The sequence below is a fragment of the Corynebacterium sp. UD i78 genome, assembly GCF_056280545.1.
Genome location: NZ_JBWCED010000001.1, coordinates 2,571,751 through 2,800,028 on the forward strand (window position 1 = coordinate 2,571,751; position 228,278 = coordinate 2,800,028).

Consider the following 228,278-nt stretch of genomic DNA (forward strand, 5'->3'; position numbering starts at 1 on the left):
GTGACCCGTTGTGCCGGCAGATCCCCGGTGGGGTCCAGCGGCTCCAGAATTCTGCCCCACCACTGCCTGAACCTCGGATACTCACCGGCCCCCAACTGCCTTTGCTCAGGGTCCATTCCCACAGCCACCAGCTGATCATCCTCGAGAGTGCAGATCACCCGGTGGGTCTCCGCCAGCGACGGCACCCGAGTGACCCCGATAATCGCCAACTGCGTCGCCAGCACAGCCTTGATCGTGTACCGGCGACCGGCCGGCGGACGCCCACCGGCACCGCGAGCCATCCCATAGAAGGTCTCGATGAGCTCGGCGGCACCCGACCGCTCAATGACATCCACACACCGGGTGAAGTGCTCGCTCTCCAGCCTGTAGGGAGGGGTGTTGTCGGTGATCATGCCGCACCTGCCTGGGTGTCGTCCTCAGCGTCGATGAGTAGCTGCGCCAGATCCGCCGGCTTGTACGTCGGCAGCTGTTCGACTTGGTCAGCCAGGACCCGAAGATCGCCGACCCCGGCCAGCCTCAGCAAGGCCGCCGCAGGCACCCCGGGCTGTGAGGCCAAGTCCAGGACCCAGCGATTACGCAGACCGCGCGCATCCATCGCCGGAAAACCCTGTCCCTTCAGAGCATCGTTGACCCGATTCACAACGTTCCTGTCGACCTGCGCGTTCGCGGTTAGCGGCATGAATGATCCGGTACCAACTTCGTGAGCGCGCTGGATAAGCCGATGCCCTTTCGCAGGTTCAATCACCGGGACCGACCGCGTCTTCCCCCACCGCCCCTTGATTCTGACGACAACCACCTCGTATCCCGGTCCGACCCGCACAACGGTGAAGTCATTGCCCCTGAGATCCTTGATCTCACTGGCCCGCAGACCGGCCCCAGTGATCAGATCGAGCACCAGAACACAGGTCAGCCGCATCGATGGGCTCAGCAGTGGAGCGACCGCATACAGATCGCCTGCCGCGCTGCGTCCGGCTGCACGACGCCCTTTCTGCCGTGATCCGCTGACCGCGGTTCGCACCGGGAACTGCTGCGGGTGCAAAACCCTCCCGGCCCGTGAAAGAACCTGGTCATAGGTCTTCACACTTCCAGGACTCACACGCCGAGACTGTCGGAGCAGCCATCCATTTACTGACTCTTTGGTCATTGCCCGAAACTCATCGACATCCTGCCACTGGAGCGCGTCATCGTAGAGGCACCGAGCGATCACCCGGACCCCTTTACGGTCAACTTCCGCAGAGATGAACGGGGTCCGGGCTTGAATCATCGCCGCTCTCTCGATCGCCCAGGCCCGGAAGGGCCCCTCCGGTACCTGGATCCCGGTCGTGTTGACCAGCTCCTCGTAGCGCTGCCGCTCGCTGTCCGACAGGGTCCTCACTGTCATCCGTCGAGGACGCGCTGAGAATGTATCTGCACCACCACTTGGTGCTACCGGAGATGGCTCACCCGTGCTGGAAGCTTGAGCGTCTGTTACTGGGGCTGACTGCATCTTCTTGTGGCGCCCCATCAGTGCGACACCCCCAAAGGCGTGACGGCGGGCTTGCCCACGGCATGCGGGCATGACAAAGTAGTCATTGTCGATCCTTTCCAGAGGGTCAGATCAAGATCGCTGTAGCTGCGAAACTGTGACGGTCTTGATCATCAGCGGGTCCCGGTTCCAGCCGGGGCCCGCTCTCGTTTTCAGTTGAACTGCAGTGCTCGCCCGTTACTCACTCCCCGGCTCATCCGGGTCGAGATAGTCGTCGAGAGCTTCCACAGCAATCGAGCTGAGTGGTCGACGCTGCCGAAGGGACTGCTTGTGCATTCTGCGCACAATCGACCCTGGTAAGTGCAGTTCCATGCGCACCACGTCATCATCGCGAAAAGGACGGCGGGCTCGGCCGAAAGCTCCGCGTGAGGGACCATCACCCATCATCGTCACCACAGTCCTCTCCGTGTCCACATCAGCTCATCGGGTTCGTGTCCGTCACCCCAGGTAAATCCTGAAGGCGACGTGGTGACCATAATCACGGCTGCAACCGCGAATAACAAGCCCGGGATTCGAGCAGCAGACCAGCATCTACCTGGTGAAATTCGCAGAAACAGCACTTCAGAAGCACAGAAACGGTGGCACTTACGTCGGACAAAACTCGGGTTTCCTGTCGCCGCATTCGACCTGGAACAGCAGTGCGGTCACCATCCGCCCTCACACGGCCCTACCTGTACAAATGCAACCTACCCACCGATGAGTGTGACACTTAAATTCCCCCTGAACTGTACTTTTCCATTGTTCTGATGCGTTGACCGGAAGTGTTGGCCGATTACGATTAACCACCTCCCACGCGAAAAACCATGAAAATTACCCCCGTACGGGGTGAGTATCAGTCACTCATCTCGCGGTGTCTCGGATCACTCCGCGATGGCCATTGCCCAGAGCAACCCCGTAGATGAACTCCTGGGCAGTACTCCAGCAGGTTCCCACAGGCCCCGTAGAGTCAGCCCTTCACGGAGGTATCAAGCCTCCGGTGCACCATCGAGGCGGTCCCGAGCACGTCGAGCGCATCCTGCTCGGACATCTCCCACTTCGTCCTCGGCTCATGCGCTGACGGGTTCCGGACCGCGGCGAACAGTCCCTCTGCGAGCAGCGCGATGCCTCGTTGCTCATTGCGCTGCGTCGCGGTGCTGAGCGCATTGAGCTTGATCACCGGTGTCTTGCCGCCGAGTGCCTGCTGCACCAGCGGGGAGCCGTCGAGGTCCAGTCCACTGAGTGTCCGAAGCCGGTCAGCGAGTCCCTTGATCGCTTCGAAGACAGCTTCGTAGTAGTCGTCACGAGGCAGCTCGGCCCGACAGTGAGCAAGCACTTCCTCGTGTGCACCCCGCTCGGAGAGGAAACCCTGAAGCCTCTCAGAGCGGGCAGCGGCCTCAGTATCCGTCGAGGCACGCTTTGTCTTCACGACCCGACCGTCCTCACGGACACGGAGCCCGGAAAGGGAGAGCACCTGATTCAACTTGTCCCGCACACCAGCGGCGTGTGCTCGGCGGTCGAGAGTGCGATCTGGGCTCATCGCCGCATGGATGAGCCCGATGACCGCGCGGCCGTCGCCCGTCTGGCTCTGCATCTGTCGCAGTGACCCATCAAGCCGACGCCACTTCGTCGTCCCCTCCCCCAGTGGGTCAGGGAGGTGAATGTCAGTGAGCATCTGGGTCAGTATAGAGCCGGAGTACAGGTCACCGACAGCACGGGCTACTGCCTCAACGGTGCCGGACGGAAATACAGGGGTTGGGTTAGCCATCTGCTCAGTATGCCGACGAAGAAGACCGAGGCTGGTCATACGGACCGCCCCACCCCTCATGACCTCAGGCTCAGCAGTCTCGGGACTGCTATCCCTCACATCAACCGCCCACCTACAGAAACCAACCGGTGGCGAAGCTTCACGCATCAGCCGGGACCCATGATCATGGCCGGGAAAGTGCTAGTCTCACCTCATGTCAGACATCTCGGATTCACCTGGTGGGAACGCCCAGGTGTCCGTTCTCGACACCAGCATCCTCCCGCTGGGCGAGCGAGCCCTCCAGAGCATTCTCGATCACGTCACCGCCGTCGGCGACGAGGCAGAGTCGACATACCTTGAGGTCAAAAGCAGCCTCGACATGACGAGCAAGCTTGCTGTCGCCAAGATCGCGAAGTTTCTCCTCGGGACAGCCAACCGGCGACCAGCGCAGGCAGCTCGACACTTCCACGGGTATGCAGTGCTGGTGATCGGTGCCGAAGAGGGTCAATCCACGGGCGTACCTCGTGGTACCGAACCCCATGAGCTTGAGGACGGACTGCGTCCGTATCTCGGCCCCACTTTCCCACCCTTCGAGTTCGGAAGGATAGCCGTCGATTCCGACCGCGAAGTGCTATTTATCATTGCGCAACCGCCGGAGGAAGGTCAGCCGATTTTTCCATGTCATAAGGGATATCAGGGCGAGGATCGGCGCGATGGACTCGAGGACGGTGCGATCTACGTCCGCGGCACCAGCAACACCAGACCAGCGCGATCGGGCGAGGTCTTGGACCTTGTCGAACGTGCCCGTGGAGGAGGGAAACGTCCGATCGACCTCGACGTTGAGGTGCTCGGGCCAATCAGCAGGGTCGCCCACGTGAACCAGGTGCTGGAAGAACTTCTCGAAAACGAAGAGCATAGTTTCTTACAGCGGGCGGATCGTCCCGAAACGGGTGCTTTCTATCCGTCACTGCTCCCCGCGCAGATCTTCGGCGGTGTCAAACCCATGTCCGCCGCTCAGCGGGAGGAAGCCCTGGCTAGGTGGCAGAGCAAGAAGGCCGACCACATCGCTCAGGGGCGCGCGCACTTCCTTGGAGTCGCGTTAGCTGGAAGCGGCCTGCGGGTCACAAGTCACCGTAGGCACATCGCTAAACCGCAGTTGACGGTGACCTTCCACGACTGTGAGGTCCTCGATCACGTTGACCCGGACGATGCTGACTACGAGAAGGCAGTCGAACCGGTGGTCAAGGCGCAGCAACCGTTTGGTGCAGGGCTCAATTTCCCCATCCTGCGGAGCATACGGGGCGACTACCCGGTGTCATGGACCAACTGCGAAGAAGATGCGGAGGTCACGCTCTCCCTGGACTCGCTCCGCCCAGAGGGCTCATGGTCGAGCAATCAAGATGATTACGTGATCGTTGCTCGCAATCCCGAGGCAGCCGATGTGGAGGTTTCATGGACCCTCACCGAGGATGGGAGTGATGATGTAACAACAGACACCTTCCAAGTCTTTACCCAGGAACTCTCCGAAGGTCGTGAGCTGTTTATATCCGCCTTCTTCCCCGAGCAAGCATGACCTGCCTGTTGCCATCCTTCTGCTCAGCGTCACCGCTGGGAATAGCCGCTGAAAGATATCGCTGTTAACGCACTACGTCGCGCTCGAGTTCAGCGCGATTTCAATAATGCTGTCGTAGAGCCAGGTTCGAAAGGCGAGTCCACCTGGGTCGATCTGTCAATTCACTGAAGAGTACTTCTCAAGGGGACTGGTTCCCGCCCCTCCTATGTTCGCCTCCCACCGAGGAGGGGCGTCACACCATCCACCACCCATACAAAAAGGAACCGGCCCTGAAGCTTCACGCTTCAGCGCCGGGATCCTGTTAAGGCGGGGTAAAGTCCGCTCTACGATTCTCAGGCTACAGCACGGTCGCCTTCCAGCTCCAGCCCGAGGACAGAGAGGCCTTTCTGTCGGTGATCGTTGCAGTTCACGCTGCGCAGAAGTCCCCACATGACTTTCAGCGGACCACCAGACCCAAGGACTACGTATCCCGTGCAGAGGAGAAATCCGATGGCGAAACACCCGAATTTGAGCATCTCACCGACATCTACACCACCAGAAATACGCGACTACGACGCAACCGAACCTGCGCAGAACTCCCCACAAGGCACCCGACACCAAAGCGGAGAAGTCACCGGCGCCGACAACGACCGCAGCAATAACGAGGTCGTAGGGCGGCACCTCGACGAGATCGCCGCGCGACGGCGGAAGCTACTGGAGCGCCTCGCCGAGACCTAACCCACCATCAGGCAACCGGACGTGCCCCACTCTGATGGACCGGCAGCCCCAAACCAGAGAACCAGACAGCGGACCCGGATGAAAGAGATCCTCGGCCGATCCACACTGCTCTGAAAAGTCGGAGCCCCGGCGATGTACGTCAGCAACGACGCAGGGACCGCTCCGGGGCAATAGCTGGTGTCCAGAACACCCCGGAGTTAGGCAGTCAACGGGCCAGCATCGGATAAACCGACTGATTGACTGATGCGCTCCTCTGCCAGCGCGCTGGCACTCCGCGCCGCCGCATCCTAAGTCCTGCAACCATCCATGATGGGACGCTGGCCGCGGGCAGTGGAAAGGGTCGAGAATCCACCTCCACCGCAGTACCGTGGAATCATGAGCACTCAAGAAGGTGGAGATATCGACACCGCCGTGAAACACTACTTCGCCGCCAACCCGGACATCTTCGACATCGAGCTCACCAAAGACAACACGGTCCCCCGCCGGCCTCGGTAGTTCGTGTGCACCGAAACCTCTCGGAGCACAGAGTGTCTGGTTCTACGCTCCTGGTGCCGCGCGGCAAGTGCCCTACCTGAGCCCGCTGGCACCTATCACTCGACAGATTTATCGGCTCTTCCGGATGGGGAGTGCGTAGTAGGTGTGAAGCAAGAGGGATGAGTCACCACAACATGTAGACCCCCACGGTGGGCGCTACGTGGCTACAGACATAGAAGGACCCTGCGGTGACAAGATGAAGGTGTCGAATCTCTACCTTCCCACCACAGGATCCATGCCTCACCCTACCGTCACCCCTGCCCCTGTCCCGAACCTCGTAGCGGACACGATCTGCCGCACCGTCGAGTTGGGACTGTCGATCGACAACGCCGCCGACGCCGGGGACGTCACCCACCTGTATTGCCACCCGGTGAGCTTCGACCTCAACTGCCCGGGCTGCGGGCATGCCTGCCAAGTCCGTGACCATGTCGAACGCCGGCTCACGGACCTGCCCATCGTCGGCCACCCCAGCCTCCTGCACGTCCGTGTACCCCGACTGGCCTGCGGCAACGACGACTGTGAGGTCACGATCTTCCGGGCGTCGATCCCACAGGCGGCCGACGATCGACAGTCCGTAACCTGCCGAGTGACCCGCTGGATCCTCCAGCGCATGGCGACCGACGGGATGAGCGTGACAGCCTGTGCCCGGGCGTTGGGTATCGGCTGGGACAAGGTCAACCAACTGGCCCTGTCGGCCTGCCGGCAGTTGTCCTATCAGGATCCGTCCCGGTTGGACCGGGTCCGGGTCCTCGGCGTCGACGAGCACAAGTGGAAGCATGTGCGCGGTGACGGGTCACCGGGGTTTGTCACTGTCATCGTGGACCTGACCCCACTGGTCGACGGGGTGGGCTCGGCCCGACTGCTCGATATGGTGCCCGGCCGCAGTGCCGACGCGTTCGGCGACTGGCTCGACGCCCGCGGCAGCACGTTCCGCCACAGGATCCGGGTGGTGACCATGGACGGATTCACCGGCTACGCGAAAGCCGCGACCCAGCATCTGAGCCAGGCCCGGCAGGTCATGGACCCGTTCCATGTCGTCCATCTGGCCATCGACAAGCTCACCGCATGTCGGCAACGGGTCCAGAATGAGACGACAGGACACCGCGGGCGGTCGGGGGATCCGTTGTACGGGATCCGGCGCATTCTGCTGACCCGTAAGTCACTGGTGACCCCGGCCAACGCGGTGAAACTTGATGACGTGCTCACCGCCGTGGCGCACCTGCCGGTGCAGGTGACGTGGTATTTCTACCAGGAGATTCTTGCCGCCTATCAGGCTGACCGGCCACGCGACGGGAAGCTGCGGATGTTCAAGGTGATCAAGGCGTTGCACGTGAAGATCCCCAATGACTTGCGGGAACTGCGGGTGCTGGGTCAGACCCTGTGGCGGCGGCAGGCTGACATCCTCGCGTACTTCGACACCGGTGCGTCCAACGGTCCGGTCGAGAACATCAACGGCAAGCTGGAACACCTGCGCGGTATCGCCCTGGGATTCCGGAACAAGGCCAACTACATCTTGCGGTCACTGATCCACTCGGGTGGACTCCGGGGCGCAATCAACGCACTCTGAAACCGGAAGAGCCGATTTATCGTTCATACGAACGTATATTTGGGTGACCCCTCCGACCTGTGCCCTACGATCAACGACATGCCTACAGCCGATTTCACCACTGCTCTGACACGCGTTGATCGTGCGGTCGCCCATCGAGAAGAGCTGTGGGCCGCAGCCCTAGTCCACAAGACCGAGCATCCGCTCGCCCAGCGCTTCCAGACGATCGACAGTGAGGTTTGTGCCGTCATCAGCGCTACCTCACCCTTCCCCGTCGAAGTAGCAGTGATCTTCGGTGAATGGCTGTACAACCTTCGGGCGGCGCTCGATGCCCTGATTTATGAACTCGCAGTAGACAACACAGACCAAGACCCACCACCCAATGCCGATGTACTGCAGTACCCCATCTGCGACACTCCAGAAAAGTTCGAGAAGACGGCCAACCGCAAGCGCGGCTACCTGTGCGACCTCTTCGTCTGGGCCAGGACGGGGATCGAGCACACGCAGCCGAACTACATTCCCACCGGCTCAAAAGGTCACGCTCTCTGGTGGCTCAGCGAGCTCGCCAAGCTGGATCGACATCGCCGGCATCACCTCCTTGCCTGGCGGGTCTCCGCTATCGAGGTCCGAGCATCGGGCGACAAGTTCATTGAAGAAGGGTTCCGGATTTGTGACCGACAGTGGTCGTTCATCTCCGGCACCGCGCCCCTGGAGCTTGTCGCACTTCGCCGTCGGTCAGGATCTGGCACACTGAGTACGCACGACCTCGACGTCGCATACACGATTCAGCCAGACCTCCCTGACTGGGTTGACGACGCAGTTCCTGGGTTTGGGCGTGACTGCCGCCTCGATCAACGCATGGTCACCATCGAAGATGTCGTCCGCTCCATCATTGAGCAATTTCACGACCGGATTCTCGATCAGGAACCGTGGTCTGAACCGCAGAATTCCCAAGATACAGGAAGGGAATGAGACAACCATGAAGAGCAACTTGTCGCCCTCTTAGGAGGATGAGCGATGGCGCTCGACGTGGGTTATTAGCTGACTGAAGGTGCCCTGGAGATGCACTGACGTCCAGTGCGCCACCGGTGACGGCGTGCCCTGACGGACAGCCTAGAGGGGCAACGCAGCTGGCTGACGGCAACACTCCGGCTTAGAAAGCTACCCGCCGCTCAGCTACCACGGCCACCGGTGACGAACAACTGGTACTTCACTACATCTACCGGTGTCTGCGGGCACCACCGCTCCCGCAGTTCTTCCACTGCTTCGAGATAGTCGCCGTACTGTTCCGGGCGCCACCCGTCGTTCCACACCGAGGTCATCTTTGCCGACGAAGTCGAGTACGACTAACTGTACGAGTGTGGCAATGATTGCCGGGCGCCGCTCATGGGCGCAGGGCCATGGGCGTGTGTGCCGGGGGCCGCTGAGGGGCCGCAGCTACTCGATAGGCACGTCGTGGTGGTCCATGGCACGCACCTGTCCATCCTTGACAATGTAGGCCTCGACGTATTGACGACCCAGGTAGAGGGTGTTCTCCCGCTTGGTCCGACGGCCGGGGTCGCGCGTGATCTCGCCACGCAGGCGATGCTCGGCTACGCCCACGTTCCGGACCTTCCAAAACACGTCGTACGGTTCCTGCACATCGGTCGTGACCTTGAAGTCGAGCTGACAGTTGCGGGCCAACCAGGGGAGCCGACGCAAGTCCTGCTTGCGCCACCCATCCATCAGGGCGGTTGCGTCGATGTGGGAGGCAACGAACCGTGCAAGCATGAAGTGGGCGAGGTTGGCGATCAGTGTGCCGATAGCTCCGATGCCCATGCCGAGTCCGGTGAACGCGATCGAAGGAAGCCGAATTCTCTGAATGGCGGAGACGAGGAGGTACGAGGCGAAACATGCCGCGGCTGCCATCGCCATGAGGATGCCAGTCCAGCTCAATGACGCGTTGCGGAAATCGAGGACGAGCAAGACGCCCAGCCGGGAGACGATCACTCCGATGCCAGTAGTCAGGTTCGGGAGCTGCTTTGTGCACGCCCAGCGCCAGAACACGATGAGCAACGGCGCTCCCATCATCTCCAGCAGGATAGTGACGGCGACGCTGAGGTGCCCCAGTGCAACGAAGAAGAACGCCTGTACCCCGGCCGTGGAGACAATGCCGCAGGTGAGAATGCGAAGGCTTCCACTCACCGTCCAGCATCGCATGGTCAAGGCCGCCGGGAGCCCCTACCCCGTGTCAGGTGGTTGCAGAATGCAATCAGGCCGTCCTATGATCGCGGTGGTTACATTCTGTTACTACTTTATCACGTGAGGAACCTTGTGAAGGCTTTCATCCTGGAGGACTACGGCTCTCCCCTGAGATCAATCGACATGCCCGTACCGGTCCCGGCCGACAACGAGGTTCTGGTGCGGATGGTTGCGGCCGGCGTCAACTCGGCCGATGAACGGGTCCGGTCCGGCGAGTTCAAGGCCATCTTCCCGTTCCACCTGCCCAAGGTGATGGGCGGCGAGTTCTCCGGAGAGGTCGTGGAGTGCGGCACCGATGTCACGGATATCGACGTGGGAGACCGTGTATACGGCTACGTCGACCTCGCCAAGACCGGCACCTTCTCCGAGTACATCGCTGTCGATGCTGCGGCAGTGGCCCCGGCACCCACGTCGGTGAGTCTTGTCGAGGCGGCGGGATTACCGGTCGTCGCGCGCACGGTCTGGCAGGCACTGGTGGACATGGCGAAGGTCACTGAGGGGCAGACCGTACTGATCCACGGCGGTACCGGCGGTGTCGGCTCGGTGGCCGTCCAGTTCGCCAAGTCCCTGGGCTGCACAGTGGCCACCACAGTCTCCACCGCCAACATCGACGCCGCACGCGACCTGGGCGCGGACATCGTGATCGACTACCGGCGCGAAGATCTGGCACAGGCGCTGGCGGGCACCACCGTGGACGTCGTACTCGATACCCAGGGCGGCGACACCCTGAAGAACTCCCTCGGCGTGGTGCGCCCCGGAGGGACCGTCATCGGCATCACCGGCCCGCCGGATCCGGAGTTCGCCCGTCGCGTGGGTGTCAACCCGGTGGTCGGTCTCGCGATCCGGGCCCTGAGTTCCGGCGTACGTCGTCAGGCCCGGAAGCACGGGGTCACCTACAGGTTCCTGTTCATCGGTCCGGACGGCACCGCACTCCGGAACTTCTCCAGGATCGTCGACGAAGGTGCCGTGCGGCCGGTCATCGGCCGGGTGCTTCCCTTCGAGCAGACCGTGGAGGCCCTCGAGCAGGTGATCGCCGGTGGTCTGCGCGGAAAAGTCCTGGTCACGACCGACCCGGACGAGGTGACCGACCATGCCTGAGACCGACATCCGACCGCGCCCGACCACCTGGGTCACCGCACCGAACCTCCGGATAACGGTCGGTGCGGACACTCTCGTCTACCGTGACCTCGGTCCCTCCCAGGGTGTACCGCTGATTCTGCTCACCCACCTCGGCGCCACGCTGGACGAGTGGGATCCACTGTTCATCGACGTCCTGGCCCGGGACCGTCGCGTCATTGCCGTGGATCTGCCCGGGGTAGGTGGATCCACCGGCACAGTCCCCGGATCTGTCGCGGAAATGGCCGAAGCCGCCGAGGGATTCGTGGCCGCCCTCGGCCTCAGGAACATCGACCTTCTCGGGTTCTCCCTCGGCGGGTTCATCGCCCAGCAGGTCGCACTGGATGACCCCCGGCTGGTGCGCCGTCTCATCCTGTCGGGAACGGGCCCGGCGGGCGGGGAGGGCATCGACCGTCGGACCGGTGGGACATACATCTACCTGGACATGCTGCGTGCCGTACTGGCCCGGACGGATGCCAAGGAATTCCTCTTCTTCCCCCGGACCCCCACCGGTAAGGCGGCGGCGAAGGAGTACCTCGACCGTCTGAAGGCACGGGTCATGGACCGGGACGAGCCCATCAGCTTGACGGCCTTCCGCCGGCAGATCGCCGCCATCCGGGTCTGGGGAAGAGCTGCACCCCAGGACCTCTCCCGCATCACCGCGCCGACACTGATCGCCAACGGCGACCAGGACCGTATGGTCCCCTCCTCACTGTCGGCCGACATGCAGGTCCGCATCCCCGACAGCACGCTGGTCATCTACCCGGATGCCGGACACGGTGGGGTGTTCCAGTACGTGGACGACTTCGCCGCCGCCGTCCTTGGACATCTCGACAACGGGAGCTCGACACGCTGACATCACTTGACTGAAGTCAGAAAAGTGGCTAAGTTCAGTTTCATGAAGTCAGAGAACAATGGGACGATGGTCCTGGAGTCACGCCTCGCTGACCGGTCGGCATGGACCACGAGAGAACGCTGCCCGATCGAACAGACGATGAAGGTCGTCGGATCCCGCACTGCGATGCTGATCCTGCGCGAAGCTTTCTACGGCACGACCCGGTTCGAGGATTTCATCGACCGGGTCGGAATGTCGTCGGCCACTGCATCGTCGAACCTGAAGGCTCTGACCGGAGCCAGGCTGCTGGAGCGCCGTCCGTATCAGGAAGAGGGGGACCGCGTCCGGCAGGAGTACGTCCTCACCGAGGCAGGCAGCGACCTGATGCCGGTCATCATGGGCCTGTTCGTCTGGGGCAGTAAGCACGGCGAGCGGCCGACCCGCGTGGAATCTGTCCACGCAGAGTGCGGTGAACCTGTCGAGGTGGAGGTGCGCTGCCGTGCCGGGCACCTGCTGGCGCCCGAAGACGTTGAACTGCGGCTGCGCGGTACCGGTGAGGAGTCCTACGAATGACAACTCCGAACGTCCGTACCTTCGCCGATGTGTCTGCGGTGACCCGTACCGGCCCGCACCGTCACCGTGCAGACCTCGACCCGCTGTGGGGTTTCGCCGGCAACCCGAACGGCGGCTATCTCCAGGCCACGATGGCCAGGGCAGCACTGGATGCCACCGGGCGTGAGCACGTCCTCTCCGCCAGCAGCCACTATCTCGCCGCCCCGGGAGCCGGTGCCGCAGACATCGACACGGTCGTCTTGCGTGCAGGAAAATCCACGACACATGTCCGTGCGACCCTGTCGCAGGATGGCGAACCCAAAGTGGAGGCCCTGTTCCTTCTCGGTCATCTTTCCGCCCCCTCGAGCGCCCCGTCCTGGACGTCGGCGCGGCTGCAGCCTGCCGGCGTCCCCTACGAGGACTGCGTCCCGCACGCCCCGGACCCCGACAGAATCCCGGCGACCCTCATGCACCAGATCCAGCTACGGATGGAACCGCAGTCGCTGGAGTTCTACGACGGTCGGCCGCAGGGGGTCGGCGAGCTCCGCGGCTGGGTCAGCCTGCCCGACGGTGAAGACTTCGACCCGGTGTCCCTGCTGTTCGCGGTGGACACGATGCCGCCGGCGACCTATGACGTCGCCTTCTCCGGGTGGGTGCCGACACTCACCATGGCCACCTATGTCCGTGCCGCCCCTGCCCCCGGACCGCTGCAGTTCGTCATGGACGCCACGCTCATCCAGGGCGGACTAGGGGACGAGACCTGCACGGTCCGGGACAGTACGGGCACCGTGGTCGCTCAGGCCCACCAGCTCGCCGGCGTCCGCCTCCCGTGAACCTCCAGTAGACCCAGTAGACAAGGACAGCACTCATGACCAGTTCCCCATCCGGCCCGACCGTCTCCACCGACGCTCTCTGGACGCCGCTGACCGTCGGCCGTATGCACCTGAACCACCGGCTCGCGATGGCACCGATGACCCGTAACCGCGCCCACGCGGACGGCACACCCGGTGACCTCGCCGCCACCTACTACGGTCAGCGGGCCTCCCTCGGGATGATCATCACCGAAGGGACGCAGCCCTCCGCCGACGGGCAGGGCTACATGGACACTCCGGGGGCATACACCGAGGACCATACCGCCGGCTGGCGCGAGGTCGCCGACGCCGTCCATGCCGGTGGCGGTCACCTCGTCATCCAGCTCATGCACGCCGGCCGGATGGGCCACCCCGACAACACCCCGCACCACCGGACCCCGGTGGCCCCCTCGGCGATCTCCGCCGACGAGGACATGCACACCCCCACCGGGGTGCAGAAGACTCCGGTGCCCCGTGCCCTGGAGACCGACGAGATCGCCGGTGTCGTCGATGAGTTCCGGCATGCCGCCGCCTCCGCGGTCGCCGCCGGAGCGGACGCCGTGGAGATCCACGCCGCCAACGGCTACCTGCTCCACCAGTTCCTCGCCCCGAACGCGAACACCCGCACCGACAACTACGGCGGATCAGCGGAGAACCGGGCACGCCTGACGGTCGAGATCGCCCGCGCGGTCGTCGACGAGATCGGGGCTGACCGCACCGGTATCCGCATCTCGCCCGCCTTCCCGCTCGGCGGTCTCGACGAGGGGGACGCCACGGCGGTGCACGCCCAGTACCGCCACCTGGTCAGCGAGCTCGCCCCGCTGAACCTCGCTTATCTGCATGTCCACCACCTCGGGGATGACGCTCTGCTGAGCGAGCTCCGTGAGATCTGGCCTACCGCGGTGGCCGTCGTCCGGTACGGGCGCGACCGCGACCACATCGCCGCCGACATCAATGCCGGACTGGCGGACATCGCCCCGCTGGGACGGTTCGCACTGGCGAACCCGGACGTCGTCGAGCGGATCCGCACCGGCGCCCCCTTCAACGAGATCAACCCCACCACCATCTACGGCGGCGGTGCCGCCGGCTACACCGACTACCCGACCCTGGCGGAAGCCACCGTCGGACAGGAGAACTGATCCATGACCTCACTCAACAATGCCGTCGTCCTCGTCACCGGAGCAAACCGCGGCATCGGCGAACACTTCGTCGCCGAGGCGCTCGCCCGGGGCGCGGCAAAGGTGTACGCCACCGCGCGGCATCCCCGGGCCTGGGAAGACGACCGCGTGGTGCCGCTCACCCTCGATGTCACCGACCCGGATTCAGTGCAGGCGGCAGCCGAGGCCGCCCCCGATGTCACTGTCGTGGTCAACAACGCCGGGGTGGCACCGTCCACCGGCAGCCTCCTGGACATCGGGGACGACGAACTCCGGTCGGTGATGGAGACGAACTTCTTCGGCCCCCTCCAGGTCGCCCGGGCCTTCGCCCCGGCGCTGACCGCCGCCGACAGCGCAGCTCTCATTGATCTGCACTCCGTGCTCGCCTGGTACCCGGTCGCCGGGATCTACAGCGTGTCGAAGGCGGCGCTGGCGTCCGCGACAAATGCCCTTCGCCTCGAGCTCGCCCCGTCAGATGTGCAGGTCGTCGGCGTCTACATGGCCTACGTCGACACTGCGATGGCTGCAGCCGATGCACCGTCGAAGATCGCTCCGGAAGATCTCGTCCGGGCGGTGTTCGACACGACCGAGGCCGGTGGTTACGAGGTGCTGGCTGATGAACAGACCGTGCAGGTCAGGAGTGTGCTCAACCAACCCGTGGACGTACTTCACCCGCAGGTTGCACAGGAGGCACACCCATGACCGCACCGAAGCCAGTCAGGGCAGACGGATTCTGGGCCGACGATCTCAGCATCGGACAGACCTTCACCAGCGGTACCTACCGCATGGAGGAGTCTGAGATGCTGGACTTCGCAGAGCACTACGATCCGCAGCCTTACCACCTCGACGAGGACGCCGCTGTCGGCACCTTCTTCAACGGCCTGGTGGCCAGCGGCTGGCATACCTCAGCAGTATCGATGCGGTTGTCGGTGGAGGCGTTCCCGGTCGCCACCGGGATTGTCGGTGCCGGCGGCGAGTTCACCTGGCCCAGCGCCACGGTCGCCGGGGACGAGCTGCATGTCGAGATGACCATCAAGGACTTCCGCTGGTCAAACTCCCGCCCGGACCAGGCGATCCTGTCCGTCGGGTCCCGCACCCTCAACCAGGACGGGCAGGTGCGCCAGAGCGGCACGATGAACCTGCTCGCCTGGCGGCGTCCGGGGGGAGAGAATTCCATGCCGGTGAATGGATGAGTCGGAAACGCGCGATGTGGCGAGGCCTACGACACCTATTCTCCTGCTGACCCGAGATGTCGTGCGCGTAGCGCTTCCGTGCGCTCCTCGATCTCCGAGTCATCCATCACCGGCAGCCCGTCCGCATCCTGCGTGGTGGGGTCGATGAGCCCGCCGAGTCGGCTGAGCTCCACCAGCAGGGGGACGGTGGCAAGACCGAGATCGGTCAGTGAGTACTTCCCCTGTTTCCCACGGGGGGCGTTCACCTTGGTCAGGAACCCTGACGTCGTGAGATCGGTGAGCCGACGGGACAGTACGGGGGCACTGATGTGCTCGGCATTACCGCTCAGGATCTCGCGAAATGAACGTCGGTCGTGGAGAGCGATGTCCCGCAGGATCAGTAGACTCCACTGGTCCCCGAGAGCCTCGAGACAGCGGTTGATCGGGCACGATGACCGGGGTTCGTGAATCATCACATCTCCAGATGGCTTGAATCTGACGCAGGTCATCATACCCCTGATCGAGTAATTACCGAATGCAACCACTCTGCAGTCGATGTGCTCCGGGCTGACGCCTCCAGCCTGCCTGATACGACGGTGGCCACAAAGTGGAACTCATCTCGTGGGGCGGGCACTCCGGCTGGCGAGTAGCAGGGCCAAGACGATAAAGCAGAGAACGCCGAGAGCCGCGGCCGCGACGAGTGCGGCGACGCCGATCGAGGTCGCGGTTGTCACGGCTCCGATTCCGACGGCGGTGGCGGCCTGGAGGACGTACGCGACGAGGTAGAGCAGGGAGAGGGTGGCTCCCCGGTGACGTTCCGGGGCGATACGGTTAATCAATCCGAGGCCACCACTGAACGCCAGTGAGTAGGCGATGCCGCCGATGACGCACCAGGCCACGATAATCGGCAGGGACTGCAAGCTGCTGGCAGCTGCCATCAGTGCCAGGCTCACAACGGTGAGACCGGCGCCTGTCCAGATGAGCGTTCGAGCACCGATGCGAGCGAGGAAGAGTCCCGTGATTCCAATGAACGCGGATGAAACCGCCAGGAGAAGGCCGACGAAGGCGCTATTGGTGGTGTCAGTGATCTGGTCGATCATATGGGCGCCGAGGGACAGAACAATCGCACCGACACAGTATGCGAGCGCGACGGAGAGGGTCGCCGTGACGAACCCGATGCGGATCCCAGCGGGCACGATCGGCGGTTGCGGACGCCACCGCTTCCGCTGTTCGGGTCGGTCATCCGGCGAGAGGAGCAGAGCAGTGACCGAGCCCAGGGCGAGGACGAGGAGGACGATGTAGCTCCACACCAGGGGCTGGGGCAGAAACTCAGCGAAGACGCCGCCGGCGAGCAGCGCGAGCGTCAACCCGGTGGAGGTTGCGATGGTGGCCACGGCACTGGCGTACCGGGGACTTCTGCTGGTGTTGTTTTCGATGAGAGAGGCCGTGGCGGATCCCATCGCCAGGCCGGCACCCGCCCCCTGGAGAACCCGTCCGACGTAAAGGAAACCGACGTGCGGGGCGAAAGCGAACACGATTGCGGACGCACTGATGAGGGTGACACCGGCGATCATGATACGACGTCGACCGAACAGATCGGACAGGTTCCCGAACAAGGGAAGCACGACGATGAGCGCCAGCTGGTAGGCGGTGCTGTTGCAATCTGGGGGCGGCGGTGGCCGGAAGCTGATCAGGACACGGGTCCTCAACCCGTGGCCCTGGTATCTCAGGCGCCGGCGAAGGCCTTGCTCACGATCACCGCATCCGGGTTCGGGCATCCGAAGGCGAAGACGCTGCCCTGTCCTTTGCGCAGCGCGTGCATCGCCTCCATACCCTGTAGCGTCCGGTAGGCAGACACCGGGTTCTTGAAGCCACCGCCTTTGGGACCCAGGATCCGCTTCAACCTGCCGTGATCCCCCTCAATCACGTTGCCCAAGGTACTTCACCTGACGGTGTTCCACTGTCTTCGACAGCTTCCTGTCCTTGATCAGCGTCGCTATCGCCGCGGCGTAGGCCGGTGCTTTGTCGGTGCAGATCACTCGGGGACCACCATCAGGAACGCGGTGACCAGTACCGCGAATCGCTTTTCCCAGAAACCTCGTTGCCGCTTGCGTGTTGCGGCGGGTGGACATGTAGAAGTCGAGGGTCCGGCCGTGCTTGGTCACCGCCCGGTAGAGGTAGCACCATCTACCGCCGACCCGGATGTAGGTCTCATCGACTCGCCAGGAATCCGACACCAACGGTGAGGTTTGACGGTACCAGCGGGTACGTTTATCCAGTTCCGGGCCATACTTCTGCACCCACCGGTAGATCGTGGTGTGATCCACCGGCACTCCACGTTCGGTCAGCATCTCCTCGAGATCCCGGTAGGACACCCCGTAGCGGCAGTACCACCGCACAGCCCACAGGATGACGTCTTTCGGGTAGTGGCGACCGGAGAAGATGCTCATGAGAACTGATCCTCACGTGCCACCCCTAACTTTGCAACAGCACCCGTGACCGACCCCGCCCGAAAACCCTCGGGGGTTTCAGCCTCTCAGGCTGTCGCCGGGACTTCGCCGTGCAACTCCCCCAACTGCTAATCTCGAAGGGCGTGACACTCGGACAACGAAAAACCGGAGGTCACAAACCCTTTCGAGTTTGTGACCTCCGGTCGGTTCAGTTCGTGAACCGCTCACTGTGGGCGAAGGGGGACTTGAACCCCCACGTCCCTAAGGACACTGGCACCTGAAGCCAGCGCGTCTGCCATTCCGCCACTCGCCCGTGGCATCGATCAAGATGATCAACGTGGGTTGCTTCTGCAACGGGTTGTAAGGTTAGCACCGGCGCCACGATCACACAAAGGCGCAGCTCATATACTGTTTTCCCGATCGCCGAGCGCGATCCCGGCCAACTCGACTCCCATCGCGTCCGACGGATCCCTATAATGGGCGCTCACTGTTCACCCGACTCGAACTTCAGCGTGTCAGCGTCCCCGGGTACCCCTTGATCAACCCGGACATCATCCCGCGACCTGGGAGGCACAGCACAAGGAAGGCAGGACCCCGGTTCATGGATCTCTTCGGACGATTCCGCAAGCTCGACAGCTCGCTCCAGCGTGGCCTGGACAACGGCTTTGCGCGCGTTTTCGGTGGCGAGGTCGTCCCTGCCGAGATTGACGAGCTGCTCAAGCAGGAGGTGGAGGACGCACTGATGGAGGACAGCTCCGGTGCCCTCCACGCACCGTCCACCTATGAGGTGCATCTCGCCGCCCGCGACCATGACAATCTCATCTCGCAGCGCCCCGACTTGGACCACGAGCTCCGCGACCGCATCAACCGCTTCATCCGCAACGAGGGCTGGACCACCTCCGCCCCGCTGACCGTGGACCTCGTCCGCGACGACGGTATGCACACCGGCCAGCTGAAGTGCCGGTCGAGCTTCACCGCCGCCCACCAGCGTGCGGCCGCCGAGGAGAAGAAGGGTGCCGCGTCCTCGTCTGCTGCTTCCCCCGGCACGTCCACCGACGCCCCCGAGTGGCCCAGCTCCGAGCCGGACTCCGGCCGCTCCCCCGTCGCCCGCCCCTACAATGCCGACGGCGATGCCGGCGCGGCCGCCGCCGGTGCCGCAGCGGCCGGCTCCCTCGCCGGTCTCGCCCACCCGCAGGGCCGGGCGTCCTCGGCGTCCGCCTGGGGACAGCCGACGTCCGCACCGGAGAACCCGCCGGAATCACGCCCCGAACAGCATCCGGAAGCACAGTCGGAACCTGCGTCCGAACCGGAACGACGCCCCGAACCCGCACCCGAGACCGAGGTCGTCCCCGGTCCGTCGGGCGAAGCGGTCCACGGTGCCGACGGGGCCACCGGTGCCGGTGAGGGCACCCCGCAGCGCACCGTCACCCTCTACCTCCAGGACGGCTCCGACCGCACCTACGTCCTCAACCAGGGCAGCAACACCATCGGCCGCGGCAACCAGGTCGACTTCCGCCTCCCGGACACCGGCGTCTCCCGCCGCCACGGGGACATCACCTGGGACGGTTTCGACGCCGTCTACACCGACCTGCGGTCCACCAACGGCACCACCGTCAACGACATCCCGGTGGAGAACTGGCTACTCGCCGACGGCGACGTCATCTCCCTGGGTCACAGCAGCATCGAGGTGCGCTTCAGCTGACGGACACATCCGTACCCCGCCCGACCCCGGAGCATCCGTCACGACCCCTCCAAACACAGGTACCTGCCGTAAAGTGGGCACAGCTGTACCCCCTGCCCACCGTCCGTGACATCCGTGAGGAGTTGCCCCTATGCAGTCCACCCTGGTCCTGGTCGTCAAGATCGGCCTGCTGGTCGTGCTCTGGCTGTTCATCTGGGTCGCCGTCCGCGCGATGAACCGCGACGTCGGACGCGCCGCCACCGCCGGTGCCGTCCCCGTCGGTGGCGGCAAGGCCGCCTACGCTGCGTCCGCCCCCGCCCAGCACCGCGGTCGGGGATTCTCACGCAGCGTCGGGCCTCAGTCCCTCGCACTGACGACGGGACCACTGACCGGCACGACCCTGGCCCTCGCCGGATACGACGAGGTCACCGTGGGCAGGTCATCGGGCTGCACCCTCGTCCTCGAGGACGACTTCGCCTCCGGCACCCACGCCCGGCTGATCCGCCGTGGCCCGGACTGGTACCTCGAGGATCTCGACTCGCGCAACGGCACATTCCTGGCCGGCCAGCGCATCGACCAGCCGGAACCCCTGCGTGCAGGCAGTGAGTTCCGCATCGGCCAGACCACAGTGAGGATGGACGCATGACGTCGGAGACACTCGCCCTCAATTTCGCCGCCCACTCCGACCGTGGTCTGGTGCGCGGCAACAACGAGGACTCCGCCGTCGCGGCGTCCAACCTGCTCGCCCTGGCCGACGGCATGGGCGGCCACGCCGCCGGTGAAGTCGCCTCGCAGCTGATGATCGAGGCCCTGCTGCCGCTCAACGCCCAGTTCCTCGGCGATGCTGCCCGGGACATCACCGTCGACCGGCTGCCCGGCATGCTCGTCGAGGCGATGGACAACGGAAACCGCGCCATCGCCGCGCACGTCGACGAGAACCCGACCCTCGACGGCATGGGCTGCACCCTGAGCTCCCTGCTCTTCTTCGACGGCCGGATGGGCGTCTGCCACGTCGGCGACTCCCGCGGCTACCTGCTGCGCGACGACGTCCTCACCCAGATCACCAAGGACGACACCTACGTCCAGTCCCTCGTCGACGAGGGCAAGCTCGACCCGGCGGACGTCTCCAGCCATCCGCAGCGCTCACTGATCCTCAAGGCCCTCACCGGACGCCCCGTCGAACCGACCCTGCAACTGCTCGAGGTCCACGCCGGCGACCGGTTCATGCTCTGCTCCGACGGCCTGTCCGACCCGGTCAGCGCGGATACCATCCGCGAGGTCCTGGCCACCGGCACGCCCGACGAGGCCGCCACGAAGCTCATCGACCTGGCACTGCGCGGCGGTGGCCCCGACAACGTCACCGTTGTCGTCGCCGATGTCGTCGACACCGCCGACACAGACGCCGGTGGCACGGGCGCTGATGGCGCCCTCGCACTGCCGACCGTCGCCGCACTCGCCGGTGCGATCAACTCCGACGAGACTGAACTTCCCCGCCCGGACACCGCCGCCGGACGCGCCATGGCCGTCAACGTGGTCAACAGTTCCTCCCCGACGCCGCCCGCCGACCAGGGGAAGGACGCCGTGTCCGCCGCGCCCGGCACCGACCAGAACGCGATGCCGCCGATGCGCCTCTCCCGGCGCGTCGGACGCCGTCGTGACGCCGGTTCCCCCGGCGCGTCCACCGAGGATCAGGCGGACCCCGACCGTGCCGGTGACGCCGGTACCTCCGGCCGGCGCCACCCGAAGCGACGTCGCCGCATCCTCATCGCCCTGACCGTCGTCGTCGCCCTGGTGGTCATCGCCGGTATCGGTGGCTGGATCGCCAAGCGCAACCTCGACGACTCCTACTTCGTCGCCGTGGCATCCTCCGACGATGTGCCGACTCCGTCGACCACGTCGTCCACGGCGCCCACCACGGCCGCCGCACCCACCAGCGCCGACCCGTCGACCACGGAACCCGCGGCACCGTCGACGGGCGCGGCGTCCCCCTCGACCACCCTGGACGCGGACGACCCGGAGGCCGCCGCAGCAGCGAAGGGCACCCCGATCCTCATCTACCAGGGTGCTCCGGGCAGTTTCCTCGGTATCTCGCTGAACTCCGCCTACCAGGAGATCTGCCTCAGCGAGGACAGCGAGATCCGGCTGCTGCCCGCCGGTTCCGACGATCCCTGCCACCGGTTCACCACCGCCGACCTCACCCCGGCTGCCCGCGGTACCCTCGACACGCTCCCGCGGGACTCCTACCAGTCCGTCCAGGACCAGCTGCGCCGCCTGTCGGCACAGACCCTGCCTATCTGCGTGACCCGGGACTCCGACCGTGACAGCGGCGGGGACCCCTCGGATCTCACGACCCCGGGCGTGTCCTGCCGGGAGGTGGACTGACATGGTCCGCCTGGTTCCGAAGGTGCGCTCCTCGCACGTCCGGCCGCTCGAGTTCGGCCTGCTGATCTTCTCGGCCCTGATCCTCGGCATCGCCGTCATCGCACTGCAGCTGTCGCAGTCCGACGCCGCGACCCGCGCCGGCGGCGAGGCCACCGGCCTGACCTCCGAGGTCTTCACGGTCCTCGGTGGCTTTATCGTGGTCTTCGGCGTCGCCCATGTGGTGATGTGTCTCAAGGCACCGGACGCCGACCAGCTCATGCTGCCCATCGCCGCTCTGCTCAACGCCATCGGCCTGGTGATGATCTACCGCATCGACCTTGCCGCGGAGACCACGCGCGCGAACTCGCAGATCATGTGGACGGTCATCGGTGTGGCGATCTTCTGCGCCGTCATCATCTTCATGCGGTCCCACCAGAACCTGCAGAACTACGCCTACCTGCTCGGTCTCGGCGGGCTGTTCCTGTCCGCCCTGCCGATCGTCTGGCCGACGTCGATCAACTCCGACGCCAAGGTGTGGATCAGTCTCGGCCCGTTCTCCATCCAGCCCGGTGAGTTCGCGAAGATCATGCTGCTGATCTTCTTCGCCGCCCTGCTGGTCAACAAGCGCACCCTGTTCACCGTGGCGGGACGCCGCGTCCTCGGTCTGCAGTTCCCGCGGCTGCGCGACCTTGGGCCGATCCTGCTGGTCTGGGGCGTGGCGATCCTCATCTCCATCTTCCAGAACGACTTCGGCCCCGCGCTGCTGCTCTTCGGCACGGTCCTCGGCATGCTCTACATCGCCACCGGCCGGTCGTCCTGGCTGATCATCGGTGTGGGCCTGGCGGTCATCGGCGGATGGAGCGTCTTCCAGATCTCCGACAAGATCCAGGACCGCTTCACCAACTTCCTCGACCCGCTGGCCACCTACGACGACGGCACCGGCTACCAGCTGTCCCAGGCACTGTTCGGGATGAGCTTCGGTGGCGTGACCGGCACCGGCATCGGCCAGGGCTACCCGCAGCTCGTGCCGGTGGCCTACGCCGACTTCATCCTCTCCTCCATCGGTGAGGAGCTCGGCTTCATCGGTCTGGCCGCCGTCCTCATTCTCTTCGCGGTCCTGGTGACCCGCGGCATGGTCACCGCGCTGAACGCGCCGGACTCTTTCGGCAAGCTCGTCGCCGCAGGACTGTCGCTGACCATCGCCATCCAGATCTTCGTGGTCACCGGCGGTGTCTCGAAGCTGCTGCCGATGACCGGACTGACCACACCGTTCATGTCGCACGGCGGGTCAAGTCTGCTCGCGAACTACCTGTTGCTCGCGATCCTGCTGAAGATCTCGCACGACACCCGCACCCGGGCGAAGGACGCCGCAGCCGAGACCACCAGTGACAACCGGGCGGAGGTGCCCCAGTGAACCGCGCAATCAGGAACGTCTCCGTCTTCGTCTTCGTGCTCATCGCGATCCTCCTGGTCAACCTGACCTGGATCCAGGGCTTCCAGACGGACACCTACGCCCACAATTCCCGCAACGCCCGCCAGTACTTCGAGACCAAGTCCGTCCCGCGCGGCCAGATCACCGCCGGTGGTCAGATCCTGGCCCAGTCCACCCCGGACGAGGACGGTTTCTACCAGCGCGCCTACCCGACCGCGCCGGCCGCCTACGGCTCGGTCATCGGCTACCTCTCCGACCGCTACGGTGCCGCCGGCATCGAGCAGTCGCAGAACTCCATCCTCGACGGCACCGATGATTCCCTGCTGCCCAGCCAGGTGTGGGACACCCTCACCGGCAAGGAGAAGCGCGGTGCGAACGTCGAGCTGACCCTCAACCCGTCCGTGCAGCAGACGGCCTACGACCAGCTGTCGAATGCCGGCTACTCCGGTTCGGTCGTCGCGCTGCGTCCGTCGACCGGCGAGATCCTGGGCATGGCGTCCACCCCCTCCTACGATCCGGAGGCCGTCTCCTCGAGCGACTCCGAGGCCGCGGACGCCACCTTCAAGGCACTGCAGAACGACGAGAACGCCCCGCTGCTCAACCGCTCCACCCAGCAGACCCAGCCCCCGGGATCGACCTTCAAGCTGATCACCACCGCCACCGCCCTGGCCGACGGCGACAGCGCCGACACCCTGGTCACCGGTTCCCCGCAGATCACCCTGCCCGACGGCACCACCACCCTGGAGAACTACGGCGGTTCCTCCTGCGGTGCCGACCAGGTGACCCTGCGCACCGCCTTCGAGAAGTCCTGCAACACCGCCTTCGTGGACCTCTCCCAGCGCCACGGCACGGATGCCTTCAAGGACACCGCCAAGGCCTTCGGCATCGACGAGGAGAACACGTTCGGCCACGTCGGCCTGCCGGTGCAGGACTCGACCGTCGGCGAGATCCCCGACGCGTCCGCCCTGGCACAGTCCGCCATCGGCCAGCGCGACGTCGCCCTGACCCCGCTGCAGAATGCGGTCATCGCAGCGACGATCGCCAACGGCGGCAAGCGGATGGAACCGCACCTCGTCAAGGAAGTCACCGGCGCGGACCTCAAGCCGCTGGAGACGACGAAGCCGAAGGAGGTCAACCAGGCCATCGACGGCGAGATCGCCTCGCAGCTCACCGACCTCATGAAGGACGCCGAGACCTACGCCGGCGGCACCATGGGGCTGGCCTCGAAGACGGGTACCGCCGAGCACGGTGAGGACTCCCGCAACTCCAACCCGCACGCCTGGTACGTCGCCTTCGCCCCCGAGGGTGACGTCGCCGTGGCCGTCCTCGTCGAGAACGGCGGTGACCGTGGCCAGGCTGCGACCGGTGGTGCCGTCGCCGGCCCGATCGGCCGTGCCGTCATCCAGGCCGCCCTCCAGGAGGCGCAGTAAATGAGCGACGAGACGACAGCCTTCCCCTCCGGTGACCGGTCCAGCGACCCGCACCGGGAGGACGCCCGACGCATGCAGCGCGTCCTCGACTCCCACTACGGGCACCGGTTCCAGGTCGACCGCGTCATCGGCCGCGGTGGCATGTCCACCGTCTGGCTCGCCGCGGATTCCGGCGCCGGAGAGACCGGGGAGACCGGCAAGACCCCTGCCCGCGATGTCGCGGTGAAGGTCCTCAAGCCCGAGCTCACCGACGACGCCGAGTTCCGCGCCCGGTTCCGCGCCGAGGCGGAGGCCGCCGAGACGGTCCACTCCCAGCACGTCGTGGAGACCTACGACTACGGCGAGGTACCCGACGTCGACGGCACCGGCGTGACCTACTGCTTCATCGTCATGGAGTATGTCCAGGGTGAGTCGCTGGCGGACATCCTCGCCCGCGAGCGCACCCTGCCCGAGGTCATGGCGCTGGACCTGCTGACCCAGGCGGCAACCGGTCTGCAGGCGATCCACGACCGTGGGCTGGTCCACCGGGACATCAAACCCGGCAACCTCATGATCACCGCCGACGGCCTGGTGAAGGTCACCGACTTCGGGATCGCCAAGGCGGCGTCCGCCGTGCCGCTGACCCGCACCGGCATGGTCGTCGGCACCGCACAGTACGTCTCCCCGGAGCAGGCGCAGGGCCATGATGTCGGCCCGACGAGCGACGTCTACTCGCTCGGCGTCGTCGGCTACGAGATCCTCGCCGGGCACCGCCCGTTCTCCGGGGAGTCGACGGTCTCCGTGGCACTGAAGCACATCAGCACCCCGGCCCCGCAGATCCCCGGGGAGGTCTCCACCCCGGTGCGCGAGCTCATCGACATCTGCCTGCGCAAGGATCCGCGCACCCGCTACGCCGACGGTGGCGAGCTGGCCGCCGCGGCCGTGAAGGTGCGGGCCGGTGGCATGCCGCCGGTGCCGGTGTCGATGTCGGCTCAGACCCGGGCGGTCAGTGCGCCGCCGGTCGCCCCGGCCACGCAGACCCGGCTGGGCCGGGTCACTGACCCGTCGAACATGGGACCGGCGCCGCGTCCCACCGGACAGCAGAACACCGGTCAGGCCGCGCAGACCGCCGCCCCGCAGCGTCCTGTGAAGAAGAAGTCCGGCAACGGCTGGATCTGGTTCATCGTCATCGTCGCCATCGCCGGGATCGGCGTCCTCGTGTGGGCGCTGTCCTCGGGCCTGGGCGACTCCGGCGAGGAATCCCCGACCCGGACAACGACCGTCATCGAGCAGGTCCCGGTGGACCCTCCGGAGCAGCAGTGGACCCCGGAGGAGACCCCCGAGGACACGCCGGAGCAGACCGTCCCGGAGACCACCGACAATGATCTGCCGACCAATGGGAACCCCGGCCCGACCTCGACCCCGGGCACTGAGAGCAACGGGTCCACACCGACGACTCCCACCACCCCGGACAACGGGGACGACGGGAGTAACAACGGCGGCACCGACAACGGTGAGAACGGTGGACAGACCAACGGTAACGGCGGGGCGAACAGCGCCATGCCGTCGGAACCGGAGGCGACCAGCACCGGAGATCGCGCCGCGGACGCCGCGGATGACGCGGGACTGACGCTGTGATTGCTGGTAGTGGTGTTAACAACACCGGTAAACTCACTGGAGACGCCACCGCCGGACACCCCGCGCAGTGGAAAGGAGAGGCAACGTGGATCTGACCAACACCATCCTCGGCGGTCGCTACCGCCTCGGTGCCGTCATCGGCACCGGTGGCATGTCGGATGTCTACGCCGCCACCGATGAGCTGCTCGGACGCGATGTCGCCGTGAAGATGATGCGGGCCGACCTCGCCCGTGACGAGACGTTCCTCGAACGTTTCCGCCGCGAGGCGAAGAACGCCGCGAAGCTGAACCACCACGCCATCGTCGCGGTGTACGACACCGGCCAGACCGCCCCGGAGACCGGCTCGGTGCCGTACATCGTCATGGAACGCGTCCACGGGTCCACGCTACGCGAGATCATCCGCGACTCGGGCCCGTTGCCGCTCACCGAGGCCGGCCGGGTCATGGCGGAGGTCTGCCGGGCCCTGTCGTTCTCGCACGAGGCCGGGATCATCCACCGGGACGTCAAGCCCGCGAACATCATGATCACCAACACCGGCGCGGTGAAGGTGATGGACTTCGGCATCGCCCGGGCCCTGTCGGACTCGACCTCCGCCATGACGCAGACCTCCGCGGTCATCGGCACCGCGCAGTACCTTTCCCCGGAGCAGGCGCGCGGCCGGTCCGCGGACGCGCGCTCCGACATCTACGCTGCGGGCTGCGTCCTCTACGAGATCACGACGGGGCGCCCGCCGTTCTCCGGCGAGTCCCCGTTCTCCGTGGCATTCCAGCATGTTCAGGACGCCCCGGTCCCGCCGTCGACGCTGCCGGGCATGCACCTGGATGAGCGGCAGTCACTCGCCCTGGACTCGGTGGTCCTCACCGCCATGGCGAAAGATCCCTCGGACCGGTACGACACCGCCGACCAGATGGCCTCGGACCTGCAGGCGGTCGCCGACCGTCGCATGCCGATGGCCGCGGTCAACTACACCGGGGCCCCGGCGCACGAGCAGCCGTCCGCGGACGCGGAGTCCACGACGGTCTTCCCGCAGGCGGGTGCTGCCGCGGCAGGTGCCGGCCTGGCGGGTGCCGCCGGCGCTGCTGCGGGTGCCGGTGCTGCCGGTGGCAGAGCCGGGGATGCGGCTCCGGCAGACCACAACTCCTCGACACAGGCTTCCGGACAGGACGACGCCGACGATTCCGGGAAGGGGAAAAGAAAGCGCCGCGCGAGCACCATCGCCTGGATTGTCGCGCTTCTCGCCCTGCTCGGCGTCGGAGGTGTCGTCGCCTACAACCTCGTCAGTGACGACGGCTTCGACAGCAGCGAAACCCAGGTCTCCGTGCCGGACGTGAGAGACCGGCCACAGGCAGAGGCCGAACAGATCCTCGAGGAGGCCGGGTTCAACGTCCAGGTTGAGGAAACCGCTGACGCCGACATTGCGCGCGGTAACGCGATCCGTACGGATCCGGGCACCGATTCCTCCGTACCGAAGGGCTCACAGATCACCCTGTACGTCTCCTCCGGTAAGGAGATCACCGAGGTGCCGGACCTCACGGGCATGAACACCGAGCAGGCGCAGCGTGCCCTCAGCGATGTGGGACTGAAGTTGAAGTCCCAGGTCGAGGAGGAAGCGAACGACTCCGTCGAGGCCGGCAAGATCACCCGACAGTCGCCGGGCCAGGGCTCCCAGGTCTCCAAGGGCACGGAGGTGGCGATCACCGTCTCCACCGGTGCCGAGGAGGTCCGGGTGCCGACGGTCTCCGGTCAGGATCTGGACGATGCCCGGGACAACCTCGAGGGCGCCGGCTTCACCGTGAACGTCGAGATGGTCGACTCCACGGAGCCCGAGAACCGTGTTCTCAGCGCCTCCAACGAGGGAACCCGTCAGCCGAAGGGGTCCACGGTCACCATCACGGTCTCCAGGGGCAACCAGTTCACCATGCCGAACCTGCAGAACCGGAACATCGACGAGGTCGAAGGCCTGCTGAAGGACGCCGGCTGGACCGGCGGCACCGTCCAGCGCGACCCGGTGAACACCCTCGATCCGCTGGCGATCGACCGTGTCGTCGGACAGACCCAGGCATCTGGTTCGACCGTCAGCAAGGACGCGACGATCACCGTTCGGGTGAACGTCCTCGGGGTGCCCTGACGGCTGGGTGCCCGGGCGGTTGGTGCCTGTGAAGGATCGGTGCTCCGACGGTCGTGACGCCGCCCCTGGGTAGGCACCCGGGGTGTCCATGGTGCCATCGCCGTTCCGGTTCGCCGCATACAGACGTCGGATCCGACGTCTTCCCGGCCACGCACCGGCGCCGGCATGTTCCGCCACTAGAATGCAGGACATGAATTCCGGAATGACGCGCGTATACACGGTCTCGGTCCGCCCTGCGGACATCAACGGATCCGGGGAAGGGATGGGGGAGGCAGGAGCTCTCCGTTGGACCGCCCGGATCGCGGAGCTCCCGGACTGTGTGGCGACCGGATCCTCCTTCGACGAGCTGGAGCAGTTGATCCGCGCCCGGGTCCTTGAACAGGTCGGCGGGCGTCGCAACGACGGAACACTCTCCCGTGACGACACGGACGTCGAACTCCAGTGGTCGGTCGACGAGACGGACTCCATCGGCGACGCCGGCATACAGGCCGCCCACTGGCTGGAGGAATAGGACTTCCTGCCCCCGCTGCCGGACCCTGCCCCACCCTCGTCTACCCCGACCTTGTTTGTCCTCACGGGCGGAGCACGGTGTGCGACTACATAGACGCAGCGACAGCCAACACTACGGTCGCCAGCAGGGGGAGCGTCCCCTGCTTCAGGGCCGCGCCACGCTTGTCCGGTGACGTCAACCAGAGCAACGCAGCGGCGCAGGACATGCTCACCGTGCCGGCCAGGGTCAGGGCCAGCCCGATACCTCCGGCAGTGGTGGTCACGGTCACGATGACGCCGACGAGGACCTCGACAGCCAGGAAAAGGTTGTAGAAACCCTGGTTGAAAGCCATCTCCCTGGTGCTGTCCGCCTCCTGCTCCGTGAGACCGAAGATCGCGCGTGCGCGGGGGGTGGTCCAGGCCATGGACTCCAGGTAGAAGATGAACACGTGGAGTAGTGCGGCCAGTGCTGCCAGTACGGCACCTGTGATGATCATTGCTGTTCGCCTCTGCTGTTCTTCCGGTTCTCTACGTTGTTGGTGGGGTCAGCTAGAACCGGAGCAGGACCTTGCCGGTGCGTCCGGAAGACATGCTGGAGATCATCGCCTCGCGGAAATCAGAAGCGTCGAAGATACCCTCGACGGGGAGGGTGACACTCCCTTCCGAGATCCGTGTGATGAGTTCTCCGAAGAGCTCAGACTTCTTCCCGGGGTTCATCTCCTGGCTGATCTTGCTGCCCCAGAATCCGCGGACGGTGATGTCTTTGAAGATCACCGGGCCGGAGGGGATCGTCATAGTCGGGTCACCCATCGCGCCGAAACACACCAGGGTGGAACCCTCGCCGAGCACGGAGACGAGATCTGCGGTCGACTGGCCACCCACCGAGTCCAGGCCGACGGAGATCGGAATGCCGCCGGTAATCTCCAGGACCTTGCCCTGCCAGTCCGGTTCTTCGGTCGACAGGACGTCGGTAATGCCCTCCGACGCCAGTTGGGCGACAGCGTCATCACGCCGGACCAGACCGATGACGTGGATGCCCCGTGCCTTGGCGAGCTGGGCGAGGATCCTTCCGACGGCTCCGTTGGCGGAGTTCTGGATCAGCCAGTCACCCTCATGCAGGTCTAGGAAGTCCAGCAGGCTGATCGCGCTGAAAGGCATCGACACCAGCTGCGCCGCACTGTCGTCGGACAACTGATCGGGAACGGGGATTGCCCCGGCGGCATCGATCAGCGCGTACTCAGACCATGTGCCGAAGGAGGTTCCACTGACCACCCGCTGTCCGGGCACGAGACCCGAGACGTCGGGGCCGAGGGCGTCGACGGTGCCGAGGACCTCCGTTCCGGCATGTGCGGGGAGATCGGGAACGAATCCGTAGGTTCCTCGGATCGTCCAGATGTCGTGGTTGTGAACGGGGGACAGGACCACCCGGATCCTGACCTGCCCCTCTGAGGGCTCAGGCACGTCCTCCTCGGTGAGGCGCAGGACATCTTCGGGTTCACCGAAGCTGTCGTGGATGAGGCTACGCATTGACGTCTCCTTTGTGTGCTGTTGACGGTTGTCGTTCAGGTTGGTCGTTGAGGGTGAGGTCAGTCGTCGACGACGGAGACCGTCACCTCGATGTTTCCGCGGGTGGCGTTGGAGTAGGGGCAAACCTGATGCGCGGCATCGGCCAGGGCCTGTGCTTCCTGGGGCGGCATGCCGGGGATCGTGACCTCGAGGTGCACGCTGAGCTCGAATCCGCCGTTGCCGTCGGATCCGATGCCGACCCGGATGCCCACCGAACTGTCGGCCACGGACACCTTCTTCGTTCGGGCGACTATCTGGAGTGCGGAGTGGAAGCAGGCCGCATAGCCGGCGGCGAAGAGGAGCTCCGGGTTGGCGCCGTCGCCGCTACCGCCCATTTCGGTGGGGACGGCGAGATCCAGGTCCAGGCGTCCGTCGGAAGTTGCGACGTGGCCGTCGCGGCCGTCGCCGGCGGCAAGTGCCTCTGCGGTGTAGATCGGGGTCATGTCGGTCCTTTCGGGTAGGTGTGTGGAGGGGGCCGGTTCCTGACCGCCGAGTTGCCGCAGGCTCCGGATGAGCCTGCCGGCGGTGTCGTCATCCGGGACTCCCATCGCCGCCGCGACGTCGCGGGGAACCCCGGACAGGGGTTCCCGGAGTCCCTCACCCGCGTCCGTGAGCTCGATGTTGACCACCCGTTCGTCTTCCAGGGCACGGTGCCGGCTGACGTAGCCCGCCTGTTCCAGACGCTTCACCAGAGGGGAGAGGGTGCCGGAATCCAGCTGCATCTCTTCCCCGAGTTCGCGGATGGTCCGGGGCCCCTGGTTCCAGAGGACGTAGAGCACCAGGTACTGGGGGTACGTGAGGTTCCAGGGCTCGAGCCACTCCCGGTACGTGCGTGTGGTCTTACGGCTTGCGGAGTAGAGGGCGAAGCACAGCATGCGGTCGATAGCTCCCATGCCGACAACGATTGCACACATTTTAATTGTGTACAACCCATTGTGCGACAGTGGCTTTCCTTAACCCTCTGTCACCGCAATGCACGACCGGATCTCCGGATCTGATGGCGCTGCCGGGTCGCAGGTGCGCGACGCCGACCGGGAGGCGCCCGTGATGGTCCGCTACGCCAGGTAGGCGTCGTCTTCACACTCCGTCGCATCTCCCAGACCAGCACGTCTGCCACAGGCCCCTGTGTCTACTGATAGCGGTCTCTCGTGTTAGGAGGTCTACTCTCTGTCGATCTTCTGCATGAGCGCAGGACTGATCAGGCTATCGGGGGGGGGACTGCTGCACGTTGAGGTGACAGCAAGTAGTCACGCCACGGACGCGGTGGTCAGAGCGAAGAACGACTCCATCGCTGCGTTGCCACCACACGACGCCCCCCTGCCCATCGACCCGACCATCCGGTAACGCTGCAGGGTGGCGAGATAGTCCCAACTGCGGAACTGACCACCCCGGTCGGAGTGGACAATGCATCCGGCAACCTCCTCAAGCCCGCCGCGAATGGCCACAGCATTGTTCAGGGCACGGACCGCCAGCTCAGCGCGCATATGCGAGTCAATGACGTAACCGACAATCCGGGAAGAGAAGACGTCTTTGACCGCACAGCAGTAGATTTTGCCTTCTCCGGTGGGGTGCTCGGTGTTGTCGGTCAACCACAACCGGTTCGCCGCCGTGGCGCTGAACCGGTGGCGGGTACGCCCGGTGGTATCGGTGACGGTGCACAGGTCATCGTGCACCGCCAGTCCCGGGTCAAGTCCTTTTGCGTGGTGCATCCGTCAGCGATTGGCTCAGCAGTGAACTGACCGCGGACGGAACAGGATTCCCTACGCCACAAGAGCCTCCTGACCGTCACCGACGACAACGCCGGAAGCATCGGTCGTCCGGGTGTTCGCCAGCATCTCTGCTGTCGCGGACAGCACCGTCAACGGCATGTGCCGCTTCTGCTCGATCCAGTCCTCATGCTGCTCGGCGAGCACCGCCCCGACCAACCGGACCACCGAGCCACTGTCAGGGAAGATCCCCACGACATTGTTCCGCCGGCGGATCTCCTTGCTCAACCGCTCCGTCGGATTGTTGGACCACACCTTCGTCCACGCGGGTTTCGGAAGCGCGGTGTACGCCAGGATCTCATCCAGGGCCTTCTCCAGATGCGCGGCAGCCTTCGGCAGCTTGTCATCGAGCATGTCGACCACCGCTCTGGCCTGCGCCCAGACCCGGTCAGGGGTTTCCTGGTCGAAGATCAACTGGAACATCGTGCGTACCCACTTCCATCCGGACTTCGGTACCACTTCCGACAGGATCTTGGCGAAGTGTGTCCGGCAGTGTTGCCACGGGCGTGTTCGGCAACACCTCGCCAATCGCTTGCTGGATCCCGCAGTGGGCATCACTGGTGATCAGCCCGACGGTGTCCGGGCCACGCGCCTTCAGGTCGGTAGAAGAACCCGGTCCGCGACGCCGTGGACTGAAGCGGTGGCGACCTGCATGCCGAGGATCTCACGGAACCCTTCGGCGTTGATGCCACAGGCCAGCAGGACCGGGGTTTTCACCACCCGGCCGCTCTCACGGGCTTCCATCGTCAACGCATCGGCCGACAGATACAGGTACTCCTCCGGTCGCTCCGACTGCGACGACGAGCATGCGCGTCAACAGGCGTCTTTTCTGACTTCCCTTGTGCAGTTCCATGTTGATGAGTGGTGGGGTTAGGTGCCGGTTCCGGCGAGGCTGAGCGCGGTCATCACGAGCAGACCGGCACCCAGCAGTAGCAGCGCTACCCCGCCCAGCACCGTGATGGTCCGATCCGCTGCCGCCGATCGGTGGAAGCCGAACAAGCGCACCAGGGCAATCACACCAGCCCACCATATTCCGGCTCCCAGCACGACTGTCGCGCAGAGAGTGATAGTGCGCAGCTCAGTACCGGCTCCGTGGCCGATGAACTGGGGCAGGATCGCTGCGAAGAACAGTAGCGCTTTCGGGTTGGTCGCGTTCGTGATGAACCCGCGCATGTACCCGTGCTGCCTCCTCCGGGGTACCGAATCCTGCGAGGCCGGTTCTTGCGCTCGCGCGGCGCGGAGCATGCTCGTGCCCATCCACAGCAGTATCCCGGCTCCGAGGAACTGCACCACAGTCAACGCACTTGGAGCCGACAGCAGCAACGCGGTCGCGCCCGCGATGGCGAACAACGCATGCAGGGCCAGACCGCTGACGATTCCTGCCGCCGTCGAGGCCCCCTCACGCACGCTCCGGGTTGCTGCATGCACCACCAGGACAAGATCGGGTCCGGGCACTGCCAAGGCGACAAGCAATGCGAGCGCGAACGCCGCCCATGACTCAATTCCCAATCAGCTCTCCTCCTCGGTCTGCCCTCTCACCGTAAAGAATGATTCGGTATAATTGTCACATGATCGAACATGGAAGGAATATCTTGAAGGTCCCCGAACCAGATTCGGTCGACTGGGCGATCCTCGAATTACTGCAAGTTGATGCGACGATGCCGAATAAGGACATCGCCGCCAAGGTCGGTGTCGCGCCGAGTACGTGTTTGGAGCGCATCCGGCGGATGCGGCGCAACGGCACTATCGTCGCGACCCGTGCGCATGTGCTCCCGAGTCTGCTGGGCAAGGGCGAGCAGGCGTTCCTCGGCATCCAAATCCGCCCACACGCCCGCGACACCGCTAACGATTTCGTGCAGCAGGCTCTCGCCCTGCCCGAGACCTTGGCGCTGTATAACGTCAGTGGTAATGAGGACTACCTCGTCCACGTGGCCGTAGCCAACAGCACCGAGCTACAGACTCTGGTCATCGACAAACTGCTTGCGCTGCCGCAGGTCGCGCACTGTCGTACACAGCTCATCTTCGGAGAGCCTTGGGTTGCACCCCTGCGAAACCGCAAGGAGGTTGGGTCTGCTGCACGATTAGATGACAAGTTGTAGTAACGCCGCGAGGGCGACGTTCTGCGTCATGATGGCCTCGAACTTGACGGGCGTCAAACACCCCAACCGGGCTTGAGTCATCGTCGGTGATACGTCCTGCCAATCTACGTCACGACCGTGAACTGAACCGGCCCAGGTTCTCTGCCGCTACTTAGCGGGTTCGGGCTCTCGGGTGAGGGCCTCGTAGTGGAGCGTCTCGGACTCTACCGGGGTGAGCATCCCGAGGGAGCCGTGGAGGCGCCGGTTGTTGTACCAGTCGACCCAGCCGGCGGTCGCGAACTAGACGTCCGCGAGGGTCCGGTAGGGGTCGGCGTGGAAGACGGTGGTGCGGATGCACTCGGTCTTGTAGAGCCCGTTGATCGTCTCCATCAGCGCGTTATCGAAGGCATCGCCGACGGTCCCGATCGACGCAGCGATGCCCTCGAGAGCGAGATGCTCGGTCAGCCGAATGGCGGTGTACTGAGACCCAGCGTCGCTGTGATGGATCAAGTCCCCTGGTGAGACTGGGTTTCCATCCCTCTCGCGTTGCCACAGCGCGATGCGCAGCGGAGTCATGACCAGGTCGACCTGCTTCGAAGTGGAGGCGTGCCAGCCAACGATCCGCTGGGCGAACACGTCCACGACGAACGCGACGTAGACGAACCCCGCCCAGGTGCGGACGTAGGTGAAGTCGGTGACCCAGACCCGGTTCGGAGCAGGGGCGGTGAAATCGCGATTCAGTAGGTCACCGGCCCGCTTCCCGTCCGGGCCAGGGATCGTGGCGCGGACCTTCTTCACTCGCCGGATGCCCTCAAGACCGAGGGTCCGCATCGCAGGGTCCACCGCACCGCGAGAGGTGCCCGTGAGGCCTTCCTGGCGGCGGAGCAGGGCGACCCACTTCCTGCGTCCGTAGAGTCCCTCGGGCGTCATCTGGACCTGCCCGGTGGCGGGGTTGATGGTCCAGGCGAGGTCGCGGATCTTGTCCTCGACCAGGGCGTCGGTGACGGTGCGGGCCGCGATGCTGGCCGGATTCTTCCAGGACCGGTAGGTGCGTGCAGCGATCTTCAGGCCCTGCTGACGCAGGACGCGGAGGATCGGCTCGGCTGCATAGCCCTCGGCTCTCATCTCGTCAATGAACGCGCAGATCAGCGGTTGCGGGGGTCGAGCTCCCCCGCAAAGAAAATTGAGGCGCGGCGCAGGATCTCGTTGTCCTCCCGCAGCCGCTTGTTCTCGGCCTTCAGGCGCTTGACCTCGGCAGACTCCTCGGTCGTGATGCCGGGGCGGGTCCCGTCGTCGACCTCGGCCTGCGCGAGCCAGCGCCGCACGGATTCGCGCGAGACGCCTTCCTGCCGTGCCACCGCGGTGACGGCGGCGGTCAGAGTGGGGTACTCCTGGAGGTGCTCCCTGAGGAGCCGCACGCACCTCGCGCGCAGCTGGGGATCGATCTTCTTCGGCATGCTGTCCATCCTCTCGGACTCAAACAGCAGCGGCATCAAACCTGGGCCGATTCAAGTGAAGCGCAACCGGTACATGAAGATGGGCAAGGCCAGCAAGGTCGTCAACGAGGAGTTAGCGTCCAGGCATCGGGAATTGGCGGGGATCAAGGCATACGTGACCAGCAGGTTGACCGAGGATCCGATGGTGATCAGCGGGTTCTACCGCCGGTTGTTCCAGATCGAGAAGTCGTTCCGGATGGCGAAGTCGGATCCGCGGGCCCGGCTATGGTGGTCCAACCCCCACCCCACAGCAGCCCACCCCCAGGCACCATCCGGGTACACAGAAAAAGGGGCCGGGCCCGGCCGACCACCCCACAAGATGACCGACCAGACCCGACCCCCACACACGCACAAAAAAGAAGAGTGGAAGAACAATCCGAAGATCGTTCTCCCACTCCTCAATTCCAAGTTGAATGCCGGCGGCGTCCTACTCTCCCACACCCTCCCAGGTGCAGTACCATCGGCGCAGGCAGGCTTAGCTTCCGGGTTCGGAAAGGGACCGGGCGTGACCCCACCGCTAAAACCACCGACAAAACACACGAAACAACACACACCCAACCACCACAGTGGCCAGTATGCCGTGCCATTCCAGACACTGCACAGTGGACGCAACATACGCTTCAATCAACACAATCAAGCACAACGCTCTTAATGCAGCGCTCGGCCAATTAGTACCGGTCACCTCCAACACTCACATGCTGTCCAGATCCGGCCTATCAACCCCGTAATCTACAGGGAACCTCAAACGAAACCTCATCTCGAAACAGGCTTCCCGCTTAGATGCTTTCAGCGGTTATCCCTCCCATACGTAGCCAACCAGCCATGCCACGGGCGTGACAACTGGCCCACCAGAGGTATGTCCAACCCGGTCCTCTCGTACTAGGGTCAGCCTTTCTCAAGTTTCAACGCGCACGGCGGATAGAGACCGAACTGTCTCACGACGTTCTAAACCCAGCTCGCGTGCCGCTTTAATGGGCGAACAGCCCAACCCTTGGGACCAACTCCAGCCCCAGGATGCGACGAGCCGACATCGAGGTGCCAAACCATCCCGTCGATATGGACTCTTGGGGAAGATCAGCCTGTTATCCCCGGGGTACCTTTTATCCGTTGAGCGACACCGCTTCCACAAGCCGGTGCCGGATCACTAGTCCCTACTTTCGTACCTGCTCGACCTGTCAGTCTCACAGTCAAGCTCCCTTGTGCACTTACACTCAACACCTGATTACCAACCAGGCTGAGGGAACCTTTGGGCGCCTCCGTTACTCTTTGGGAGGCAACCGCCCCAGTTAAACTACCCACCAGGCACTGTCCCTAACCCAGATCATGGGCCGAGGTTCAGATATCCAATACGATCAGAGTGGTATTTCAACAACGACTCCACAACCACTGGCGTGGCCGCTTCACAGTCTCCCACCTATCCTACACAAACCGAACCGAACACCAATACCAAGCTATAGTGAAGGTCCCGGGGTCTTTTCGTCCTGCCGCGCGTAACGAGCATCTTTACTCGTACTGCAATTTCGCCGGGCCTGTGGTTGAGACAGCAGGGAAGTCGTTACGCCATTCGTGCAGGTCGGAACTTACCCGACAAGGAATTTCGCTACCTTAGGATGGTTATAGTTACCACCGCCGTTTACTGGGGCTTAAATTCTCCGCTTCGGACAAAAGCCCTAACAGGTCCTCTTAACCTTCCAGCACCGGGCAGGCGTCAGTCCGTATACATCGACTTACCGTCTTCGCACGGACCTGTGTTTTTAGTAAACAGTCGCTTCCCTCTATTCTCTGCGACCCACACCAGCTCAAGAGTGCAAGACCCTATCACCAGCACGGGCCCCCCTTCTCCCGAAGTTACGGGGGCATTTTGCCGAGTTCCTTAACCACAGTTCACCCGATCGCCTTAGTATTCTCTACCTGACCACCTGTGTCGGTTTGGGGTACGGGCCGAATGTGCACTCGCTAGAGGCTTTTCTCGACAGCATAGGATCACCGACATCCCCGCAAACGGGTACGCATCACGCCTCACCTTTCACGTCGCCCGGATTTACCTGGACAACAGGCCACACGCTTACACCACAATCCACTAAGTGGCTCGGCTACCTTCCTGCGTCACCCCATCACTTGACTACTACCAGCTCAGGTCCCACGCATCCATCAACCACCACAGCCAAAGACCATGGCAGAAAACTTCAGGGCGGTTAGTATCACCGATTCATCATGATCGCACACACACGGGTACGGGAATATCAACCCGTTATCCATCGACTACGCCTGTCGGCCTCGCCTTAGGCCCCGACTCACCCTGGGAAGATTAACTTGACCCAGGAACCCTTGGTCATCCGGCGGATGAGGTTCTCACTCATCATTCGCTACTCATGCCTGCATTCTCACTCGCATAGCCTCCAGCACTGGGTCACCCCGCACCTTCAACGGCCACACGACGCTCCCCTACCAACCCACACACTGGCCAAACCAGAATGCGAGCTCCGCGGCTTCGGCGGTGTACTTGAGCCCCACTACATTGTCGGCGCAGGACCACTCGACCAGTGAGCTATTACGCACTCTTTCAAGGATGGCTGCTTCTAAGCCAACCTCCTGGCTGTCTTCGCGATCCCACATCCTTTTCCACTTAGTACACCCTTAGGGGCCTTAGCCGGCGATCTGGGCTGTTTCCCTCTCGACTACGAAGCTTATCCCCCGCAGTCTCACTGCCGCGCTCTCACTTACCGGCATTCGGAGTTTGGCTGATGTCGCTAAGATGATAGTCCCGCTAAACCAACCAGTAGCTCTACCTCCGGCAAGAAACACACGACGCTGCACCTAAATGCATTTCGGGGAGAACCAGCTATCACGGAGTTTGATTGGCCTTTCACCCCTACCCACAACTCATCCCCTCAGTTTTCAACCTAAGTGGGTTCGCGCCTCCACGACGTCTTACCGTCGCTTCACACTGGCCATGGGTAGATCACCCCGCTTCGGGTCCAGGACACGCCACTCAACACACTAGTTAGTATTCGCTTTCGCTACGACTACCCCACACGGGTTAACCTCGCGACGTGCCGCTGACTCGCAGGCTCATTCTTCAAAAGGCACGCCATCACCACCACACACAGTGCAGCACGGCTCTGACGGATTGTAAGCGCACGGTTTCAGGTACTATTTCACTCCCCTCCCGGGGTACTTTTCACCATTCCCTCACGGTACTATCCGCTATCGGTCACAATGAGTATTCAGGCTTACCGGGTGGTCCCGGCAGATTCACAGCAGATTCCACGAGCCCGCTGCTACTCGGGGCACCTCGTAACCCAACCACACATGCTTTCACGTACCGGACTCTCACCGTCTACGGCAGGCCATTCCAAACCACTTCCGCTAGCACACATGACCGGGCGACTGACTGTCAGACCAGTCGAACAAGACCCCACAACCCCGACCACGCAACCCCTGACAGGTATCACACATGACCGGTTTAGCCACTCATCCACTTTCGTTCGCCACTACTCACGGAATCACTATTGTTTTCTCTTCCTACGGGTACTGAGATGTTTCACTTCCCCGCGTAACCTCCACACCAGCTATACATTCACCGGCAGGTGACCGCACATAACCACGGCCGGGTTTCCCCATTCGGACATCCTCGGATCAACGCTCAGTTGACAACTCCCCGAGGCATATCGCAGTCTCCCACGTCCTTCATCGGCTCATCATGCCAAGGCATCCACCGTGCGCCCTTAACACACAACACTAAGAACGCATCAGATGAACACAAACCTGCAGAAAAACCACAGAATCAGTATTCACACGACACTTACAAAATTGCATCAAAAAAGAAGATACTCGCGTCCACTATACAGTTCTCAAACAACACAGTCACAAAGGACCCGGAGCACCCACAACCAACCACACACAACCATGCACGACCAGCCACAAGAACCCCAACAGAAACAAACAACACACAGCTGCTGTTCCAGACACCCAACAACGCAACGAACCAAGCAGTCACACAATCACAGACAAACGACCCACAAACGGGCTGATCTCCACCCGGATAAACAAAAACACCCGACGCCCGTGTTGACGCGGAATGCACAAAAAATAAAGCTCCTTAGAAAGGAGGTGATCCAGCCGCACCTTCCGGTACGGCTACCTTGTTACGACTTCGTCCCAATCGCCGATCCCACCTTCGACAGCTCCCTAACGAGTTTGGGCCACTGGCTTCGGGTGTTACCAACTTTCATGACGTGACGGGCGGTGTGTACAAGGCCCGGGAACGTATTCACCGCAGCGTTGCTGATCTGCGATTACTAGCGACTCCGACTTCATGGAGTCGAGTTGCAGACTCCAATCCGAACTGAGACCGGCTTTAAGGGATTAGCACCACCTCACGGTGTAGCAACCCACTGTACCGACCATTGTAGCATGTGTGAAGCCCTGGACATAAGGGGCATGATGATTTGACGTCATCCCCACCTTCCTCCGAGTTAACCCCGGCAGTCTCTCGCGAGTCCCCACCATAACGTGCTGGCAACACAAGACAAGGGTTGCGCTCGTTGCGGGACTTAACCCAACATCTCACGACACGAGCTGACGACAACCATGCACCACCTGTATACCGACCACAAGGGAAAACGCATCTCTGCGCCGATCCGGCATATGTCAAGCCCAGGTAAGGTTCTTCGCGTTGCATCGAATTAATCCACATGCTCCGCCGCTTGTGCGGGCCCCCGTCAATTCCTTTGAGTTTTAGCCTTGCGGCCGTACTCCCCAGGCGGGGCGCTTAATGCGTTAGCTACGGCACAGAAGTCGTGGAAGACCCCCACACCTAGCGCCCACCGTTTACGGCATGGACTACCAGGGTATCTAATCCTGTTCGCTACCCATGCTTTCGCTCCTCAGCGTCAGTTACTGCCCAGAGACCTGCCTTCGCCATCGGTGTTCCTCCTGATATCTGCGCATTTCACCGCTACACCAGGAATTCCAGTCTCCCCTACAGCACTCAAGTTATGCCCGTATCGCCTGCACGCCCGGAGTTAAGCCCCGGAATTTCACAGACGACGCGACAAACCACCTACGAGCTCTTTACGCCCAGTAATTCCGGACAACGCTCGCACCCTACGTATTACCGCGGCTGCTGGCACGTAGTTAGCCGGTGCTTCTTCTACCACTACCGTCACTTCCGCTTCGTCATGGTTGAAAGGAGTTTACAACCCGAAGGCCTTCATCCCCCACGCGGCGTCGCTGCATCAGGCTTGCGCCCATTGTGCAATATTCCCCACTGCTGCCTCCCGTAGGAGTCTGGGCCGTGTCTCAGTCCCAATGTGGCCGTCCACCCTCTCAGGCCGGCTACCCGTCGACGCCTTGGTAGGCCATTACCCCACCAACAAGCTGATAGGCCGCGAGCTCATCCTGCACCGAAAAACTTTCCACCACCGACACTAAACGATGGTCCTATCCGGTATTAGACCCAGTTTCCCAGGCTTATCCCGAAGTGCAGGGCAGATCACCCACGTGTTACTCACCCGTTCGCCACTCGAGTACCCTGCAAGCAGGGCCTTTCCGTTCGACTTGCATGTGTTAAGCACGCCGCCAGCGTTCGTCCTGAGCCAGGATCAAACTCTCCATAAAAGCAATAAACCCCATAAAGAGCCATCACTGGCAAAAATAAATATACTGAACTGCTGACATCCAAAAAAATGAATATCCACGCATGCTCCCGATCGGGGGACCGGGGAAACCATGCGCCGGTCACAACAACCGACAGAACAGACCTGAGATTCAGTATTTAACACGCAGTCACCCACGTGCCGGCACCAACCCAAGTCACCATCTGCCGACCATGCGACAAAAAACTTGATTCATCACGCTATTGAGTTCTCAAACAACATCCGCACACCGTTGCTGACCAGGTTTGTTCCCCCGGTCGCTCTCGGCGACCCGGATTAATCTACACACTCGGCCTCAGCGTCACAAACCAGCAGGTCAAGCCCTTATCTGCCTCCGGAGGCACACTCTGGGGAGCACGTCGAGCCCTGCCTCCGTCTCAGTGCGGCGAACTGCTCTGAGTTCCGGGCCGATCTCGGCGTCCTGCAGCGTCCGGAACCCCAGCCGGTGGTAGAGCGGACCGTTCCACGGGACATCCCGGAATGTCGTGAGGACTATCCCGGGAAGCCCCTGCGCCCGCGCCCGGTCGCCGGCCTTCCCTATAAGTGCGCATCCGATGCGTCTACCCCGGTACGGCGGATCCACAGACACCTGTTCCACAAGGAGGTCACCGTCAGCGGTCGAGAGCCAGATCCACGCGATCGGCCCGCGTTCCAGTGCTCCCGTCGACGAGTGATCCTCAACGACAAGCACATCCCCGCTCCGGACGGCACCAGTGAGAACGTCGACAGCCGGCGGTTCATCGTCGGCCACGACATCGAGACCGATATCCCGGAACGGGGCTCCGGCACGTCGTTCAAGATCCCGGATCGCCGGGATGTCCGAGACGACGGCCGGCCGGGCATGAAGACCGTCCCCCGCGGCTTCCTCCACACGCATACTCCTTCCGGCTCTCAGGCAAGCACGGAGCCGTGTGCCCCGTCGATCACCGCCGCCGAGGCCTCCTGTGCCTCAGCGTGCCGGGCCTCCACCACGGACAGTTGACGCTCGTCGACCGGGCGTCCGGCTTCCGCCAGCCAGTTGGAGAGGATCCGGTGTCCGTGCTGCGTCATGACGGACTCCGGGTGGAACTGGACGGAGTGGATCGGCAGCGTCCTGTGGCGCATCGCCATGATCATCCCGGAGTCCACCGTCGCGGTGACCTCAAGACACTCCGGCACGGTCTCCGGATCGACGGTCAGAGAGTGGTACCGCGCCACGGTGAACGGTGACGGAACGTCCGTGAGTACCCCGACACCGGTGTGGAAGACCGGGCTCGTCTTCCCGTGGAACAGTTCTCCGGCCCGCACCACATCCCCACCGAAGTGCAGGGCGATGGCCTGGTGGCCCAGGCAGACACCGAACAGCGGCGTGCGGTGCTCCCCGGCCCAGGTGATGACGTCGAGCATGCGTCCTGCCGTGGCGGGTTCGCCCGGCCCCGGGGAGAGGAGGATGGCGTCGAACCCGTCGAGCGCTGCGTCCAACCCCGCAACACTCTCACCCGGATCACCGAGCTCGGGAGCGTCGTTGCGCCACACGGTGCAGTCCTCGCCGAGCTCGCCCAGGTACTGGACGAGGTTGTAGACGAAGCTGTCGTAGTTGTCGATGACGAGGATGCGCATGGCGTCATTCTATCCGTCCCGCTGCGCGACGTCGCTCCATATACCCTGCTGCTACGCTGGTGAGGTCCGAACAAGCAGTACGAAGTCAGCGAGAGTGTCCCTATGCCCAAGTCCAGGATCTCCTCCACTCCGGAAGGTGCCGGCGCCTCACCGGTCGACCACCGCACCCCGGTCAAACTGAACGCCACCGGCACGTCACGCTGGTACATCATCGTGATGCTCGGCCTGATGCTGCTCGGTCTCGCGTGGATCGTCGTGAACTACATCGCCGGCGGCGACATCCCCCTGATGCGCGATCTCAACGCCTGGAACTACCTCATCGGTTTCGGTCTGCTCATCGCGGGTCTGCTGATGACCATGGGCTGGAAGTAGCCCTCACCTCACTGTCGGGCGGTAACGCCACCACAGCAGCAGCGCGATGACCGTGCCCGCGGCCAGGCCACCGAGGTGGCCCGCCAGCGACACGCCCGCGGTCGTCACCGTGAATGCGAGATTCACGCCGATGAGCACCAGTGGGCCGCGCACATCGGTCCGACGCGTGACAGACAGCCCCACCAGCATGGCGAACATGCCGTAGCCGATGGTGGACGCCCCGCCGACCGCGTAGTCCGGCGCGAACCACAGTGCGGCGAGACTGCCGCCGACCGCGCAGAACACCATGGACGCCGCCACGGTCCGCGTACCGTAGGCCCGCTCCAGCTCCCTGCCGAGCAGGACCACCAGCAGCATGTTGAGCAGCAGATGGGCGATGTTGAGGTGCACCAGCGCACTGGTCACCAGTCGCCACCACTCGTGCCCCTCAGTGATGTCGGGGGCGACCATCATCAGCGACCACGCCAGGTCACTTCCCCCGGAGTAGCTGCCGACCGGGGCCTCGAGGCTGCCGGACTGCACCACCTCAACGCAGAACACCGCCACGCACACCAGGATCAGTACGGTGCAGGCCGGGGCTTCCCGGGCGAATCTGCGGACGAAATCCATGGTGCGTTGTGGCGGTGCGGGGGTACCGACGTACCGGTCCGGTACTGTGCCGGTTCCGAACTGGTTGCTACTCGGTGATGTCGATGGACTCGATGACGACGTCCTCGACCGGACGGTCCATGCGGCCGGTGGCGACGCGGCCGAGCTTGGCGACGACCTTCTGGGACTCCTTGTCGGTCACCTCACCGAAGATGGTGTGGTGGTTGTTCAGGTGCGGGGTCATCGTGGTGGTGATGAAGAACTGGGAGCCGTTGGTGCCGGGGCCGGCGTTGGCCATGGCCAGCAGGAACGGACGGTCGAACTGCAGCTCCGGGTGGAACTCGTCGCCGAACTGGTAGCCGGGGCCGCCACGACCGGTGCCGGTCGGGTCGCCGCCCTGGATCATGAAGTTGTCGATGATGCGGTGGAAGACCGCACCGTCGTAGAACGGGCCTTCGGTGGTACCGGAGGCGTTCGGCTGGGTGTAGGGGGCCTTCTCCTTGTCACCGGTGGCCAGACCGACGAAGTTCTCGACGGTCTGGGGTGCGTGGTTTCCGAAGAGGTCAATGCTGATGTCGCCGAGGTTCGTGTGCAGAACCGCGGTCGCAGTCTTCTGGGCGCTCATGGTGACCCAGCGTACCCAACTGAAAGGGGCTCTGTGTCACGGACTGCCCCCGTGCAGCGCAAAGCGCCACACCGTAGCCTGGTTAGTGTTTATGATCGGACGTTAAATGCCACCGTAAGTCAGCACGCACCGCGAAGGAGTACCGGGCCATGGCCCTCACAAACGCACGAATCGCTCTACTCGCCGCCCAGCGCGCGCGGGCCTGGAACAAGGACCGCAAGTCCCGCAACGAATCCGCGCGCCATGAGGAGCTCGCCGTTCTCCGACGTCAGGTGACTTCGCCGGAGGAGCGCGAGAAGTTCCTCGCGGACGCTCCGGGCCACACCCGCGCTGTCGTGCGCGAAATCCTCTCCGAGGAGGATGCCGCGGCCACCGACGCGAAGATCGAGGCGGACGCCAAGGTCGCAAAGCTCACCGCAAAGGCGGAGAAAGCCCGGAACAAGGCCGACAAGATCACCGCCAAGGCCGACAAGAAAACCGACAAGGCTGAAAAGGCTCAGGCCAAGGCCGAGAAGAAGGAGAAGAAGGTGGCGAAGAAGTCCGCGAAGATCGCCGTGAATTCCGCCCTGTCCGCCAAGGCGGGCGAGGCACGTGACGCCGGTAAGGAGGAGGCGGAGAAGCTGACCCGTTCCGCCAAGAAGGCCCGCGTGCTGGCGAAGAAGCAGATCTCCGCCGCCGCCGCGACGCTGGGCTCGAAGGTCGCTGACCTGAAGGACGCCGGTTCCAACGCACTGGACACCGTCACCGAAGAGGCCCCGAAGATCGCCTCCGAGGTCGGCACCACGGCGAAGAAGGCCCAGAAGAAGGCCGGCAAGAAGACCCGGAAGCTCACCAAGCAGGCGAAGAAGTCGGCGAAGAAGAATGCCGCGATCGCCGAGAAGCAGCTGAAGAAGTCCACTGCCGAGATCGAGAAGAGTGCGAAGAAGAAGGCCGACAAGGTCCGCTCCAAGCACCTGAAGAAGGCGGACAAGGCCGACAGGAAGAAGAAGGGTGTCTTCAGCTCAGTGCTGGTCATCGCCCTGGTCGCCGTGGTCGCGGCCGTCGTCGCCTCGAAGTTCCGCAAGCCGGAGTCCCCCGCCCCGAAGGCTGCCCCGCGCAACAATGCCCCGCAGACCGAGGCACCGAAGGCCGCTCCCGTCGAGGAGAAGGTCGAGGAGGCCACCGAAGAGCCTGCCGAGGACACCGCCGACGAAACCGCGGATGAGTCCGCGGATGAGACCGAGACCAAGACCGAGGCTCCGGCAGCCCCGGGCGCTCCGGCAGCCCCCGCAGCTCCGGGTGCCCCGGCCGCCCCCGGTGCCCCCGCTGCCCCGAAGGCGGCCGAGAGTGAAGAGGGCGAAGAGGACGACGGCGGCAAGCACCGCCTCTGAGCCCCCCGGTTTCCCCGGTCCATCCCCAACCCACCGTCAACCCCCGCCCCAGGCAGTCTGCCCGGGACGGGCGTTTTCGTCTGCGGCCACCCCCCTGACGGAACCGTCCGGCCAGAATTCTTCTCGTAATTATCACTAAAGAAACGAAATCAGGCTACGGTGTGTCCATGACCCGGACCCTTGCACCACTCGACCTCCTCATCGTCGGCGCCGGCATCGGCGGCATCGACATGGGCCACCACGTCGCGACGAACTTCCCGGGCTGGACCTGGGAGATCGTCGACTCGAACACCGACATCGGCGGCACCTGGACCACTTTCACCTACCCCGGCATCCGTTCGGACTCCGACATGGCGTCTTTCTGCCTCCCCTGGAAGCCCTGGAAGGGCAGGCACACCCTCGGCGACGGCGCCCACATCCGCGAGTATCTGCGGGACGCCGCCCGCGAGGACGGTTTCCTCGACCGGATCCGGCTCAACACCTGGGTGAAGTCGGTGAACTTCGACACGGCGTCCGGCCTGTGGGAGGTCACCACCGTCCGTGCCCACCGCCACGGTCCCGACGACCGTCCGGACGCCCCGGCCGAGAACCTCGTCGAGACCGTCGTCCGCGCCAGGCGCCTCCACCTGGCCTGTGGCTACTACGACCACCGCGACGGATTCCTGCCCCACTACCCCGGTCAGGAGGACTTCACCGGCAACGGCGGCAGCCTGATCCACGCGCAGGCCTGGAAGCCCGAGGAGCAGGGTGAGGTCGCCGGCAAGAGGATCGTCGTCATCGGTTCCGGCGCCACGGCGATCACCGTGGTCCCGGCGCTGGCCGAACTCGGTGCGGAGGTCACGATGCTGCAGCGCACCCCGACCTGGGTCGCGGCCCTGGCGGACTTCGACACGATCTCGAACATCTGGAACCGGGTGATCCCGTGGAACGACCGGCTGGCGCACAAGGTCGCCCGCGGCAACCACATTGTCCGCGACATGACCCAGTGGTACATCGCCCGGTACCTCCCCTTCGCCTTCCGGTGGTTCCTCCACGGCCTGCAGCGTGTCTGGCTGACCCCGGAGCAGATCAAGCGGAACTTCACCCCGCCCTACAAGCCCTGGGACCAACGCGTCTGCAAGGCCCCGACCGGTGACATCTTCCGTGCCATCAAGGACGGCAAGGCCGAGGTCGTCACCGCGAAAATCGACACCTTCATGCCGGAGGGCGTGATGCTCACAGGCGGTCGCGTCCTCGAAGCGGACACGGTGATCTCCGCCACCGGCCTGCAGCTGCAGATGTTCGGCGGGGCGTCCGTGTCCGTCGACGGTGAGCCGGTCGAGCTGTCGGATCTGGTGGCCTACCGCGGCGTCCTTCTCTCAGGGCTGCCGAACGTCAGCTTCACGGTCGGATACCTCAACCAGTCGTGGACGACCCGTGCGGATCTCACGGCCCGCTACGTCGTCCGGCTGTGGCACCATATGGCCGACCACGGCATCGACCTGGCCGCCCCGGTCATCCCGGGTAAGGACGTGGAGCGGCGCGAGCTGCTGGAGTTCGAGGCCGGGTACATCAAGCGCGGTCAGCACCTCACCCCCCGCCAGGGCGACCGCTCCCCCTGGCTCTACCGGCAGGACTACCTGGCGGAGTGGCCGGAGCTCTCCCGCGGCGACGTCACCGAGGAGATGCTCTTCGACGAGGACGCCACGGTCGTCGCGTCCAGGACGGTATCGTCCAGGACGGTATCGTCCGTGCCTTCCGCGTCCGGCGTCGGCGTCACCCCGGCAGCCTCCCTGTAGTGGTGCTGTGACCAGGTGATCCCTGCCGAGGCGCAGATCACCAGCACAATGGTGACCGCGCGGTAGGCGGTGAGTTCCTGGTCCAGCATGATCATCCCGGCCGCGGCGGCGAAGGCCGGCTCCAGGCTGACGAGGATGCTGAAGATCGCGCCGGAGATCTGGCGCAGGGCGATGAGCTCCAGGGTGTACGGCAGGACGGACGCGAGCAGCGAGGTCGCGGCGGCGAACCAGAACAGTCCCGGCCGGTCGATCAGCCCGCCGTCCCCGCCGGAGACTCCGACGAAGGCACCGTGGGCACCGACCGGGGCGAGCAGCACGGCTCCGAGAACCATGGCGACCGCGAGTCCGCCGGTCCCGGGGATCTTCGCCCCGACCTGTCCGGAGTAGATGATGTAGCCGACCCAGAAGCCGCCGGCGATGAGCGCGAAGAGCACGCCGACGAGGTCGAGGTCCGCCCCGCCGAGCACCGATTCGGCACCGAGAACGACCATCCCGGTGGTGGCGAAACCGACCCAGATCAGGTCTCGCCGGTTCTTCGAGGTCAGCGCCGAGAACACCAGGGGCCCGGTGAACTCCAGGGCGACGGCGGCAGACAGCGGAATCCGGCCGATCGCGGCGTAGTAGAAGCCGTTCATCAGGGCCATGGTCACGGCGAAGAGCACGACAGAGCGCCAGTCGCCACGCTTCCAGGAGCGGACCGCGGGCCGGGAGAGAGCCACCAGGATCAGGCCACCGATACCGAGGCGTAGCAGGGTCACGCCCCAGCTCCCTAGGTCATCGAAGAGACTGACGGCGGTGGCGGCACCGAACTGAAGCGAGGCGCAGGAGCCGAGGATGCACAGCACCGGAAAGGTCATCGACGGTGCGGGGGCGGAAGATGTCGTGGTTCTCACCCGGATATTGTGCACCTGACCTGATCGGCCGGTCCAGCGCAGGTATATGGACGATAATGGTGAAGTATGTTGAACGTTCACCGTCTGACCCTGCTGCGCGAGCTCTCCCGGCGAGGCACCCTCGCCGAGGTCGCCCGCGTGCTCAGTTACTCCCCCTCCGCCGTGTCCCACCAGCTCAACCAGTTGGAGAAGGAGGCCGGCGTCCGACTGCTGGAACCGGTGGGCCGCGGAGTGAAGCTGACCGACGCCGCCCGCCAGCTCGTCACCCGCACCGACGAGATCCTCGCGGTGCTGGACCGGGCAGAGGCCGAGCTCGCGGCGTCCACCCCGACGGTCTCCGGGACGCTGCGCGTGACGAGCTTCCATTCGGCACTGGTCTCCGTCCTGCCGACGGCGCTGACACTGCTCAAGGCGCGGCACCCTGACCTGCAGGTACAGGTCTTCCACCGGGAGATCGGCACCGCCTTCGACGGGCTCGCCACACACCTCTACGACCTGGTGATCGGCGACCAGTGGCCGGATGAGCCGGATCCGGTGCGTCCCGGCATGGAGCGTCAGGAACTGTTCACCGATCCGCTGCTGCTGGCGATGCCGGCGGACTGGCCGGAGCCGGCGTCCCTGGAGTCGCTGGCGGACGCGCACTGGGCGATCGACCCGGAGTACCTGCCGGGCGGCCAATGGGTGCGACGCATGCTGGCGGACGCCGGTGTGGTCCCGAAGGTACTGTGCGACACCGATGATCCGCTGCTGCAGGCACACCTGGTGCGCACCGGGCATGCCGTCGCGGTGATCGGCTCACTGCTGGTCGGCCCGTTCCTCGACCAGACCACCGCCCAGGTACTGCCCGGCGATCCGGCGCGGCGACTGTTCACCGCGGTGCGCGAGGGCCAGACCGGGCACCCTGCGGTCCGGGCTTTCCGGGCGGCCCTGGCCTCCGCAGCGCGACGCGAGTCACCGGAGATCTGAGCGTCACACGTACCCGTGCCACCGACCCGGTGGCACACCGTGGGTACGGCGGAAGACGTGACTGAAAGACGCCGTGCCGCTGTACCCCAGGTGACGGGCGACCGCTCCGACGGGGATGCCGGACGCCAGGAGCTGCCGGGCAGCCGCCATGCGCACCTTCGCCGCCCACTCCCGCAGACTCCCGGCACCGAAGAGATCCAGTGCTTCGGTGAGTTCCCCGGTGGCGCAGTCGAGACGCTCAGCCCACCCGGACAGGGTGCGGTCGATGTCGGGGTGCCGCCGGAAGTCCTCGGTGAGCCGGCGCAGCAGGTGCGAGCCGTGGGTGTCGCCGGCCCCGGTGAGCAGTCTGTAGAACTGGCGGTCCACCAGGTCCGTCTGCTCCGGGGAGACGGGGTCGTACTCACGGCCGAGGGCGGCGAGCAGCGCATCAGTCTCCTCGGCGGCGTCCGCCCCCGGGATCACTGTGGGGGTCAGATCACCGGCCGGACGCCCCGCCCGGGCGCCGACCGGCAGAACCAGTCCACCGGGGTTCATGGCGACGTGGTTCGGCAGACCGGCGGGCAGCCAGATCAGCTCACCTTCCCCCAGGTCAGTGGTGGTGCCGCCGATGCTGACCCGGCAGGATCCACGCCATGCCCAGATCAGCACGTGGAAACGGTTCACCCGGGGCCAGGTGTGCAGCTCCTCGGCGGGCGTCACGGACGGGGCAGGGTCCGGTCGGTCGCGGAGCTGCCCGGGCGTCATCCCGGTGTGCCGCCGGACGAGATGACACAGGGCGGCCGCCGAGGACAGTCCGACACGGTGGGCGGCGGACTCCACGGAGCTGCCGCCATCCAGCAGCTCAGCAGCACGGGACACCCGGAGCCTGCCGCGCCAGGCCCCGACGGACAGTCCGGTCTCGGCGAGAAAGCGTCGGCGCAGCGTCGACGGGGAGACGAAGACCTCCTCGGCGAGGTCCTCGACGCTGTGCCCGACGCTATGTCCACCGGAGAGGTCGGCCATCAGGATCCGGGCGGCGGCACGGGCCGCGGGGTCGACGGGCATCCGGGGACGCAGTGACGCGTCCCCACCGGAGGAACTGGGGGTACTGAGGTAGTTCAGGCTGTCGGCGAACCGGGTGATGAGTGTGCCGTACCAGTCGTCGGGTATCTCCGAGACGGTCACGGGACTGTCGGGGGTGAAGGGGAGGGCGGCGTCCTCCGGGAGGGGGAAGCCGAGGGCGACGGCGTCAGCGGACCGGTGGACGCTGACCCGCACCCCACGGTCGACGGACACGGCGGCTCCGGCGACGATGTGGTGTGACCGGGTGGTGTCGCCGTCACGGACAGTGAGCCGGAGACTGCCGCGGAGCACCCACCACAGGTGCGGCATCTTCAGTTCAACTGTCTGACCGTTCTGGTCAACTGCGGGCATGGCCACGACCGTACACTTCTCACGACGAACTGAGCTGAGGCTCAGCTGACACGACAGGAGAACATCTGTGACACCCACGACACGACGCCCTACTCTGACAGCAGTACCGACCCTGGCCACGGCCCTGGTCTGCGCACTAGGGCTGGCGTCCTGCTCCGACGACAGCGGCAGTGACAGCGGCGATGGCGACAGCAGTGCGACGACCGTCGCCGTCACCCACGCCTTCGGCACGACCGAGGTGCCCTCGAACCCGGAGCACGCACTGAGCTTCAGTCAGACCTGGACGGACGCCTTCGCCGAGCTCGGCTCCCCGGTCGCCACACAGGTCGTCAATGACCAGTTCGCTGACGGCCAGCCCTGGGACACAGAGGGTACAGAGGGTACAGAGGGTACAGACGTCGCCGGGACCACCGTGCCCGTCTCAGTGACCTCGGCCGACCTCGTCACCACCCTGGGCATGGAGGCGATCGCCGAGCAGGACCCGGACGTCATCTTCGCCGGGTTCCTGCCCGACCAGGCCACCTATGACGCACTGTCGGACATCGCCCCGACCGTCGCCACCGTCGGTGAGGGCAAGGTCGATGACTGGCGCGCGGTCACCACTGCCGCCGGCGAGATCCTCGGGAAGTCCGACGAGGCCGAGGAGAAGATCGGCGAGGTCGACGACGCGATGGCGCAGGTCAAGGAGACATACCCGGCGCTGGAGGGCGCGACCTTCGCCTATGCCGCGTACCGGGCGCAGTCCTTCACCGTCATCACCTCCCCGCAGGACGCGTCCAACACCTTCTTCGCCGACCTGGGCATGACTCAGGCGACGGACCGGATCACCGGTACCGAATCCGGCCGTGGCATCGCGGTCTCCGCGGAGAACCTCGACCTGCTCGACATGGACCTGCTGGTGCTGTGGATCTCCGGCGAGACCCCGGATGACCTGCCCGGCTGGTCGGATCTCCCATCGGTGAAGAACGGTTCGGCGGCGCAGCTGCAGACCGTCGCCGCCACCGCCCTCGGTGCACCGACAGTGCGCAGTGTGCCGTGGGTGCTCGACGAGATGGACCCCTACTTCGCGGCCCTGCAGGAGGCCGACGGTGAGTGACTCTGTCTCTTCCGCTCCGGACGCGGCGTCCTTCAACACACTGCTCAACAGCCCGCAGCACCGGGCCGGGCTCAATGACCTCCACCTCGAGGTCACCTCGGTGACGCGCCGCCACCCCTGGCTGGCCCGGGTCTCCGGGGTGGTGCCGGGCATGGCCGATACCGATCCTTCGGTCTGGTCACATCCGAACCTCGCCCTGCGGCTGGCGATACCGGACGCCACGGACGCGCTTGGTCCGATGATCGGGCAGGCCGGGGTATGCCGACGCGTGTACACCGTCGCCGCGGTGGATGTGGCGTCCTCCACCCTGGACATCGACATCGTGGTGCACGGCGAGAGTTCACCGATGATGCGGTGGCTGGCCGGTCTGGAACCCGGTGACCGGGTGGACTTCGCAGGTCCGCGTCCCCATGCCGCACCGACGGACGCCACCGGCCGGATCGTGCTGCTGGCCGACGGTTCGGCCTACCCCGCGGCGTCCGCCATCACCCGGGCACTGCCCGGTGTGGCGACGGTTGTTCTCGCACTGCCGGAGGAAGATCCGCAGGTCAGCGACTGTGCAGACTATGCGGCCGATTTCCCGGGAGCGGAGCTGCGGTTCGCGGCGTCCTCCCCCACTCCCCTGTCGGACGCCTTCGCCGACCTGGACGTGACCGCCACGGACACCGTCTGGGCCGCCGGTGAGCGGGAGGACATCCGTGCGGTGCGCGCGCGGTGTCTCAGGGACCTGGTACTGCCGAAGCCGCAGGTGCAGGTCTTCGGGTACTGGCGCCACGGGAAGACCGGGACAGACGCCGATATGGCACGGCTGACGGGCATCGCCGCACTGCGCGACCAGGGCCGCGAGCTCGAGGACGACTTCGAGATCGAGATCTGACCCCTGCTACCCCTGCGCCGGGGAGGTCGGGCTCGTCGGCGCGGCGGGGGCCGGGTTGTGGCCGCTCCGCTCCTTGCTGCGCTCGTGGTACTTCCGGATGGCGTCGAAAGCCAGGTTGAGGATGACCAGCACCGGGATCGAGATCAGCGGTCCCGCGCTGGAGACCACGAGAATCATGAAGATGACGAAAGACGTGACACCGTCGACCCAACGGGGGGTGCGGTCCAGGAAAGACAGGGCAGGCATGGAGTTCTTCTACTTCTTCTTCCTGAAGCTACCGCGGATGTTCATGCCGCCGGGGAGCTTGACGGAGTAGGTGCCGCGCGAGTTGACGGTCACCGGTCCGAAGCGCCGGGACGCGGACGCGCCGGATCCCGAGTAGTTGATCCAGGAGTCTTTACCGGTCTTCTGACGCTTGCGGAAGTAGATGCCCATGGGTGGCAGTGTAGCGGGAGAACAGGGACGATGGACAGCATGGACACCACCGCTGTGTTCCCCCAGCTGTTCCCACCCCGCGCCCGTGGACCGACATCACCGGCCCGGTGCCTGACCTGAGACTCGTCGTCCTGGACATGGACGGCACCCTACTCAACGGGTCGGACGAGGTGCCCGACGCGTTCTGGGAGCTACTGCCTGAGCTGCGGAGCCGGGGCATCACCGTGGTCCCGGCGTCCGGACGCCAGTACGCCACGCTCAAGGGGATGTTCGCCGAGCACGGCATCCGGACCTTCATCTGCGAGAACGGAACGCTGGTCGTGCATGACGACGAGGTGGTCTCGACCTCCCCGGTGGATTCGCCGACGGTGGACCGGATCATCGACATCGTGCGGACCGCGGAGACGGACCGCAATGTGGGCCTGGTGGTCTGCGGGCCGAAGAAGGCGTACATCGAGCGGGACGACGACATCTTCGCCGCAGAGGCGCACCGGTACTACCGGTCCCTGGAGGTCGTACCGAACCTTCACGTGGTGCCGGACATCGAGGAGGGCACCGTGCTGAAGTGCGCCTGTTTCGACTTCGACTCCGCCGCCCAGGCAGCATCCGCCCTGTTCACCGGTGGCGGTCCGGGGGTAGCTGACCTGCGGGAGGAGCACCAGGTCGTGGTGTCGGGCAAGAACTGGATCGACATCATGAACGGCTCGGCGAACAAGGGCAGGGCGCTGCGGGCCCTGGAGATGAACCTGGGGATCCCCCGGTCGGGCGTCGCAGTGTTCGGCGACTACCTCAATGACCTGGAGATGATGGCGGAGGGCGACTGGTCCTTCGCGATGGACAACGGTCACGGTGCGGTGCAGCGGGCGGCGCAGTTCATCGCCCCGCGCAACACCGACGAGGGCGTGGTGCAGGTGCTGCGGCGGTTGCTGGGGGTGTGAGGTTCAAGCCTCACATCACCCCCACTCCGCCGCGTCCGGATCCACACCGAACGCCCGCGCCCGGGCGTCGATCGCCTGACGCAGCCATGTCGTCAGCCCCGGCGCGACCGATTCATAGTGCTCGGCGAAGTCCGCCCCCGGTGCCGGCACTCGCCTCGTACATCCGGCCCAGGCAGACCTGCATGGACACCGACAGGGTGAAGAAGTTCGAGAAGACTTCCCGGTGTTCGTCGACCAGGGCGTCCGCGGCGTCCGACCCGTGAAGCACCCCGTCACGCACGGCGTCGCCGAGGCGTCCTTCCAGGTCAGCCATCGCGTCCCGCAGCTGCGCCCGCTGTTCCGGCGAATGCTGCGCCCCGCGCTCGGCGTACTCGGACCATTGGTGGGTGTGCCCCCCTTTTCTCATGGGCCTGCCGCGTCCAGTCCGGGTCCCGGCCGTCACCGAAGATCTCGCGCTGCTGCTCCGTCGTCAGCAGGACGCCACCCCGGTGCGCCTCGATCATCCGGTCCACGCCGCGATCCAGGTCCGCGAGCCGGGCGACCTTCTCCAGGATCCGCTCCTTCTGCGCGGTGAGGGATGCGACAGCGTCCGCGTCCGGGTCGTCGAGCAGCGAGCCGATCTGGTCCCAGTGGTGGAGGGTCCGCGGACACACACAGAAACACAGAACCGCAGGTCAGCGCTTGGGGCTCCCTGTCGGTTCCCTGTGATCCCCGGTTTTCGGTGGCATTCGTCGATCACGGTTGGATAACGTAATTGTCACGTTCCGGTCACGATCGGAGCGACCCTACCAAGTTCCCTATCTGACAAGGAGCCCAGTAATGGACACCATCGTCTCTTCCGCTTCCAGCATCTTCGACGCCGTCACCGACTTCGTGACCTCCCTCTTCGACACGGTCACCGGTTCCGCCGGCGATGTCGTGAGCTCGATCTCGGAGTAGCGGCTCCACGCCAGACCCGCCCCGGCACCGTACGCAGATCTTCCCCGACTGCGTGTGGTGCCGGGGCCTTTGTGTGCGCACCCCTCACAGCATCACCCGTTGAGCTCAGCCCGGCATTCCTCGGCGGTCTTCTCCGCGATGCAGTTGCCCCACCCGACTTGACCGTCGACCCACGGATGCGACGCCTCCTGCCCGACATCGACCTGCCAGGAGTAGTTGTCGCAGATGATCCCGGTCCCGTCATCGGCCGTCGCGCGCATGCCGATGTTCGCGCCGATGCAGGCGTCCCCGATTGCCGGGCCACCGGTGGCACCAGCATTGGATGAGCCGGTGGAGATGTCCGAGGACCCCACGATTTCCCCTGGCGACTGGGCAGGTTCCGGCAGGTCATCGGCGGGTTCAGCGTCCTCCCCTGTCATCGGTTCCGGCTGCGCCGCAGAGGACGCCGTACTCGTCACCGTGACCATGGTCTGCTCTGTGCCGTCGCTGTCACCGCTGTCACCGCTGCCATCGGTGCGGCCGACCAGCCTTGTCGCGACCAGCACCGCGAGCGCCGGAAGCGCGACTGTCGCGGCTCCCCGCCGAATCATCGTCATGACTGCGCAGAGCACTCCCGCGTCAGCCCGGTGCCAGGGTGAATCGGTGGCGAACAGCCTCAGGTGATCTGTCCCCGAGGTTGCGCCGACAATTTCGACCTATGCTGCCACGGATCCCGGGAAATGTCGGCGCAAACTCCGTGACCTCGCTCTACGATCCCCCTGTTCCACCGCCTTCGCAGCGCGGTCCGTGATCACCCCCTCCCGGCACGATCACCACGGTAGTTTCCGTGCCAGAATTGTGACCCATGACACGTCCATCGCGGGATCACCACCCCCACGCCGGTCCGACCACTGGTGCGGAGGGCACCAGTGCCAGGACCACCCTCGCCCCATGGCTCCGCGTCGCCCTGGGCATGTTCGCCATCTGCTTCGGCGCCAACCTCTTCGCCCCACTGCTCCCGGTCATGCGCGAGGTCCACGACCTCAGCCGGGCGCAGGTGAACTTCCTCCTCGCCATCTACATCGTCGGCCTGGTCCCCGCCCTGCTCATCGGCGGTCCCGCCTCCGACCGACGGGGACGCCGCGCCGTGGTCCGCCCCGCCCTGGTCTTCTCGATCACCGGCACCTTCGTCACCCTCTCCGCACACTTTGTCAGCGAACCGGTCAGCCTGATCCTCCTCGTCGCCGGCCGGATGCTCACCGGAGCCGCGGTCGGACTCGTGCTGGCCGCCGGCGCGTCCTGGCTCAAGGAGGTCGCCCCACCGGAAGACGGCGCAGGGACCGCCGCCCGGCGCGCCACGGTCGCCACCTCCGCCGGTTTCGGCATCGGTCCCCTGGTCACCGGCCCTGTCGCCGAATGGCTGCCCGGGCCGGACACCACCGGTCCGGCCCTGCACCTGGTGATGATTCTCGTGCTCACCCCACTGGTCTGGACCACGTCCGCACCACCACGACCAGCCCACACCCCGCAGATGCGCCGGCACAGAACACCACTCGTCCCACCGTCTGCCCGCAGTCGTCACTTCCTGTTCGCTGTCGCGTCCTGGGCGCCCTGGGCGTTCGGTTGCGCGACAACGTCCTTCGCCGCCCTCGCCCCGGTCGCCGGAGAGTCCGTCGGCCCGGTGGTCGCCTACACCGGCCTCATCGCCGGCATCACCATGCTCACCGGTGCCGTCATCCAGCCTCGCATAGGACGCCACGCCGACCTCGGCGCGTCACCCCACCCCGCAGTGCTCGGCCTGGCCACCGCCACGGTCGGCATGCTGCTCGCGATCGCCGTCACCGCTGCGGCCCCCGGTGCCGCCGCCGCATGGCTCATGGTCCCCACCGCAATGGTGCTGGGCACCGCCTACGGCATCATGATGGTCTCCGGTCTGCGCGAGGTGCAGCGCATCGCCCCGACCGAGGAACTCGGTGCACTGACCGGCGTGTTCTACTCGCTGACGTACATCGGCTTCTTCGCCCCGTTCGTCATCTCGCTGATCGCCCCGCACACCGGCCATATCCCGGTGTTCACCGCCGGCGCGGTGGTGGCTGTGGCGTCCGTCCCCCTTGTCCTGTCCGTCACGCGTCGCGGCTGACGTCACCGACGAGTTCCGCCCCGACCACCCCGCGCAGCAGCTCCGGGTCGATGGTCTCCCCCTCGCGCAGGACCGACAGCGCCCCGGTCGGTTCCACGATGACGCACTGCACCTGGTCAGGTGCGGTCACCCCGGCCCGGCGCAGTGCACTGGCGAGATCGGCGGAGGTCACGTGCTGCCGACGCATGGCGTCGTCCACCCGTTGACCGTGGGCCATGATCACCACGGGGGACGCCGTGATCGCCAACCGTGCCGATCGCACCCGACGGACCGCGCCGAACAGGGCCTCCATGGCCATGAGGGTGAGCAGTCCGATCAGCCCGGCGGACAGGGTCGGTGGATGGCCGATGATCACACGGCCGGCGACGGCACCGAACATGATGATGACCACGGCGTCGAAGGTGGACCAGGCGGTGAGGATCCGGGAACCGAACACCCGCACCATCACCAGGAATGCCAGGTAGACGCCCACCGCGCTGATCATCACCACGGGGATGCGCCAGGCGTCGATGCCGAGCGTGCGGGCCAGGGCGGCACCCCAGCCGTCGGGTGGTGCGGCATCGGCGAGAACGGAAGCAGTCATAGAGACCGTTCTACAACCACCCGTTCTCCCGCGCGGCGCTGACCGCCGGATCCGCGAGAAGTTCACGGGCCATCGCGTCGGACGCCGCGGCGTCCCCTGCGGTGGCGGTGCGTGTGGCGCCCTCCCCGGTCCAGGTTGAGGACGCGGCCGTTGTCCCCGAGGTCCTCTCAGGGTGCCGTCGGCGATGATCCCGCCACGGTCGAGCATGACGATGCGTCGGGCGAAGTTCTGCGCTTCCTCGAGGTAGTGGGTGGCGAAGACGACGGTGACGCCCTCGGCGGCACGTGCAGCCATCGTGTCCCAGAACCGGTGGCGGGAGGCCGCGTCCATCCCCGCGGTCGGTTTGTCGAGGATCAGCAGATCCGGGGAACCGAGGAGGGCGAGGGCGAAACGGATACGCTGGTGCTCACCACCGGAGCACTTCCCCACCCGACGGCCACGCAGGGCAGTGAGGTCGGCGAGGTCCAGAACCTCGTCGATGTCGCGGGGTGCGGGGAAGGCGGCGTCGATGGTCCGTAGGGTGATAGCGACAGTGAGGTCGGGCAGCAGGCCACCGGTCTGCATCACCGCACCGACGCGCTGGGCGTCGAGCGCGACGATTTCCCCGCGCTCGACGGTGAGGTCACAACTGCGCAGTGCGCGGACGGTCCGTCCACCCGAGCCGAAACTCCGGGGCGAGACGTCCCCGAAGTCCCCCGGTGTCATGATCCCACCGTGACATTCGGCAAGGGTGTCCAGGACCGCAGTTATGCACATTGTGGACAGGTTCACGGTGCCGGAATCACGGTTGGGCGACAAAATATACAGGTTATGCACATTTCCACAGGTCAATCCACATTGTGAACAATATTCATCCGGTATTCACCCGTCTGCCGCATTTGCAGTACCTCCGAAGCGGCGGTAGGGATGGAAAGGGTCTCCGCAGCAGACGGCGTCACCGTGCAGTCACAGAACACGGTGTCACGACGTTCACGTGCGGGCTCGCCGCGTCGGTATTCTCCCGCGACGGGACGACGACCACGAGGAGCCGATGTGCCCCGGAACAACTTGAAATTCGCCTCGAAACGTTCGCGGAAAGTCGGTGCCGCCCGACTGCGCCGCTACCGCCGTGAAGCGTCCGCCCTCACCGGGCCGTACACCGCCGACAAGGTCACCGTCGTCGACGGACCGACGTTGAAACGCGCCGCCGGCGGAGCCTCACTCGGCAACATGATGGAGTGGTTCGACTACGGCGTCTACGGCTACCTCGCCGTGACCATGTCCGCCGTCTTCTTCGACACCCTGTCGGACTCCCTGGCCCTGGTCGCCACCTTCGCCACCTTCGCCATCAGCTTCCTCATCCGCCCCCTCGGCGGTATCTTCTTCGGCCCCCTCGGCGACCGTATCGGACGCCAGAAGGTGCTGGCCACCACCATGATCATGATGGCGATCGGCACCGTGTCCATCGGTCTGATCCCGGTCGGTCTCGTGCCCGGCTGGGTCGCACTGCTCATGCTCGTCGCCGCCCGCCTCGTGCAGGGCTTCTCCGCCGGTGGCGAGTACGCCGGCGCGATGACCTTCACCGCCGAGTACGCCCCCGACAACCGCCGCGGGCACTGGGGTTCCTTCCTCGATGCCGGCTCCTACCTGGGCTTCGCCCTGGGCGCCGGCCTTGTCGCCCTGCTCAATGCGACACTCGGTGCCGACACGATGGAGGCCTGGGGTTGGCGTCTGCCGTTCTGGTGCGCCGGCATCCTCGGCGTCGTCGGCATGTACCTGCGCCTGAAGCTGGAGGACTCCCCCGCCTTCCAGGAGGCGATGGACGCCGCGGAGGCCCGCGAGGAGGACCTCACCAAGGGACAGAAGACCGGTCTGGTCTTCCTGCTGCGCAACCACAAGCGCGAGATGCTGGTCCTGCTCGGCATCGTCGCCGCGTACAACGTCCTCGGCTACACGCTGACGTCGTTCATGAACACCTACCTCACCGAGTTCGCGGCACACACCACCACGGTCTTCGAGTCCGACATGCTGGTGCTCGTGGCGATCGTCATCACGGTGGTCACCGCGCACCCGATCGGCATCCTGTCCGACCGGATCGGACGCCGCCCGGTGCTCATCGCCGCGTCCGTCTCCCTGCTGATCTTCTCCTTCCCGGTATTCGCCCTGCTGCAGTCCGGCAACATGGTGCTGATCTTCATGGGCTGCGCGGTTCTCGCCGTGAACCTCGGCGGCTTCGCCGGTCCGGTCGCCGCGACACTGCCGGCGATCTTCCCGACCCACACCCGCATGGCCGCGCTGGGCATCGGCTACAACCTGTCGGTCGCGGTCTTCGCCGGGACGACGCCGATGATCAACTCCGCCCTGATCCCGATCCTCGGTACCTGGTGGCCCGCGATCTGGCTGGTCATCTTCGGTGTCGTCGGCCTGGTGTCCGTGCGCTTCCTGCCGGAATCCGCGCGCCAGCCGCTGGTGGGCAACAGCCCGCAGGTCGAGTCCCCCGAGCACGCCGCCGGGGTGGCCCGCACGCTGGAGCGGATGCGCCGGTCCCTGCACCTGCGTCGCCGTGACCGCACCGACTACACGGAGTGGGACGCCACCTGGGACCGGTGGCCGGACGCCGCGGTCGAGGCCGGGCTCGACGCCTCCGACCACGATGCCGCGGTCGGCGAGGTCACGATCGACGATCTGGCCCCGTCCTACGCCACAGGGACCGCGGAGACACCGGTCGACGCCACCGCTGTCAAGGAACACGTCACCGCGTCCTGACGCCCCGTTACCCTGGTGTCGTGGATGCCCCGGATATCTCACTCCGCGCTGCTGACCTGCTTGCCGGCCCCCGCGGACGCCGCCTGCTGCTGGAGTTCGGGTGCGACGTGGCAGACAACGCCCTGGCTTCCGCGGTGCATGAGGTCAGCGCGGACCTCGATCCGCAACGCGACAGGATCGCCCGGTACGTCCGGTACACCGACGACCCCGGAGACACCGCCGGTGCCTCCGCCCCGGCCACCCCGGACACCGTCGCCCGGCTGCTCACCGTCGCGGCCGGTCGCATTCCCCTCCCGGACCCCCCAGCCGGACAGCTCCGGGACGCCCTGGGCACCTCCGTCGACGCCGCCAGGTACTGGTGCCCCTCAGACGGAGCCGACGTCCTCACCGCTGATCCTGCGGTCCGCGCCGCGCTGACGCCATGGGCGGAACACCTCGCGGCGTCCCCGCTCACCGACTGGTGGTGGTCCGCCCCGGACCCCGCCGACCAGTGGACGGTGGCCTGGGGGGGAGGACGCCGCCCCGTGCCCCGCAATGACGGCGGAGAAGAAGATCTCGAACCTCCTCGCCTGGTGCACCCGCACCAGGGAGAGCGAACAGCGCGACTCGGGTTTCCTGGACCGTCTGCGGTCAGTGACGGCCGCGGCCGGCGGTGACTGGTGGTCCGTACCACTGTGGGAGGTCCCGGCGTCCACCCGGGCTTGGCCGGACGGTACCGGCGGCGGAGACCCGGTCGGGGCCCTGTTCGTCGAGGACCGGTGGGAGGACGCCTTCTGCGCCACCCGGTTCACCCCGCCGGAGCATGCCCGCATCCGGGAGATCACCGGTGCCGACGACTGGTCCGCCCTATGCCGTGAGTTCCCCCTCGAGGTCACCTGGTCCCGTCGCCGCGAGTGGTGGGAGGTCACCGGTCGGGACTCCCGGGACGCCGGCCCGTGGCTGATCCCCGACTGGTCCGCGGTCGCCGACAGGTGGGACGCCGTGCACCTCACCGTCGCCGGCTACCTCAACGCGGCGACCCGCTCCATCCCCGTCCCCGGCGCCGACGGGCAGGACGCCGACTCAGTCATCGCCGGCTGGGGACCCGACGTCACCTACTGGCTGCGGTGACTCATCAGTGATCTACCCCAGTGCCTCGCCGAGCAGCCGGACGGTCTGCTCGGCGCCCGGCGCGCGGTCGAGCGGTTCACCGTCGTAGGCACCGCCGACCGGGGCGATCATGACCTCGTCGACCCCGTGGCGTCCGGCGAAGACGGTGAGCTGCTCCAGGGCGTTGTCCGGGGTGTCGACGACCTCCTTCAGCCGGTCGGGATCGGTGCTGCCGGTCTTCGAGGCGTAGCTCTCCGCCGGTCCGGGCAGCGGCGTCGCCTGCGCCTCCTCGACCGTCTCCTGGGCGGCCATCGGCAGACCGGTACGCAGCCGTGCCATGGTGCGCCGCTGCGGGAGCATCCGCTCGGCCGCCTCCTCAGCGGTCGGGGCGACGGAGGCGTTGACCGTGAGAATGGTCCGGGGCTCGGGGAACGCCTCGGAAGGCTGGTAGGTGTCGCGGTAGGTCGTCAGGGCGTCCTGCAGGCCGGGGCCACCGAAGTGGTTGGCGAAGACGTAGGGCAGGCCGACCTCGGCGGCGAGCTTCGCGGAGAAGTCGGAGGACCCGAGCAACCAGACCTGCGGGATCTCCCCAGCCACGGCGACCGGGGTAGAGCGGACGGCGTAGCCCTCGCCACCACGCAGGCGGACGCCGGCACCGTCCGGGTCGAGTAGGGCCGTGATCTCCCGGACCTGCTGCGGGAAAGACTCCGCCCCGGGCGCGGTACCGGACTGGTGCAGCAGCTGACTGATCACCGGGTCACTGCCCGGCGCGCGCCCGAGACCGAGGTCGATGCGTCCCGGCGCGATCGCGGCGAGGGCGGCGAACTGTTCGGCGACGATGAGGGTGGAGTGGTTGGGCAGCATGACGCCACCGGAGCCGACCCGGATCTGTCCGGTGCGCGCCGCCACGGCGGCGGCGAGGACGGGCGGGGTGGTGGACGCCACGGCGGGCATGTTGTGGTGCTCGGCGAACCAGTAGCGGCGGTAGCCGAGCTTATCGGCGGTGGCGGCGACCTCGAGTGTCGCGGCGACAGCCTGGGCACTGGTCTGACCGGTGCGGACGGGCACGAGGTCGAGGACGGACAGGTCAAGGGTGCGGTCACTGTTCATGGTCGCCACCGTAGGCCTGAATTTTAGTCACTGCAATCCCATTCTACAGTGACTGCAGAATTGGGTTACTGTCGTCCCCATGGCAGGAACACGGACAGCAACCACCGTCGCGGCTATCAGGACAGCAGCACTGGACCTGGCCGCCGAGAACGGTTACCAGCAGACCACCGTCGACCGGATCTGTGAGCGTGCCGGCGTCAGCCAACGCACCTTCTTCAACCACTTCCCCACCAAGCAGGACGCTTTCCTCGACCACGGAACACCGTGTCTCGACGAGAAGGCGACGAGGGAGTTCCTCGTCGGCACCGGGCCCCTGCTCGATGACGCCCTCGCCATGATCACCCTGCCCGGCGCCGAGGACATCGCCCGCATGCGCATCGTCACCTCGTGCCCGGAGCTCCTCGCCGCCCACGTCGCCCGGATGGACGCCGTGGAGGACGAGATCCGTGACCTGGTGCTGCTGCGTCTGCGCGGTGGGCACTCCGGCACCACCGGTGAACAGGAGCAGGACGCCGCCATGGTCGCCTGCCTCCTGGCCGGGGTGGTGCGCTGGGGTGCACTGAACACGGCGTCCTCCTTCCCCTGCCCGGTCACCGCCGCCCGCGCCTGCCTCGACCGGATCACTTCAACCGACACCCGAACCAACCAGGAGTAACCAGGAGTAACCATGACCATTCTCGTCACCGCAGCCACCGGCCACCTCGGCAGCCTCGTCATCGACCGGCTCATCGCCCGTGGCGCCGACGCCTCCGACATCGTCGCCGGCGTACGCACCCCCGCCAAGGCCACCGACCTCGCGGAGAAGGGTGTGCAGGTCCGTCACCTCGACTACGACGAGCCCGCCGCCCTCCCCGCCGCCCTCGAGGGCGTCGACCGCGTCCTGCTGATCTCCAGTTCGGAGATCGGCAGCCGCGTCCCGCAGCACACCGCCGTCGTGGACGCAGCCGCGTCCGCCGGCGTGCAGCTGCTGGCCTACACCAGCTGCGGTGAAGCCCTGACCACGGACTTCCTGCTCGCCCCGGAGCACAAAGCCACCGAGGAGGCCATCCATGCCTCCGGTGTACCTTTCACGGTCCTGCGCAACGTCTGGTACATCGAGAACTATCTGCCCAACGCCGCCCAGGTGAAGGAGACCGGCGTCCTGCCCGGTGCGGCCGGCGAAGGACGCGTCGCAGCCGCGACCCGCGAAGACTACGCGGACGCCGCCGCCGTCGTCCTGCTCGCCTCCGACGAGGACGGGAAGCCGACCTACGCCGGGCAGACCTTCGAGCTCTCCGGTAAGGCACTGACCTACCCGGAGATCGCCGCGGCACTCGGTGAGGCCGTCGGCCGCGAAGTCGTATACCAGGATCTTCCGGCCGAGCGGTACCGTGCCGGACTTGAGGCCGCGGGCCTTGACGAGGGCACCATCGGGTTCCTCACCGGGCTGGCCTCCGGCATCGCCACCGGCGGACTGGACATCGAGAGCCCTGCACTCGCCGAGCTCATCGGCCACGAGCCGACCACCTTCGCCGAGGGCATCCGGGCCGCCCTCACCGGCGCGGAGTAGCCTGCTCCGAAACTGACACCTCCTCACCTTTGTGTCCAGGTCTTTCCGGTGGTCAGGCCTGACGTAACGTTGTTCACTGACGTGACACACCGACGTGAGGAGAGTGTTCAGATGCCACCCGCATCCGAGAAGAGAACCAGTCCGGGCGAACAGCCCAGGCAACCGTCCGGTCGACTGAGTACCGTCCTGAAGAAGGCCGCCAGCGGTGAGCAGTCCATCCACCCGGCCCTGGTCCCCGGCATCAGTGTCGAGGACACGAACACGAAGTTCCCGACCCGGATCGGAGTGTTCGCCACCGCGTTGACGGTCGCCCTGTGCTTCATCGTCTGGGCAGCGGTCGCGCCGGACAATATCGCCGAGGTCGGCTCCACCATGCAGTCCTGGGTGGTCCGCAACCTGGGGTGGATGTACGGGGCGATCACCGTCGCCTGCGCGGTGTTCATGATCGTCATCGCCTGCCGGTCGACCGGACGCATCAAACTCGGCCCGGATGACGCCGAGCCGGACTTCTCCACTGTGACGTGGATTTCCATGCTTTTCGCCGCCGGCCTGGGCATCGGCCTGATCTTCTACGGCCCGATGGAACCGCTGCAGCACTTCCTCAATCCGCCGCCGGCGACGGACGCCGAAGGCGGCACCATGGAGGCTGTCCGGCCGGCACTCTCCCAGGCGGTCCTGCACCAGGCGAGCTTCGCCTGGGGCATCTACGCCCTGGTCGGTGGCTCGCTGGCGTACACCACCTACCGACGCGGCCGCGTCCCGCTGATCTCCGCGGTCTTCGAGCCGATCTTCCCGGACGGCTCGAACCGCGTTCTCGGCAAGATCATCGATGTCGCCGCTGTGCTGGTGACCCTGTTCGGTACCGCGACCTCTCTGGGTATCGGCGCACTCCAGATCCGGACCGGTACCTCGATCCTCACCGGCAAGCCACTGGAGGGCAACGGGTTCGTCGTGGTGGCCATGTCGGTTCTCACCGTCGCCTTCATCATCTCCGCGGTGTCCGGTGTGAAGCGGGGTATCGCCCTGCTGAGCAACATCAACATGGGACTGGTCGTTGCACTGGGACTGTTCGTACTGGTCACCGGGTCGACCGTGTTCCTGCTCGACCTGCTTCCGTCGACGGTCTACAACCTCGCCGAGAATCTCCTGGCCATGTTCCAGGTCAGTGCGAGCGAGGGCAAGGTGGAAGAGGAGTTCCTCACCTCGTGGACCACCCTGCTGTGGGCCTGGTGGATCTCGTGGTCCCCGTTCGTGGGCATGTTCATCGCGAAGATCTCCCGCGGCCGGACGATCCGTGAGTTCGCCACGGTTGTCGTGCTCGTCCCGTCTGCGATCTCCATCGCCTGGTTCGTGATCTTCGGAGGCACGTCCATCAGGATGAACCTGGACGGTCTGGGCCTGGAGATCAAGGAGTCCGGCGAGAACGTCATGTTCGACATCATGGACAACCTCCCTTTCACCGGTGTGACGTCCATCGTGGTGCTCATCGCCGTGGTGATCTTCTTCGTCACGGCAGCCGACTCGGCAACGGTGGTGATGGGGTCGATGTCTCAGTCGGGACGCGCGGTCCCCTCGAAGCCGGTGACGATCATCTGGGGCGCGGCCCTCGGCCTTATCGCGATCTTCCTGCTGCTCGCCGGCGGACGCAATGCACTGTCCGGACTGCAGTCGATCATGGTCTCCTGTTCCGTTCCGTTCGCCCTGATCATCATCGGCATGATGGTCTCCTGGTGGAAGGACCTGTCCAATGACCCTGCGACGATCCGTCGCCGGTACGCCCGTTCGGCGGTCTACAAGGGCGTCGCCAAGGGAATCGACGAGCACGGTGACGACTTCGTGTTCGGGGTGGACCCCGTCCCTGCTGAGGAAGGCGCCGGCGCGCACTTCGACAGCGAGGATCCGGAGCTGACCGACTGGTACACCGACGCCACCTCCGAGGATCCGGAGGAGGCGCGGAAGCAGCGCGAGGAGGAGGCTGCCGCTACTCCGGACCCGTGGGCCGCGTACTCGCGGACCCAGGAGAACCGCGCCGCAGCAGAGGCAGCGGAGGCAGGGGAGGCAGGGGAGGCAGCGGAAAAGGACGCAAAAGAGAAGGACACCGACGGGGAGTAGGTACTCCCCCGACAACGACACACCCCGTGCCGCTGCAGTGATCCTGCAGCGGCACGGGGTGTGTCGTTGTCGGGGTGGCTGCACAACTGCGCGGCCATACCCCGGTACTTATCTAGCCGGCGATGATCTTGTTGACCTGGCGGACGACCGGAGCCGGAGCAAAGCGGGCGGACCAGCGGAGGGCAAGGTCCGGGAAGGACACAGAGTAGTCCTGACGCTGACGCTCGATGAAGTTCTTCGGGTGGACGGCCTTCCAGACGGAGTTCGCGACGTCGCTGGGCTCGATCCGGACGCCGAGACGCTTGGTGGACTTGGCCTCCACAGCGGCCAGCTTGGTCTTGGCCCACAGCGGCATGATGCTGACGACGCGGATGTCGTCCTTGCGCCACTCCAGGCTCATGGCCTGGGTGAAACCGTGGACGTAGAACTTGGACGCGGAGTAGGGGGTGATGTGCGGCTGGCCGTAGATACCGGAGGCGGAACCCATGGACAGCATGTGCGCACCCTTGGTGGCCTTGAGGTAGGGGTACGCGGCCTTGGCACCGAGGGTGATGCCGGTGCAGTTGACCTCGATCTGCTTGGCGATCAGGCCGGCCGGCTGCTCGGCGATGTCGAAGTCACCGATGATGCCGGCGTTGTTGTCGAGGACGTCCAGTTTGCCGTTGGTGTGGGAGGTGAAGTCGGCCAGAGCCTCCTCCCAGTTGGCGAAATCGGTGACGTCCAGCTTGCCGGTGATGATGCCGGGAGCCTCGGCGGCGAGCTTGCCGAGGCCCTCCTCGTCGATGTCGTAGGCGCCGACGGTCCAACCGGCGTTGTGGAACTTGAGTGCGACTTCACGGCCGATGCCCGCGGCGCCGCCGGAGATGAAAATGCTCTTATTACCCATGGGAGACAAACTACCGGCGCCCGGACGGCAGCGTCCACGGTTCGGGCATATTTCCAGAAGAAAAGTTTGCCTCAGCTCATCCCCCGCGGTGACCCCGGAGCTTCCGGGGCGAGCGGTTTCACGTGAAACGCACTATCCCTCGTCGCCGCCGATGACATCCGCCAGCAGGGGCGCGAGGGTCTCGAGCGCCCACTGGGTGGACAGCGGTCCGGGGTAGGCGATGGCCCAGGGGAGATTGCCTTCCTGCTCCTCGGTGTCGTCGTTCACCGTGTACGCGGCCTTCCCGGACTCGAAGGCCTTGTTGTGGAGGATCAGGACCCGCCCCTCCTTCACTCCCGGGATCGCCTGGAAGGTCGGGTTGTCCGTCAGTTCGTCGATCCTGCCGTTCGAGTTGTCCATGATGACCATGACATCGGCGGCGGTGTCGTCGAGGCGCTCGGCGGAGATGTCGTCGCTGCCGAAACTCGAGGACTCCGCGATCGTCGTGAGCCCGATGGACTCCATCAGGTCGGCAGCATCCGAATCGTCCGGGTTGAGGTAGCGGATGGTGTCCAGCCCGAAGTAGTTGAGCATCGAGATGCTCTTCCCCTCGAACTCGGGATGCTCGGCCTTCACGTCGGCAGCCACCTGAGCGGTGTCATCGATGATCTGTTGCGCCTCGGTCTGCCTACCGAGCGCCTCGCCGAGGTCGGTCACGGTCTGCTGCCAGTTCCCGCTGACATCCTCCTCGGTGTGTGCACCGATGACCGGGGCGATCTTCGAAAGGTCGTCGTACTGGTCTCCGAGATCCATCTGGCTGGCGAGGATGAGATCCGGCTCCGCAGCGGCGACGCTCTCCAGGTCGATGGAGCCGTCTTCGGCGTAGGCGGAGGTGTTCTCCGGTTCTTGGCCGTCGAAGGCGTCGACGGTCCAGGCCTCCTGCTTGAGCGTGTTCTCCCACATGATCACCGGGATCTCACCGAGTGAAGCCATGATGTCCGCGTCCTTGTACCCGACCGCGGCAATGCGGGTCGGCTTCTCCTCCAGGGTGGACTCCCCCCACGCGGTCCCGAAGGTGAGCGGGTAGGACGCCGAGTCCACCGCCGTCCCGTCTGCCACCTCTTCTGACGACGCGGAATTGCCGGTGTCGTCGTCATCCGACGAGCAGGCGGTGAGCGTGAGCCCGGTGACGGCAGCGAGAACCGCAGCTGCCACTCTCCGGAACGGGCGGCGCATGGTCAGGGACAAGGGATCTCCTCAGGTCGTGTGCGATGTCATTCAGACTACAAACACGACATGAGGCAAGGCAAAGGTCATGTAGACGGCGCCACCGGTTCACACCGGACCTGCTCCACCGACCCGGGGGACAGGGCGTTGCGCACCAGGTCGATCACCCGTGGCGAGTAGGTCATGTCATGGCCCGACATGTCCTGTTCGCAGCCGTCCTGCAGCACGATGTTCTCCACCGTCGCCCCGGGGCCGGCGGTGAGGAAGGTGGTCTCGTAGGGGGTGGTGGTCGTGTCGTAGCGGGAGCCGATGGCGGTGTAGTTGACGCCGGGCACCGTATCCCCGTCCGCGTTCAGCTCGGTGAGCAGCGGGGAATCGTAGACCTGCTGTATGCCTGCCTCGCCGATGACGTAGTCCAGCGCCGGATCGAGATCGAGTCCGAGGTCACCGATGGTGCGGTCGAGCGTCCCCAGCCCGTTCAACGTGGTGCCGTGGTTCGTCGCGCCGAGCGTGACGAGCCTACCCACCTTCTCCGCCCCGCCATTGAACTTCAGGTACTGCCGGGCGAGCAGTCCGCCCTGGGAATGGCCGACCATGTCGACCTGGGACGTCCCGGTGGCCTGGAGGACGGCGTCCACGTAGTCGGCGAGGTCACCGGCGGTGAGGGCGATGTCCTTGGTGGCGAAGACACCGGGCCCGAGCGACTGCACCCCTCCCCTGGTGGTGATGTCCGCTTCGCCGAGGTTCGGGGCGAATACGCAGTAGCCGTCCTCCTTGAGCTGCGGTGCCAGACCCGACCAGGCACTGTAGGTATTCCCCCATGTCCCGTGGACGAGAACGACCGGCTCGGGGTGCTCCGCCGTGGGGACGCAGTCCCAGTCGTCGGCACCGGGCGGAGCCATGCGTGGGTTATTCCGGGCCTGTGCACTGGCGTCCCGAAAATCGACGGCGCCGGGACCGTTCCCGGTCGTGGTCTCGTGCGGATGGGGCACCTCCGGATACTCGGGAGGGGCGGGCATCGCCGGCAAGACGGGCATCTCAGGCATCTCAGGTACAGCCGGCGCGGCGACTGCCTGGGGTGCGGCGAACAACAGACCGAGGGAAGCAAGCAATCCCCCGGCAACGGCACTTGTTCCCCTAGTGAACATACGAACACGCTACCAGTGACTCACCTCATAGTGTGGTTCACAGTGCGGTGGATCATTGTCTACAGCGTGTTCTTCCCCACCTGATCAACGGCGGTAGGCGATACCCCGCTCATCGAGGAGCTCCTTGAGCCGCGACGGGTAGTCGGTGATGATGCCGTCGGCTCCGGCGTCGATGTACTCCGCCATGTCGGCGGTCTCGTTGACCGTCCACGGCAGGACGCGCACCCCGGCCTCATGTGCCCGGTCGATGAACCCCGCGAGGTCACCTCTGACCCAGGACGAGGAGGTGTCGAAGGCGGGACTCGCGACTTCCACACCCAGCTCCCCCACCCCGGCGAGGACGTCACCGTCGACAGCGTCGTAGTCCACCGGCCCGAGGTACGGCGAGTCCGGCGTCCACGTGCTCTTGTCCCACAGTGCGGCGAGTGGGACCTGCGGGGCGCGGTCGCGGACCAGCGGCAGTGTCGACCAGTCGAAGGACTGCACGGTGATCCGGTCGGTGGTGCCGGCGGCGTCCGCGGCATCGAGGATGGCGTCCACGTACTCCTGCGGCGCGGCGGACCGCTCCGGCTCCTCGGCCTCGACCTTGGTCTCGATGTTGAAGTACACCTGCGGATCACGCTCCGCGATATCGAAGACATCGCTGAGCTGCAGGATCCGGTTACCGGTGGCGGGCACGGCGTCCGGGAAATCGTCGAGCACCTTGTCACAGGTCAGCGTCTGGATCTGTTCCCAGGTCAGGTCGTGGACGTCCTTGCCGACATAGGGGAACTCCGGGTCATCGGCGGTGACCGGCGCGGTATCCGTGCACTTGTCGTCCTGGATCGACGGATCGTGCCAGACCAGCGGGATACCGTCCTCCGTCATGTGGATGTCGAGCTCGAGAGTGGTGACGCCTAGGTCGATGGCGGTCTCGAAGGCGGTCCGGGACTCCTCGGTGTGCTCACCGCGGCCGCCACGGTGTGCCTGCAGGTCGAAGGTGGTCGGCAGGTTGTCGACGGGGTCCGCACCCGGGATGCCCGGAAGGCTGCCGGTGATGCCACCGGGTGATCCGGGGACGGATCCCGGGGCCCTGTCGGACAGGGCACCGGCGGCGGTGGCTGCGGGAACTGAGACGAGGAGGGTGGACAGGGCCACTGCGCTGGAGAGGACTGTGGCGGCGAGGCGTCGGGTGAGGGTCATGGGGAGAACGCTAACGACCGGCCACGCTCCCTGTCAGCTATGTGCACCTGGTGTTCACGGTGAACACGGAGAGTTCATCCAGGTGTCAGCATCAGTACGGTCGGGGGTTCTCCGGGGACACCCGCAGGCGGGGACCCGGTGCGGCGTGCGGTCACCGCCCCGCACAGGAACACCCCTACATCCGCCCCAGCCGCCACAGCGAGGTGACCTCGCGGGACCGGGCGACATGCAGCGGATCGTCCTCCCGCAGCACCTTCGGATGACGCGGCGTGGTGTCCGACCGTCCGAGAACCTGCAGGCCGCCGTCGGAGATCCAGGTCTCCAGCTGCTCCCTGGTACGTAGTCCGAGGTGCTCCGCCAGGTCAGACAGCACCAGCCAGCCCTCCCCACCGTCGGTGAGGTGGTCGGTGAGTTCAGTGAGAAAGCGCCGTAGGGCATCGGAGGAGGCGTCGTAGATCCCGAGTTCCAGTTCCGAGGTCGGCGTCCCCGGTAGCCACGGCGGGTTGAAGACGACAATATCCGCGGCATCCGCGGCATCCGTGGTCTCCGTGCTCCTCGTGGCCTCCGACACCGCCGGCCACAGGTCAGCCTCGACGACCTCGCACCGCTCCCCCACACCGAGCCGGTCCAGGTTCGCCCGTGCACACGCCACCGCACGCGGGTTCACGTCCGTCGCCGTCACTCGTACGGCGCCTCTCCTGGCCAGCACGGCGGCGAGGACGCCGGTCCCGGTACCCAGTTCCAGGACGCTCGCCCCCTCTTTGAGAGAGGGCAGGAAAGCCGCCGCGACGTCATCGACCAGGTCGACGTACTCGCTGCGCGTCGGCGAGAAAACGCCGTAGTCCGGGTACACCTTCTCCCCCAATGCCGGTACCTCCACACCGTTGAGATGCCACTGATATGCCCCGAGGACACCCTGTAGTGCGGTGAATGGTGTCCGCCGGCTCTCCCCCCGCGAAGGGGCACCGTAGGCGTGCCCGCAGGCCCCGGCCACGTCCGGGGCGCGGTGCAGGTCCAGGAGCCATTGACCGTCCCGCTCCGCCAGGTCGACGACGATGCGGCCGAGAATCTCCGCCCGGCGCGCCCGGTCCTCACGCTGCCGCTGGAACAGGTCTGCCGCGGTCCCCGCGCTCTGCTTCTTCTTCCCCTTACGCGCCGCCTGCTTCGTCAGTCGCCGGTCGACGGCCCTGATGAGCTGGCGTCCGTTGTGGAAGTCCCCCTGCCAGAGCAGTGTGGTTCCGCGGCGCAGCCGGGCGTAGGCGGCGTCTGCGGTGGTCGTGTCATCGGCGACGGTCGTCTGCCCGGAGGTGGAGGTCATGCCTGTGATTGTCGCACAGGCAGGCCGAAGCCCCGGACTACCCCAGCAGGTTCTCGCGCAGGGTCGTGCCCTCGTATTCCCGACGGAACCGGCCGCGCTCCTGCAGCACCGGCACCACCTGGTCGACGAAGGTGTCCAGTCCGTGCGGCATGGAGGGCGGCATGATGTTGAATCCGTCGGCCGCCCCGCAGTCGATCCAGCGGATGATCTCGTCCGCGACCTGCTCCGGGGTACCGACCAGGGTCGCGTGTCCGCCACCGGCGGCAAGGTAGCCGAGCACCTCCCGCACGGTCGGGCGCCGAAGGTCGTCCTGGCCGCTGCTGGACCCGCCACGGCGTCCGGCGTGTTCCACGATGTGCCGGACCAGGGTGGCGCGTCCCGGGGCCGCATCACACTCACTGACCGGCGGCAGGACGGGGAACTCGGCGTCCGGGTCCCAGGCGGTGGCGTCCACCCCGAGGAAGGCGGAGAGGTCGTGCAGAGCCGCCTCGATCGGGAGCAGCTCATTGAGCTCCTGCTGGTGGCGTCGCGCCTCCTCCTCGGTGGATCCGACATAGGCCACGAGGCCGGGCATGACGCGCACGTGGTCGGGGTTGCGGCCCATGGCGGCGGTACGGGCGCGGACGTCCTTCCGGAAACCGCGGGCGCCCTGGGAGTCCCAGGCGACGGTGAAGACACCTTCGGCGTGGGACGCGGCAAGGTCCCGCCCCGGCTCCGAGACACCGGCCTGGAAGATCACCGGCTGCTTCTGGGGCGGGGTGGGGATGTTCAGCGGACCGTCGACCCGGAACCACCGGTCGCGGTGGCTGATCTTCTTCAGCTGGGAGGTCTCGGTGTACCGTCCACCACGGTCGGCGACGATCGACTCCGCCGGCCAGGACCCCCACAGTTCCTTGATCGTCTCGGCGAACTCCCCGGCACGGGCGTAGCGCACCGCGTGGTTCGGCAGAGCGTCCATCCCGTGGTTGCGGGCCTCGGCGTCCAACTGGGAGGTGACGATGTTCAGCCCGGCGCGTCCGCCGGAGATGTGGTCGAGACTGGCGATGATGCGGGCGGCGTGGAACGGGTCCCAGAATGTCGAGGACACCGAGGACACCAGACCGATATGTTCGGTGACCTGCGATATCGCCGCAAGGCTGGTCATCGGCTCAAGGAACCAGGTCGGGCCGGCGGTGAGCGCCTCGGTCCGGGCGGCCTGTCCGTCGGGGAAGAAGATGGCGTCGAACCTGCCGCGTTCGGCGGTCTGCGCCAGGCCCTCCCACCAGGAGATGTCGCCTAGCCGGTCGACGGCGGAGTCAGCTGCACGCCAGGCGGCTGCATGGTGGCCGCAGCCGCTGACGAAGAGGTTGAGGTGGACCTGTGCCGGATTGTCGGGCTCGCCGTTCTCGGTCATGGGAACCTTTCAGAGGTGGTGAATTCCGGGGGTGGGATGTTCTTCCACGTCGGTAGCCTGTACGGCATGGATACTGACGTGTCGACAGTTTCACCGTACCTGTCCGTGGCTGAGGGCACCCGCACCGCCTCCGTGGCGACCTGGTTCCTCGTGCCGCTGCTGCTCATCGTCGGTGCGGTGGCCCTCGCCGCTGTCACCTGGCTGCTGGCCACGGTGATGCGCCGGGTTCTCGGTGTCCCGGTGGGCTGGCCCCGGTCGATCGTCGTGGCCCTGGTGGTCTCCCTGGCGACCGGTGGCCTGGTCTACCTGGCGATCGACCAGTTCTGGGACTCCGGGGTGGAACCCGGCCCGGCGGTCATCCTCGGCGGGATCGCACTGCTGTGGATGCTCGGTTTCGGCGCGGCGGTGCTGACCGTCCTGGAGCTCATCGCACCGACCGGGGCGACAGGCGGCTCCCCGCTGTCCTGGTTCAGCGGCCTGCGTGACGCCCGCGGCCGCAACCGCCGTTACCGGCAGGTCACGGCGGTGTTCGTCCGCCGGGGGCTGACCTCGGGGCGCCCCTCGTTCTCCGGGAAGGACGCCGACGCGACCCGTCGGATCGCGCAGTCCTTCCGTGAGGCCCTCGAGGAGTGCGGGACGACCTTCGTGAAGCTCGGCCAGAACCTCTCGACCCGGGAGAACAACCTGCCGCCGGAGTTCATCAGCGAACTCTCCCAGCTGCAGACCTCCGCCTCCCCCGCACCCTGGTCGGAGATCCGCGAGGCACTCACCGAGGCACTCGGCGCGGCTCCGGAGGAGGTCTTCGCCTCGGTGGAGCATGAGCCGATGGCCGCGGCGTCGGTGGCCCAGGTGCACCGGGCGACACTGGAGGACGGTACGGCGGTGGTCCTCAAGATACAGCGTCCCGGCGTGGTCGAGGAGGTCACGCGGGACACCGACATCGTGCTGCGGGTCTGCACCCGGCTGGAGAACTCCGCGCAGTGGGCCCGGGACATGCGGCTGAAGCAGCTGGCGTCCTCCTTCACCACAACGCTGGCCGAGGAGCTGGACTACCGCACCGAGGCGACGAACATGCGCCAGATGGCGGAACCGGTCGCAGCGACTGGCATGGTCATGCCGAAGGTCTACGGCGAGTTCTCCTCCCGGCGACTGCTCGTGATGGACGAGCTGGTGGGTACTCCCCTGGGCTCGGCGACCGGGCCGGACGGGGAGATCGCGGCGATGACCCCGGAGCTGCGCCGGGAGCTCGGTGACCTGCTCATGAGCGCCTCACTGCGGCAGATGATGCGGTACGGCGTCTTCCAGGCCGACCCGCACCCGGGCAATGTGCTGGTGATGCACGATGTGACGGTACGATCGGCCTCCTCCTCGGAGAGTGAGCACAGCCTGGGCCGCCTGCATGTCACCGCGGGCTCGGACGAGGAGACGGTCACCACGAGGGAGACCGGGCTGGGCATGCTCGACTTCGGTGCGGTGGGTCGCCTGGACTCCACGGACCGCACCGCACTGGCGGCCGTCTTCGCCGCCATCGACCTGGGGGACGCCAGGGTCCTCACCGACGCCCTGCTGGGCCTCATGGACCGTCCGGAGGAGCTGGACATCCGTGCCCTGCAGCGGTCCGTCAGTGCGCTGCTGTCCCGCTACGGCGGGGGGATCGGGTACGGCGAGGGGGCCGCACTGTTCAGCCGGCTCACGCGGCTGTTCAACGACTACAGGCTGGTCGTGCCGGAGACGATCGCCGTGGCGCTGCGCAGTCTCGCCGAGCTGGAGGGCACGTTGCGCGTCCTCGACCCCGGCTATCCGCTGGTGGAGACCGCCCGACGTGAGGGATCGGACCTGGTGCAGGACCGGTTCCGTCCGGGGGGTCTGAAGGACGCCGCCGAGAGCGTCCTCATGGAGTCCCTGCCGCTGCTGCGGGACCTTCCGCGCCAGGTCTCGGGGATCGTCGGTGACCTGCAGAACGGCCGGATGTCGGTCAGCATGCGCATGTTCCGCAACCCCGGTGACCGGGCCTTCCTCACCGGGCTGCTGCAGCAGATCACCGTGGCGATGGTGGCAGGGTTCTGCGTCCTCGGCGGGGTGATGCTCATCGCCTTCGGGGACGGTGGCCCGAAGCTCGTCGACGAACTGACCTGGCACGCGGCGATGGGTTATGTGGTGTTGTTCGCCGGCTTCCTCTTGTCCCTGCGTACCGTGGCGATGGTGCTGTTCCGGGGCAGGGGCGGGCGGCGGTAGGGACCGGCCCCAGAGACGGCTCAGCCTCCCACGGCGTTCCGCACGAGGACCCGCAGCCGTTCCTCCACCGCCGGGGTCACCTCGACCACGGCGAAACTGGTGGCCCACATGGGGCCGTCGTCGAGGGTGGCGTCCTCGGAGAAACCAACGGTGCCGAAGCGCACGTCGAACTTCGAGGCCGGCTGGTAGAAGACGATGACCTTGCCGTCGAGGGCGTAGGACGGGAAGCCGTACCAGGTCTTCGGGGCGAGCTGCTGTGCCTCCTCGGTAACGACGCGGTGCAGCAGAGCCGCGACGGCCGCGTCCGTCCCTTCGAGGGCGTCGATCGCGGCGACGCAGGCCTCGAACTCACGGGCTGTCTTCGCCGCCCCTTTGAGCCCCTTGGTGGAGCGGATCTCCTCGGCGCGCTGGGCCATGGCCGCACGCTCTTCATCACTGAATCCGGACATGGTGCTACTTCCCTTCCTGGGTCGGGGTCTCCTGGATGCGCAGGAGGTTTCCGGCGGGGTCGCGGACGGCGGCGTCCCTCAGTCCGTAGTCCTGGTTGACCGGTTCCTGGACGATGTCGGCACCGGCGGCGACAAGTGCCTCGAAGGTGGCGTCCAGATCGGCGGTGGCGAGGTTGGCGCCGAAGTAGGTGCCCTTGGCGACAAGTTCGGTGAGCAGTGCGGTCTCCCCGTCCGTGAGGTCGGAGCCGACACCCAAGGGGTGCAGCACAATGGCGGTGTCCGGCTGACCGACGGGGCCGACGGTGATCCACCGCATGGCCTCGTAGCCGACGTCGAGGCGGACCTCGAAACCGAGCACGTCGCGGTAGAACGCGAGGGACGCCTCGGGGTCGAGGTGGGGCAGGAAGCTGGAGTGGATGCTGAGACCGGTACGTGGATCGCTCATACCGCTGAGACTACGGTGCGCCCGATGTGCCCGCTTCTCGATTCCTGACGGTGCGGTGGGGCGCTCCCGGCGGGGTCTGGTGACCTGCCTGGCGATGCACGGCAGCATCCCCGGAACCACGTCCGCTCCCTGCGCGCGGTACACGCTCGGAGGGACACCGACGAGCTCGGAGAAGCGGGTGCTGAAGGTGCCGAGTGAGCCGCAGCCGACGGCGAAGCACACCTCGGTGACGCTCATGTCCGTGGTACGCAGCAGCGTCATCGCGCGTTCGATACGCCTTTTCATGAGGTACTGGTACGGGGTCTCCCGGTAGGCGGCCTTGAACTGGCGGATGAGGTGCCCCGGAGACTGGTGCACCGCCCGCGCCAGGGAGGTGACGTCGAGCGGTCGGTCGTACTCGCGGTCCATACGGTCGCTGACGCGCCGCAGGAGCACGAGTGTCTGCAGGTCAGGTCGTCCGGTCACCTGGCCATTGTGGCACGGCTACTCGCCGGTCTCCGCGTCCTCCGGATGGACGAGGCACATGGTGTCGAGGACGTTGTCGTAGACGTCCAGGGCGGTGCCGGAGAAGTAGGACGCGACATTCGCCAGGTTCGGGATCAGCGTGTAGTTCTTGTCCGGGCCAGGAGCACCAAGGTTGAACAGACTGCCCGGATTCGCGGTATTCACGACGTCTCCGGTGGCGACATCCCAGATCTTCGAGATGATCAAGCCGACCAGGGAGTCCGCGACGGTGGCGTAGTCCACGCCGTTGCCGACGGTGAGGTCACCGACCGCGGTGGAATCGTTCGCGGTGCCGTCGATGTAGCCCTCGACACCGCCCCACAGCAGGGTGACCATCGGGTTGTCGATCATGTTGAGGATCGGGTTGAGGTCTTCCTCGTCTTTCATGACCCAGTTGTTGGTCACGCGGGCGGTGCGGGCGTTGGCCTGCAGTCGGGCGACCTCAGCGTCGAAGGCACCGAGTTTGTCGGCGGGGATCTGGCCACGCATGCCCTCAGCCACGCGGTCCAGGGCGGCGCTGAGGGTTTCGGCGGAGGCGGGGACGCAGGTCTCGGCGTCATCCAGCGTCATGTACTCGGCGTTGGCGCGCTCGGCCGGCTGCACCGGGACGACCGGGCGGGCGCCTCCGTCGGAGAGACGCTCCTCGTTGTCCGGGGCGTCCTCCCCTTCCCAGCACCGGGAGGTGAGGTTGTCCTGCAGGCCGGTGGCCAGGGACTTGATGCCCTTGGAGCCGTACTGGAAGGGCAGCTTCGCCAGGTAGCCGATGGTGAGGTAGCCGCCGATGAGCGGGGTGCCGCCGAGCGCGTCACCGATCACGGGGATCGGCGCGATGGACGGCATCGAGGTGGCGACGACATCCAGTGGCACGGTGAAGGTGTACATGCCGAGCACCAGGGTCTCGACGACCTCGGAGAGGGTGAGGTCCTGGAAAGCGACGACGGCGTCCGCCTCGCCGTTGCGGATCTTGTCGAGGCGGGCGACCGCGAAGTTCGCGTACGGATCGGCATTGTCCTCGGCGACCTCGTTGATCTCGGAGGCGTCACGGGAGACGTCGATGTAGGCGACGTTGGTGCTGACCAGCGAGGCCCGCAGGTTGTTCACGTTGGTGTCGAACATCGACGCGAACTGGGCGGGGATGCCTGCCCTGGTCTCGGCGGCCATCTGGTCGAAAGCGGCGAGCACGGAGATGGTGCCGGCGTCCTTGCAGGTCGTCTCATCAGTGGGGGCAGGTGCGTCCTGCGCGGTCGCGCCAGGGGCGACAACGAACGCGGAGCCGGCGGTGGCGGCGGCCAGGATCATGGTGGCAGCGCCGCGCGACACGCGGCTCATCTTCAACGTCATGCGGGTAGCGTACCCACACCCCGCCGGTTTTTTCCTGTCGGATCAGTGAGCCTGGCCTAATGTAATTGATCTCACACCCCGGACCACCCCGGGGCGCCCGGTATCCGCACGTCAGTAGTTCGCGGGAGGGTCACTGGCGGGGAAGGTCTCCTCGCCCCACTCGTCGACCGTCTCCTCGATCGTCTCCGGGCCCTGCTGCGGAATCTCCTTGTCCGCGGTGTGCTTCGGGTCCTTCTTCGTGTCCTCGGGCGCAGGGGCGTCCTCGGCGTGATGCTTACCGGTCCTCTTGTCGTGATCGGTCATCGTGCTCATCCCCTTTCGGTGATGTCGTGGTTTTGTGGGCTCTCCACCCTAGGCATGGAGGCCGCGTCGCGCCGCCCCCGAATTGAGGGGTCCGGTCGAGCGGTAGAAATGGTAGAAATGACAGAAAAGGGCACCTCCCGGATTCCCGGAAAGTGCCCTTGACCTGCGGTGGAGCTATGGGGAATCGAACCCCAGACCTTTGCATTGCGAACGCAACGCTCTACCAACTGAGCTATAGCCCCGTCACTGCCCTCTCCGGAACACCCCGGAGACGACACCGAGAGAGCATACACCCCGGTCGGCGGAACACATAGTCAGCCCCCGCCGGCGGTCAGATCACCGAGGCGTCCCCGACGTAGCCCACCAGCGGGCGGACATCGTCGATGACGGAGTACTCCGAGGCGTCTCCGGTGAGGATGCGCGACCGTTCCCCGGTCACGGACGTCGGCACCGAGCCGGCCAGCGTCACCCGGTGCAGGTTGCGGGTGTGGTCGCCGAAGTCGTGGACACCGTAGTGCTGGGTGGCGTGGTTGTCCCACAGCACCACGTCGCCGTCGCTCCAGTCCCAGCGGAAAACGTTGTCCGGGCGGGTGATGCGGTCCTGGTAGAGAGCGAACAGGTCGTGGAACTCGTGGGTCTTCAGACCGACGAAGCCCTGGACGAAATGACCGAGCAGCAGGGACCGCTCGCCGGTCTCCGGGTGCAGGTGGACGACCGGGTGCTGGATCTCGAAAGGCACCCGGGTGAACTCACGGCGGTACTCGGTCCTGTCCTCGTTGCTGTCGTGGCTGTTGGCGTAGTCGTACTCGTTGGAGTGCGTCGCCCACAGGCTGTCGGCGAGGGCGCGCAGCGGCTCGGGCAGTGCGTTATATGCGGCGACGGTGTTGGCGAACAGGGTCGAGCCGCCGTAGGGCGGCAGGTTCACGGCCCGCAGGACGCTGATCTTCGGCACCCGGTCGACGAAGGAGACATCGGTATGCCAGGAGTTCGCCGCCCCCTCGATCACCAGGCGGTCCAGGCCGGTGGAGTGGACGGTGGGGTGGGCGAGCGTCGGCGTGCCGATCCGGGAGGCGAAGGCGTACTGGCTGTCGTCGTCGAGGAACTGACCTCGGAAGCCCACGGCCTTGTGGGTGGCGAGCGCGGTGCGGATGAACTCGACCTCGTCGTCGGTGATGTCGCCGGAGAGGTCGATGCCCTCGATGACGGCACCTATGTTCTTCCCCAGACGGGTGACGGTCGGGGTCGAGGCGGCACTTGTGGTGTCGGCGGAGTCGGTGGTGTCGGTCGGGCGGGAGAGCGTGCTGGTCATGGTGGTTCCTTTCGGTGGTGCGGTAGGGAGTGGACCCCGGACAAGTAGACCGCTCGGTCTGTTCCGGTTGTGACTGCCGACCCTACGGTGCCACCACGTACCACCCCAGCATTCACCTCACCGTGAACTGAAGACGTCCGTCAGCCCACTACGCTGGCCCGCATGGTCAATCCCGCCCTCGTCGAAGCCCGTCTCACCGCACTCGGCCTTGCCGCACCCTCCCGCGACACCCCGGCACAGGTGCTGGCGGACCTCGGACCGATGCAGGGGCAGGAACTGCCGGGCGTCACCTCCTCGATAGCCCTACGCCTGACCGGGCAAAACGCCACCGCCGTGCAGGACGCCTTCGCCGACGGCTCGATCGTCCGCGGCTATCCCATGCGCGCCACGGTCTTCGCCCTGGGCGCCCGGGACGCTGCGTGGGTCACCGAGCTCTGTGCCGCACCCCAGCGCACACAGTCCCGACGCCGGCTCGCAAAGGACGGTCTCACCCCGACTGACATCACCAAGGCCCATGACCTGCTGCTGGAGCACCCCGGCGGGTTGAGCCGAGCGGATCTCGCCGCGCTGTGGGCGTCCCACGGGCTGCCGGAGACCCGCTCATTCCTCTATCTCCTGGTGCGCGACATGCTACTCCACGGCACGGCCGTCTACGGGTCCGGTCACCGCGTCCGGCGACCAGCTCGTCGTCCCCGCGGAGACCTGGTTGCCGGCCGGTTCCGGTCTGGAGGGGCGCTTCAACGGAGACGCCACGTCCGCCACCGCCACCCTGCTGCTGCGGTACCTGAACGGCCACGGGCCTGCCGGACTCCGGGACTTCGCGTGGTGGACCAAGTTGCCGGTGAAGCTCATCAGGGACGCCTTCACCATGGTCCGCGACGAGGTGGAACCCGCGGCGTCCTTCTCCCCTGCCCTGGGCGAGGACGCCTGGGTACGCCCCGGGCTGGTCGACGAGATCACTGCCGTGACGGCGGCGGCGCACGGCACGTTCCTGCTACCGGCCTTCGATGAACTGGTGCTCGGCTACCGGGACCGCCTGGCCTTCCTCACGGACGATCACCATGACGAGGTCGCCCCCGGCAACAACGGCGCCTTCCGCAAGACGGTCGTGCGGGGCGGCAAGTTCGTGGCGACCTGGCGTGCACCGAAGGGCAGCCCCGGCCGGCGGCTGGCCCTCTCCCCCTTCCGCCCACTGAGCGCTACCGCCGAGCGGGATATCACCCGTACGTTCCGGCGTTATCCCCATGCCTGAGCAGTCCCCGTTTCACGTGAAACCGTGACAGTCAGGAGCGCAGCGCCTCCCCACCCGGGTTGCTCAGTCGAAGACCTCCGCGGCGTCCCGTGCGATCTCGGCGAGCACCTCGGGACTGTAGGGTGCCCGCTCCCCCGGCTCGTAGCGTACCGAATGCAGCGTGCCGGAGTACCGCCATGAGCCGTGGGCGACGTAGTTGTCCCAGTGCACCGGACCACCTCGGTTCACACCGACGTCGATACCGCTGAACGGTGCCATACCGAGCAGGGCCCACACATCCGGGATCTCCGCCGACGTCTCCCCGACCGTCAGGGTCCAGGTCGTCCGGAAGTCCGCGAGCGCCGCCGAATGCAGCCGTACGGTGTGCCACCCCGATGACACCGGCGGCACCGGCACAGATGTCTCATGCAGGTCGCCGTACTCGTTGACCGCGAGCCACACCCGACCGGCGTCGACCCACACCACGTAGCCGCCGCCCTGGTCGCCGTGCGAGACCAGCACACCGGAATTCCCCTCCGCGACGGTCAGATCGATGACCACGTCGAAGCTCCGCAGCTGTGTCAGTCGCGACGACCGCCACCGTTCCAGCTTCGGAGTTCCGGGAAGCAGCGTCAGCGCCTCCCCGTAGATGTCGTCGGCGGGGCGCCGTAGTTCCGCCCGCGGATTCGAGTGGTCGTTCAACGGGAAGACGGTGTTCTCCCAGGCCAGTCGTTCCCAGCGCGCCGCGAGATCCCGCACCAGCTCAGGGAACTGCCCGGCGAGGTCGTGGATCTCGTTGGGGTCCTCGTCGACGTGGTAGAGCTCCCACTCGGCGTCCTCGAAGGGCGTGCCGGGACGATGGTTCGTGAGGATCTTCCATCCGTCCCGGTACAGCCCACGGTTGCCTCCGAACTCGGCGTACTGCTCCGGCCTGGTGGAGGGGTGGGACGCATCGCGGAGCACCGGGGCGAAACTCACCCCGTCGATGTCCTTCACCGGAACACCGTGCCGGGTTCCGTCGACCGTCGACGGGTGGGGGACACCCACCAGGTCGAGAATCGTCGGGGTGAGGTCCGTGGCGTACTGGTACTGGTCGCGGAGTCCACCCGGTGCCAGTCCTGCGGGCCAGCTCAGCAGCAGCGGTACGCGGACGCCCCCGGCGAACGTCTGTCCCTTGTAGAAGCGGAACGGGGTGTTGGACGCCATGCCCCAACCCTCCGGATAGTGCGCCATCGACCGGGGACCACCGATGAACGCGGGGTCCCGGTCGACGTCCGCGGCCCAGTCATCAGGCAGTCCCGGCACATGGGCGAAGCGGCTGAAATAGGAACGGGTGCCCTCCGGTCCACCCTCGGCGGTGCCGCCGTTGTCGGAGGTGAAGACGATGAGGGTGTTGTCCTTCTCCCCCAATTCATCGAGAAGATCGATGATTCGTGCGAGTGACTGGTCAACGGAATCGACCATTGCAGCATACACCTCCTGGTACCGCGCGTAGAGGTCCTTCGTCTGCCCGTCCAGCGAGTCCCAGTCGATGACCTCCTTCCCCAACCGTCCGACGGCCTCGGGCAACGGCGTCTCCGGCGGGATGATGCCCAGTTCGATCTGCCGGGCGTGACGTTCACGCCGCAGAACGTCCCACCCCTCCGAGTACCGGCCCCGGTGCTTCGCCAGATCGGTGTCCTTCGCGCCCAACGGTCCGTGCATGGCGGTGTGCGCGAAGTAGAGGAAGAACGGTCGGTCACTGCCGGCCCGCGTCGCCTGGATGAAGCGAAGTGCCTCGTCGGTGTAGTCGTCGGTGAGGTAGTAGTCCTCCGGTGTCTCCTCGAACTGCACCACCGTGTTGTCCCGGACGATCTGGTTCGGGTGGAAGAAGGAGTTCAGCCCCTCCAGTGACCCGTAGTAGTGGTCGAAGCCCCGTTGTACCGGCCAGGAGGATTTGTCCGCCCCCTCGTGGATCAGGGAGTCCCTGGTCAGATGCCACTTTCCCACTGCCGCGGTCGCGTAGCCCGCACCTTGGAGCACCTCGGCGAGGGTGGCTACGTCCTCACCGAGTTCCAGCCGGACACCGGGGAACCCGGGATCGGAGTTCGCGACGGTGGCGAACCCGGCGCGGTGCGGGTTGAGGCCGGTGAGGATCGCGGCCCGCGCCGGCGAACACACCGGGGTGGTGTGGTAGTTCGTGAAGGCGAACCCTTCGTCGGCGAGCCGTTGCAACGCCGGGGTGGGGATCTCGGAACCGAACGGGCCGATGTCCGCGTAGCCCATGTCATCGAGGAGCACGACGATGACGTTCGGGGCTCCTTCCGGCGGACGCACCGGGTCCGGCCAGGACGGGGTGGATTCCCGTACGGTACGGCCCACTTGGCCGGGGAAGTTCTCATAGCCACGGGCGAATTCGGGGACGGTCACTGGACGACTCCTTCGGTATCGGGGGTACGGGTGGGTGAGCCTTGGGCGGTCACCCGTGGGACCGCGGTCAGGAGGTCCCGCGTGTACTGTGTCGCGGGGTCGGCGAAGACGGACGCGGTCGGCCCGTACTCCACCAGGGCTCCACGCCGCAGCACGGCGACGCGGTCGGTGATCTCGGAGACCACCGCCAGGTCATGACTGATGAACACCAGCGCGAAACCCGACTCCCGCTGGATTCGGGCGAGCAGGTCGATGACCTCGGCCTGGACCCGCACGTCGAGGGCACTGGTCGGTTCGTCGGCAATGACCAGTTCCGGTTCCAGGGCCAGCGCCCGGGCGACAGCGATACGTTGCCGCTGCCCACCGGACAGTTCATGCGGGTACCGGTCGGCGACCTCCGGCGGCAACTGCACCGCGGCGAGCAGCTCAGTCACCCGGGCCCGGCGTGTGGCCCGGGTCCCGACACGGTGCACCGCCAGCGGTTCGGCAACCGACCAGCCGACAGTCTTGCGCGGGTCGAGCGCGGAGACCGGATCCTGCTGTATCACCGCGGTCTGCCGCGGTGGCCGGGTGACCACGTCCCCGCGGTCGGCGTGCTGGATGCCGGCGAGGACGCGACCGAGGGTGGATTTCCCGGACCCGGACTCCCCGACCAGTCCGAGAGTCTCCCCGGCATCGACAGAGACGGACACCTCCGACACGGCGTCCACCGTCGACCCCGGATACCGCACGGTCACGCCGCGTGCCGCGGCCACGGGCGCGGGCGCGGCGTCCTCCGGCTCGTCGACCGTACAACCGGTGACCTGCAGGGTCGGCACCGCTGCGATGAGTTCACGGGTGTACGGCTGTTCAGGCGCGGTCAGGATCTGCCCGACCGGCCCCTCCTCCACCACAACACCGAGTCGCAGTACCACGACACGGTCCGCATGCTCGGCGACGATACCCATGTCATGGGTGATGAGGATGACCGAGAGACCGCGGGTCTCCCGCAGCCGGTCAAGCAGGGTGAGGATCCCGGCCTGCACCGTCACGTCGAGTGCGGTGGTCGGTTCATCGGCCAGCAGGATCTCCGGGTCGCCGGCCAGTGCCAGGGCGATGGCGACGCGCTGACGTTGCCCGCCCGAGAGCTGGTGGGGGTAGGACGCCAGGCGGGCGGACGCCTCGGGGATCTCCACCGTCTCCAGCAACTCCAGCGCCTTCGCACGGGCCGCCGGCCGGGCCAGGGACCGGTCGTGGGCACGGATCGCGGCGACGAGCTGGGCGCCGATGGTCCGCACCGGATTGAGTGCAGTCTGCGGCTCCTGGAAGATCAGGCCGATCCTGGCGCCACGGACGCGCTCGAGCACAGCGTCCTCCGCACCGAGCAGTTCCTCCTCCCCCAGGCACACCGAACCGGTGGCATCCGCCCCCGGCGGCAGCAGACCGAGCACCGCGCGGGCGGTCATGGACTTGCCGGAACCGGACTCACCGACCAGTGCCAGGAGCTCTCCACGGTGGAGGTCGAGGCTGATGTCGACGACAGCGGGGCGCGGATGGGCGAAGCTGATGGACAGTTCACGGACGGACAGGACGGTGTCGACGGTGTCGACGGTGTCGACGGTGTCGACGGTGGCAGTCATGCGGGTACCTCTTTCCGGGTGGAGCGGGACAGCGCCTGCGAGATGAGCAGCAGGCCGACGGTGAGGACGACGACCACGGACAGAGGGCCGACGGCGTAGAAGGGTGCGTGCCAGGCGTAGGCGGCACCTTCGTTGATCAGGGATCCGAGCGACGCGGTCGGCGGGACGACGCCGAGTCCGAGGAAACTCATCGCCCCCTCGACGAACACGGCCGTGGACATGCCCACAGCGAGTTGCACGATGAGGGGGTCGACCGAGTTCGGGAGGATGTGGTGGCGCAGGATCCAGTTCTCGGACGCACCGACCGTACGGGCCGCCTCCACGTACGGGCGTTCCCTGACCGACAGGGCGACGCCGCGGACGAGGCGTCCGAACAGCGGGATCTCGGCGAGGACGACAACGAGGAAGACGGTGCGGATGCCCGGCCCGAGGATCATCGTCACCGCTATGGCGAGCAGGATCGCTGGAAAGGCGAGGACCAGGTCGAAGGTGCGTTGGATGAGGGTGTCGAGGCGTCGGAACCGGGCTGACACCAGGCCGAGCAGGCCGCCGATGACCGCACCGGCCGGGACCGCGAGGACCACGATGAACAGGTTGACCCGGATGCCGTAGAGGGTGCGGGAGAAGAGGTCCTGGTTGACAGCGTCGGTCCCGAACCAGTGCGCGGCCGACGGGCCCAGGAGATTCGCGCCCGGGATCTGCGTGTCCGGGGCATAGGGGGCGAGCCAGGGAGCGGCCAGTCCGGCGAGAACGACGATGCCGACGGCGATCGTGCCGGCCAGGCCACGGCCGTGGGTGAGGGCGTGCAGGTGGGTGTTCATGATGCAGCTCCTGCCGGGTTTCTGGACGGGGTCGGTGTCCGATGCAGTCGGATACGGGGGTCGAGGGCGGCGTGCGCCAGGTCGGTAAGGGTCTGCAGGACCACGAACACGATCACCGAAAGCACGAGCAGGACCTGCACCACCGGGTAGTCACGCTGGGTGACAGCCTGTTGGGCCAGATAGCCCAGCCCGGGCCAGGCGAAGAGGAACTCGATGATCACCGCTCCGCCGAGGAGCTGCCCGACCTGCAGTCCCAGCACGGTGAGGGTCGGGGGCAGGGCATTGGGCAGCACCTGGGTGAGGATCACGGACCGGCGCGACTGTCCGGTGGCCAACGCGGTCGTGACATAGGGCTGGCCCAGTTCGTGGGTGATCGCATCCGAGAGGTACCGGGTCAATGTCGCGGCGACCGGCAGAGCGAGGCACAGCGCAGGCAGCAACAGGTACTGGACCGTGATGCCGGGGTCGGCGAGCAGGCCATCTCGGGGCACCCCGCCGGCGGGCAGGACCGACCAGACCACTCCGACGAGAACCAGGGCGACGGTACCGGTCACGAAGTTCGGGACGGCGACGGCCAGGGAGGCGAAGGTGGACCGCAGTGGTTCCGGCGCGGCGGTGGCTGCGGCGGCGGTCACCACGGCAAGGACCAGCGCCGCAACGGTCAGTGCGAGGGTGTTACCGACGGCCGCCCCGATAAGGGAGGCGACGGACCCGCCGAGCACCAGTGACTGTCCGAGGTCCCCGGTGAGCAGCCCACCGATCCAGTGGAGGTACTGGGTGACGACGGGCTGGTCGAGACCGAGCGTGGCGCGCAGAGCGTCCACCGCCTCAGGTGGGGCGTCCGGGCCGGCCAGTGAGGCGGCAGGATCACCGGGGATGAGGCGGAGTAGGGCGAAGACGACGACCGATCCGGCGACGATGACGCCGAGGGCGGCCGGGAGACGGCGGAGGAGGAAGCTGGTCATGGTGGTCACTCCGTGAGGTAGGCGTGGGCGAGGTCGGGTTCGGAGCGCTTCGACCAGTTGACGCCGTGCAGGGCGGAGGTCGTCACCAGTGGGGAGTCCGGGGCGACCAGTTCAAGGACGAAAGCATCTTCGAGCAGGTCGTTGTTGAGTCGCCGGTAGATGCCCGACGCCTCGCGGCTGTCCGGGTCAGCGACGGTCCAGGCGTCGGTTGCGTCGGTGGCGTAGTCCTCGTCGAGGAAGTTGGAGGCGTTCTTCTCCGAGTTGAACGGGAAGGCACTGACCGGGAGGGTCGAGGGGGTGTACTGCGCGAAACTGTGGCCCAGCACCCAGATGCCATCGAAGGTACCGCCACGGAGCCGGTCGATCATCACGGCGTTCTCCTGCGGGTCAAGCCGGGTGCGCAGCCCGATCTCCTCGAGGTTCGCGGCGATGATCTGCGCGATGTTCTGTTCGCTGGCGCTGCCCGCCGTGTAGGAGACGGGAATCTCGGGGATACTCTCCGCTCCCCCGGCGTCGGTGAGGAGCTGCCTGGCCAGGCCAGGGTCACGGATGTAATGCTCGTTGGCCGCCTCGTCGTAGGCCGGTGAGTAGGTCGGCCAGGGCAGCGAGGTCGTGCGTCCGCGACCCCGGAAGACCTCCTCGAGGATGCGGTCCCTGTCGATGGCGCTGCCGATGGCCCGTCTCACCCTCACATCGGTCAGACCCGGGTGGAGCGTGTTCAGCCCGGCGTAGATGTTGCCGTCGACACCGGTCCGGTCGAGGACGCGGAACAGGCCGTTGTTTTCAAGGGCCTCAGCGTCCCTGGCACCGGCGTCGGAGACCACGTCGAGCTGGCCGGAGCGCAGCTGGGAGTAGAGGGTGCGTTCATCGGGGACGACGACGAGCTCTGCGGCGTCGAGGCGGGGAGCTCCTCCCCAGTAGGCGTCGTTCGCGGGCAGTTCGAGTCCGGCACCGGGGTGGCGTGTGCCGAAGCGGAAGGCTCCGGTGCCGTTGAACCCGGTGCCGGCGTTGAAGGCGTCGACCTCCTTGTCGTCGATGACCGGGACGATGTCGAAGAGGTCGAAGAGGTTGTTGACCCGCCGGGTCAGGTGAAGCACTGCCGTGGCGGGGGTCGTCGGTGTCGACGTCCCCGACCAACGCAGCGGTACGGGCGAGCTGGCCGGAGTGCGTCGGGTCGGCGTAGTTCGCGAGGCTGGCGGCGACATCCACGGAGGTGAACGGGGATCCGTCGTGGAACAGGACGCCGTTACGCAGATGGAGGGTGACGGTGAGCCCGTCATCGCTGACCTCCCAGGACTCAGCGAGGGCCGGCTGCGGGGTGAGGCTGCCTGCACCGGACCCCTCATCGGTCGCGTAGCTGGTCAGGGTGTCGAAGACCAGCCCGGAGACGACCTGTTCGGCGGTTGTTGCCGCGGCGTAGAGGTTCTTCGGCCTCAGGTCGGTCAGGGCGCCGATGCGGACAGTCCCACCGTCCACCGGTGTGCCGTCGGCGGCATCGCGGCGTTCCCCCACCGCCGAAGTGCAGGACGCCAGCAGCACGGTGGCGAGGACAGATGACAGGACGGCAGTCGCCCGGGCCGGTCGGCGGGATCTGTTCAGCATGCACCGAGTAGACCATGCTGTCTGTTTTCTGCGCCCCTCTTCGTTTCATCATGAACGGTTTCACGTGAAACTTCTGCGGCAGCCCGCGGAGCAACCTACGGCCGCAGTCCCCGGAGGAAGACGTCCACCATCCACCCCGCCTGATCCGGCGCGAACTCCTCCGCCCGTTCCGCCAACGGTCGGGACAGTGCAGCCAGCCCCAGATGGAAACGCCAGGCCGTGAGATCCTCGGACACCAGCCCGTAGGACGCTGCAGTGTCCAGCAGCTGCCCATAGGCCACGGCGAAACGCGCGCGGTCATCCGAGGTCTCAGCCCACACCTTGCCACCCTCGGGCACCACGGCGATGGTCCCCAGGGCCACCTCGCCGACCCTCAGGTCGGCGACCCCGTGCGCGATGGCGTGCCAGGTCTGCTCAGCGTCCTGCGCAGTCCCCCACCCGTCGGCATGTTCGTCGAACACTGCGAGTATCCGGTCGACCATCTCCTTGACGACACCGGTGACCAGGTCCTCCCTGGTCGGGAAATGCCGGTACAGGGTGGCGATCCCCACCCCTGCCTCCGCTGCCACGGAACGCAACGAGACCTCCGGCCCTTTGTCCGCGATCATCCGCCACCCGGCATCCACCAGTGCCGCCCGATTCTGCCGCACATCCGCACGCATCTAGTGTCCTTTCTCCCGTATATCCACAGCGTAGTGCTTGCGTCACCACCACCGGAACACTATGCTCCGTTTTCAAGCTACCGGAACATACTGTTCCGTTTCCAGTTCGACAGGAGCACCCCGTGACCACTCAGTCCACCGAGCCAGAGACCACAGACGCTCCGGCGACCCCCTGGGGCAAACTCATCGGCATCGTCCTCGCGCTCTCCGCCGTCATCTGCCTCATGCTGCTTGCGTTCCTCACCCCCTCCTACAACTCCGGCGCAAAAGACCTCCCCCTGGCGGTCGCCGGTCCAGAAGCCGCCGTCACCCAGATCACCGGCGCCCTGGAGGAGAAGCAGCCGGGTGCCTTCGACGCCACCACCTACGCATCCCCGGAAGACGCCCGCGACGCCGTCCTCAACCGCGATGAGATCGGCGGCATCGCCGTCAACGGTGACAACGAGCTCACCGTCTACACCGCCGCGGGTGCGGGCACCTCGTACAAGACGCTGTTGACAACCATCGGTTCAGGCCTGGAAGACCAGGGCATGACCGTCAGTTATGACGAGGTCGCCCCCACCACCGACGACGACCCCAACGCCACCGGACTCAGCGTCCTGGCCCTTCCCCTCGCCTTCGGTGGCATGATCTCCGCCGCTCTCCTGTCCATCACCATGAAGAAGCGCTACAGCCTCCGCGTCATCGGGTCCCTGTCATTCTCCGTGATCGCGGGCTTCCTCGTCGGTGCGATCCTGCAGTTCGGCTTCGGCACCTTCGACGCAAGCTACTGGGAGCTCTCCCTCATCCTCGCCCTGGGTATCGCCGGCACGTCGATGTTCGTCCTGGGGCTGGAGTCCCTCATCGGTTACGCCGGACTCGGGCTGGGAGCAGTGCTGACACTCTTCGTCTCCAACCCCCTGTCCGGCATCGCCACCGGCTGGCAGTGGCTCCCCTCCCCCTGGGGCATGATCGGCCAGTACCTGCCGATCGGAGCGGCCGGCAATGCCGCCCGCTCCGTCGGATTCTTCGACGGTGCGGGGGCCACGCATTCCGTGGTCACCCTCATCGTCTGGGTCCTCATCGGCCTCGGCTTCGTCGGCCTGGCCACGCTCAAAGACCGTAAAGCGGCGTCCTAACGGACCAGGTCGCGCTTGACGACCTTGCCGATGGCATTGCGCGGCAGCGCCTCGGTCTGCAGGACAACATCACGCGGAATCGCCGGGACGATGAGGTTGTTCTCGACATGTGCACGCACGTGGTCTTCGGTGACCTCGACGGTTCCGTCGAGAACCACATAGGCCTTGACGCGCTGGAAGGTCTTCTCGTCCTCGACGCCGACACAGTAGGCGTCATCCACGCCGTCCATGCGGCAGATCAGGTCGGAGACCGAGCTCGGCCAGATGTTCTCGCCACCGACGATGATCATGTCATTGTCGCGGCCGAGGACGCGCAGTCGACCGGACTCGGGGTCGATGACGCCCTTGTCCCCGAGGTTCAGCATGCCGCGGGTCTCCTCGGCCCGGTCACGGTTGCCGAGGTAGCCCTCCATGGACATGACGTTGCGGGCGTGGATGATGCCCACCTCGCCCGGCGCCACCGGCTGACCGTCCTCGCCGAGCACCTCGAGCTTGCCGTTCCACACCGGGTAGCCGGCGGTGTTCGGGTCGGCCTTGAGGTCCTCCGGCCCGGCGAAAGCGACGAGCAGGCCCTCGGTGGAGCCGTAGCCGGAACCGAGGATGTATCCGTACTGCTCCTCCAGGCCGAGGACCAGGTCCTCACTCATGGCGTTGCCGGCGTTCATGATGAACTTCACGGAGGAGTGGTCGTACTTGCCGGGGTTGGCGAGATCGACGGCGAGCTGGTCCTTGAGGAAGACCGCGGAGCTGATGATGCCGTCGCACTTATGCTCATCAACCTGGCGCAGGACATTCTCCGGGTCGAAGACGCGCTGGGTGACGATCTTGCAGCCCGCCAGCAGCGCGATGACGGAGACACCCCAGCCGAGCACGTGGAACATGCTCGCGGTCATCTGCAGGGTGCAGCCGGCCTCGACGTCGAACTTCTCCAGCGGCGGGCCGATGACGCCGAAGGGCAGCATCGGCTCGGAGTGGTTGACCGCCTTCGGGGTGCCGGAGGTACCGGAGGACATGAGGACCACACCCCCCTGGTTCACCTTCTTCGGCAGCGTGTCGTCCTCGGTGCCGGGTGCGGCCCACAGGTCCTGGATGGTCGGGAAGTCGATGTCGGTGCGGTGGTCCGGTCCGGCCCAGGCGTGGACGAGGGTGAGGCCCTCGACGTCGGTCGGGAGCTTCTCGTCGAACTCGGAGTCCGCGAAGATCACGTCAAGGTCATGCTCCACGGCGATGTCGTGGAGCTGCTGCTTGCTGGCACCGACGTTGAGCAGGAAGACCGTGAAGCCGAGATAGCCCTTCGCGGACAGCGGCACCATGAACCCGCGGCCATTGCGGGCGAGGATGCCCACCCGGCTCTTCTCGGTGATGCCGCGGCTGGCGAGGACCCGCGCGGTGAGGCGGGCCCGGGTGCGCAGCTCACGGTAGGTGAGCTCACCCTCGTCGTCGACGAGGGCGGTGCGCTCCGGGTAGCGGGCGGCGCCGGACTCGAGCAGCCCGGTCATCGACGCGCCGTAGCGGGCGAGGTGCTTCGCCGCGGCGAGGTGCTCCCCCGGCGTCCCCCCCTTAAGCAGTCCGGTACCCAGAACCGCCTTGCCACCGCGCAGGAGACCACGGGTGTCATCGAGGAACTGCTGGCGTTCAGCGCTGTCGAACAGGTTGATCACGAGGATTGGAGCCTTCCAGTCGGGTTGGAGCGTCGGCATGCCGGGACCATTACACTATCCGTTCAGTAACGATTCCGCCGCTTACCACCGGTCAGCGAGGGTCAAACGTTACTCCGCTCCAGAAAAAAGACGAAGATGTATCACTATCGATACCAGAGGTTACCTTTTCACATGCCCCGTGCCGCCACCCCCATTGCCCGGATTCTCGGGGCACTCCTCATCGCAGGTCTCCCGTTCGCCGCCGCCGGCCCCGCACACGCACACATCACAGCCGCCGTACCGACCCTGCTCTTCGGCGATTCGGTCGCAGCGAACCCTGCGCCCCTGAACTTCCTCGTCGGCAGGGTCGCCGAGGAGGGGTACCCCGTCCCCGCCACCGTCGGTGCCGGTGGGTGTTCCACGGACAACCGTCTCGCCGACGGCATCGCCGCGTCCTCCGGCGTACCGGTCGCGAACTACGCGTGTGCCGGAAGTTCACTCTGGTCCGGGGACACCCTGGTCAGCGATGCCGTCTCGGACGCGGTGCACCACCGGGACCTGACCGCCGCCACCCGCGAGGTCATCATCCTCGCCGGCGCGAATGACACCTACCCGCTCCTGATGGACGGAGTTCCGCTCGACAAGGTCGAGGACGCCATCCGCGACTCCATGGCGGAGACGGTCCGTCAGATCCACCACACGGCACCCGATGCCCGGGTGAGGGTCCTCGGCTATCCCCGGATCGCCGATGATGCCGGGGAGGTCTGCATCATCAGTGTCACACCGGGCGTCTTCACCCCGTGGATGCCGGATGTCGGCATGCCGCCGGTCCCGGACATCGGGGCGTCCCTCCAGCGGGCCCAGATCAACGCGGCAGCGGACGCCGGGGCGGAATTCGTCGACCTCAAAGGCCCCTCGGCGGACGGTCCGATGTGCTCGGAGAACCGTTGGCTCGTCGGGATCGTCGACACGACCGCCGACCACTACAATCTCCCCTTCCACGCGACCGATAATGCGCTCGACCGCATCGCCGCAATTGCAGCTGTGTAATTCACCGTATTATCTGCAACCCATGGTATTTGTGGGGCTAAAGGTACTAGTGTGAAACCGAAGGTCGCACTATTGGTCACGAATGTGTAACGTTCCTGACGACCTGTGCGTTGGACCACCGTGAATCCGCGCGCCGTCGGTGTCTCCCTGACGTAACGCCGACGACAGAGACTACGAGAGGACGCTCGATTCCATGAGCTCACGCCACACCATGACCTCCGGCCGCCGACTGCGTAACCGCATCGCCACCGCGGCGACCGCAGTGCTTGCCGTCGCAGGTATCGCCGCTGGAGCCGTCGCCGTCACCGGCAACGGTGCCCCTGAAGCCGAGGCCGACGGTGGCCGCGCCGTCCTGGCCGGAGACTCACTGGTCGCGAACCCTGATCTCTACAACTTCCTCGCCGGCAAGGGTGTCCCGCTGCCGGACCCGGTCCTGTCCCGGACCGGCTGCGGCACCGACAACCGGTTCCGTGACGCCATAGCCGGTGCCAGCGGTCAGAACGTGCAGAACTACACCTGCGCCGGCGCGTCCTACCGTACCGGTGGCGCGCACGTCATCGACCAGGTGAAACAGGCCGCAGCGAACGGCGACGTCAATGGTGCCACCGTCTACCTGCTCGCGGGTGCCAACGACACGTACCCCTACATCCTCAACGACCACATGCCGGTCCCGCAGATCGAGAGCAACCTCAGGGACGCCATCGCGAAGGCTGTCCGTGCCGCCAAGGACGCCGGCGCCGCCGACGTCAAGGTCCTCGGTATGCCTCATGTCACCAACGCCGCCGGTGAGGTCTGTGCCATCAACCTCATCCCGGGTGTCCAGGTCCCGACCTTCGGCATCAACATCTCCGATGTCGAGTGGGCCATGGAGCGCGCCGGTGCGGCCGGAGCCGCCGAGGGTGGCGGACGCTTCGTCTCGCTCAAGGAGCCGAGCAACGGCCACGAGATGTGCTCGAACAACCGGTACATCACCGGCCTCATCGACACCACCTCCGCGCGTCGCAACCTGCCGCTGCACATGACGGATGAAGGCCACGCCGTGCTCGGTGCCTTCGCCGGCCGCGCATAGCAGAGCACGCGCAACAGCTGCACAGAACGATACCCCGGAAGCTCTCCGAGACGGAGCGTCCGGGGTGTTTCTGTGTGTGTTCCCTCTCCCAGCCCCCGGATACAGCAGAAGGGCGCCTCCCGTTTCCGGAAGACGCCCTGGGTGCTTACTTGTGGAGCTGAGGGGAATCGGACCCCTGACCTTCTGCCTGCAGAAGACACGTACCAGGCGTCCAGGTACAGACGTCTCGTTGCCGGTGTTGCGTTCAGCCGACTCAAAGCGGTTACAACGGAGCAGTCAGATACCGGCTTGTATTCCTGTAGCGGACTGAGAGCGGACTGTAGTGAACTCCATGGATAACGCATCGGCACAAACCATAGGCAACTTGTTTCATATCATGGTAGAACCATCACAACGTGTCCCACACCACACCGGAGGTACCGCAATGGCATACACACCACGACAGTTGAAGCGCTTCATGTCACTTTGGCCACCACTGTTGGGGGCAGGAGTCAAGGTCAGGGAGTTCGCTGATGATGGATCGCGTGTCGTAGTCACACACAAGCCGAATAAACTCACCAGGAACGCAGTCGGAACTGCGTTCGGCGGCACGATCATGTCCATGACCGACCCGTTCTATATGCTCGCCTCGATGTCCCGCCTCGGGCGCAACTACAACGTGTGGGACATCGGCGCGGAGGTCAGCTTCATGAAACCCGGACGCGGCACCATCACCGCAGACATGCGAATCGACGACGCGACCTACGATCTCATCCGCGAGAAGACCGCAGACGGTTCAAAGTACCTCCACTGGTTCGAAGTCGACGTGACGGATGACGCCGGAGAAACTGTCGCGAAGGTGCGACGCCAGGTGTACTACCGTCGCAAAAAGACCTCATAGGTGGGTGTGCTGTAACTCACACTAGAAGACACGACCGAGGAAGAGTCAGGGTCGACTTACATAAAGAGAGGAAGCCCCCATGAGCCTCTACATCCTCGTCAAGTCCGTCCTCGCAGCATCCCCGTACTACCAGGTGAACAACCACATGATGCCGCAAGTCGGTGCACAGTCCGGCAGCTCGGATCGGGCCTGGCCTTGCCCGCAGATCGTGGACAGGTAACTACGCTGCGTCAGGTTCCTCAGCAGCAGATTTGTTGAGCAGATTCATTTCGAACTCCACCGACGGCACGTACCCCAACGCGCCAGTGCAGTCACCGACCTTCAACCCCGCCCCAACCCCCGGCGGACCACTTCCCCCCCCGGTCGTAGAACTGAAGTCTTCAACGTCGCCCACACATTCTCGGCCATCACATCGTCCTAAGCCACACCCCGGTCCTCCCGACCGACTGCAGCATCTCCGGGCCACAGCACATCGGCGACCCCAGCGAGGTACAACCAGCCCTCACCGGTGCGAAAACACGTGATGTCGACAACCCCAGACGCGGCTGAGTCCGCCGGCGCCCCAACCTCATGTGACCCGGTCACGGATCTCATAGGTGCCCACACCGGGAATCGTGGTCACCGGGGTGGACTTTTCCTTCGCTGATGCCCCAGGCCCTGGCGCAGCATCAATGTCGCCACGGTCTTCACGGTGACCTCAGTGCCCTCCCGGGCGAGCTGCGCATGGCCCCGGAAAACCCCGTAGACGTCATCGGACCCGGCGAAGACCTTCCCGACCCTGGTGCCCGGTTCGTAGCGCTCGTCGGACGTTGGCAAAAGCTCGCCGACAAGGCTGCTGCTCTTCCCAGGAACCTGTTGTCCTTGTGCAACTCGGCGACCTGAAAGCACAGGGCCTTGAGCTCGGCGCGTTCATCCAGGGTCAGTTCCCCGGTCGGTCCGCCGGCCCCGGTGGCTCATACGGCGGCGACCCACTTGCCCAACGACTGGGAACCGACACCCAGCTCCCGGGCGACCTCGGCGATGGTGCGTCTCCGGAGTCGTTTGCCGGGGATCTTCCCGGCCATGGTGACCTCCTCTCGTGCGGGTCGGGTCCCGCTACTTCGCGTGCCCACTCAACGAACGTAGGGCCAGCGTCGCTCGTTCCGCCCTGCCGTGAAGACGATTCGTCACAGTGATCCGGAGTTCCCCGACCTCACCCTGCATGATCTTCGGCATACAGCGGCGTTATTGGCTATCTCTTCCGGCGCGACACCGCCGGCGGTTCAGCGGATGCCGGGACACTCCAGTGCTGCGTTCACGCTGCGGGTGTACACGGGACTGTTCGATGATGATCCGGAATCGGTAGCGGTGAAGATGGATGCGCGGATCTCTGGCGGACTGAGAGCGGACCAAACCAAAAAAGACCCTCACTCCGACTGCTCGGAATGAGGGTCTGACCTGGGTCATTACTTGTGGAGCTGAGGGGAATCGAACCCCTGACCTTCTGCTTGCAAAGCAGATGCTCTACCAATTGAGCTACAGCCCCAAAAGTCCGTTGGTGGGCCTAGCAGGATTTGAACCTGCGACCTCGTCATTATCAGTGACGCGCTCTAACCACCTGAGCTATAGGCCCTCGAACGAATGGAAACTATACCGACACTCTCCCGAAACACACAAACCAGCAGGTCACAGTGTATTTTCACAGAATTTCAGCGTGTCATTCCACGCGGTGTGTGCCACTGCCCCAGCCAGCCGCCGCCGCACCACCGGCAGCGGGCGCTTCCACGGCCACCTCGGCGGTCACCGTGTCCGCCTCAACAGCCATTTCAGTGTCTGCTGCAGCCTCCGTTCCGGTGTCAACCTCAGCGTTCCCAGCAGCGTCCCCAGCAGCGACCTCAGCCTCCGCAACGCTCTCGGAAGCGGAAGCCTCGGCAGCCTCGGCAGCCTCCAGGACAGCACCGGCACCGAGAGTCACCCGCAGGCCCCCCACATAGCCCGCCACGGCGTTGTAGAGCATCGCGCCCAGCGGAATGAACAGCGCGGCGACAACGACCTCCACGACGCCCACGAGCGCGGCGATACCGAAGTACATGCCCGCACTGACACCGTCAGCACCGAGCAGGTCTCCGGCAAGGCTGTTCACCCGGTCCCAGACCCCGGCAGCACCGAGGATGATGTAGACGAGCACCGCCGCGATCATCCACGCAACGAAAAGGCACACCCCCACGGCCGCACCGAGCTTCGCGGCACTGCGGGGGTCGATCGAGGCGAGCGTGGTCCGGACCAGGGTCGGCCCGTCCTCGCGCACGGTCCCGTCACTCACGGCGTCCTCTCCCATCGGGCCCTACTGGTCCTCGTGCTCGGCGACCTGCTGGGCGGATTCTTCGCCCTCGTCCTCGACATTGCGGTCGATGGCGAGCAGTTCGACGCCCTTGGCCAGGTCGACCAGGCGCACACCCATGGTCGCACGGGAGGTCTTGCGGATCTGCCCGACCTCGGTGCGGATGATCCCGCCGGCACTGGTGACGGCGAAGATCTCGTCGTCCTCGGTGACGGTGACTGCACCGATGAGCTTGCCGCGCTTGGCGTCGTACTTGAACGTGACCACACCCATGGTGCCGCGACCCTTGACCGGGTACTCCTCCATCGGGGTGCGCTTGCCGTATCCACCCGAGGTGGCGACAAGCAGGCAGGAGTCGTCGTGGACGACGGTGAGAGCCAGCAGCTGGTCCTCGCCGCGGAAACGCATGCCCTTCACACCGGCGGTCGCGCGGCCCATCGGACGCAGCGTGTCGTCGTCGGCGGTGAACCGCAGTGCCTGACCCTCCTCGGAGACGAGGAGCAGGTCATCGTCCCCGGTGCACAGCTGCGCACCGATGAGCTTGTCGCCCTCGTTGAGGTTGATGGCGATGAGGCCGCCGGACCGGGCGGTGTCGTAGTCGGTGAGGCGCGACTTCTTCACGCGTCCCTGCTGGGTCGCCAGGACCAGGTACGGGGCGTCCTCGAAGGACTGGATCTGGATGATCTCCGCGATCTGCTCGCCGGGCTGGAACTCCAACAGGTTGGCGACGTGCTGGCCACGGGCCGTACGGGACGCCTCGGGCAGCTCGTACGCCTTGAGCCGGTACACACGGCCGTAGTTGGTGAGGAACATGATGATGTCGTGCGTGGAGCACACGAAGAAGTGACGCACGATATCGTCCTGCTTCAGCTCGGCACCCCGGACACCCTTGCCGCCACGACGCTGCGACCGGTAGTTGTCCACCTTCGTGCGCTTGGCGTAACCGGTGGAGGTGATCGTGACGACCACATTCTCCCGGGCGATGAGGTCCTCCTCGGACACGTCACCGGTGGCGCCGACGATCTCGGTACGACGCTCGTCGCCGAACTTCTCGACGATCTCGGCGAGCTCGTCGCGGACGATCTCACGCTGACGCTCAGGGGACGCCAGGATCGCCTTGAGGTCAGCGATGGTCTCCTCGATCTCGGCGAGTTCGTCGATGATCTTCTGGCGCTCCAGGGCGGCAAGGCGACGCAGCTGCATCGCAAGGATGGCGTCCGCCTGGACGTCGTCGATATCGAGGAGGTCTTTAAGGCCCTCACGGGCGATGTCGACGGTCGCGGACCGACGGATCAGGGCGATGACCTCGTCGAGGGCGTCGAGCGCCTTGACCAGACCACGCAGGATGTGGGCGCGCTTCTCGGCCTCGTCGAGACGGAACTGGGTCCGTCGCACGATGACCTCGATCTGGTGCTTCACGTAGAGGCGCAGCATCTGGTCGAGACGCAGGGTGCGCGGCACCGAATCGACGATGGAGAGCATGTTCGCGCCGAAGCTGGTCTGCAGCTGCGAGTGCTTGTAGAGGTTGTTCAGCACGACGCGCGGCACGGCGTCCCGCTTGAGCGTGACGACGATGCGCATGCCGACGCGGTCGGAGGACTCGTCGTCGATCTTGGAGATGCCGGCGATCTTGCCGTCGCGCACCTGCTCGGCGATGGAGCTGACCAGGTTGTCCGGGTTGACCATGTAGGGCAGCTCGGTGATGACGATGATCTGGCGGCTGCCCTCCTCCTCGATCGTGGACCTGCCGCGCATGCGGATCGAACCACGACCGGTGGTGTAGGCGTCCTTGATGCCCTGGTCGCCGACGATGAGGCCGGCGGTCGGGAAGTCCGGGCCCTTGACCCGCTGCATGCAGGCCTCGAGCGCGGTCTGTTCGTCCGCCTCCGGGTTCTCCAGGAGCCAGAAGATGGCCTCGGCGAGCTCGGTGAGGTTGTGTGGCGGGATGTTCGTCGCCATACCGACGGCGATACCGCTGGAACCGTTCATCAGCAGGTTCGGGACGCGGGACGGGAGAACGTCCGGCTCCTGGGACTTGCCGTCGTAGTTCGGGGAGAAGTCGACGGTGTTCTCGCGGATGTCCCGGACCATCTCAAGCGCCAGCGGCGTCAACCGGCACTCGGTGTAACGCATGGCGGCGGGGCCGTCATTGCCGCGGGAACCGAAGTTCCCCTGTCCGTCGACGAGCGGGTAACGCATCGACCACGGCTGCGCCATACGGCACAGGGTGTCGTAGATGGCCGTGTCGCCGTGCGGGTGGTAGTGGCCCATGGTCTCGGCGACCGGGCGGGCCGACTTCACGTAGCCACGGTCGTGGCGGAAGCCGTTGTCGTACATCGCGTAGATGACGCGCCGGTGGACCGGCTTCATGCCGTCGCGGACCTCGGGGAGGGCCCGACCCACGATCACGCTCATGGCGTAGTCGATGTAGCTGTTCCGCATCTCCTCGGTGAGGTCGATGGGGGTGATGCGGTCGAACAGCGTCTCGCCGCCGCCGTTGGTGTCGTCGCTCACGTAGTGCGATCCCTTCTGGCTGCCTGGATATGACCTGACCATTCTAGCATGTCAGGGGACGTATTTCCGGCGGCTCGCACCTCTTCTTCCCGGTTTCACGGTTAGGCTGGGCTGCATGAGTGACAGAACACAGGAATCAGGACGCCCCGCACGCCGTCGACCCCCGGTGCCCAGCCTCGCGAAGGTGACGGACGTACGCACGATCCCCGGCGGCATGGTCCGCGTCACGGTGGCTCCGTCGAAGCCTGTCGCCGACATGGACCTGGTCTTCACCGACCATTACGTGAAGCTGCTCTTCCCGCCCGCCGGTGCGTCCTGGTCCTGGAATGACGCCGATCTCGACCCCGCCACGCTGCGCGACGTCTACCCGCGCGAGGAGTGGCCCGTGATGCGTACCTACACGCTGCGTTCATGGGACGCCGCGGCGAACACCCTCGACATCGACTTCGTCGTCCACGGCGACACCGGTCTCGCCGGCCCCTGGGCCGCCACGGTCGAACCTGGTGCGGTCATCGGTTTCGCCGGTCCGGGTGGCGCCTGGCGTCCCTCCCCCGACCACGACCGCTTCGTGCTCGTCGGTGACGAGGCCGCGGCACCGGCGATCTTCGCGGCCGTCGAGGCGCTCCCCGCAGGTGCGACCGCCGAGGTCTTCGTTGAGGAGGAGGACGCCGACCACGAGCTGGAGGCACCGGAGTCCGCCGCGGAGGTTACCCTGCACCGCGTCCTGCGCAACGGTGCGGTACACGGCACGGAACTGGTCCGCGCGGTCGTGGACTCCGGTCTCGCCGGTGAGGGGCGTGCATCGTGGTTCGTCCACGGTGTGGCCGAGATGATCCGCGATATGCGTCGTCACCTTTTCGTGGACAACGGTATCCCCAAGGCCGATGTATCGATCTCCGGCTACTGGCGGCTCGGCATGGTGGAGGACGAATGGCAGGCCTCCAAGCGCGAGTTCACCGAGGAGATCGAGGCCGCTGAGGCTGCCGCGCTGAAGAGTTAGGCGGCAGAGTCAGGCCGCAAGGTAGAGGTACGGACGCTCGGCGTCCGTGATCTCACCGGTGGTCCGCTGGCTCACGTGGAGCAGGGCGACAGTGTGGCCTCCGGCATCGAACTCCTGGTAGAGCCGGGTGGTGAGGTGAACCGAGGCGCCGTCGACGACTCCTGCCCCGCTGCGGTCCGCGTGGAGGGACGCCGGGAGATGCTCCCGGGTGAAGCGGCCCGCGGCGAGGGTCTGGAGGGGATTGAGGACCGAGATCCCGAGAGTCGGGGCGGTACGGATCTCCTGCCAGGCGGGATCGTCAGCGGGGACGCGGACGGAGACGAGTCCGGGGGCCAGGCTCTCGTCGAAGAAGGAGTCGATGACCACACACATCATCCGACCGTTGACCTCCGCGGCCAGGACGGCCAGCGGAAGTCGGGCCTGGTCGGCGACATTTCCTGTGTTGGTGGCGGCTTCGGCCGCCTTCAGTGCTGTGGTCATGACGACAAGTAGACCACTCGGTCTGGACGAATGCAAGTACCGATCTGTCTACTTTCTCTGTCTTTCCAGGTCACACCGTGAAAATTAAGTAGACCAAGCGGTCTGTATAGGTAGTTACCCGACACCTTCCCGACAGCTCCCCCGCGACCCACTCCTCGTCCATGTGTACATATGTTCTATTAAGTGCCGGAGTGACGTTCCGGCGTCCGCCCGCCTCCTACCCTGACACCATGACCACACCACAGGCACCACCACCGACTGCCCCTGATCCACCACCGCCTCAGTTCGAGTTCGCTGCGTTCTCCGTCAACGTCTTCGCCGGATACAGGCCGGGACGTGACGCACCGCTGTGGGCTGTCGAACTGGCTGGGGATGCGCTCGCCGCGTCCACCCGGGAGCTCAATCTCAACCACCTCGCGATGGCGCGTGCCTGTCTCCCCGCCCCGGACACGGATCTCGAACGGCACCTGTCCACACTCACTGCGCGTACGGGCATTCCCCGTCACAGAGTCTCCACCTACTGCGACATCGGGTTCATGCTCACCCGCTTCCACGCGGTGGCCTCGCGGCTCGCCCACGGTGCGTTCAGCCTCGAACACCTGACAATGCTGACGCGCGCGCTGGAAGGGGTGGATGACGAGCGTCTCCCTGCCGTCCAGGAGAGTCTCCTCCGTGCACTTGTCCCGCGTCGTAGCGGTGAGGCACTGCCCGGCGTCCGGGCACTGCACAACGAGGTCCAGAAGATCATCGCCGACTGCGATCCGCTGGCCCGGCCCCTGGACGAGGGTGAGCAGGCGTCCACCCGACCCCTCGATAAACGCCCTACCGAAGAACGCCGGGTGTATTCGCAGAGCTTCCCCGACTCCTCCGTCACCACACTCACCGCGGTCCTCACGGATGTGGAAGCCGAGGAGTTCACGACCATTCTCGACGCCGTCTGCCGGAAGCTCTCGTGTTCCCGTGCCGACGGACTGATGCACCTCGCACGGGGAACGGCCGACGTCTCTGTGACCCTCAACCTCTTCCGTGATCCGGACTCCCCCATCGCCGCCACCGAGAACGGCACCTGGTTGGACGCACTTGCCACCGAGGATTTCATGGAGCGGGTCAGTGCACTGCGCGTCATCGGTCATGGTGCGACAGAGCGCTACACCCCGACGGAGGCGATCGCTGCTTTCGTCCGCGGCCGGGACGGAACCTGCCGCTTCCCCGGATGCGATGTTCCGGCACTCATCTGCGATCTGGACCATGTGATGCGCTTCCTCCCGGACAATGCCGGCGGTCCGACGTCAACGGAGAACCTCCACTGCCTGTGCCGGAAGCACCACGTCATGAAGACAATGGGATGGTTCGACGTCACCCTGTCCGGCGACGGCGCCGAGATGTGGACCAGCATCGACGACGGCCACATCTATATGACGGAACCGAGTGGCCCACTGGCGACGTACGCGAGGTCCACCCTCCGGATACGGTCGGACCGGCGCCGGGCGACTCTGCGCGAACACAACCGCCTCAGGTTGGAGAGTCTCGATGAACTGACTCAGGCACTCTCCGATGCACGCCATGGGGAGGTGCCGTTCTAGACCACCGCATGTGCCGCGTTGATCGCCGCCGTCACCTCGTGACGCAGGGCCACGAACCCAGGCTCTGCGGTGAGATCGCGGAGTCGGGACTGCAGTGTTTCACGTGAAACATCGCCATCCCCGAGAGGGATCCGGAGATGATCCGGGACGCGCACTTCCTCAATCACGCGCCCAGGGCCGGCCGCCATGACCACGACCCGGTGACCGAGCAGCAGAGCCTCCTCCACACTGTGAGTGACAAAGACGATCGTCGGACGGGACCGTGCCCACACCCGCAACAGTTCCGCCTGGAGCTGCTCCCGGGTGAAAGGATCGAGCGCGCCGAAGGGCTCGTCCATGAAGACATACCGGGGTCCTGCCGCAAGTACCCGGGCGATCTGGGTGCGCTGCTGCATGCCTCCCGAGAGTTCATGGGGCAAGCGGTCGGCGGCATCGGCGAGACCCACCAACTCAATGAGCTCATCTGCGTCCGCCTTCTGCGCCTCACTCCCCGAGTACCGGTGGGAGAGGCGGACATTGTCACGCACCGAGTACCACGGCAGCAGGGTCGGTTGCTGGAAGACCACTCCCCTCTCGGGATCGGCACCACGAACCCGTCGTCCGTCGACCCGGATCGCCCCATCGGACGCCTCGAGGAACCCGGCCAGGATCCGCAGTAGTGTCGACTTCCCGCACCCTGACGGACCCACGAGGCAGATGATCTCCGCGTCCGGAACCTCCAGCTCCACTCCCCTCAGCGCCTCGACCCGTCCGGCGGATGTGGTCTCGTAGACCTGACTGACATTCTCGATCGTGATCACTGGTAGTCCTTCCAGAGCTCGGGGCGGGTGGCCGCCTGGTAATCCTGTGCGGTCTTGGCCGACGGAATCTCTCCCTGATCCACAAGGAACTCTGCCGTCGACTGAATCGCCTCAGCGAGCTCGGCGAGATAGCGGGTCTCCTCGGAACCGTGGATGAACGTCTGCCCCTCAATCTGTCGCGACGCCGAATCCTCATCCATACCGGAGGCGCCGGCATTCACCTTCCCGAATTCTTCCGGGTCCTCGTCGGCATGGTCGACCACCCAGGCTTCGAGGGACAGGAAGGTACTGAGGATCTCGCTGTGCTGATCGATCCACAGATTGGAGGCGAGGGTGACGTTGTAGGTCGAATGGCCGGCCTCTGCCTGCTCGGCCGAGTCGGTGAGTACGTGCCCCGGAGTAGAGCCGCCGGTGCCCTCCTTGAGTTGTTCGAGTGTCGGGTCCCAGACGTAGGCGGCGTCGATCTGATCGGACTTCCATGCGGCGGGAAGCTTGTCCGGGGAGACGTTGACGATCTCCACATCGCGCGACGGGTCCAGCCCGGCGTCGATGAGAGCATTGAGAAGGCTGTAGTGGGAGGTCGAGGAGAACGGCACCGCAATGCGTGATCCCCTGAGGTCCTTGATGGAGTCCGCGTCTTTGGCGACCAGAGCCTCTGTCTCACCGATCACCGAGTTCGCCGAGACGACCGAGACATCCAGATTCAGCGGGGCACTGAGTGCCTTCGTGGTTGGAGTCGACCCCAGTGCAGCAATGTCCACGGAGCCCGCTGCGAAGCCCTGGACGATGTCCTGTCCGGTCGGGAAGCGCGTCCAGGAGACTTCGGCGTTCGGCAGACAGGCTTCGGCGAGTTGCTGGTCCTCAATGTAGAGGTCCGTCGCAGGGCCCCCGAGATAGCCGATACGGATGCGGCCGTCAGCCTCCGAGGGGGCCACCGGACATTCGATGTCATCAGAGCTGTTGACCCATTCATTGGCCGGTGGTCCGACACAGGCCGAGGTCCCCAGTCCGGTGACGGCGAGGACACCGGCGAGCGGAAGAAGTCGTCGCGGTTTCACGTGAAACCGGGTGCGCGGATGAGTCACTGCTTCGTCCTCCAGGGGGCGTAGGTCCGCTCCACCCACAGCAGCAGCTGATCGAGAAGCAGAGCGGCGACACCGATCACGATGATGCAGGCGATCGCCAGGGCGGTATCCAACTGGGTTCCGGAGATGTAGGCGAGCCCGCCGATGCCGGGGATTCCGTCGTTCATCTCGGCCGCGACGATGGCGGACCAGCACAACCCGGACGCCAGTCGAATGCCGTTGATGATGTCCGGCAGAGCGCCGGGAAGAAGTACAGTCCGGAAGACCTGTCGCCGGTTCGCGCCGAGGGACTGCGTCGCCAGAACCCAGTCGCGGCGTACTCCGGTGACACCGGACAGTGTCGCTACAGCCACGGTCGGGAAGGACGCTAGGAACAACAGGGCCACCTTCGACTGGTCACCGATTCCGAACCACACGATCAGCAGCCCGATGTAGCCCAGCGGAGGAAGCGCACGGAGGAAGGAGAGATACGGCTCGACGACCGAACGGACAGCCGCACTACTGCCCAGTCCCCAGCCGACAAGAATGCCGACAACCGTGCCGGCACCGAGGCCGACCGCGATCCGCTCAAGAGTCGCGAGCAGATGCTGCCAGAGGAAGTAGCCCTGGACGCCACACTCCTGACGGTTGCTGGCGGCAGACGCCGATTCACAGAGATTGGTGGAGACGAGTCTGTCAGCCACCTCACCCGGACCGGGAAGTACGACAGGATCGAGTCCTGCCCAGCGCGCGACCGCCCACCAGGCGGCAATCAGTCCCGCAAGAACACCCACATGCCGAAGCACCCGGACGCCGCGCCCCTTCCCCACTCCCCCGGTCTTCGCTGATGCCGGTGTCTTTACAGATGAGTCGGTACTCTTCGTCACCTGACTGTCGGCGCGGATGGTCGTACTCATGCCAGATTCCGCGCAGATTCCTGGTTACCCACGGGTGCCCCATGATTCGTCACTGTGACGCCAAGCCGCCGGAGAGCGGGAACGGTCCCCTCCCCCACCTGGAAGCTCTCCTCGATATGCGGATAGCCCGAGAGGATGAAGTGTCGGATGCCGGACCGGCGGAAGGCGTCGATGGTCGCGGCCACCTGATCGTGGGACCCGACCAGTGCGGTGCCTGCTCCACCACGGAGCAGTCCGATACCGGACCAGAGCCCCGGGGAGAACTCGAGAGCCCGGGCATCTCCGCCGGGAACGAATCCCGAACCACGACCATGGATCTCAGACATCCGACGTTGCCCGACCGACTGCGAGGTCTTGAGTCCCGCCTGAGCCCGGGCCACATCGGCGGGGTCGATGGAATCGTAGATCTTCTGTGCGACCGCCCAGGCCTCCTCCTCGGTGTCCCGGGAAATGACGTGGAGACGGATGCCGTAGTCGAGCGTCCTTCCGTAGGCTGCGGCACGGGCTGCGACGGTCTCCAGCTTCTCTGCGACGTCATCAGGGTGTTCACCCCAGGTGAGGTAGACATCGGCGCGTTTTGCGGCGGTCTCGATGCCGGCCGGCGAGGAACCGCCGAAGAAGACCGGCGGCGTCACGGAAGGACGCCGGGCCAGAGAGGCACCGTCCACCGAGATGTGCTCCCCCCGGACGTCCACCGGTTCAGATTCGGTCCACAGCCGCCGGACCAGGTCCAGCGACTCATCTGCGGCGCCGTAACGCTCCTCCTTGGTGGAGTAGTCACCGTAGGCACGTTGTTCGGCGTCCTCCCCACCGACGACGACATTGAGGAGCAGGCGGTTCCCGGAGAGTTCCTGGTAGGTCTGGGCCTGCTGGGCCAGGAGCGTCGCAGGGACGAGGCTGGGACGGTAGGCCACGAGGAACTTCAGACGCTCAGTCGCGCCGAGCAGGGCCGCGGTTGCGAGCCAGGAATCCTGGCACCACCGGCCGGTGGGCGTGAGCACGGATTCGAAGCCGTTGTACTCCGCAGCCTGAGCCAGCTGGGTGAGATAGCGCAGATCAGGGAATCGGGTGCCGAGCTGGGCGTCAGCTCCGTGTCCGCCACCGACGATCCCGCGGGAATCGCCGTTGGTGGGGAGGAACCAGTGCAGGGTGACATCGGAAGGTGTTGGAAGAGTCATAGCCATCGAGTAGACCACTCGGTCTGTGACGAACCCACTGATCCATTCGCGGTGATCGAAACAGACAGAGCAGTCTGTTCTTTTCATTCGCAGTGACCTAAGGTAGCTCCCATGACCCTCACTGTCGCAGACGCCCCCGACGCAGACACTGCCACCGGCACCGCGCACTTCGCCACGCCGGTCAACGGCCCTGCCCGCGTCCTCCACCAGATCCGCACCGCCCCCGGTATCACCCGGACGCGACTGCACGAGGATCTCGGATTCTCGCAGCCCACCGTGACCAGGCATGTCGCGGCACTGATTGATGTGGGCCTGGTGGAGCAGGCATCCCCCACCCAGTCCTCGGCGACCACTGTCGGGCGGCCCGGAACCACACTCCTGCCCGCTGGTCGTCACCTCAGCGCCCTCGGTGCGCACGTCGGCCTGCGCAGTACCCAGCTGGTGGCCGTGGACGGTGTCGGTCGTCCGCTGCGCTCCCGCACCCTGAAGCTCCCGCTGGCCGATCTCGCTCCGGAGGACGCGCTGGAAGCGGTCAACCACGGTCTCACCACACTGGGCCGTGGGCTTCCGGATCCGGTAGGACTCGGAGTCGCCTTCTCCTCCCCGGTGGACGCCGCAGGCCATGTCACCTCGCAGGCCTACGGCTGGGACGATGTCGATGTCGCCGGCATTCTCGGACGCTCCGTCACGGGCCTACCGGTCTCCCCGGCGACGGGTGTCGGTGCCATGGCCGGCGCTGAGCTGACCAGCACACCGCTGGGAACCACCGACCGGGTCACCCCCGGCGGACGCTCCACCCTCTACGTCTACGCCCGCGAACTGGTCGCCCATGCCTGGATCGTCGGGGACGCCGTCCACCAGCCGTTCACCGGAACCTCCCCCGCGGCCTTCACCGCCATCGCCGAATCCGGGTCCTTCCGCAGTTCACGGGGCGGAACCGGACATCCGCTGGGCACCACGGCAGTGCTCGACGCGGCCCGGCGCAAGGGACTGGGGGTGTCCTCGATCCCGGAGCTGGTGGCACTGGCGTCCTCCAATGTGGTGGCCCGTGCACTGCTCGACGAGCGCGCCGAGCTCCTCGGACGCATCATCACCCTGGCGGTGGAGGTCGTCGATCCGGCGACGGTGGTCTTCGCCGGTGACGCGTTCACCGCCGATCCGGACGCCGTGAAGATCATCGCCGGTGGACTCCAGCGCAGTGCCCCGCGGCGGGGACTGAGCATCCAGCGGGCAGGTGACGGGATCCTGTCCCGGGCGGCCGCGGTCACAGCCCTGCACCGGCTGTGGACGGATCCCCTGGGTTGAACTGTCGGGCTGACCTGCTCAGCTGATCCGGTCGACGTAGGCCTCGAGCCGGTCGGAGATGTCCTCCGGCTCGCGGGCCCACCGGTTGTGCCCCAGTGTGCCGGGCAGTTCCTCGACCAGCGGGTACGCCTTCGGCATGAGGTTCGCCAGCGCCCGGCAGGAGTCCACCGTGCAGTAGTCGTCGTTGCTGTACCGGGTCAGCAGGACCGGCACCCGCACGGCCTGCAGCGCCTCCATGTATTCCAGGTCGCGGCCACGCAGCCGGTCGAGAGAGTTCGTGCGACCGAACCGCGCCCACTCCCTCAGCTGGACACCGGACTGGCGGCCGTATCCGGAGACATCGAGGGGCCCGCCCGGCCAGAAGCCCAGGATCCGGCCGACAGTGCCCATGAGCAGGCCACCGACGCGCAGGCGTCGTCGTTCCGGATTCGGGAAGGCACGGGCGAACGGCGAACCGGTCCCGACCCCCATCAGTCCGATGATTCCCAGCTCACGGGCCTCCGGGCGGGCCAGGAGCAGCGAACCGATCTGTCCGCCCATCGAGTGGGTGAGCAGGATGACCGGGTGGTCGGCGGCGAGGTCGAGGCGCGACTTCACCGCACGGATGGTGCGCGGATAGTCCTCGGACGCCAGGTCGTGGTACCCCCACCGGTCGGTGAAGGACGCCACGGCGGTGCTGGAGCCCTGGCCACGCAGCTCACCGATACCGACCGGGAAACCGCGTCGGGAGAGCGCCTCGGCGACCGGGCGGTAGTAGTGCGCACCGACACCGAACCCCGGCCAGATCATGATCAACGGCCGGGTGGTATCACTCCCCTCGCCAGAGCCCTCCCCCGGGAACACCGGGATGCGGGAGGCGGAGCCGTCGGGCATGACCACCAGGATGCTGGTGGCCGGGACCGTCGTCATATCAGACATCGAGGAACCGGACATCCTTGGCGTTGCGGGTGATGAAACTGCGGCGGGCGACGACATCGTCGCCCATGAGGACGGCGAAGGTCTCGTCGGCGTCCGCGGCGTCCTCCAGGGTGACCTTCTTGAGGATGCGGTCCTGCGGATCCATGGTGGTCTCCCACAGCTCCTTGGCGTTCATCTCGCCGAGGCCCTTGTAACGCTGGATGCCGTCGTCCTTGTTGATCTTCCGGCCGGCGGCGAGTCCTTCGGCGAGCTGCTTGTCACGCTCGGCGTCGGAGAAGGCGAAGCCCGGCTCACCCTTGGCCCACTTCAGCTTGTACAGCGGCGGCATGGCGAGGTAGACGTGGCCGTCCTCGATCAGCGGACGCATGAAACGGTAGAGCAGGGTCAGCAGCAGAGTCGCGATGTGCTGGCCGTCGACGTCGGCGTCCGCCATGAGGACGATCTTGTGGTAGCGGAGCTTGTTGATGTCGAACTCATCGTGGATACCGGTACCCAGGGCGGTGATGATCGCCTGGACCTCGGCATTCTTCAGGACCTTGTCGAGGCGGGCCTTCTCCACGTTGAGGATCTTGCCGCGCAGCGGGAGGATCGCCTGGAACATCGAGTCGCGGCCGGACTTGGCGGAACCGCCGGCCGAGTCGCCCTCCACGATGTAGATCTCGGACTTCACCGGATCCTTGGAACGGCAGTCGGCGAGCTTGCCGGGCAGGCCGCCGAGATCGGTGGCGGACTTGCGGCGCACCAGGTCACGGGCCTTACGGGCGGCGACACGGGCCTGGGCCGAGGAGACGGCCTTGTTGACGATCGCCCGGGCCTCGGCGGGGTTGGCGTCGAACCAGTCGGAGACATGCTCGTTGGTGGCTTTCTGGACGAAGCCCTTGATCTCGGAATTACCGAGCTTGGTCTTCGTCTGCCCCTCGAACTGCGGGTCACCGACACGCACGGAGATCACCGCGGCGAGACCCTCACGGCAGTCGTCACCGGTGAGGTTCGGCTCCTTGTCCTTGAGCATCTTGTGGTCACGGGCGTAGCGGTTCATCAGGGAGGTCAGCGCAGCGCGGAAGCCCTCCTCGTGGGTACCGCCCTCGACCGTGTTGATGGTGTTGGCGAAGGTGTGGACCGACTGCGCGTAACCGGAGTTCCACTGAAGGGCGATCTCGACCTCGTGGTCGTCACCCTTGACCTCCAGGTCGATGACGCTGGGGTGCACCGGGGTCTTCGACTTGTTGAGGTGGTCGACGTAGTCCTTGAGACCGTCCGGGTAGTGGAAGACCTTGGTGCGCACCTTCGGTGCGTCCTTCTTCTCCTCCAGGGCCTCTTCGTCCGCGGTCTTCGGGGCGGCAGCCTCGTCGGCGGCGGCGTCCTCGAGATCTTCGGCCTGCTCGACGACCTGCTTGCGCTCGTCGGTGAGCGTGATGGTCAGGCCCTTGTTGAGGAAGGCCATCTCCTGGAGGCGGCGGGAGACCGTGTCGAAGTTGTAGGTCGTGGTCTCGAAGATCTCCGGGTCGGCCCAGAACCGCTGGGTGGTGCCGGATCCGCGGGCCTTCTTGACCTGCTCCAGTTCCTCGGGGATGGAGTGGTCGAAGACCTGGTGCCAGAGGTAACCGTCGCGCCTGATCTCGGTCTCGACGCGGGTCGACAGGGCGTTGACCACGGAGATACCGACACCGTGCAGACCACCGGAGACCGCGTAGGCCTGGGAGTCGAACTTGCCGCCGGCGTGCAGCTCGGTCATGACGACCTGGACGGTCGGACGCCCCGTCGGGTGCATCTCCACCGGGATACCACGGCCGTTGTCGGAAACCTGGACGGAACCGTCGTCCTTGAGGGTCACCTCGACACGGTCCGCGAAACCTGCCATCGCCTCATCGACGGAGTTGTCCACGACCTCCCAGATGAGGTGGTGGAGACCGCGCTCACTGGTGGAGCCGATGTACATACCCGGACGCTTACGGACCGCCTCGAGGCCTTCCAGGATGGTGATCTGGTCTGCACCGTAATCCTCGGACCCGTGGTGGGATTCCGGTCCAGCGTTCATCTCAGCCTCAGCCACAGCCTTTTCCACTCCTTGATAGGTAGAGCTTTAACCACTCCATCCTACCCGGTCAGGCGTCCTCGCGTAAGCAGGTGCTATCCGTAGGTGTCCCGCGGACCGCGGCCCTTGACGTGGTACCGGCCCTTACGCCAGTTGGGCGGACGCGGCCCGTAGATCCGCAGTTCAGCGACCACGTCGCCGCCGATCTTCTTCGCGATGGTCTGCAGGATGAACGTCTGCATCAGCCGCAGGTTCGTGGCCCAGGCGGTGGAGTCGCACTCGATGTGGAGCTGGCGCTCCTTCTCCTTGTACATGACGACCTTCGTGTGCCGGGCGACGTCTTCGCCGACGATGCCGGCCCAGTTGCCGCGGATCGTGCCGACGGCGAAGTTCCGGTTCCAGCCGTTGCGTCGGATCTCGCGTTGCACCAGGTCACCGAACTTGCCCGGGTCCCTGTAACTACGGTCCATCCGCCCGTCGTAACGGGTCTTCATGCGCTTCGGCTTCGCCCCACGACGCCGCGGGTTGAACGGCTGACGGGGCGGGACCGGGGACGCCGAGAGATCGTCACCGGTCTTCTTCGCGGGCCCCGACAACCCCCGCAGTTTCTCCCACTGCGCGGCGACGGGATCGTGTGGCTCAGTCATCGGTCTGTTCCGGCCCGGGATCCAGCTCAGAGAGGCGTCCTTCATCGGTCACGCGGGCGCGCACCGCATGGACCCGCGCGATATCGCGGAGGTCAGCGGGGATGTCCTCGTCGACAGCGGCCGTGATGAGCACCTGCTCGGCTTCCCCCGCCAGGTCGACGAGGGCGCGGCGACGGGCGCGGTCGAGTTCGGCGAAGACATCGTCGAGGATCACCAGCGGCTCGGTGCCGTCGGCACGCTGCATCCGGTGGGACGCCAGGCGCAGCGTCAGCGCGAAGGACCAGGACTCGCCGTGGCTGGCGAAGCCCTTGGCCGGCTGGGTGCCGAGGATCAGCTGAAGGTCGTCCCGGTGCGGGCCGGTGAGTGTGATTCCACGGTCGACCTCAGCGTCCCGTCGCCGTGCCAGGCGGGAGAGCAGCACAGCCTCGGCGACATCCGGATCGAGCAGGTAGGCGCCGGTGGGATCGACGCCGGCGTCGGCGAGCTCGGCGTCCACCGTGGAGGTGTAGCTGATCAGCGCAGGTCGGGAACCCGGTGCGAGTCGGGCATAGGACTCCTCGACATGAGGTGCGAGATCGTGCACGACCTGCACCCGGGCCGACATGATCTCTCCGCCCAGCTGTGCGAGCTGGGCATCCCACACGTCGAGGGTGTCCGCCACCGAAGACGCTGACGACGAAGACGCCGACTTGAGCAGTGCATTGCGCTGCCGGAGGACCTTGTCGTAGTCCGCGCGGGCGCCGGCCAGGCGCGGGTAGCGGGCGGCGACGACCTGGTCGAGGAAATGCCGGCGCTGCTCCGGTTCACCGCGGACCAGGGCCAGATCCTCCGGGGCGAACATGGTGGTCCGGACGATGCCGGCGAGACCACGCTGGTTGCGTAGGGAGGTGCGGTTCACCGCGGCCTTGTTCGCGCCACGGGCGTTGATGACCAGGTGTGCGGTGAGTTCGCGGCCGTGGTTGACGGCGGTGGCCGAGACGCGGGCGGAGTCGCACCCCTCGCGGACGAGGGCTGCGTCCCCGCTGACCCGGTGTGAGGCGAGATGGGCGAGGTATCCCACCGCCTCGACGATGTTCGTCTTCCCGTTGCCGTTCGGACCGGCGAATACGGTGACACCGGGGGTGAGTTCCAGGTCGAGGGACGCCCATGACCGGAAGTCACCGAGATACAGGGAACGCAGGTACATGCAGGTGACGGATCTAGCCCGGGAGGCGGACCGGCATCAGCAGGTAGGTGAACGGGGTCTCCGGGGTCGGGAAGGCGCCGTCCGGGCCTGCCTCAGGCAGGTCCTCGGGCTCGGGGAACAGGATCGCCGGTCGGGACGGCTGGGTGAAGCCGAAGACGACACGGTCGGTGTGGATCACACCGAGACCGTCCTTGAGGTAGCCCGGGTTGAAGGCGATGACCAGCGGTTCGCCGACGAAGGCGCAGGGCAGCTGCTCCTCGGCGACACCGATGTCACTGCCGCCGCCGGAGATAGTCAGCCCGCCCTCCTCGAAGGCCATCCGGATCTGGGAATTACCCTCGGTGACCAGGGAGACACGGCGGATCGCGTCCAGCAGCGGGGCGATCTCCACTGTGGCCAGGGCGGTGTTCTGCTTCGGCAGCAGCGGGCGGAACTTCGGGAAGTCCGCGTCGATGAGCCGGGTCGTGGAACGACGGTCGTCGGTGGCGATGCCGAGCAGCCGGCTGCCACCGGATGCGGCGTCCGTGTCGAGGGCGATCTCAACAGGCTCACCGTTGGAGTCCAGCGAGCGTGCCGTGTCGGCCAGGGTGCGGGCCGGGATGAGCAGTTCGGCGGAGATGTCGGCACGGGCGGGAGCCCAGTCGACGGTGCGCACCGCGAGCCGGAAGCGGTCGGTGGCGGCGAGAACGACATGTTCGCCGTCGATCTCCATCCGGATACCGGTCAGCATCGGCAGGGTGTCGTCCCGACCGGCGGCGACGGCGACCTGACTGATGACCTCGGCGAAGAGATCCGGGTCGAGGGAACCGGCGGTCGACGGGAACTCCGGGAGGACCGGGTAATCGTCGATGGTCATCGCCGGCAGCTCGAAGTGGGAGCTGCCGCAGTTGACGAGCACCTTGGTGCCGTCGTAGTCGATACGCACCGGCTTGTCCGGGAGGGCACCGATGATGTTGGACGCCAGACGACCGGCCACGAGGATCCGGCCGGGTTCGGCGACGTCCGCGGAGACGCGGACCTTGGTGGAGACCTCCCGGTCGAAACCGGAGAGCTGGAGCCCGTCCTCGGTCGCCTCGATGAGCACACCACGCAGGATCGGCTGCGAGGCCTTGCTCGGGAGGCTGCGGGCCACCCAGGCGAGTGCCGAGGAGAAGTCGTCCTTGGCCACGGTGAAGCTGACGGACTGCTGGTCCCCCAGCTGATCGGTGGTCACTCGTTCGTACCTTTCTGCAGGTCATTCATTCGAACATCATTCGAACACCGGCGCCGTCCGGGTTCCCCGGCGCTCCCGGCACGGGTTCACGGGCCCGTTGTGTGCCCCCAGAGTAGTCCACAGTGGTGGACTCCCGCGAGGCCCGTCCGGTCTTCTTCTGTCTCTGCCTTACGTTGTGGGCCGGAGGCTCCGTCGGACCCGGACGATGGAGCTGGCTTGTCCCCACCACCTTTTTCTCTTGAAGGACTTCATGTAGATCGCCAGTCGTAGCAGTAGGGGGTGTGGATGCTGTGGACAACCGGGAATCCGGGCAGTTCGGGGCGGTTGCTGTCGTGTGGAGTCACCGGTGGCCGACCCTGTGGATAACTCCACGGAACTGTGGATAACTCGGGTGCTGGTGCCGGTGTACACCGCGTGTCCACCGGGCCATGCACGGGGAGACGGTGATTTATCCACATCTAGTGCACCACTGTGACCTGCAGAAATGCAGATTCTGGTGTTCGATCGTCGGAGTCGGTCTCCTGGGGAAACACATTCTTGTAATTTGTCCACAGGCGCTGTGGAGTTATCCACGGGCGGTGGACTGCCAGGGTCCGGATCCGGGGTCGGACGCCTGAACAGTGCAGGCGGGAGCCTACTCACATTCTTGTAATTACATCGATGTGGATAACCCTGTGGAGAATGTGGATACCGGTCTGAGTTGTCCCCCGGCGACCGGTTCCCCACCGGTCGCGTCTCCTTGTGTCCCCCGTCAGCGCTGGCGCGCGCGGGACTTGATCTTCTGCGTCAGCTCCTGGAACTGCTCGAAGATGGCGGTGTTCTCCTGGATGGCGGTGCGCATCTTCTTCTCCGCGTGCATCACCGTGGTGTGGTCACGTCCGCCGTAGACCTCACCGATCTTCGTCGTCGACATCTCGCAGTACTCACGGGTGAGGAACATGCCGAACTGTCGGGCGGTCACGATCTTGCGGACCTTCGACGGGCCGGTGAGCTGGTCGATCGACACCGTGAAGTGGTCGGCGATGACCTCTATGACCATTTCCGGGGTGATCGTGACGTCCTGCGGAAGGATGTCCTTCACCACGACCTCGGCTGCGGCGATGGTGATCGGCTCACCGGTCATGGAACAGTAGGCCACCACCCGGGTCAGCGCGCCTTCGAGCTCACGGATGGAGGACTCGTTGCGGCTGGCGATGAACTCCAGGACGTCGCGCGGTACCTCTGCCCCGTTGAGCAGGGACTTCTTGGCGAGAATCGCCATCCTGGTCTCCAGGTCAGGCGTCTTCACGTCGGTGGTGAGCCCGCCCTCGAAGCGGGTACGCAGCCGGTCCTCCAGCGTCGTCAACTGGGAGGGCGGGCGGTCGGAGGACAGTACGATCTGGTGGTTCGCCTGGTAGAGGGCGTTGAAGGTGTGGAAGAACTCCTCCTGGGTCGACTCCTTGCCCTGCAGGAACTGGATGTCGTCGACAATAAGGAGGTCGAGGTTGCGGTAGTTCCGCTTGAACTGGTCCAGTGCGAGCGGACCACCCTGAATCGCGTTGATGAACTCGTTGGTCATCTCTTCACTGGAGACGTAGCGCACCCGGATCTCCGGTTTGAGCTCCCGGGCGTAATGCCCGATAGCGTGCAGCAGGTGTGTCTTGCCAAGTCCCGGCTGGCCGTAGATGAACAGCGGATTGTAGGCCTTGCCCGGATTCTCGGCGACGGCCCGGCAGGCCGCGGCGGGGAACTGGTTCGACGGGCCGGTGACGAAGGTGTCGAAGGTGTACTTCGGGTTGAGCCGGTTCTCGTCGTCGGCGTGGGTCGCGGCAGCGGCCGGGGCGGTGGCGGCGGTCGTCACGGGGACGCCGGCGGTCACCGTGACCGGTTCCGCGACCTGGGCGGGTTCCGCGTAGGCGGCGGGGGCGGGGGCGGTCTGGGTGACCTGCGGTTTCTCCCCGAGCTCGGGGTGCGGGAAGGCGGCGTCGTCCAGGTTCTCCCAGAGATCCGGGGTGTGCACGGGCCCCGGGGGGACGGAGGGGAGGTCACCGAACTGGGAGGGACGGCGCGGTTCCTCGACGGACTCGACGGACCCGGCAGCCTCGACGGCTTCGGGTGTCCGGGCCGGCGGATCCGCGGGTCGGGCGGTTGCAGTGGTTGCAGCGGTCGCCGCAGCCGGCGCATTTTCCGCGGGAGCCTCGGCGGCGAGTTCCTTCACACTGAGGGAGAGAGTGACCGGCACACCGATCTCGCGCTCGAGGACCTCACTGATGTGTGCGCTGAGCTTCTTCTCCGTTTCCGTACGTACCCACTTCGACGGTGCGGTGAGTACGGCGATCCCGTTGACCAGGACGACCGGGTCAAGCTGCTGGAGCAGGGACCGGGAACGGGGTGTGACCTCGGGGAACTCGGCGGACGCGGCGTCCGACGTGACCCACCGTGTGACGAGGTTCGCCCAGACGGTGGGAAAGTCCTCGGCTGTGGTCATCGTGGGCGGGTCCTTTCATTGCAGGGCGGGCAGATCAGGAGAGCGGAGAGCAGAGAATGCAAGAGTACCCGGCGCGTGGAACACGCTCCGGACGCCGCGTTGATACACAGGGGACACCAGAGGTTCACCGGACAGAAACCCACCGGGATGTGGATAACCCGGCACTGGTGTGGCCTGCGCATCCACAGGTTTGTGCACACCTGTGGATAACTTTTCCCGTGTTGTTGTCAACAGGCTACTCCACCGTTGTGGACAACCCCAAGATGACTGTGGAAAACTCTCTGACCTGCGTTTATGCGCCCTAAACTACACCTTTACGGTTCGGGGGCGGAAAAAGTTGTCCACAGGTTGTGGGTTCCACCGTTGTGAGCTGGTGACGCAAAAGCCTGACCTGCACGGGGAAGTCTGCGAGCCAGCTGTGAGCCTGTCCCACCGGTGTCCGGACCATCCCCCTGCCCCGGTGGATAAATGACAAGGTTGTGATGCGTGTCAGATTTTGCACAGCGAGGTCAAGCCTGTAAATTGGCCATCGTCTCTGAGTGTCACTGAACGACGGACCCTGTCCGACGCTCCCGATACTCCCCCGCCCGGAACTACTGGGGCGGACGGTCGGCACTGCACGGGTCTCCCCCGTCGCCGTCGGCCACACCAACAATGACCGCATGAACCGCGGTCGGCGACCGGAACGCGGCGTCCTCTCCCCTCACTGGGGCCGGTGCCCCGCCCTGGAACGCCGAGCGCGGACGACAGAACAAGGAGTGAGTACCGTGGCCAAGGGCAAGCGTACTTTCCAGCCGAACAACCGCCGTCGTGCCCACAAGCACGGCTTCCGTACCCGTATGCGCACCCGCGCCGGCCGCGCCATCGTCTCCGCGCGCCGCAGCAAGGGCCGTAAGTCCCTCACCGCGTAACTATCGCGCGGTACGAAGTCACACCACCGCAGTGCTTCCCGAAGAACACCGCCTCCGGTCCACCTCCCTGTTCGGGGAGACGGTCCGCCGAGGCAGGAAAAAGGGAAGTCGCACTGCGGTGGTGTACGTGTATGAGGGGCAGTTCGAGGGGCCCGGTGCCGGACGCCCGACCGCTGCACCCGTGACCGTGGGGGGGCCGCGCGTCGGCCTGGTCGTCTCCAAGGCGGTGGGAAACGCCGTCACCAGGCACGCCGTTTCCCGACGCCTGCGTCATACCGCCGGCCGCGTCCTCGTTGACGAGGACCTGGCGAAGACGCTGCGTCCTGACCTGTCGATCGTGCTGCGCGCCCTCCCGGCCGCCGCGACCGCGACCTCCGGGGAGCTGGAGCGGGATGTGCGACACGCACTCCGCCGCCTCCTCGGCTGACGGTCGGGGAGACGGTCAGGCTGACGGCCCCGCCCCCGGCGACGTGTCCACCGGGCGGGCCCGCGTCCTCCGGCGGATGATCCTCGGTTACCAGAACTACCTTTCACCCCTTAAACTGGGGCCGTCGTGCCGTTTCACGCCGTCGTGCAGCGCCTACGCCCTCACCGCCTTCGCCCGGTTCGGAGTGGTGAAGGGTTTTGTCCTGAGCGCCGCGCGGCTGGCGAAATGCGGCCCCTGGCACCCCGGCGGATGGGACCCTGTCCCGCCTGCGGGGAGTCGGCGTCACCGGCGGTAGCACCATACCCTCCGCCGCATCCCCGGCGTCCGCAGACAACCAGCTCGTCCACGCAAGGAGAGTCCACAAGCAGTGCTCAATTTCATCTACTACCCCATCTCATGGGTGCTCTGGTTCTGGCATAAGGCCTGGGGCCTCATCCTCGACCCGGACTCCGGCGTCACGTGGGCCCTGTCGATCATCTTCCTGGTGGTCACGCTGCGTCTGCTGCTGCTGAAGCCGATGATCAAGCAGCTCCGCTCCGGCCGCAAGATGCAGGAGATGCAGCCGCGGATGCAGGAGATCAAGCGCAAGTACGCCAAGGACCAGCAGCAGCAGGCGCTGGAGATGCGCAAGCTGCAGAAGGAGATGGGCGTCAACCCGCTGGCGTCCTGTCTGCCGATGCTGGTGCAGATCCCGATCTTCATCGGCCTGTTCCACGTGCTGCGCTCGTTCAACCGCACCGGTACCGGTACCGGCCAGCTGGGGATGTCCATCGAGGAGACGCGTAACACCGCGAACTACGGCTTCGGTGTCGACGAGGTCCAGTCCTTCCTGGACGCCCGTCTCTTCGGTGCGCCGCTGTCCTCCTACATCTCCATGCCGACGGATTCCTTCGGCGCCTTCACCGATGACGGTTCGGTGGACTTCACCCGGGCGAACATCGCCTTCGTGGTCATTCCGATGATGCTCATCGCCGCGGTCATCATGCACTTCAACGCGAAGCACTCGCTGGCCCGCCAGGCCCGCAAGAAGGCGGAGCAGGCGAAGACGAAGAAGAAGGGCGCCAGCACTCCTCAGCAGGACATGATGGAGAACCAGATGGCCATGATGCAGAAGCTCATGGTCTGGGTCATGCCGGTGCTGTCCCTGCTCGGTGCGTACTTCTGGCACGTCGGCCTCGCGGTCTACATGCTGACCAACACCACCTGGACCTTCTGCCAGCAGATCCTGGTCTACCGCAAGATGGACCGGGAGGAGGCCGAGGAGAAGGAGGCGAAGCTCGCCGCGAAGCGGACGAACGCCCCCAAGCCCGGCAAGAAGCCGAAGGGTCAGGCACAGGCGCAGGCGACCTCCACCGCGGTCCTCGAGCACGCCGAGGATGAGAAGGACGCCAAGGACGCCACCACCCCGGTGAACCCCTTCACTGAGGCTGAGTCCCAGGCAGCCCCGGCCGGCCCACCGCTGACCGAGGAGCAGGTGAAGACCTACCGCTCCGAGGCGGCCGCCATGAGTCCCGAGAAGCTGGACTCCACGATCGACGAGATAGAGACCCAGCTGAAGAACCCGGAGACGAAGAAGCGGGCGAAGAAGCAGAAGCGTCTCGCAGTGCTGAAGCAGTACCGCGACGAGCAGCAGTAGCTTCCGTCTCCCCAGACACCCCCGGCCGGCGACCCACTCAGGTCGCTGCCGGGGGTGTCGTCTGTCCGGAGGGGCCACCGGCTAGGATGGACGGCGTGACTGAGCCTTCCTCTCCTACTCCCCCCGCTGCTCCGGAGAACGCCGCCCGCGTCTTCGGTGACCGGCTCGACCTCGCCGTGCGCTATGCCGGGTGGCTGGCGGATGCCGGGGTGGTCCGTGGTCTCATCGGACCCCGCGAGGTCGGTCGGCTCTGGGACCGCCACATCCTGAACAGTGCGGTGATCGGTGAGGTCATCGAGGAGGGGGCACGCGTGGTGGACGTCGGGTCAGGCGCCGGACTGCCCGGAATCCCGCTGGCGATCGCGCGCCCGGATCTGCGCGTCCAGCTCGTCGAGCCGCTGCTGCGACGGGCGACCTTCCTCAGCGAAGTCGTCGAGGATCTGGGGCTGGACAATGTCGAGGTGCACCGGGGGCGTGCCGAGGAGAAGGCCATCGTGACGGCGGTCGGTGGTGCCGATGTGGTCACCTCCCGCGCCGTGGCTCCGGTGGGGCGCCTGATGGGCTGGTCCCTGCCGCTGGCGCGCAAGGGTGGGTTCGTCCGTGCCCTCAAGGGGTCCAGCGTCACCGAGGAGTTCCAGCGGGACGCCCTGGACATCCGCAAGGCCGGCGGTTCTGAAGGACGCGTCCTCACCGTGGGTGAAGGCGTGCTCGATCAGCCCACCTTCGTCGCCGAGGTCGAGCGGCTGCGCTGACTCTTCGCTGACCGGTTTCACGTGAAACGGTGGGGTGCTCTCGTGCGTCGGCTGCCGTTGTCGCGGTGACTGAGTGGGACTAGGCTGGGGGCGGTAACCGAGGGGACCGCTGCCCTTGTTTCACGTGAAACACGTCACCGGTGGGCAGCAGACGCGACGCAGACCTAAGAGATAGGAACTCCATGAGTCCAGTTGAGTGGGACGAGACCCCGATCGCAGAGGCTGCACGTCGTGCGTCGATCATCCAGAACTCCTCGAAGCTGTCTCTCCCCCGCCCTGAGCGCACCCGCCTCATCACCGTGGCGAACCAGAAGGGCGGCGTCGGCAAGACCACCTCGACCGTGAATTTCGCCTGGACTCTCGCGCTGCACGGCATGAAGGTCCTCGTCGTCGACCTCGACCCCCAGGGCAACGCCTCCACCGCCTGCAACGCCGAGCACCGGATGGGCACCCCCTCCAGCTACGAGCTGCTCATCGGGCAGAACAAGGCCGAGGAGACCATCCAGCAGAGCGAGTCCAACCCCAACCTCTACTGCATCCCCGCGACGATCGACCTCGCCGGCGCGGAGATCGAACTGGTCTCCATGGTGCGCCGCGAGTACCGGCTGCATGACGCCCTGAACGACGACTTCCTCGAGGAGTACGGCTTCGACTACGTCTTCATCGACTGCCCGCCGTCTCTCGGCCTGCTCACCATCAACGCGATGAACACCGCCACCGAGGTGCTGATCCCCATCCAGTGCGAGTACTACGCCCTGGAGGGCGTGGGACAGCTTCTGAGCAACATCAACATGATCCGGATGCATCTCAATCCGCAGATCCACGTCTCCGCGGTACTGCTGACGATGTACGACGCACGCACCAAGCTCGCCGAGCAGGTCGCCGACGAGGTCCGTACCCACTTCGGGTCGGTGGTCCTGGACAATCTCATCCCGCGCAGTGTGAAGGTCTCCGAGGCGCCGGGCTACAGCCAGACGGTACTGCAGTACGACCCGGGATCCCGCGGTGCGATGGCCTATTTCGATGCCGCGGTGGAGTTCGCGGCCCGAGGTGACTATCTTCCGACGGAAAGCACTGCGCCGATCGGCGTGGCGCCGGAGCTGCGACTGGAGGCGGAGCGGTCATGACCGAGAAGAAGAAGGCGAAGAAGCCTGCACACCCGCAGCTGCCGAAGATGGACACCCACCGCGGTGGTCTCGGACGTGGGCTGTCCGCGCTGATTCCCACCGCACCCTCGGGGCCGCGGCTCGGCGAAGGTGCCGCCGACGTGATCCTTGGTCCGTCGACGCGGTCGGTCACCTCCGAGAAGGCCGCTGCCGGTGGTGCGCTCGGCGCACTCGGCCTCGCCAAGGACGCCCTGGTGTCCGCCGCGGTGACAACTTCCGGGTCCCCGGAGGTGGAGAAAGCCGTCGTGGACGCTGCCGACGCAGCGACGGCTGATGCGGCCGGCACTGCGGACACCGGTGCCGTCAACGAGTTCGGTGCAACCTACCGCGAGATCCCGGTGTCGGACATCCGCACCAACCCGAAGAACCCGCGTCAGGTCTTCGAGGAGGAGGCGCTCGGCGAACTGGTCCACTCCATCCGCGAGTTCGGCCTGCTGCAGCCGATTGTCGTCCGTCCCCTCCCCCAGGGTTCCGACACCGCCTTCGAGCTCATCATGGGTGAGCGTCGCCTGCGCGCCACCGAGCTCGCAGGTCTCGAGGTCATCCCCGCGATCGTGCGGGAGACCGATGACCAGGACATGCTGCGGGACGCGCTGCTGGAGAACATCCACCGCGTCCAGCTCAACCCGTTGGAAGAGGCGAGCGCCTACCAGCAGCTGATGGAGGAGTTCGACGTCTCCCAGGCGGAGCTGGCCCGTCGGATCGGCCGGTCCCGCCCACTGATCACCAACATGATCCGTCTGCTCCAGTTGCCCGTACCGGTGCAGCGCAAGGTCGCCGCCGGCGTCCTCAGTGCCGGTCACGCCCGCGCCATTCTCGGTGTGAAGGCCGGGGCGGAGGCCCAGGAGGCCCTTGCCGGACGCATCGTCGCCGAAGGCCTCAGCGTCCGCGCCACCGAGGAGGCCGTGGTACTCCTCAACCGTGGCGACGGTGCCGAGGAGAAGCCGAAGAAGCGGGAGCCCCGGGAACAGCCCGAGGCGGTCCGTGAATGGGCGACGTCCGCGGCCGATGCGCTCGACACCCGCGTCACCGTGCAGATGGGCGCGAAGAAGGGGAAGATCGTGGTCGAGTTCGGCGACTCCGATGACTTCGAAAGGATCACTGACCTGCTGAAGCTGCCCCGGGACTAGTCCCAGACGGTAGACTTCGGCTGAACCAGACGGCCGGTGAGGAGTACGGGTGGAGATCAGGTACAGCGCATTGAGCCATGACGGGGGCTCCCAGCTCGAGGAGCAGGCGTCCCGCGACATCTTCTGGGAACTGCCGGTCGGAACGCGTCCGGACGACCCGGAGTTCGACAAGCAGATGTGGATGCAGTCCGTCCTTCACCGCTGGGGCATCTGCGGCTACACGGCCTATGTCGCCACCGGGGACGAGGGATCGGTGGAGCGTCCCGCCGCCACCGTCTTCTTCGCGCCCTCGGGTTACTTCCCGGGTGCCGCCGCACTCCCCTCGGGCCCGGCGTCCTCTGATGCGGTGCTCATCTCCACCGTCTTCGTCGACCAGCCCTACATGGGCCTCTACCTGGAGCACAGCCTCATCGAGACGGTCCTCACCGAGGCCGAACGCCGCGGTGTGAAAGCCGTGGAGGCCTTCGGGCGCAATGACTCGGGCGAGGCCATGGACATGTACATCCCGGAGGGCTACCACGGCTGGGAGGAGCGTCCTGAGGGCGCGGACGACGCGCTGGAGGCCGCCCCGGTGCTCTCCGCGGACATCCTCGAGCAGGAGGGCTTCTACGTCATCGGCCCGCACCGTCGCTTCCCCCGGTACCGCAAGGACCTCAACGCCGGATCCAACCTGTTCTCCGCCTTCGGGGATGACGCCCACGAGATGCTCAATGACCGTGGTCCCCTGGCCACGGTGCTGGGCGGCGGACGCTAGCGCAAGGCGCTAGAGGCGCCCCTCCTCGGCCAGCAGCTCGGAGAAGGAGTACTGGCCGGTCTCCGCGACGTCCTTGTCGAACATGTAGAGCCGCTTGACAGCGACGACGAGGGCTTCGGCGATCGCGTCACGGGTGTCCGGATTGGTCAGCAGGGCGACGTCACCGGGGTTGGTGATGTATCCGGCGTCCAGCTGGACGGTCGGCATCTTCGTCGTGCGCAGCACGTCCCAGGTACGCCCGTGGGGGCGGTTGTCGCCCAGCGGGGTACGCGCGGTCACCTCACGCTGGATGAGGCCCGCCAGGCGTTCACCGGTCATCGAGGACGCCCCGGCCTCTGAGCCGTAGTAGAACGACGCCGCCCCGCTGGCCTTGTCGTTGGGGTACCAGTCGCAGCGCAGGGAGATCATGAGGTCCGCACCGAAGGCGTTGGCCATCGACGCGCGCTCCATGTTCGACGGGTTGTCCGTCCGCGGCCGGGAGAGGATGGTCTCCACACCTGCGGCGATCATGCGTCCCTCGGTGCGGGTGGCGAGATCCCAGAGGATCTCCTCCTCCGCGATGTCCCCGTAGGGTCCGCGGACGATGCTGCCGTTGTCCCTGCCACCGAAGCCGGGGTCGAGGACGACCCGCTTACCGGTGAGCTGGGGGCCGGCGGCGCGGATCTGTTCGCGTTCACGGATCGCCTGCGGGGACCCGCCGGTGATGCGCCGCCCCAGGTAGGACAGCGAGCGCAGTGTGGCGGGACCGACGATGCCGTCCGGATTCAGTCCGGCGTTGAGCTGGTAGTTCGCCAGTGCCTCATGGGTCAGCGGGCCGAAGTGACCGTCGACCCGGGAGGTGAAGAAACCCAGGTCGTGGAGGTGCTCCTGGAGCTCGCCGACATCGTCACCGACCAGGAAGTGGCCGGGACTCTGCAGGGACAGGACGCGGGCCCCCAGGGAGTAGGACGCCTCGCGCAGCGCCCGGAGCGTGCCGTCGGTGATGTGACCGTCGGCGACGATGCCGCGGTGCTGCTGGAAGCCGCGGAGGGCGGAGTCCAGTTGCTCGTCGAAGATCTCGTCCTCGGGGCGCCACCGCTGGTTCGACTCGCCGGTGGCGTCCCCGGAGAACCCGTCGATGAAACCCAGACGTGCCAGGGTGCCCCGGACCTCGGCGACGCGGGGTCCGCTGTCACCCAGTTTGTACACTTCGCCGTACACTGCTGCGATGCCCTGCTGCTCAGACCAGCGAGTCGAGCGCGTCGGTGAGCTGCGCCTTCGACTGCTTGCCGTGGAACTCCGCGACCTTCTTGCCGCCGTCGAAGACGAGCAGGGCCGGGATGGACATGATCTGGTACATGGAGGCGAGCAGGCGCTCCTCCTCCACGTTGACCTTGGCGACGGTCGCACGGCCGTCGTACTCTTCGGCGATGTCACGGAGGACCGGTTCCATCTGCTTGCAGGGCCCGCACCAGCTGGCCCAGAAGTCGACGATGACCGGCTGATCGGCGTCGATGACGGAAGAGCGGAACGTGTCCTGGGTGACGGTGACGGCTTCTGTCATGGGAGATCCTCCTGGGGTTGTGGGAGTGACAGACGATACCCCGAGAATACCCGTGGAAGGGTGCTATCCGGGCATTGACGCGGTCACCGGAACAGAGTCAGAGTGCGGCGAGGTAGGCCTCGGCATCGAGCGCGGCGCGGCAGCCCGAACCGGCTGCGGTGATGGCCTGCTGGTAGTGGTGGTCCACCAGGTCGCCGGCGGCGAAGACACCCGGCAGCGAGGTGGCGGTGGAGGGCTCCGCGACCTTGACGTAGCCGTTGTCCTGGAGCTCGACCTGTCCCTCGAAGACGGTGGTGCGGGGATCGTGGCCGATGGCGACGAACATGGCGTCCATCGGGATCTCACGGGTCTCACCGGTGACGGTGTCCCGGAGTTTCAGGGCCTGGACAGTCCCCTCCCCCAGCACCTCGTCGACGGTGGCGTTCATGATCATGTCGATCTTCGGGTTGTTGCGGGCACGCTCCTCCATGATCGCGGAGGCACGGAACTCATCGCGGCGGTGGATCAGCGTGACCTTCTCACCGAACTTGGTGAGGAAATCGGCCTCCTCCATGGCGGAGTCGCCGCCACCGATGACAGCGATCTGCTTGCCCTTGAAGAAGAAGCCGTCGCAGGTGGCGCAGGCGGACACACCGTGACCCAGCAGCTCCTCTTCGCCGGGGACGCCGAGGTAGCGCGGTGCGGCGCCGGTGACGAGGATGACGGACTTCGCGTGGAACTCCTCGTCCTCGGTGAAGACCTTCTTGACCTCACCCTCGAGCTCGACGCGCACGACGTCCTCCATGCGCAGGTCGGCACCGAAACGCTCGGCCTGGTTGCGCATGTTCTCCATGAGGTCCGGGCCCATGATGCCCTCCGGGAACCCCGGGAAGTTCTCCACCTCGGTGGTCTGCATCAGCAGTCCGCCGAAGTCCATGCCCTCGAACACGAGGGGCTTGAGTTCGGCACGGGCCGCGTAAACGGCGGCGGTGTAGCCGGCGGGGCCGGAGCCGATGATGATGACGTCGTGGAGGGTGGGGTTCTGCTCGCTCATGGGGTCCGATCTTAGACCCCACAGGCTCACGCTGTACGCGTGTCCGCTGTGGGCGAAACCCGGACCGTCGGGACCAGCCCGGCGGTGGTGAGATGGTTACGCAACTGGCGGCGTGCGCGGCTCAGCCGTGACTTCACGGTGCCGACCGGCACACCGGTGCGGGAGGACACGTCCTCCATCGACAGACCGTGCAGATCTGACAGGACGACCGTCTCGCGGAGGCCCGGATGCAGGGTGTTGACCGCCTCGACGAGAACGAGGCGTTGGACGGTGCGACCGGCGTCCATGACCCGGGTGTCCGGGGTGTGGCGGAGTCTGTCGAGGAGTCCGTCGTCCCCTGCATCGACCTCTTCGCGGCGACGCCCGGTGTCGCGCAGATGGGTCAGTGCGGTGTTGGTGAGTATGGTGCGGAGCCAGGGCCCCGCTCCCCCGTTCCCCCGGAAAGACGCCGCCTGGCGGTGAACCTTCAGTAGTGCGTCCTGCAGAATGTCCGCGTGGTGCTCAGGCGCTATCCGCAGGTGGTGGAGAGTCCATGTCAGTAGTCGTTCATGACGGGTGATGAGAACCCGGTAGGACCGTCTGCAACCGTCACAGTGACGTTGCAGTAGCTGTGCGTCGGTGAGCTTGTCGTGGTCGGTGATGGTCTGGTCAATTGCCGGCATCTGTGCCGGAAGTACAGCGGTCACTGTGGCTATCCCCTCGTGATATCCCCGTCTCCACCGCCCCATGCTTCTGTTCAAGCTGGTGGAGTATCCGTGAGTCGCAGTGTAGCGGGGTTTTCCGCGATCAGGGTGGAAATGGGGCCCGGGGCGCCCGGTCCTGTGGATGAGTTGTCCACAGTGGGCCGGATGGCCTGCAGTGATACCGCGAGGTGTCGCGAATGGTCAGTCGGAGGTCCGGGAGGGTCCCGTCGGCCACAGTTGTGTAGAACTACGAATACGAACCATGTAATCACATATTTGGTATATGGGTTCGAATCGGTGCAGGGACGTGTCGGTGTAGCAGGTGTTTCACGTGAAACGGGTATGTCTGAGCGGTGGCGCGGTGGCGCTGAATGCGTCATGCGCACTCCCGAAGTTCTCCGGTTTCACGTGAAACCGGAGGGGGCCATGAGAAGTGGAACGCCATGACATGCATATCCGCCGGATGCGCGAAAGGAACCGCCGATATTCCCGGTGGTCGTCGTGTGATCTGAGGGCAGCTCCGGATCCTTCCCCGGCATCCGGAACTGACGGCTGGCCGCCGCACATGAAACCAGTCAGTGTCACCTAACCGATCATCTGTGCGCCAGATCAGTCGGCGAGCAGACCGCGGATCTTCGCGGAGATATCACGGGCGGTCGCCGTGGACACCGACGTGCCCCGCTGTGTTCCGAGAGTGAGGGTGTCGGCCAGGATATCGGCCTGGCGCGCAGTGAGGCCGGCGAAGGCGTCGGGGAATGCGTAGCGGTAGCGGTCGGTAGGGGTGGTGGTGTCTGTCACGGGGGCTCCTCTCGTGCCGGATGCGGAACGGGCCCAGTCTGTCATCCGGGCGGACGTCCTACGGCACATATTCGAACATCTCCACTATATATCCGAATGGTCGCGACCGGGGCATTGCCCGCAATCCCGTCCGTCCGGACCAGTGGTGGTGCATACATGCACCACTATGCCTGTAGTATTGCATGCGTGCAACACACCCTGGACGATGTCGTGACGGAGGTGGCGTCCATCCCCGACGGATGGACAGCCACCGATGTCTCACGTCGTGCCGGGATCAACCGATCCACGCTCCACCGCATCAGCAACGGTGCTGTCGAGCCCACCCTGACCACGCTCAGGGAACTCGCGATCGTCCACGGCAAGGACATGACAGTGCAGCTCAGGCCACTCAGCGACCCGGACGCCGCCATCGCCGCCGACCTCCTGCTGGCCGCCCCGAAGCAGTCCCAGGAGCAGTCCCAGGACAGTATCCCCGCCGGCGTACGGTCCTGGATGCACCGGCTGGAACGCATCGCGGCCGGCGTGAAGAGTGCTCCTGACCAGCAGATCACCGCGGCGACACTGCAGGTTCTCTGCGCTGCCGGCCGGGCCTCGGACCTGCGCCACCGGGAAGGCGCCGCCTACCTCAGGGGCCGGTCGGACCCCCTGCGACTCGCCTCTGCCGGGGACGCCGCACACGGCTTCTGGGCGGTCTCCGGAGGAGCGGCACCTTCTTTCTCCGGGGTGTCCGAGGTGCCGGGCATCCTCTGGGTCAGTGATGTGACGGCTGCCGTCGCAGCGCTCGCCGACACCCACCGCAGCGTCCGCGACCCGGCCCGCGCCGACGTCATCGTCGCGGCCGGCGACGACCGCCTCTTCCGCGACCTCTCGGAGCACGACGGGGTCCGCTTCGTCGCCCCGGTCCGACAGGTCATCGACGCCTGCGGCCTCGGTCCCGTGGCGGAACGACATGCTCTCGACATCGCCAGGTCGTGGTGGACATGACACGAACACCTCTGCGAACGACGCCGACGCACCGCGAACCCGTCGGCCCTCGCCTGGTCCCGCCGACAGCACTCCGCGACCGGATCCGCCACGTCGGCGTCACCGAGGCCGTCGCCTCCTTCACCGGGGCGGTCCCCCGCCTGGTGTGGAACATGACCGCCCTCGAGGACGGCACGATGACCCTGCCGGAGGTCCACACCCTGCTCGGCGGAGTGACCGTCGGCGGATACCTGCTCGACGAGGAACGTCGCGTCCTCGATCTCGCCGCCCGATGCACCCGGTGTGCCCGTACGGTCGGCAGCGCAGACACCGAAGAGGGTGGACAGGTCACGGTGGACGAGGCCCTCGCCCGCTACGCAGCCGGTGTCGTCGCTGACGAGGAAGGACGCCGCGACCTGGCGTCCGCCCAGATCGGCCTGGCTGCGGACCTGCTGCCCACCGGTCACCGTGTCCCACTGGTCCCCCGGTCGCGCCGGATCGAGCTGGAGCATGCCCTGGCAACGCTCGACCACGGCGACCCGACAGAACTCACCGGCTTCCTCCGGGACTGCGCAGTGCTGTGAACAGAAGGGGTCTCGTAGAGTGAGAACCGCGAGAACACCGCGAACGACAGGAGAGCACCCCATGGAAGGTCAGCGCAGGATCCCGAAGATCCGCGAGGCGTCCGGATTCAACGCCGTCATCTCGGAGAACTGGGGTCCGCTCGACCGCACCCCCACCCTCACACCGGGGGCAGCCGAGGCAGCACAGGCGCACCGTGAACGCTTCCTCGCCGCCGTGGACCGCCCCGGTGACGGCGTCTTCGTCATCGGTTCCGGACTGCCGCGTGTGCGCAACGACGACAACGACCACGCCTTCCGCGCCAGCTCCACCTTCCTCTGGTTCACCGGCATGGGGGTCGACGAGTCCTACCTGGTCCTCACGGACACCAGCACCACCCTCTACACCCAGCAGCCCGCCGGCCCCGCCGACCCGGACTTCTTCGGCAACGCCGCCTACGGCGAACTGTGGGTCGGCGCGATGACCGGACCCGCCGAATGGTCGACGGCACTGGGCATCGACGTCCGGCCGCTCAGCGACCTCGACGACGACCTGACAACCCTCGGCGGCCCGTTCCGTGGCCTCGGCCGGATCCCCGACGCCCTGGCCCACAGGTTCGACATCCGTGCCGACGCGGACGCCCGTCGTGTCGCCGACCGGCTCCGGCAGATCAAGGACGCCTGGGAAATCGACCAGATGCGGGCCGCGGTCTCCGCCACCGTCCTCGGCTTCGAGCAGACCGTCGGCCAGATCGCCACCGCGAAGACCATGGAGCGCGGCGAGCGCTGGCTCCAGGGCACCTTCGACCGGGCGGCGCGCACCTACGGTGTCGACGTCGGATACGCGACCATCGTCGCCGCCGCCGGCCACGCCGCCCACCTGCACTGGCCCCGCAACGACGGGCCCGTCCGCGACGGTGACCTCGCCCTGCTCGACATGGGTATCGAGATGGAGTCCCGCTACACCGCGGACGTCACCCGCACCATCCCGGTCTCAGGGACGTTCACCGACGCCCAGCGTGCCGTGTACGACATCGTCGTCGCCTCCCAGCGTGCCGGCCTGGCCGTCTGCACTCCGTGCCACCGCTACAGTGACTTCCACTTCGCCTCGATGCAGGTCCTCGCCGAAGGTCTCGACGACCTCGGCCTGCTGCCGGTCTCCGTCGACGAAGCACTGTCGGCCGACGGCCAGCACCATCGCCGCTACATCGTCTGCGGCGTCGGCCACCACCTCGGCCTCGACGTCCACGACTGCAGCCACTCCCCCTACGAGGACTACCAGGACGCCATGCTCGAACCCGGCATGGTCCACACCCTCGAGCCCGGCCTGTACTTCCATGTCAACGACCTGTCCGTGCCGCCGGAGTTCCGCGGCATCGGCGTGCGTATCGAGGACGACCTCGTCATCACCGCCGACGGCCACGAGAACCTCTCGGCCGACCTCATGCCCTTCGGCACCGACGAGATCGAGGCCTGGACGCAGGCCCGGCTGTAACCGGACCTGCTCCCCCTGGCGCCCCTACTCTGCCGGGACGGTCTCCCCGGCAGAGGGTGCCCCGGTACCCTCCGCGGCGCCGTCCTCCTTCGTCACCTTCGGTGCGCCGTGCACCGTGATCTCCGCGACCTGCGCGGCATCCGGCATCGGAAGGCCGGTGATCCACAGCAGCACCCGGTCCTCCGGATCCGGCAGGTCCTTCGTCCCCTGTTCACCGTCGGCCGTCACACCGTCCCCGTCCGGCGCCAGGCTCAGCGTGTCGCCCTCCGAGATGCCGGTGGCCAGCAGTGTGGTCTGGTCCAGTGAGGTGATGTCACCGGACCCGGTGCGCAGTTCGACGGTCATCCCCGGGTTGACTCCGGTCAGCTGGACCTCGGTCAGGGCCGTGGCCTGCGGAAGGGTCAGCAGCAGGCCGATACCCTCCTTCACCGAGGAGTCCGTCGGACCGAACTGCACCTGGTACTGGGCACTCGCCCAGGCGGTGTCCGGGTTCCCGTCGATCGCCAGTGGGGCGTCCTCCGGATTGTCCGGGGTGCCGCGGCCGTCGACCGGGGACCATTCCACTGCCTCCGTCGGCTGCTGCACACCGATGGTGCCCAGCCCCGGGCCGCCGAGGATCGAGTCCGTGGTCACCGGCGAATCCTTCCGGTCACCACCGAAGAAGGCCAGGGCGATGACGATCACCGCGACGACCGCGATGACACCGGCGACGGTCGCGACACCGATGGCCGCCAGGCGTCCACGGTTCTCCGGGGCGGCGCCGAAACCGGCCCGGTCGGTGACCTCCGGGGTGACGTCTGCGGTGGCCGCCAGGTGCGGGCCGGTGTGCGGGTCGTCCGACGGACGGGTGGCACTGCGCAGTTGCCGGGCCAGCTCATGGCCGTCGGTGATTCCGCCGGACCGGGCGGCGTCCACGATCGAGGTGAGCTCGGCAGGGACGGACTCCGGTGCACCGGGTACCCCGGCAAGGAGCAGGTCAAGGGAGACGCCGATGGCATGCACGTCGCCCGGGCCGGCGTCCGTTCCCGCATCGGTCGGGACCAGGCCCGGGAAGGCGAGGACGGCGCGGCCCTCGGTGCTGATCCGCAGCCGGTTGCGGTGGTCGATACCGAGCGAACAGCCGGCACCTGCGGCGTCCGCCAGATCGGCCATGGCGTAGCCCGCCGCCAGCGGATCCGGACCGGACTCCGCGGCCCGGGTCAGCGGGGAACCCTGGGTCCAGTCCGAGACGATGACCACCACGGAACCCGCGTTGCAGATCTCCCGGACCAGCGCGACCGCCGGCGAGGTTGCCGTGGCGTCGGCGAGCCGGGCGGACGCCGCCACGATCTCGGAGGCCGACCGGCCAGACTTCAGCGTGTCGATGACGGTCAGGGCTACCAGGTCACCGTCGGCGTTGTCGCGGGCCTGCCACAGTCGGGCGGTCGGCGAGCCACCGTGGTCGGCGAGCAGCCGGAACCGGCCCTGCAGGATCGGCGCACCCGGCACCAGGCGCGGCCCGCGGACCCGCCCGGCGGACAGCGGCGGCAGCGCACCGACGAGGCCGGTGCCCATTCCGGAGTTGTCGCCGAAGGACATGTCGGTGATCCTCGTGGTGGAGCCGGTGGCAGGGGCGTTCTCCTCCAGTTGGGCGGCGGCGACCGCGGCCTTGCGGAAGAACCGGCCGACCAGCGGCAGCCTCGCCAGGGCCGCACCGATGGTGAGGACCTCCGGCAGCTTCGAGAATGACAGCATGATGCCGGCGAGGATCAGGAAGACCACTCCGGTGATCAGCAGGCGCACGATGTAGCCGATGGAGGAGGAGTCACTGACAACGAAGGCGGTGAGCAGGGCGTCCACCCGCCAGGCGATGAGTGCCGCGATGACGGACGCACCCAGGGCCCACAGTGCGGTCTTCGCCACGCTGCGCATGCCCAGGTGCCCCAGGGAACGCTTGAGCAGCCGGTGGCCGATGATCGCACCGGTGACGAAACCCATGCCGTTCGCCGCACCCAGCAGGACCACCACGAGGCGCGGTTCACTGGCGATGTGCGGCGCAAGATAGGCGAGCACCAGCTTGGTCACCGTGATTCCACCGATGATGAAAGTCGGTGTCCACACCTCCTCGCGGGCGTAGAAGACGCGCAGGTGCAGCAGAACCAGGGAGTAGGGGATCAGGGTGAACGCGGAAAAACTGACCGTCCAGCCCAGGACGTTCGCCGCGTCCGGGGAGAAGGAACCGTAGGCGAACAGGGCCGGGCCGATGACCGTGCCGAAGGCGGTGAGGTAGATGATCACCGGCACCATCGCCAGCATCGTCAGCCGCGACGCCGTCGTCAGGTCCTTCACCACGGCCTTGTCGTCGCCGTCGGCGGCATTGCGAGACAGGCGTGGCATGAACGCGGTGAGCAGGGTGACGCCGATGATGCCGTAGGGCATCTGCAGCAGCTGCCACGCCTGCGTGTAGATGGTCGGGGCGGTGTCGTCCGAGCCCGCCGCGATGCGGTTGTTGAGGATGAATCCGACCTGGGAGATCGCCACGTAGACGACGATGGCCAGGGCCATTCCACCGAACTGCCTGAGCCGGTCGTCCAGGCCCCACAGCGGACGCAGGTTGACGCCGGCCTTCTTCAGGTACGGCACCATGATCAGTGCCTGCACCACGACACCGAAGGTGGTGCCCAGACCCAGCAGCATGATGTGCGGATCGGTGATGGTCACCGAGTCATTCGGGGAGAGCTTCGAGTCCTGCGGCAGCAGCCAGTAGAGGCTCAGTACCCCGATCGTCACCACGTTGTTGACGACCGGGGCCCAGGCACCGGGTTTGAAGTAGCCCTTCGTGTTGAGGACAGCCATCAACACCGCGAACATCGCGTAGAAGACGATCTGCGGCAGGACCAGGTAGGCGAAGGCCGTGGACATGCCTACGTTGACCTTGCTGTCTCCACCCAGCGACATCCTGGTCAGCAGTGGCGCGGCGAAGACAGCGACGACCGTCACGGTCATCATCAGGGTGAAGGTCAGCGTGACCAGTCGTCTGATGAACGCCTCGCCCCGGTCGGAGTCCTCCTTCTCGGCCCGGACCAGCAGCGGGATCACCAGACTGGTGAGCACCGCACCGAGCACCAGCTCGGTGATGAGGTTCGGCAGGACGTTGGCTGTGTTGAAGGCCGAGGCGATCGCCCCGCCCAGTGCCGAACTGATGAGTACGGTGCGCAGGAAGCCGGTGATACGGCTCAACAGCGTGGCGAAGGCCATGGAACCGGTCGTGCGCACCACGTCGGCGTCACTCGGCTTCCCGTCCACTGCACCGTCCGCGTCCACGGTGACGGTCGTGGCCTTCGACCGGCCCGAGAGAGCGGACTCGGCCGAGACCGCGGCGTCCGCCTCGGCGGCGGAACCCGGAACAGCACGGGAAGACCCGGTGGATGCCGCGGCCGCGGACGCCGGACGCCGGGTCGGCTTCGACGGTCCACCGGTCGCGCGGAACCGGTGGCGCTGACCGGGCTTTTGCTCGGGGTCCTCGTTGGAATCAGTCACGTGCACCATCATTCTTTACTCGGCGGCTGTCTGGCGAACCGTCCACGGCGCGTCGCCGCTTCCGTAGTGTTCTCGCGGCGACGAAGATCAGCGCGAGGCAGGCGGCGACGATGCCGACCAGACGCCAGTTCAGCCCGGGGACTGACGCCAGCCTGATCGTCACCTCGTCGGATATCCGCACGTCATCGGGGGTCGACAGATACATCGTCAGATCAGACTGCTCGGCCTCGGTCGGTATCTCGGAGGTCATCTGGAGGGTCACACTGCCCTGTGCGGGGATCTGCTGCACGCCCGGCGTGTTCAGTGTCACGCCGGGCGCTCCGGCATAGTGCACCCGCACCGACACCGGCAGTGGGAGCCCGTTGCGGGCCACCACGATGAGCGGGGAGGAGTCACTGGTGCGGGTGAAGACATTGCCCGGCGGCAGCAGGGAGACCGAGGTCCGCAGCGCATAGGCCAGACCGGTGACCCGCCCGGTGCGCTCCGAACCACGGTCACGCACCGCCGCGGCGTCCGCCCGGAAGCGGCGCCCGGTGTCGCTCACCGCACGCAGCAGGTCATCGAACATCGGCCGGGTGAAGATCCGGCGGGTCAGGGCGATGTTCGGGACATCCTCCATGATGTTGGTCAGGTTGCGCAGGTGCCCGGCGACCTGGGCGACATTGCGTGCCGCACCGTCGTCGACCGGGGCCGGGTCGATGTTCTCGGTCGTGTCGTCGAGGGTCACCGGTGCGGCGGGGGCCGACAGGGCGTCACCGAAGCTCACCGGCTCGGCCGACCCGTCGGCGAAGTGTGCCTGTACCGCGTCGAGGAAGGCCGTGGCGTCCTGCGGATCCACCGACCATGCGGCCGGCGGGACGGCGAGAACCTGGCCGGTCGTCGTGCGGGCGGCGTCCAGTTCCCGGTCGAGGACGCCCACCGCCGCCGCCATGCGGGACGCCGCCCCGTCCGCCGAGAGATCCCGGCGCGAGTCGGTGTCGGAGTAGGCGGCGGTCTCGGGGCGCTCACCGGTCGCGGCGAGAGCCGCGCCGAGGGCGGCGGGGAACTGGAGGGTGCGCACCGGGGAATCCGGGAGGGTGCCGGTGGCGCTGCGTGCACCGGGGATGTCCTCCTCCGTTGCTTCACGGGTGAGCGTCGCGTCGGCGATGACGGCGGTCGACGGGGCACTGTCATCCCCACCGTCCATCAGCGACCGGGCGGCGGGTTCGATGTAGCCCGAGCCGGGGATCTGCACCCCGGTGGCGGGGGTGATGTCGAGGACGTCTTCCACCACGGAGACGCCACGGTCGGTCATCTCCTCGGCGAGCCACGGGTCGTTGCCGGTGGCGACGGCGTTGATGTCCGCGTTGGCGTAGGGCAGGGGCACCACGCAGGCGTCCTCCACCACGTCGCGCAGGTCACTGAGCCAGGCGGAGGCGGCGTCCGCCCCGGTGCCGGACTCCGAGGGAGTGTCATCGTCGTGGCGGTTCCAGCGGTCGCGCAGCCGGGTGGGTTCCTCGACCGGCGAGGGCACCGAGGCGCCCACGCGGTAGCCGTCGGTCATCCGGTCGACGGTCTCGAGAAGGTCAGGGTCGATGGCGAGGCAGGTGGACGCCTTCACCCGGTCACCGTCGCTGCCGTCGGTGGCGTCGCGCCAGGTGTCCAGCAGGCCGCGGAGGCGTCCGCCCTCGGAGAGCTCACCGGCGAGGGTCTCGTCGGGGAGGTAGAGCTCGGAGGGGTCCGGGGCGTCGCCGACCTGACCCGCGACGGCGACCGACGCCGAGGACAGCGGCCACAGGACCGTGAGACCCGGGGTGGTCTCCTCCGTGTCTTCTGCGCCCTCGTCGTCATCGGGCCGGTCGTCGGTGACGGTGAGGGTCGTGCGCGCCCCGGCGAGGTAGGAGGTGTCGGCGCCCCCGAGACTGCCGTTGAGGTTGAACAGCAGGGGGTGGACACCGGCGCCGGTCAGCCCCAGACCGGGCAACGTCACGTCGTCGACGGGCGCGACGTCCCCGTCGGTGTTGTCCCGGTACCAGTCATCCGACTGCCCCACCGGCACCCGCACGGTGATGTCGAGGGACTCCCCCGGCTGCACCGTCGCGTCGAGCGTCTGGAACGGGCCGACCCACGGGTACTCTCCCTGGTTGGCCAGCAGTGAGGTCGCCACACCGTCCGGCTCGGTGACCGTCTCGGCATGCTGGGCGCGCAGTTCCAGTCCACTGAGCGTCTGGTCCGAGCCGTTGGTGACCGAGACGGTGACCTCCAGCTCGTCGTCCTCCACGGCCCGGGCCGCGGACTGGGCGGTGACCTGCGCGGTCACCCCGGACTCCGGCTCGGCCGAGCGGGCGTCCGGATTGGCCCACAGCAGGTCAGAGGTGGTGGGTACCTGGGCGGCCGCGGGAGAGACCGGACATGCCAGACAGACCCCCAGCGCCGCGCTGACGGCGAGGGGGACCAGTCTGGGGAGCGGACGGGGCAGGCGCACACGACCACCTACCGCAGCGTCCGACGCCCGGCCTTCGCCTCGGCGCGGGCCAGGTCGGGCAGCCGGTCGAGGGCCTGCCGGGCGAGCTTGCGTTCATCGGCGTACGCCAGCTTCTCCACGAGATGGCTCACCGGCAGCCAGGCCACCTCGGTGACCTCCGGGTCCTCGTCGTTGAGCTCCCCGTCGACCACGCGGAGCAGATGGTGGTGCACCGTCTTGTGGATCCGCTTGCCCTCGGAGACGAACCAGTAGTCGATGGTGCCCAGCTCGGAGAAGACCTGGCCGTGCACCCCGGTCTCCTCCCACACCTCGCGCTCGGCGGTGGTGTGGGCGTCCTCGGCGTCCTCGATATGTCCCTTGGGGATGGACCAGAGGAGGCGTCCGCGCCGGTCAAGACGCCCGATGAGGGCGACGTACATCTTCGACAGATCCACGGAACCGTCGCCACGGACGGCCTCCGGCATGCCCGAAAGCACCAGGCCACCGGCGCTGGTCTCGACCGAGGTCGGCAGTTCGTGGTGGTCACGCTGGTGAACCGGGCGCGCCGGGGACCGCCGGGGGTCCGGGATGCTTCGACGACGCCTCTGACTCATGGTTGACCAGCGTAGTGCCTGCGACTGTGAAAGGGGGACCCGGCTGTACCATTGTGGGAATGCAACGAGATGCCGGAACCATGCTCGCGACCGCGCAGGACGCCGTGAAAGTCCACGACAGGACACTCACCGCCCTCGCCGGCGCCTTCGCCACCCGTGGACATTCCCTGTTCCTTGTCGGCGGTTCCGTCCGGGACGCACTCCTCGGTCGACTCTCCCACGACCTCGACTTCACCACCGATGCGCGTCCGGACGTGGTGACGGAGATCCTCGACGAGGTGGCGTCCACCGTCTGGGACACCGGTATCGCCTTCGGTACCGTCTCCGGTCTGATCCACGGGATGACCGTGGAGATCACCACCTTCCGCGCCGACCGGTACGACGGCTCATCGCGGAACCCCGAGGTCACCTACGGCACCTCCCTGGAGGAGGACCTGGTGCGCCGGGACTTCCGCGGCAACGCCATCGCCCTGGAGCTGTCCGCTGACGGTGCCCACGAACTGCGGGATCCGCTGAACGGTTTCGAGGACCTGGTCAACGGCGTGCTCGATACGCCGGCTGCGCCTGAGCAGTCCTTCCACGACGACCCGCTGCGCATGCTCCGGGCCTGCCGTTTCGCCTCCCAGCTCGGCTTCGAGGTCGCCCCGCGGGTGCAGGAGGCCATGACGCGGATGGCCGCCGAGATCGACCGGATCACCGCCGAGCGCGTTGCCGCCGAACTCGACAAGCTCATGCTCGGGGCTGAGCCGTGGACCGGCCTGGACCTCATGGTCGTCACGGGCATCGCCGCACATGTCCTGCCCGAGCTGCCTGCGCTGCAGCTCACCCAGGACGAGCACCGGCAGCACAAGGACGTCTACGCCCACTCCCTGCAGGTGCTGCGCAATGTCACGGAGCTGGAGGGGCGGCTGGCGGGTGAGCCGGAAGAGCTGGAGCACCGCCGGCTGGTGCTTCGCTGGGCCGCGCTCATGCACGACTGCGGCAAGCCCGCGACCCGTGCCTTCACCGAGTCCGGTGCGGTGACCTTCCACCACCACGAGGTCGTCGGTGCGCGGATGACGCGCAAGCGGCTCAAGGCGCTGAAGTTCCCGAAGAAGACCACCGAGGAGATCGGCCAGCTTGTCTTCCTCCACATGCGCTTCCACGGCTACGGCGAGAGCACGTGGACCGATTCCGCGGTGCGCCGGTACGTCACCGACGCCGGCGACCTGCTCCCCCAGCTCCAGCTCATCGTCCGGGCCGACTGCACCACGCGCAACAAGCGCAAGGCCGCGCGCCTGCAGCGGGTCTGCGACGACCTGGACGCCCGGATCGTCGAGCTGAAGGAGAAGGAGGACCTTGCGGCGGTGCGTCCTGAACTGGACGGCAACGAGATCATGGAGATCCTCGGCATCGCGCCGGGACCCGAGGTCGGCAAGGCCTGGGCGTTCCTCAAGGAACTGCGGCTGGACCGCGGCCCGATGGAGCACGACGAGGCCGTCGCCGAGCTCAAGGCCTGGTGGAAGAACCGGGACCTCTAGTGTCCCCGACTACCCGCTCTGAGGTGGCCGCCGGCGTCCGGGCGTCCTGGACGGTGGGCCTGGGACTGCTGCCGCTGGGTCTGGCCTTCGGTCTGCTCGTGAGTCAGTCCGGCTTCGCCTGGTGGTGGACGCCGGTCTTCAGTTTCGTCATCTACGCCGGTTCCATGGAGTTCCTGGCGATTTCCCTGGTCACCGGGGGTGTGGCTCCGCTGTCGGCCGCGGTGACAGGGTTCCTGGTGAACTTCCGGCACATCTTCTACGGGCTGAGTTACCCGGTTTCTGCGGTGCGCTCGCCGGTGGCGAAGGCCTACGGTGTCTACGCGCTGACCGACGAGACCTATGCGATCCTGTCGTCCCACCGTGGGGCGACGTGGACGCAGCCGAAGGTCATGGCGGTGCAGGCGTTCTGCCAGGCGTCCTGGGTGCTTCCCGGCATCGTCGGCGCGCTGGTCGGCGCGGCCCTGCCGATGGACGTCGAGGGGCTCGACTTTGCGCTGACCGCCCTGTTCGTGGTGCTGGCAATTGAGGCGATGTCCGCCCGGCGTGATGTGCTGCTGCCGGTCGTCGCCGTGGTGACCGGTGTGGTCGGGCTGCTCATCAGCCGGGACCAGATGCTGCTCATCGGGCTGACGCTGTACTTCGCCTTCCTGGTCGGGCGGTTCCTGTGGGACCGGCGGAAGGACGCAGGCTGCGGTGCTGCGTCCCCGGGGTCTTCATTTCCGGGGTCTGCATCCGCCGACGGAGACCCGGAGAAGGGAGATGCGTCATGAGCGCCGGGTCCGTCCCCCTGTCCCCGTCCACACCGACCCTGGCGTCCGCCGGCCTGCCTGAGGGCGTGGACCTGACGAACACCCTGCTCATCCTCGCCGGGATCTGCGTGGTGACCGTGGTGTTGCGTGCCCTGCCCTTCGCGGCGATGAAGTTCTTCCGCGAGTCTGCGCTGGTGGCGTGGCTGGGAATCGCCATGCCGGTCGGCGTGATGATCGTGCTGGTCATGTACACGCTGGTCGACAGCACCGACAAGCCCGGCGGGGTGGGGGCGGCGCTCATCGCCGTGGCGTTCACCGTGGGGCTGCACCTGTGGAAGCGCTCGGCGACGTGGTCGATCCTGCTCGGCACGGCGCTGTACGTGGTGCTGGTGAACTGGGTGTTCTGAGCCTGGGGTGGCTCTGAGCGACTCCGGTGGTTGGTCCTGGATCTTCAGGCCACCCTCCCGAGTCGTTTCCGGGTCCTCGCTCCCGTCCCTTCCTTGCCTCGCCTTCGCGGCCGGCCGGTTGGTCGGCACTGGAGTTCGGGGAATCCAGGCTCAGGAGGCCACGGTGGATCACAGCGGCACGTTCTTCCCTGCTCAGGGTCAGCAGTGCGCGCTCGATCTCAACGGCATCCATGGCCATGTCGCCGGAGTACCGCGGGGGATTGTGTCTGCGTAACCCCTCGAATGTCGGACATCACCCCGCACACAGCCGCTTGACCCCGGCGGCTCCCACCCAAGCACCCGAGCCGGGCACCCTGGCCGTGTACGCATCACGCACCGTGAGGCTGTTCTGACTCTTCAGAACCCGCCTCACGGTGCGTGATGCCGACATCTCTGCGACGGAGACCCGGACGGAGACCTTTACGGGACCTCCGTGGAGGGCTATTCCGTGGCGTCCTCCAGCTGCGGGACCAGCAGGTCGAGCGCGTGGAGCATGGAGGCCGGGGTGCCCAGGGAAATCGCGTTGGCGAGCTCGTCGTCGGCGACGACAGCGTGGCCCTCCTTCACTGCGGTGAGGGAGTTCCAGGCCGTGTCCTTGGTGAGCTCGTCGGCGGAGAGCATGATCGGGAAGCCGATGACCACGTCGGAGTCGGCCTTGTCGATGTTCTCCTCGGACAGGGAGACGTAGAAGGTGTCGCCGGCGAGATCGGTGATTTCCTGGTTCGGCTGGAAGCCGATGTCCGCCAACAGGTCAGCGCGGGCGTCACCGGTGACGTACGCGCCCCATTCCTCACTGGTCTTCGCCAGGACGGTACCGGTCTTCTCCGACCACTCCGGGTGTGCGTCCCTGACCTCGGTGATCCGGTCGTTAGCAGAGGTGACCAGGTCCTCGCCCTTCTGGCTCTCGCCGAGGGCGGTGGAGATCATCTCGACCTGGGTGTCCCAGGGGGTCGTCCAGTTGTCGGCACCTTCGGGTGCGGAGACGGTCGGCGCGACAGCGGAGAGCTTCTTGTAGGTGTCCTCGGAGCCGTCGGAGCGGACGTTGATGATGAGGTCCGGTTCCAGCGCGGCGATCTTCTCGTAGTCGAGCTCCATGGTGCCGAGCAGCTCAGGGGCCTCGTCATAGGACGCCTCCGCCCACGGGCTCAGACCGTCGTCGCCGAAGTCGAGCCAGTCGCTCACGCCGACGGGCTGGACGCCCAGCTCAGTGGCGATCTCGGCGTCGCCCCAGCCCAGGGCGACGACCTTCTGCGGCTGCTCCTCGATCTCGACCTCGCCGAACTTGGTGTCGACGGAGACCGGGAAGGAGTCGGTGGCGGTGGATTCGGAGGAGGACGATGACGAGGAGGTGTCGTCATCGTCGTCGTCGGAGGAGCAGGCCGCGAGAGCGACTGCGGTGGTGAGGGCCATGGCGGCCGCGCTGATGCGCATCATCCTGGAGGTCATGCAGGTGAGCCTACCGTTAGCCCGGGGAACTGAACAGCCCTGAATTGCGTACCGCGTTAGACTCGGACCCCATGGGAACACCGCCGTTCATCACCGAACTCCGTGAGCACATCGGCCACGCCGAGCTGTGGCTCCCGGGCGTCACCGCGATCGTCGTCAAGGACGTCGCCCCCGACGCTCCCGCCTTCGCCACCCCGGAGGTCCTGCTGGTCCGTCGGGCCGACGACGGCCGGTGGACGCCGGTCTGCGGCATCGTCGACCCTGGTGAGGAGCCCCATGCCGCCGCGGTCCGTGAGGTCCGCGAGGAGACCGGCCTGACCGTCGAGGTGGACGCGCTGATCGGCGTCGGCGCCGTCGGTCCGGTGACCTACCCCAACGGCGACGTCTGCCGGTACATGGACACCACGCTGCGCTGCGTCGTCACCGGGGATTCGGAGGACGCCTGGACCCCGCGCGTCAACGACGAGGAATCCACCGAGGTCGGCTGGTTCCAGATCGCCCAGCTTCCTCCCCTGGACCCGCGGTTCCGCCTGGTCATCGCGGACGCTGTCGCCCAGCTCAAACATCCGTCCGGGTTCCGGCCGCGGATGGGCTACGTCAAGCGCGACCGGCCGGCCTGGCACTGAGTCCGGACACTGAATCTGAGCACTGAACCATGAGCCGGAAGCGGGCGCTGCCCAATGTTGTCGCGGATGCGCTGGAGCGCATCTGGGAGGGCGCGACCGCTGACGACCTGGAGTCCGCCGTCCTCGACTTCAAGGAGGATCCGGCGCACACCCCCACCCGCAATGCCACGGCCAAGGTCGTGGACATGCTGGTCAGGACGGCGACCTGTTTCGCCAACGGCTCGGCGGGGCGCGCCTTCATCGTCTTCGGCATCGCCGACCGCACCCCCGGCCCGGACGCCTTCAACGGCACCGACCGGGATCCGGCGGACATCGCCCACACCATCTTCGCGAACACGCGTCCCCACCTCACCGTGGACGCCTGGTCCGCCGAGGTCCATGGCGCCCGCCTGGTCATCATCCGCGTCGCCGCAGGTATGGCCGTGTACACCGGCTTCGACGGGGTGGTGAAGCACCGCGTCGGGGACGCGTGCCTGCCGCTCGACGGGGAGGAGCGGGTGGCGTTGGGGCGGGTGCGTCACAATCCGGATCCGACGGCACGGGCGGTCGCGATGCCGGCGTCCGCCCTTGATCCGCACGGGCTGTCGGTGGCGTGCGGCGTCCTCCAGGAGCGGGGTGGCTGGTTCGCCGAGGCCGTGGGTGACGGTGCGCCGGAACCGGTGCTGCATGCGCTGGACCTGCTGACTCCCGACGGCTCCCCCACTCTGGCCGCGCGGATCCTGTTCGGCAGACCGGACCCGGAGCGTCCGGTGGCCCGGCACCTGTTCCGGGACTCGGGCGGGGACATGGTCGCGGAGACGGAGATCCATGACCCGCTGATCCTTGCCGCGCCGGCGCTGCAACGCCTGGTCAGGTCCCATGCGGACACGGTGATGCCGGTGCCGGCGCAGGCCGAGGCGCTGAACAATGCGCTGCTGCACCGGGACTGGTCACGGCCGGAACCGGTGGTGGTGTACCAGTCGACCGACATGTTACGGGTCTCCTCGCCGGGCGGGCTCGCGCCGGGTGTGGCCGCGGAACGGCTGCTGTCGGGGCCGTCGCAGCCGAGGAACCCGTCGCTGGTCAATGCGATGCAGATCCTCGGACTGGTGGAATGGTCCTCGCGGGGTTTCGACCGGATGTGGGTGTCGATGCTCGCGGCGGGGTTCGAGCCGCCGACGGTGGACGTGCGGGCGGACTCGGTGGATGTGGTGCTCTTCGACGGTGTCGCCGACCAGGCATTTGTCGCGGCGCTCTCGGCGATCCGGGAGGAGTTCGGCCGGGGCATCACGCGGGACGCCGCGACGCTGGTCGTGCTGCGTTACCTGCTGGGCGGTTCCGGTGGTGCGGGTGGTGCGGGGTCAGCCGGCACCGCGGTGATCACGCTGGCGCGGGCGGCGGCCCTGCAGCAGTCCACCGAGGCGGACGCCAGGACGCTGATGACCTGGTTGGCCCAGCGGGAGCTGCTGCACCGCACATCGAAGCGTCGTGACGAGTGGCGGTTGTCCGACCGGACGCTGGCCGTGGTGGTGGGGTGAGCTGGCGCCCCGCGTCCTACCAGGTGTTCTCCGGGCGTTTCTGCTCGTACTTCGAGGCCCGGAAGGAACACATCATCAGCTGCACCTGGTGGAAGATCATCAGCGGCACGATGATCAGCCCCGCTCCCCCGCTGAACATCACCGTCGCCATCGGAAGGCCGGAGGCCAGGGACTTCTTCGTGCCGCAGAACTGGATCGCTACCTGGTCGGCGTAGTTGAAGCCCAGCTTCCTCGCTACCCACGAGGTCACCGTCAGCATGATCCACACCAGCACCACCGAGCCGACACAGATGCCGACGATCGCGCCCCAGCTCACCGAGGACCACACGCCCATGACGATGCCCTCGGAGAACGCCACGTAGACCACCAGGCCGATGGAGATCTTGTCGACGTAGCTCGTCGGCTTGGCCTTGGCGAAGGTCTGCACCGCCGGGAAGACGGCACGTGCGATCTGGCCGATGATGAACGGTGCCAGGAGCTGCAGGGCGATGTCGAGGAAGACCGAGGTGTCGATGGTCAGGCCGCCGTCGCCTGAGGTCATCAGCAGCAGGACCAGCACCGGGGTGACGATGACTCCGATCATGTTGGACGCCGAGGCGCTGATGATCGCGCCGGGCACATTGCCGCGGGCGATCGAGGTGAAGTTCACGGACGACTGCACCGTCGACGGCACCAGGCACATGAACAGGATGCCCTGGTAGAGGTCCTCGCCGATGGCATGCTGCAACGGCATCAATGCCAGCCCGATGAGCGGGAAGAGCAGGAAGGTGAAGGCGAGGATGAGCAGGTGCAGCCGCCAGTGCATCAGTCCGTTGAGGGCCTCGCGCGTGGACAGGCGCGCACCGTAGAGGAAGAACAGCACGCCGATGACGATCTTGACGACCCAGTCCATGACGTCGGCGAAGGCGCCGTCGGCCGGGAAGATCAGCGCCAGTACCACGCCGAGGATGATGAGAACGATCAGCAGATCGGGTCGGTATCCCAGGATGCGGTCAATGAAGTTCCTCATAGTGAGACACCTTATCGGTCGACACAGTTTTCTGCGAGATTCCGCACAGCATCGCCCCGCGCATACGAGGACGCCGCCCCTGCCGCACGCACCGCCAGTGAACCGGCCGCAGCGGCGTACCGTGCGGCGTCCACCAGGGACATTCCCTGCGCCAACGCGGTGGCCAGGGTGCCGGCGAACGCATCGCCGGCACCGGTGGTGTCCACCACCTCCGGGACGGGAGAGGACGCCACCATCGTGCGCTGATCCTCCCCGTCACCCTCGATGACCAGCGCGCCCTGCGCCCCGAGCGTCACCACGGCACTTGTAGCAAGTCCCCGTCCGACCGCCGCGGCGAGCCCGTCGAGCACCTCGTCCAGTCCGATGTCCCGCGGGACGCCCAGGACATCCGCCGCCTCGGTCTCGTTGATGATCAACGGGTCGGCAGCGGCGACAAGGTCCGGGTTCCGGGTCGTCACCGGTGCGAGATTGAGCACGAACCGGGCACCCAGTCGCTCCGCGAGCGCAGGCAGCGACGCGGAGTGCTCCGGGGTCAGTTCACCCTGCGCGAGCAGGACGTCCGCCCGCTCCTCGCCCTCCTTGCCGGGGAAGGACGCCGGATCGGTCACCGTGTTCGCCCCGGAGGTCACGATGATGATGTTCTCCCCGGCCGCGTCATTCATGATGAATGCCTGGCCGGTCGGGGCAACCGAGGTGCGCGCCACCCCGGAGATGTCGACACCGGCATCCTGGAGGACGCCGAGAGCGGTTTCACCTGCGGCGTCCTCGCCCACTGTGGCGATGAGCCGGACCGTGGTGTCCGTGTCATCTCCCGTGGTCACAGCGAATCTTGCGGCGGCGACGGCCTGGTTCGCGCCCTTGCCACCGAGAGCCTGGTTCCCGCCGTCGGGCAGCGCGCCGGGTGTGGCGATGACCGTTTCCCCGGCGGTCGGGAAGGCATCGACACGGACGAAGGTGTCGATGTTGACGGTGCCGCAGACGAAGACGACGGAGCCGGTGGCCATCAGCTGCAGTGCTCGTTGACGTAGTTGTTGATGTTCACTGCGGACTGCGCGGTGCCCAGGGCGTCCGAGAGACCGGCGAGCGGACCACCGGAGCCCTCGGTCTCCTCGGTCTCCTCGGTCTCCTCGGCCTCGTCGGAGTCGGAGCCGAAGGCCTTGTCCATGGTCTCGGCGTCGTCCTGGATGTCCTCGGGAGCGACGTCCGCCAGTTCAGACCACATGTCACCGAGATTGTTGAAGGCGTCTCCGGCCTGGTTCAGGCCGTCGCCGATATCGGCGCTGGAGGTGACGGTGTCCATCGCGGCGGTGAACTGGTCGCGGTGGTCGTTGACGGTCGAGCAGAAGTTCTCCTCGCTGCGCTCCTCGCCGGAGCAGGCGGCCAGGCCCGCCAGGGCAATGCCGGCCGCGGCCAGCAGGGTGGCGGTCCTCGTGATCGTCATGGTTCGCATGGGGCAGCCTCTTCCTCATCCGGTGCGGTTGTCGTACCTGCGACGGTACCCGCGGCGGTGGTCGGCGGTGGTCGGCGGTGGTCGGCGGTGGTCCACGCGACATGCGCCGCGCGACGCCTACGGTGGCAGGTGGAAGGAGGAGACGATGCCCACGAGGGAGTACACCTGCCCCATGCACCCTGAGGTGCGGGAGGGCCCTGGAGCCGGTGAAGAGGCCGGTGACGCCACCGGCCCCGACCCCGAGCTGACGGACATGACCCGCCGGTTCTGGATCTCCGCGGCCCTCGCCGTCGTCGATCCGGTCAAGGAGACCACACCCGACGCCCCTGCCGCACGCCACGATGCGCAATATCCGGGAGAACCTGGTGTTCGCGTTCATCTACAACGCGATCGGCATCCCGGTAGCTGCCGGTGTGCTCTCTCCGGGTGACCTCGCTGGCGTAGCAGGGTTGCGAGGGACTGCCGGTTTCCCCGGTCCCCACCGTGGATCTGCAGGTGGTGCCGGAGCTGCGTCCTACTTCCCGTCCTGGGCGGCCATGGCACGGCGGGCGGCGTCCATGTCCAGCGACGGGGCATTCAGCGAGGTGGTGGTTCCGGACAGGTCGTCGTCCCCGTGGTCGCAGGCACCGCAGTCGCCGCAGGACCCGCCACAGGAGTCACCGGCCGCGGAGACGGTACCGGTGGCGTCCTTCACCGGCGGGATGACCAGGCCGGCGTCCTGCGAAGATGCGGCAGACGCGGCAGGAGCACTGCTCCCCGAGGAGCAGCATCCGGCCGCCGCACGCCTCTGCTCCGCCTCCTGACCCTTGCGCAGGTCGATCTGCGCCATGATGTGCGCCGCATTCGCCGCACCGGTGCCGATGAGCGCCAGAGCTCCGACGGCCAGTACACCGGCAACGGCCCACAGCCAGCCTCCCTGCAGGCTGACCAGCCCACCGAGCAGCAGGGCGATGCCAGCACCGGTCCAGAACGGGCCGGCGATGCGGTGCCCGGTGACCCACATGTCCTTCGACTTGCGGACCTCCGGGATACGCAGGCCCACCCACCTGTTGCCCGGCAGTCTCCCCGTCAGCCCCATCAGACCAGTGACCAGCACCGCAACACCGAGGACGAACAGCAGGACAGAGAGAACGATCATGACCAGCAGTCTATTACAATGAGCAGCCATGAGTAATTCCAGCGAGTCCACCCCCTTCCGTTACACCCCGGAGCTCGCCGGCGACATCGAGGCCCGCTGGCAGAACACCTGGCGGGAGCAGGGCACCTTCAACGCCCCGAACCCCGTCGGGGACCTCGCTGACCCGGACCAGGCGCTGCCGGACGACAAGCTCTTCGTCCAGGACATGTTCCCCTACCCCTCGGGTGTCGGCCTGCACGTCGGCCACCCCCTGGGGTACATCGCCACGGACGTCTACGCCCGCTACAACCGCATGCTGGGCCGCAACGTCCTGCACACCCTCGGCTACGACGCCTTCGGCCTGCCCGCCGAGCAGTACGCCGTGCAGACCGGTACCCATCCGCGCACCACCACCCAGGCGAACATCGACAACATGGAGCGTCAGCTCGGTCGCCTGGGTCTGGGCCACGACCGCCGCCGCGTCGTGGCCACCACCGACACCGACTTCTACCGGTGGACGCAGTGGATCTTCCTGCGCATCTACAACTCCTGGTTCGACACGGATGCCCAGAAGGCCCGCCCCATCGCCGAACTCGAGGAGAAGTTCATCGCCGAGGGTGTCGACGGCACCGCCTGGGCCGACCTCACCCCGAAGCAGCAGCAGGAGGCGCTCGACGAGCACCGCCTGGTCTACCGCTCGAACTCCACCGTGAACTGGTGCCCGGGCCTGGGCACCGTGCTCGCCAACGAGGAGGTCACCGCGGACGGACGCTCCGAGCGCGGCAACTTCCCCGTCTTCCGCAAGCGTCTGTCGCAGTGGATGATGCGCATCACCGCCTACTCCGACCGCCTCATCGACGACCTCGCCGACCTGGACTGGCCGGAGAAGGTCAAGTCCATGCAGCGCAACTGGATCGGCCGCTCCCGCGGTGCCGAGGTCGACTTCGCCGTCGAGCTGGCCGCACCCAGGTCCGAGGCCCGGATCCGGGTGTTCACCACCCGCCCGGACACGCTCTTCGGTGCGTCCTACATGGTCCTGGCACCCGAGCACGAGCTGGTGGATGCGCTGGTCACCGACGCCCCCTACGCCGAGGGCACCAACCCGCTGTGGACCAACGGTGAGGCTTCCCCGAAGGACGCCGTGGCGTCCTACCGGAAGGCCATCGCCGCGAAATCCGACCTGGAGCGTCAGGAGAACAAGGAGAAGACCGGCGTCTTCACCGGCGCCTACGCGACCAATCCGGTCAACGGCGCGCAGGTCCCCGTCTTTATCGCAGACTACGTGCTGACCGGCTACGGCACCGGCGCGATCATGGCCGTGCCCGCCCACGATGAGCGCGACCACGAGTTCGCGACCGTCTTCGGCCTGCCGATCCACGAGGTCGTGTCCGGTGGGGATGACGTTCAGGACGCCGCGTACACCGGCGACGGCGTCCTCGTGAATTCGGGCAACGATCGCGGGCTGACCCTCGACGGGAAGAACAAGGCCGAGGCTATCGAGGCGACCATCGCCTGGCTCGCGGAGCAGGGCCTCGGTGAGGAGAAGATCCAGTACAAGCTGCGTGACTGGCTCTTCGCCCGTCAGCGCTACTGGGGCGAGCCCTTCCCCATCGTCTACGACGCGGACGGTGTGGCCCACGCTCTGCCCGAGTCCATGCTGCCGGTCGAGCTGCCCGAGGTCGAGGACTACAAGCCGGTCAGCTTCGATCCGGACGACGCCTCCACCGAGCCCCAGCCGCCGCTGGCGAAGGCGAAGGAGTGGGTCGAGGTCACCCTGGACCTCGGCGACGGCGAGCAGACCTACTGGCGCGACACGAACGTCATGCCGCAGTGGGCCGGATCCTCCTGGTACCAGCTGCGCTACATCGACCCGACGAACTCGGACGCGCTGGTCGACATCGAGAACGAGAAGTACTGGACCGGCCCGCGCGAGGGCATGCCCTCCGGCGGCGTGGACCTCTACGTCGGTGGTGTGGAGCACGCCGTGCTGCACCTGCTGTACAGCCGTTTCTGGCACAAGGTCCTCTTCGACCTGGGGCACGTCAGCTCCTACGAGCCGTACCACCGCCTCTACAACCAGGGCTACATCCAGGCCTATGCCTACACGGACACCCGTGGCGTCTACGTCCCGGCCGCCGAGGTCGAGGAGAAGGACGGGAAGTTCTTCTACAACGGCGAAGAGGTCACCCAGGAGTACGGCAAGATGGGCAAGTCCCTGAAGAACGCCGTCTCCCCCGATGAGATCTGCGACAACTACGGTGCAGACACCCTCCGCGTCTACGAGATGTCGATGGGCCCGCTGGACACCTCCCGCCCCTGGGCGACGAAGGACGTCGTCGGTGCGCAGCGTTTCCTGCAGCGTGCCTGGCGTCTGGCGGTCGACGAGGCCACCGGGGACGTCGCAGTCGGAGATGCCGCCCTCACCGACGATGACAGCCGTGCCCTGCACCGCACCGTCGCCGGCGTGCGTGACGACTACGCGAACCTGCGGGACAACACCGCCGTCGCCAAGCTCATCGAGTACGTCAACTACCTCACCAAGGCCTACGCCGGTGCGTCTGCGCCCCGGGCCGCGGTCGAGCCGCTGGTGCTCATGCTGGCCCCGGTCGCCCCGCACATCGCCGAGGAGATGTGGACCCGTCTGGGCCACGAGGGGTCACTGGCCCACGTCGACTTCCCGACCTTCGAGGAGAAGTGGCTGGTCGACGACTCTGTCGAGCTGCCGGTACAGGTCATGGGCAAGGTCCGTGGCCGCATCACCGTCCCGGTGGACGCCGCCCGTGACGCCGTCGAGGCCGCCGCTCTCGCCGAGCCGAACGTACAGGCGCACATCGAGGGCAAGACGGTGGCGAAGATCATCGTGGTCCCCGGCAAGATGGTCAACATCGTCGCCAGGTAGGGGCCCGGACGCAGGTGCCCGCTACTCCCCCAGGATGAGCTTCGGCAGGAGTGTCGTGGCCACCAGGAGGAACCACGGCACCAGCGCCCACACGGCGCCCATCAGCGGCGCCCAGGCATGGTAGCGGCTCCACTTGCGGCTGGTGATGACACAGGTCCCCACCACACCCACGAGGGCCACGACGATCGGCGCGATGTGGGTCGCCACGGAATCGCCGGTGATCAGCCAGAAGACCAGCAGGGTCAGCAGGGTGAGGACTGGTACGCCGAGACCGAGCCGCCACGCCAACCGGACGGTGGCGCGGTGGTCCTCCTGCTCCAGATGGGAGATCAGGTCCTCGGAACTGTCCATCGAATCCATGGTTCCAGCGTAACCCAGCCACACCCCACGACCACAGGGGGTCACACGGCGCTGACGAGTACCGGGGCGGGGGAATGACGCAGGATCTGGTTCGTCGACGGGCCGATGAAGACCCGGTTGAAGGAACCGAGGACGGAGGAACCGACGACCAGCAGGTCGCCCTTCTTCCATCGCAGGTCACTGATGGCGCCGGCCCAGTCGTCGCCGGTACCGACCCCGGTCTGGACCTCCAGCCCCGGATGACGCTCCAGCGCGCGGTTCCGGCCACGGGCGAGGATGGCCTCCGCCTGGGTCCGCCACCGCTCCAGCGCATCGGCGCTGTCGGGCAGGGGGACGCGGGTCGGGTACATCGTGGCCCCGACCGGGCTGAAGGCGACGAGGCGCAGCGGCACCGAGCACCGGGCGGCGAGGTCCGCGGCGTGGCGCAGTGCCTGCTGGGACTGTTCGGTGTCCACGTAGGCGCAGCTCACCCGGGTCACACCGTGGCTCGACAGGGTCGGCAGGTGCGGCGCGACGAGCACCGGCAGCGGGGAGCAGTGCAGCAGGGCATCTGCGGTGGCACCGGCCCGGAACCGCCCTTCGGGGGCGTCATCGCGGGAACCGATGAGGATCAGGTCGGCACCGAAGTCGGTGGCGGCGGTGATCAGGGCCGTGGTCTCGGAATGGCTGACCAGCGGGGTGTCCGTCCCGTCGGAGCCGGATGCGCCGGTGTCGATGCACTCGTCGGGGACACCGGCCTCACGGAGTGCGGAACAGGCGTCCGCCAGGCAGGCGGCGGTCTCGGCGCGCGCCCAGTCTCTGACCCTGTCCAGGGTGTCCGGGTCGACGACGCTGCCGCCAGCGGGGCTTCCCGGCCAGATGCGCGGGATGACGCAGACGGGACGGATCGACAGCGGTCCGCTACGGGACATCCATGCCGCGACAGCGGCGGTGTCCGCACCGGCGGAGCCTGGGGTCCCGTCGCCGGGACGCCAGGCCAGGAGAATCCGGGTGGTGCTCACGGCGGCCACGGGTTACTTCGCGGCGTCCCCGTCGGTGGTCTCCGCGTCGGCCTCGGTCGAGGTGCCGGTGACGTGGGGGCCGAAGGTGGAGAGAACCCGGTCGAACAGCGGCAGGGCGTCCTCGACCTGCTGCAGTTCCTCGCCGGTGAGTCCGTTGAGCAGCGTGGCGAGCTGCTCGACGCGCTCCTCGGTGATCTTCTCGAGCTGGCGGGTGCCTTCGTCCGTGAGACGGACACGCACACCACGACGGTCGCTGACGTCGCGGACGCGGGAGACGAGGCCCATCTGCTCCAGATGGTTCACCGCGTTGGAGGCGGTGGGCATCCGGATGGCTTCGAGGTCGGCGATCTGGCTGATGCGCAGGGGGCCGTTGTCCTGCAGGTTCATCATGATCGACAGCTGGGCCATGCTGATGGCGGAGGTGGCGGTCTGGCGGAAGTAGAGCAGGTACAGACGGGTGAGTACCGGACGGAGCTGCTTCGCGACGCCGAGGGAAGAGACGGTCATGCTCTCTAACCTACCTGTTCTACGGACGAATTGTTCACCGGGGCGGAATGTTCTGGAAGAATATGCTGACCGTCACAGTGTGACGGTCAGCGGGTGGAGCGGGTCGGTCAGAGACGGGCGAGGGACTCGGTGACGTCCTGCTGCAGGTCAGCGCCATCTTCGCCGGCGATGAACACCTCGAGGTCCTTGCGGCCCTGGTCATCGTTGACCTGGCGGCGCGGGGACTTCATGAGGTAGGTGGAGGCCGGGTCGACGGAGCCGCCGATGCCGCGGTCCTTCGCGATCTTCGCGGCACGCACCGCGTCGATGATGACGCCGGCGGAGTTCGGGGAGTCCCAGACCTCGAGCTTGTACTCCAGGTTCAACGGGACATCGCCGAAGGCGCGACCCTCGAGGCGGATGAAGGCCCACTTGCGGTCGTCGAGCCACTCGACGTGGTCGGACGGGCCGATGTGGACGTTGCGGTCGGAGATCTTGCCGGCCAGCTCGCCGTGCAGGTTGGAGGTCACGGCCTGGGTCTTGGAGACCTTCTTGGACTCGAGACGCTCACGCTCGAGCATGTTCTTGAAGTCCATGTTGCCGCCGACGTTGAGCTGGTAGGTGCGGTCCACGGTCACGCCGCGGTCCTCGAAGAGCTTCGCGAGGACGCGGTGGGTGATGGTCGCACCGACCTGGCTCTTGATGTCGTCACCGACGATCGGGACGCCGGCGTCGGCGAACTTCTTCTCCCACTCGGGGTCGGAGGCGATGAAGACGGGGAGGGCGTTGACGAAGGCGACACCGGCGTCGATGCAGCACTGCGCGTAGAACTTGTCTGCTTCCTCGGAACCCACCGGGAGGTAGCAGACCAGCACGTCGGCACCTGTCTCCTTGAGGGTGTTGACGATGTCGTCGTGGGTGGCGTCCGGCTCGGCGGACTCCTCGATCGACTCGCGGTAGTACTTGCCCAGGCCGTCGAGGGTGCGTCCGCGCTGGACGGTGACGCCGGTCTCCGGGACGTCGCAGATCTTGATGGTGCAGTTCTGGCCGGACTCGATGGCGACGGAGACGTCCTTGCCGACCTTGTCGGCGTCCACGTCGAAGGCGGCGACGAGATCGATGTCTCGGACGTGGTAGTCACCGAAGCGGACATGCATGAGGCCGGGCACGGTGTCGTCGTCCGGGGTGTCCTTGTAGTACTCGAGGCCCTGGACGAGAGAGGTGGCACAGTTGCCCAGGCCCACGATGGCGAGCTTGATGTTGGAAGAGGTGTTCTCGGTCATGGCTCTGGACCATAGACCCGTTCCGGTGAAAACCTGCACGTCGAAAAGGGTCTGAACGGCTCTTGACCGGTTCACCGGATTGCTTGACCGATCAAGTCGGGGTGCCGGTCGGGTGCCCCGGCCTGTGTCCGGCGCTCCTTAGAATGGTGGGTATGACCCACTCCCCTGTCCCCTATCGTTCGGTGGACCACGAACTGGACCGGCGTCGTACGCTGCGTGCCCTGTCCCGCGGCGAAATCTCCCGGGCCGAGGCATGTGATGCGACCCGTGAGGCGCGGTCCAGTGCTGAGGTACTCGGCGTCTCCACTGGTCGGACATGCCCGGTGTGCGGTGCGGACCTGCGGGAAACTCAGTGGATCCATGGCACTGCAATAGGGGAAAAGTCAGGCACAGCGCGTAGTCTTGCGGAGATACGACAGCTTCTGTCTGTCCTCCGGGGCGGTGAGGAACTCACCGTCCACACGGTGGAGGTCTGCCTGCGGTGCGGGTGGAACCATCTTCTCCGGGAGGACAGGTACCTGGGAGTTGCCGGGAAAGTTCTGCCAGAATCCGGGCCCGTGGAGTATCCCACAGCGTACGACGACGGGCCCGGCCATCGACGGGAAGACCAGCTAGGTGACTAACGACAACAGTTCGAACGAGGACGTGAACGGCGCGGCCGCGTCGTCGGGTGACGCCGGGGAGAATCTCCGCGTCCGGACCCGGCGTCGCCGTCCGCGGTGGCGGCGGGTCGTCACGACCGTCTGCTCGGTTATCGCGGTCCTCATCATCGTGCCGCTCGTCGCCTTCTTCGCCGCCTACGCGGTGACGAAGGTTCCGCAGCCTGAAGAGCTCCAGAACAACCAGATCTCGAACATCTACGCGGCGGACGGCTCCTCGGAGCTCGCCCGCATCGTGCCCCCGGAGGGCAACCGCGAGAACATCGACATCGGCGAGGTGCCCGAGCATGTCCGCAGCGCCGTGATCTCCGCCGAGGACCGCGACTTCTACTCGAACAGCGGCTTCTCGGTCACCGGCTTCGGGCGTGCGGCGATCGGCCAGCTCACCGGTAACGACTCCGCCGGTGGTGGTTCCACCATCACCCAGCAGTACGTGAAGAACGCGGTTGTCGGTGACGAGCGCTCCCTGGTCCGTAAGGGCAAGGAGCTGGTCATCTCCGCGAAGATGACGCGGGAGTGGTCCAAGGACGAGATCCTCGAGGCCTACCTCAACACCATCTACTTCGGACGTAACGCCTACGGCATCAGTGCTGCGGCGAAGGCCTACTTCAACAAGCCGGTCCAGGAACTCACCGTCGAGGAGGGTGCGGTGCTCGCCGCGTCCATCCAGCGGCCCAGCCAGCTCGACCCGTGGACCAACCGTCCCGAGGCCGAGGACCGCTGGAACTACGTGATGGACGGGCTCGTCGGGCTGGGCAGCATCGACAACAACCAGCGGGCGGCGGCGGTCTACCCCGAGACCATCGACCCGGCGACCGTCGACCAGGGCTCGATCGCCGAGGGCACGAACGGCCTGATCAAGTCGCAGGTCCTCGCCGAGCTCGCGGCGAACGGCATCTCGGAGGAGGCGGTGAACACCGGTGGTCTGAAGATCACCACCACCATCGACCCGGCGAAGCAGCAGGCCCATGGTGGACGCGGTCCACTCCCGCCTGGACTCCTACGGGGACGACGTCCGGTCCGCCGGCGTCTCCGTCAACCCGAAGACCGGTGGCATCGAGGCCTACTACGGCGGCGATGACCCGAACGGTTACGACTGGGCGAATGCCGGCCTGCAGACCGGTTCGACCTTCAAGATCGTCACCCTGGCCGCCGCGGTGGAGCAGGGAATCCCCACCAGTGCGATGTACGACTCCTCCCCTGTCACCTCCGGTGACAACACGGTCACCAATGACTCGGGCGAGACCTGCGGTACCTGTTCCCTGGCCCAGGCACTGAAGATGTCGCTGAACACGTCCTTCATCCGACTGACCCAGAGCCTCGACAACGGTGCCCAGGACGTCGCGGACATGGCCCACAGACTGGGTGCCGCCGAGTCCATCCCGGGCATCGACCAGACACTCACAGAGAACGGTGGAACCCCCTACGAGGGCATCACCCTGGGTCAGTACCAGTCCCGTCCGCTGGACATGGCGTCCATCCTGGCGACCCTGTCCAACCAGGGCAAGTACATTCCGGCCCACTTCGTCGAGAAGGTCGAGACCCAGTCCGGTGAAGTACTGCTGGACAACTCCGGGATGGAGGGTACCCAGGTCATCAACCCGGATACCGCGGACGCCGTGATCTCGGCCATGGGTCCGATCGCCGGTTACTCCAACAACCATGACCTGGCCGGTGGACGCCAGTCCGCCGCGAAGACCGGTACCGCCCAGCTGGGTGACACGGGCGCCAACAAGGACGCCTGGATGATCGGCTCCACCCCGCAGCTCGCCACGGCGGTCTGGATGGGCAACGTCAACGGTCAGCCGTTGGTCGACATGACCTACGGCGGGTCCATGTACGGTTCGAAGTCGCCGGCGGACATCTGGAAGACCTTCATGGACGCCGCGCTGGTCGATGAGCCGGCGGAGAACTTCGAGGGCGGCGTGTCCGCCGACACCTCCACCGGCAGCTCCGGTGGCACCGGTGGCTGGACGGGTGGCTACGACAGCACCCCGCAGCAGGATACGCAGGACAGTCCGGCAGAGGAAGCTCCGGCGCCGGAGGACAACGGTGGCGGGGCCGACAACGGTGGCGGTGAACTGCCGGATGTCGGGCAGATGATCGACGACTTCCTCAACGGAGGAAACTGACCGTGTCGGACGCCGGGCTCATCGTCACGATGGTGAGTGTCTTCATCGGATTCGTGCTCTTCGGGGCGTCCTTCAAGAGCTTCATGGCACGGCGGCGGGCGGCGGTGACGTGGGGGCTGTTCACCGCCGCGGTCGTGTTCATCACACTCGTGCCGGTGGGGATTGCGGTGTTCTGGGCCTCGTAGAGTATGCTGGACCGGTTGCTGACGCAACGAACCCTCCTGCCGCGCCCAACAGGGGCACGGCCGAAACACTAGACCACAGGAGGTGATGAGGTCCGTGCGTCAATACGAGATGATGATCATCATCGACCCGTCCCAGGACGAGCGCACCGTTGCCCCGTCCCTGGATAAGTTCCTCGAGACGGTTCGCAAGGAAAACGGTACGGTCGACAACGTTGACATCTGGGGCAAGCGTCGCCTGGAGTACCCGATCAACAAGCAGGCCGAGGGCATCTACGCCGTCGTCGACATGCACTGCGAGTCGGCTACCGTCCAGGAACTTGACCGTCTGCTGAACCTGAACGACACCATCATGCGCACCAAGGTGCTGCGCAAGGACGCCAAGTAAGGCTCCTCACGGCGCAGGTCAACCGGATTCCCGGTTCCACCACCTCATCATCGCCAGCGAAGACAGGAAAGACACCACATGGCACAGGGAGACACCCCGATCACTCTGGTCGGCAACCTCGTTGCTGATCCTGAACTCCGGTATACGCCCTCGGGCGCTGCCGTGGCGAACTTCCGTGTCGCCTCCACCCCGCGCCGGTTCGACTCACAGTCGAACCAGTGGGTGGACGGTGAAGCTCTCTTCCTGGCCTGCAACATATGGCGTCAGGCGGCCGAGAATGTGGCGAACTCGCTCACCAAGGGTGACCGGGTGATCGTCCAGGGCCGTCTGCGACAGCGCAGCTACGACACGCGCGAAGGTGAGAAGCGCACCGTGTACGAGGTCGAGGTCGACGAGGTCGGTCCGTCTCTGCGGTACGCGACGTCCCAGGTCACCAAGACTCCCCGTCAGGGTGGTCAGGGGAACTGGAATGGTGGAAACCAGGGCAACCAGGGCAACCAGGGCGGCTACTCCGGTGGCAACCAGGGCGGCCAGGGCAACGCGGGCAACCAGGGCGGTTTCGGTGGAAACCAGAACCGCTCCGCTGCCCCGCAGCAGGGTAACCAGGGCGGCTTCGGCGGACGCAACGCGTCCACTGACGACGACCCCTGGAGCTCCGCTCCGCAGTCCTCCGGTTTCGACGGTGGCGACGAGCCCCCGTTCTGATCTGTCGTGTGAACGCGTTCACAGACACTTCCGCAAACCCACAGAACAACGAAAGGCACCGGATCAATGAAGCTGATCCTCACCGCTGCCGTTGACAACCTCGGTGTCCCGGGCGACATCGTCGAGGTCAAGGCCGGCTACGGCCGTAACTACCTGCTCCCCCGCGGCCTGGCGATCACCGCCACCAAGGGTGCTGAGGCACAGGTCGAGAACATCCGTCGCGCGCAGGCTGACAAGGTCATCCGCGACCTGGACCACGCTCACGAGGTCAAGGCCGAGATCGACCACCTGCAGGGTGTGACCGTCAAGGTCCGCACCTCTGACAAGGGCAAGCTCTTCGGCTCCATCAACGCCGCCGATATCGCCGCCGCCGTCAAGGCTGCCGGCGGTCGCGAGCTGGACAAGCGCACCATCGTCCTCAACCAGGGCGACATCAAGGCGACCGGCTCCTACAACGTGGACGTCAAGCTGCACCCGCAGGTTGTCGCTTCCCTGAACTTCAAGGTCGTCGCCAAGTAACTGGCGTCACCACCGTTATCCGCCCTCCCCGCAGTACACCGTCACGGTGAACCGCAGCGCGGGACGGCCCCGGCCCAGACAACCGGGGACGACCGGCCCAGACACCCGGTCTCCGTCATCCACTGCGCCCAGGGAACGAGGGCGACCCCGAAGAACATACTTCGACAACAGCACACGACACGGACCTTCCCGGCCAGACACCGGGGCAGGTCCGTGTCGTGTTTTCGACGTGTCCGTGATCCGGGGCCACCGGGGGTTTTCCGGGAGGGCGCCCTGTGGCCCCGGGGCGCGTCCCGGCCGGTTTCCGTACCTGTGGACAACTCACGTACAGCCCGATGCATAAAGTAGGGTAAATATGCGCATATGCGACCTGCGGTGATGGAAACAGACCTACGTTCACCTGCTGTTCGGCGGACGGGCGCGAAGTTGTCCACGCACGGTTTCCATACAGTCCACAGCGCCATAGCTCGTTGACCTGCGTAAATGATGGTCACCTTACCTTGCGGGAGGGAGTTGTCCACAGGTTGTCCACAATGCGACCTGCACCATTGCCAGCTATGCACCCCGTGTCCACAAGTTGTCCACAACGGCTTGTGGATAACTCTGTGGAGAGCTGGAGCACAGTGCACTTCCCCCGCGCTTGGACCACCCCCTCGGACGCGTCTACAGTGGGCTCATGAGTGCACAGGAGAACATGGGGACCGACGTGCCGGGGGGAAGCTCCGGGGAGAACTTCGCGACGACTTTCGGGGACACCCCGCTGCCGCCCGAGCCGTCGGCCTGGGACGAGGGGCCCGGCGACAGCTTCGGGGGCGGTGGCGGGAGTACTGCCGGCCGGTCCGGCGGGAACTTCCGGGGCAAGGGGAAGGGGCGCGGCCGTGGCAACGGCAACGCCGACTTCTCCGGTCTCGGTGAGCCGATGAGGCAGATGCCTCAGAACGTGGAGGCCGAGCAGGGCGTCCTCGGCGGCATGATGCTGAGCAAGGACGCCATCGCCGATGTCGTCGAGCGTCTCAAGCCGGAGGACTTCTACCGTCCGGCCCACCGCACCATCTACGAGACCATACTCGAGCTCTACGGCGAGGGTATGGAGGTCGACCCGGTCATCCTCGGTGGCCGGCTCGACAACAACGGTCTCATTGACGAGGTCGGTGGGTTGCCGTACCTCCACGAGCTGTCAAGTAAGGTGCCGACGTCCGCCAACGCGGGCTATTACGCCGACCTGGTCGCTGAGAAGGCGGTGCTGCGTCGTCTGGTGGGGGCGGGCACCCGCATCGTCCAGTACGGCTACTCGGGCCTGGAGGGCGCGGAGCTGGAGAGCGTGGTGGACCGCGCCCAGCAGGAGATGTTCAACATCACCAACGAGTCCGCCAGCGAGGACTACATGGTCCTGGCGGACCTGCTGGAGTCCACCATGGACGAGCTCGACGACCTGGCGTCCGGTGCCGGCGGTGAGGGTGGCGTGATGTCGGGGTTCCATGACCTCGACGAGATGACCAACGGTTTCCGCGGTGGTCAGATGATCATCGTCGCGGCGCGTCCCGGTGTCGGTAAGTCGACGTTGGCGCTGGACTTCATGCGCTCGGTCTCGGTCCAGCAGAACAAGGCCTCGGTGCTGTTCTCCCTCGAGATGAGCAAGTCCGAGGTGATGATGCGTGTCTTCTCGGCGGAGGCGGCGGTGCCGCTGTCGGCGATGCGCGGTGGCAAGATGGATGACGGGCAGTGGGACAAGCTCACCCGTCGCGTCACCCAGATCGAGAATGCGCCGATCTTCATCGACGACTCACCGAACCTCACGATGACCGAGATCCGGGCGAAGGCCCGTCGCCTGGCACAGAAGCACAACCTGGGCCTCATCGTGGTCGACTACCTGCAGCTGATGAGCTCGGGTAAGAAGGTCGAGTCGCGTCAGCAGGAGGTGTCGGAGTTCTCCCGTCAGCTCAAGCTGCTGGCCAAGGAGGTCGACGTGCCGCTGGTGGCGATCTCGCAGCTCAACCGTGGTGTGGAGGCTCGTGGTGACGACGCGCTGCCGCGCGTGTCCGACCTGCGTGAGTCCGGTTCGCTGGAGCAGGACGCCGACATCGTCATCCTCATCAACCGTCCTGACTCACAGAACCGTGACCATGAGCGGGCCGGTGAGGCGGATCTGATCCTGGCGAAGCACCGTGGTGGTCCGATCGGCACGGTGCGGGTGGCCCACCAGCTGCACTACTCGCGCTTCTCGGAGCTGTCGCCGGGGGCGTGAGCCGGGGGAGTCACTTCTCGCCGAGGCACTCCGGGGGGATCTCGAACTGGGTGAGGAGATCGCCCAGGATTGCGGAGAGTTCCGTGGCCTGGGCGGGGGAGAGGCGGTCGATGAACAGCTCCCGGACGGTCTTCACGTGGCCGGGAGCGGCCTCGGCGATGACTTCGAGACCGGTCGGGGTGAGGACGATGAAGGCGCCGCGACGGTCGTCGCCACACGCCTCCCGGTCGACCAGCTCACGGTTGCGCATGCGGGTGATCTGGTGGGAGAGACGGGAGCGGTCCCACTGCAGCCGGTCGGCGAGTGCGGCGATGCGCATCCGGTGACCGGGGGCTTCGGAGAGGTTGACGAGCACCTCGTAGTCCGCCATGGAGATCCCGCTGTCACGCTGCATCTGACGCGCCAGACTGGCCTGGATCCGGGTACCTGCCAGCAGCCACCGACGCCAGAGCTGCTGCTCCTCATCGGAGAGCCAGCGGGGTTCCTGGGGGTCCTGGTCATCAGTGCGGGTCATGTCCACCATTCAATCACATCGGACTGATGGTTGACACGTCAACTACATGGGTCTACACTGGTCCCCATCACCGCGGGAGACCGTGGGACGTCACAGAACATCACAGAAAGCCAACCGAAAGGTTCACACCATGAGCTCCGTCAACGACTACGCCGGCACCTTCACCATCGACCCCGCCCACTCCGAGATCGGCTTCACCGCCCGCCACGCGATGGTCACCAAGGTCCGCGGCTCCTTCATCGACTTCACCGGCACCGCCACCACCGGCGAGAACCTCTCCGACGCCACCATCTCCATCGAAATCGAGGCCGGCTCCATCGACACCCGCAACGCCGACCGCGACGGTCACGTGAAGTCCGCCGACTTCTTCGACATCGAGAACTTCCCGAAGATCACCTTCACCTCCACCTCCGTCGCTGCCAAGGGCGACGACGAGCTCGAGATCACCGGTGACCTGACCATCAAGGACGTCACGAAGTCCGTCACCGTCGACTTCGAGTTCGACGGTGAGGTCGTGGATCCGTGGGGCAACACCCGCGTCGGCTTCGAGGGTTCCACCGAGATCAACCGCTCCGACTTCGGCCTGACCTGGAACGCCCCGCTGAAGACCGACGGCGTCCTCGTCTCCGAGAAGATCAAGCTGAACTTCGACATCTCCGCCACGAAGAACGCCTAGTCGGCAGAGTCAACCGGCCAGCTGCGTCCCGGCCCACAGGCCGAGACCCGCGAGCAGAACCGTCACCACCAGTACGCCCACCCCGTTGAGCGCCGCCGCCCGGTGACGGTTCTGCCGTATCAGGTTCACGGTCTCCACCGTCGCCGTGGAGAAGGTCGTGTAGCCGCCGAGGAATCCGGTTCCGACGACAGACTGCCAGTCCTCCGGCAGAGCACCGGCGGTGACCAGCCCGGTGAGCAGGCCCAGGAGCAGTGAACCGGTGGCGTTGATGAGGAACGTCGCCCACGGCAGGCCGGCGACGTCGCTGTCGGTGAATCGGTGGGCGAGCCGTGCCTTGACCACTCCGTCGAGGACGAAGCGGGATCCGGCACCGGCACCACCGGCGACGCAGAGGACGCAGAAGAGCAGGGCAGTCATCAGGCGTCCTCCTCCCCGGTCAGTTCGACCCGCGGGGTGACGCGTACCGCCGCAGCTGTCCGAATGCCCGCCGCCGCAGCGAGAACGCCCAGAACCACCGAGACCAGCGCGTACCCCAGTCCAGCAACCGGCAGACCGTCCGAGGTGAGGGACGCGGCGTCCGTCGCCAGGGCGCTGTAGGTGGTGAACCCGCCGAGCATGCCGGTGCCGACGAACAGACGGAGGGCGCGGCGTCCTCCCGTGTCCGGACCGAGCCGGGGGAGCAGATCGAGCAGGAACCCCAGGAGGAACGCGCCGCTGATGTTGATTGCGCCGATGACCCAGGGCACGTCGTCGTAGGGGAACGCGAGAACGAGCCCTTCGCGCGCGGCGACGCCGACCATGCCGCCGAGGACGACGATGAGGATGAAGCCGGGCCGCAGATGGTGCTGACGGGGCTGTTCTGGCACAGGGTTCTCCTACCTTCGGGCACGCCGGAGGGACACCGGACGTGCGGTCGGTAGGGACTGTTGTCGTGGTACCTCCCGGACGGGAGGTGGCGAGGTTGGGTACGGCGAGCCCCACCGCCGTGGCACCGGTCCGCGTCACCGCGTCCCGGGAACCTGAAGTACTGCCGGTCAGACTACACCGACGACTGGAGAGGCGCAGCTACAGCGCGGTGTAACCGCCGTCGATGAGGTGGTACGGGCCCGAGGGCGACGGCCTCGCCGATACCGATACCGGGCCCACCACCGGGTCGGACCCGGACAGGGGGTGGGTGCGGTCAGCTGCGGTCAGCGGGGTTTCTTGGCGGTGATCCAGACGTCGATCTCGGCGGTGACCGGCTCCACGCCGGCGTCGTCGAGTATCTGGAAGGTGATGGTGTGCAGTTCACCGCCGGACTCGCGGGTGATGGCGGAGAAGTCGACGTCGTCGAGGGTCGCGGTGATGGTCAGTCCACCTGTGGACTTCGCCGGGTAGTCGGCGCGCATACCGCGGGGAATCCAGCGGTGGGTGTTCGGCACGGTCGCCTCGCAGACCAGGCCCATCGCGGCCTCGGCACCGTTGAGGGCGGCGATGACGTGGAAGGTGCCGATGTGGTTCTGCACGCCCCACCACTTGCCGAGGCGCAGCACGGCACGACCGGGCTCGACCTCGCGGACACGCGGGGCGACGGTGCGGAAGTAGGGGGCCTTGAGGGCGTAACCCAGGGGAGAACAGGCCGCGCTGCGGGGCGGAGCCGTTGAACTTCTTCCAGAGTTTCAGCAGGGGAGGTGTGGAGTCGCTCATGTGCGGTCAGCCTAGTGGGTGGGGCCGTACTCCGCCGACGTTCGGTGGAAAGTGCCGGTACGGTGGGCGGGAGTACCCGTACCCCGCCTGCGGAATAGGGCGCCGGACCCGCGCGTTGCACGACCTGAACAGCTTTTCCCGAAAGGACCAGACATGAGCACCCAGACGATCACCAACGACAATTTCAAGGACACCATCGACAAGGAGGGCATCGTCCTCCTCGACTTCTGGGCCGAGTGGTGTGGTCCCTGCAAGCGCTTCAGCCCGGTCTACGAGCAGGTCTCCGAGGAGTACCCGGACCACGTCTTCGGCAAGATCGACACCGAGGCCAACCAGGAGCTCGCCGCCGGTCTGCAGATCCAGTCCATCCCGACCCTCATGGCCTTCCGCGACGGCATCCTCGTCTACCGCGACGCCGGTGCCCTGCCCCCCAAGGCGCTCAAGGACCTGATCACGCAGGTCGAGGGCCTGGACATGGACGAGGTCCGCCAGAAGGTCGCTGAGCAGCAGTCCCAGGAGGGCTGATCTCCCGGCCGGAATGACCGGTCGGTCCCGGTGGCTGCCGGTGATCGTCGCTGACGCGACGTGCAGGAAGTGTTTATGCTGGACAGCACTGACCTTACCACCGACCACCGGGAGTCACCATGGCGAATCCTTTTTCCAAGGGCTGGAAGTACCTCATGCAGTCTCTGGACATGAAGATCGACGAGAACGCCGATCCGAAGGTCCAGATCCAGCAGGCGACCGAGGCCGCGAAGAAGCAGCACCGGCAGATCACCGAGTCCGCCGCGAAGGTCATCGGCAACCGGAACCAGCTCGAGATGCAGCTCAACCGGCTGGCGAAGGACCGCGAGTCGCTGGAGGCCAATACACGTACCGCCATCCAGCAGGCGGACGCCGCCACCGCCTCAGGAGATCAGGCGAAGGCCAACGATCTGGCGTCCACCGCGGAGATCTTCGCCACCCAGCTGGTCACTGTCGAGCAGCAGATCGAGCAGACCAAGCAGCTCCACGCGCAGGCCAGTCAGGCCGCCGAGCAGGCACAGCAGCAGCAGGCGCAGTCCGCCGCGAAGCTGGAGGAGCAGCTCTCCCAGATCGACCAGCTGCGCGCCCAGGTCGACCAGGCGAAGATGCAGGAGGCCTCCAACCAGGCGATGGAGTCCATGCAGGGCATCCAGGCCGATGATTCTGTGCCGACCCTCGACGGGGTGCGCGCGAAGATCGAGGCCCGCTATGCCAATGCCCTCGGTGCCCAGGAGCTCACCGAGAGCAGTGTCTCCGGCCGGATGGCGGAGATCGAGCAGTCCGGTAGGGACATGGCCGCGGCCAACCGACTCGAGCAGATCCGTGCATCGATGGGCGGCGGGGAGCAGGCGGCCGTGGAGTCTGCGTCGGGCGGGTCCGGCGGGGACGCAGCGATCGAGGCGGGGGTGGGGGCCGCTGACGCGGACGCGGCGGACGCGGAGGCTACCGAGGACGCCGCGGCGTCCTCCCCGGAGAACCCCTTCGGTCGCTCCTGAGACAGGCACCTCCGACACGGCTGCCGGGGTGGCCGACATCACCCGGACGAGCACAGGTAAACGCATGTTCACCTGTGCTTTTGTCTGTCTTTGCATCTCAGGTGCAAGTTTGCATCCGGTGAAAACCGGTGTATGCTGGCTCCTCGTCGCTGCCCCTCCGACCGGTCCGGAGCGGGCACTGAAGACAGTCACCGGTGACTTCCTCCCGCACTGTCCACACTGAAGAGCCGCAGTTCACGGCCCCAGACCGAGCAACGAAAGCGTGACCCTCCCGGACCATGTCTGAACCCCAGAATCCCACCGCGGCGGTAGCATCCGTCCCGGAGAAACCTGCCCGCCCCGGCTTCCTCATCGGCATCATCGTCGCCGCGGCGTTCGTGATGATCCTCAATGAGACGACCCTCTCGAACGCCCTGCCTGATCTCATGATCGAGTTCAACGTCGGCGCAGACACCGCACAGTGGCTGACCACCGCGTTCATGCTGACCATGGCCGTCATCATCCCGATGACCGGCTACCTCATGGCCCGTATCTCGAGCCGCGTGCTGTTCATCACGGCCCTGTCCCTCTTTGTCGTCGGCAGCGTCATCGCGACCTTCGCCCCGGAGTTCTGGGTGCTGCTCATCGCCCGCATCGTGCAGGCCGCCGGTACCGCGATCATCATGCCGATGCTGATGACCTCGATCATGGTCCTCATCCCGGTCGAGAAGCGTGGCGCCATGATGGGCGTCGTCGCCATCGTCATGGCCGTCGGCCCGGCGGTCGGACCGACCTACGCCGGTGTCGTCCTGGAGATCGCGTCCTGGCGCTGGATCTTCGGCACCATGATCATCCTCGGTGCCCTGGCGCTCGCCTTCGGTGGTGCCCAGATGCGCGCTCTGACCCCGACCAGCCGACCCCCGTTCGACGTCTACTCCGCAGTGCTCTCCGCGCTCGGTTTCGCCTCGACGATCTACGGCCTGTCCAAGCTCTCTGAGCTCGCCGACGGTTTCCCGACCCAGTCCGCGATCTTCCTGGTCATCGGCGTCCTCATCCTCACCCTGTTCTTCCGTCGCCAGTCTGCGCTGCTCAAGGCGCAGGAGGCCGGCGAGGACGTTGCCCCGCTGATGAACATCTCCCCGCTGAAGTCCCGCGAGTACAACCTGTCGGTCGCGATCCTGCTCGTCGGTTTCTGCGCCCTCTTCGGCTTCATCATCCTCATGCCGATCTTCGGCCAGCAGGTCCTCGGCCTGTCGGCCCTGCAGACCGGTCTGGTCACCCTGCCTGGCGGCATCCTCCAGGGCATCATGGCGCCGTTCATCGGCCGTGCCTACGACGCCAAGGGCACCCGCCCGCTGATCATCCCCGGTGCCGCCCTGCTGGCCGTCGCGATGGGTCTGATGGTCTTCGTCAACGAGGACACCTCGATCTGGTACCTCATCCTCGACGGTGTGGTGCTCAACGCCGGTATGGCGATGATGATGACCCCGCTGATGTCCAACGCGCTGAGTTCCATCAACGTGAAGCTGTCCTCGCACGGTTCCTCGATCCTCAACACCCTGCAGCAGCTGGCCGGTGCCGCCGGTACCGCCCTGTTCGTGGCGATCATGGGCATCGGTGCGTCCCACTCCAACGCCACCACGCCGGAGGGTCTCCCGGATCCGCTGGGCTTCGTCACCGACGGTGTGAAGATCGCCTTCTGGTTCGGTGTGGCGCTGGCCGTCATCGCCCTCGTCATGACGGTGATCTTCAGGATCGACGCCAAGCGTGAGCCGGTCGAGGTCATCAACTCCGATGACGACGCCGAGGTCACGGCCTAGCGGCAGTGAGCTCCGACGAGGCGCAGGACCAGTTCCGTGACCTCGTCGATCAGGGGGGTGGCGTCCTTCGCGTCCCGGCCGTCGCCGGAGACGGGGACAGTGGGGGGAGAGATACCCGAGGAGGGACTCGATGACGGTGCCGGTGACGGCCCGCGCCGAGGTCGTGGGGTTCTGGGCGGGGAGTTCACCGGAGCCGACACCGTCGGCGATGATGCCGACGATCAGTGCGTGGTACTGACGCCGGCAGGTCAGCCGTTCCTGGTTCACCCGCGCGCCCACCGGCTCGAACAGCAGCGCCTCGGCGGTGTGCCGGCCGTGCAGGGCACGGGTGGCGAAGGTACCGACCAGGGCGGTGAGCCGTTCGATGGCAGAGGGGCCGTGGGTCCGGGAGGCGTGGTCGACGGCGGCGAGTTCCGTGGCCGCGAGCCGTTGGAACATCTCGGCGAGCAGATCCTCGTGACTGCCGAACTGCCGTTCCACAGCACCCGACGCCATGCCGGTGAGCTCGGCGATGTTGCGTGTCGTCACGGCCACGAATCCGCCGTCGGCGATGAGGGAGGACGCCGCGTCGAGGATGTCGGTCCGGGAATCTCGGTCCGGGTGGTGGACGCGGGAGGAGTGCCGGGCGGTCCGGGAGGTGGACAGGGAGACTGCCGGGCGGGTCGTGGTGAAGGGGGCGGGGTCGCTCGGGGAGTGGCCGTGGGCCAGCGAGTTGCTGACGGTGGTGTTGGTCGCGTTGCCGGTGGTGGTGGGGCGGGTGAGTGAAGCGGTCATGATGGTCGAACCTTCCGTGGTGGGGGTGTGTTGTCCGGTGACAGTCCGTCGGCGGAGGCGCCGTGAAACTATGTTGTAGCGCACACTACAGGTTTGGATGTGGAAGGGTAGCCAAAACAACGTACTTCTGCCGAAACTTTTCCCCTACGGAGCCCGTCCGGGTTCCCCTGCCACCCCTGCCGCCCCTGCCATGTCGGCATCACGCAACGTCAGGCTGGTTTTCACGCCCCCTGGGCAACCTCAGACTGCGTGATGCCGACACACCCCGATCTACGCGCGGTCGACGAGGGCGGTCAGATCCACGCCCGCCGGCAGCGTCCCGTACTCCATCCCGCGCGTCAACGGGTCCACCCGGCCGGCGAGGAACGCGGAGGCCACCGGGGCGGGCGCATGGGTCAGCAGGGTCTGGGCCTGCAACGTCAGGGCCAGGGACTCGATGAGTCGCCGGGCCAGCCCCGGAGCATCGGCCGGCGAGGAGGCGGCGTCCTTCAGGAGTGTGGTCATGCGGTCGAACTGGGCGTCGTACCGCTCGTCGACGCCCACTGACCGGGACATCTCCGCCACGAAGGCCTCGCCGGCCTCCGGCTGACGGGCCAGCGCGCGCAGCACATCCAGGGCGATGACATTGCCCGAGCCCTCCCACACCGCATTCACCGGGGCCTCGCGCAGCCGCCGTGCCAGGGGGAACAGCTCCGTATAGCCGTTGCCGCCGAGGCACTCCAGCGACTCATAGGCATGGTGGGTGCCCCGCTTGCAGACCCAGTACTTCGCCACGGCCGTGGCCAGACGTCGGAAGTCCTCGAGGTCGTCATCGTCGTGGGCGGCGGCCAGACGCATCGCCGTCCACGTCGCCGCCTCGCTCTCCACCTGCAGGTCGGCGATGACATTCGCCATCGCCGGCTGGTCGATGAGCGTGGCCCCGAACGCCGCCCGGTGCCGGGCGTGCCACGCCGCCTCCGCCACACCCTGGCGCATCCCCGCCGCTGAGCCGAAGATGCAGTCCAGGCGGGTGCGGTTGACCATCTCGATGATCGTGGGTACGCCGCGTCCTTCCTCGCCGACAAGCCACCCGACGGTGCCGTCGAGCTCGATCTCGGAGGAGGAGTTCGACCGGTTGCCGAGCTTGTCCTTCAGGCGCTGGATGAAGAACGGGTTGCGCTCCCCGCCAGGCAGGATCCGGGGCACGAGGAAGCAGGACAGTGCCTGGCCAGCGTTACCGGAGCCGCTGGCGGCTCCGGTCCGGGCGAGGACGAGGAAGGCGTCCGACTGCGGGGCGGAGCAGAACCACTTGTGGCCGGTCAGGGACCATGTCCCGTCGGCGTTCGGTGTTGCGCGGGTGGTGTTCGCCCGCACATCGGAGCCGCCCTGCTTCTCCGTCATGGCCATGCCGAAGATCGCCGAGGACTTCGTCGCCGGGTCGCGCAGCTCGGGGTCATATGAGGTGGAGAGCAGCTTCGGCTCCCAGAACTCCGCGATCTCCGGCGACTTCCGCAGTGCCGGGACCACCGCATGGGTCATCGACACCGGGCAGCCGTGGCCGGCCTCAACCTGGCTGACCAGCATGAATCCAGCGGCACGTTCCACATTCGCACCGGGTCCGGGGTTCGCCCAGGCCGAGGTGTGCAGCCCCTGGCTCACCGAGAACCCCATGATGCGGTGGTAGGCGGGATGGAACTCCACCTCGTCGACCCGGTTGCCCCACCGGTCGTGGGAGGTGTGCACCGGCGTGATCCGGTTCGCCAGGTCCGCGTCATGCTGGTAGGACGCCGTCCCGACCTCCGCGCCGATGAGGCCGAGACGGTAGGTGTCGGCGTCCGGGGCGAAGGTGTCGACCGCCTCGACGAGGGCGGGGTCGCAGGTGAACTCGTTGATGTCGACCCGCGGTGCGGACTGGTTGAAGACGGTGTGCGTTCCGGTGTGTGCGGTTGTGGTCATGATGCTCCCAGGGCTCGAAGGCAGAAGGTGGTCACGGAACTGATGAGTTCCTCGGGCGTGTCGGGGCGGCTGCTGAGCCGGCCCATCAGCGCCTCGGCATTGGCGCCGATGACGGCGCGTGCGGAGGTGGCGGCGTCCTGTGCGGGGATTTCCCCGGCCGAGATCCCGGCGGCGATGACGCCTACGAGAAGCTCGTGGTAGCGGCGGCGGAAGATGAGCCGTTCGCCTTCGACCAGGGCGTTCACCGGCTCGAAGAGCAGGGCCTCGGCGGTGCGGGGGCCGGTCAGGGCGCGCCGGGAGAAGGTCGTGAGCAGGGCGGTTATCCGGTCGCTGACCCGCTCGTCGGCGGACTGGACGGCGTGCTCCACGGCGCGGTACTCCCGGTCGGCGAGGCTGCGGAAGATCTCGGCGAGGAGTTCCTCGCGGTTGCCGAAGTAGCGGTAGACGGTGCCGGTGGCGATGCCGGAGGTGTCGGCGATGGCACGGACGGTGGCGGCACCGAATCCGCCGGTGGCGACGAGGACCGTGGCGGCATCGAGGATGTCGGCACGGCGTCTCTCGGCGCGGGCCCGGGTGTTGTCGGTGGGGCGGTAGGGCATGGAGTCCTCCGGTTGTCGGCTTCCGTGATCTTCCACAAAAGTGTGAACTGTGGTTCACTGTGGTTCAGGTTACATTACCGAACGAAAGAGAGCTGCACGATGAATCTCGTAGATGTCCTCGACGCCAGTGTGCGACGCAACCCCGACCATGCCGTCGTCGAGTGGGACGGGGGACGCATGACCTACCGGGAGCTCCGGGACGCCGCCGACCGAGCGGCGTCTGTCTTCGCCGCGCGCGGCGTCCTGCCCGGGGACCGGGTCATGGTGATGACGCTCAACGACCCCGGATTCCTCGTCGCCATGTACGGCATCTGGCGGTGCGGGGGCGTCCTTGTCCCGGTCAACCACAAGATGACCCCGCCGGAGATCGAGCAGGTCGCGACACACTCCCGCGCCGTCACCGGGGTCGTCAGCGACCGGTTGGCGGATACCGCGGCCCAGGGAGCACCGGGCATCGACTGGCTCACCACCGGTCGGGAACCGGGCACCTTCGAGGACGCCGTCTCTGCTGCTGAGCCGTACACCGGCGGTCTCGTCGACGAGACCGACTACGCCCAGGTGCTCTACACCTCCGGTTCCACCGGGTCACCCAAGGGATGCGTCCTTACCCACCGGGCGGTCAGCGCGATCGCACCGAACATGGTCTCCAACATGCCCTTCGCCGCCGATGAGCGGATGCTCGTGTGCATGCCCGTGTGGCACGCCTCCCCGTTGAACAACTGGGTGCTGACCACCGTCTTCATCGGCGGGACCGTGGTGCTCATGCGCGAGTACGACCCCGCGCAGTTCCTGGGGACGCTCGAGGAGAAGAGGATCACCGCGGTGTTCGGGGCGCCGGTCGCGTTCATCGCCCCGGTGCAGCTGGCGAAGGCGGGTGCGGAGCAGGGTGTGCGGCAGCCGGCGTCCTACGACCTCTCGGCGATGCGGATGCTCATCTACGGGGCGGCACCGCTGGGTGAGGAGATGGCGCGGATGCTCATCGACGCCTACGGCACGGAGAACTTCTACCAGGTCTACGGCATGACCGAGACCGGGCCGGCGGGATCGCTGCTGAAGCCCGCCGACCAGGTTCGCAAGGCCGGATCCATCGGCCGCGGGATGCTCGGTGTGGACCTCAAGGTCGTCGCCGACGACGGTGCCGAGGTCACCGCGGACGGCGAGGGGGAGATCTGGATGCGGTGTGACTCGATGATGAGCGTCTACCTCTCCGACCCTTCGGCCACGGCGGAGGCCTTCATCGACGGCTGGTACCGCACCGGGGACGTCGGACGGGTGGACGCCGAGGGCTACATCTACATCGCCGACCGCAAGAAGGACGTCATCATCACCGGCGGGGAGAACGTGTACTCCACCGAGGTAGAGGAGGCGATCCGGGACATGCCGGAGGTCCGTGATGTCGCCGTGGTCGGACGCGTCCACCCGGAGTGGGGTGAGACGGTGGTGGCCGTGGTCGTCACCGATGAAGGGCAGCTGCTCAGTGTGGACGAGGTGCGGGCGCACCTCGCCGGGAAGCTGGCGAAGTACAAGATCCCCCGTGAAGTCGTCGTGGCCCGTGGCCTGCCGCGTAACCCCTCGGGCAAGCTGCTCAAGCATGTCATCCGGGCTGAGGTGAATGCGTAGGGGCGCTGTCGGGTGGGTGATGTCGGTCGGGCAATGTCGGCATTACGCAGCGTGAGGTTGTTTTCAGCACCCTGCCAACGACCTCAGACTGCGTGCTGCCGACATCGTGCGGAGAAGCTACACCGTTGCGACCTCGGGGAGCAGCAGCTTCTCCCACAGGTCCTCGTTGCCGCGACGGTAGAGGCCCATGTGTCCGATCTTCTCCCGGCCGACCTCCGACGGTGCGAAGCGCTTCGGGGTGAGCTCGGCCCCGGTGTAGAAACTCTCCAGGTGGGCACTCGCCTTTGCCGACATCGTGGCGTCATCGGTGAAGGTCAGGGCGGTGACGGGCATGGTCACCGCGGCGTAGGTCGCGCGGTGCTCCGGGAGGACTCCGAACAGGTAGTCCGGGTTCCGGCACCAGCTCGCCCACTGCGTCATCACGGGGCCGGGGATGTCGCCGAGCAGCCTGATCTTCTTGCCGGGGTAGTATCCGAGCACCTTGACCAGCGCCGGAGCGACCGCCCACCACAGCAGCGGGGCGATGGCCTTGTCCGGGTAGTCCGCATTCCTCCACCAGCCGGTTCCGCCACAGCTGATGACGGCGCGGGTGATCTTCGAGTGGTCGGTGAAGGGCAGGAGCTGGCAGCCGAGGCTGTGACCGATCCAGGTCAGCGGGACGCCACCGAAGTTCTCCGCCAGATCCTCGTGGACATGGTCGACGACGGTGGCGGCGTCCGCGGCCCAGGTGAGGATGTCGGCGTCGACGTCCTTGAGCGGGGTGCGGGCCGAGGCGCCGTAGCCCTGGTAGTCGAAGGTGTACGTCACGATGCCCCGGTCAGCGAGCCAGGTGGCGAAGGCCGTGTAGTAGCTCGCCTTCGTCGCCATCGCCGGGGAGATGAGGGCGGCTCCCCGGGGCTCCCCGTCCGGGGCGAATCGTGTGACGGCGATCGGCTCGCCGTTGCCGGCGGTGAGGGTGACGGTGTCTTTACTGGTCATGGGTGCTCCTGGTCGGTAGGGGTGTCGGTAGGGGTGAGGTCGCCGGTGTTCAGCCGGACGAGCATGAGGGTGACGGCGTCCGCGTCGGCCTCGTTGAAGGACGCCCCGAGGGCTGCCTTCTCCAGGGCGAGGCCGAGGACGGCGGCCCAGAAGCCGCGGGTGATCTCACCTGGCGAGGCCCGGACCGTCCAGCCGGTGCGGGTGAAGGTGTCCACCATCGCGCGTTCGCCTGCCTCATGGAGGGCGGCGTGGGTGGTGACGATGACCTGCTGCAGTTCGGGGACGCGCCGGGCGGCGAGCATGGCCTCGGCGTACATGGTCAACGTCTGCGCGCCCGGGCCTAGCAGGTAGGTGACCAGGTCGCGGGCGTGGGCCTCCGGGGTGGCGGAGCAGCGGGTGCGTTGCTCGGCGAGACGGGCGGTGCGCAGGACTGCGTGGGAGGCCGCGTGGATGAACAGGGGTTCCTTGCCGCCGAAGTGGTAGGTCACCTGGTTCGGGTAGGCACCGGCGGCCCGGGCGATCTCCGCGACGGAGACGTTGTCGTAGCCCCGGTCGCGGAAGAGTGTGACGGCAGCGGTCAGCAGTGCGGTGCGGGCCTCACCGTTCTTGTATGGCATACAAGAAATATAGCGTGGTCCGCGCGATGGCGCAGGAGAATCTGGTGACCGGGGTCGGGTCCCGCCAGACAGGTCTTCCTGTCCCGACGGAGACGAAGAGCCGACCATCCTCAATAGTCTGCATTTCTGACAATATGAATCATCAACTGTGGGGAAGACCACAGGGTGTGGTCACGCCCCAAGGTCACAGGCGGTGGCGTCCGCTCTCTTGACGACGCCCCGGGCGCGCAGTCCATGTGGGACGCTCCGGTAGAGCGTAGGAGTGCTCAGGGAAACCGCTGAGGTAGCTCGGGGAGGTCATCGGCGGCGCCTCCGGCGGCGGGCTGACCCGGGGGAGCAGGTCGATCGGCTCGGGGTCCGGGGCGGTGTAGGTGTAGGTCGGGGTCGGCTCCGGGGTCGGCTCCGGGGTCGGTCGCGCGGGCTGTGGTGCCGGTGATGTACCGGGACGCCAACGGGCGACGGCCTCCTCCAGGGGGCCGTAGCGGAAGTCCTCGTTGGCCACCTTGAGTGCGACCCACAGGTCGGAGAGGCACTGGCGACGATCGGACTCGGGCAGTGCGTCCACCCAGGGGACGACCTGGGATGCCGCGCCGGCGAAGTCGGTCGAGGTGTCGCGGGCGGCGAGGAAGCGGAGGGTGAGGGACATGCCGTTGATATCTGCGACTGGTTCGGGCGTGGGTTCTGGAGTGGCCGCTACGGGGGTGGGGTCCGGGGGCGATTCTGCCCGTGGCGTCCACACCGGTTCCGGGGTCGAGCTCCATGCGGGCCCGGGTTCCGGCACCGGTGCCGGCTCGGCTTCCGGTCGGGGAGTGTGGAATGCCTCGCTGCTCCAGGAGGGGGCGACGGCGGGCCCGGAGACTGTCTCGGGCGCGGGTGCCGGGTCCGGCTCGATGGTCAGAGTGACCGTGACCCTGTGGTGGTCGATCGCGGGTTGGTGCAGGTTGAGATGGGTGCGGACCCTGGTTGCGGCGTCGTCGAGGACAGGGACGAAGAGAACGTCCCCGTTGTTGAGCGCGAGATCCCAGCCACCTTGCTTCTTGCGCGCAGTCACTGAGACGCCGTAAGTAACTGGTGCCATCAGAATATGATTTTAGTGGTGGGCGGGGGTGGTTACCGGCTGATCGCGTCTTTCACGGCCTGCAGCTGGACCTTGCCGAGGCCGCGCAGCGTGCGGTTGGCGGCGAGCTTGAGGGCGTCCTGCCGTTGTTCGAGGGTCAGTTCAGGGAGCGGCACAGGCTCTTCTCCTCGCGGGGTGGTCCGTTAGCAAATCGTTACTTGATTCGACACTACACGTGAAAGAGCTGGTCAAACGGGATTCCGGAGACGTTTGAACAACTTTTCATCCGTGAGAAGGACGTGCGGCAGGGTGCTTCCGGCGGAGACTCCCTACAGTGCCGCTTCGATGGCGTCGATGACCGCCGGGTCATCCGGGGTGGTCTGCGGGCGGAAGCGGTTGAGGACGCGGCCGTCGGCGGAGATGAGGAACTTCTCGAAGTTCCACTGGATGTCGCCGGCCTCGCCCTCGGCGTCCTGCGTGGTGGTGAGGGCCTGGTAGAGCGGGTCGCGGTCGTCGCCGTTGACGTCGGTCTTGGCGAGCAGGGGGAAGGTGACGCCGTAGGTGGTGGAGCAGAACGTCTGGATCTCCTCGGCGCTGCCGGGTTCCTGGCCGGCGAACTGGTTGCAGGGGACGCCGAGGACGGTGAGGCCGGTGCCGTCGGTGGTGCTGTAGGTCTTCTGGAGCTGCTCGAGGGCGGTGTACTGCGGGGTGAGCCCGCACTTGGACGCGACGTTGACGATGAGCAGCGGGCCGTCGAAATCATGGAGGTCGAGCGGGTCGCCGTCGAGAGTCGTGGCGGGGATGGACTTGATGTCGGTGGTGTCTGTGTTGGTGGGGTTGTTGGTGGTCATGGTCGCGAGGGTAGTCCCGGTGGGTAGAGAGTTCAGGGGGTATCGCCGTCACCTGCCGCGCGTACGCTCGGCGGCACGACGTCTGACCACCACCGCGTCCCGACCACCACGGCGTCCTGATCTGCAGGGCCTGACGGGACCGTACGCGAACGGAGACCACCGATGAGCGATCTCGAACTCAACCCGCTGTTCGCCCGCACCGACGAGGCGACCAGTTTCCCGCGTCACCGCATCCCGGAGGCCGGCAGCCTGCCGGAGACCGCCTACCAGCTCATCCATGACGAGGCGATGCTCGACGGCAACGCCCGGATGAACCTCGCCACCTTCGTCGGCACGTGGATGGACGACCACGCGAACCGGCTGTACAGCGAGGCCTTCGACAAGAACATGATCGACAAGGACGAGTACCCCGCCACCGCGGAGATCGAGGACCGCTGCTGGCGGATGATCGCCCGGCTGTGGAACGCGCCCGATCCGGACCACACCATGGGCACCTCCACCGTCGGGTCCTCGGAGGCGTGCATGTTCGGTGGCCTGGCGCTGAAGCGGCGGTGGCAGCACAGGCGTCGGGCGGCGGGGGAGTCCACCGAGACGCCGAACATCGTGCTCTCCTCGGCGGTGCAGGTGTGCTGGGAGAAGTTCTGCAACTACTTCGACGTAGAGCCCCGCTACGTCCCCGTGACCGAGGAGCACCGCGTCCTCGACGGTCATGACCTGGACAGCTACGTCGACGAGAACACCATCGGCGTGGTCGCGATCATGGGCGTGACCTACACCGGCATGTACGAGCCGGTGGCAGCGATCGCCGCCGCCCTCGACGAGATCGAGGACCGACGTGGCCTGGACATCCGGATCCACGTGGACGCGGCGTCCGGTGGGATGATCGCCCCGTTCCTGCAGCCCGACCTGGAGTGGGACTTCCGGCTGCCGCGGGTGGCCTCGATCAACACCTCCGGGCACAAGTACGGGCTGGTCTACCCGGGGCTGGGTTGGATCGTGTGGCGCACGCAGGAGGATCTGCCGGAGGACCTGGTCTTCCGCGTCAGCTACCTCGGTGGGGACATGCCGACGCTGGCCCTGAACTTCTCCCGGCCGGGCGCGCAGGTGCTGCTGCAGTACTACCTGTTCCTGCAGCTGGGGATGGACGGCTACCGGCGGGTACAGGGCACGACGATGGACGTGGCCCGGTACCTCGCGGGCGAGATCGGGAAGATGCCGGACTTCGAGCTGTGGAGTGAGGGCCTCGACATCCCCGTCTTCGCGTGGCGGCTGGCGGGGGAGGATGCCGGCCGGACGGCGGGCCGAGCGGCGGGCCGGGCGGACGCGGTGGGCGGCGCGCGCCAGGAGCGGAAGTGGACGCTCTACGACCTCTCTGACCGCCTGCGGATGCACGGCTGGCAGGTGCCGGCGTACCCCATGCCGGATGATCTCAGTGATGTGACGGTGCAGCGCATCGTGGTGCGCAACGGGATGAGCCACGACCTGGCGACGCTGTTCGTCCGGGACCTGCGCACCTGCGTGCGCTACCTCGACGGGCTGGACGCGCCGCTGCCGGCTTCTGCCGACGGTGGGCAGGGCACGGGGTTCCATCACTGAGGGTGAAGACCAGCGATCGTGATGACCCCCGGCACCCTCCTCGAGGAGCTTGGCTCGCTACCTCATCAGAAGTTCACTGGAGCCGTCGTTCACCGCACCGGGACAGTAGGCAGCCTCGATGTCGACTACCAGTTCGGCGGCATCGTCAGCGAGTGACTGCGGCATGGAAACCACTGACCCCTCCATGGTCGGAATATCCGTCCCTTTCCACTTGGCGATCTGCTTCGCGGCGGTGATGACGGCGAGCTTCCCTTTCTCCTTGGCGGCAAGTTTCGAGGACATGCAGACACCGGCCGCGACGCCGAAGAGGTCGTCATCGCTGGCATACAGACGGAGCACCGGGTCCACGGAACCGAGGAACATCGCATCCGTCTCCTCGGTGTAGTTGATGGAATCCACCACCGACGGGGCGGCGGTTGTGGTGGCCGCTGGTGCTGTCGTCGCCGAGGACGCCTCATCGGTCCGGTCATTCACCGCCACCACCAGTGCAATCACCAACCCTACGATGACGACCACTGCCACTGCGACCCCGCCGATGACAACGGCGGGACTCCGGAACCACGGTGTGGCTGCTGCTTCTTCGGGGAGCGGATTCGGCAGTCCTTCATGCCCCGGCATCCCCCACCCCTCGCGCGGCAGTGGTTGCTGTGGATCCGGTCGAGCCTCCGGATCCTGCTGGTCAGGTACCTGGTCAGGCGTGCTCATCGTGTGTGGTCTCCTCATGTCAGTGCTCGTTGGCTCTCGCCAAGAGCTGTTTGTCCGGTCGCCCATCTCAGGGGCAGACAAGCGAGAAGACTACGAACTGGACGGGACAACACCCGATGGAGTTCGAACGATATGTTCGAGTTAGAGGCCCCGGTAGAAAACTCCGCGTAGCTCCGGGTTCGTGGTGCACCTTTTCCTACCGTCCTGGAATCGGAGCACCGCGGTGCCCCACGCTGTCGGCCCCTCCCGATACGATGACCTCCGTGATCACTGGTGAACTGAAGTCTGATATCGACGCCGTCTGGAACGCCTTCTGGACCGGCGGCATCTCCAACCCGTCCGAGGTGGTCGAGCAGATCACTTACCTGCTGTTCATCCGGCGCCTGGATGATCTTGAGCTGGCGAAGGAGAAGAAGGCGGCATTCATCGGAGCGCCGGTGAAGAATCCTCGCTTCACCGATAAGCAGCAGGATCTCCGCTGGCACAAGTTCAAGGACCTCGACCCGGAAACGATGTACGAGGTGGTCTCGAAGGAGGTTTTCCCCTTCCTACAGAACCTCGGCAGCGCCCGTGGGGTGGATGGTGCGGAGTCCACCTACGCCACCCACATGAATGACGCACGGTTCACGATCCCCACCCCAAACCTGCTGACCAAGGTCGTCGGTCTGGTTGATGCAATCGACCTTGAAAAGCGAGACACCAACGGCGACCTCTACGAGTACCTGCTGTCGAAGCTGTCGAGTGCGGGAGTGAACGGTCAGTTCCGCACCCCGCGCCACATCATCGACATGATGGTGCAGATCATGGACCCGCACGGCAAGGACCGGATCGTGGATCCGGCGTGTGGTACCGCCGGCTTCCTCATCGGTGCCTCGGAGTACATCCGAGAGCACCACAAGGAGGATCTGCTCAACGCGGGTCTACGGGAGCACTTCCACCACGAGATGTTCCACGGCTACGACTTCGATTCCACGATGCTGCGCATCGGGAGCATGAACATGCTGATGCACGGCATCGAGGACCCGAATATCCGCTACCGCGACTCGCTGTCTCAGGGCGCCGGCGATGACGAAGGCAACTACACGCTGGTCCTCGCCAATCCGCCCTTCGCCGGCTCCCTGGACTACGAGACGACGTCCAAGGACCTGCTGGCGGTGGCGAAGACGAAGAAGACGGAGCTGCTGTTCCTGGCCCTGTTCCTGCGTCTGTTGCGCCCGGGTGGGCGCGCGGCGGTGATTGTGCCGGAAGGCGTGATCTCCAATTCCTCAAAGGCTCACAAAACGCTCCGGAAAGTGCTGGTCGACGATCACAAGCTGGATGCGGTGATCAAGCTCCCCTCGGGCGTGTTCAGACCGTACGCGGGAGTCTCGACGGCGATTCTCTGCTTCACGAAGACGGGTGTCGGCGGAACGGACGAGGTCTGGTTTTATGACGTGAAGGCGGACGGTCTCTCGCTGGACGACAAGCGCAGTCCGGTGGACGCGAATGATCTGCCGGACGTGGTCGCCCGGTGGAGCGAGAAGGACGCTTCGGAGCGGGAGCGTGCGCGCACGGAGCAGTCTTTCACGGTGCCGGTCGACGAGATCCGGGAGCAGGGTTACGACCTGTCGATCAACCGGTATAAGGAGATCGAGTTCGAGGAGGTCGAGCACCGGGATCCGTTGGAGATCCTCGCGGAGATCGAGGTGCTCAACGAGCAGATCGCCAAGGGCACGGCGGAGCTGAAGGAGATGCTGAAGTGAGCGCGCGCAAGGCTGCTACCGGGGATGGTCCGTACCCGCTGCCGGAGGGTTGGCGGTGGGTGACGCTGGGGGAGGTTGCAGAGATTGTCCGGACTGGCGTGAAGCCCGAGGATATGTCCGGTGATGAACCATATCTTGGCCTGGACTGCATTGCTGCCGGCGGCGCGATTGAGCGATGGACAACTACTGGAGCCGAGAAGGTTGCGAGCAACAAGTTTGCGTTCTCGGAGGAGCATGTCCTGATGGGTAAACTGCGGCCCTATCTTGGGAAGATTTCTCTTCCTGAAAATGGTGGACTTTGTAGTACGGACATAATCCCTATTTTGCCTCGTGAAGATCTCGACCGGCGCTTTCTCGGACACTGGTTGCGCACTGATGCGATGGTCGAAGAAGCGAACAAGGTTGCCACTGGTGCGAGCCTTCCTCGTATATCGCCCAAGGCGATAGAACGGCTTGACATCCCGCTCCCTCCGCTGGCGGAGCAGAGGAGGGTCGCTGAGATTCTCGACAGTGTCAGCCGCATTAATGAGAAGCACAATCAACGTGAAGGTGTGCTGGGCAGTTTGGTGACTTCGTCCTTCCTGAATGTCTTCGGCAATCCTTCTTTCTGGGAAAAGGGCAGGGAATTAAAGACAATCGGCGAGCTTGCTCAATCTGTCACCTACGGGAGTTCGTCGAAGTCCGGAATTGAGGGAGACCTCCCTATTCTCAGAATGGGAAATATTACCGACTCTGGTCTTATTGACATGGCTGACATGAAATATCTGAATATTCCAGAAGGCGAGATTGGCAAGTACACTGTCCGGCCTGGAGACATGCTGTTCAATAGGACCAATAGCGTGGAAAAGGTTGGTAAAGCTGCTGTAGTTAAAACTGATTCGCCATTGGCTTACGCCGGATACCTTGTGCGAGTCAGATTTGAGGATGTCAGGGTAGCTGATTTCGTTAGTGCTTATTTAAGGAGTTCTCACGGTAAAGCCACGAGGAGGAAGTTAGCCAAGGCTGCTGTGAATCAGGCGAACATTAGTGCGAAAGAGCTTAAGTCAATACCGGTACTTGTTCCCGACGACGGGCAGCTCCAGGAGTTCTCTGATCTACTCAAACAAGTTGAGGAGCGTCGGAAAAACTATTGTTTATTTTCGCAACATCTCGTTAGGCTCGCTTCTTCCCTCCAGTCCCGTGCCTTCCGAGGGGAGCTGTAGACAATGATCACATGGGACCTCTTCATGCATCCGATGCTCAGGTTGCTGGAGAACGGCGACGTGCTCAAGCTGCGTGATCTCCAGGACCGTGCGGCTGACCTGGTGCAACTGACCTCAATTGAACGCGAAGAGATGCTCCCCTCCGGGCAGTTGCGGTTCCGGAACCGTACCGGTTGGGCAGTGTCCTACCTGTTCAAGGTCGGCGCTGTCACGCGTCCCTCCCGTGGGTACTACGCGCTCACTGACCTGGGTAGGGAGTTGCTCGACGAATTTCCCGATGGGTTCAACGAGGTCGACTTCAAGAAGTTCGTCGGCGACCGAGGAATCGCACTGTTCAACAGTGATCAGCGCGGTATGAAAAGCCAGATCTCAGAAGACCCTTCTCCTGCCCAGGAGGACGACCCTGAACCCCTCGACCCTGTCGAACAGATCGAGGACGGCGTCCAACGGCTCAACGCATCCATCGCCGACGAACTGCTCACTCGCCTCCACGACAACGACCCCGCTTTCTTCGAGGAAGCCGTCCTCGAACTCCTCATCGCCATGGGCTACGGCGGAGCCGAAGGCAAAGCTACCCGCACTCAGCTTTCCAACGACGGCGGTATCGACGGCGTCATCGACCAGGACGCCCTCGGACTCAGCCGGATCTACGTCCAGGCCAAGCGCTACGCCGTGGACAGCACCGTCGGCCGGCCCGACATCCAGGCCTTCGTCGGCGCCCTGCAGGGCGCCCAGGCCAACCAAGGCGTCTTCCTCACCACCGGAAAATTCAGCAGGGGAGCAGTGCAGTACGCCGACGCGATCCAGTCCCGCGTCGTCCTCATCGACGGCGAACGCCTCGCCCGCCTGATGATCCGCTACGGCGTCGGTGTCCAGGTCGAACGCACCGTCGAGATCGTCAAGATCGACGAGGACTTCTTCGAGTAGTCACCCCAGTCAGACCAGGCCACCGGAAGGTCGAGTTCCGCTGAAGAAGTCATAGTCGGCGAACGGTACATCTCCGATTCCTGGAACAGTTTTGTTCCGGTGTACGCGGTGTCTAGCTGCATTCATGAGAGCGAAGACTGCCTGCTGTTTCTCCTCCTTGGGTACCTCCTGTAACGCCAGGACGTCACGGAAGAACCGCTGGTGGGGGCTGCCGACCATGTGCGTCGGAATCCGCCCGTTGCGGACGTGCTTCATCAGTCTCGGCCGGGCGAATCTGAGTATGGAGGAGCTGATCCCAACGGAGCCAGGTGAGCCACTGGGCAGGGGAGAGATGTAGTCCTACTCACGCGGGGCAGCACGGCGCTGCCGGAACACGTGAATCAGTCTGACCAGGCTGGTGACGGTGAAGAAGATGGTCGTGAAGATGAACAGCACCGTGTAGGTGTTGAACGGTCGGGTGTCTTCCTTGAAGAAGAGAGTGTAGAGACAGATGACCGCGAGCACGTGACATGTGCGCCAAAGGAGGGACCGCGGGAAGTGCGAGTATTCGGCGGTGCTGGTGTGGTTGGACATGATGACTCTGTGAGTCCTTTCGTCGGTGATGGAGGCCTGAATCTTCAGGCCATTGGGAACTCCAGAGGCATCAGTTGCATGGAGTGGGGTCATGGTAGAAGCCGTGATTCCGTTGGTGCGCAGCCCTGAACTTGCTGGTGAGCGGCGTGGATGTGCGCGGCTCTGAAGCCTCGTGGTGGGAGGCGCGGGTCAGGTTATCGCGAGGCCGTTCTGATGGATTCTGGTCAGTGAAGGTGCTGGCATCGGCGAATGAAGATTGATGCCGTTCGAGCTCGTGGGCGTCCCATAGTCGACGGTGGCCAACGCATCCACCCCCACTGTTAAGCTGCAACAAGCAAATCCTCAGCCCTCACTACGCACCACACCCCTCAGGAGACCACCGTGAGCAACTTCGCCTTCATCCGTGACGAGTGGCCCGAAGTCTGGGATGCCGCCATGCGCGCCGAGGCGATGTACACCGTGGACCCCCAGGTCGCCTGCTGGCTCTCCCGTCTCGCCGGCGAACGCCTCACCGACCGCATCTACGATGCCGCCGGCCTCCCGCCGTCCCCGGACACGAGCTTCCTCGGGCGCACCACCACCCCGGAGTTCCGCCGCGAAGTCGGTCGCATGATCGGCGACAAGATCCACCTCATCCGTACCGTCGGCAACTCCGCCACCCACGGCAGTAAGCGCATCAGCCGCGAGCAGGCGGAAGGCGTGGTCACCGAACTCTTCCACGTCGTCATCTGGGCCGCCCAGCGCTACACCACCCACCCGGAGAACGTCCCGGTCAACGCTCGTTTCGACCCGAAGCTCGCCCAGCGCGTCGCCCCGCCGGACCGTCGGAAGATCGCCGCCGAACTCAAGCACCGGGACGACCTCAACGCCAAGCGCGCCCAGCTGCTCGCCGAGGCGGAGGAGAAGCTGGAGAAGACCGAGGCCGAACTCGCCGACGCCCGTGCCGCCGCCGCAGACGCCGCAGCCGCCGCCGAACTCCGGGATGCCGAGATCGCCGAGCTGCGCGCACAGATCGCTGAAGCCCGGTCCCGCACCACAGTCGAGGACACCCACGACTACGCCGAGGCCGAGACCCGGACCCGGCTGATCGACCACCTCCTCGCAGAAGCCGGTTGGTCCCGGGCCAACAACAACCTCGCCGAGGAATTCGAGGTCCACGGCATGCCCGTCGAGGTCGGCCGCACCCGCGGCACCGGCTACGCGGACTACGCCCTCCTCGGCGCCGACGGAACCCCGGTCGGCGTTGTCGAGGCCAAGCGCACCACCCGCAGCCCGCAGGACGGTGAACACCAGGCCACCCTCTACGCCGACTGCCTCGAAGCAGAGACCGGGCGGCGTCCCCTCATCTTCTGCACCAACGGCATCGAGACCTGGATCAAGGACGACGCCGCCGGTTACCCCGCCCGCCGGGTCCACGGTTTCTACACCCCCGACGAGGTTGAGCTCGCCATCAAGCGCCGCGGCACCGGTATCGCCGCGCGGCGTCCTCTCGAACAGGGGGAGGTCGACGGCGACATCGCCGGGCGTCCCTACCAGACCCGTGCGATCCGCGCCGTCGACCAGGCCTTCGACCGGCACCGGCGAGCCGCCCTGCTGGTCATGGCCACCGGGTCCGGCAAGACACGCACCACCATCGCACTGGTCAAGCAGATGATGAAGGCTAACTGGGTGCGTCGCGTCCTCTTCCTCGCTGACCGCACCGCGCTGGTTACCCAGGCAGCGAAGGCCTTCGCCTACCACCTGCCGGACGCCACCACCGTCAACCTGCTCGGCGACGGTAACGGCAGGAAGGGGAAGGTCGACCCGAGTGGGCGGGTCTACCTGTCGACCTACCCGACGATGATGAACCTCCTCCAGGCGCAGGCCTTCGGCCCCGGGTTCTTCGACCTCGTCGTCATCGACGAGGCGCACCGCTCCGTGTACGCGAAGTACGGCTTCATATTCGAGTACTTCGACTCCCTCCTCCTCGGCCTCACCGCCACCCCGAAGGACCAGGTCGACCACAACACCTACAGTCTCTTCGACTTGCCCGACGGCGAACCGACGGACGCCTTCACCCTCGACGAAGCGGTGGAAGGTGGCTATCTTGTTCCGCCGCAGGGACGCCGGGTGGAGACCCTCTACCTGCGCGAGGGCATCAAGTTCGATGACCTCTCCCCGGAAGAGCAGGTGCAATGGGAGCTCAGTGACTGGGGCGATGAGACCCCGGACTCTGTCACCGGGCGCGAACTGAACAAGTACCTCTTCAACAAGGACACGGTGGACAAGGTCCTGCGCCGACTCATGGAGGAGGGCCACCGGATCGAGGACGGCGAAGTCCTGGCCAAGACGATCATCTTCGCCAAGAGTCAGCGGCACGCCGAGTTCATCGCCGACCGCTTCCGCATCGGCTGGCCGGAACTGGGGCCGGACTTCGCCCAGGTCATCACGCACGCCGTGGACTACGCCCAGGACCGGATCGACAGATTCTCGGACGCGCAGCGCACTGCACCGCAGATTGCCGTCAGCGTGGACATGCTCGACACCGGCATCGATGTGCCGGAGGTCGCGAACCTCGTCTTCTTCAAGGAGGTCCACTCCGAGACGAAGTTCTGGCAGATGATCGGACGAGGCACCCGACTGTGTCCGGACCTCTACGGTCCGGGCCGAGACAAGGAGGACTTCCTCGTCTTCGACTTCTGCGGCAACCTCGAGTACTTCAGCCAGCAGATTCCGAAGGCGAAGGACAGCACGGCGCGGTCCCTCACCCAGCGGATCACCGAACGCCGGCTCGGACTGCTGCAGGCGCTTGACGAGAAGGCGACGTCCTCATCGGGAGAGTTCACCGAGGACGACCGGGCCTTGAGGCGGGATGCTGCCGGCGAACTGTTCCGCTTCATCGGAGGGATGAATCCGGACAACGTCATCGTGCGTCCGCATCGCCGGGAGATTGAACGCTACGGAGACCGATCTTTCTGGGATGGTGCGTCGCTGACCCCGGAGGATGCTGAGACGGTTCTCGGTCTCGCCGGTCTGCCCAGTACCGGCGGTATCGCCGTGGACAAGGACACCGATGCCAAGCGTTTCGACCTGGTCATGCTGACCGCGCAACTCGCCCGGGAAACCGGTGACGTTCCTGCACTGGAACGGATCGGTGAGAAGACCCGGGCAGTGGCCGAAGAGCTGCTGACCCTGATGACGATCCCCACCGTCAAGGAACAGGCCACGGTCCTGGAGGCGGTCGCCTCCGAGGAATGGTGGGTGGATGTCACCTCGGTGATGCTGGAGGAGGTCCGGTTGAAGCTCCGCGGTCTGCTGCGGCATATCCAGAAGTCCGTGCGCAACCCGGTGTACGTCGATTTCGAGGATGAGATCCGGGCGACGGAGGAGGTTGCCGTCGGACCGGGCGGTCCGGTCGGCCTCGGCGGAACCAGTACCCTCAACGTGGACAAGCTCCGAGACCGTGCGCGGGCGTACCTGGAGGAGCACGCGGACAACATCGTACTGCAGCGGCTGCAGCGCGGTAACCAGCTCACCGCCGCCGATCTCGACGCCCTGGAGGACATGCTGGAGGACGCGGCCGGGGACGGTGCCGCCGAGGACCAGGTTGACCGGGTGATTGACGAGGCCGCCGAGGGTGCGGGCGGACTCGGGTTGTTCATCCGCTCGATCGTCGGCCTGGACCGGGCCACCGTCAACGAACGGTTCGCGGACTTCCTCGACGCTTCTACCCGGAATGTCGACCAGATCCGGTTCATCGAGACGATCATCGACGAGCTCACGGTCAACGGTGTGGTCGAGGTCGCCCGGCTCTTCGAGGATCCGTACAGCGACATCATCGCCGACCCGATGGACCCCGAGACCGGCTTCGAGTTCGGAGAGCTGACGGTGATCAGGACGATTCTCGCGGACTTCAAGGCCGCTGCGGTGCCGGTGGGGGCGTAGCCGACGTTCCGTGGCTCTACAGCAGGGTGAGTATTTGATTCGTTCAGGAGGGAATGAAGGATTCTAGACTAAGCGGTCTATAGCTAGGGTTCCCGTTGTCCACGAAGAAGACAACGAGAGACCGATCCACATGCCCAATGCCACGGCCCCCTGCCGGTACCGATCCGGCAGTAGTCCCAGCAACAGCAGGCGACACGTAGTCCGTCGTTTCCTGGTGTCCGTGCTGTCGGTGGTTGTCGTCGCCGCAACTGCGACGTCGATGTCCGCCTGTAGTGTTGGCGGATCAGCCTCGGCGTCGCCGGATGATTCCTTCGTCTCAGCGCTCTACCTCGAACCCAAGGCACTGGATCCGCACCGTCAGGTCTTCTGGGAAACGTACCGGGTCTCCAGGAACATTTTCGAACCGTTGGTTGGCGAGGACCTCACCACCACCTCCGGTGTCCCCGATCTCGAACCTGTGCTGGCCACCGACTGGCATTCCAGTGATGATGGACGGACGTGGACCTTCGGTCTGCGGAAGGGTGTCACCTTCCATGACGGGACCCCCTTTACCGCGGCTTCTGTCGAGAAGAATCTTCGTCGGGTCACTGACCCCGACTACGAGTACTACGACGAGAAGTCGGCGGGGACCGCACAGCTGTGGTTCGGCGACCTCGCGTCGTACCGGATCGTCGATGATCACACCTTCTCCTTCACCTTCAACCAACCTTTCCTCGGGTTCCCCAGGATTCTCGCGCAGTCCATGTACACCCTGCCGATCGGAAATCCTGCGGTCTGGGAGAAGTACGGGAACGACGGCTTCGCCGACCACCCGGAGGGAACCGGCCCGTACACCTTCACCTCCCGGACCATCGGCGACAGAATTGATCTCAGCCGAAACGAGAATTACTGGGGTACCGAGCCGAAAAGTACCCACCTCACCTTCCGCGTCATCCCGAACAATCAGACCCGTGTAGCCTCACTGCTCAACGACGAGGTCGACCAGATCAGCTACGTCCAACCCGACGACGTCAAGATGCTGGAGGCCAAGGGATTCCAGGTACCGCAAGGTACGGCGGCGGAGTTGATCTACTTCTCCTTCAACGCGCGCAATCCTGCCTTCCTCGACCCGCGTGTCCGCGAGGCCGTTGATCTCGGTATCGACCGGCGTGCCCTCGCTGACGAAGTGTTCAACGGTTACGCGACCCCACAGGGAACCTTCTTCCCCCCTGGCAACGAAGCGCACTCCGAGGCTGAGGAAGGTCGACCCTATGACCCGGATACCGCCCGCCGCCTGCTTTCCGAGGCCGGCCATCCTGCGGGAAGCCTGCACATCAATCTGGTCATCGACGTGGCTAACGAGGCACTCGGCCAGTGGCTCCAGGCGGAACTCCGGGATATCGGCATCGACGCCGACGTCGTCAGCCTCGACCGCGCCAGCTACTCAGACCGCCAGTACAACCCGGCCCCCGACGACGGTCTGTACATCGATGAGTTCGGGGAGACAGACGCCGAATGGCTCTACAACGTGGTGAACGGACTGACCAACCGCGGCCTCGACCTCGACGGCTTTCCGGACGTCACGTCCTCTATCGACAGGGCACTGCACACCAATGACGCCGCGGCTCGAATCGGACTGTGGCAGGACGCTGAACGGACTGTGCGCAGTCACACTCTGGCGCTGCCCGCCGTCAACCTCAACCGCTACTACGCGCTGGGGAAAGACGTCTCGGGCTTCACCTTTGCCTCGACCAACTGGTACGACCTGGCCCCGGTGACACGAGGAGACAACTCATGACCGCAGTATCTGTCACGGAGCGGACTGACACGATTCGCCGGACAGGGTTGTCCGGAAGAAGGCGGGGTGTCCGCGGATACTTCCCTTTCCTCAGGCGGCTCGCCATCCGGCTCGTGATCCTTGTCCTCGTTCTGTTTGTCGTGTCCGTCCTCGCCTTCCTGCTCGGTGTGCTCGGCCCCGGGGACCCGATCGAGGCCCAGTACGGAAACACCCTCGACCAGGCGCAACTCGACGTACTACGGGACGCGTACGGCCTCAATGATCCCCTGGTGACCCGCTACGTCAACTGGGTGGGAGCCCTGTTCACCGCCGGTGGCGGCACCTCGCTGATCACCGGGCGGGCGGTCTTTGACGTACTCGGGCCTGCGTTCCTCAACACCCTCGTCCTTACGGTGGCGTCCGGCATCGTCTTCCTGGTCCTCGGTACCGTCATCGGTCTTGTCGCCGGGTACTACCACGGGACATGGATTGACCGTGGGGTGATGTTCATCGTCCAGATCGGCAGCAACCTCTCGGTTTACTGGTTCGGACTTGTGCTTGTCAGCATCTTCGCGCTGAGGCTCCAGTGGCTCCCGGTCGGCGGGATGGCGTCGCGAGGGTCGGGAGGATTGCCGGACCTGCTGGTACACCTTGTGCTCCCCTCGTTCTCGGCCGCACTGATCTCTCTACTGGTGCTCTCCCGTTTCGTGCGGATAGGAGTGGTGCGCGAATCATCTTCCGGCTACTACCGGCTGTTCCGGTCGCAGGGATTCAGTAGAGCCCGGCTGTTGCGGAGCAACGTCCTCAGGAATGTCTTGCCGAGCATCGTCACGATCAGTGGTCTTGAGGTCGGCACGTTGATCACCGGGGTCTTCTTCGTAGAGATCGTTTTCAACTGGCCGGGTATCGGTACCCAGCTCGTCAATGCCGTCAACAGTCAGGACTATCCGGTGATACAGACCGGCATCGTGCTCGTTGCCGCCTGCTACCTGGTCATCAACCTTTTCACCGACCTGATCGTTGATGCACTCAATCCCCGGCTCAGGAGGGCCTCATGACTGCTCCCACCGCATTGCGCGGAAACGTCGTGGCCGGTCGGCCAGACACGTCCCCTGCACCGCGTCGCAGTCCGCGCGCGGGTCTCCAGCTCACCGTGTCCCTGACACTGATCACCGTCATCGTGGCCGCCGCTGTACTGGCACAGTGGGTGGCTCCCTACGGTCCGCTGGACGGAGACCCCTCCAAGAAGTACCTGCCGGTTGGCGCAGAAGGACACCTACTCGGAACCGACGAACTGGGCCGCGACCTGCTGTCCCGGGTCATCTACGGGGCACGCACCTCGCTGCTTCTGTCGGTGGCGTCGGTCGCCGGGGCGACGGTGGTCGGAACTGTGGTGGGACTGCTTGCAGCATTCACCGGGCCACGGATCTCGGCGGTGATCATGAGGGCCACCGACGTCGCGTTCGCCTTTCCGGTCATTCTCGTCGCCATTGCCCTGGCGGCACTGCTAGGCACCGGTAAATCGGTAGTGGTCATCGCCGTCATTATCGCGGTGACCCCGTATGTCACCCGCATCGTCTTCTCCGAGGCGAAGACACAACGCGAGCTCGAGTACGTCGAGGCCGCCCGGTCGCTGGGGGCCCGGCGCGCCGACATCATCTTTCGTGAAGTATTCCCCAACATCTCCGCGCCTGTCGTGGTCTACGCCACCGGCCTCGTGGGAACGATGATCGTGTTCTCCGCCAGCCTCAGTGCCGTCGGCATCGGCGTCCAACCACCGGAGGCCGACTGGGGCCAGATGATCGCCTCGGGGGCCAAGGTGGTCATCTCCGGGAACATGCACGTCGCGGTCGTACCCGGTCTTGCCGTACTTGTCACCTCCCTCGCCTTCACCTGGCTGGGAGACGCCCTCAACGACAGATTCCATACCCGTACCCGAGGAGATGCACGATGACCGCCCCAGTTACCGACAAGACCCGCGAACCGACCGGACAGGTCATTCTCGACATCAGTGATCTCACCGTCAGCTTCCGTGGACAACAGGACCCCACCCTCTCGCAGGTGTCACTCCAACTACGACCGGGCCGGATCCACGGCCTCGTCGGGCAATCAGGATCTGGGAAGAGCCTGCTCGCTTCGGCGGTGCTCGGGCTTCTTCCGGCCACCGCCGCGGTCAGGGGCGGGAGCATCGGATACGACCCCGGGCTGACCGGGCCCAGCGTAGACATCGCCCGGGCGCCCGAACGCGAACTCGCGGGTGTGCGGGGGACAGGGATCGGGATGATCTTCCAGAACCCCCTCACCACGCTGGACCCCACCCTCACTATCGGACGCCACTTCTCGAGGATCGACTCCCGACGGGACAGTGACCAGGCCGGGACGTCGCGGGACTGGCTCTCCAGGGTCGGCTTCGAGGACCCGGACGTGGTCCTGCGGTCCTACCCCCATGAACTGAGCGGCGGCATGCGGCAACGGGCCGTCGTCGCCCTGGTGTGCTCCTCCGGGCCACGGGTCATCATCGCTGATGAACCCACGACGGCCCTGGACACCGTGGTCCAGAAACAGGTACTTGACCTGCTGAGATCCATCGTCGACGAGACCGGAGTCGCACTACTGCTGATCACCCATGACTTCGACGTCATTCGGTATCTGACCGACGACGTCACGGTATTGCATGGCGGCAGGGTCGTCGAATCCGGGCCGACCGCGACGGTCGCCACCGCCCCGGAGGACTCCTACACCCGGGATCTGCTTGCCGCTGTCCCCGGACGTGGGACAGCCCCGGTGCGCGTCTCAGGTGGTCCCGGTGAGCAGGGTGATGCCGCCGGTGGTCGGGAGACCCTGCTCAGCGTCCGGAACCTCACCAAGGAGTACACCGTCGGTGGCTGGGCCAGCGGGTATCGACGTCAGCGACGCCGTGTGGTCGACGACGTCAACCTCGATATCCGACGCGGTGAGATCTACGCCGTTCTCGGTCGGTCGGGGTCCGGGAAATCGACTCTGGCCAGGCTCCTCGGCGACCTCGTCCCGCGCACTGCAGGAAAAGTCGAGGGGCCAGGCAGAGCTGCGGTGCAGTACGTCTTCCAGGACCCGTCGAGTTCACTCAACCCCGTCAAGACGGTCGGCGCGCAGATCAGTCGACCTCTGCGACGATACGGACTGCCCGCCGACCGGGAAACGGTCGAAGCAGAGCTCGAACACGTCGGGCTCGACGGCTCTTTCGCCTCCCGCTACCCGCTCGGGCTGTCCGGTGGGGAGGCCCAGCGGGTCTGCTTCGCCCGTGCCCTTGCTCCCGGTCCCGAACTGCTCATCCTCGACGAACCGACCTCGGCGCTCGACGTCCTGACCCAACGGAAGATCATCTCGACGCTGTTGAAACTCCGGAAAGAACGGGATCTGACCTGCGTTTTCATCGCGCACAGTCTCGGGCTCGTCGAGTGGGTCGCCGACCGGGTCGGGGTGATGGACGGGGGTCGGCTCGTCGATGAGTTCGCCGTCGCCGACCTGCGGTCCCCGTCCCGCTCCGCCGCCGTCCGGGCACTGACTGCCGCGGACCTATCAACTTAGGAGAACTGATCAATGACATTGATGATCGCACTCGGCCTGACAACTGCCGAGGCACAAGAACTGGCGTCCGATCCGCAGTCCACCGGGCGTTGGAAACAGTTAGCGCCAGCGTTCACCATCATCGGTCTCGGTGATTCGGGTCCGACGCGAGTACTTGACCCTGGAGTGCTCGCCACCTTCCTCGCTGGTGCCGAATCACCGCCGGTGTTCGCCTCCGGTGACACAGGCACCGATCTGCCCTACAACCTCGCCCGGCAGGTTCTTTCCGCGGACCAGCTCTCAGGGGGACGCGGTGGTGTCCTGCTCACCGGCAGGGACGCCGGAACAGACCCCCAGACCTTCGCCGAGACTCTCGTCCGGCTGTGGCACAGCTGGCCCCGGGAGTCGGTCGTCGCCGACCGGGACACCGGAATTCTCGTGGAGGCTGACCAGATACGGAGGGTCGACCATTCCGGTGTGGCGGGACCGCTCAGTGTCCCTTCGTCGTTGCAGGGCAGTCCGGTCCTCCTCTGGTCCGCGAACTCGGTCGATGATGTCGCCCGAGCACCTTCCAGCTCCGACCTCATCGTTCTCGATGCTGCCTCTGAATGGTCAGGCATTCCCTTCGCGGAAGAGGTCCACTGGTTGGCCGCCGTGGGGCCAGGCGACGTGCCAGGCTCGCTGCAGGACGTCCGTGACGCAGGGGCGGCCGGGTTCGTCCTGCGTAGCGCCGGCCGCGGAGGCGATGACCCGGCTGAGTCACTTGCGGAACTCCTGACAACGCTCGAGGAGATTGCGGTCACGTCAGACCCGGCACATACCGCTTCCCTGCAGGGCCCAGACGCCACGGCGCGTGAGGTTCTGGGACTTCCGATGCCTACCTTTGTCGAACCTGTCGGCGCGGCGGCATTTCCCGCACCGCGTCCACTGACCCTTCCGGACGGCACTGCCGATCTGACCACCACTGAAGGAGAAAACCGATGACCACATCCACTGCACCTGCCAACCTCACCGGTTCACTGGCCGCCGACCCCGTTGCGGGCGGTGCGGACTGGGACGAACTCACCGCACGGTACCGACCCGTGTTCCGCGACATCGCCGAGGGGAACGTCGCGAGAGAGAACGCCCGGGTGTTCCCCTACAAGCAGGTCCGGGAACTCATCGACGCCGGATTCTCGAGGATCCGGATCCCTGTCGAATATGGTGGTGATGCAGCGACACTCAACCAGACATTCGCGCTGCTCGTCGAGCTCGCCGAGGCTGACCCGAATGTCGCCCACGTCTTTCGCAATCATCTGGCCTTCGTCGAGGACAGGCTCAATGACCCGGACAGTGAGGCGACAGCGGTGTGGCTGCAGCGCTTCCGCGACGGTGATTTCGTCGGCGGCGGGTGGACCGAGGCCTCGACCGCCAGCTTCGACAAGGTGGGTACGGAGATCCGCACAGTTGATGGAGTGACCACTGTCAGTGGAGACAAGTTCTACGCGACCGGCAGTCTGTACGCTGACTGGCTCGACGTGATCGGACGCAACGAACAGGGGGAGCTGTACACCGCGCTGGTCCGTCGGGGCCAGGACGGCGTCGAGGTCCCCGACGACTGGCCGGGCTTTGGTCAGCAGACGACCGCCAGCGGGTCAGCGACATACCGCGACGCCGTCGCTGATGAGTACGGACTGTTCCCTGCCCGCGACCGTTACGTGTACCAGGGAATCTTCTATCAGACTGCGATTCTTGCCGTACTCGTCGGCATCACCCGGGCAGCCTTCCGGGACGGTGTGGAAAATCTGCGGGCACGGCGGCGCAACTACCCGCTCGGCATTGCCGACAAGCCGGCAGATGACCCGGTCCTCCAGGAGAAAGTGGGCCAGCTGTCGACGCAGGTCTACCAGGCGGGCTCCGCGCTTGACGTCCAGACCCGCACGCTCGATCACCTTGCTGCACTGCTTGCGGCCGGTGGTGACGTCGCGGCCGCCGGGACTCCGACCGCCGAGGCGTTCCGTGAGGCGACGGTGCAGACCCACCAGGCGCAGTCGGTCGTCGTGGAGTCTGCCCTGGACGTCACCTCCCGGATCTTCGATGCGCTGGGGGCATCTGCGACCTACCGGCGGTCCGCCCTCGACCGGCACTGGCGCAACGCCCGCACCCTCTCTTCCCACAATCCCCGCGCCTTCAAGGAACGCATCCTCGGCGACTACTTCGTCAACGGTGCGGCGCCGCAGGGCGATTCCCCGTTCGGTTCCGACCAGGGACAGGGGGTGTAGTGATGTCCACCGGAACCCACACCTCGGTCGCACCGGACCGGGACGGTCACGTCATCCTCGGCCTCAATGCGCTGGTGTACGGATACGTCCCGTCAGCGTGGCAGTCTCCGCTGCTCGGGGACAACGATTTCCAGTCTAGGTCCTACTGGCAGCGGATCGGGCGTATGGCGGAGAAGGCACGGCTCGACGCGTTCTTCCTCGCCGACGGCCTGGCACTTGGTAACCCCTCCTACGACGCCAACCCTATTCGCCTCGATCCCACGTCAATCCTCGCGACGGTGGCCGCGGCCACTGAGCACATCGGCCTGGTGGCTACGGCATCCACGACGTTCAATGATCCGGTCGATCTTGCGCGTCGCATTCTCACCCTCGATCACGTCTCCGGGGGACGGGCGGGATGGAATCTCGTCACCACGAGGGACAGGGCGTCCGCCGCAAACTTCGGTCTTGATGACGTGACGGGCCGTTCCGACCGCTATGCCCGGGGTGCCGAGTTCGCCGAACTGGTCACCGCGATATGGGCGGCCGCAGGGTCCGGGCGCCAGGTCGACTACGACGGTGACCACTTCAGCTTCCACGACACCGTCGATGCACCGGTGTCTGACCAGACAAGCCCTGTCATCGTCCAGGCGGGCGGATCCGCTGCCGGCCGCGAGATAGCCTCCCGGTTCGCCGACGCCGTGTTTTCCGCGGAAATCACGCCGGACAGTGCCGCGGAACACTACGCAACAGTCAAAGACGGTGCTCAGCGGGCCGGTCGACAATCGGAGGACGTGAAGATACTCCCCGGGTTGCTGCTGACCCTCGGATCCACCGAGGAAGAGGCCCGTCGGAGGATCGACCATCTCTACGACACCAGTCCGCCTGCCTACGCCGCGGGATGGTTGAGCCACGCCATTGGAGTGGATGTCTCCGGTCTTGACCTGGACGACGGGTTCCCGGAGGACATTCTGTCATCGCCGGTGCCGGAAAACTTTGCGGGGAGTATCGGGTTCCGACAGTCCATTCTCGCCCAGATTCGACGGACGCAGCCCACGGTCCGTGAGTACCTGCGGCAGACCCGCTACAGCGGCTCCGGGCACGGTGGCTTCGTGGGGACACCGGAGCAACTCGTCGACCACATCGAGGACTGGTACCGCCGCGGTCTCGTCGACGGATTCAACCTGCAGCCGGACATTTTGATTGACCAGCTCGAAATCATCGCGGACGAGGTGGTGCCGCTGCTCACCCGGCGAGGTCTATATCGCCATGAGTACGAACAGACCACTTTGCGGGGAAACCTCGGTGCGCCGCGAGGCATCCCGACGTTCGCTGAGCAGTGAAGGAGCCTCACATGACGAAGAACTCGGTCAACACATCGACAGTGGGCGCCCAGTCGGGGCGGGAGGCCTCGTTCGGCCAGGCACTGACTCCAGATGCCCTCGATTCCGGTGCAGTCGGCGGACTCGGCGCCTTCGCCCAGGGGGTGGCGGCTTCGGCACCCAGCGTGGCGTTGGCATCGGTGCCCGTCGGCCTGTACGTTGCCGCAGGTAAAGGAGCATTCTGGGCAGCGGTCCTCGGCTTGTTTATTGCGGTTCTGCTGGCCACGACCATCGCCTTCCAGGCACGACGCACAGTCAGTTCAGGGTCCCTCGGCACGTACACCGGTAACGGATTGGGTCCCGGTGCGGCATTCGTCTCGGGGTGGAGCCTGCTGTTCGGATACATCGGCTTCAGCGTCACAGGAACACTGGGGGCGGTCCTCTACCTCAACGCCTTCCTGGACCAGATCGGGCTGGGATCCGAGCAGACCTGGTTCCGGCTGCTGCTGGTGCTGCTCGTGGTTGCGGCGGCCATCTACTCGCCGTTGCGGGGGACCTCGTTCACGGCGCGTTTCGAGTTGATCTTCGAGTCCGCTTCGCTGGCGGTCATCCTGGTGGTCATCGTGGCCGCCTACCTCACCGGTGACGGGGGAGTGGACACCGAACAGTTCTCACTGTCCCATCTGGGGGACAGCTCCACTCTTGTCGCCGCGGTGACCGCGGTCGGAGCCTACGCCGGGTTCGAATCCGTGGCCTCGCTGGGTGACGAGGTCCGTGACGCGCACCGCAACATTTCGCGGTCGCTGATCAGGGTGGTTCTCATCCTGGGTGTGCTCTACCTTTTCTCGACCTACCCACAGGTGCTGCACTTCGACGACCTCGATGTCGATACCGCGGTGCTGCCTCAGGTCGCCGACAGTGCCGGACTGTCGTGGATCAACGTGGTCGTCGCCGCGGCGGTGACTGTCGCGATGGTCGTCTTTGTATCGGCCGTGACAAACTCCGCGTCGCGCAGCCTCTACACATTCGCCCGCGAAGGCGCGCTCCCGGCGGTGTTCGCCCGGGTTGACCCTGTTCGTCGGACCCCGGTCAACGCGGTTCTGTTCATCGGACTGCTCGCGTTGGTCTTCGGGGTGCTTGCGTCGGTGAGTTCGGTCGGTCGGCTGTTTTTCGACGTCTACGGCGGCTACGTGACGAACTGGGGATTCCTCGGCTCGTATCTATTGACCGTGCTGGCGACGCCGCTGTGGCTACGCCGGATCCGGGCCCTGCGGCCCGTCCATATGCTGGTCTCCGGCGCTGCGCTGATTGCCCTGGGGTATGTGATCATCAGCAACTTCATCCCGTCTCCGGAGTGGCCCTACAATGTGCTGCCCTTCGTCTACCTCGCTGTTCTTGCCGTGGGGCTAGCCAGATACCTCTACCTGAAGGTCCGCCGGCCCGAGATTGCGATGCGGATCGGTACGACGCAGACTCTCAGCGACGCTGAAAGGGAACGGCTGACCGACCTGGGTCTGATAGGGGAATCCAGGGTCGCAGGAGAAACCGGTGATCGTGTCCGAACAAGGAGTGAATGAGATGAGCACGACAGCGCACAACACTGACGTATCCGCAGCCGCCGGCCAGATTGCGGATCTGGCGTCGTCCCGTCCCGGCCTCCTCTCGAGACTCTGGCCTGCGGACGAGCGGACAGTCGCCGACAGGATCGCCGACGCATTGCCCGGGGAGGTCCACATCGTGACTGATGGGGACGGACAGACCCAGGGATGGACCTTGCTCTACGCTGCGCCTTCCGCTGCCCCGAGTGAGCTACATGCGGAAATTGTCGTGGACGCCGGTGTCTCTCCGGGAATCGCGGCCAGTGCCGTGCGAGACCTCGTCGCGCGGGTGCCCGTGCACGCCCCCGGGACTGGCTCGGACAGTCTCGTTGTCGTCATTGATGCAGACAACGGTCCGCTGGAGGAGGCGCTGCGGGACGCCGGTTTCTCCCTGGAGCGGAGATTCGCAGTCGAGCACCGGCTGATCGGAGAAACGGCATCTGCGCTGCGGAAGGAGTTGGATCAGGCTGCCCACCGCACGGGGCTGCAGATCCTCGACTGGGAACAGGTGGTGGATAGTGGCCGGACCGAGGATGTGCGGAAGTTGCAGTACCTGACCTTCGAGGAACACTGGGGCCATCTGTCGAAGTCAGAGGCCGACTGGGAGCACTTCCTGGGTGGCCTCGAGTTCGCCGCCGAATTCAGTGGCGCCGCGCTCGACGCTGCCTCCGGCGAGCTCGTCGGCTACGTGCTCGGTGCCAGGTCGCGGTCGGTGGCGGTGGAGGGGGAGCGGGTGACGGCGCACACGGAGTACATCGGCGTGTCCCGTTCGCACCGCAGGAAAGGTGTGGCAGCGACGTTGCTGCATTTAGTCTGGGCGGCGGCCCTCGATGCCGGATTGAACACCGCCAGCCTCGGAGTGGACGTGGAGAACTCGAGTAATGCCCGTCACCTGTACGAGTCCCTGGGTTACCGCACAGTCGGCTACCATGCGGCGTACAGGCTTTCTGGGGCCACCTGATGCAAGTGATAGTTCATTGCCTCACTTCGAACATCCGATCACCGAAGGTCAACCTGATGATCTGCGCTGTCTTTGCGCCAGCAGCGTCCACGGGAGAGGCCCAGTCTATTGCTGGTAGTGGGGAGGTGAACCGGGGAGCATTATTGCCCACCCGGATAGTCTCCTCAACAAGCTCGACTCGCGGAGGATGGCACTCCGCTGGGGATTCTTGTCGAGGTGCAGCGTGATCGTGCGCTGCGGTCATGGTTGCGAAGTAACCTGATCACAGCAGGTCACTGGAGCCGTCGTTTACTTCACCGGGGCAGTAGGCGGCCTCAGCGGCAACAACGAGTTCTGCGGCATCGTCAGCGAGTGACTGCGGCATGGAGACTGATGATCCTTCAGTGGTCGGAATGTCGAGGCCCTTCCACTTTGCGATCTGCTGAGCAGTGGTTATGATTGCCAACTTCCCTGTCTCACTGGTTCCAAATGTCGGGATCATGCAGACGGCGGCTCCGGCAATGAAGAGGTCATCGTCACTGGCGTACAGACGGAGTACCGGATTCACGGTCCCGAGGAACATCGCATCCGTCTCTGCGGTGTAGTCGGAGTTCACCTGGGACGGGGCTACGGTTGTGGTGACCGCTGGTGCCGTCGTCGGCGTGGCTGTCTCAGTTGACCCGTCATTCATAGTCACGACCAGCGCAATCACTAGGCCGACGATGACGACCACCGCCACCGTCGCACTTCCGATAAGTGTCCCAGGACGCCGGAACCACGGGACGGTCCGGGCACCCTCCGTGAACGGATTCCCCGGGGCAGTTGTGCCCCATCCCTCATTCACCAGCTGGTTCTGCGGGCCCTGCCGGGTGTCCGGTTCCGGCTGCTCCGGCGTCCGGTCAGGCGTGCTCATGGTGGGGGTTCTCCTCGTGTCAGTGCTCGCGTGGAGCAGTCGGTGTCGGTCCACGTGAGGGAGTGGCAGAAGAGGAGACTACGGACGGGGCGGACAGCGGACCCCGCCGTTCGAACCACTCGTTCGAAACCTCCGACCAGCTTTTCTGCCAGCCCGGTGCCGGCCCACACCGCGTCCCCTGGAGGGTAACCCCCGGTCACCGTCCCGTGGATACCAGGCAACGCTGCGGTACCCCGGAGCGGGGTCCCATCGCCGTCCCAGAACCGGTTCGTAGATTGATCGTCATCGGGCACAGCAGTGGTGCCCGGTGAGTTCGACTCAGATCCCCTACCGCTTGACGGTCGCAGGACAGCGACCACCACCGAAAGGACATCACCATGGACATCAACAACTTCCTCGAGCCGTTCCACCAGTTCGGTCAGCACGCCCAGGAGCTCCCGGAGCAGGCCCGCCAGTTCGTCGAGCAGCACGCACCCTCCGCCCCGGCCCCGAAGGCCCCGGTCAGCGGCAGCAGCATCCTCGGCTCCTAGGCAGAGAGCCAGGCACGGGTCCCGGGACAGGCGCCCGCCCCGGGAACACCTGCAGAACGCACAACGACCCCCGCACCAGCCATGGTGCGGGGGTCGCTTGCGCGCGGGAGGGGTCCGGAACGGGCTCAGCCCTCCGTCGAGGTCACGGCATCCGGGTTGTTCTCCTTGTACTCGGCGTCCCCCGCGCTGATCAGGACGCCGCCCAGCACGGTGATGATCGCCACCGCAGTACCGACTTTCTTCCAGTTCCGGGGCATCGGTTCAGGCCGGGGTCGGGGAGCCAGCGCCTGCGCGATCGCGGCGTCCTCGCTGGTGAGCAGGGCGGACAGCTCCCTGGTCTCCGACTGGTCCTTCTCCCACGCCGCGAGGGCTTTCCTGTCCCGGCTGCGGCAGTACAGCGGCCAGCCGAACCCGAGGGTGATGGCCAGACCGAGCAGCACCCCGCCCAGAGCGTAGACCACCGAATAGCGGGCATCGAAGGCACTGAAGACCGTCATGTACGCGCCGAAAGCGGCACAGAGCCACAGCACGACCGTGCCGCCCTTCCCCTGCTTCTTCTCCTGGGCAGGTGCCGCCGGCATCGCGGGGGACGCCGCTCTCGGCGCCATGTTCGACATCGACGCCGGAGCAGCGGACGGTGGCGTCGGCTGCGTCACCCGGAACGGGTTCTCGGGTCGTTGCTGGTCGTTCATGGTCTCTCCGTCTCTCCGGGACACCTGCTACGCGTGGTGTCGCGCCGGTCCTCATGTCCGTCGCTGACACTATCGCTGCGACGGACGCGGACGTCTCGAACGGGGGTGGTGGGGGTCCGATTCCTTCCTGATGGGCAGGTCGATAAGCATGTTCGGGCTGACGACTGTCAGAGGGGGTGCTGCTGGAAGGGTTGGGGATCACCGACGCAGAGCCCCTGAGCTGCGTGGCGTACATGCCGGAAACACAGGCGCTTCCGAATAGGAAATACCTTTTACTGAGGGTTCACGGACGGGAAACTGACCGACTGCAGGATGAGAGTCGCTCAGACATCTTTCAACCAAGGAGAAGATCTTGGAACGGTATACCCTCACACGGCGATCCTTCCTCACCAGGTTCGGCATGCTTGCCGGCACCGGTGCCGCTTACGGGGCACTGTCCACTCTCGGCATGGCGCCCGCTGTGGCAGACGCAGACCTGGCACGGAAGGCTTTCACACCTATCCGCCCGGGGCACCTGATTGACCGGGTCAGTGGCAGCGCGCCTAAGGTTCTCGTTCTCGGTGGTGGTCCGGCAGGTCTGGTCAGTGCCTATGAGCTGCAGAAGGGGGGCTATAAGGTCGAGATCCTCGAGGCACGAAAGCGCCCCGGTGGTCGCGTGTGGACTGCCCGCCAGGGCGTGAGTGAGACTGATCTGGACGGAGAGACTCAGACCTGTGAGTTCTCTCCCGGACACTTCTACAACGTCGGCGCCACCCGCATTCCCCAGCATCACATCACCATCGACTACTGCCGTGAGCTGGGCGTCGAACTGCTCGCGTTCGGCAACCAGAACGCGGACTCCCTGGTCTACTACGACGGTAAGACGCCACTGAACAACAACGCCATGACCTACCGTCAGGCCAAGGCGGACACCTACGGTTATGTCTCGGAGTTGTTGACCAAAGCGGTTGACCAGGGGGCGCTCGACAAAGAGCTTTCCAAGGACGACAAAGACGCGCTCTCGGAGTTCCTGTCCGACTTCGGCGACCTGTCAGCGTCCGGGAAGTACGAGGGCTCCAGTCGCGCCGGGTTCGTTGGTGCGTCCCCCGGAGCGGGTCTGGACTACGGAGAGCAGCGCAAAGCCAACGCGATGAGCGACGTCATCCAGTCCGGCATCGGACGCAACTTCTCCTTCGAGTTCGGACACGACCAGGCCATGATGATGTTCAGCCCGGTCGGTGGCATGGACCGCATCTACTACAAGTTCGCCGAGGCAATCGGTGCGAACCACATCAAGTACGGGGCTGAGGTCACCGGTTTCTCGACCGGCGACAGTTCCACCAAACCGTGGGCAACTTACATCCGCAACGGCAGGGAGCAGAAGGTCGAGGCCGACTACATCATCTGTGCCCTCCCGCCGCACCTGGTCCTCAAGCTCGACTCGGATCTGCCGAAGGAGAACGCGAACGCGCTGAAGTCGGCGAAACCGTTCAGCTCCGGAAAACTGGGCATCGAGTACTCCCGCCGCTGGTGGGAGGAGGATGCACGGATCTACGGCGGTGCGAGCAACACGGACCTCGCCATCGAGCAGATCATGTACCCCTACGACCACTACAACTCGGACCGTGGTGTCGTCGTCGCGTACTACAACAATGCCGACAACCACATCGAGTTCGAGAAGCTCAAACACGCTGACCGACTCAAGAAGGCGGTAGACCTGGGCAAGAAGATCCACGGTGACGTGTACGGCAAGGACATCTCCTCCTCTTTCTCCGGCAGCTGGATGAAGACGAAGTACTCGGAGGGCGCCTGGATCGATTGGGAGGGCGGCTCGCACTCCCGCAACGACTCCGCCGCCTACAAGAAGGCCCTGGAGCCCGTCGGCCGGATGTACTTCGCCGGCGACCACCTCTCGAACTCCATCGCCTGGCAGCAGGGCGCCCTCGAGTCGGGACGCGCCGCAGTGACTGCCATCCACGAGCGCGTCACCGCATGATCACCACCACACTGAATCACTCACTCCCGATCGACCCTGAAAGGCCGACCACATGAACCGCTCTTCCCTGCCCTCCTTCCGCACCACCCGCCTCGCTTCCCGCATTGTCCGTGGTTCCGCCGCCATCGCCGTAGCCGGATCGCTGATACTGGGTGCCGTAGCCTGCTCCGACAGTGATGACGACGACAGTTCGGACCCGACAACTTCCGCAGAAAACGATGATGAGCTGGCCTTCGACAGCCGTCTCGACGCCGAGGAGAATCCCACCGCACTGCTGGCCGACGGGGTGAGCATCCCGCCGGGCACCACGCTGTTCAAGACCGCCGGGATCGGGCCGGACGCTCTGAATGATGACGCAGAGGAGACCGATCCCCTGGCGTATGTCGACCCGGCCCTCCTCGTTGACGGGAAGCTCCCGGACGGCATGACCCCGACCGAGGCCCAGGGTCTTCAGGTCCTCGCCAAAATCCGTGAGCAGCTCCAGGCTGAGGGCCTCGACGTCCAGGATGTCGCCACGATGCGCGTCTTCCTCGTCGGCGACGGTGACGAGAAGCCGGACTTCGCCGGCTGGAACCGGGCGTACAAGCAGTACTTCGCGAACACTGACCTGAGCAGCGGCGAACCCCAGCAGCTCGCCCGCGGGACCTCCGAGGAGACCTCGGATCCGCTGGTCATCAATGCGACCCGTCCGACACGTTTCGCCTTCGGCATCTCGGCCATGGCGGTCGAGGGCTGGCTCGTCGAGGTCGAGGTGGACGCCTACTCGGCCGACGAGTAGTCACTAGAACGGCAGCAGCACCATCAGCCACGCTGCCAGCGGCCCGACGGCCACGACCACACCGGAGTAGACCAGCATCTGCCTGAAGAACTTGTCGCGGTGCTCGGCGTCCACGTTGGCCAGCACCATCGCACCGTTCGTGGAGAACGGCGAGACGTCCACCACTGTCGCTGCGACGGCGATCGCCGCGGCGGCACCGGCGACCGGGAGGTCTCCGTTGACCAGGAACGGGGCGGCCATGGTGATCGCGATACCGATCGTGGCGATGGAGGATGCCAGCGCCGAGACCACACCGGACAGGTAGCAGAGCAGCAGCAGACCGATCATCGGCGCGCCCATCGAGGACATCTTGTCCGAGATCCAGTCCACCGTCCCGGCCGCCTGCAGCACCTCGATGTAGGTCACCATGCCGCCGACCAGCACAATCGTCGCCCAGGACACATTGTCCAGCGCCTTGCGTGACTCGACCGGCTTCATGATCGCCAGCACACCGCCGATCGTCAGCGACACCACGCCGATGTCGAGCGCGAAGATCCCGGCCCCGATGACGAGGGCGGCCAGCCCGACGATCGTCGCCCACTGGTACGGCGTCACCGCGCGGGTCGTGGCGGTGGCGACGGTGGTGGATCCCGATCCCGTCTCGGTCGTTTCGGCGTCCGCTGCGTCCTCCATCTCAGCCCGGATCTCGGCCATCTCGGCGCGGGCCTGCGCACCGATGAGGCGGCGTCCTCCCAGGAAGACGAAGACGATGACACCCATGAGGACGTTGAACACCAGGGCCATGAGGAACAGTGTCCATGTGTGGCTGCCGAGGTCGTTGTTCTTGAGGAAGTCGTTGACGTAGATGCCGTAGACACTCAGCGGGCTGAGCAGGCCGGCCATACCGCCGTGGACGACCATCATGCCCATCATCAGCTGGTTGATGCGGTAGCGGCGGGCGAACGGGACAGCCAGCGGGGAGATGACGCCGATCGCGAAGATCGCGCCGATGGACATGAAGAAGCCGGTCAGCGCGAAGAAGATCCACGGCATCACCGCCCGGTTGCCGCGCACCGCGCGCATCGCCCAGCGCAGGATGATGTCGATGGTGCCGTTTTGTTGGGCGAAGCCGAAGAGGTAGGTCAGACCCATCAGCGCGATCATGAGGTCGACGGGGAAACCGCCGAAGACCTGGTCGAAGACATCGCCGGAGTCTTCGGCGGCGTCGGTGAATTCGGGGACGGCCAGGGCGACGAGGAAGGCGCCGATGAGGCCGAGGATGCCGAGGTTGATGTTGCGCAGGGTTCCGAGCAGGAAGATCAGGACGAGGACGCTGATCGTCAGGGCATGCATGGTGCAGTTACTCCCGGGTGAGCGTGGGGGAGGCCGAGCTGCGGGATTGCCGCGTTGAAGAGCCGGGTGCCGCCGGCGGCGCCGGGTCCTGGTGGGGACCGGAGTCTTCAGGGCGGGGTGGTGCGCTTCATGAGGACGCCGTCGGGGGACTGCCCGAAATCGTAGTGCTGGCCTGCAGGACGCCCGGACGCGGGGTCTGTACCGGTTAAGAAACCATGGTCGGGCGATGGTGGTCGTGGGACCTGGCGGCTGTGTCGACCGTGCTGTGGGCTCAGCCCGCCGAGACAAGCAGTGTGGTGCCTGTGGCGTGGGAGCACTGCTCCGGGAAACCGTCGATGTCGGTCACGGAAACTTCGGCGGCGTCCACGGTGATGTCGGTGCCGATGTAGGTGGTGTCCTGACCAGGCAGGGTCACTGACGGTCGACCATCACCTGTCACGGCCTCGCTGCCGGCGGGGAGGATGAGCGGTCGGGGAGCGTCCTGGCCGTCGTGGCCGATCTCCTTGAGTGCGAAGCAGGAACCGGGGCCTACGATGAGCTTTCCACTGACCGTGGTGGTGTCTGCCCCACTGTCGGCGTCGGCGGTGACGGCGACCGGGCCGTGTCCGGCCGCAGTGACGGTGAGCCGGTCACCGGGGGCATCAGTGGACGCGCTTTCGGGGCCGTCGTCCGGCGCCGCATCGGAGGGGGTGTCGGTGGACGACGGGGTTTCTCCGGCACCGGCACCGTCGCTGTCGTCACCGCCGCTGCACGCGGTGAGTACCAGGGCCGCGGTCGTCAACAGTGTCAGCGCCGTCCCCACCGACTGTTTCCGCAGCGTGTGTCGTGCCATGTGTCTCTGCCCGTTCCCTCTCCGTCGGTCGTCTCCGCCGACCGTCGTGGTCCGGTCCATCTGTACCAGAGCCACAGCGACGCCGGGCCACCCGGGGAGGACGCCGCAGCCGGGCGCATCACCGGTGATTAGAGGTTCGCGATGGCGTAGTCCGCTTCTTCCTGGGTGAACTGCCCACCGTATTCACTGGTCAGCTGATCGCGGATGCCTTCCGGGGACATGTCCATCGTGTCCTGGTAGCTTCGTGCGCTTTCCAGTGCATTGTTGTTCCAGTCGGCGTCCATGTTGTCCACCGCGTACTGGGCCTCCTCGGGCAGGAACTGCCCACCGTATTCACTGGTCAGCTGGTCGTAGATGCCGGCCTTGGACATGTGCATCGTCTCCGAGTAGCTTTCCGCACTCTTCAGCGCGTTCTCGTTCCAGTCCGCATCGACGTTGTCCACGGCGTACTGGGCGGCCTCGGGGGAGAATTCGTCGGCGTACTCGCTGGTCAACTGGTCGAACAGGCCCGCCTTCGACATGTGCATCATGTCGGAGTAGCGCTGGGCGCTGCGCAGGGCCGACTGGAAGTCGGCAGGGACAGAGTCGTCCGAACCGGCTGAATCGTCGGAGCTGGCGTCCTCGTTGTCCGCGACCGGGGCGTCGACCTGCTCCCCGGCGTCCGGAGCGGAGATGGTGTTGTCGTTGGAGGACGCCGCGTCCGAGCTGTCCTTGTCATCATCACTGCCACCGGCGGCAGAGGCGATGATGCCGATGACCACCAGGACAGCCAGGATGATGAACCAGGCGCGCTTGTAGAAGGGCTTCTTCTTCGGCTCCTGCGGGGCCGGTGCGCCGTACGGCGCCGGCTGGCCGGGCATTCCCGGCTGAGCGAACTGCGCGGTCGGCTGCATCGGCTGCCCCGGGGCAGCGTACGGCGCGCCGTAGGGGTTCGACTGGTCCTGAGGTCCGGTGGGAGGTGTCGTGGTCATGGTGTTCTCTCTCGTGTGCGCGACGGCGTGCCGCGGTCAGGTGACCCGGCCCGCCGACGATGTGGGCGTCGGTGGGCCGGGGTGCACGGTCGATCGCCGGGCACAGGGAACATCATGGCGGACGTCCGGACGTGGAAAGCTCGCGTTCGAAAGCCTCGTTCGAGCAGTGGTGGTCTACTTCTTCACGGAGTACAGCCGCTTGTTCACGAACTCGTCCATGCCCAGCGGGCCCAGCTCACGGCCGTAACCGGAGCGCTTCACGCCACCGAAGGGCATGGACTCGGTCTCCGGGGCGGACTGGTTCACACCGGTCATGCCGGCCTCCAGGCCCTCGGCGAACTTCTCGGCGCGTCCTTCCTCGACAGCCCACACGGTGGAGCCGAGACCGTACTGGGTGTCGTTGGCCAGTGCCAGCGCCTCCTCGTCGGAGGAGACCTTGTACACGGTCACGACCGGGCCGAAGAACTCCTCGTAGTAGATGGGGGAGCCGACCGGGATGTCGGTGACCACGGCCGGGGCGACGTAGAAGCCGCCGGCGAAGTCACCGTCGACCCGGGTGCCGCCGACCCGGAGCCGGGCCCCGGCGTCCACGGCCCGGCCGAGCTGGTCGAGCAGGTTCTCCGCGGCACGCTCCGAGGACAGCGGCCCGAAGGCCTTCTCCGCGGTGTAGTCCTCGATCTGCGCCGGATCCTTCGGGGTCAGGGCGCTGACCAGCTCGACCGCCTCGGCGACGAAGTCGTCGTAGATGTCCTCGGAGACGATGATGCGCTTGTTGGAGTTGCAGGCCTGGCCGGTGTTCTCCAGGCGGATCGCCACCGCAGTCGCCGCCGCAGCCTTCACATCGCCGGTGGAGAGGATGACGTACGGGTCGGAGCCGCCGAGCTCCAGGACGGCCTTCTTCAGCGCGGCACCGGCCTGGGCGGCGATGGCCGCACCGGCGCGCTCGGAACCGGTGAGGGAGACACCCTGCACGCGGGGGTCCTCGATGATGGTGGAGACCTGCTCGTGGGTGGCGAAGATGTTGGTGTAGACGGCCTCCGGGTAGCCGCCCTCGCGCAGCGCCTGGCGCACGATCTCCTCGACGACCAGGCCGCAGCCGGGCACGGACTCGGCGTGCTTGAGCAGGATCACATTGCCGGTGACCAGGTTCGGGGCCGCGAAACGGGCGATCTGGTAGAAGGGGTAGTTCCACGGCATGATCCCCAGCAGGACGCCGACCGGGCGACGCTGCACGACATTCAGCGTCTCCTCGGTGTCCTCGAGCACCTGGTCGGCGGCGAAGGCGGGGCCGTTGTCGGCGTAGTAGGCGAAGATGTCGCCGGAGAAGTCGGCCTCGCCGACGGATTCACCCAGCGGCTTACCCATCTCGAGGGTGGCGAGCTCGCCGAGTTCCTTGGCACGCTCCTTGAACAGTTCGGCGACGCGGGTGACGACCTTGGCGCGCTCCTCGATCGGGGTGGCGCGCCACACGGCGGCGGCGGACGCGGCGTCCTCCAGGACGGTGGTCAGTGCCTCGTCGGTGAGGTGCCTGTAGTTCGCGGTGACCTCGCCGGTGGCGGGGACGGTGGTGCGGTAGACGGGGGAGTTGGTCGGGACAGTCATGATGACTCCTTGAGGTGTGATGTCAGTGGTCTGTTGTGGTTGAGGTGATGGTCAGTTCGTCGACAGGCCGGTCAGGCCGGTCCCCGGGTTCGGTACCCACGGTAGTGGCGTCCTGTGGTGCGGCGCTGTCGTCGCCGGAGTGGCTGTGCGCCAGGGTCTCACCCCGGAAGAACGCGGGCTGCTTCGCGCGGACCCACAGCATGCACACCACGCCGAGGGCCAGCACACCCATCCCGAGGATGAACACCATGCCCACCCCGCCGATCGAGGATCCGGAGCCGTAGGCCGGGTCTAGGGAGTCCACGGCGGTGTAGAAGAACATCACCAACAGCACCACCCCTCCGATCAGCGGGAACAGGAACATGAAGACGGCGTTACGCAGCGAGTCGAACATCTCGTGGCGGAAGTACCAGACGCAGGCGACGGCGGTGATGCCGTAGTAGAAGCAGATCATCAGGCCGAGGGCCGTGATCGTGTCCCACAGGGCGTTCTCGCTGATCAGCCGGGTGATCGTGTAGAACGCGCCGGCGGCGACCGCGGAGGCCATGGTCGCCACCGACGGCGTCCGGAACCGGGGGTCGATCTTCGCGAAGGACGCCGGCAGCGCCTTGTAGTAGCCCATCGCCAGCATCGTCCGGGACGGCGAAATCATCGTCGACTGCAGCGAGGCGAAGGAGGAGCTGAGGATCGCCAGGGACATGAGAATGCCCCACCTGCCCAGCACCGGGTCGGCCAGCGCGGCGAAGATGGACTCCTGGTTGTCCGGGTTACCGGCGCCCAGGCCCTGGTCACCGGTGCCGGCCCAGGCGATGACGCCGACGGCGCACAGCGCGTAGATCGCCATGATGATCAGCACGACGATGGTGGACGCCCGGCCAGCGGTGCGCTGGGGGTCCTTGGTCTCCTCGTTCATCGTCAGCGTGGCGTCCCAGCCCCAGAACATGAAGATGGACAGGGAGACACCGGCGGCGATGACGGAGAAGGAGTCCAGGTCGAAGGGGTTGAACCAGGACAGCTCCACGTCGGTGGGGTCGAAGCTGGTGCCGTTGCGTCCCTGGACGAGTGCGGCGACGGCGAAGCCGGTGAGCACGATCAGCTGGAAGCCGACCAGCCAGTACTGAAGGTTCTTCGTCGACTCCACCCCGCGGAAGGCGATCCATGCCGCGACGGTGATGAGCACCAGCGTGGTCGGGATGTTGATCCACAGGTTCTTCGTCAGGTCGGCGATGTCCGGGTTGTCGAAGATCTGCGAGAGCAGCAGGTAGAAGAAGTCCACGGCGACGGCGGCGAGGTTGGACAGCACGATGATCGTCGCGGCGATCAGACCCCAGCCGCCCATCCAGCCGATCCACGGGTTGAAGGCCTTTGTCGCCCAGGTGAACGACGTGCCGGAGTCCGGGACGCGGTTGTTGAGCTCGCGGTAGCCGAAGGCGATGAGCAGCATCGGCAGGAAGCCGAGCAGCAGGATGCCGGGGACGTGCGTACCGACCTCGGAGATGGTGGGGCCGAGTCCGGAGGTCAGGGTGTAGGCCGGGGCGATGCAGGAGACTCCGACGACGACGGCACCGAGGACGCCGATCTTGCCCGCGGCCAGGCCTTTACCGCCGCTGGACTGCGTGTTCTCACTCATGCGCACCTCCCTCGGCCGGGTCCTCCACCGGAGACGCCGCCGGGTGGGTGTACCCGGCCGGAACGACGATGACCGGCACCGGGGTGGTGCGCATCATCTTCGTGGCGGTCTTGCCGAGGAAGAGGTGGCCGTGCGTGGCCAGACGGGAGGACGCCACCAGCACGATCTCGTCGTCGGCCCAGTCCAGCTCGGTCAGCGCGTCGGTCACCGAGCGTCCGGTCGCGATGACGGTGGTCGCGGTACCGGCGTCCACCATGTCGGACGCCTCGGCGGCGAGCCGGCCGGTGGCTTCACCGTGCACCTCGTTGATCACGGCCATGTTGATCTCGGCGGTGTCGTCGGGGGCGGTGGTGTCCGGTTCGTCGAGCATGACCAGGGAGACGAGCCGCAGCGGGATCTGCCGTTCGCGGGCGGTCTCCAGGCCGACGGCGATGACATCGGTGGCACCGGTGCGTCGGCCGAACATCGTGGTCACCCGTCCGACAGGGCCTTCGCAGCGGTAGCCGGTCGGCGCCATGGCCACCGGGATGTGCGAGGTGTGCAGCAGGGCCGAGGCCATCTGGCCGAGCCGGTGACTGCGCAGCAGACCACCGGAGCGGGCGCCGATGACGATCAGCCCGGCGTCCAGCGTGCGGGCGGCACCGAGGAGTCCCTCGGCGGCGTCCACCGCACGGACGACATGGCCGGACGCCGTGACGTCGTCCGGGACCTCGGCAAGTGCCTCGGTGAGCCACTGTTCCAGCTGCTCGTGCAGGATGCGGTCGTAACTGCGGTCGTAGCCGTGGGAGGGGCTGAAGCCGGTGTCCTCCGGGGCGACGAGCACCAGGCGCAGGGAGACATTCTGACGGCGGGCCATCGCGACGCCGAGGGTCAGGGCGTCGCGTCCGGTGGATGTGGCGGAGTACCCGACGACGATCGGGCTGCGCTGCCGGCCCTCACCTGCACCCCGGCCGGCCGTCATGCGGTGACCTCCTCACCCTTCTCGCCCTGGCACTCCAGGATCGCCAGTGCGGCGGCCTCGCCCTGGCGGACCGCGCCGTCGACATGCTGGTAACCCTCGGCGGCGATGTCGGAGCAGGCGTAGTGGACCGGCCCGGTCGGCTGGTTCTGCAGGTGGCCCCAGCGGTGCAGCCCGCCCAGGTCGTAGCTGGTGGCGTAGGCGCCGCGGGTCCATTCCTCGGCGGCCATGTCGGAGAGGTAGAAAGCGACCGGCTCCATGGTCTTCGGTCCCAGGTAGTCGGCCATCGCGGAGAGGATCCGCTCCTTGCGCTCGGCCTCGGGCAGGGCCCACATCTCCTCGGCGTAGAGGTCGGAGACGAAGCCGACGAGGGTGCCGTAGGCGTCTTCCCCTTCGGTGCCGTCCGCGCCGTAGTTGGTGTTGTCGTAGACCTCCTGGACCAGGCGTCCGCCACCGAAGGCGGTGCCGGAGAGGCCGTCCTCGCGCCAGAAGGGGGTCTTGTAGACCGCATGGACCTTGATGACCAGGCCCATGGAGATGTGCTGGTGGGCGATGTGCTGCTCGCGCGGCATCGGCGGGACGAAGCTGATCCGGTTGTAGAGGTTCGGCGGTACGGCGAGCACCGCGTTCTTCGCGTGGACGGTGGCGCCCTCGGCGTGGACGGTGACGGAACCGGCGGCACCGTTGTCGGCCACACCGTTGCGCACGTCGGCGACGGTGTTGATCTCGTCGACGGTGGAGGCGTCCGCCTCGTGCCAGTCGATCTGACGCACCGGGGAGTCCAGGATGATCTCGCCGCCGAGCTCACGGATCTTCTCCGCCAGCGTCAGGGAGACGGACTGCATGCCGCCGACCACGCGCCGGTCGAGGATGAAGTCCTCGTCGACGAGGTTGGAGAAGGACCCGGCGGACGCGGCCATGAGCACGGCCTGCAGCGTCGAGAACGCGTAGGACGGCTTGGTCAGCATGCCGGACGCCACGTAGATCGAGACGTTGTCGATGGCCTCCTGGTCGTCGGAGTGCTGGTGGAGCCAGGTGCGGAAGGCGATCGTGTCGAGTTCCTCGGCCTTCGCGGCGGCCCAGGGGGTCTCGGCGCCGATCTCCTCGGCGAGCTCGTCCATGATGCCGATGAGCTTCTCCATCTCGGCCAGGGTGTGGTCGGTGACGGGCAGACGGTCGCCGGTGTAGGTGTGCCGGGTGCCGTCGGGGGAGACGTAGACGGAGTCGCCGGTGCGGTAGCGGGGGAAGGTCTCCAGGCCGAGCTCCTCGGTGAGTGCCATGAGCCGGGTCTGGTCGGGGGAGATCCACTGACCACCGATCTCGATGAAGTGCTTCCGGCCCTTGTCGTCGAGGATGTGGCCGTTCCAGGTGCGTCCGCCGACGCGGTCGCGCGCCTCGATGACGGTGACCTTCTTACCGGCCTTGGCCAGGGTGTATGCGGCGGTGAGGCCGGCGGGGCCGGCGCCGATGATGACGACGTCAGACTCGGTGGTCGGTGCGGTGGTGGTGCTCATGAATTGGTACCCTCTCTAAAAAGAACGACGTTCGTTTAGGGTGACTGTACCGTGTGTGGTGCGGTTTTCCTACGGTTTGTCTGTAAATTCTGTGTGACAGGTCACTTCCGACCACTGACGACCACTGACGACCACTGACGACCACTGACGGCGAGGACAGGAGTCGATGGACCATGACAGGACCACAGCCGGGTCGCCGCGCCGGGCGTCCGGCGAAACCCCTGCTCAATCGGGAACTCATCGCAGACGCCGCGCTCGACCTCGTCACCTCCGACGGCGCCGACGGGCTGACCATGAAGTCGTTGGCCGCGCGGCTGGGGGTGTCCGTCTCCTCGCTCTACAACCACATCGCCGGTAAGGCTGAGCTTCTCACCTCCGTGCAGGACGCCGTGATGTCCCGCGTCGACGCGTCCGCCTTCACCGCCGTCGCCGATGGTCCGGGCCTGGCTGAGGCCCTGCGGACCTGGTCACGCTCCTACCGTCAGGTCTTCGCCGACTACCCCTCCCTCGTCCCGCTCATCGCGACGATGCCGGTGTCCGGTGCCCCGGCCACCCGCCGTATGTACGACGCGGTCTCCGCCGGACTCCTCGCCGCCGGCGTGCCGACTGCGCAGGTCGTGCCGGTGATCGTGGCCTTCGAGTCCTTTCTCTACGGCTCGGCGATGGACGTCCACGCTCCGGCCGGAATCTTCGGCTCTCGGCCGGGGGAGCAGGACGCCCCGTCGTTCCGCTCGGTGGTGGAGTCCTTCACCGCGCAGGTGGACGCGGGGGAGGACGCTGCGTCCACCCCGGCATCGTCCACCCCGGCATGGTCCACCCCGGCATCGTCCTCCTCTGCATCCCCCAACCCCTACGCCGACCAGCCCTTCGAGTGGGGGCTCGACGCCCTCGTCGCCCGCACCCTCACGCTGCTCGACTGACCTCGCGGCCGCCTGTTCCAGCCCGCCTGACTCTCCCGCACCCGCTGTGGCATCTCAACGTGCTGAGTGGCATCTCCTCCGGTCGCTTGGGCGGCGTGGGGCGACATAGAGAGATGCCGCAGTGCACGTAGGGCTGCCGCTCCGCCTGTCGCGCCCCACCAGCTACCGCCGCGCTCACCGCCGCGTCACCGCCACCAGCAGCAACTCCGCCCGCACCACCGGGTCGGACAGGTCCACCTCGCAGGCCTCCGCGATGCGGGCGATCCGCGTGCGTACCGTGTGCCGGTGCACCCCCAGCGCATCAGCCGCCGCCGCGGTCTTCCCGCCTGAGCGCAGCCACGTCTCCAGGGTCTGCATCAGGTCACGACCCTCCTCCGGGGTGCGTCCCGCAGCAATGACCCGGTCCACCGTCTCCGCCGCGCGCATGTCCAACGCCTCGCGCACCGCCGGACGCTCCAACCAGTCCGCCCCCGCCTCATAGGGTCCGGCCACCGACCCCGGCGTCAGCGACCGGGCGGCGGTCTCCAACCGGTGCACCCGCTCCATCGACACCTCTGACCAGGCCACCGGCTCACCGACGGCGATCCGTATCCGTCGCGCGGACGCCCCGAAGGTCTCCACGATCCCCTCCAGCGTCCGCGTCCCACGGAACAGGAACAGCGAGGTGGAGGTGTCCAGCCCGGTGGACACGAGGTTGCGTCCCGCCTTCGCTGTGGAACGGTCCGCCTCGTCCAGTGCCCGTCGCAGGTCCGCGACCCGGTCCGCGGCGACGACGACCGGACGCACCCGACCCTCCCCGTCGGCCGCCTGGTCCAGGACCTGACCGCCCGGGGCGTGACCCAGTCCGAGGTGCAGCCGCAACGCCAGGGAGTTCAGCTCATTGCGCTCCTGCCGCAGGTAGACGGGTCGCTGCAGCAGGATGTCCGCCAGACCCGCGGCGTGCTTGAGCACCGACCGGTCATGCGGGCTGAACGGGTGGTCGGCGAGCACCGTGATGAAATGCAGCCGCTCGCCCTGCTGGGTCATCCGCTGCGTGATCCGCCAGCGCTCACCACCGGCGTCACTGTGGTCCGCGCTGCTCCGGTTGCTCCGTGAGGCCTCCTTCGCCGCCTCCATCGCAGACAGCAGGACGCCACCCTCGGTCGTCCGGTCACAGTGACCCTGCGTCCGCCCGTCGTTGTCGGTCACCGCGACCGCCGCCGCCAGGTGGGACGCCGCGTCCGTGAGCAGGGCCGGGAGTCCACCACGTACCGCCGCGCCCGAGAGCTGCTCCTGGACAGAGATGAGCCGTTCCTGGTCGAGGCGGGCGCGCCGGGTGCGTTCGACCTGGACCGTGTTGAGGATCGAGATGAAGGCGGTACGCCGGGGTACCTCGAATACGGCGATGCCGCGGGCGCGGGCGGCGTCCACCAGGGCCTCCGGGACTGTCGGATAGAACAGTCCGGTGCCGAATCCCACCGCCGTGACCTGTGCTTCCGCCAGTCGGGCGATGTAGTCGGGGAAGGGGTCGGCCTCCCGCGACAGGGCGACACCGACGGTGAGGACGACGGCCTGCGGGGCGAGGAACTCCCGCGGATCGGTGAGTTCGGTCGGCTGGATGACACTGAACCCGGCGTCCGGTGCGGCGGCCACGACCGGTCGAAGGTCCAGCCCGCGCTGGGCGTGGAGCCAGGTCAGGGGGAGGGGAGCCGGTGTGTCACTCATGGCCGAAGTGTACAAGTATCCGGATATTCTTCGCCAGATGGGACATGAGCCACATCACCACACGTGTCCCACAATGACTGCCATGACCGCTTCCACCGGATCGACCGTCCTCACCGAACTCACCCACCGCCTCCCCCAGGAGCGGAAGATCATCACCGACCAGCTGCCCGGACCGGCGTCCGCCGCCCTGGCCGCCCGCACCTCCGCCGCCGTCGCCCGGGGCATCGCCCCGACCCTGTCCGCCTACATCGTCGACGCCGACGGTGGCGTCCTCGTGGACGCCGACGGCAACTCCTTCATCGACTTCGCCTCCGGCATTGCCGTGACCAGCGTCGGCGCGTCCAACCCGGCCGTCGTCGCCGCCGTGCAGGACGCCGTCGCGCACTTCACCCACACCAACTTCACCACCTCCCCCTACGAGGCATACACCGCCGTCGCCGAGAAGCTCAACGAGATCACCCCGGGTGACTTCGAGAAGCGCACCGTGCTGCTGAACTCCGGTGCCGAGGCCGTCGAGAACGCCGTGAAGATCGCCCGCCACCACACCGGACGCAACGCCGTCGTCGTCATGGACCGCGCCTACCACGGCCGCACCAACCTCACCATGGCCATGACCGCCAAGAACGTCCCCTACAAGGACGGCTTCGGCCCCTTCGCCGGCGAGGTCTACCGCGCCCCGATGAGCTTCCCGCTGCACGACGGACTCACCGGCGCCGAGGCTGCCGAGCAGACCATCTGGCAGATGGAGAAGGAGATCGGCGCGTCCAACCTGTCCTGCGTGGTCATCGAGCCGATCCAGGGTGAGGGCGGTTTCGTCGTCCCCGCCGAGGGCTACCTGCCGGCGATCGCCGAGTGGTGCCGCGCCAACGGCGTCGTCTTCATCGCCGACGAGATCCAGGCCGGCATGTGCCGCACCGGCGACTGGTTCGCCGTGAACCACGAGGGCGTCGTCCCGGACATCATGACCACCGCCAAGGGCATCGCCGGTGGCCTGCCGCTGTCCGCGGTCACCGGTCGCGCCGAGATCATGGACGCCTCCGGCCCCGGTTCCCTCGGCGGCACCTACGCCGGCTCCCCGGTCGCCTGCGCCGCCGCCCTGGCCTCGATGGGCCAGATGGAGGAGCTCGACCTCGCCGGACGTGCCCGTGAGATCGAGGCCGTCGTCCGCGAGATCCTCGAGCCGCTGGTCAGTGAGACAGACGGCAAGGTCGCCGAGGTCCGTGGCCGTGGCGCCATGATGGCCTTCGAGATCGTGGACGCGGAAGGACGCCCCGACGCGGCCGCCGTGAAGGCCATCGCCGGAGCCTGCCAGGCCAAGGGCCTGCTGACCCTGACCTGTGGTCTCGACGGCAACGTCATCCGCCTGCTGCCGCCGCTGGTGATCTCCGAGACACTGCTGCGTGAGGGCCTCAATGTCCTCGCTGACGCGGTGCGTGCGGCCCTGGAGGCCTGATGGAAGGCGAACAAGAGGTCACCCACGGCCGCACCAGGAAAGAGGCGAAGAAGCTCGCCAACCGGCATGTCACCCTCATCGCCCTGGGCGGCATCATCGGGTCGAGCCTGTTCATCGGTTCCGGCAACATCATCCGGTCCACCGGCCCGGCCGCGATCGTCTCCTACCTGCTCGGTGGACTGCTGGTCTACCTGGCGATGAAGATGCTCGGAGAGATGGCCGCACACCGGCCTGCCGTCGGCTCCTTCATGGACTACGCGAAGCACGGGCTCGGCGACGGGGCGTCCTACCTCGTCGGTTGGCTGTACTGGTACTTCTGGGTCGGCGTGCTGGCCTATGAGGCGGTGATCGGCGGCGAGACGATGCACGGCTGGTTCTCCGCCGTGCCGACCTGGGCGTGGTCGCTGCTGCTGCTGGCTGTCTTCGTCGGTTCGAACGCGGTCTCCACCCGCAGTTTCGGTGAGATCGAGTTCTGGCTCGCCGGGATCAAGGTCATCGCCGTGATCGTCTTCCTCGTCGCTGGCGTCCTCTTCGCTCTCGGCCTCTGGCCGGACTCCGACTTCTCCGTCCAGAATCTCTGGGACCACGGCGGGTTCGCGCCGAACGGTGTGGGTCAGGCGCTGACCGGCGTGGCGATCGTCATCTTCGCCTACTTCGGTACGGAGATCGCCGTGATGGCCGCCGCCGAGTCCGAGGACCCCGGCACGTCGGTGCGACGTGCGACGAACACCGTCGTGTGGCGCATCCTGCTGTTCTTCGTCGGCTCGGTCGCCCTCATCGTCATGATCGTGCCGTGGGACGAACTGCCGGAGCCGACTGACGTCTCCTCGGCGCCGTTCACGTACGTCTTCGAGCTCTTCGGTCTGCCCGGTGCGGCGAACGTCATGCAGCTCATCATCTTCACCGCGGTGCTGTCCGTGCTGAACTCCGGGCTGTACTCGGCGTCCCGCATGCTCGCCGCGATGGGTGACCAGGGATTCGCGCCGAAGACCGTCACCGTGCGCAATAAGCGCGGCGTGCCGCTGGTCGCGTTGGTGGCGTCCACCGTCGGCGGTGTCGCCGCGACCATCGTGAACTTCGCCTTCCCGGACACCGGCATCTTCGACTTCATCATGAATTCGTCGGGCCTGGTCGCGCTGTTCGTGTACGTCATCATCGCGCTGACGCACTGGAACATGCGCCGGAAGATGACGCCGGCGGAGGTCAGTGCGCTGGAGATGAAGGCGCCGCTGTACCCGTGGGTGAACTTCCTGCTCATTGCCGGTGTGATCGCCGTGTTCATCGTCATGGTGGTGCAGGAGTCCAGCCGGACGCAGGTGTGGACCAGCCTTATCGCCACTGGCGTGGTCGTCGTGCTGTGGCCGCTGGTGAAGCGGAACCTGGCGAAGCGCCGGGCCGAGCAGGACGGCGCCCTGTAGGACGCCCTGTGGGAGGCCCGGTGGGACGCCCCGTGAGGGTCCACCGGCGCACGGTCACACGATGAGGTTCACCAGAAGAACCACGATCAGCGCGGAGACGGACAGCACCGTCTCCATCAGTGACCAGGTCTTCAGGGTCTGCGGCACGGTCATGCCGAAGTACTCCTTGACCAGCCAGAAGCCGGCGTCATTGACGTGGGAGAAGAACACCGAACCCGCACCGATGGCCAGCACCAGCAGGGCAACTTCCGCCGAGGGCATCCCCTCGGCCAGCGGCGCCATGATGCCGGCCGCAGTCACTGTCGCCACGGTCGCTGAACCCGTGGCCAGGCGGATGAACACCGCCACCAGCCAGCCGGCGACGATGGTGGAGACCGGCGCGTCCTGCACCCAGTCACCGATGATGTCCGCCACGCCGGTGTCCACCAGGGTCTGCTTGAAGCCGCCACCGGCACCCACGATGAGGATCACCGAGGCGATCGGTCCGAAGGACGCCCCGACCGTGTCCGAGACCTCCTTGGCTGTGCGACCCTGGAAGAAACCGAGCAGGGTCATGCCGACCAGCACCGTGGCCAGCAGGGCGACGATCGGCTCACCGAGGAACTCGAAGGTCTTGTAGACCGCTGAGCCCTCGTCGACACCCGTGGATTCGACGATGGTGCGCGAGAGCATCATCACCACGGGCAGCAGGACCACAGTCAGGCCGCGGGCGACCGAGGGCCGGGGGCCGGCGTCTGCACCGTTGGAGTCCTTGTCCGCCTCGGCGGCAGCGGCCGGTGCGGGGATCGGGACCCACTTCGCCATGATCTTCGCGGACACTGGTCCGGAGATCGCGACGACCGGCACGGCGACCAGCAGGCCGAGGGCGAGGGTCAGGCCCAGGTTGGCACCCAGGGCGTCCACCGCGATCAGTGGGCCGGGGTGCGGCGGGACCAGGGCGTGCAGTGCGGACAGGCCGGCCAGTGCCGGGATACCCAGCAGTATCAGCGGCAGGTTCGAGCGGCGGGCGGCGAGGATGACCACCGGGATCAGCAGCACGATACCGACCTCGAAGAACAGCGGGATACCGAGCAGCATCGCCAGCCCGGCGATGACCCACGGCCGCCATTTCGCGGCGGTCTTGTCGAGGAAGGCGTCCACGATGGAGTCCGCCGCCCCGGAGGTGACGAGGAACTGGCCGATCACCGCACCGAGCGCGATGAGGACGCCGACATCGCCGACGGTGCCGCCGAAGCCGGAGGTGAAGGAGGAGAAGGTGTCGACCAACGGGATACCGGCGATGAGCGCCAGGCCGGCGGAGCCGAGCATGAGGGAGAGGAACGGGTGGACCTTCGCCCACACGATGAGGACGATGATCAGCGCGATGCCGACGACCGCGGAGACCACGAGGCGTGGGTCCGAGGCGGTGGTGACGACCTCGTCCTCGGCGAGGACGCTCAGCGCCGCGATGGTGCTCATGAGTTCACCCCGGTGTCGGAGGTGCTGAGGTGGCTGAGTCCGGCGGCCTCGAGGACCTCGGCGACGAGGATGTCCGGGTCGGCGGTGGCGTCGAGGGTGAGGCCGTTCTCGTCGTCGGTGAGCGGCTCGAGGGTGTCGAGCTGACTGTCCAGCAGGGACGCCGGCATGAAGTGCCCCTTGCGGCTGTTCAGCCGCTCCAGGAGGACGGATGCCGGGGCGTCGAGCTCAGCGAAGAGGACGCGGCCGTCGTGGACGCCGTCGGCCTCGCGGAGGACATCCCGGTAGGAGCGCTTGAGGGCGGAGCAGGTGACGATGGAGGAGTCACCGGCCTCGGCATGGCCCTTCATCCAGTCGGCGAGGCTGCGCAGCCAGGGCCAGCGGTCGTCGTCGTTGAGGGGATTCCCGGAGGCCATCTTCTCCTTGTTGGCGGCCGGGTGGAAGTCGTCGGCCTCGGCGTAAGGGAAACCGGTGATCGCGGCGAGGCGCTCGGCGACGGTGGTTTTTCCACTGGCGCTCACCCCCATGATCACGAGGTGAACGGGCTGTGAAGTTTTCTCGGACATGATCCCGGACTTTACCGATTCGGAGCCGTCCGGAACAGGGTCGGAAGTGGACTGAACTACTGTTCGGCGGCTTCGCGGGCCTGGGCCATGAGCCGGTCCGCCATGCTCGGGGACCCGGCGACGATCTGCTGGTCGGACCTCATGCGGGCGATGGCGTCCAGCACCCGGTCGGCGACATCCTCAGGGTGGCCGGAGGCGTCCACGGTGGTGCCGAACTCGTCCAGGGCCAGGGGATCGGTGCCGGTCGCGTCCGGAGTGGTCAGCCCGATGAACATGAGGCGGGAAGCGTCCTGCCCGGTGAGGGCGGCGACATCCTCGGCCTCGCGGAGGACATCCCGGTCTGCCCGGCTCAGCGGCGGGCAGGTGAGGATGGTGGAGGTGCCGGAGACGGCCCGGTCGGCGATCCAGTCGCGCATCCGGTGCAGCTGTCCGGTGACATCGGCGGTGCAGAGCACCTGGCCACTGGCGATCTTGCGACGGGAGGTGGCCGGGTGGAAGGCAGCGGCGTCGGCGACGGGCATTCCGGTGAGCTGGGACAGGTGCTCGGCGATACCGGACCGACCCGTGCCGTTCACGCCGGTGAGGACGACGTGGACGGGCGAGAACTTCGAAGACATGGGGAATCACCCTACGCGGTGGCACGGGGGTAGTCACAGTTGCCGACGCTGACGACGGTGACCGCCACTCACCTGCGGCGCGTCGTAGAGTGGCCCCTGTGAACGCCGTCACCGCCTCCCCCGCCACAACGCCCGCCACAACGCCCGCCACAACGCCCGCCACCGGGACTGCGACCGGCCGCTCACTGGTCGCCGCGGCGTACATCTTCGCTGTCGTGATGATGGGCACGACGATGCCCACGCCGCTCTACCCGACGATGTCCGCCGCCTTCGGCTTCGGCTCTGCGGCGACGACCGTGCTCTTCGCCGTCTACGCCGTCGGTGTGGTCGCCGGGCTCGTCATCTTCGGACGTCTCTCCGACACCCTCGGCCGCCGGCCGGTCCTGGCCCTGGCGCTCGTGCTGTCCGTGGTCTCCGCGGTGCTCTTCCTGGTCGCCGGGCTTCCCACGGACGGATCCGGGGTGGATGCCACGGGCGGGTCCGTCGCCGGGCTGGTCCTCATGTACGTCGGACGTGTGCTCTCGGGTCTCGCCGCCGGGATCTTCACCGGCACCGGCACGGTGACTGTGATGGAGAACGCACCGGCCGGACGCGCCACCCTGGCTGCGGCGGTGGCGACAGCGGCGAACATCGGTGGCCTGGGACTGGGTGTGCTGGTGGCCGGGTGTGTCGCTGACCTGGTCGATGATCCGCTGACCTGGCCTTTCGTGGCCCATGCGGTGATGCTGGCGGTCGCGGCACTGCTGCTGCCCGTGGTGCGGGACCGGGTGGTGCGTCCTGCCCGGGCAGAGCGAGGGCGGTTCGGCGGGTGGCTGCCCCGGCTGCAGGTGCCGGGTGTGCCGGCGTCGGTCCGCGGACTGTTCGTGGCGTCCGTCCCGGGCGTGATCGCCGGTTACACGGTGTGCGGTGTGTTCTCCTCACTGGCGCCGAACTTCATGAGCCATGAGCTGGGGATCTCGTCGACGGCGACGATCGCCTCGGTCACTGCGGCGCTGTTCATCGCCTCGGCAGTTGCGCAGATCGTGCTGCGGTCGCTGCGTGACCGGGTGCTCATGGTGCTCGGCCTGGTGCTGCTGGTGGTGTGCGCCCTGGTGGTGATCATCGCGCTGGCGGTGGATTCCCTGGCGCTGCTGCTGGTGGCCTCGGTGTTCGGTGGTGTGGGCCAGGGGCTGAGCTTCATGACCGGCATGCGGGCGATGACCTCGCGGGTGGAGCCGGAGGAGCGGACGGCGGTGACGACCTCCTACTTCATCATCGGATACCTGGCGCTGGCGGTGCCGGCGATGCTGGCGGGGTTCCTCACCGTGCCGATGGGCCTGGTCGGCTCGACGACGGTGTTCTCGGTGATCACGGTGCTGCTGTCGCTGGTGGGGCTGGGGTACGCGCGGCGGTACTGAGGTCCACTGCCGGGCCCACGACCGGCGTGGACGTCTGCAGGATGTCGGCATCACGCAGCCGGAGGTCGGTTGAGGGGGTGTCAGAACAGCCCCACGCTGCGTGCTGCGGACATGGTCGGTCCGAGCCCGGTAGCGTGCGCGGCATGGGACATGAAGCACGCCGGTCGGCACACCGTATAACCCGGTCAGTACCGGCCAGTGGGGTTCTTCCGTCCCGGCCACGGTGACCAGTGCGCGCCTTCACGTAACCGGCGGTTGGACGGGCAGCCGGACCTGCTGACCTCAGGGCGCAACTCGAACCTCGAAGGTCTCTACGATCTCGTCTTCGCCGCCCGTGCCGTCCGCTCCCTCGTGGAGGACGCCGGGGAAGGCTTCGGTGCAGTCGGGTTCTACGGGTATTCGCAGGACGGTGGGGCCTCGGCGGCTGCTGCGGAGCAGGTCGGGACCTGTGCTCCTGAGCTGCAGGTCGCCGGGTCCTACGCCTCCGCCCCGCCGACGGGCTGGCGGCCAGCTACCAGGAGTTGGCCGCGGAGCTCGACTCGGTGCTCCCACTGCGGGGCCGGGATCGCCGCTGCAGACTGCCCCGGTGATGATCATTTCGGGGCCTCATGACGGGCTGGTGGAGTACGGGCAGGCGAAGCGGCTGGGGCGGGACCGGCAGGCTGCCGGGGCGTCGGTGGCGTGGTCGGGGACGGGTGCTCCGCCGAGTTCGTAGATCCAGCGCGGCAGGATCGTCCCGGTGCCCTTACTGCCGTTGACTTATATGGAACATGTGTTCGATCCGTGGTCGAGTTTCCGCACTACCCGTCCACTCTGCCTGTTACCTTTCCCCCACCTGTCCAACAGACATCAAGGAGAACCTCATGGACACGCACGACAAGATCGAGATCCGTATGCGCGACGCCTTCCCCGGCCTCGGCACCGTCACCTGGTCGGAGATGGTGTGGGGCCACCCGATCCCGCAGACTGAGCTGGATACGGCACCGCCGGGGATCCGGAACGCCACACGGGGACGCCCCGGGCACGCCCTCCGGATGCTCGACAACATCTGCTTCGGCGTCCCATTGGTCTGTGGCGATCTGGTGGAGGCCGAACCGGCCCGACCGGGGCGCCCGTTGCCCCGTGTCACGAGGGTCGTGGCGTTGCAGCCCGGCATCCTCGTCACCGCCACCGGCTATGCCGAGATCAGCCGGGAAGGCGCGGATCTGCCGGTCACCCCCGGGGCGAATGACATGACCTGCGGGTGCGGGCACTGTATCGGCCCCGGCCTCGACGGGCACTGGTGGAGTGAGTGCCGGAGCAGTCTCTGCGACAGCGGTGCAGCGATCGTCGAGACCGACGGGGACCGTATCTCGGTCTTCTTCCTGCAGCTCCCGGGCACCGTTCTTGACCGGGCCGCCGTGATCGGTCGCTGCTGCTCGGCGGGCATGGTACGCGACACGCTCCGCCTCTTCGACCAGGAGGACCGCGAGGTCTTCACCGGGCTACGGCTCATAGGACAGGAAGAGCCGGAAGCGCAGGACGCCGCCGCCTGAGCGCCTGCCTGACCGGCCTCTGATCGCCCGCCCGACCAGATGACGCCAACCACCGCCGAGGGGTGACAGTTTCGCGTACAAAGGGGTCATGAGTGACTCGAGCACCACATCCACCGACCTCTCCACCCTCAGCCTCGACGAGCGGGCCGGTCTCGGCTCCGGCGCCGACTTCTGGACCACCAAGGAGGCACCGGGCGTCCCGTCGATCACCATGACCGACGGGCCCCACGGCCTGCGAAAGCAGGAGGGCGCCAACGACCACCTCGGCATCTCCGGCTCGGTACCTGCCACCTGCTTCCCACCGGCGGCCTGCCTCGGCCAGAGCTGGGACCCGGACCTCGTCTCCCGTGTCGGCGCCGCCATCGCCGATGAGGCACAGGCGGCGGACGTGCAGGTCGTCCTCGGACCCGGCATCAACATCAAGCGCTCCCCGCTCGGTGGCCGGAACTTCGAGTACTACTCCGAGGACCCGCACCTGTCCGGCGTCCTCGGCGCCGCCTGGGTCAACGGACTGCAGGGTCGCGGCGTCGGTGCGTCGCTCAAGCACTTCGCGCTGAACAACCAGGAGGCCGACCGGATGCGGTCGAGCTCCGACGTCGACGAGCGCCCGCTCCACGAGCTCTATCTCCGCGGCTTCCGCCGCGTGGTGGAGGACGCCGCTCCCGCCACCGTCATGTGCTCCTACAACGCGGTCAACGGGGTACCTGTCCGGCACAACCGGGAACTGCTCACCGACATCCTGCGCACCGAGTGGGGCTTCACCGGCGCCGTCGTCTCCGACTGGGGAGCAGTCGGTGGTCGCGTCGACGCAGTACGGGCCGGCCTTGACCTGCAGATGCCCTACGACGGTGGGGCCGGCGACACGGAGGTCGTCGCCGCCGTGCACGACGGTGATCTCGGGGAGAACGCAGCCACCACTGCCGCACAGCGCGTCGCCGACCTGGCGAACCGGCTGCATGACGCCCACGATTCCACTGCGTCCTTCGATGATGCCGCGGTCGAGGCCCACCATGACCTGGCCCGCGAGGCCGCGGCGTCCTCGGTCGTGCTGCTGAGCAACGAGGAAGTCGACGGTCGTCACCTGCTGCCGATCGCCGAATCCGGGGTCACCGGCTCCGTAGCCGTCATCGGTGCCTTCGCCGATGCGCCCCGCTACCAGGGCGGCGGCAGTTCCCACGTGAATCCCACCAGGCTGACCTCCCCGCTCGAAGCCATCCGCGAGACCTGGCAGACCCCCGTCACCTTCGCCGCCGGATTCACCACCGACGGTGCCGGGGTGAACCCCTCGCTCCTCGCCGAGGCCGTGGAGGACGCCGCCAACGCTGACGTCGCACTGGTCTTCCTGGGACTGGCCGCCGAGCAGGAGTCCGAGGGCTTCGACCGCACCGGTCTGACCCTGCCCACCGAGCAGATCAACCTGCTGCGTGCGGTCCGGGCGGTCCAGGACCGAGTCGTGGTGGTGTTGTCCCATGGTGGCGTCCTCGATCTACGTCAGGTGCGGAAGTACGCCGGCGCGATCGTCGACGCCAACCTCTCCGGTCAGGCCGGTGGTGCGGCGGTCGCCGAGGTGCTCTCCGGGCGGGTCAACCCCTCGGGCAAGCTCACCGAGACCATCCCGCTGCGCCTGCAGGACACCCCCGCCTACCTGGACTTCCCGGGTGAGCACGGGCATGTCCGCTACGCCGAGGGACTGCACGTCGGCTACCGCTGGTACGACGCCCGCGAACTTTCCGTCGCCTTCCCCTTCGGCCACGGGCTGAGCTACACCACCTTCGCCTACGACGGGATCTTCGCCCAGCCTGACGACGACGGCGAGGGCATCACCGTCATCGTCGGAGTGACGAACACCGGTTCCCGCCGTGGCCGCGAGGTCGTCCAGGCGTATGTGGCGGTGCCGGAGTCCACGGTGCAGCGCGTCCCGCAGGCCCTCGGCGGATTCGGGTCGGTGACCCTGGACCCCGGTGAGCGTGCCGAGCTGGAGATCCACATCGACCGCCGCGACCTGGAGTACCGCGACACCCGCACCGGACAGATGGTGCTGGAACCGGGACGCTACGTCGTCGCCGTCGGTGCGAGTAGTCGTGACCTGCGCGGTTCCACCGAGGTGGAACTGGAGGGTGAGGAGGTGCGTGTCCCGCTGACGCTGAACTCCACGCTCGGCGAGGCGATGGCGAGCCCGGTGGTCGCACAGGCGTTGGGCGACGCCATGGGTGCACTCACCGGTGGCGATGAGGGTGGCGGAGAAGCACTCGGTGTCGACCTCGACGTAATGATGGGCAGCATCCCGCTCGACCGGCTGGTCGGCTTCTCCGCGGGACAGGTGAGCACCGGACAACTGCAGCAGCTGCTGGACGCCGCGAACCACGCGCAGTAGCCCGGCACAACAGACCGGCACAGGTCGCCGCCGACCGGATCCGGAAATTGAGGGTGGAAAGAGTGGGAAAGCCGGAACCGGCAGCAACCTAGGTTGGACAGGGATACAGTTCTTGTCATGAATCCTCATTCCACGGTGCATTCCCTGCGGCGGAGGGCGTGCGCCGCACTCCTGGTCCCGGCTCTCGGCCTGGGAACGGCGGTGGTGGCGGCCCCCGTCGCCGGTGCTGAGGAGGCGGGCACAGCGGCGACTGCAGGTGCCACTGAGATCGCGACAGTCCCCGGGGACGCCGGGTTCTTCGCCCTGCCGGACACCACGGACACCGATCTCGCGTCCCTGGCACCGGGGACGCCGCTGAAGCAGCGCAGCGTCCCCGCTAAGATCAACAATCTCGGCAGCACGCCGGTCACCATGACCCAGATCCAGTACCGCACCACGACCGTCACCGGGGAGCCCACGGTGGCGGTGACCAGTGTCCTCCAGCCGCCTGCCGGGGTGCCGCGCACCGGGGACACGGTCATGTACGCCAGCTTCTACGACTCGATGAATCCCGAGGACGGGCCTTCCCGCGTCCTGGCCCGTGGGGCACAGTCCGGGATGCTCGACTATGCCGAGGCGGCGTTCGTCACCCCGCTGCTTGCTGCCGGGCACACCGTGGTCATGCCGGATATCCAGGGCGAACGCGGCATCTTCGCGGTCGGTGAAGAGTACGGCCACATCATCCTCGACGGCCTGCGCGCCGCCCGTGACACCCCGGCTGCGGAGGTCGCCGCCGATTCGCCGACCGCACTGACCGGTTACTCCGGTGGCTCCATCGGTTCCGGCTGGTCGGCGATCATCGCCGACGACTACGCCCCCGATATCGCGCAGAACATCGTCGGCGTCGCCCAGGGTGGGGTGATGGTGCGTCCCGAGCACAATCTCGCCTACGCCGGTGAGGGTGCGAAGTGGTCCGGCGTGGTCGGTATGGCACTGACCGGCATGGCGGACGCCTACGGTGACGATCTCAGCCCGTACCTCACCGACCTGGGTAAGGAGGTCATCGAGCGGATGCGTGGGGTGAAGATCGACGATGCGCAGGACGCCTACGCCCACCTGCGGTGGGAGGAGCTCTTCAAGCCGGAGTATCCCACCCCGGACGATGTCCCGCCGGTGCGTCGTGTCCTCGACGAGTCGAACATGGGTCTGGCACCGGTGCCGTCGTTCCCGCAGTACATCGCCCAGGCAGGGGGAGGGGCAGACCAGCAGAAGACGCCGGTGCACCCCACCCTCGGCGACGGTGACGGCGTCATGCTGCTCGGCGACACCCGGGCGATGGCGCAGTACTACTGCGACGTCGGCACGACGGTGCAGTACGAGGAGTATCCGCCGATCGGCCACACCTACGCCGGGCCGTACTGGGCCACACAGATGGTGCCGTGGGTCAATGCCCGCTTCGCCGGGCAGCCGGCCCCGTCCACCTGTGGCTCGGTGCCGGTGGGGAACTCGCTGACGGACTGACCCTCCGTAGGCCGGAGTTCTCCATGCCACACCTTGACTGAACTAGGATTCATATCACATAATACTCACAAGTATTGCTGGTAGGAACCACGATCACCCCGGAATCACAGCCGCGCAGTCGCGCAGGAAAGGACTTCCCACCATGGCAGGCACCGCAGGCACCGCAGACATCGCAGACACCGCAGACACCGCACAGTTCGCCGGCCAGGTCGCCGGCCAGGTCGCGGTCATCACCGGAGCCGGCGGCGGACTCGGCCGGGCACACGCACTCGCCCTGGCGTCCCGCGGTGTGAAGATCGTCGTCAACGACCTCGGCAACGCACAGGGCGTCGTCGACGAGATCACCGCCGCCGGTGGGGAGGCCGTCGCAGACTCCACCGACATCTCCGACCGTGCTGCCGCCGCCGCGCTGATCGACGACACCGTCTCCCGTTGGGGACGCATCGACATCCTCATCAACAACGCCGGCATCCTCCGTGACAAGTCCTTCGCGAAGATGGACCTGGCTGACTTCGACAAGGTCATCGCCGTCCACCTCACCGGCTCGGTGAACTGCACCAGGGCCGCCTGGCCGTACATGGTCGAGCAGGGCTACGGCCGCATCCTCATGACCACCTCCGCCTCCGGCATCTACGGCAACTTCGGCCAGGCCAACTACGGTGCGGCGAAGTCCGCACTGGTCGGCCTGATGAATGTGCTGGCCATCGAAGGCGCGAAGAAGGGCATCCGCGTCAACTCGCTCGCCCCGACCGCCGCCACCCAGATGACCGACGGCCTCATCGCCGAGGACGCCGCCGAGCTCCTCGGCCCGGAGACCGTGGCTCCCGCCGCCGAGTTCCTCGTCTCCCCGGACGCGCCCACGGGCGTCATCCTCGGCGCCGGTGCCGGCGTCTTCGCCGTCTCCCAGATGGTCGAGGCCAACCCCGTCGCACTCGGCGCGGACGCCACCGCCGAGGACATCGCCGCGAACTGGGAGCGGATCTCCGATCTCAGCGAGCACCGCCACCTCGGATCGGCCTTCGACCAGACCGACCGCTACGTGCGTGCCGCCATCGCCGCAGGGGAGGAGGCATGACCGGTACACCCTCCGCATTCGACATCTCCGGGCGCACCGTCCTCATCACCGGCGGTGCCCGCGGCATCGGACGCTGGCTCGCCGAGGGCCTGCTCCGGGCCGGCGCGAATGTCCTCATCTCGACCCGGCGACCCGATGCCGCCGCCGAGGTGGGGAAGGAACTCGCCGCCCTCGATACCGCCGGCGAGGTCCACGCCATCGCCGCGGACATCTCGACCGAGGAGGGGTGTCAGACGCTCGCCGACGCGGTCCGCGGCTACACCGAACGGCTCGGTGGTCATCTCGACGGCCTGGTCAACAACGCCGGGGCGACCTGGGGTGCGTCCTTCGACGAGTTCCCGCCGGACGCCTGGGACAAGGTCCTCGGCGCGAACGTCAAGGCACCGTTCCGGTTGTCCCAGCTGCTGCGTCCGCTGCTGGACGCCCGGGCGGACGCCGGTCTCGACCCGGCCCGCATCATCAACATCGGGTCCATCGACGGCCTCGCCGTCCCGAACTACGACAACTTCTCCTACGCGGCGTCCAAGGCGGCGGTCCATCACCTCACAAAGGTCATGGCGTCCTCCCTGGCCCCGAAAATACTGGTCAACGCCGTGGCACCAGGTCCCTTCCCGACCCGCATGATGGCCTGGGTGCTCGACGGGCGCGGCGAGGAGGTCAACAAAGCCAACCCGCTGGGACGCATCGGCCGGCCCGAGGACGTCACCTCCCTGGTGACCTTCCTGCTGTCCCCGGGCAGTTCCTACATCACCGGCACCACGATCCCCCTCGACGGCGGTCTCACCTCGACCATGTCTGTCGCCATGTACGACGAGAACTAACAGCGAGAACCAGAAGAAGGAACAGAGAACACCCATGCGCGAAGCAGTCATCGTCTCCACCGCCCGCACCCCCATCGGCCGCGCCTACCGTGGCGCCTTCAATGACACCCAGGGCCAGGAACTCGCCGCCCACGCCATCGCCGCCGCGGTCGAGCGTGCCGGCATCTCCGGCGCGGAGGTCGAGGAGGTCATTCTCGGCTGTGCGATGCAGGAGGGCAGCACCGGCACGAACGTCGCACGTCAGGCGACGCTGCGCGCCGGGCTCCCGGTCACTGTGCCGGGCATGAGCGTCGACCGCCAGTGCGCCTCCGGACTCATGGCGATCGCCACCGCCGCCAAGGAGATCATCACCGACGGCCTGCAGATCGCCGTCGGCGGCGGTGTGGAGTCCATCTCCCTGGTGCAGAACGAGCACAAGAACACCTTCCGTGCCGCCGACCCGTGGCTCAGGGAGAACGGCCACGACATCTACATGCCGATGCTCAACACCGCGGAAATCGTCGCCGAGCGTTACGGCGTCACCCGCGAGCAGCAGGACGCCTACGCCCT

The 228,278-nt window shown here is 66.3% G+C and carries 195 protein-coding genes, 4 tRNA genes, 3 rRNA genes and 16 pseudogenes (2 of these 218 only partly in view); 104 read left to right on the forward strand and 114 right to left on the reverse strand.

Going from position 1 to position 228,278, the window contains the following annotated elements:
• The 3 genes from ACZ9GM_RS12030 to ACZ9GM_RS12040 all read right to left on the reverse strand — a co-directional run.
• Positions 1–224, reverse strand: the 5' end (the start) of a protein-coding gene (locus tag ACZ9GM_RS12030) for a hypothetical protein (protein WP_476037970.1). It extends 1,393 nt beyond the left edge of the window; 224 of the gene's 1,617 nt are visible here — the first part of the coding sequence; its start codon is at positions 222–224; the stop codon falls past the left edge of the window.
• A 164-nt stretch (positions 225–388) separates the two neighbouring features.
• Positions 389–1,081: a hypothetical protein gene (locus tag ACZ9GM_RS12035; RefSeq protein WP_476037971.1), complete on the reverse strand. Its 693-nt coding sequence runs from the start codon at positions 1,079–1,081 to the stop codon at positions 389–391.
• A 1,390-nt stretch (positions 1,082–2,471) separates the two neighbouring features.
• Positions 2,472–3,176, reverse strand: coding sequence for a TIGR02391 family protein (locus tag ACZ9GM_RS12040; protein ID WP_476037972.1), 705 nt, complete (start codon positions 3,174–3,176; stop codon positions 2,472–2,474).
• 286 nt (positions 3,177–3,462) lie between these two features.
• Here ACZ9GM_RS12040 and ACZ9GM_RS12045 point away from each other — a divergent pair, with 286 nt between their 5' ends.
• From ACZ9GM_RS12045 to ACZ9GM_RS12060, 4 genes are all read left to right on the forward strand, one after another.
• Entirely contained in the window at positions 3,463–4,821 is a 1,359-nt protein-coding gene (locus ACZ9GM_RS12045; RefSeq protein ID WP_476037973.1) for a hypothetical protein, read from the forward strand.
• A 489-nt stretch (positions 4,822–5,310) separates the two neighbouring features.
• Complete coding sequence (locus ACZ9GM_RS12050) at positions 5,311–5,538, forward strand: hypothetical protein (RefSeq protein WP_476037974.1); 228 nt, start codon at positions 5,311–5,313, stop codon at positions 5,536–5,538.
• A 769-nt stretch (positions 5,539–6,307) separates the two neighbouring features.
• Positions 6,308–7,639, forward strand: a complete 1,332-nt coding sequence (locus tag ACZ9GM_RS12055) for an ISL3 family transposase (RefSeq protein WP_476037975.1) — start codon at positions 6,308–6,310, stop codon at positions 7,637–7,639.
• 78 nt (positions 7,640–7,717) lie between these two features.
• Complete coding sequence (locus ACZ9GM_RS12060; protein ID WP_476037976.1) at positions 7,718–8,590, forward strand: hypothetical protein; 873 nt, start codon at positions 7,718–7,720, stop codon at positions 8,588–8,590.
• A 465-nt stretch (positions 8,591–9,055) separates the two neighbouring features.
• Here ACZ9GM_RS12060 and ACZ9GM_RS12065 read toward each other — a convergent pair whose 3' ends face one another.
• Complete coding sequence (locus ACZ9GM_RS12065) at positions 9,056–9,802, reverse strand: nucleotide-binding domain-containing protein (RefSeq protein ID WP_476037977.1); 747 nt, start codon at positions 9,800–9,802, stop codon at positions 9,056–9,058.
• Positions 9,803–9,919: 117 nt separating this feature from the next.
• Here ACZ9GM_RS12065 and ACZ9GM_RS12070 point away from each other — a divergent pair, with 117 nt between their 5' ends.
• Genes ACZ9GM_RS12070 through ACZ9GM_RS12100 form a run of 7 tightly spaced genes read left to right on the forward strand, consistent with a single transcriptional unit; the run spans position 9,920 to position 15,563 of the window.
• Positions 9,920–10,957 (forward strand): NADP-dependent oxidoreductase, encoded by a 1,038-nt coding sequence (locus tag ACZ9GM_RS12070; protein ID WP_476037978.1) that lies wholly within the window; start codon positions 9,920–9,922, stop codon positions 10,955–10,957.
• Positions 10,950–11,831 (forward strand): alpha/beta fold hydrolase, encoded by an 882-nt coding sequence (locus ACZ9GM_RS12075; protein WP_476037979.1) that lies wholly within the window; start codon positions 10,950–10,952, stop codon positions 11,829–11,831. The genes ACZ9GM_RS12070 and ACZ9GM_RS12075 overlap by 8 nt, the downstream gene beginning before the upstream one ends.
• A 42-nt stretch (positions 11,832–11,873) precedes the next feature.
• On the forward strand, positions 11,874–12,383 hold the full coding sequence (locus ACZ9GM_RS12080; RefSeq protein ID WP_476037980.1) for a winged helix-turn-helix transcriptional regulator: 510 nt from the start codon (positions 11,874–11,876) through the stop codon (positions 12,381–12,383).
• Complete coding sequence (locus ACZ9GM_RS12085; RefSeq protein ID WP_476037981.1) at positions 12,380–13,195, forward strand: thioesterase family protein; 816 nt, start codon at positions 12,380–12,382, stop codon at positions 13,193–13,195. The genes ACZ9GM_RS12080 and ACZ9GM_RS12085 overlap by 4 nt, the downstream gene beginning before the upstream one ends.
• A gap of 35 nt (positions 13,196–13,230) precedes the next feature.
• The gene (locus ACZ9GM_RS12090; RefSeq protein ID WP_476037982.1) at positions 13,231–14,352 is read left to right on the forward strand and encodes an alkene reductase; all 1,122 of its coding nucleotides are present in this window, start codon (positions 13,231–13,233) and stop codon (positions 14,350–14,352) included.
• Positions 14,353–14,355: 3 nt separating this feature from the next.
• Positions 14,356–15,072: an SDR family oxidoreductase gene (locus tag ACZ9GM_RS12095; RefSeq protein WP_476037983.1), complete on the forward strand. Its 717-nt coding sequence runs from the start codon at positions 14,356–14,358 to the stop codon at positions 15,070–15,072.
• Positions 15,069–15,563, forward strand: coding sequence for a MaoC/PaaZ C-terminal domain-containing protein (locus tag ACZ9GM_RS12100; RefSeq protein WP_476037984.1), 495 nt, complete (start codon positions 15,069–15,071; stop codon positions 15,561–15,563). The genes ACZ9GM_RS12095 and ACZ9GM_RS12100 overlap by 4 nt, the downstream gene beginning before the upstream one ends.
• A 35-nt stretch (positions 15,564–15,598) precedes the next feature.
• On the opposite strand, the gene ACZ9GM_RS12105 is transcribed toward ACZ9GM_RS12100, so the two are convergent.
• The 4 genes and pseudogenes from ACZ9GM_RS12105 to ACZ9GM_RS12120 form a co-directional block, all read right to left on the reverse strand.
• Entirely contained in the window at positions 15,599–16,015 is a 417-nt protein-coding gene (locus tag ACZ9GM_RS12105) for a winged helix-turn-helix transcriptional regulator (RefSeq protein ID WP_476037985.1), read from the reverse strand.
• Positions 16,016–16,156: 141 nt separating this feature from the next.
• The gene (locus ACZ9GM_RS12110; RefSeq protein ID WP_476037986.1) at positions 16,157–17,320 is read right to left on the reverse strand and encodes an MFS transporter; all 1,164 of its coding nucleotides are present in this window, start codon (positions 17,318–17,320) and stop codon (positions 16,157–16,159) included.
• Positions 17,269–17,992 (reverse strand): annotated as a pseudogene (locus tag ACZ9GM_RS12115) (IS6 family transposase). Before ACZ9GM_RS12115 ends, ACZ9GM_RS12110 begins: the two are co-directional and overlap by 52 nt.
• A 230-nt stretch (positions 17,993–18,222) precedes the next feature.
• A tRNA-Leu gene (locus ACZ9GM_RS12120) sits at positions 18,223–18,305 on the reverse strand.
• 288 nt (positions 18,306–18,593) lie between these two features.
• On the opposite strand from ACZ9GM_RS12120, the gene ACZ9GM_RS12125 reads away from it, so the two are divergent.
• The 8 genes from ACZ9GM_RS12125 to ACZ9GM_RS12160 all read left to right on the forward strand — a co-directional run bounded on the left by ACZ9GM_RS12125 (position 18,594) and on the right by ACZ9GM_RS12160 (position 29,152).
• Entirely contained in the window at positions 18,594–19,694 is a 1,101-nt protein-coding gene (locus ACZ9GM_RS12125; protein WP_476037987.1) for an FhaA domain-containing protein, read from the forward strand.
• Positions 19,695–19,824: 130 nt separating this feature from the next.
• Complete coding sequence (locus tag ACZ9GM_RS12130) at positions 19,825–20,319, forward strand: FHA domain-containing protein FhaB/FipA (protein WP_291473291.1); 495 nt, start codon at positions 19,825–19,827, stop codon at positions 20,317–20,319.
• Positions 20,316–22,055 carry a PP2C family protein-serine/threonine phosphatase gene (locus tag ACZ9GM_RS12135; RefSeq protein WP_476037988.1) on the forward strand — a complete coding sequence of 580 codons (1,740 nt, stop codon included), beginning with the start codon at positions 20,316–20,318 and terminating at the stop codon, positions 22,053–22,055. Before ACZ9GM_RS12130 ends, ACZ9GM_RS12135 begins: the two co-directional genes overlap by 4 nt.
• Before the next feature lies 1 nt (position 22,056).
• Positions 22,057–23,448, forward strand: a complete 1,392-nt coding sequence (locus ACZ9GM_RS12140; protein WP_291473293.1) for an FtsW/RodA/SpoVE family cell cycle protein — start codon at positions 22,057–22,059, stop codon at positions 23,446–23,448.
• A complete protein-coding gene (locus tag ACZ9GM_RS12145) occupies positions 23,445–24,896 on the forward strand; it encodes a peptidoglycan D,D-transpeptidase FtsI family protein (RefSeq protein WP_476037989.1) in 1,452 nt (483 codons plus the stop codon). The genes ACZ9GM_RS12140 and ACZ9GM_RS12145 overlap by 4 nt, the downstream gene beginning before the upstream one ends.
• Complete coding sequence (locus tag ACZ9GM_RS12150) at positions 24,897–26,513, forward strand: serine/threonine-protein kinase (RefSeq protein ID WP_476037990.1); 1,617 nt, start codon at positions 24,897–24,899, stop codon at positions 26,511–26,513. It abuts the gene before it with no gap.
• A gap of 85 nt (positions 26,514–26,598) precedes the next feature.
• Positions 26,599–28,641: a Stk1 family PASTA domain-containing Ser/Thr kinase gene (gene pknB, locus ACZ9GM_RS12155; RefSeq protein WP_476037991.1), complete on the forward strand. Its 2,043-nt coding sequence runs from the start codon at positions 26,599–26,601 to the stop codon at positions 28,639–28,641.
• Positions 28,642–28,831: 190 nt separating this feature from the next.
• Positions 28,832–29,152 carry a hypothetical protein gene (locus tag ACZ9GM_RS12160; protein ID WP_476037992.1) on the forward strand — a complete coding sequence of 107 codons (321 nt, stop codon included), beginning with the start codon at positions 28,832–28,834 and terminating at the stop codon, positions 29,150–29,152.
• Between the two features lie 85 nt (positions 29,153–29,237).
• On the opposite strand, the gene ACZ9GM_RS12165 is transcribed toward ACZ9GM_RS12160, so the two are convergent.
• From ACZ9GM_RS12165 to ACZ9GM_RS12195, 7 genes and pseudogenes are all read right to left on the reverse strand, one after another.
• A complete protein-coding gene (locus ACZ9GM_RS12165; RefSeq protein WP_476037993.1) occupies positions 29,238–29,627 on the reverse strand; it encodes a DUF1304 domain-containing protein in 390 nt (129 codons plus the stop codon).
• Positions 29,628–29,679: 52 nt separating this feature from the next.
• Positions 29,680–30,657 carry a zinc-binding dehydrogenase gene (locus ACZ9GM_RS12170; RefSeq protein ID WP_476037994.1) on the reverse strand — a complete coding sequence of 326 codons (978 nt, stop codon included), beginning with the start codon at positions 30,655–30,657 and terminating at the stop codon, positions 29,680–29,682.
• 59 nt (positions 30,658–30,716) lie between these two features.
• Entirely contained in the window at positions 30,717–31,139 is a 423-nt protein-coding gene (locus ACZ9GM_RS12175; RefSeq protein ID WP_476038360.1) for an organic hydroperoxide resistance protein, read from the reverse strand.
• 165 nt (positions 31,140–31,304) lie between these two features.
• Positions 31,305–31,610 (reverse strand): annotated as a pseudogene (locus tag ACZ9GM_RS12180) (MarR family winged helix-turn-helix transcriptional regulator); the annotation flags it as partial.
• A 333-nt stretch (positions 31,611–31,943) separates the two neighbouring features.
• The gene (locus tag ACZ9GM_RS12185; protein ID WP_476037995.1) at positions 31,944–32,405 is read right to left on the reverse strand and encodes a transposase; all 462 of its coding nucleotides are present in this window, start codon (positions 32,403–32,405) and stop codon (positions 31,944–31,946) included.
• A gap of 51 nt (positions 32,406–32,456) precedes the next feature.
• Positions 32,457–33,233 (reverse strand): annotated as a pseudogene (locus ACZ9GM_RS12190) (transposase).
• Between the two features lie 99 nt (positions 33,234–33,332).
• Positions 33,333–33,971 carry a LysE family translocator gene (locus tag ACZ9GM_RS12195; RefSeq protein WP_476037997.1) on the reverse strand — a complete coding sequence of 213 codons (639 nt, stop codon included), beginning with the start codon at positions 33,969–33,971 and terminating at the stop codon, positions 33,333–33,335.
• Between the two features lie 59 nt (positions 33,972–34,030).
• Between ACZ9GM_RS12195 and ACZ9GM_RS12200 the strand changes: the two genes are divergently transcribed.
• Positions 34,031–34,561, forward strand: a complete 531-nt coding sequence (locus ACZ9GM_RS12200; RefSeq protein WP_476037998.1) for an Lrp/AsnC family transcriptional regulator — start codon at positions 34,031–34,033, stop codon at positions 34,559–34,561.
• Between the two features lie 147 nt (positions 34,562–34,708).
• Here the strand turns inward: ACZ9GM_RS12200 and ACZ9GM_RS12205 are convergent.
• Positions 34,709–35,997 (reverse strand): annotated as a pseudogene (locus ACZ9GM_RS12205) (IS3 family transposase).
• Between the two features lie 49 nt (positions 35,998–36,046).
• On the opposite strand from ACZ9GM_RS12205, the pseudogene ACZ9GM_RS12210 reads away from it, so the two are divergent.
• Positions 36,047–36,259: pseudogene (locus ACZ9GM_RS12210) on the forward strand (IS1634 family transposase); the annotation flags it as partial.
• 191 nt (positions 36,260–36,450) lie between these two features.
• Here ACZ9GM_RS12210 and rrf read toward each other — a convergent pair.
• The 5 genes from rrf to ACZ9GM_RS12235 all read right to left on the reverse strand — a co-directional run bounded on the left by rrf (position 36,451) and on the right by ACZ9GM_RS12235 (position 43,295).
• Positions 36,451–36,567: ribosomal RNA gene (gene rrf / locus ACZ9GM_RS12215) — 5S ribosomal RNA — on the reverse strand.
• A gap of 116 nt (positions 36,568–36,683) precedes the next feature.
• Positions 36,684–39,780 (reverse strand): 23S ribosomal RNA (locus tag ACZ9GM_RS12220).
• 362 nt (positions 39,781–40,142) lie between these two features.
• A 16S ribosomal RNA gene (locus ACZ9GM_RS12225) occupies positions 40,143–41,658 on the reverse strand.
• The 16S, 23S and 5S rRNA genes sit together here, the layout of an rRNA operon.
• A gap of 354 nt (positions 41,659–42,012) precedes the next feature.
• Complete coding sequence (locus ACZ9GM_RS12230; protein WP_476037999.1) at positions 42,013–42,567, reverse strand: GNAT family N-acetyltransferase; 555 nt, start codon at positions 42,565–42,567, stop codon at positions 42,013–42,015.
• 20 nt (positions 42,568–42,587) lie between these two features.
• Positions 42,588–43,295 carry an anthranilate synthase component II gene (locus ACZ9GM_RS12235; protein ID WP_476038000.1) on the reverse strand — a complete coding sequence of 236 codons (708 nt, stop codon included), beginning with the start codon at positions 43,293–43,295 and terminating at the stop codon, positions 42,588–42,590.
• Between the two features lie 102 nt (positions 43,296–43,397).
• On the opposite strand from ACZ9GM_RS12235, the gene crgA reads away from it, so the two are divergent.
• Positions 43,398–43,667: a cell division protein CrgA gene (gene crgA / locus ACZ9GM_RS12240; RefSeq protein WP_476038001.1), complete on the forward strand. Its 270-nt coding sequence runs from the start codon at positions 43,398–43,400 to the stop codon at positions 43,665–43,667.
• A 3-nt stretch (positions 43,668–43,670) separates the two neighbouring features.
• Here the strand turns inward: crgA and ACZ9GM_RS12245 are convergent, their stop codons facing one another.
• Complete coding sequence (locus ACZ9GM_RS12245; protein ID WP_476038002.1) at positions 43,671–44,276, reverse strand: rhomboid family intramembrane serine protease; 606 nt, start codon at positions 44,274–44,276, stop codon at positions 43,671–43,673.
• A gap of 67 nt (positions 44,277–44,343) precedes the next feature.
• The gene (locus ACZ9GM_RS12250) at positions 44,344–44,880 is read right to left on the reverse strand and encodes a peptidylprolyl isomerase (protein ID WP_291474632.1); all 537 of its coding nucleotides are present in this window, start codon (positions 44,878–44,880) and stop codon (positions 44,344–44,346) included.
• A 149-nt stretch (positions 44,881–45,029) separates the two neighbouring features.
• On the opposite strand from ACZ9GM_RS12250, the gene ACZ9GM_RS12255 reads away from it, so the two are divergent.
• Both ACZ9GM_RS12255 and ACZ9GM_RS12260 read left to right on the forward strand, forming a co-directional pair.
• On the forward strand, positions 45,030–46,250 hold the full coding sequence (locus tag ACZ9GM_RS12255) for a hypothetical protein (RefSeq protein ID WP_476038003.1): 1,221 nt from the start codon (positions 45,030–45,032) through the stop codon (positions 46,248–46,250).
• Between the two features lie 167 nt (positions 46,251–46,417).
• Positions 46,418–48,028 (forward strand): flavin-containing monooxygenase, encoded by a 1,611-nt coding sequence (locus ACZ9GM_RS12260; RefSeq protein WP_476038004.1) that lies wholly within the window; start codon positions 46,418–46,420, stop codon positions 48,026–48,028.
• A 74-nt stretch (positions 48,029–48,102) separates the two neighbouring features.
• Here the strand turns inward: ACZ9GM_RS12260 and ACZ9GM_RS12265 are convergent.
• A pseudogene (locus ACZ9GM_RS12265) lies at positions 48,103–48,885 on the reverse strand (EamA family transporter); the annotation flags it as partial.
• 102 nt (positions 48,886–48,987) lie between these two features.
• Here ACZ9GM_RS12265 and ACZ9GM_RS12270 point away from each other — a divergent pair.
• Positions 48,988–49,887 carry a LysR family transcriptional regulator gene (locus tag ACZ9GM_RS12270; RefSeq protein ID WP_476038005.1) on the forward strand — a complete coding sequence of 300 codons (900 nt, stop codon included), beginning with the start codon at positions 48,988–48,990 and terminating at the stop codon, positions 49,885–49,887.
• A 3-nt stretch (positions 49,888–49,890) separates the two neighbouring features.
• Here ACZ9GM_RS12270 and ACZ9GM_RS12275 read toward each other — a convergent pair whose 3' ends face one another.
• Positions 49,891–51,300, reverse strand: coding sequence for a helix-turn-helix domain-containing protein (locus ACZ9GM_RS12275; protein WP_476038006.1), 1,410 nt, complete (start codon positions 51,298–51,300; stop codon positions 49,891–49,893).
• A gap of 67 nt (positions 51,301–51,367) precedes the next feature.
• Between ACZ9GM_RS12275 and ACZ9GM_RS12280 the strand changes: the two genes are divergently transcribed.
• Together ACZ9GM_RS12280 and ACZ9GM_RS12285 are read left to right on the forward strand one after the other, a co-directional pair.
• Entirely contained in the window at positions 51,368–52,396 is a 1,029-nt protein-coding gene (locus ACZ9GM_RS12280) for an ABC transporter substrate-binding protein (RefSeq protein ID WP_476038007.1), read from the forward strand.
• Positions 52,389–53,273, forward strand: a complete 885-nt coding sequence (locus ACZ9GM_RS12285) for a siderophore-interacting protein (RefSeq protein WP_476038008.1) — start codon at positions 52,389–52,391, stop codon at positions 53,271–53,273. The genes ACZ9GM_RS12280 and ACZ9GM_RS12285 overlap by 8 nt, the downstream gene beginning before the upstream one ends.
• 6 nt (positions 53,274–53,279) lie before the next feature.
• On the opposite strand, the gene ACZ9GM_RS12290 is transcribed toward ACZ9GM_RS12285, so the two are convergent.
• Both ACZ9GM_RS12290 and ACZ9GM_RS12295 read right to left on the reverse strand, forming a co-directional pair.
• A complete protein-coding gene (locus tag ACZ9GM_RS12290; RefSeq protein WP_441580751.1) occupies positions 53,280–53,519 on the reverse strand; it encodes a hypothetical protein in 240 nt (79 codons plus the stop codon).
• Between the two features lie 9 nt (positions 53,520–53,528).
• A complete protein-coding gene (locus tag ACZ9GM_RS12295; protein WP_073883798.1) occupies positions 53,529–53,708 on the reverse strand; it encodes a DUF4236 domain-containing protein in 180 nt (59 codons plus the stop codon).
• A gap of 107 nt (positions 53,709–53,815) precedes the next feature.
• Here ACZ9GM_RS12295 and ACZ9GM_RS12300 point away from each other — a divergent pair, with 107 nt between their 5' ends.
• The gene (locus ACZ9GM_RS12300; RefSeq protein ID WP_476038009.1) at positions 53,816–54,646 is read left to right on the forward strand and encodes an HAD family hydrolase; all 831 of its coding nucleotides are present in this window, start codon (positions 53,816–53,818) and stop codon (positions 54,644–54,646) included.
• Positions 54,647–54,758: 112 nt separating this feature from the next.
• On the opposite strand, the gene ACZ9GM_RS12305 is transcribed toward ACZ9GM_RS12300, so the two are convergent.
• The 3 genes from ACZ9GM_RS12305 to ACZ9GM_RS12315 all read right to left on the reverse strand — a co-directional run bounded on the left by ACZ9GM_RS12305 (position 54,759) and on the right by ACZ9GM_RS12315 (position 56,181).
• Entirely contained in the window at positions 54,759–55,052 is a 294-nt protein-coding gene (locus ACZ9GM_RS12305) for a TipAS antibiotic-recognition domain-containing protein (RefSeq protein ID WP_476038010.1), read from the reverse strand.
• A complete protein-coding gene (locus ACZ9GM_RS12310) occupies positions 54,952–55,299 on the reverse strand; it encodes a MerR family transcriptional regulator (RefSeq protein ID WP_476038378.1) in 348 nt (115 codons plus the stop codon). Before ACZ9GM_RS12310 ends, ACZ9GM_RS12305 begins: the two co-directional genes overlap by 101 nt.
• A gap of 378 nt (positions 55,300–55,677) precedes the next feature.
• Positions 55,678–56,181, reverse strand: coding sequence for a hypothetical protein (locus ACZ9GM_RS12315; RefSeq protein ID WP_476038011.1), 504 nt, complete (start codon positions 56,179–56,181; stop codon positions 55,678–55,680).
• Between the two features lie 248 nt (positions 56,182–56,429).
• On the opposite strand from ACZ9GM_RS12315, the gene ACZ9GM_RS12320 reads away from it, so the two are divergent.
• Positions 56,430–57,704 carry an MFS transporter gene (locus ACZ9GM_RS12320; RefSeq protein WP_476038012.1) on the forward strand — a complete coding sequence of 425 codons (1,275 nt, stop codon included), beginning with the start codon at positions 56,430–56,432 and terminating at the stop codon, positions 57,702–57,704.
• Here ACZ9GM_RS12320 and ACZ9GM_RS12325 read toward each other — a convergent pair.
• Positions 57,688–58,188, reverse strand: coding sequence for a DUF421 domain-containing protein (locus ACZ9GM_RS12325; protein ID WP_476038361.1), 501 nt, complete (start codon positions 58,186–58,188; stop codon positions 57,688–57,690). The two genes, ACZ9GM_RS12320 and ACZ9GM_RS12325, sit on opposite strands and share 17 nt — an antisense overlap.
• A 492-nt stretch (positions 58,189–58,680) precedes the next feature.
• Positions 58,681–59,043: pseudogene (locus ACZ9GM_RS12330) on the reverse strand (P-loop NTPase family protein); the annotation flags it as partial.
• A 276-nt stretch (positions 59,044–59,319) separates the two neighbouring features.
• Between ACZ9GM_RS12330 and ACZ9GM_RS12335 the strand changes: the two are divergent.
• From ACZ9GM_RS12335 to ACZ9GM_RS12345, 3 genes are read left to right on the forward strand one after another with little or no spacing between them, the layout of a single operon-like run.
• Positions 59,320–61,032 carry an MFS transporter gene (locus ACZ9GM_RS12335; RefSeq protein ID WP_476038013.1) on the forward strand — a complete coding sequence of 571 codons (1,713 nt, stop codon included), beginning with the start codon at positions 59,320–59,322 and terminating at the stop codon, positions 61,030–61,032.
• 20 nt (positions 61,033–61,052) lie between these two features.
• Entirely contained in the window at positions 61,053–61,688 is a 636-nt protein-coding gene (locus ACZ9GM_RS12340) for a hypothetical protein (RefSeq protein WP_476038014.1), read from the forward strand.
• The gene (locus ACZ9GM_RS12345) at positions 61,666–62,142 is read left to right on the forward strand and encodes a hypothetical protein (protein WP_476038015.1); all 477 of its coding nucleotides are present in this window, start codon (positions 61,666–61,668) and stop codon (positions 62,140–62,142) included. Before ACZ9GM_RS12340 ends, ACZ9GM_RS12345 begins: the two co-directional genes overlap by 23 nt.
• 12 nt (positions 62,143–62,154) lie before the next feature.
• On the opposite strand, the gene ACZ9GM_RS12350 is transcribed toward ACZ9GM_RS12345, so the two are convergent.
• Positions 62,155–63,231, reverse strand: a complete 1,077-nt coding sequence (locus ACZ9GM_RS12350; protein WP_476038016.1) for an LLM class flavin-dependent oxidoreductase — start codon at positions 63,229–63,231, stop codon at positions 62,155–62,157.
• A gap of 79 nt (positions 63,232–63,310) precedes the next feature.
• On the opposite strand from ACZ9GM_RS12350, the gene ACZ9GM_RS12355 reads away from it, so the two are divergent.
• The 3 genes from ACZ9GM_RS12355 (at position 63,311) to ACZ9GM_RS12365 (ending at position 66,892) form a co-directional block, all read left to right on the forward strand.
• On the forward strand, positions 63,311–63,886 hold the full coding sequence (locus ACZ9GM_RS12355; RefSeq protein ID WP_476038017.1) for a TetR/AcrR family transcriptional regulator: 576 nt from the start codon (positions 63,311–63,313) through the stop codon (positions 63,884–63,886).
• A 12-nt stretch (positions 63,887–63,898) separates the two neighbouring features.
• The gene (locus ACZ9GM_RS12360) at positions 63,899–64,780 is read left to right on the forward strand and encodes an SDR family oxidoreductase (RefSeq protein WP_476038018.1); all 882 of its coding nucleotides are present in this window, start codon (positions 63,899–63,901) and stop codon (positions 64,778–64,780) included.
• Between the two features lie 111 nt (positions 64,781–64,891).
• Positions 64,892–66,892, forward strand: coding sequence for a BCCT family transporter (locus ACZ9GM_RS12365; protein WP_476038019.1), 2,001 nt, complete (start codon positions 64,892–64,894; stop codon positions 66,890–66,892).
• 112 nt (positions 66,893–67,004) lie between these two features.
• Here ACZ9GM_RS12365 and ACZ9GM_RS12370 read toward each other — a convergent pair whose 3' ends face one another.
• The 6 genes from ACZ9GM_RS12370 to ACZ9GM_RS12395 form a co-directional block, all read right to left on the reverse strand.
• Entirely contained in the window at positions 67,005–67,778 is a 774-nt protein-coding gene (locus ACZ9GM_RS12370) for an SDR family oxidoreductase (protein ID WP_291474779.1), read from the reverse strand.
• A 132-nt stretch (positions 67,779–67,910) separates the two neighbouring features.
• Positions 67,911–69,005 carry an iron-siderophore ABC transporter substrate-binding protein gene (locus tag ACZ9GM_RS12375; protein ID WP_476038020.1) on the reverse strand — a complete coding sequence of 365 codons (1,095 nt, stop codon included), beginning with the start codon at positions 69,003–69,005 and terminating at the stop codon, positions 67,911–67,913.
• A gap of 65 nt (positions 69,006–69,070) precedes the next feature.
• Positions 69,071–69,886, reverse strand: a complete 816-nt coding sequence (locus tag ACZ9GM_RS12380; RefSeq protein ID WP_476038021.1) for an esterase/lipase family protein — start codon at positions 69,884–69,886, stop codon at positions 69,071–69,073.
• 330 nt (positions 69,887–70,216) lie between these two features.
• Positions 70,217–71,314, reverse strand: coding sequence for a glycerophosphodiester phosphodiesterase family protein (locus ACZ9GM_RS12385; protein ID WP_476038022.1), 1,098 nt, complete (start codon positions 71,312–71,314; stop codon positions 70,217–70,219).
• Positions 71,315–71,489: 175 nt separating this feature from the next.
• A complete protein-coding gene (locus tag ACZ9GM_RS12390; RefSeq protein ID WP_476038023.1) occupies positions 71,490–72,632 on the reverse strand; it encodes a methyltransferase in 1,143 nt (380 codons plus the stop codon).
• Positions 72,633–72,669: 37 nt separating this feature from the next.
• Positions 72,670–74,025 carry an LLM class flavin-dependent oxidoreductase gene (locus ACZ9GM_RS12395; RefSeq protein ID WP_291474788.1) on the reverse strand — a complete coding sequence of 452 codons (1,356 nt, stop codon included), beginning with the start codon at positions 74,023–74,025 and terminating at the stop codon, positions 72,670–72,672.
• Positions 74,026–74,091: 66 nt separating this feature from the next.
• Between ACZ9GM_RS12395 and ACZ9GM_RS12400 the strand changes: the two genes are divergently transcribed.
• Positions 74,092–76,260: an ABC1 kinase family protein gene (locus tag ACZ9GM_RS12400; protein ID WP_476038025.1), complete on the forward strand. Its 2,169-nt coding sequence runs from the start codon at positions 74,092–74,094 to the stop codon at positions 76,258–76,260.
• Positions 76,261–76,280: 20 nt separating this feature from the next.
• Here ACZ9GM_RS12400 and ACZ9GM_RS12405 read toward each other — a convergent pair whose 3' ends face one another.
• The 7 genes and pseudogenes from ACZ9GM_RS12405 to ACZ9GM_RS12435 all read right to left on the reverse strand — a co-directional run bounded on the left by ACZ9GM_RS12405 (position 76,281) and on the right by ACZ9GM_RS12435 (position 80,611).
• Positions 76,281–76,709, reverse strand: coding sequence for a hypothetical protein (locus ACZ9GM_RS12405; protein ID WP_476038026.1), 429 nt, complete (start codon positions 76,707–76,709; stop codon positions 76,281–76,283).
• 4 nt (positions 76,710–76,713) lie between these two features.
• Positions 76,714–77,154, reverse strand: a complete 441-nt coding sequence (locus ACZ9GM_RS12410; protein WP_291474822.1) for a VOC family protein — start codon at positions 77,152–77,154, stop codon at positions 76,714–76,716.
• Positions 77,155–77,196: 42 nt separating this feature from the next.
• Positions 77,197–77,619 (reverse strand): annotated as a pseudogene (locus ACZ9GM_RS12415) (helix-turn-helix transcriptional regulator); the annotation flags it as partial.
• Positions 77,620–77,637: 18 nt separating this feature from the next.
• Positions 77,638–78,999, reverse strand: a complete 1,362-nt coding sequence (locus tag ACZ9GM_RS12420; RefSeq protein ID WP_291474794.1) for a hypothetical protein — start codon at positions 78,997–78,999, stop codon at positions 77,638–77,640.
• 111 nt (positions 79,000–79,110) lie between these two features.
• On the reverse strand, positions 79,111–79,302 hold the full coding sequence (locus ACZ9GM_RS12425) for a hypothetical protein (RefSeq protein WP_476038027.1): 192 nt from the start codon (positions 79,300–79,302) through the stop codon (positions 79,111–79,113).
• Between the two features lie 169 nt (positions 79,303–79,471).
• Positions 79,472–79,544, reverse strand: a tRNA-Ala gene (locus ACZ9GM_RS12430).
• Positions 79,545–79,633: 89 nt separating this feature from the next.
• On the reverse strand, positions 79,634–80,611 hold the full coding sequence (locus ACZ9GM_RS12435; protein WP_476038028.1) for a TauD/TfdA dioxygenase family protein: 978 nt from the start codon (positions 80,609–80,611) through the stop codon (positions 79,634–79,636).
• Positions 80,612–80,872: 261 nt separating this feature from the next.
• Between ACZ9GM_RS12435 and ACZ9GM_RS12440 the strand changes: the two are divergent.
• Positions 80,873–81,863, forward strand: a pseudogene (locus tag ACZ9GM_RS12440) (winged helix DNA-binding domain-containing protein).
• A 63-nt stretch (positions 81,864–81,926) separates the two neighbouring features.
• Here the strand turns inward: ACZ9GM_RS12440 and ACZ9GM_RS12445 are convergent.
• From ACZ9GM_RS12445 to ACZ9GM_RS12475, 7 genes and pseudogenes are all read right to left on the reverse strand, one after another.
• Positions 81,927–84,251, reverse strand: a complete 2,325-nt coding sequence (locus ACZ9GM_RS12445) for an arylsulfatase (RefSeq protein ID WP_476038029.1) — start codon at positions 84,249–84,251, stop codon at positions 81,927–81,929.
• Positions 84,248–85,870 carry a dipeptide ABC transporter ATP-binding protein gene (locus tag ACZ9GM_RS12450; protein WP_476038030.1) on the reverse strand — a complete coding sequence of 541 codons (1,623 nt, stop codon included), beginning with the start codon at positions 85,868–85,870 and terminating at the stop codon, positions 84,248–84,250. The genes ACZ9GM_RS12445 and ACZ9GM_RS12450 overlap by 4 nt, the downstream gene beginning before the upstream one ends.
• Positions 85,867–86,691: an ABC transporter permease gene (locus tag ACZ9GM_RS12455; protein ID WP_476038031.1), complete on the reverse strand. Its 825-nt coding sequence runs from the start codon at positions 86,689–86,691 to the stop codon at positions 85,867–85,869. Before ACZ9GM_RS12455 ends, ACZ9GM_RS12450 begins: the two co-directional genes overlap by 4 nt.
• The gene (locus tag ACZ9GM_RS12460; RefSeq protein ID WP_476038032.1) at positions 86,688–87,656 is read right to left on the reverse strand and encodes an ABC transporter permease; all 969 of its coding nucleotides are present in this window, start codon (positions 87,654–87,656) and stop codon (positions 86,688–86,690) included. Before ACZ9GM_RS12460 ends, ACZ9GM_RS12455 begins: the two co-directional genes overlap by 4 nt.
• Before the next feature lie 5 nt (positions 87,657–87,661).
• Positions 87,662–88,753, reverse strand: a complete 1,092-nt coding sequence (locus ACZ9GM_RS12465) for an ABC transporter substrate-binding protein (protein WP_476038033.1) — start codon at positions 88,751–88,753, stop codon at positions 87,662–87,664.
• A gap of 79 nt (positions 88,754–88,832) precedes the next feature.
• Positions 88,833–89,258, reverse strand: a pseudogene (locus tag ACZ9GM_RS12470) (ABC transporter substrate-binding protein); the annotation flags it as partial.
• 95 nt (positions 89,259–89,353) lie between these two features.
• Positions 89,354–89,920: a TetR/AcrR family transcriptional regulator gene (locus ACZ9GM_RS12475; RefSeq protein ID WP_476038034.1), complete on the reverse strand. Its 567-nt coding sequence runs from the start codon at positions 89,918–89,920 to the stop codon at positions 89,354–89,356.
• A 122-nt stretch (positions 89,921–90,042) separates the two neighbouring features.
• Here ACZ9GM_RS12475 and ACZ9GM_RS12480 point away from each other — a divergent pair, with 122 nt between their 5' ends.
• The gene (locus tag ACZ9GM_RS12480) at positions 90,043–91,038 is read left to right on the forward strand and encodes an ABC transporter permease (protein ID WP_291474814.1); all 996 of its coding nucleotides are present in this window, start codon (positions 90,043–90,045) and stop codon (positions 91,036–91,038) included.
• On the opposite strand, the gene ACZ9GM_RS12485 is transcribed toward ACZ9GM_RS12480, so the two are convergent.
• Positions 91,035–92,738 carry an AMP-binding protein gene (locus tag ACZ9GM_RS12485; RefSeq protein WP_476038035.1) on the reverse strand — a complete coding sequence of 568 codons (1,704 nt, stop codon included), beginning with the start codon at positions 92,736–92,738 and terminating at the stop codon, positions 91,035–91,037. The genes ACZ9GM_RS12480 and ACZ9GM_RS12485 overlap by 4 nt on opposite strands.
• Positions 92,739–92,870: 132 nt before the next feature.
• On the opposite strand from ACZ9GM_RS12485, the gene ACZ9GM_RS12490 reads away from it, so the two are divergent.
• From ACZ9GM_RS12490 to ACZ9GM_RS12505, 4 genes are all read left to right on the forward strand, one after another.
• Complete coding sequence (locus tag ACZ9GM_RS12490; protein WP_476038036.1) at positions 92,871–93,728, forward strand: GDSL-type esterase/lipase family protein; 858 nt, start codon at positions 92,871–92,873, stop codon at positions 93,726–93,728.
• 193 nt (positions 93,729–93,921) lie between these two features.
• Positions 93,922–94,797 carry an SGNH/GDSL hydrolase family protein gene (locus tag ACZ9GM_RS12495; protein WP_291474819.1) on the forward strand — a complete coding sequence of 292 codons (876 nt, stop codon included), beginning with the start codon at positions 93,922–93,924 and terminating at the stop codon, positions 94,795–94,797.
• Positions 94,798–95,254: 457 nt separating this feature from the next.
• Positions 95,255–95,677: a DUF4442 domain-containing protein gene (locus ACZ9GM_RS12500; protein WP_476038362.1), complete on the forward strand. Its 423-nt coding sequence runs from the start codon at positions 95,255–95,257 to the stop codon at positions 95,675–95,677.
• 79 nt (positions 95,678–95,756) lie between these two features.
• The gene (locus ACZ9GM_RS12505) at positions 95,757–95,897 is read left to right on the forward strand and encodes a hypothetical protein (protein ID WP_291474820.1); all 141 of its coding nucleotides are present in this window, start codon (positions 95,757–95,759) and stop codon (positions 95,895–95,897) included.
• Positions 95,898–96,295: 398 nt separating this feature from the next.
• Here the strand turns inward: ACZ9GM_RS12505 and ACZ9GM_RS12510 are convergent, their stop codons facing one another.
• On the reverse strand, positions 96,296–96,565 hold the full coding sequence (locus ACZ9GM_RS12510) for an IS3 family transposase (RefSeq protein WP_476038037.1): 270 nt from the start codon (positions 96,563–96,565) through the stop codon (positions 96,296–96,298).
• A 261-nt stretch (positions 96,566–96,826) separates the two neighbouring features.
• Here ACZ9GM_RS12510 and ACZ9GM_RS12515 point away from each other — a divergent pair.
• Positions 96,827–97,105 (forward strand): annotated as a pseudogene (locus tag ACZ9GM_RS12515) (tyrosine-type recombinase/integrase); the annotation flags it as partial.
• 24 nt (positions 97,106–97,129) lie between these two features.
• On the opposite strand, the gene ACZ9GM_RS12520 reads toward ACZ9GM_RS12515, so the two are convergent.
• The 4 genes from ACZ9GM_RS12520 to gyrA all read right to left on the reverse strand — a co-directional run bounded on the left by ACZ9GM_RS12520 (position 97,130) and on the right by gyrA (position 100,511).
• Positions 97,130–97,202, reverse strand: a tRNA-Ala gene (locus ACZ9GM_RS12520).
• A gap of 10 nt (positions 97,203–97,212) precedes the next feature.
• Positions 97,213–97,289 (reverse strand) — tRNA-Ile (locus ACZ9GM_RS12525).
• Positions 97,290–97,373: 84 nt separating this feature from the next.
• A complete protein-coding gene (locus ACZ9GM_RS12530; RefSeq protein ID WP_291474829.1) occupies positions 97,374–97,979 on the reverse strand; it encodes a DUF3566 domain-containing protein in 606 nt (201 codons plus the stop codon).
• A gap of 21 nt (positions 97,980–98,000) precedes the next feature.
• Positions 98,001–100,511, reverse strand: a complete 2,511-nt coding sequence (gene gyrA, locus ACZ9GM_RS12535; RefSeq protein WP_291474831.1) for a DNA gyrase subunit A — start codon at positions 100,509–100,511, stop codon at positions 98,001–98,003.
• Positions 100,512–100,626: 115 nt separating this feature from the next.
• Between gyrA and ACZ9GM_RS12540 the strand changes: the two genes are divergently transcribed.
• Positions 100,627–101,511, forward strand: a complete 885-nt coding sequence (locus ACZ9GM_RS12540) for a siderophore-interacting protein (protein ID WP_291474834.1) — start codon at positions 100,627–100,629, stop codon at positions 101,509–101,511.
• Positions 101,512–101,520: 9 nt separating this feature from the next.
• Here the strand turns inward: ACZ9GM_RS12540 and ACZ9GM_RS12545 are convergent, their stop codons facing one another.
• Entirely contained in the window at positions 101,521–101,991 is a 471-nt protein-coding gene (locus ACZ9GM_RS12545) for a flavin reductase family protein (RefSeq protein WP_291474836.1), read from the reverse strand.
• A 230-nt stretch (positions 101,992–102,221) separates the two neighbouring features.
• On the opposite strand from ACZ9GM_RS12545, the gene ACZ9GM_RS12550 reads away from it, so the two are divergent.
• Complete coding sequence (locus tag ACZ9GM_RS12550) at positions 102,222–103,574, forward strand: HNH endonuclease signature motif containing protein (RefSeq protein ID WP_291474838.1); 1,353 nt, start codon at positions 102,222–102,224, stop codon at positions 103,572–103,574.
• On the opposite strand, the gene ACZ9GM_RS12555 is transcribed toward ACZ9GM_RS12550, so the two are convergent.
• The 4 genes from ACZ9GM_RS12555 to ACZ9GM_RS12570 form a co-directional block, all read right to left on the reverse strand.
• The gene (locus ACZ9GM_RS12555) at positions 103,571–104,374 is read right to left on the reverse strand and encodes an ABC transporter ATP-binding protein (protein ID WP_291474840.1); all 804 of its coding nucleotides are present in this window, start codon (positions 104,372–104,374) and stop codon (positions 103,571–103,573) included. The genes ACZ9GM_RS12550 and ACZ9GM_RS12555 overlap by 4 nt on opposite strands.
• Positions 104,371–105,432 carry a taurine ABC transporter substrate-binding protein gene (locus ACZ9GM_RS12560; RefSeq protein ID WP_291474842.1) on the reverse strand — a complete coding sequence of 354 codons (1,062 nt, stop codon included), beginning with the start codon at positions 105,430–105,432 and terminating at the stop codon, positions 104,371–104,373. Before ACZ9GM_RS12560 ends, ACZ9GM_RS12555 begins: the two co-directional genes overlap by 4 nt.
• A gap of 23 nt (positions 105,433–105,455) precedes the next feature.
• Positions 105,456–106,142: an ABC transporter permease gene (locus ACZ9GM_RS12565; protein ID WP_291474844.1), complete on the reverse strand. Its 687-nt coding sequence runs from the start codon at positions 106,140–106,142 to the stop codon at positions 105,456–105,458.
• Between the two features lie 209 nt (positions 106,143–106,351).
• A complete protein-coding gene (locus tag ACZ9GM_RS12570; protein ID WP_291474846.1) occupies positions 106,352–107,533 on the reverse strand; it encodes an LLM class flavin-dependent oxidoreductase in 1,182 nt (393 codons plus the stop codon).
• 111 nt (positions 107,534–107,644) lie between these two features.
• Here ACZ9GM_RS12570 and ACZ9GM_RS12575 point away from each other — a divergent pair, with 111 nt between their 5' ends.
• A complete protein-coding gene (locus ACZ9GM_RS12575) occupies positions 107,645–108,838 on the forward strand; it encodes an ROK family transcriptional regulator (RefSeq protein WP_476038038.1) in 1,194 nt (397 codons plus the stop codon).
• Positions 108,839–108,856: 18 nt separating this feature from the next.
• Here ACZ9GM_RS12575 and ACZ9GM_RS12580 read toward each other — a convergent pair whose 3' ends face one another.
• From ACZ9GM_RS12580 to dnaA, 6 genes are all read right to left on the reverse strand, one after another.
• Complete coding sequence (locus ACZ9GM_RS12580; RefSeq protein WP_291474858.1) at positions 108,857–109,747, reverse strand: alpha/beta fold hydrolase; 891 nt, start codon at positions 109,745–109,747, stop codon at positions 108,857–108,859.
• Position 109,748: 1 nt separating this feature from the next.
• The gene (gyrB, locus tag ACZ9GM_RS12585) at positions 109,749–111,794 is read right to left on the reverse strand and encodes a DNA topoisomerase (ATP-hydrolyzing) subunit B (protein WP_291474859.1); all 2,046 of its coding nucleotides are present in this window, start codon (positions 111,792–111,794) and stop codon (positions 109,749–109,751) included.
• Between the two features lie 92 nt (positions 111,795–111,886).
• Positions 111,887–112,438 (reverse strand): DciA family protein, encoded by a 552-nt coding sequence (locus ACZ9GM_RS12590; RefSeq protein ID WP_291474850.1) that lies wholly within the window; start codon positions 112,436–112,438, stop codon positions 111,887–111,889.
• Positions 112,431–113,624 (reverse strand): DNA replication/repair protein RecF, encoded by a 1,194-nt coding sequence (gene recF / locus ACZ9GM_RS12595; protein WP_291474852.1) that lies wholly within the window; start codon positions 113,622–113,624, stop codon positions 112,431–112,433. Before recF ends, ACZ9GM_RS12590 begins: the two co-directional genes overlap by 8 nt.
• Positions 113,625–113,637: 13 nt before the next feature.
• Positions 113,638–114,837: a DNA polymerase III subunit beta gene (dnaN, locus tag ACZ9GM_RS12600; protein ID WP_291474854.1), complete on the reverse strand. Its 1,200-nt coding sequence runs from the start codon at positions 114,835–114,837 to the stop codon at positions 113,638–113,640.
• Positions 114,838–115,588: 751 nt separating this feature from the next.
• Complete coding sequence (gene dnaA, locus ACZ9GM_RS12605; RefSeq protein ID WP_476038039.1) at positions 115,589–117,304, reverse strand: chromosomal replication initiator protein DnaA; 1,716 nt, start codon at positions 117,302–117,304, stop codon at positions 115,589–115,591.
• A 767-nt stretch (positions 117,305–118,071) separates the two neighbouring features.
• On the opposite strand from dnaA, the gene rpmH reads away from it, so the two are divergent.
• The 8 genes from rpmH to ACZ9GM_RS12645 all read left to right on the forward strand — a co-directional run bounded on the left by rpmH (position 118,072) and on the right by ACZ9GM_RS12645 (position 124,080).
• On the forward strand, positions 118,072–118,215 hold the full coding sequence (gene rpmH / locus ACZ9GM_RS12610; RefSeq protein WP_014011503.1) for a 50S ribosomal protein L34: 144 nt from the start codon (positions 118,072–118,074) through the stop codon (positions 118,213–118,215).
• A 31-nt stretch (positions 118,216–118,246) separates the two neighbouring features.
• Positions 118,247–118,642, forward strand: coding sequence for a ribonuclease P protein component (locus tag ACZ9GM_RS12615; RefSeq protein ID WP_291473448.1), 396 nt, complete (start codon positions 118,247–118,249; stop codon positions 118,640–118,642).
• Positions 118,608–118,937 carry a membrane protein insertion efficiency factor YidD gene (yidD, locus tag ACZ9GM_RS12620; protein WP_476038040.1) on the forward strand — a complete coding sequence of 110 codons (330 nt, stop codon included), beginning with the start codon at positions 118,608–118,610 and terminating at the stop codon, positions 118,935–118,937. Before ACZ9GM_RS12615 ends, yidD begins: the two co-directional genes overlap by 35 nt.
• Before the next feature lie 72 nt (positions 118,938–119,009).
• Positions 119,010–120,278 carry a membrane protein insertase YidC gene (yidC, locus tag ACZ9GM_RS12625; RefSeq protein ID WP_291473447.1) on the forward strand — a complete coding sequence of 423 codons (1,269 nt, stop codon included), beginning with the start codon at positions 119,010–119,012 and terminating at the stop codon, positions 120,276–120,278.
• Between the two features lie 86 nt (positions 120,279–120,364).
• Positions 120,365–121,030, forward strand: coding sequence for a 16S rRNA (guanine(527)-N(7))-methyltransferase RsmG (gene rsmG, locus ACZ9GM_RS12630; RefSeq protein ID WP_291473446.1), 666 nt, complete (start codon positions 120,365–120,367; stop codon positions 121,028–121,030).
• Positions 121,031–121,212: 182 nt separating this feature from the next.
• Positions 121,213–122,157, forward strand: coding sequence for a ParA family protein (locus ACZ9GM_RS12635; protein ID WP_291473445.1), 945 nt, complete (start codon positions 121,213–121,215; stop codon positions 122,155–122,157).
• Complete coding sequence (locus tag ACZ9GM_RS12640; RefSeq protein WP_476038041.1) at positions 122,154–123,326, forward strand: ParB/RepB/Spo0J family partition protein; 1,173 nt, start codon at positions 122,154–122,156, stop codon at positions 123,324–123,326. The genes ACZ9GM_RS12635 and ACZ9GM_RS12640 overlap by 4 nt, the downstream gene beginning before the upstream one ends.
• 49 nt (positions 123,327–123,375) lie before the next feature.
• Positions 123,376–124,080: a hypothetical protein gene (locus tag ACZ9GM_RS12645; RefSeq protein ID WP_291473444.1), complete on the forward strand. Its 705-nt coding sequence runs from the start codon at positions 123,376–123,378 to the stop codon at positions 124,078–124,080.
• A 9-nt stretch (positions 124,081–124,089) separates the two neighbouring features.
• Here the strand turns inward: ACZ9GM_RS12645 and ACZ9GM_RS12650 are convergent, their stop codons facing one another.
• The 5 genes from ACZ9GM_RS12650 to ACZ9GM_RS12670 all read right to left on the reverse strand — a co-directional run bounded on the left by ACZ9GM_RS12650 (position 124,090) and on the right by ACZ9GM_RS12670 (position 128,137).
• Positions 124,090–125,268, reverse strand: coding sequence for an N-acetylmuramoyl-L-alanine amidase (locus tag ACZ9GM_RS12650; RefSeq protein WP_476038042.1), 1,179 nt, complete (start codon positions 125,266–125,268; stop codon positions 124,090–124,092).
• 31 nt (positions 125,269–125,299) lie between these two features.
• Entirely contained in the window at positions 125,300–125,623 is a 324-nt protein-coding gene (gene trxA, locus ACZ9GM_RS12655) for a thioredoxin (protein ID WP_291473442.1), read from the reverse strand.
• Positions 125,624–125,720: 97 nt separating this feature from the next.
• On the reverse strand, positions 125,721–126,656 hold the full coding sequence (gene trxB, locus ACZ9GM_RS12660) for a thioredoxin-disulfide reductase (RefSeq protein ID WP_291473441.1): 936 nt from the start codon (positions 126,654–126,656) through the stop codon (positions 125,721–125,723).
• A 26-nt stretch (positions 126,657–126,682) separates the two neighbouring features.
• Positions 126,683–127,342, reverse strand: a complete 660-nt coding sequence (locus tag ACZ9GM_RS12665) for an RNA polymerase sigma factor (protein WP_291473440.1) — start codon at positions 127,340–127,342, stop codon at positions 126,683–126,685.
• 606 nt (positions 127,343–127,948) lie between these two features.
• A complete protein-coding gene (locus tag ACZ9GM_RS12670; RefSeq protein ID WP_291473439.1) occupies positions 127,949–128,137 on the reverse strand; it encodes a hypothetical protein in 189 nt (62 codons plus the stop codon).
• Between the two features lie 186 nt (positions 128,138–128,323).
• Between ACZ9GM_RS12670 and ACZ9GM_RS12675 the strand changes: the two genes are divergently transcribed.
• The 3 genes from ACZ9GM_RS12675 to ACZ9GM_RS12685 all read left to right on the forward strand — a co-directional run bounded on the left by ACZ9GM_RS12675 (position 128,324) and on the right by ACZ9GM_RS12685 (position 131,155).
• A complete protein-coding gene (locus ACZ9GM_RS12675; protein WP_291473438.1) occupies positions 128,324–129,121 on the forward strand; it encodes a helix-turn-helix domain-containing protein in 798 nt (265 codons plus the stop codon).
• Complete coding sequence (locus tag ACZ9GM_RS12680) at positions 129,118–129,684, forward strand: hypothetical protein (RefSeq protein ID WP_291473437.1); 567 nt, start codon at positions 129,118–129,120, stop codon at positions 129,682–129,684. Before ACZ9GM_RS12675 ends, ACZ9GM_RS12680 begins: the two co-directional genes overlap by 4 nt.
• A 61-nt stretch (positions 129,685–129,745) precedes the next feature.
• The gene (locus ACZ9GM_RS12685) at positions 129,746–131,155 is read left to right on the forward strand and encodes an aminopeptidase P family protein (protein ID WP_476038043.1); all 1,410 of its coding nucleotides are present in this window, start codon (positions 129,746–129,748) and stop codon (positions 131,153–131,155) included.
• Positions 131,156–131,179: 24 nt separating this feature from the next.
• Here ACZ9GM_RS12685 and ACZ9GM_RS12690 read toward each other — a convergent pair whose 3' ends face one another.
• The 3 genes and pseudogenes from ACZ9GM_RS12690 to ACZ9GM_RS12700 form a co-directional block, all read right to left on the reverse strand.
• Positions 131,180–134,683: a murein biosynthesis integral membrane protein MurJ gene (locus ACZ9GM_RS12690; protein ID WP_291473435.1), complete on the reverse strand. Its 3,504-nt coding sequence runs from the start codon at positions 134,681–134,683 to the stop codon at positions 131,180–131,182.
• The gene (locus ACZ9GM_RS12695) at positions 134,667–137,138 is read right to left on the reverse strand and encodes a hypothetical protein (protein WP_476038044.1); all 2,472 of its coding nucleotides are present in this window, start codon (positions 137,136–137,138) and stop codon (positions 134,667–134,669) included. Before ACZ9GM_RS12695 ends, ACZ9GM_RS12690 begins: the two co-directional genes overlap by 17 nt.
• A gap of 8 nt (positions 137,139–137,146) precedes the next feature.
• Positions 137,147–137,761, reverse strand: a pseudogene (locus ACZ9GM_RS12700) (NUDIX hydrolase); the annotation flags it as partial.
• A 29-nt stretch (positions 137,762–137,790) separates the two neighbouring features.
• On the opposite strand from ACZ9GM_RS12700, the gene ACZ9GM_RS12705 reads away from it, so the two are divergent.
• From ACZ9GM_RS12705 to ACZ9GM_RS12715, 3 genes are read left to right on the forward strand one after another with little or no spacing between them, the layout of a single operon-like run.
• On the forward strand, positions 137,791–139,251 hold the full coding sequence (locus tag ACZ9GM_RS12705; RefSeq protein WP_291473433.1) for a CCA tRNA nucleotidyltransferase: 1,461 nt from the start codon (positions 137,791–137,793) through the stop codon (positions 139,249–139,251).
• Positions 139,251–140,021 (forward strand): AzlC family ABC transporter permease, encoded by a 771-nt coding sequence (locus ACZ9GM_RS12710; RefSeq protein ID WP_476038045.1) that lies wholly within the window; start codon positions 139,251–139,253, stop codon positions 140,019–140,021. The genes ACZ9GM_RS12705 and ACZ9GM_RS12710 overlap by 1 nt, the downstream gene beginning before the upstream one ends.
• Entirely contained in the window at positions 140,018–140,407 is a 390-nt protein-coding gene (locus ACZ9GM_RS12715) for a branched-chain amino acid transporter permease (RefSeq protein WP_291473431.1), read from the forward strand. Before ACZ9GM_RS12710 ends, ACZ9GM_RS12715 begins: the two co-directional genes overlap by 4 nt.
• Positions 140,408–140,887: 480 nt before the next feature.
• On the opposite strand, the gene ACZ9GM_RS12720 is transcribed toward ACZ9GM_RS12715, so the two are convergent.
• On the reverse strand, positions 140,888–141,892 hold the full coding sequence (locus tag ACZ9GM_RS12720; RefSeq protein ID WP_291473430.1) for an iron-siderophore ABC transporter substrate-binding protein: 1,005 nt from the start codon (positions 141,890–141,892) through the stop codon (positions 140,888–140,890).
• Between the two features lie 71 nt (positions 141,893–141,963).
• Between ACZ9GM_RS12720 and ACZ9GM_RS12725 the strand changes: the two genes are divergently transcribed.
• A complete protein-coding gene (locus ACZ9GM_RS12725) occupies positions 141,964–142,518 on the forward strand; it encodes an NUDIX hydrolase (RefSeq protein WP_291473429.1) in 555 nt (184 codons plus the stop codon).
• Between the two features lie 29 nt (positions 142,519–142,547).
• On the forward strand, positions 142,548–144,035 hold the full coding sequence (locus ACZ9GM_RS12730) for an ATP-binding protein (RefSeq protein ID WP_291473428.1): 1,488 nt from the start codon (positions 142,548–142,550) through the stop codon (positions 144,033–144,035).
• A 16-nt stretch (positions 144,036–144,051) separates the two neighbouring features.
• On the opposite strand, the gene ACZ9GM_RS12735 is transcribed toward ACZ9GM_RS12730, so the two are convergent.
• The 4 genes from ACZ9GM_RS12735 to ACZ9GM_RS12750 form a co-directional block, all read right to left on the reverse strand.
• The gene (locus ACZ9GM_RS12735; RefSeq protein WP_291473427.1) at positions 144,052–145,044 is read right to left on the reverse strand and encodes a bile acid:sodium symporter family protein; all 993 of its coding nucleotides are present in this window, start codon (positions 145,042–145,044) and stop codon (positions 144,052–144,054) included.
• Between the two features lie 11 nt (positions 145,045–145,055).
• Complete coding sequence (locus ACZ9GM_RS12740) at positions 145,056–146,048, reverse strand: ribokinase (protein WP_291473426.1); 993 nt, start codon at positions 146,046–146,048, stop codon at positions 145,056–145,058.
• Complete coding sequence (locus ACZ9GM_RS12745) at positions 146,048–146,494, reverse strand: hypothetical protein (RefSeq protein ID WP_476038046.1); 447 nt, start codon at positions 146,492–146,494, stop codon at positions 146,048–146,050. Before ACZ9GM_RS12745 ends, ACZ9GM_RS12740 begins: the two co-directional genes overlap by 1 nt.
• Before the next feature lie 514 nt (positions 146,495–147,008).
• Complete coding sequence (locus tag ACZ9GM_RS12750) at positions 147,009–147,632, reverse strand: SdpI family protein (RefSeq protein WP_291473424.1); 624 nt, start codon at positions 147,630–147,632, stop codon at positions 147,009–147,011.
• Between the two features lie 28 nt (positions 147,633–147,660).
• Between ACZ9GM_RS12750 and leuS the strand changes: the two genes are divergently transcribed.
• Positions 147,661–150,510 (forward strand): leucine--tRNA ligase, encoded by a 2,850-nt coding sequence (gene leuS, locus ACZ9GM_RS12755; protein ID WP_291473423.1) that lies wholly within the window; start codon positions 147,661–147,663, stop codon positions 150,508–150,510.
• A gap of 21 nt (positions 150,511–150,531) precedes the next feature.
• Here leuS and ACZ9GM_RS12760 read toward each other — a convergent pair whose 3' ends face one another.
• The 4 genes from ACZ9GM_RS12760 to ACZ9GM_RS12775 form a co-directional block, all read right to left on the reverse strand.
• Positions 150,532–150,870 (reverse strand): hypothetical protein, encoded by a 339-nt coding sequence (locus ACZ9GM_RS12760; protein ID WP_291473422.1) that lies wholly within the window; start codon positions 150,868–150,870, stop codon positions 150,532–150,534.
• A 41-nt stretch (positions 150,871–150,911) separates the two neighbouring features.
• Entirely contained in the window at positions 150,912–151,880 is a 969-nt protein-coding gene (locus tag ACZ9GM_RS12765) for a universal stress protein (RefSeq protein WP_476038047.1), read from the reverse strand.
• Between the two features lie 3 nt (positions 151,881–151,883).
• A complete protein-coding gene (locus tag ACZ9GM_RS12770) occupies positions 151,884–152,378 on the reverse strand; it encodes a MarR family winged helix-turn-helix transcriptional regulator (RefSeq protein ID WP_291473420.1) in 495 nt (164 codons plus the stop codon).
• A gap of 107 nt (positions 152,379–152,485) precedes the next feature.
• Positions 152,486–153,640, reverse strand: a complete 1,155-nt coding sequence (locus ACZ9GM_RS12775; RefSeq protein WP_291473419.1) for an inositol-3-phosphate synthase — start codon at positions 153,638–153,640, stop codon at positions 152,486–152,488.
• Positions 153,641–153,792: 152 nt separating this feature from the next.
• On the opposite strand from ACZ9GM_RS12775, the gene ACZ9GM_RS12780 reads away from it, so the two are divergent.
• The 7 genes and pseudogenes from ACZ9GM_RS12780 (at position 153,793) to dnaB (ending at position 160,470) form a co-directional block, all read left to right on the forward strand.
• A complete protein-coding gene (locus ACZ9GM_RS12780) occupies positions 153,793–154,263 on the forward strand; it encodes a DUF5318 family protein (protein ID WP_476038048.1) in 471 nt (156 codons plus the stop codon).
• Positions 154,256–156,431: pseudogene (locus ACZ9GM_RS12785) on the forward strand (transglycosylase domain-containing protein). The gene ACZ9GM_RS12780 and the pseudogene ACZ9GM_RS12785 overlap by 8 nt, the downstream one beginning before the upstream one ends.
• A 2-nt stretch (positions 156,432–156,433) precedes the next feature.
• Positions 156,434–156,616 carry a hypothetical protein gene (locus ACZ9GM_RS12790; RefSeq protein WP_291473417.1) on the forward strand — a complete coding sequence of 61 codons (183 nt, stop codon included), beginning with the start codon at positions 156,434–156,436 and terminating at the stop codon, positions 156,614–156,616.
• An 85-nt stretch (positions 156,617–156,701) separates the two neighbouring features.
• Complete coding sequence (gene rpsF, locus ACZ9GM_RS12795; protein WP_291473416.1) at positions 156,702–157,001, forward strand: 30S ribosomal protein S6; 300 nt, start codon at positions 156,702–156,704, stop codon at positions 156,999–157,001.
• A gap of 78 nt (positions 157,002–157,079) precedes the next feature.
• Positions 157,080–157,706 carry a single-stranded DNA-binding protein gene (locus tag ACZ9GM_RS12800; RefSeq protein ID WP_291473415.1) on the forward strand — a complete coding sequence of 209 codons (627 nt, stop codon included), beginning with the start codon at positions 157,080–157,082 and terminating at the stop codon, positions 157,704–157,706.
• 66 nt (positions 157,707–157,772) lie between these two features.
• On the forward strand, positions 157,773–158,225 hold the full coding sequence (rplI, locus tag ACZ9GM_RS12805; protein WP_291473414.1) for a 50S ribosomal protein L9: 453 nt from the start codon (positions 157,773–157,775) through the stop codon (positions 158,223–158,225).
• A gap of 676 nt (positions 158,226–158,901) precedes the next feature.
• A complete protein-coding gene (gene dnaB / locus ACZ9GM_RS12810; RefSeq protein WP_476038049.1) occupies positions 158,902–160,470 on the forward strand; it encodes a replicative DNA helicase in 1,569 nt (522 codons plus the stop codon).
• 10 nt (positions 160,471–160,480) lie between these two features.
• On the opposite strand, the gene ACZ9GM_RS12815 is transcribed toward dnaB, so the two are convergent.
• Entirely contained in the window at positions 160,481–160,984 is a 504-nt protein-coding gene (locus ACZ9GM_RS12815) for a MarR family winged helix-turn-helix transcriptional regulator (RefSeq protein WP_367273301.1), read from the reverse strand.
• A gap of 130 nt (positions 160,985–161,114) precedes the next feature.
• Here ACZ9GM_RS12815 and ACZ9GM_RS12820 point away from each other — a divergent pair, with 130 nt between their 5' ends.
• Complete coding sequence (locus ACZ9GM_RS12820) at positions 161,115–161,660, forward strand: YceI family protein (protein WP_476038050.1); 546 nt, start codon at positions 161,115–161,117, stop codon at positions 161,658–161,660.
• Between the two features lie 9 nt (positions 161,661–161,669).
• Here ACZ9GM_RS12820 and ACZ9GM_RS12825 read toward each other — a convergent pair whose 3' ends face one another.
• The 3 genes and pseudogenes from ACZ9GM_RS12825 to ACZ9GM_RS12835 form a co-directional block, all read right to left on the reverse strand.
• On the reverse strand, positions 161,670–162,077 hold the full coding sequence (locus tag ACZ9GM_RS12825) for a fluoride efflux transporter FluC (protein WP_291473410.1): 408 nt from the start codon (positions 162,075–162,077) through the stop codon (positions 161,670–161,672).
• Entirely contained in the window at positions 162,077–162,526 is a 450-nt protein-coding gene (locus ACZ9GM_RS12830) for a fluoride efflux transporter FluC (protein ID WP_476038051.1), read from the reverse strand. The genes ACZ9GM_RS12825 and ACZ9GM_RS12830 overlap by 1 nt, the downstream gene beginning before the upstream one ends.
• 324 nt (positions 162,527–162,850) lie before the next feature.
• Positions 162,851–163,346 (reverse strand): annotated as a pseudogene (locus tag ACZ9GM_RS12835) (hotdog fold domain-containing protein).
• 153 nt (positions 163,347–163,499) lie between these two features.
• Here ACZ9GM_RS12835 and trxA (ACZ9GM_RS12840) point away from each other — a divergent pair.
• The 3 genes from trxA (ACZ9GM_RS12840) (at position 163,500) to ACZ9GM_RS12850 (ending at position 166,665) form a co-directional block, all read left to right on the forward strand.
• Complete coding sequence (trxA, locus tag ACZ9GM_RS12840; protein ID WP_014011454.1) at positions 163,500–163,871, forward strand: thioredoxin; 372 nt, start codon at positions 163,500–163,502, stop codon at positions 163,869–163,871.
• A gap of 119 nt (positions 163,872–163,990) precedes the next feature.
• On the forward strand, positions 163,991–164,866 hold the full coding sequence (locus ACZ9GM_RS12845; protein WP_291473407.1) for a PspA/IM30 family protein: 876 nt from the start codon (positions 163,991–163,993) through the stop codon (positions 164,864–164,866).
• A gap of 278 nt (positions 164,867–165,144) precedes the next feature.
• Positions 165,145–166,665, forward strand: a complete 1,521-nt coding sequence (locus tag ACZ9GM_RS12850) for an MDR family MFS transporter (protein ID WP_476038052.1) — start codon at positions 165,145–165,147, stop codon at positions 166,663–166,665.
• 495 nt (positions 166,666–167,160) lie between these two features.
• Here the strand turns inward: ACZ9GM_RS12850 and ACZ9GM_RS12855 are convergent.
• The 3 genes and pseudogenes from ACZ9GM_RS12855 to ACZ9GM_RS12865 form a co-directional block, all read right to left on the reverse strand.
• A pseudogene (locus ACZ9GM_RS12855) lies at positions 167,161–167,439 on the reverse strand (hypothetical protein); the annotation flags it as partial.
• Positions 167,440–167,709: 270 nt separating this feature from the next.
• Entirely contained in the window at positions 167,710–169,374 is a 1,665-nt protein-coding gene (locus tag ACZ9GM_RS12860) for an acyl-CoA dehydrogenase family protein (protein WP_476038053.1), read from the reverse strand.
• The gene (locus tag ACZ9GM_RS12865) at positions 169,371–169,973 is read right to left on the reverse strand and encodes a TetR/AcrR family transcriptional regulator (RefSeq protein ID WP_291474189.1); all 603 of its coding nucleotides are present in this window, start codon (positions 169,971–169,973) and stop codon (positions 169,371–169,373) included. Before ACZ9GM_RS12865 ends, ACZ9GM_RS12860 begins: the two co-directional genes overlap by 4 nt.
• 99 nt (positions 169,974–170,072) lie before the next feature.
• Between ACZ9GM_RS12865 and ACZ9GM_RS12870 the strand changes: the two genes are divergently transcribed.
• Positions 170,073–171,593 carry a class I adenylate-forming enzyme family protein gene (locus ACZ9GM_RS12870; RefSeq protein ID WP_476038054.1) on the forward strand — a complete coding sequence of 507 codons (1,521 nt, stop codon included), beginning with the start codon at positions 170,073–170,075 and terminating at the stop codon, positions 171,591–171,593.
• Between the two features lie 117 nt (positions 171,594–171,710).
• On the opposite strand, the gene ACZ9GM_RS12875 is transcribed toward ACZ9GM_RS12870, so the two are convergent.
• The 5 genes from ACZ9GM_RS12875 to ACZ9GM_RS12895 form a co-directional block, all read right to left on the reverse strand.
• Positions 171,711–172,571, reverse strand: a complete 861-nt coding sequence (locus tag ACZ9GM_RS12875) for an alpha/beta hydrolase family protein (RefSeq protein ID WP_476038055.1) — start codon at positions 172,569–172,571, stop codon at positions 171,711–171,713.
• Positions 172,568–173,188, reverse strand: a complete 621-nt coding sequence (locus ACZ9GM_RS12880; protein WP_476038056.1) for a TetR/AcrR family transcriptional regulator — start codon at positions 173,186–173,188, stop codon at positions 172,568–172,570. Before ACZ9GM_RS12880 ends, ACZ9GM_RS12875 begins: the two co-directional genes overlap by 4 nt.
• A 184-nt stretch (positions 173,189–173,372) precedes the next feature.
• Positions 173,373–174,266 (reverse strand): hypothetical protein, encoded by an 894-nt coding sequence (locus ACZ9GM_RS12885; RefSeq protein WP_476038057.1) that lies wholly within the window; start codon positions 174,264–174,266, stop codon positions 173,373–173,375.
• A gap of 32 nt (positions 174,267–174,298) precedes the next feature.
• A complete protein-coding gene (locus ACZ9GM_RS12890; protein ID WP_291474184.1) occupies positions 174,299–174,421 on the reverse strand; it encodes a hypothetical protein in 123 nt (40 codons plus the stop codon).
• A 153-nt stretch (positions 174,422–174,574) separates the two neighbouring features.
• Positions 174,575–175,096 (reverse strand): glutathione peroxidase, encoded by a 522-nt coding sequence (locus tag ACZ9GM_RS12895; protein WP_476038058.1) that lies wholly within the window; start codon positions 175,094–175,096, stop codon positions 174,575–174,577.
• A 162-nt stretch (positions 175,097–175,258) separates the two neighbouring features.
• Between ACZ9GM_RS12895 and gad the strand changes: the two genes are divergently transcribed.
• Positions 175,259–176,692 (forward strand): glutamate decarboxylase, encoded by a 1,434-nt coding sequence (gene gad / locus ACZ9GM_RS12900; protein WP_476038059.1) that lies wholly within the window; start codon positions 175,259–175,261, stop codon positions 176,690–176,692.
• 57 nt (positions 176,693–176,749) lie between these two features.
• Here the strand turns inward: gad and ACZ9GM_RS12905 are convergent, their stop codons facing one another.
• Complete coding sequence (locus tag ACZ9GM_RS12905; RefSeq protein WP_476038060.1) at positions 176,750–177,397, reverse strand: hypothetical protein; 648 nt, start codon at positions 177,395–177,397, stop codon at positions 176,750–176,752.
• A gap of 263 nt (positions 177,398–177,660) precedes the next feature.
• On the opposite strand from ACZ9GM_RS12905, the gene ACZ9GM_RS12910 reads away from it, so the two are divergent.
• Genes ACZ9GM_RS12910 through ACZ9GM_RS12920 form a run of 3 tightly spaced genes read left to right on the forward strand, consistent with a single transcriptional unit; the run spans position 177,661 to position 181,268 of the window.
• Complete coding sequence (locus ACZ9GM_RS12910; protein WP_476038061.1) at positions 177,661–179,139, forward strand: type I restriction-modification system subunit M; 1,479 nt, start codon at positions 177,661–177,663, stop codon at positions 179,137–179,139.
• Positions 179,136–180,341: a restriction endonuclease subunit S gene (locus ACZ9GM_RS12915; protein WP_476038062.1), complete on the forward strand. Its 1,206-nt coding sequence runs from the start codon at positions 179,136–179,138 to the stop codon at positions 180,339–180,341. Before ACZ9GM_RS12910 ends, ACZ9GM_RS12915 begins: the two co-directional genes overlap by 4 nt.
• 3 nt (positions 180,342–180,344) lie before the next feature.
• Positions 180,345–181,268 carry a restriction endonuclease gene (locus tag ACZ9GM_RS12920; protein WP_476038063.1) on the forward strand — a complete coding sequence of 308 codons (924 nt, stop codon included), beginning with the start codon at positions 180,345–180,347 and terminating at the stop codon, positions 181,266–181,268.
• Between the two features lie 339 nt (positions 181,269–181,607).
• On the opposite strand, the gene ACZ9GM_RS12925 is transcribed toward ACZ9GM_RS12920, so the two are convergent.
• On the reverse strand, positions 181,608–181,934 hold the full coding sequence (locus ACZ9GM_RS12925) for a hypothetical protein (protein WP_476038064.1): 327 nt from the start codon (positions 181,932–181,934) through the stop codon (positions 181,608–181,610).
• Positions 181,935–182,222: 288 nt separating this feature from the next.
• Here ACZ9GM_RS12925 and ACZ9GM_RS12930 point away from each other — a divergent pair, with 288 nt between their 5' ends.
• The 10 genes from ACZ9GM_RS12930 to ACZ9GM_RS12975 all read left to right on the forward strand — a co-directional run bounded on the left by ACZ9GM_RS12930 (position 182,223) and on the right by ACZ9GM_RS12975 (position 197,188).
• The gene (locus ACZ9GM_RS12930; protein WP_476038065.1) at positions 182,223–185,765 is read left to right on the forward strand and encodes a DEAD/DEAH box helicase family protein; all 3,543 of its coding nucleotides are present in this window, start codon (positions 182,223–182,225) and stop codon (positions 185,763–185,765) included.
• Between the two features lie 214 nt (positions 185,766–185,979).
• Positions 185,980–187,542: an ABC transporter substrate-binding protein gene (locus tag ACZ9GM_RS12935; RefSeq protein WP_476038066.1), complete on the forward strand. Its 1,563-nt coding sequence runs from the start codon at positions 185,980–185,982 to the stop codon at positions 187,540–187,542.
• A gap of 47 nt (positions 187,543–187,589) precedes the next feature.
• Positions 187,590–188,579 carry an ABC transporter permease gene (locus ACZ9GM_RS12940; RefSeq protein ID WP_476038363.1) on the forward strand — a complete coding sequence of 330 codons (990 nt, stop codon included), beginning with the start codon at positions 187,590–187,592 and terminating at the stop codon, positions 188,577–188,579.
• Positions 188,576–189,475: an ABC transporter permease gene (locus ACZ9GM_RS12945; RefSeq protein WP_476038067.1), complete on the forward strand. Its 900-nt coding sequence runs from the start codon at positions 188,576–188,578 to the stop codon at positions 189,473–189,475. The genes ACZ9GM_RS12940 and ACZ9GM_RS12945 overlap by 4 nt, the downstream gene beginning before the upstream one ends.
• Entirely contained in the window at positions 189,472–191,088 is a 1,617-nt protein-coding gene (locus tag ACZ9GM_RS12950; protein WP_476038068.1) for an ATP-binding cassette domain-containing protein, read from the forward strand. Before ACZ9GM_RS12945 ends, ACZ9GM_RS12950 begins: the two co-directional genes overlap by 4 nt.
• Positions 191,089–191,100: 12 nt before the next feature.
• A complete protein-coding gene (locus tag ACZ9GM_RS12955) occupies positions 191,101–192,051 on the forward strand; it encodes a hypothetical protein (protein ID WP_476038069.1) in 951 nt (316 codons plus the stop codon).
• Entirely contained in the window at positions 192,048–193,328 is a 1,281-nt protein-coding gene (locus ACZ9GM_RS12960) for an acyl-CoA dehydrogenase family protein (protein ID WP_476038070.1), read from the forward strand. Before ACZ9GM_RS12955 ends, ACZ9GM_RS12960 begins: the two co-directional genes overlap by 4 nt.
• A 2-nt stretch (positions 193,329–193,330) precedes the next feature.
• The gene (locus ACZ9GM_RS12965) at positions 193,331–194,650 is read left to right on the forward strand and encodes an LLM class flavin-dependent oxidoreductase (RefSeq protein ID WP_476038071.1); all 1,320 of its coding nucleotides are present in this window, start codon (positions 193,331–193,333) and stop codon (positions 194,648–194,650) included.
• Between the two features lie 11 nt (positions 194,651–194,661).
• Complete coding sequence (locus tag ACZ9GM_RS12970; protein WP_476038072.1) at positions 194,662–196,206, forward strand: APC family permease; 1,545 nt, start codon at positions 194,662–194,664, stop codon at positions 196,204–196,206.
• Between the two features lies 1 nt (position 196,207).
• A complete protein-coding gene (locus tag ACZ9GM_RS12975; protein WP_476038073.1) occupies positions 196,208–197,188 on the forward strand; it encodes a GNAT family N-acetyltransferase in 981 nt (326 codons plus the stop codon).
• A 262-nt stretch (positions 197,189–197,450) separates the two neighbouring features.
• Here ACZ9GM_RS12975 and ACZ9GM_RS12980 read toward each other — a convergent pair whose 3' ends face one another.
• Positions 197,451–197,900, reverse strand: coding sequence for a hypothetical protein (locus tag ACZ9GM_RS12980; RefSeq protein ID WP_476038074.1), 450 nt, complete (start codon positions 197,898–197,900; stop codon positions 197,451–197,453).
• 557 nt (positions 197,901–198,457) lie between these two features.
• Here ACZ9GM_RS12980 and ACZ9GM_RS12985 point away from each other — a divergent pair.
• On the forward strand, positions 198,458–198,610 hold the full coding sequence (locus ACZ9GM_RS12985; protein WP_291473968.1) for a hypothetical protein: 153 nt from the start codon (positions 198,458–198,460) through the stop codon (positions 198,608–198,610).
• A gap of 125 nt (positions 198,611–198,735) precedes the next feature.
• Here ACZ9GM_RS12985 and ACZ9GM_RS12990 read toward each other — a convergent pair whose 3' ends face one another.
• Complete coding sequence (locus ACZ9GM_RS12990) at positions 198,736–199,302, reverse strand: hypothetical protein (RefSeq protein WP_476038075.1); 567 nt, start codon at positions 199,300–199,302, stop codon at positions 198,736–198,738.
• 400 nt (positions 199,303–199,702) lie between these two features.
• On the opposite strand from ACZ9GM_RS12990, the gene ACZ9GM_RS12995 reads away from it, so the two are divergent.
• Together ACZ9GM_RS12995 and ACZ9GM_RS13000 are read left to right on the forward strand one after the other, a co-directional pair.
• Complete coding sequence (locus ACZ9GM_RS12995) at positions 199,703–201,277, forward strand: flavin monoamine oxidase family protein (protein ID WP_476038076.1); 1,575 nt, start codon at positions 199,703–199,705, stop codon at positions 201,275–201,277.
• A gap of 52 nt (positions 201,278–201,329) precedes the next feature.
• A complete protein-coding gene (locus tag ACZ9GM_RS13000; protein WP_476038077.1) occupies positions 201,330–202,055 on the forward strand; it encodes a Rid family hydrolase in 726 nt (241 codons plus the stop codon).
• A gap of 3 nt (positions 202,056–202,058) precedes the next feature.
• Here ACZ9GM_RS13000 and ACZ9GM_RS13005 read toward each other — a convergent pair whose 3' ends face one another.
• Positions 202,059–203,387 (reverse strand): SLC13 family permease, encoded by a 1,329-nt coding sequence (locus tag ACZ9GM_RS13005; protein WP_476038078.1) that lies wholly within the window; start codon positions 203,385–203,387, stop codon positions 202,059–202,061.
• Between the two features lie 271 nt (positions 203,388–203,658).
• Positions 203,659–204,219 carry a hypothetical protein gene (locus tag ACZ9GM_RS13010; protein ID WP_476038079.1) on the reverse strand — a complete coding sequence of 187 codons (561 nt, stop codon included), beginning with the start codon at positions 204,217–204,219 and terminating at the stop codon, positions 203,659–203,661.
• On the opposite strand from ACZ9GM_RS13010, the gene ACZ9GM_RS13015 reads away from it, so the two are divergent.
• Positions 204,220–204,351: a hypothetical protein gene (locus ACZ9GM_RS13015; protein WP_291473956.1), complete on the forward strand. Its 132-nt coding sequence runs from the start codon at positions 204,220–204,222 to the stop codon at positions 204,349–204,351. It begins immediately after the preceding gene.
• Here ACZ9GM_RS13015 and ACZ9GM_RS13020 read toward each other — a convergent pair.
• The 5 genes from ACZ9GM_RS13020 to ACZ9GM_RS13040 all read right to left on the reverse strand — a co-directional run bounded on the left by ACZ9GM_RS13020 (position 204,348) and on the right by ACZ9GM_RS13040 (position 210,894).
• Positions 204,348–205,190 (reverse strand): Ltp family lipoprotein, encoded by an 843-nt coding sequence (locus tag ACZ9GM_RS13020; RefSeq protein WP_476038080.1) that lies wholly within the window; start codon positions 205,188–205,190, stop codon positions 204,348–204,350. The genes ACZ9GM_RS13015 and ACZ9GM_RS13020 overlap by 4 nt on opposite strands.
• A gap of 174 nt (positions 205,191–205,364) precedes the next feature.
• Positions 205,365–206,792 carry an aldehyde dehydrogenase family protein gene (locus tag ACZ9GM_RS13025; RefSeq protein ID WP_476038081.1) on the reverse strand — a complete coding sequence of 476 codons (1,428 nt, stop codon included), beginning with the start codon at positions 206,790–206,792 and terminating at the stop codon, positions 205,365–205,367.
• A gap of 22 nt (positions 206,793–206,814) precedes the next feature.
• On the reverse strand, positions 206,815–208,422 hold the full coding sequence (locus ACZ9GM_RS13030; RefSeq protein ID WP_476038082.1) for an APC family permease: 1,608 nt from the start codon (positions 208,420–208,422) through the stop codon (positions 206,815–206,817).
• A complete protein-coding gene (locus ACZ9GM_RS13035; protein WP_476038083.1) occupies positions 208,415–209,383 on the reverse strand; it encodes a universal stress protein in 969 nt (322 codons plus the stop codon). Before ACZ9GM_RS13035 ends, ACZ9GM_RS13030 begins: the two co-directional genes overlap by 8 nt.
• Positions 209,380–210,894: a flavin monoamine oxidase family protein gene (locus ACZ9GM_RS13040; RefSeq protein ID WP_291473951.1), complete on the reverse strand. Its 1,515-nt coding sequence runs from the start codon at positions 210,892–210,894 to the stop codon at positions 209,380–209,382. Before ACZ9GM_RS13040 ends, ACZ9GM_RS13035 begins: the two co-directional genes overlap by 4 nt.
• Positions 210,895–211,067: 173 nt before the next feature.
• Here ACZ9GM_RS13040 and ACZ9GM_RS13045 point away from each other — a divergent pair, with 173 nt between their 5' ends.
• Positions 211,068–211,814 (forward strand): TetR/AcrR family transcriptional regulator, encoded by a 747-nt coding sequence (locus ACZ9GM_RS13045; RefSeq protein ID WP_476038084.1) that lies wholly within the window; start codon positions 211,068–211,070, stop codon positions 211,812–211,814.
• Positions 211,815–211,988: 174 nt separating this feature from the next.
• On the opposite strand, the gene ACZ9GM_RS13050 is transcribed toward ACZ9GM_RS13045, so the two are convergent.
• Positions 211,989–213,518: a PucR family transcriptional regulator gene (locus ACZ9GM_RS13050; protein ID WP_291473949.1), complete on the reverse strand. Its 1,530-nt coding sequence runs from the start codon at positions 213,516–213,518 to the stop codon at positions 211,989–211,991.
• Between the two features lie 82 nt (positions 213,519–213,600).
• On the opposite strand from ACZ9GM_RS13050, the gene gabT reads away from it, so the two are divergent.
• Entirely contained in the window at positions 213,601–214,971 is a 1,371-nt protein-coding gene (gene gabT / locus ACZ9GM_RS13055; RefSeq protein WP_476038085.1) for a 4-aminobutyrate--2-oxoglutarate transaminase, read from the forward strand.
• Positions 214,971–216,389 carry an amino acid permease gene (locus ACZ9GM_RS13060; protein ID WP_476038086.1) on the forward strand — a complete coding sequence of 473 codons (1,419 nt, stop codon included), beginning with the start codon at positions 214,971–214,973 and terminating at the stop codon, positions 216,387–216,389. Before gabT ends, ACZ9GM_RS13060 begins: the two co-directional genes overlap by 1 nt.
• 54 nt (positions 216,390–216,443) lie before the next feature.
• Here ACZ9GM_RS13060 and ACZ9GM_RS13065 read toward each other — a convergent pair whose 3' ends face one another.
• Genes ACZ9GM_RS13065 through ACZ9GM_RS13075 form a run of 3 tightly spaced genes read right to left on the reverse strand, consistent with a single transcriptional unit; the run spans position 216,444 to position 219,027 of the window.
• A complete protein-coding gene (locus ACZ9GM_RS13065; RefSeq protein ID WP_476038087.1) occupies positions 216,444–217,847 on the reverse strand; it encodes a GntP family permease in 1,404 nt (467 codons plus the stop codon).
• Positions 217,844–218,410 carry a gluconokinase gene (locus tag ACZ9GM_RS13070; protein ID WP_291473946.1) on the reverse strand — a complete coding sequence of 189 codons (567 nt, stop codon included), beginning with the start codon at positions 218,408–218,410 and terminating at the stop codon, positions 217,844–217,846. The genes ACZ9GM_RS13065 and ACZ9GM_RS13070 overlap by 4 nt, the downstream gene beginning before the upstream one ends.
• A gap of 56 nt (positions 218,411–218,466) precedes the next feature.
• Positions 218,467–219,027 (reverse strand): carbohydrate kinase, encoded by a 561-nt coding sequence (locus ACZ9GM_RS13075; RefSeq protein ID WP_476038088.1) that lies wholly within the window; start codon positions 219,025–219,027, stop codon positions 218,467–218,469.
• Positions 219,028–219,125: 98 nt separating this feature from the next.
• Here ACZ9GM_RS13075 and ACZ9GM_RS13080 point away from each other — a divergent pair, with 98 nt between their 5' ends.
• The 8 genes and pseudogenes from ACZ9GM_RS13080 to ACZ9GM_RS13115 all read left to right on the forward strand — a co-directional run.
• Positions 219,126–220,424 carry an MFS transporter gene (locus ACZ9GM_RS13080; protein ID WP_476038089.1) on the forward strand — a complete coding sequence of 433 codons (1,299 nt, stop codon included), beginning with the start codon at positions 219,126–219,128 and terminating at the stop codon, positions 220,422–220,424.
• Positions 220,425–220,640: 216 nt separating this feature from the next.
• Positions 220,641–220,922: pseudogene (locus ACZ9GM_RS13085) on the forward strand (lipase family protein); the annotation flags it as partial.
• A gap of 365 nt (positions 220,923–221,287) precedes the next feature.
• Positions 221,288–221,959 (forward strand): hypothetical protein, encoded by a 672-nt coding sequence (locus ACZ9GM_RS13090; RefSeq protein WP_476038090.1) that lies wholly within the window; start codon positions 221,288–221,290, stop codon positions 221,957–221,959.
• Positions 221,960–222,047: 88 nt separating this feature from the next.
• Positions 222,048–224,333 (forward strand): glycoside hydrolase family 3 C-terminal domain-containing protein, encoded by a 2,286-nt coding sequence (locus ACZ9GM_RS13095; RefSeq protein ID WP_476038091.1) that lies wholly within the window; start codon positions 222,048–222,050, stop codon positions 224,331–224,333.
• A 117-nt stretch (positions 224,334–224,450) separates the two neighbouring features.
• Entirely contained in the window at positions 224,451–225,833 is a 1,383-nt protein-coding gene (locus ACZ9GM_RS13100) for a lipase family protein (protein WP_291473941.1), read from the forward strand.
• Between the two features lie 142 nt (positions 225,834–225,975).
• Positions 225,976–226,908, forward strand: coding sequence for an SDR family NAD(P)-dependent oxidoreductase (locus tag ACZ9GM_RS13105; protein ID WP_476038092.1), 933 nt, complete (start codon positions 225,976–225,978; stop codon positions 226,906–226,908).
• On the forward strand, positions 226,905–227,729 hold the full coding sequence (locus ACZ9GM_RS13110; protein ID WP_291473939.1) for an SDR family oxidoreductase: 825 nt from the start codon (positions 226,905–226,907) through the stop codon (positions 227,727–227,729). Before ACZ9GM_RS13105 ends, ACZ9GM_RS13110 begins: the two co-directional genes overlap by 4 nt.
• Before the next feature lie 34 nt (positions 227,730–227,763).
• A protein-coding gene (locus ACZ9GM_RS13115; RefSeq protein WP_291473938.1) for an acetyl-CoA C-acyltransferase crosses the window boundary here: on the forward strand, positions 227,764–228,278 show its 5' portion. The gene runs 676 nt beyond the window's last position; 515 of the gene's 1,191 nt are visible here — the first part of the coding sequence; it begins with the start codon at positions 227,764–227,766; its stop codon lies off the right edge, out of view.

What these genes read in the sequence shown, in the direction of transcription:
- ACZ9GM_RS12040 (WP_476037972.1), bottom strand. Translation starts at nt 3,176, where the DNA reads ATGCTCACTGACATTCACCTCCCTGACCCACTGGGGGAGGGGACGACG.
- ACZ9GM_RS12045 (WP_476037973.1), top strand. Translation starts at nt 3,463, where the DNA reads ATGTCAGACATCTCGGATTCACCTGGTGGGAACGCCCAGGTGTCCGTT.
- ACZ9GM_RS12050 (WP_476037974.1), top strand. Translation starts at nt 5,311, where the DNA reads ATGGCGAAACACCCGAATTTGAGCATCTCACCGACATCTACACCACCA.
- ACZ9GM_RS12055 (WP_476037975.1), top strand. Translation starts at nt 6,308, where the DNA reads ATGCCTCACCCTACCGTCACCCCTGCCCCTGTCCCGAACCTCGTAGCG.
- ACZ9GM_RS12060 (WP_476037976.1), top strand. Translation starts at nt 7,718, where the DNA reads ATGCCTACAGCCGATTTCACCACTGCTCTGACACGCGTTGATCGTGCG.
- ACZ9GM_RS12075 (WP_476037979.1), top strand. Translation starts at nt 10,950, where the DNA reads ATGCCTGAGACCGACATCCGACCGCGCCCGACCACCTGGGTCACCGCA.
- ACZ9GM_RS12080 (WP_476037980.1), top strand. Translation starts at nt 11,874, where the DNA reads ATGAAGTCAGAGAACAATGGGACGATGGTCCTGGAGTCACGCCTCGCT.
- ACZ9GM_RS12085 (WP_476037981.1), top strand. Translation starts at nt 12,380, where the DNA reads ATGACAACTCCGAACGTCCGTACCTTCGCCGATGTGTCTGCGGTGACC.
- ACZ9GM_RS12090 (WP_476037982.1), top strand. Translation starts at nt 13,231, where the DNA reads ATGACCAGTTCCCCATCCGGCCCGACCGTCTCCACCGACGCTCTCTGG.
- ACZ9GM_RS12095 (WP_476037983.1), top strand. Translation starts at nt 14,356, where the DNA reads ATGACCTCACTCAACAATGCCGTCGTCCTCGTCACCGGAGCAAACCGC.
- ACZ9GM_RS12100 (WP_476037984.1), top strand. Translation starts at nt 15,069, where the DNA reads ATGACCGCACCGAAGCCAGTCAGGGCAGACGGATTCTGGGCCGACGAT.
- ACZ9GM_RS12105 (WP_476037985.1), bottom strand. Translation starts at nt 16,015, where the DNA reads ATGATTCACGAACCCCGGTCATCGTGCCCGATCAACCGCTGTCTCGAG.
- ACZ9GM_RS12110 (WP_476037986.1), bottom strand. Translation starts at nt 17,320, where the DNA reads ATGCCCGAACCCGGATGCGGTGATCGTGAGCAAGGCCTTCGCCGGCGC.
- ACZ9GM_RS12125 (WP_476037987.1), top strand. Translation starts at nt 18,594, where the DNA reads ATGGATCTCTTCGGACGATTCCGCAAGCTCGACAGCTCGCTCCAGCGT.
- ACZ9GM_RS12130 (WP_291473291.1), top strand. Translation starts at nt 19,825, where the DNA reads ATGCAGTCCACCCTGGTCCTGGTCGTCAAGATCGGCCTGCTGGTCGTG.
- ACZ9GM_RS12135 (WP_476037988.1), top strand. Translation starts at nt 20,316, where the DNA reads ATGACGTCGGAGACACTCGCCCTCAATTTCGCCGCCCACTCCGACCGT.
- ACZ9GM_RS12140 (WP_291473293.1), top strand. Translation starts at nt 22,057, where the DNA reads ATGGTCCGCCTGGTTCCGAAGGTGCGCTCCTCGCACGTCCGGCCGCTC.
- ACZ9GM_RS12150 (WP_476037990.1), top strand. Translation starts at nt 24,897, where the DNA reads ATGAGCGACGAGACGACAGCCTTCCCCTCCGGTGACCGGTCCAGCGAC.
- ACZ9GM_RS12160 (WP_476037992.1), top strand. Translation starts at nt 28,832, where the DNA reads ATGAATTCCGGAATGACGCGCGTATACACGGTCTCGGTCCGCCCTGCG.
- ACZ9GM_RS12165 (WP_476037993.1), bottom strand. Translation starts at nt 29,627, where the DNA reads ATGATCATCACAGGTGCCGTACTGGCAGCACTGGCCGCACTACTCCAC.
- ACZ9GM_RS12170 (WP_476037994.1), bottom strand. Translation starts at nt 30,657, where the DNA reads ATGCGTAGCCTCATCCACGACAGCTTCGGTGAACCCGAAGATGTCCTG.
- ACZ9GM_RS12175 (WP_476038360.1), bottom strand. Translation starts at nt 31,139, where the DNA reads ATGACCCCGATCTACACCGCAGAGGCACTTGCCGCCGGCGACGGCCGC.
- ACZ9GM_RS12185 (WP_476037995.1), bottom strand. Translation starts at nt 32,405, where the DNA reads ATGCACCACGCAAAAGGACTTGACCCGGGACTGGCGGTGCACGATGAC.
- ACZ9GM_RS12200 (WP_476037998.1), top strand. Translation starts at nt 34,031, where the DNA reads ATGATCGAACATGGAAGGAATATCTTGAAGGTCCCCGAACCAGATTCG.
- ACZ9GM_RS12235 (WP_476038000.1), bottom strand. Translation starts at nt 43,295, where the DNA reads ATGCGCATCCTCGTCATCGACAACTACGACAGCTTCGTCTACAACCTC.
- crgA (WP_476038001.1), top strand. Translation starts at nt 43,398, where the DNA reads ATGCCCAAGTCCAGGATCTCCTCCACTCCGGAAGGTGCCGGCGCCTCA.
- ACZ9GM_RS12245 (WP_476038002.1), bottom strand. Translation starts at nt 44,276, where the DNA reads ATGGATTTCGTCCGCAGATTCGCCCGGGAAGCCCCGGCCTGCACCGTA.
- ACZ9GM_RS12250 (WP_291474632.1), bottom strand. Translation starts at nt 44,880, where the DNA reads ATGAGCGCCCAGAAGACTGCGACCGCGGTTCTGCACACGAACCTCGGC.
- ACZ9GM_RS12255 (WP_476038003.1), top strand. Translation starts at nt 45,030, where the DNA reads ATGGCCCTCACAAACGCACGAATCGCTCTACTCGCCGCCCAGCGCGCG.
- ACZ9GM_RS12260 (WP_476038004.1), top strand. Translation starts at nt 46,418, where the DNA reads ATGACCCGGACCCTTGCACCACTCGACCTCCTCATCGTCGGCGCCGGC.
- ACZ9GM_RS12270 (WP_476038005.1), top strand. Translation starts at nt 48,988, where the DNA reads ATGTTGAACGTTCACCGTCTGACCCTGCTGCGCGAGCTCTCCCGGCGA.
- ACZ9GM_RS12275 (WP_476038006.1), bottom strand. Translation starts at nt 51,300, where the DNA reads ATGCCCGCAGTTGACCAGAACGGTCAGACAGTTGAACTGAAGATGCCG.
- ACZ9GM_RS12290 (WP_441580751.1), bottom strand. Translation starts at nt 53,519, where the DNA reads ATGCCTGCCCTGTCTTTCCTGGACCGCACCCCCCGTTGGGTCGACGGT.
- ACZ9GM_RS12295 (WP_073883798.1), bottom strand. Translation starts at nt 53,708, where the DNA reads ATGGGCATCTACTTCCGCAAGCGTCAGAAGACCGGTAAAGACTCCTGG.
- ACZ9GM_RS12305 (WP_476038010.1), bottom strand. Translation starts at nt 55,052, where the DNA reads ATGAGAAAAGGGGGGCACACCCACCAATGGTCCGAGTACGCCGAGCGC.
- ACZ9GM_RS12315 (WP_476038011.1), bottom strand. Translation starts at nt 56,181, where the DNA reads ATGACGATGATTCGGCGGGGAGCCGCGACAGTCGCGCTTCCGGCGCTC.
- ACZ9GM_RS12320 (WP_476038012.1), top strand. Translation starts at nt 56,430, where the DNA reads ATGACACGTCCATCGCGGGATCACCACCCCCACGCCGGTCCGACCACT.
- ACZ9GM_RS12325 (WP_476038361.1), bottom strand. Translation starts at nt 58,188, where the DNA reads ATGATCAGCGCGGTGGGCGTCTACCTGGCATTCCTGGTGATGGTGCGG.
- ACZ9GM_RS12350 (WP_476038016.1), bottom strand. Translation starts at nt 63,231, where the DNA reads ATGAACAGTGACCGCACCCTTGACCTGTCCGTCCTCGACCTCGTGCCC.
- ACZ9GM_RS12355 (WP_476038017.1), top strand. Translation starts at nt 63,311, where the DNA reads ATGGCAGGAACACGGACAGCAACCACCGTCGCGGCTATCAGGACAGCA.
- ACZ9GM_RS12360 (WP_476038018.1), top strand. Translation starts at nt 63,899, where the DNA reads ATGACCATTCTCGTCACCGCAGCCACCGGCCACCTCGGCAGCCTCGTC.
- ACZ9GM_RS12365 (WP_476038019.1), top strand. Translation starts at nt 64,892, where the DNA reads ATGCCACCCGCATCCGAGAAGAGAACCAGTCCGGGCGAACAGCCCAGG.
- ACZ9GM_RS12370 (WP_291474779.1), bottom strand. Translation starts at nt 67,778, where the DNA reads ATGGGTAATAAGAGCATTTTCATCTCCGGCGGCGCCGCGGGCATCGGC.
- ACZ9GM_RS12380 (WP_476038021.1), bottom strand. Translation starts at nt 69,886, where the DNA reads ATGGCTCCGCCCGGTGCCGACGACTGGGACTGCGTCCCCACGGCGGAG.
- ACZ9GM_RS12385 (WP_476038022.1), bottom strand. Translation starts at nt 71,314, where the DNA reads ATGACCCTCACCCGACGCCTCGCCGCCACAGTCCTCTCCAGCGCAGTG.
- ACZ9GM_RS12390 (WP_476038023.1), bottom strand. Translation starts at nt 72,632, where the DNA reads ATGACCTCCACCTCCGGGCAGACGACCGTCGCCGATGACACGACCACC.
- ACZ9GM_RS12395 (WP_291474788.1), bottom strand. Translation starts at nt 74,025, where the DNA reads ATGACCGAGAACGGCGAGCCCGACAATCCGGCACAGGTCCACCTCAAC.
- ACZ9GM_RS12400 (WP_476038025.1), top strand. Translation starts at nt 74,092, where the DNA reads ATGGATACTGACGTGTCGACAGTTTCACCGTACCTGTCCGTGGCTGAG.
- ACZ9GM_RS12405 (WP_476038026.1), bottom strand. Translation starts at nt 76,709, where the DNA reads ATGTCCGGATTCAGTGATGAAGAGCGTGCGGCCATGGCCCAGCGCGCC.
- ACZ9GM_RS12410 (WP_291474822.1), bottom strand. Translation starts at nt 77,154, where the DNA reads ATGAGCGATCCACGTACCGGTCTCAGCATCCACTCCAGCTTCCTGCCC.
- ACZ9GM_RS12420 (WP_291474794.1), bottom strand. Translation starts at nt 78,999, where the DNA reads ATGACGTTGAAGATGAGCCGCGTGTCGCGCGGCGCTGCCACCATGATC.
- ACZ9GM_RS12425 (WP_476038027.1), bottom strand. Translation starts at nt 79,302, where the DNA reads ATGACCGATCACGACAAGAGGACCGGTAAGCATCACGCCGAGGACGCC.
- ACZ9GM_RS12435 (WP_476038028.1), bottom strand. Translation starts at nt 80,611, where the DNA reads ATGACCAGCACGCTCTCCCGCCCGACCGACACCACCGACTCCGCCGAC.
- ACZ9GM_RS12450 (WP_476038030.1), bottom strand. Translation starts at nt 85,870, where the DNA reads ATGACTGCCACCGTCGACACCGTCGACACCGTCGACACCGTCGACACC.
- ACZ9GM_RS12455 (WP_476038031.1), bottom strand. Translation starts at nt 86,691, where the DNA reads ATGAACACCCACCTGCACGCCCTCACCCACGGCCGTGGCCTGGCCGGC.
- ACZ9GM_RS12460 (WP_476038032.1), bottom strand. Translation starts at nt 87,656, where the DNA reads ATGACCAGCTTCCTCCTCCGCCGTCTCCCGGCCGCCCTCGGCGTCATC.
- ACZ9GM_RS12475 (WP_476038034.1), bottom strand. Translation starts at nt 89,920, where the DNA reads ATGCGTGCGGATGTGCGGCAGAATCGGGCGGCACTGGTGGATGCCGGG.
- ACZ9GM_RS12485 (WP_476038035.1), bottom strand. Translation starts at nt 92,738, where the DNA reads ATGCCGACGCTCCAACCCGACTGGAAGGCTCCAATCCTCGTGATCAAC.
- ACZ9GM_RS12490 (WP_476038036.1), top strand. Translation starts at nt 92,871, where the DNA reads ATGCCCCGTGCCGCCACCCCCATTGCCCGGATTCTCGGGGCACTCCTC.
- ACZ9GM_RS12495 (WP_291474819.1), top strand. Translation starts at nt 93,922, where the DNA reads ATGAGCTCACGCCACACCATGACCTCCGGCCGCCGACTGCGTAACCGC.
- ACZ9GM_RS12500 (WP_476038362.1), top strand. Translation starts at nt 95,255, where the DNA reads ATGTCACTTTGGCCACCACTGTTGGGGGCAGGAGTCAAGGTCAGGGAG.
- ACZ9GM_RS12505 (WP_291474820.1), top strand. Translation starts at nt 95,757, where the DNA reads ATGAGCCTCTACATCCTCGTCAAGTCCGTCCTCGCAGCATCCCCGTAC.
- ACZ9GM_RS12540 (WP_291474834.1), top strand. Translation starts at nt 100,627, where the DNA reads ATGAGTGACAGAACACAGGAATCAGGACGCCCCGCACGCCGTCGACCC.
- ACZ9GM_RS12545 (WP_291474836.1), bottom strand. Translation starts at nt 101,991, where the DNA reads ATGACCACAGCACTGAAGGCGGCCGAAGCCGCCACCAACACAGGAAAT.
- ACZ9GM_RS12550 (WP_291474838.1), top strand. Translation starts at nt 102,222, where the DNA reads ATGACCACACCACAGGCACCACCACCGACTGCCCCTGATCCACCACCG.
- ACZ9GM_RS12570 (WP_291474846.1), bottom strand. Translation starts at nt 107,533, where the DNA reads ATGACTCTTCCAACACCTTCCGATGTCACCCTGCACTGGTTCCTCCCC.
- ACZ9GM_RS12575 (WP_476038038.1), top strand. Translation starts at nt 107,645, where the DNA reads ATGACCCTCACTGTCGCAGACGCCCCCGACGCAGACACTGCCACCGGC.
- ACZ9GM_RS12580 (WP_291474858.1), bottom strand. Translation starts at nt 109,747, where the DNA reads ATGACGACGGTCCCGGCCACCAGCATCCTGGTGGTCATGCCCGACGGC.
- gyrB (WP_291474859.1), bottom strand. Translation starts at nt 111,794, where the DNA reads ATGAACGCTGGACCGGAATCCCACCACGGGTCCGAGGATTACGGTGCA.
- ACZ9GM_RS12590 (WP_291474850.1), bottom strand. Translation starts at nt 112,438, where the DNA reads ATGACTGAGCCACACGATCCCGTCGCCGCGCAGTGGGAGAAACTGCGG.
- recF (WP_291474852.1), bottom strand. Translation starts at nt 113,624, where the DNA reads ATGTACCTGCGTTCCCTGTATCTCGGTGACTTCCGGTCATGGGCGTCC.
- dnaA (WP_476038039.1), bottom strand. Translation starts at nt 117,304, where the DNA reads ATGACCACAGCCGAGGACTTTCCCACCGTCTGGGCGAACCTCGTCACA.
- yidD (WP_476038040.1), top strand. Translation starts at nt 118,608, where the DNA reads ATGTGCGACACGCACTCCGCCGCCTCCTCGGCTGACGGTCGGGGAGAC.
- rsmG (WP_291473446.1), top strand. Translation starts at nt 120,365, where the DNA reads ATGGACGGCGTGACTGAGCCTTCCTCTCCTACTCCCCCCGCTGCTCCG.
- ACZ9GM_RS12635 (WP_291473445.1), top strand. Translation starts at nt 121,213, where the DNA reads ATGAGTCCAGTTGAGTGGGACGAGACCCCGATCGCAGAGGCTGCACGT.
- ACZ9GM_RS12640 (WP_476038041.1), top strand. Translation starts at nt 122,154, where the DNA reads ATGACCGAGAAGAAGAAGGCGAAGAAGCCTGCACACCCGCAGCTGCCG.
- trxA (WP_291473442.1), bottom strand. Translation starts at nt 125,623, where the DNA reads ATGACAGAAGCCGTCACCGTCACCCAGGACACGTTCCGCTCTTCCGTC.
- trxB (WP_291473441.1), bottom strand. Translation starts at nt 126,656, where the DNA reads ATGAGCGAGCAGAACCCCACCCTCCACGACGTCATCATCATCGGCTCC.
- ACZ9GM_RS12680 (WP_291473437.1), top strand. Translation starts at nt 129,118, where the DNA reads ATGACACGAACACCTCTGCGAACGACGCCGACGCACCGCGAACCCGTC.
- ACZ9GM_RS12685 (WP_476038043.1), top strand. Translation starts at nt 129,746, where the DNA reads ATGGAAGGTCAGCGCAGGATCCCGAAGATCCGCGAGGCGTCCGGATTC.
- ACZ9GM_RS12690 (WP_291473435.1), bottom strand. Translation starts at nt 134,683, where the DNA reads ATGGTGCACGTGACTGATTCCAACGAGGACCCCGAGCAAAAGCCCGGT.
- ACZ9GM_RS12705 (WP_291473433.1), top strand. Translation starts at nt 137,791, where the DNA reads ATGCAACGAGATGCCGGAACCATGCTCGCGACCGCGCAGGACGCCGTG.
- ACZ9GM_RS12715 (WP_291473431.1), top strand. Translation starts at nt 140,018, where the DNA reads ATGAGCGCCGGGTCCGTCCCCCTGTCCCCGTCCACACCGACCCTGGCG.
- ACZ9GM_RS12720 (WP_291473430.1), bottom strand. Translation starts at nt 141,892, where the DNA reads ATGACCTCCAGGATGATGCGCATCAGCGCGGCCGCCATGGCCCTCACC.
- ACZ9GM_RS12725 (WP_291473429.1), top strand. Translation starts at nt 141,964, where the DNA reads ATGGGAACACCGCCGTTCATCACCGAACTCCGTGAGCACATCGGCCAC.
- ACZ9GM_RS12730 (WP_291473428.1), top strand. Translation starts at nt 142,548, where the DNA reads ATGAGCCGGAAGCGGGCGCTGCCCAATGTTGTCGCGGATGCGCTGGAG.
- ACZ9GM_RS12735 (WP_291473427.1), bottom strand. Translation starts at nt 145,044, where the DNA reads ATGAGGAACTTCATTGACCGCATCCTGGGATACCGACCCGATCTGCTG.
- ACZ9GM_RS12740 (WP_291473426.1), bottom strand. Translation starts at nt 146,048, where the DNA reads ATGGCCACCGGCTCCGTCGTCTTCGTCTGCGGCACCGTCAACATCGAC.
- ACZ9GM_RS12745 (WP_476038046.1), bottom strand. Translation starts at nt 146,494, where the DNA reads ATGCGAACCATGACGATCACGAGGACCGCCACCCTGCTGGCCGCGGCC.
- ACZ9GM_RS12750 (WP_291473424.1), bottom strand. Translation starts at nt 147,632, where the DNA reads ATGATCGTTCTCTCTGTCCTGCTGTTCGTCCTCGGTGTTGCGGTGCTG.
- leuS (WP_291473423.1), top strand. Translation starts at nt 147,661, where the DNA reads ATGAGTAATTCCAGCGAGTCCACCCCCTTCCGTTACACCCCGGAGCTC.
- ACZ9GM_RS12760 (WP_291473422.1), bottom strand. Translation starts at nt 150,870, where the DNA reads ATGGATTCGATGGACAGTTCCGAGGACCTGATCTCCCATCTGGAGCAG.
- ACZ9GM_RS12770 (WP_291473420.1), bottom strand. Translation starts at nt 152,378, where the DNA reads ATGACCGTCTCTTCCCTCGGCGTCGCGAAGCAGCTCCGTCCGGTACTC.
- ACZ9GM_RS12775 (WP_291473419.1), bottom strand. Translation starts at nt 153,640, where the DNA reads ATGACCGAGAACACCTCTTCCAACATCAAGCTCGCCATCGTGGGCCTG.
- ACZ9GM_RS12780 (WP_476038048.1), top strand. Translation starts at nt 153,793, where the DNA reads ATGACCCACTCCCCTGTCCCCTATCGTTCGGTGGACCACGAACTGGAC.
- rpsF (WP_291473416.1), top strand. Translation starts at nt 156,702, where the DNA reads ATGAGGTCCGTGCGTCAATACGAGATGATGATCATCATCGACCCGTCC.
- ACZ9GM_RS12800 (WP_291473415.1), top strand. Translation starts at nt 157,080, where the DNA reads ATGGCACAGGGAGACACCCCGATCACTCTGGTCGGCAACCTCGTTGCT.
- rplI (WP_291473414.1), top strand. Translation starts at nt 157,773, where the DNA reads ATGAAGCTGATCCTCACCGCTGCCGTTGACAACCTCGGTGTCCCGGGC.
- dnaB (WP_476038049.1), top strand. Translation starts at nt 158,902, where the DNA reads ATGAGTGCACAGGAGAACATGGGGACCGACGTGCCGGGGGGAAGCTCC.
- ACZ9GM_RS12815 (WP_367273301.1), bottom strand. Translation starts at nt 160,984, where the DNA reads ATGACCCGCACTGATGACCAGGACCCCCAGGAACCCCGCTGGCTCTCC.
- ACZ9GM_RS12820 (WP_476038050.1), top strand. Translation starts at nt 161,115, where the DNA reads ATGAGCTCCGTCAACGACTACGCCGGCACCTTCACCATCGACCCCGCC.
- ACZ9GM_RS12825 (WP_291473410.1), bottom strand. Translation starts at nt 162,077, where the DNA reads ATGACTGCCCTGCTCTTCTGCGTCCTCTGCGTCGCCGGTGGTGCCGGT.
- trxA (WP_014011454.1), top strand. Translation starts at nt 163,500, where the DNA reads ATGAGCACCCAGACGATCACCAACGACAATTTCAAGGACACCATCGAC.
- ACZ9GM_RS12845 (WP_291473407.1), top strand. Translation starts at nt 163,991, where the DNA reads ATGGCGAATCCTTTTTCCAAGGGCTGGAAGTACCTCATGCAGTCTCTG.
- ACZ9GM_RS12850 (WP_476038052.1), top strand. Translation starts at nt 165,145, where the DNA reads ATGTCTGAACCCCAGAATCCCACCGCGGCGGTAGCATCCGTCCCGGAG.
- ACZ9GM_RS12860 (WP_476038053.1), bottom strand. Translation starts at nt 169,374, where the DNA reads ATGACCACAACCGCACACACCGGAACGCACACCGTCTTCAACCAGTCC.
- ACZ9GM_RS12865 (WP_291474189.1), bottom strand. Translation starts at nt 169,973, where the DNA reads ATGCCCTACCGCCCCACCGACAACACCCGGGCCCGCGCCGAGAGACGC.
- ACZ9GM_RS12870 (WP_476038054.1), top strand. Translation starts at nt 170,073, where the DNA reads ATGAATCTCGTAGATGTCCTCGACGCCAGTGTGCGACGCAACCCCGAC.
- ACZ9GM_RS12875 (WP_476038055.1), bottom strand. Translation starts at nt 172,571, where the DNA reads ATGACCAGTAAAGACACCGTCACCCTCACCGCCGGCAACGGCGAGCCG.
- ACZ9GM_RS12880 (WP_476038056.1), bottom strand. Translation starts at nt 173,188, where the DNA reads ATGCCATACAAGAACGGTGAGGCCCGCACCGCACTGCTGACCGCTGCC.
- ACZ9GM_RS12885 (WP_476038057.1), bottom strand. Translation starts at nt 174,266, where the DNA reads ATGGCACCAGTTACTTACGGCGTCTCAGTGACTGCGCGCAAGAAGCAA.
- ACZ9GM_RS12895 (WP_476038058.1), bottom strand. Translation starts at nt 175,096, where the DNA reads ATGACCACCAACAACCCCACCAACACAGACACCACCGACATCAAGTCC.
- gad (WP_476038059.1), top strand. Translation starts at nt 175,259, where the DNA reads ATGAGCGATCTCGAACTCAACCCGCTGTTCGCCCGCACCGACGAGGCG.
- ACZ9GM_RS12905 (WP_476038060.1), bottom strand. Translation starts at nt 177,397, where the DNA reads ATGAGCACGCCTGACCAGGTACCTGACCAGCAGGATCCGGAGGCTCGA.
- ACZ9GM_RS12920 (WP_476038063.1), top strand. Translation starts at nt 180,345, where the DNA reads ATGATCACATGGGACCTCTTCATGCATCCGATGCTCAGGTTGCTGGAG.
- ACZ9GM_RS12925 (WP_476038064.1), bottom strand. Translation starts at nt 181,934, where the DNA reads ATGACCCCACTCCATGCAACTGATGCCTCTGGAGTTCCCAATGGCCTG.
- ACZ9GM_RS12945 (WP_476038067.1), top strand. Translation starts at nt 188,576, where the DNA reads ATGACTGCTCCCACCGCATTGCGCGGAAACGTCGTGGCCGGTCGGCCA.
- ACZ9GM_RS12950 (WP_476038068.1), top strand. Translation starts at nt 189,472, where the DNA reads ATGACCGCCCCAGTTACCGACAAGACCCGCGAACCGACCGGACAGGTC.
- ACZ9GM_RS12955 (WP_476038069.1), top strand. Translation starts at nt 191,101, where the DNA reads ATGACATTGATGATCGCACTCGGCCTGACAACTGCCGAGGCACAAGAA.
- ACZ9GM_RS12960 (WP_476038070.1), top strand. Translation starts at nt 192,048, where the DNA reads ATGACCACATCCACTGCACCTGCCAACCTCACCGGTTCACTGGCCGCC.
- ACZ9GM_RS12965 (WP_476038071.1), top strand. Translation starts at nt 193,331, where the DNA reads ATGTCCACCGGAACCCACACCTCGGTCGCACCGGACCGGGACGGTCAC.
- ACZ9GM_RS12970 (WP_476038072.1), top strand. Translation starts at nt 194,662, where the DNA reads ATGACGAAGAACTCGGTCAACACATCGACAGTGGGCGCCCAGTCGGGG.
- ACZ9GM_RS12975 (WP_476038073.1), top strand. Translation starts at nt 196,208, where the DNA reads ATGAGCACGACAGCGCACAACACTGACGTATCCGCAGCCGCCGGCCAG.
- ACZ9GM_RS12985 (WP_291473968.1), top strand. Translation starts at nt 198,458, where the DNA reads ATGGACATCAACAACTTCCTCGAGCCGTTCCACCAGTTCGGTCAGCAC.
- ACZ9GM_RS12990 (WP_476038075.1), bottom strand. Translation starts at nt 199,302, where the DNA reads ATGAACGACCAGCAACGACCCGAGAACCCGTTCCGGGTGACGCAGCCG.
- ACZ9GM_RS12995 (WP_476038076.1), top strand. Translation starts at nt 199,703, where the DNA reads ATGCTTGCCGGCACCGGTGCCGCTTACGGGGCACTGTCCACTCTCGGC.
- ACZ9GM_RS13000 (WP_476038077.1), top strand. Translation starts at nt 201,330, where the DNA reads ATGAACCGCTCTTCCCTGCCCTCCTTCCGCACCACCCGCCTCGCTTCC.
- ACZ9GM_RS13005 (WP_476038078.1), bottom strand. Translation starts at nt 203,387, where the DNA reads ATGCATGCCCTGACGATCAGCGTCCTCGTCCTGATCTTCCTGCTCGGA.
- ACZ9GM_RS13010 (WP_476038079.1), bottom strand. Translation starts at nt 204,219, where the DNA reads ATGGCACGACACACGCTGCGGAAACAGTCGGTGGGGACGGCGCTGACA.
- ACZ9GM_RS13020 (WP_476038080.1), bottom strand. Translation starts at nt 205,190, where the DNA reads ATGACCACGACACCTCCCACCGGACCTCAGGACCAGTCGAACCCCTAC.
- ACZ9GM_RS13025 (WP_476038081.1), bottom strand. Translation starts at nt 206,792, where the DNA reads ATGACTGTCCCGACCAACTCCCCCGTCTACCGCACCACCGTCCCCGCC.
- ACZ9GM_RS13030 (WP_476038082.1), bottom strand. Translation starts at nt 208,422, where the DNA reads ATGAGTGAGAACACGCAGTCCAGCGGCGGTAAAGGCCTGGCCGCGGGC.
- ACZ9GM_RS13035 (WP_476038083.1), bottom strand. Translation starts at nt 209,383, where the DNA reads ATGACGGCCGGCCGGGGTGCAGGTGAGGGCCGGCAGCGCAGCCCGATC.
- ACZ9GM_RS13040 (WP_291473951.1), bottom strand. Translation starts at nt 210,894, where the DNA reads ATGAGCACCACCACCGCACCGACCACCGAGTCTGACGTCGTCATCATC.
- ACZ9GM_RS13045 (WP_476038084.1), top strand. Translation starts at nt 211,068, where the DNA reads ATGACAGGACCACAGCCGGGTCGCCGCGCCGGGCGTCCGGCGAAACCC.
- ACZ9GM_RS13050 (WP_291473949.1), bottom strand. Translation starts at nt 213,518, where the DNA reads ATGAGTGACACACCGGCTCCCCTCCCCCTGACCTGGCTCCACGCCCAG.
- gabT (WP_476038085.1), top strand. Translation starts at nt 213,601, where the DNA reads ATGACCGCTTCCACCGGATCGACCGTCCTCACCGAACTCACCCACCGC.
- ACZ9GM_RS13060 (WP_476038086.1), top strand. Translation starts at nt 214,971, where the DNA reads ATGGAAGGCGAACAAGAGGTCACCCACGGCCGCACCAGGAAAGAGGCG.
- ACZ9GM_RS13065 (WP_476038087.1), bottom strand. Translation starts at nt 217,847, where the DNA reads ATGAGCACCATCGCGGCGCTGAGCGTCCTCGCCGAGGACGAGGTCGTC.
- ACZ9GM_RS13070 (WP_291473946.1), bottom strand. Translation starts at nt 218,410, where the DNA reads ATGTCCGAGAAAACTTCACAGCCCGTTCACCTCGTGATCATGGGGGTG.
- ACZ9GM_RS13075 (WP_476038088.1), bottom strand. Translation starts at nt 219,027, where the DNA reads ATGTCTTCGAAGTTCTCGCCCGTCCACGTCGTCCTCACCGGCGTGAAC.
- ACZ9GM_RS13090 (WP_476038090.1), top strand. Translation starts at nt 221,288, where the DNA reads ATGGACACGCACGACAAGATCGAGATCCGTATGCGCGACGCCTTCCCC.
- ACZ9GM_RS13095 (WP_476038091.1), top strand. Translation starts at nt 222,048, where the DNA reads ATGAGTGACTCGAGCACCACATCCACCGACCTCTCCACCCTCAGCCTC.
- ACZ9GM_RS13100 (WP_291473941.1), top strand. Translation starts at nt 224,451, where the DNA reads ATGAATCCTCATTCCACGGTGCATTCCCTGCGGCGGAGGGCGTGCGCC.
- ACZ9GM_RS13105 (WP_476038092.1), top strand. Translation starts at nt 225,976, where the DNA reads ATGGCAGGCACCGCAGGCACCGCAGACATCGCAGACACCGCAGACACC.
- ACZ9GM_RS13110 (WP_291473939.1), top strand. Translation starts at nt 226,905, where the DNA reads ATGACCGGTACACCCTCCGCATTCGACATCTCCGGGCGCACCGTCCTC.